144 protein-coding genes and 3 pseudogenes (1 of these 147 only partly in view) are annotated in these 201644 nt (G+C 38.7%); 86 read left to right on the top strand and 61 right to left on the bottom strand.

The genetic code is table 11. The features are described 5' to 3' along the window. Both NMK36_RS28440 and NMK36_RS28435 read left to right on the top strand, forming a co-directional pair. Window positions 1-976, top strand: a 976-nt coding sequence (locus NMK36_RS28440; RefSeq protein WP_302184682.1) for a calcium-binding protein, incomplete at its 5' end; no start/stop codon positions are given. 199 nt (window positions 977-1175) lie between these two features. Beyond that, on the top strand, window positions 1176-2657 hold the full coding sequence (locus NMK36_RS28435) for a peptidoglycan-binding protein (RefSeq protein ID WP_254175149.1): 1482 nt from the start codon (window positions 1176-1178) through the stop codon (window positions 2655-2657). 151 nt (window positions 2658-2808) lie between these two features. Here NMK36_RS28435 and NMK36_RS28430 read toward each other — a convergent pair whose 3' ends face one another. The 3 genes from NMK36_RS28430 to NMK36_RS28420 all read right to left on the bottom strand — a co-directional run bounded on the left by NMK36_RS28430 (window position 2809) and on the right by NMK36_RS28420 (window position 8732). Beyond that, entirely contained in the window at window positions 2809-3681 is an 873-nt protein-coding gene (locus NMK36_RS28430) for an SDR family oxidoreductase (protein WP_072718632.1), read from the bottom strand. A gap of 173 nt (window positions 3682-3854) precedes the next feature. Next, entirely contained in the window at window positions 3855-5510 is a 1656-nt protein-coding gene (locus NMK36_RS28425) for an alpha-amylase family glycosyl hydrolase (RefSeq protein WP_254175148.1), read from the bottom strand. Between the two features lie 120 nt (window positions 5511-5630). After that, window positions 5631-8732 carry an MFS transporter gene (locus NMK36_RS28420; protein WP_254175147.1) on the bottom strand — a complete coding sequence of 1034 codons (3102 nt, stop codon included), beginning with the start codon at window positions 8730-8732 and terminating at the stop codon, window positions 5631-5633. 552 nt (window positions 8733-9284) lie between these two features. Here NMK36_RS28420 and NMK36_RS28415 point away from each other — a divergent pair. Then, window positions 9285-10604 carry a hypothetical protein gene (locus tag NMK36_RS28415; protein WP_072717428.1) on the top strand — a complete coding sequence of 440 codons (1320 nt, stop codon included), beginning with the start codon at window positions 9285-9287 and terminating at the stop codon, window positions 10602-10604. A 149-nt stretch (window positions 10605-10753) separates the two neighbouring features. Here NMK36_RS28415 and NMK36_RS28410 read toward each other — a convergent pair whose 3' ends face one another. Continuing rightward, complete coding sequence (locus tag NMK36_RS28410; RefSeq protein ID WP_072718633.1) at window positions 10754-11032, bottom strand: GlsB/YeaQ/YmgE family stress response membrane protein; 279 nt, start codon at window positions 11030-11032, stop codon at window positions 10754-10756. Window positions 11033-11224: 192 nt separating this feature from the next. On the opposite strand from NMK36_RS28410, the gene NMK36_RS28405 reads away from it, so the two are divergent. Further along, the gene (locus tag NMK36_RS28405) at window positions 11225-12310 is read left to right on the top strand and encodes a DUF3616 domain-containing protein (protein ID WP_072717429.1); all 1086 of its coding nucleotides are present in this window, start codon (window positions 11225-11227) and stop codon (window positions 12308-12310) included. 87 nt (window positions 12311-12397) lie between these two features. Here NMK36_RS28405 and NMK36_RS28400 read toward each other — a convergent pair whose 3' ends face one another. Then, entirely contained in the window at window positions 12398-13477 is a 1080-nt protein-coding gene (locus NMK36_RS28400) for a fasciclin domain-containing protein (RefSeq protein WP_072717430.1), read from the bottom strand. Between the two features lie 137 nt (window positions 13478-13614). After that, window positions 13615-14721 carry a hypothetical protein gene (locus NMK36_RS28395; RefSeq protein ID WP_254175146.1) on the bottom strand — a complete coding sequence of 369 codons (1107 nt, stop codon included), beginning with the start codon at window positions 14719-14721 and terminating at the stop codon, window positions 13615-13617. A 957-nt stretch (window positions 14722-15678) separates the two neighbouring features. On the opposite strand from NMK36_RS28395, the gene NMK36_RS28390 reads away from it, so the two are divergent. Both NMK36_RS28390 and NMK36_RS28385 read left to right on the top strand, forming a co-directional pair. After that, window positions 15679-19752, top strand: a complete 4074-nt coding sequence (locus NMK36_RS28390) for a PAS domain-containing hybrid sensor histidine kinase/response regulator (RefSeq protein ID WP_072717433.1) — start codon at window positions 15679-15681, stop codon at window positions 19750-19752. A 108-nt stretch (window positions 19753-19860) separates the two neighbouring features. After that, complete coding sequence (locus tag NMK36_RS28385; RefSeq protein ID WP_072717434.1) at window positions 19861-21138, top strand: sensor histidine kinase; 1278 nt, start codon at window positions 19861-19863, stop codon at window positions 21136-21138. Window positions 21139-21167: 29 nt separating this feature from the next. Here the strand turns inward: NMK36_RS28385 and NMK36_RS28380 are convergent, their stop codons facing one another. Both NMK36_RS28380 and NMK36_RS28375 read right to left on the bottom strand, forming a co-directional pair. Further along, entirely contained in the window at window positions 21168-22139 is a 972-nt protein-coding gene (locus NMK36_RS28380) for an NAD(P)H-dependent glycerol-3-phosphate dehydrogenase (protein ID WP_072717435.1), read from the bottom strand. Between the two features lie 63 nt (window positions 22140-22202). Then, window positions 22203-22940, bottom strand: coding sequence for an HAD-IIB family hydrolase (locus NMK36_RS28375; RefSeq protein WP_072718634.1), 738 nt, complete (start codon window positions 22938-22940; stop codon window positions 22203-22205). Window positions 22941-23098: 158 nt separating this feature from the next. Between NMK36_RS28375 and NMK36_RS28370 the strand changes: the two genes are divergently transcribed. Further along, the gene (locus NMK36_RS28370) at window positions 23099-23716 is read left to right on the top strand and encodes a LysE family translocator (RefSeq protein WP_072717436.1); all 618 of its coding nucleotides are present in this window, start codon (window positions 23099-23101) and stop codon (window positions 23714-23716) included. Between the two features lie 87 nt (window positions 23717-23803). On the opposite strand, the gene NMK36_RS28365 is transcribed toward NMK36_RS28370, so the two are convergent. From NMK36_RS28365 to NMK36_RS28350, 4 genes are all read right to left on the bottom strand, one after another. After that, window positions 23804-24157: a slr1659 superfamily regulator gene (locus NMK36_RS28365; protein WP_072717437.1), complete on the bottom strand. Its 354-nt coding sequence runs from the start codon at window positions 24155-24157 to the stop codon at window positions 23804-23806. Window positions 24158-24195: 38 nt separating this feature from the next. Beyond that, complete coding sequence (locus tag NMK36_RS28360) at window positions 24196-24789, bottom strand: DUF6272 family protein (protein WP_072717438.1); 594 nt, start codon at window positions 24787-24789, stop codon at window positions 24196-24198. Window positions 24790-24968: 179 nt separating this feature from the next. Continuing rightward, window positions 24969-27083 (bottom strand): SpoIIE family protein phosphatase, encoded by a 2115-nt coding sequence (locus NMK36_RS28355; protein WP_254175145.1) that lies wholly within the window; start codon window positions 27081-27083, stop codon window positions 24969-24971. A gap of 164 nt (window positions 27084-27247) precedes the next feature. Further along, on the bottom strand, window positions 27248-29383 hold the full coding sequence (locus NMK36_RS28350; RefSeq protein ID WP_254175144.1) for a SpoIIE family protein phosphatase: 2136 nt from the start codon (window positions 29381-29383) through the stop codon (window positions 27248-27250). A 390-nt stretch (window positions 29384-29773) separates the two neighbouring features. On the opposite strand from NMK36_RS28350, the gene NMK36_RS28345 reads away from it, so the two are divergent. The 7 genes from NMK36_RS28345 to NMK36_RS28315 all read left to right on the top strand — a co-directional run bounded on the left by NMK36_RS28345 (window position 29774) and on the right by NMK36_RS28315 (window position 35830). After that, complete coding sequence (locus NMK36_RS28345; protein ID WP_072717441.1) at window positions 29774-30211, top strand: RrF2 family transcriptional regulator; 438 nt, start codon at window positions 29774-29776, stop codon at window positions 30209-30211. A gap of 59 nt (window positions 30212-30270) precedes the next feature. Then, a complete protein-coding gene (gene cysK / locus NMK36_RS28340) occupies window positions 30271-31206 on the top strand; it encodes a cysteine synthase A (protein ID WP_072717442.1) in 936 nt (311 codons plus the stop codon). A 236-nt stretch (window positions 31207-31442) separates the two neighbouring features. Continuing rightward, window positions 31443-32423, top strand: coding sequence for an FkbM family methyltransferase (locus tag NMK36_RS28335; RefSeq protein ID WP_072718635.1), 981 nt, complete (start codon window positions 31443-31445; stop codon window positions 32421-32423). Window positions 32424-32521: 98 nt separating this feature from the next. Continuing rightward, window positions 32522-33202: a Uma2 family endonuclease gene (locus NMK36_RS28330; RefSeq protein WP_072717443.1), complete on the top strand. Its 681-nt coding sequence runs from the start codon at window positions 32522-32524 to the stop codon at window positions 33200-33202. Between the two features lie 80 nt (window positions 33203-33282). Next, window positions 33283-34170: an indole-3-glycerol phosphate synthase TrpC gene (gene trpC / locus NMK36_RS28325; RefSeq protein ID WP_072717444.1), complete on the top strand. Its 888-nt coding sequence runs from the start codon at window positions 33283-33285 to the stop codon at window positions 34168-34170. A gap of 139 nt (window positions 34171-34309) precedes the next feature. Beyond that, window positions 34310-34564, top strand: coding sequence for a DUF5340 domain-containing protein (locus NMK36_RS28320; RefSeq protein WP_072717445.1), 255 nt, complete (start codon window positions 34310-34312; stop codon window positions 34562-34564). Between the two features lie 111 nt (window positions 34565-34675). Continuing rightward, a complete protein-coding gene (locus NMK36_RS28315; protein WP_193871567.1) occupies window positions 34676-35830 on the top strand; it encodes a pyridoxal-phosphate-dependent aminotransferase family protein in 1155 nt (384 codons plus the stop codon). A gap of 81 nt (window positions 35831-35911) precedes the next feature. Here the strand turns inward: NMK36_RS28315 and NMK36_RS28310 are convergent, their stop codons facing one another. The 7 genes from NMK36_RS28310 to NMK36_RS28280 all read right to left on the bottom strand — a co-directional run bounded on the left by NMK36_RS28310 (window position 35912) and on the right by NMK36_RS28280 (window position 41367). Next, entirely contained in the window at window positions 35912-36127 is a 216-nt protein-coding gene (locus tag NMK36_RS28310; protein WP_072720499.1) for a DUF2949 domain-containing protein, read from the bottom strand. 671 nt (window positions 36128-36798) lie between these two features. After that, window positions 36799-37392 (bottom strand): DUF192 domain-containing protein, encoded by a 594-nt coding sequence (locus NMK36_RS28305; protein ID WP_437126707.1) that lies wholly within the window; start codon window positions 37390-37392, stop codon window positions 36799-36801. Window positions 37393-37686: 294 nt separating this feature from the next. Next, window positions 37687-38382 carry a response regulator transcription factor NblR gene (nblR, locus tag NMK36_RS28300; protein ID WP_072720501.1) on the bottom strand — a complete coding sequence of 232 codons (696 nt, stop codon included), beginning with the start codon at window positions 38380-38382 and terminating at the stop codon, window positions 37687-37689. Between the two features lie 259 nt (window positions 38383-38641). Then, window positions 38642-39559 (bottom strand): NAD(+) kinase, encoded by a 918-nt coding sequence (locus NMK36_RS28295; protein ID WP_072718798.1) that lies wholly within the window; start codon window positions 39557-39559, stop codon window positions 38642-38644. A 134-nt stretch (window positions 39560-39693) separates the two neighbouring features. Continuing rightward, on the bottom strand, window positions 39694-40674 hold the full coding sequence (locus NMK36_RS28290) for an SDR family oxidoreductase (protein WP_072718797.1): 981 nt from the start codon (window positions 40672-40674) through the stop codon (window positions 39694-39696). 127 nt (window positions 40675-40801) lie between these two features. Continuing rightward, a complete protein-coding gene (locus NMK36_RS28285; protein WP_072718796.1) occupies window positions 40802-41092 on the bottom strand; it encodes a type II toxin-antitoxin system RelE family toxin in 291 nt (96 codons plus the stop codon). Next, window positions 41089-41367 carry a hypothetical protein gene (locus NMK36_RS28280; protein WP_072718795.1) on the bottom strand — a complete coding sequence of 93 codons (279 nt, stop codon included), beginning with the start codon at window positions 41365-41367 and terminating at the stop codon, window positions 41089-41091. Before NMK36_RS28280 ends, NMK36_RS28285 begins: the two co-directional genes overlap by 4 nt. A gap of 357 nt (window positions 41368-41724) precedes the next feature. On the opposite strand from NMK36_RS28280, the pseudogene NMK36_RS28275 reads away from it, so the two are divergent. The 3 genes and pseudogenes from NMK36_RS28275 (at window position 41725) to NMK36_RS28265 (ending at window position 45339) form a co-directional block, all read left to right on the top strand. Next, window positions 41725-42641 (top strand): annotated as a pseudogene (locus NMK36_RS28275) (transposase). 300 nt (window positions 42642-42941) lie between these two features. Next, on the top strand, window positions 42942-43607 hold the full coding sequence (locus NMK36_RS28270) for a Uma2 family endonuclease (protein ID WP_072717447.1): 666 nt from the start codon (window positions 42942-42944) through the stop codon (window positions 43605-43607). Between the two features lie 19 nt (window positions 43608-43626). After that, window positions 43627-45339, top strand: coding sequence for an NB-ARC domain-containing protein (locus NMK36_RS28265; protein WP_254175143.1), 1713 nt, complete (start codon window positions 43627-43629; stop codon window positions 45337-45339). On the opposite strand, the gene petM is transcribed toward NMK36_RS28265, so the two are convergent. After that, window positions 45313-45414, bottom strand: a complete 102-nt coding sequence (gene petM / locus NMK36_RS28260; protein ID WP_072717448.1) for a cytochrome b6-f complex subunit PetM — start codon at window positions 45412-45414, stop codon at window positions 45313-45315. The genes NMK36_RS28265 and petM overlap by 27 nt on opposite strands. Before the next feature lie 93 nt (window positions 45415-45507). Here petM and NMK36_RS28255 point away from each other — a divergent pair, with 93 nt between their 5' ends. Together NMK36_RS28255 and NMK36_RS28250 are read left to right on the top strand one after the other, a co-directional pair. Next, complete coding sequence (locus NMK36_RS28255) at window positions 45508-46350, top strand: alpha/beta hydrolase (protein WP_072717449.1); 843 nt, start codon at window positions 45508-45510, stop codon at window positions 46348-46350. 21 nt (window positions 46351-46371) lie between these two features. Continuing rightward, on the top strand, window positions 46372-46692 hold the full coding sequence (locus tag NMK36_RS28250; RefSeq protein ID WP_072717450.1) for a cupin domain-containing protein: 321 nt from the start codon (window positions 46372-46374) through the stop codon (window positions 46690-46692). Between the two features lie 86 nt (window positions 46693-46778). Here NMK36_RS28250 and NMK36_RS28245 read toward each other — a convergent pair whose 3' ends face one another. The 3 genes from NMK36_RS28245 to NMK36_RS28235 all read right to left on the bottom strand — a co-directional run bounded on the left by NMK36_RS28245 (window position 46779) and on the right by NMK36_RS28235 (window position 52133). Then, entirely contained in the window at window positions 46779-48770 is a 1992-nt protein-coding gene (locus NMK36_RS28245) for an iron uptake porin (protein ID WP_437126709.1), read from the bottom strand. Window positions 48771-48930: 160 nt separating this feature from the next. Then, complete coding sequence (locus tag NMK36_RS28240; protein WP_072717453.1) at window positions 48931-51189, bottom strand: PhoX family protein; 2259 nt, start codon at window positions 51187-51189, stop codon at window positions 48931-48933. 203 nt (window positions 51190-51392) lie between these two features. Further along, window positions 51393-52133, bottom strand: coding sequence for a winged helix-turn-helix domain-containing protein (locus tag NMK36_RS28235; RefSeq protein ID WP_072717454.1), 741 nt, complete (start codon window positions 52131-52133; stop codon window positions 51393-51395). A gap of 505 nt (window positions 52134-52638) precedes the next feature. Here NMK36_RS28235 and NMK36_RS28230 point away from each other — a divergent pair. Then, window positions 52639-53379 (top strand): creatininase family protein, encoded by a 741-nt coding sequence (locus NMK36_RS28230; RefSeq protein ID WP_072717455.1) that lies wholly within the window; start codon window positions 52639-52641, stop codon window positions 53377-53379. Between the two features lie 78 nt (window positions 53380-53457). On the opposite strand, the gene NMK36_RS28225 is transcribed toward NMK36_RS28230, so the two are convergent. Continuing rightward, window positions 53458-56493: a UPF0182 family protein gene (locus NMK36_RS28225; RefSeq protein ID WP_072717456.1), complete on the bottom strand. Its 3036-nt coding sequence runs from the start codon at window positions 56491-56493 to the stop codon at window positions 53458-53460. 66 nt (window positions 56494-56559) lie between these two features. Then, the gene (locus tag NMK36_RS28220; RefSeq protein ID WP_254175142.1) at window positions 56560-57198 is read right to left on the bottom strand and encodes a DNA-3-methyladenine glycosylase; all 639 of its coding nucleotides are present in this window, start codon (window positions 57196-57198) and stop codon (window positions 56560-56562) included. A gap of 376 nt (window positions 57199-57574) precedes the next feature. Between NMK36_RS28220 and NMK36_RS28215 the strand changes: the two genes are divergently transcribed. The 6 genes from NMK36_RS28215 to NMK36_RS28190 all read left to right on the top strand — a co-directional run bounded on the left by NMK36_RS28215 (window position 57575) and on the right by NMK36_RS28190 (window position 71127). Next, window positions 57575-58909 carry an IS701 family transposase gene (locus tag NMK36_RS28215; protein WP_254173241.1) on the top strand — a complete coding sequence of 445 codons (1335 nt, stop codon included), beginning with the start codon at window positions 57575-57577 and terminating at the stop codon, window positions 58907-58909. Window positions 58910-58941: 32 nt separating this feature from the next. Next, window positions 58942-61185, top strand: a complete 2244-nt coding sequence (locus NMK36_RS28210) for a tetratricopeptide repeat protein (RefSeq protein WP_254175141.1) — start codon at window positions 58942-58944, stop codon at window positions 61183-61185. 255 nt (window positions 61186-61440) lie between these two features. Continuing rightward, window positions 61441-62013, top strand: a complete 573-nt coding sequence (locus tag NMK36_RS28205; protein ID WP_254175140.1) for a Uma2 family endonuclease — start codon at window positions 61441-61443, stop codon at window positions 62011-62013. A 312-nt stretch (window positions 62014-62325) separates the two neighbouring features. Further along, complete coding sequence (locus NMK36_RS28200; protein ID WP_072717462.1) at window positions 62326-63171, top strand: ABC transporter permease; 846 nt, start codon at window positions 62326-62328, stop codon at window positions 63169-63171. 84 nt (window positions 63172-63255) lie between these two features. Next, window positions 63256-64677 (top strand): ABC transporter ATP-binding protein, encoded by a 1422-nt coding sequence (locus NMK36_RS28195; protein WP_254175139.1) that lies wholly within the window; start codon window positions 63256-63258, stop codon window positions 64675-64677. A 132-nt stretch (window positions 64678-64809) separates the two neighbouring features. After that, entirely contained in the window at window positions 64810-71127 is a 6318-nt protein-coding gene (locus NMK36_RS28190) for a glycosyltransferase (RefSeq protein WP_254175138.1), read from the top strand. A 46-nt stretch (window positions 71128-71173) separates the two neighbouring features. Here the strand turns inward: NMK36_RS28190 and NMK36_RS28185 are convergent, their stop codons facing one another. Continuing rightward, window positions 71174-71881 carry a methyltransferase domain-containing protein gene (locus NMK36_RS28185; RefSeq protein ID WP_139294958.1) on the bottom strand — a complete coding sequence of 236 codons (708 nt, stop codon included), beginning with the start codon at window positions 71879-71881 and terminating at the stop codon, window positions 71174-71176. 220 nt (window positions 71882-72101) lie between these two features. Between NMK36_RS28185 and NMK36_RS28180 the strand changes: the two genes are divergently transcribed. The 3 genes from NMK36_RS28180 to NMK36_RS28170 all read left to right on the top strand — a co-directional run bounded on the left by NMK36_RS28180 (window position 72102) and on the right by NMK36_RS28170 (window position 77336). Then, a complete protein-coding gene (locus NMK36_RS28180) occupies window positions 72102-73658 on the top strand; it encodes a sulfotransferase domain-containing protein (RefSeq protein WP_254175137.1) in 1557 nt (518 codons plus the stop codon). A gap of 47 nt (window positions 73659-73705) precedes the next feature. After that, window positions 73706-74968 (top strand): glycosyltransferase family 4 protein, encoded by a 1263-nt coding sequence (locus NMK36_RS28175; protein WP_072717467.1) that lies wholly within the window; start codon window positions 73706-73708, stop codon window positions 74966-74968. 376 nt (window positions 74969-75344) lie between these two features. Then, window positions 75345-77336 carry a calcium-binding protein gene (locus NMK36_RS28170; protein ID WP_072717468.1) on the top strand — a complete coding sequence of 664 codons (1992 nt, stop codon included), beginning with the start codon at window positions 75345-75347 and terminating at the stop codon, window positions 77334-77336. Between the two features lie 308 nt (window positions 77337-77644). Here the strand turns inward: NMK36_RS28170 and NMK36_RS28165 are convergent, their stop codons facing one another. After that, a complete protein-coding gene (locus NMK36_RS28165) occupies window positions 77645-78568 on the bottom strand; it encodes a calcium-binding protein (protein WP_245824165.1) in 924 nt (307 codons plus the stop codon). A gap of 49 nt (window positions 78569-78617) precedes the next feature. After that, window positions 78618-80351: a glycosyltransferase family protein gene (locus NMK36_RS28160; protein WP_254175136.1), complete on the bottom strand. Its 1734-nt coding sequence runs from the start codon at window positions 80349-80351 to the stop codon at window positions 78618-78620. A 106-nt stretch (window positions 80352-80457) separates the two neighbouring features. On the opposite strand from NMK36_RS28160, the gene NMK36_RS28155 reads away from it, so the two are divergent. From NMK36_RS28155 to NMK36_RS28115, 9 genes are all read left to right on the top strand, one after another. Next, window positions 80458-83127: a glycosyltransferase family 2 protein gene (locus NMK36_RS28155; protein ID WP_254175135.1), complete on the top strand. Its 2670-nt coding sequence runs from the start codon at window positions 80458-80460 to the stop codon at window positions 83125-83127. A 378-nt stretch (window positions 83128-83505) separates the two neighbouring features. Then, window positions 83506-84258 carry a peptidylprolyl isomerase gene (locus tag NMK36_RS28150; RefSeq protein ID WP_072717470.1) on the top strand — a complete coding sequence of 251 codons (753 nt, stop codon included), beginning with the start codon at window positions 83506-83508 and terminating at the stop codon, window positions 84256-84258. After that, entirely contained in the window at window positions 84255-87263 is a 3009-nt protein-coding gene (locus NMK36_RS28145) for an ABC transporter transmembrane domain-containing protein (protein ID WP_254175134.1), read from the top strand. The genes NMK36_RS28150 and NMK36_RS28145 overlap by 4 nt, the downstream gene beginning before the upstream one ends. Before the next feature lie 210 nt (window positions 87264-87473). Then, window positions 87474-89297, top strand: a complete 1824-nt coding sequence (locus NMK36_RS28140) for a chromosome partitioning protein ParA (RefSeq protein WP_306341355.1) — start codon at window positions 87474-87476, stop codon at window positions 89295-89297. 171 nt (window positions 89298-89468) lie between these two features. After that, a complete protein-coding gene (locus tag NMK36_RS28135) occupies window positions 89469-91253 on the top strand; it encodes a hypothetical protein (RefSeq protein WP_072717474.1) in 1785 nt (594 codons plus the stop codon). A 97-nt stretch (window positions 91254-91350) separates the two neighbouring features. After that, the gene (gene rfbC / locus NMK36_RS28130; protein ID WP_072717475.1) at window positions 91351-91899 is read left to right on the top strand and encodes a dTDP-4-dehydrorhamnose 3,5-epimerase; all 549 of its coding nucleotides are present in this window, start codon (window positions 91351-91353) and stop codon (window positions 91897-91899) included. Then, window positions 91896-92771: a dTDP-4-dehydrorhamnose reductase gene (gene rfbD / locus NMK36_RS28125; RefSeq protein ID WP_254175133.1), complete on the top strand. Its 876-nt coding sequence runs from the start codon at window positions 91896-91898 to the stop codon at window positions 92769-92771. Before rfbC ends, rfbD begins: the two co-directional genes overlap by 4 nt. A gap of 74 nt (window positions 92772-92845) precedes the next feature. Further along, window positions 92846-93919, top strand: coding sequence for a glucose-1-phosphate thymidylyltransferase (locus NMK36_RS28120; protein ID WP_072717477.1), 1074 nt, complete (start codon window positions 92846-92848; stop codon window positions 93917-93919). Beyond that, complete coding sequence (locus tag NMK36_RS28115; RefSeq protein ID WP_072717478.1) at window positions 93916-94827, top strand: glycosyltransferase family 2 protein; 912 nt, start codon at window positions 93916-93918, stop codon at window positions 94825-94827. Before NMK36_RS28120 ends, NMK36_RS28115 begins: the two co-directional genes overlap by 4 nt. On the opposite strand, the gene NMK36_RS28110 is transcribed toward NMK36_RS28115, so the two are convergent. Further along, on the bottom strand, window positions 94804-95688 hold the full coding sequence (locus NMK36_RS28110) for a hypothetical protein (protein WP_072717480.1): 885 nt from the start codon (window positions 95686-95688) through the stop codon (window positions 94804-94806). The genes NMK36_RS28115 and NMK36_RS28110 overlap by 24 nt on opposite strands. A 324-nt stretch (window positions 95689-96012) precedes the next feature. On the opposite strand from NMK36_RS28110, the gene NMK36_RS28105 reads away from it, so the two are divergent. After that, window positions 96013-97086 (top strand): glycosyltransferase family 4 protein, encoded by a 1074-nt coding sequence (locus NMK36_RS28105; RefSeq protein ID WP_072717481.1) that lies wholly within the window; start codon window positions 96013-96015, stop codon window positions 97084-97086. A gap of 111 nt (window positions 97087-97197) precedes the next feature. Here the strand turns inward: NMK36_RS28105 and NMK36_RS28100 are convergent, their stop codons facing one another. After that, entirely contained in the window at window positions 97198-97938 is a 741-nt protein-coding gene (locus NMK36_RS28100) for a calcium-binding protein (RefSeq protein WP_254175132.1), read from the bottom strand. Between the two features lie 102 nt (window positions 97939-98040). Further along, complete coding sequence (locus NMK36_RS28095) at window positions 98041-99906, bottom strand: hypothetical protein (protein ID WP_254175131.1); 1866 nt, start codon at window positions 99904-99906, stop codon at window positions 98041-98043. A gap of 322 nt (window positions 99907-100228) precedes the next feature. Here NMK36_RS28095 and NMK36_RS28090 point away from each other — a divergent pair, with 322 nt between their 5' ends. After that, window positions 100229-100726 (top strand): LuxR C-terminal-related transcriptional regulator, encoded by a 498-nt coding sequence (locus tag NMK36_RS28090; protein ID WP_072717487.1) that lies wholly within the window; start codon window positions 100229-100231, stop codon window positions 100724-100726. 108 nt (window positions 100727-100834) lie between these two features. Here NMK36_RS28090 and NMK36_RS28085 read toward each other — a convergent pair whose 3' ends face one another. The 5 genes from NMK36_RS28085 to NMK36_RS28065 all read right to left on the bottom strand — a co-directional run bounded on the left by NMK36_RS28085 (window position 100835) and on the right by NMK36_RS28065 (window position 107561). Continuing rightward, window positions 100835-101143 (bottom strand): type II toxin-antitoxin system RelE/ParE family toxin, encoded by a 309-nt coding sequence (locus NMK36_RS28085; protein WP_072717489.1) that lies wholly within the window; start codon window positions 101141-101143, stop codon window positions 100835-100837. Between the two features lie 2 nt (window positions 101144-101145). Continuing rightward, window positions 101146-101403: a ribbon-helix-helix domain-containing protein gene (locus tag NMK36_RS28080; RefSeq protein ID WP_072717490.1), complete on the bottom strand. Its 258-nt coding sequence runs from the start codon at window positions 101401-101403 to the stop codon at window positions 101146-101148. A 320-nt stretch (window positions 101404-101723) separates the two neighbouring features. Continuing rightward, window positions 101724-103955, bottom strand: coding sequence for a hypothetical protein (locus tag NMK36_RS28075; protein ID WP_072717491.1), 2232 nt, complete (start codon window positions 103953-103955; stop codon window positions 101724-101726). A gap of 6 nt (window positions 103956-103961) precedes the next feature. Then, window positions 103962-105878 (bottom strand): GtrA family protein, encoded by a 1917-nt coding sequence (locus NMK36_RS28070; RefSeq protein WP_245824166.1) that lies wholly within the window; start codon window positions 105876-105878, stop codon window positions 103962-103964. 6 nt (window positions 105879-105884) lie between these two features. Continuing rightward, window positions 105885-107561, bottom strand: a complete 1677-nt coding sequence (locus NMK36_RS28065) for a hypothetical protein (RefSeq protein WP_072717494.1) — start codon at window positions 107559-107561, stop codon at window positions 105885-105887. Window positions 107562-107819: 258 nt separating this feature from the next. On the opposite strand from NMK36_RS28065, the gene glmM reads away from it, so the two are divergent. From glmM to rdgB, 11 genes are all read left to right on the top strand, one after another. Beyond that, window positions 107820-109295, top strand: coding sequence for a phosphoglucosamine mutase (gene glmM / locus NMK36_RS28060; RefSeq protein ID WP_072717495.1), 1476 nt, complete (start codon window positions 107820-107822; stop codon window positions 109293-109295). A gap of 184 nt (window positions 109296-109479) precedes the next feature. Continuing rightward, window positions 109480-111096, top strand: coding sequence for a hormogonium polysaccharide biosynthesis protein HpsL (gene hpsL / locus NMK36_RS28055; RefSeq protein WP_072717496.1), 1617 nt, complete (start codon window positions 109480-109482; stop codon window positions 111094-111096). Between the two features lie 92 nt (window positions 111097-111188). Next, window positions 111189-112178, top strand: a complete 990-nt coding sequence (gene hpsN / locus NMK36_RS28050; protein ID WP_072717497.1) for a hormogonium polysaccharide biosynthesis glycosyltransferase HpsN — start codon at window positions 111189-111191, stop codon at window positions 112176-112178. An 85-nt stretch (window positions 112179-112263) separates the two neighbouring features. Then, entirely contained in the window at window positions 112264-113436 is a 1173-nt protein-coding gene (hpsO, locus tag NMK36_RS28045; protein WP_072717498.1) for a hormogonium polysaccharide biosynthesis glycosyltransferase HpsO, read from the top strand. Window positions 113437-113641: 205 nt separating this feature from the next. After that, complete coding sequence (locus NMK36_RS28040; RefSeq protein ID WP_072717499.1) at window positions 113642-114133, top strand: hypothetical protein; 492 nt, start codon at window positions 113642-113644, stop codon at window positions 114131-114133. 23 nt (window positions 114134-114156) lie between these two features. After that, window positions 114157-114333 (top strand): hypothetical protein, encoded by a 177-nt coding sequence (locus NMK36_RS28035; RefSeq protein ID WP_254175130.1) that lies wholly within the window; start codon window positions 114157-114159, stop codon window positions 114331-114333. 199 nt (window positions 114334-114532) lie between these two features. Further along, window positions 114533-115513, top strand: coding sequence for an acetyl-CoA carboxylase carboxyl transferase subunit alpha (gene accA / locus NMK36_RS28030; protein ID WP_254175129.1), 981 nt, complete (start codon window positions 114533-114535; stop codon window positions 115511-115513). 233 nt (window positions 115514-115746) lie between these two features. After that, window positions 115747-116472: an SDR family oxidoreductase gene (locus NMK36_RS28025; RefSeq protein ID WP_072717502.1), complete on the top strand. Its 726-nt coding sequence runs from the start codon at window positions 115747-115749 to the stop codon at window positions 116470-116472. A 68-nt stretch (window positions 116473-116540) separates the two neighbouring features. After that, window positions 116541-117260: a GTP cyclohydrolase I FolE gene (gene folE, locus NMK36_RS28020; RefSeq protein ID WP_072717504.1), complete on the top strand. Its 720-nt coding sequence runs from the start codon at window positions 116541-116543 to the stop codon at window positions 117258-117260. A 142-nt stretch (window positions 117261-117402) separates the two neighbouring features. Then, window positions 117403-118833: a phosphoglucomutase/phosphomannomutase family protein gene (locus NMK36_RS28015; RefSeq protein ID WP_072717505.1), complete on the top strand. Its 1431-nt coding sequence runs from the start codon at window positions 117403-117405 to the stop codon at window positions 118831-118833. Between the two features lie 108 nt (window positions 118834-118941). Then, complete coding sequence (gene rdgB / locus NMK36_RS28010) at window positions 118942-119514, top strand: RdgB/HAM1 family non-canonical purine NTP pyrophosphatase (RefSeq protein ID WP_254175128.1); 573 nt, start codon at window positions 118942-118944, stop codon at window positions 119512-119514. Window positions 119515-119589: 75 nt separating this feature from the next. Here the strand turns inward: rdgB and NMK36_RS28005 are convergent, their stop codons facing one another. Continuing rightward, the gene (locus NMK36_RS28005; RefSeq protein WP_072717508.1) at window positions 119590-119928 is read right to left on the bottom strand and encodes a P-II family nitrogen regulator; all 339 of its coding nucleotides are present in this window, start codon (window positions 119926-119928) and stop codon (window positions 119590-119592) included. 816 nt (window positions 119929-120744) lie between these two features. Here NMK36_RS28005 and ilvB point away from each other — a divergent pair. Together ilvB and NMK36_RS27995 are read left to right on the top strand one after the other, a co-directional pair. Beyond that, entirely contained in the window at window positions 120745-122580 is a 1836-nt protein-coding gene (gene ilvB, locus NMK36_RS28000; RefSeq protein WP_254175127.1) for a biosynthetic-type acetolactate synthase large subunit, read from the top strand. A 365-nt stretch (window positions 122581-122945) separates the two neighbouring features. After that, complete coding sequence (locus tag NMK36_RS27995; protein ID WP_254175126.1) at window positions 122946-124859, top strand: tetratricopeptide repeat protein; 1914 nt, start codon at window positions 122946-122948, stop codon at window positions 124857-124859. A 140-nt stretch (window positions 124860-124999) separates the two neighbouring features. On the opposite strand, the gene NMK36_RS27990 is transcribed toward NMK36_RS27995, so the two are convergent. The 5 genes from NMK36_RS27990 to NMK36_RS27970 form a co-directional block, all read right to left on the bottom strand. Further along, entirely contained in the window at window positions 125000-125716 is a 717-nt protein-coding gene (locus NMK36_RS27990; RefSeq protein WP_254175125.1) for a DUF928 domain-containing protein, read from the bottom strand. Window positions 125717-125785: 69 nt separating this feature from the next. Then, window positions 125786-127660, bottom strand: coding sequence for a CHASE2 domain-containing protein (locus NMK36_RS27985; protein ID WP_072717511.1), 1875 nt, complete (start codon window positions 127658-127660; stop codon window positions 125786-125788). 180 nt (window positions 127661-127840) lie between these two features. After that, the gene (locus NMK36_RS27980; RefSeq protein ID WP_254175124.1) at window positions 127841-130435 is read right to left on the bottom strand and encodes a CHAT domain-containing protein; all 2595 of its coding nucleotides are present in this window, start codon (window positions 130433-130435) and stop codon (window positions 127841-127843) included. A 2-nt stretch (window positions 130436-130437) separates the two neighbouring features. Next, complete coding sequence (locus NMK36_RS27975) at window positions 130438-131475, bottom strand: IS630 family transposase (protein WP_072718165.1); 1038 nt, start codon at window positions 131473-131475, stop codon at window positions 130438-130440. A 51-nt stretch (window positions 131476-131526) separates the two neighbouring features. After that, on the bottom strand, window positions 131527-131721 hold the full coding sequence (locus tag NMK36_RS27970; protein WP_254175123.1) for a hypothetical protein: 195 nt from the start codon (window positions 131719-131721) through the stop codon (window positions 131527-131529). A 419-nt stretch (window positions 131722-132140) separates the two neighbouring features. Between NMK36_RS27970 and NMK36_RS27965 the strand changes: the two genes are divergently transcribed. Then, window positions 132141-133736, top strand: coding sequence for a tetratricopeptide repeat protein (locus NMK36_RS27965; RefSeq protein ID WP_254175122.1), 1596 nt, complete (start codon window positions 132141-132143; stop codon window positions 133734-133736). Here the strand turns inward: NMK36_RS27965 and NMK36_RS27960 are convergent. Continuing rightward, on the bottom strand, window positions 133711-134487 hold the full coding sequence (locus tag NMK36_RS27960; protein WP_072717514.1) for a 16S rRNA (uracil(1498)-N(3))-methyltransferase: 777 nt from the start codon (window positions 134485-134487) through the stop codon (window positions 133711-133713). The two genes, NMK36_RS27965 and NMK36_RS27960, sit on opposite strands and share 26 nt — an antisense overlap. Before the next feature lie 64 nt (window positions 134488-134551). Beyond that, window positions 134552-136546 carry a sulfite reductase, ferredoxin dependent gene (sir, locus tag NMK36_RS27955; RefSeq protein WP_254175121.1) on the bottom strand — a complete coding sequence of 665 codons (1995 nt, stop codon included), beginning with the start codon at window positions 136544-136546 and terminating at the stop codon, window positions 134552-134554. Between the two features lie 209 nt (window positions 136547-136755). On the opposite strand from sir, the gene NMK36_RS27950 reads away from it, so the two are divergent. Beyond that, window positions 136756-137013 carry a chlororespiratory reduction protein 7 gene (locus NMK36_RS27950; RefSeq protein WP_072717517.1) on the top strand — a complete coding sequence of 86 codons (258 nt, stop codon included), beginning with the start codon at window positions 136756-136758 and terminating at the stop codon, window positions 137011-137013. 193 nt (window positions 137014-137206) lie between these two features. Here NMK36_RS27950 and NMK36_RS27945 read toward each other — a convergent pair whose 3' ends face one another. Next, window positions 137207-137752: a DUF2854 domain-containing protein gene (locus NMK36_RS27945; protein ID WP_072717518.1), complete on the bottom strand. Its 546-nt coding sequence runs from the start codon at window positions 137750-137752 to the stop codon at window positions 137207-137209. Between the two features lie 156 nt (window positions 137753-137908). Between NMK36_RS27945 and NMK36_RS27940 the strand changes: the two genes are divergently transcribed. The 4 genes from NMK36_RS27940 to NMK36_RS27925 all read left to right on the top strand — a co-directional run bounded on the left by NMK36_RS27940 (window position 137909) and on the right by NMK36_RS27925 (window position 140973). Further along, window positions 137909-138175, top strand: coding sequence for a hypothetical protein (locus NMK36_RS27940; RefSeq protein ID WP_072717520.1), 267 nt, complete (start codon window positions 137909-137911; stop codon window positions 138173-138175). Window positions 138176-138212: 37 nt separating this feature from the next. Continuing rightward, window positions 138213-138893, top strand: coding sequence for a response regulator transcription factor (locus tag NMK36_RS27935; RefSeq protein ID WP_254175120.1), 681 nt, complete (start codon window positions 138213-138215; stop codon window positions 138891-138893). Beyond that, window positions 138856-140190, top strand: a complete 1335-nt coding sequence (locus NMK36_RS27930) for a sensor histidine kinase (protein WP_072717524.1) — start codon at window positions 138856-138858, stop codon at window positions 140188-140190. The genes NMK36_RS27935 and NMK36_RS27930 overlap by 38 nt, the downstream gene beginning before the upstream one ends. A 204-nt stretch (window positions 140191-140394) precedes the next feature. Further along, the gene (locus NMK36_RS27925; protein ID WP_072717526.1) at window positions 140395-140973 is read left to right on the top strand and encodes a PepSY-associated TM helix domain-containing protein; all 579 of its coding nucleotides are present in this window, start codon (window positions 140395-140397) and stop codon (window positions 140971-140973) included. Between the two features lie 188 nt (window positions 140974-141161). On the opposite strand, the gene NMK36_RS28880 is transcribed toward NMK36_RS27925, so the two are convergent. After that, window positions 141162-141368: a protein kinase domain-containing protein gene (locus NMK36_RS28880; protein ID WP_281250303.1), complete on the bottom strand. Its 207-nt coding sequence runs from the start codon at window positions 141366-141368 to the stop codon at window positions 141162-141164. Window positions 141369-141838: 470 nt separating this feature from the next. Between NMK36_RS28880 and NMK36_RS27915 the strand changes: the two genes are divergently transcribed. After that, the gene (locus NMK36_RS27915; RefSeq protein WP_072717529.1) at window positions 141839-143989 is read left to right on the top strand and encodes a polyribonucleotide nucleotidyltransferase; all 2151 of its coding nucleotides are present in this window, start codon (window positions 141839-141841) and stop codon (window positions 143987-143989) included. A 122-nt stretch (window positions 143990-144111) separates the two neighbouring features. On the opposite strand, the gene NMK36_RS27910 is transcribed toward NMK36_RS27915, so the two are convergent. After that, window positions 144112-148461 carry a Calx-beta domain-containing protein gene (locus NMK36_RS27910; protein ID WP_072717531.1) on the bottom strand — a complete coding sequence of 1450 codons (4350 nt, stop codon included), beginning with the start codon at window positions 148459-148461 and terminating at the stop codon, window positions 144112-144114. Between the two features lie 514 nt (window positions 148462-148975). Between NMK36_RS27910 and NMK36_RS27905 the strand changes: the two genes are divergently transcribed. Beyond that, on the top strand, window positions 148976-149161 hold the full coding sequence (locus NMK36_RS27905) for a hypothetical protein (protein WP_072718638.1): 186 nt from the start codon (window positions 148976-148978) through the stop codon (window positions 149159-149161). Between the two features lie 104 nt (window positions 149162-149265). Here NMK36_RS27905 and NMK36_RS27900 read toward each other — a convergent pair whose 3' ends face one another. Both NMK36_RS27900 and petH read right to left on the bottom strand, forming a co-directional pair. Continuing rightward, window positions 149266-150219, bottom strand: a complete 954-nt coding sequence (locus tag NMK36_RS27900; protein WP_072717533.1) for a GDSL-type esterase/lipase family protein — start codon at window positions 150217-150219, stop codon at window positions 149266-149268. A gap of 150 nt (window positions 150220-150369) precedes the next feature. After that, on the bottom strand, window positions 150370-151572 hold the full coding sequence (gene petH / locus NMK36_RS27895) for a ferredoxin--NADP reductase (protein ID WP_072717535.1): 1203 nt from the start codon (window positions 151570-151572) through the stop codon (window positions 150370-150372). A gap of 319 nt (window positions 151573-151891) precedes the next feature. On the opposite strand from petH, the gene NMK36_RS27890 reads away from it, so the two are divergent. After that, the gene (locus tag NMK36_RS27890) at window positions 151892-152689 is read left to right on the top strand and encodes a sulfite exporter TauE/SafE family protein (protein WP_254175119.1); all 798 of its coding nucleotides are present in this window, start codon (window positions 151892-151894) and stop codon (window positions 152687-152689) included. Between the two features lie 56 nt (window positions 152690-152745). On the opposite strand, the gene NMK36_RS27885 is transcribed toward NMK36_RS27890, so the two are convergent. Both NMK36_RS27885 and leuS read right to left on the bottom strand, forming a co-directional pair. Next, complete coding sequence (locus NMK36_RS27885) at window positions 152746-153759, bottom strand: tetratricopeptide repeat protein (protein WP_072717538.1); 1014 nt, start codon at window positions 153757-153759, stop codon at window positions 152746-152748. 522 nt (window positions 153760-154281) lie between these two features. Then, window positions 154282-156849, bottom strand: coding sequence for a leucine--tRNA ligase (leuS, locus tag NMK36_RS27880; RefSeq protein ID WP_072718639.1), 2568 nt, complete (start codon window positions 156847-156849; stop codon window positions 154282-154284). A gap of 156 nt (window positions 156850-157005) precedes the next feature. Between leuS and NMK36_RS27875 the strand changes: the two genes are divergently transcribed. The 5 genes from NMK36_RS27875 (at window position 157006) to NMK36_RS27855 (ending at window position 164217) form a co-directional block, all read left to right on the top strand. Next, entirely contained in the window at window positions 157006-157182 is a 177-nt protein-coding gene (locus tag NMK36_RS27875; protein WP_254175118.1) for a hypothetical protein, read from the top strand. 134 nt (window positions 157183-157316) lie between these two features. Then, window positions 157317-157892: a DUF924 family protein gene (locus NMK36_RS27870; RefSeq protein ID WP_254175117.1), complete on the top strand. Its 576-nt coding sequence runs from the start codon at window positions 157317-157319 to the stop codon at window positions 157890-157892. 153 nt (window positions 157893-158045) lie between these two features. Next, window positions 158046-159959, top strand: coding sequence for a 1-deoxy-D-xylulose-5-phosphate synthase (gene dxs, locus NMK36_RS27865; RefSeq protein ID WP_072717542.1), 1914 nt, complete (start codon window positions 158046-158048; stop codon window positions 159957-159959). 210 nt (window positions 159960-160169) lie between these two features. Next, entirely contained in the window at window positions 160170-163331 is a 3162-nt protein-coding gene (locus NMK36_RS27860) for a DEAD/DEAH box helicase (RefSeq protein ID WP_254175116.1), read from the top strand. A gap of 40 nt (window positions 163332-163371) precedes the next feature. Continuing rightward, the gene (locus tag NMK36_RS27855) at window positions 163372-164217 is read left to right on the top strand and encodes an SWIM zinc finger family protein (RefSeq protein WP_072718640.1); all 846 of its coding nucleotides are present in this window, start codon (window positions 163372-163374) and stop codon (window positions 164215-164217) included. 96 nt (window positions 164218-164313) lie between these two features. On the opposite strand, the gene NMK36_RS27850 is transcribed toward NMK36_RS27855, so the two are convergent. Next, window positions 164314-165366: a Fe(3+) ABC transporter substrate-binding protein gene (locus NMK36_RS27850; protein WP_072717545.1), complete on the bottom strand. Its 1053-nt coding sequence runs from the start codon at window positions 165364-165366 to the stop codon at window positions 164314-164316. 370 nt (window positions 165367-165736) lie between these two features. Further along, window positions 165737-166177, bottom strand: a complete 441-nt coding sequence (locus tag NMK36_RS27845; protein WP_072718641.1) for a pentapeptide repeat-containing protein — start codon at window positions 166175-166177, stop codon at window positions 165737-165739. 156 nt (window positions 166178-166333) lie between these two features. On the opposite strand from NMK36_RS27845, the gene NMK36_RS27840 reads away from it, so the two are divergent. Next, a complete protein-coding gene (locus tag NMK36_RS27840) occupies window positions 166334-166792 on the top strand; it encodes a YraN family protein (RefSeq protein WP_254175115.1) in 459 nt (152 codons plus the stop codon). Window positions 166793-166818: 26 nt separating this feature from the next. Here the strand turns inward: NMK36_RS27840 and NMK36_RS27835 are convergent, their stop codons facing one another. After that, window positions 166819-167208, bottom strand: a complete 390-nt coding sequence (locus NMK36_RS27835) for a hypothetical protein (RefSeq protein ID WP_072717547.1) — start codon at window positions 167206-167208, stop codon at window positions 166819-166821. 387 nt (window positions 167209-167595) lie between these two features. On the opposite strand from NMK36_RS27835, the gene queA reads away from it, so the two are divergent. Both queA and NMK36_RS27825 read left to right on the top strand, forming a co-directional pair. Continuing rightward, window positions 167596-168753, top strand: a complete 1158-nt coding sequence (queA, locus tag NMK36_RS27830) for a tRNA preQ1(34) S-adenosylmethionine ribosyltransferase-isomerase QueA (protein ID WP_072717548.1) — start codon at window positions 167596-167598, stop codon at window positions 168751-168753. Window positions 168754-169081: 328 nt separating this feature from the next. Beyond that, window positions 169082-170908, top strand: a complete 1827-nt coding sequence (locus NMK36_RS27825; RefSeq protein ID WP_254175114.1) for a caspase family protein — start codon at window positions 169082-169084, stop codon at window positions 170906-170908. 51 nt (window positions 170909-170959) lie between these two features. On the opposite strand, the gene msrA is transcribed toward NMK36_RS27825, so the two are convergent. Both msrA and NMK36_RS27815 read right to left on the bottom strand, forming a co-directional pair. Continuing rightward, window positions 170960-171616: a peptide-methionine (S)-S-oxide reductase MsrA gene (gene msrA / locus NMK36_RS27820; RefSeq protein ID WP_072717550.1), complete on the bottom strand. Its 657-nt coding sequence runs from the start codon at window positions 171614-171616 to the stop codon at window positions 170960-170962. An 87-nt stretch (window positions 171617-171703) separates the two neighbouring features. Further along, window positions 171704-173260 carry a hypothetical protein gene (locus NMK36_RS27815; RefSeq protein ID WP_254175113.1) on the bottom strand — a complete coding sequence of 519 codons (1557 nt, stop codon included), beginning with the start codon at window positions 173258-173260 and terminating at the stop codon, window positions 171704-171706. Window positions 173261-173390: 130 nt separating this feature from the next. Between NMK36_RS27815 and NMK36_RS27810 the strand changes: the two genes are divergently transcribed. The 3 genes from NMK36_RS27810 (at window position 173391) to NMK36_RS27800 (ending at window position 182566) form a co-directional block, all read left to right on the top strand. After that, entirely contained in the window at window positions 173391-174275 is an 885-nt protein-coding gene (locus tag NMK36_RS27810) for a fructosamine kinase family protein (protein WP_254175235.1), read from the top strand. A gap of 393 nt (window positions 174276-174668) precedes the next feature. Next, entirely contained in the window at window positions 174669-180722 is a 6054-nt protein-coding gene (locus NMK36_RS27805; protein ID WP_254175112.1) for a hybrid sensor histidine kinase/response regulator, read from the top strand. A gap of 41 nt (window positions 180723-180763) precedes the next feature. Beyond that, entirely contained in the window at window positions 180764-182566 is a 1803-nt protein-coding gene (locus NMK36_RS27800; protein ID WP_072717553.1) for a two-component system response regulator, read from the top strand. A gap of 109 nt (window positions 182567-182675) precedes the next feature. On the opposite strand, the gene NMK36_RS27795 is transcribed toward NMK36_RS27800, so the two are convergent. After that, window positions 182676-182909 carry a hypothetical protein gene (locus tag NMK36_RS27795; protein WP_072717554.1) on the bottom strand — a complete coding sequence of 78 codons (234 nt, stop codon included), beginning with the start codon at window positions 182907-182909 and terminating at the stop codon, window positions 182676-182678. A gap of 620 nt (window positions 182910-183529) precedes the next feature. Here NMK36_RS27795 and fraC point away from each other — a divergent pair. The 7 genes from fraC to NMK36_RS27760 all read left to right on the top strand — a co-directional run bounded on the left by fraC (window position 183530) and on the right by NMK36_RS27760 (window position 190356). Then, window positions 183530-184036, top strand: a complete 507-nt coding sequence (gene fraC / locus NMK36_RS27790; protein WP_072717555.1) for a filament integrity protein FraC — start codon at window positions 183530-183532, stop codon at window positions 184034-184036. A 63-nt stretch (window positions 184037-184099) separates the two neighbouring features. Then, window positions 184100-184681, top strand: coding sequence for a DUF5357 family protein (locus NMK36_RS27785; RefSeq protein WP_072717556.1), 582 nt, complete (start codon window positions 184100-184102; stop codon window positions 184679-184681). A 55-nt stretch (window positions 184682-184736) separates the two neighbouring features. After that, window positions 184737-185510 carry an ABC transporter permease gene (locus tag NMK36_RS27780; protein WP_072717557.1) on the top strand — a complete coding sequence of 258 codons (774 nt, stop codon included), beginning with the start codon at window positions 184737-184739 and terminating at the stop codon, window positions 185508-185510. 31 nt (window positions 185511-185541) lie between these two features. Continuing rightward, window positions 185542-186375: an ATP-dependent sacrificial sulfur transferase LarE gene (larE, locus tag NMK36_RS27775; RefSeq protein WP_072717558.1), complete on the top strand. Its 834-nt coding sequence runs from the start codon at window positions 185542-185544 to the stop codon at window positions 186373-186375. A 233-nt stretch (window positions 186376-186608) separates the two neighbouring features. Then, the gene (locus tag NMK36_RS27770) at window positions 186609-187013 is read left to right on the top strand and encodes a cysteine hydrolase family protein (protein ID WP_245824169.1); all 405 of its coding nucleotides are present in this window, start codon (window positions 186609-186611) and stop codon (window positions 187011-187013) included. 89 nt (window positions 187014-187102) lie between these two features. Next, entirely contained in the window at window positions 187103-188650 is a 1548-nt protein-coding gene (locus NMK36_RS27765) for a methyl-accepting chemotaxis protein (protein ID WP_083579873.1), read from the top strand. A 38-nt stretch (window positions 188651-188688) separates the two neighbouring features. Further along, a complete protein-coding gene (locus tag NMK36_RS27760; protein WP_254175111.1) occupies window positions 188689-190356 on the top strand; it encodes a CocE/NonD family hydrolase in 1668 nt (555 codons plus the stop codon). Between the two features lie 117 nt (window positions 190357-190473). Here the strand turns inward: NMK36_RS27760 and NMK36_RS29195 are convergent, their stop codons facing one another. From NMK36_RS29195 to NMK36_RS29185, 3 genes and pseudogenes are all read right to left on the bottom strand, one after another. Next, window positions 190474-192294 carry a Calx-beta domain-containing protein gene (locus NMK36_RS29195; RefSeq protein ID WP_438822846.1) on the bottom strand — a complete coding sequence of 607 codons (1821 nt, stop codon included), beginning with the start codon at window positions 192292-192294 and terminating at the stop codon, window positions 190474-190476. Further along, window positions 192280-193101, bottom strand: a pseudogene (locus NMK36_RS29190) (choice-of-anchor L domain-containing protein); the annotation flags it as partial. The pseudogene NMK36_RS29190 and the gene NMK36_RS29195, both read right to left, overlap by 15 nt. A gap of 9 nt (window positions 193102-193110) precedes the next feature. Next, window positions 193111-193674 (bottom strand): annotated as a pseudogene (locus NMK36_RS29185) (DUF4347 domain-containing protein); the annotation flags it as partial. A 341-nt stretch (window positions 193675-194015) separates the two neighbouring features. On the opposite strand from NMK36_RS29185, the gene NMK36_RS27750 reads away from it, so the two are divergent. The 6 genes from NMK36_RS27750 to NMK36_RS27725 all read left to right on the top strand — a co-directional run bounded on the left by NMK36_RS27750 (window position 194016) and on the right by NMK36_RS27725 (window position 200832). Beyond that, window positions 194016-195740 carry a CTP synthase gene (locus tag NMK36_RS27750; RefSeq protein WP_072717561.1) on the top strand — a complete coding sequence of 575 codons (1725 nt, stop codon included), beginning with the start codon at window positions 194016-194018 and terminating at the stop codon, window positions 195738-195740. Window positions 195741-195939: 199 nt separating this feature from the next. Next, window positions 195940-196359 (top strand): hypothetical protein, encoded by a 420-nt coding sequence (locus NMK36_RS27745; protein ID WP_254175109.1) that lies wholly within the window; start codon window positions 195940-195942, stop codon window positions 196357-196359. 182 nt (window positions 196360-196541) lie between these two features. After that, entirely contained in the window at window positions 196542-198320 is a 1779-nt protein-coding gene (locus NMK36_RS27740; RefSeq protein WP_254175108.1) for a tetratricopeptide repeat protein, read from the top strand. A 44-nt stretch (window positions 198321-198364) separates the two neighbouring features. Then, window positions 198365-199477: an IS630 family transposase gene (locus NMK36_RS27735; RefSeq protein WP_254172743.1), complete on the top strand. Its 1113-nt coding sequence runs from the start codon at window positions 198365-198367 to the stop codon at window positions 199475-199477. Between the two features lie 17 nt (window positions 199478-199494). Next, entirely contained in the window at window positions 199495-199896 is a 402-nt protein-coding gene (locus NMK36_RS27730; protein ID WP_302184712.1) for a tetratricopeptide repeat protein, read from the top strand. 315 nt (window positions 199897-200211) lie between these two features. Continuing rightward, a complete protein-coding gene (locus NMK36_RS27725; protein ID WP_072717564.1) occupies window positions 200212-200832 on the top strand; it encodes a tetratricopeptide repeat protein in 621 nt (206 codons plus the stop codon). Window positions 200833-200937: 105 nt separating this feature from the next. Here the strand turns inward: NMK36_RS27725 and pcrA are convergent, their stop codons facing one another. Continuing rightward, window positions 200938-201644: the 3' end of a DNA helicase PcrA gene (gene pcrA / locus NMK36_RS27720; protein WP_254175106.1), read on the bottom strand. It continues 1666 nt past the right edge of the window; the window shows 707 of its 2373 coding nt (coding positions 1667-2373); the start codon falls outside the window, past its right edge — the gene reads right to left on this strand; the stop codon is at window positions 200938-200940.

The following is a 201644-nucleotide window of genomic DNA, read 5'->3' as shown; positions in this document are numbered from 1 at the left end:
TTTACCTCCAGATATACCGGGAATTAAGATTCTTCAACCTTTAAGAAAGACTGAACTTTGGGAAAGGCTTGGTTCAGCTAATTATAAAGTTGTGTTAGCCAGTGAACCTACCGATAATGTCGAAGTTAATCTCTCTTCAAATGGACAAGTAAACCCAGATCAATCTATCTTATTTTTTACGCCTAAAAATTGGAATATTCCTCAACTTGTTACGATTAATTCCATCGATGATACCTTAAATGAAGGTGAGCATACAGGAATTATAACCCATGAAGCCATCAGTGCTGATAGTCGTTATCAAGGATTATCAACAGGGAATGAAATTGTTATTCATGATAACGATAATATTGGGGATATTCTGAATTTAATAGAACCCGATTCTGTGGGAGTCAGTGGTAGAGATGATCAAGTGCAAGGTTCACCCTTAGATGATGTTATCTATGGACGAGGCGGAAATGATGACTTAGCGGGAAAAGAGGGGAATGATGTTATTTTAGGCCAAAAAAATATTGATATTTTATTTGGAGACGAAGGAAATGATGTTTTATTGGGGGGTGAAGGAAATGATTTTATCTTTGGAGGAATTGGAGATGATATTCTATTTGGGGGGTCAGGAGATGACCGTTTAGAAGGAGAAGAAGGGAATGATCAACTGTTGGGAGACTTTGGAAATGATCGCTTAGATGGAGGTAAAGGGATTGATAGTTTAACCGGTTTTTCGGGAAATGATGTTTTTGTTATTGACGAAGATAGCAGCAATGATAATCTCAATTTTGTGGATATTATTACTGATTTTAAACCAACGGAAGATAAAATTGAATTACCGTCTGGTTTAACTTTTGAACAATTAAAGGTTACTCAAGGAACAAATGAATGGAATCAAGATACGGTCATCCAACTCAAGTCTAGTGGAAACTATCTCGTAATTTTACAAAAAATTGTAGCTACGAATTTAGATAGTGGAGATTTTATTTAAACGATTTGAATGATACAGTATAGGGTGTCATCGATCGCGCCCACCTTCTGATATTTTAGGAATATCTTAAACTTTTAAATATTACCCTTCACCTAAATTGTCAGGAAATGTTAAACTGTTGAACTGACCCCAAAAAGGGGATACAAGATGAAGTGGGGAAATTTCCTGACGAAATCTCGATCATTAGGTGTGAGGAAACATGACGAAAAGAATCAGTTCAGAACAGGATACTGTTCAAAAGCAACCTGTGGAGGGGAGAATTTTCTCAAATCAGGAACAACTTCTACATCACACAGTTTCTCAACAAACTGGGAAAAAAAATCATCAGTTTGCTTTAGCAACGGGTTCTTTACTGCTATTAACTTTATCTCTGATTACGTTTAATCAAGCAAGTTCAACGGATTTTTTATTAAAAAAAGGAAGTCAAGGAACAGAAGTCAGTCATCTACAACAGCGTTTAAAAGCAGCCGGATATTGGTCAGGAAAGATTACTGAAAATTATGATCAAGCAACGGAAAACGCCGTTAAAACCTTTCAAAAAGATCAAGGAATTGAAGCAAATGGAAAAGTAGATGAAAACACAAATTCTCTATTAATAAATACGGTAAAAAACAAAAGTTTATCTTCTCGTTATTTAGATCATAAAGTTGAAAATTTAAACCCTAGAGATGAACGTCTCCATCCTGAATTGAAACTTCAGAAAAGAATTAAAGGAGATTTAGCACCCAAATCTGTTGCTTATTCAGGAAATGGGTTATTTTTTGTCCAGAATATGATGTATGAACATTCGATTAATGTTTATGATCGGGAGTTTAATTTAATTAAAAAAATTAAGGATGAAGTCAAATTAAGGGATTATGGCTATCCCAATTTTAAAGATAATCAATATAAAGGTTCTCCGGTAGAAGCAGCGTTTTCCCCCGATGGAAAATCAGCTTATGTTAGTAATTATGAGATGTTTGGTTCGGAATTTACCAATCCTGGCTATGATACCTGTGAACCTTCCGATCAATTTGATCCGAGTTTTATTTATAAAATTAATACTGAAGCTTTAGAGATTAAAACTGTAATTAAAGTGGGTTCTGTCCCTAAATATGTTGCGGTTTCTCCGAATAATCGTTGGGTTTTAGTTAGTAATTGGTGTTCGGGAGATTTAAGTATTATTGATAGCCAATCTAACCAAGAAATTAAACGAATTCCTTTAGGTCAATTTCCCCGTGGAATTGCGATTGATCCAAGCTCAAAAATTGCTTATATTGCGGTGATGGGAACATCAGATATCGCCGTTGTTAATTTAGAAAATTATACCGTGAATTGGATATATGATGTAGGGTTATATCCCCGCCATTTAGTGTTAGATAGTACAGGAAAATATCTCTATGTCACCCTAAATGGGGATGATCATGTTGCTAAAATTGAGACAAAAACTGGAGAAATAATTAGCAAAATCTTTACCGGAAGTGCACCTCGCAGTATGGTATTATCGCCCGATAATCAGTATTTATATATTGTCAATTACTATTCTAATACGGTGAGTAAAGTTCGCACTGAAACAATGGAACTTATCGACAATATTACCGTAGATTTAAACCCCATTGGAATTACTTTTGATCCCCAAACCCATCAAATTTGGGTGGCGTGTTACACCGGAAGTCTTATCATTTTACAGGATAAATTTTAATGATAGTGGTAGGGAACAGGGAATAGTAAGCATTAAAAAGGTTTTAGGATTTAGAGAGGACGGGTTTAACGAAATTGGGTTGATTTTTAATCAATTTCAATAAACCCATCCTTATAAAATTTGTATCCTTCTGTTTTAAACTAGAAATTAGCTATCGATGAGTTAATTTTCCTCCCGTAACTTCTACTAAACTTCCGGTCATAAAACTACTATCAGAAGACGCTAAAAACACATAAGCGGGAGCGATTTCTTCCGGTTGAGCCGCACGTCGCATCAGGCTTGTCTTATCAAATTCACTCACTTCTTCAATGGGTAAACTAGCGGGAATACTTGGAGTCCAGACCGCACCCGGAACAACAGCATTAACTCGAATATTACGACTGCTTAAATTGGCTGCTAAAGACTTCGTAAAAGCGTGTACTGCGCCCTTACTGGTTGCATAATCTACCAGAATATCTCGACCAATTTGTCCTGAAATACTGCCTGTATTAATAATAGTGTCTGCTTCTTTGAGATGATTTAATGATGCTTTCACCATATAGAAATATCCAAAAACATTAGTTTCCATCGTTTCACGAAACTGTTCTAAACTCAGATCTTCAAGGTTACTCTGAGCCATTTGATAAGCCGCATTATTCACTAAAATATTCAGTTTTCCTAACTTTTGAACCGTTTCTTGTACCGCTTGTTCACAGGAGGCAAAATCGCGCACATCTGCTTTGATTTGTAAACATTTTCTACCCTGTTTTTGTACTTCTTGGCAGGTGACTTCTGCATCCTGTTCATTGTGGTGATAAATAATTGCCACATCAGCCCCTTCCATAGCATAAGCGATCGCAATAGCTCGACCAATTCCCGAATCACCTCCGGTAATTAAAGCGACTTTTCCTTGCAATTTACCTGCGGGTTTATACTCAGATAAATCGGTTTGAGGCTGGGGGATCATATCCTCTTGAGAAGCTGGATAGTCCAGTTTCTGTGCTGGAATTTCAGCCGGAGTAAAATGATGTTTATCAGTTTGCATAACTAAACCTCTACTCTTATGTTTATCAATGTATTTCACTTCAATTAAACTACACTCTTTCATCCGAAATAAATTCTCTATTTTCATCAAAATTTATGTCTAAAGAGATAGAAGACGGGAACGTTATTTTCTCCCATCTCCTATTTCAACAGTCCAGAAATAGCCCTTATTATTTATTCTTTCCAGACAAAAACCTTCGCCTCATATTCGGGTAAATCGATGAGAATGTTGTCATCCCCCGACTCGATATCATAATTATTTGTCCACTCATGCCAAGTGCCATTTGCAGGGAAATGGGGAACTTGATAACCTGCTAAATATTGATCAGAGAAATTAACCACAACTACAACACGAGATCCTTGATCATTCCATCGGGTATAAGCAAAAACTTTAGCCTCTGCATCTTCATGGAAAAAATCAATATTTTCAGTATACAAAGCATGATTCGATTTTCGTAAAAAAATTAAGCCTTTGTAATATTGAAATAAACCTTGATTACTCTCATGTCCTAATAATGTCCAATCAATTTTTGCCGAATCAATAGTTTTGGGTTTATATTCTCCAAATTCTTCCCCCATCCAAATCAAAGGAATGCCTACGGCTGTCATCAATAATGCTACTCCTAATTTCACTCGTTTAAAGGCATCTTCGTCAAAAATCTCTCGATTTCCTAACTCCACCATTAACCGATTTTGATCATGGTTGCCCAAATAATTAACCATATTTGTAGCTCCCATAAAGCCTTGACGTTTGCCATCTAAAATGTCTTTGAGTTGTTCTAAATCAAAGGTATCTCCACATAAATGATCCGTTAGAATATGATAAAAACTATCATGCCAACAGCCATCCATCGGCCCATCAGCATTGGTAATACTGGGGCTTTCTGGCACATATTCAGCAACATTGTAAAAGGGTTTTACCCCAGCTTCGTGTTTGGCTTCCTGGACTATCCAACCCATAAAATCATAGTTACCAATTTGTCGGGCTGCATCATAACGAATGCCATCAGTATGATATTCTCGAATCCAAAATCTCACCGTATCCCCAATAAATTTTCGAGCCGGATAGGTGTCTAAATTTTCGTCATAGAATTCATAATTAAATTCCGGCCCCCAGTTAAATTCAGCATCTTTTGGATCATGATGATACCAATAATCATGATCAATTTGAGTTAAAGGACAGGAAGATTCGGAATGGTTATAAACCCCATCCATTAACACTCGAATTCCTCGCCCATGACATTCATCAATCAGATGTTTTAATTGTTCCGTTGTGCCATAACTGGACTCCGTAGCAAAGAAATAACGAGGATTATATCCCCAACTATGATCGCCTGGATATTCTTTAACAGGCATTAATTCAATGGCATTTACCCCTAAATCACACAAATAATCTAACTTTTCGATAACGTGCTGATATTTACCCCGTGCATAAGGGTCATCTTCTCCCCCGGAAAAATCTCCAATGTGCATTTCATAAATAACTAATTCATGGTCGGGGGGTAAGGGTTTGTCATCATGTTTCCAAACATAAGTATCAATAATTTTTTCCCCTTCTTTAATCCGAATAATGCCATTTTGAGTCGGATCATCAATGTCTGTAGCGTAGGGATCTACAATTTCGACCCATTCATCGGGTTCTACAAACCAACTTTTGGAACGAACTCGAAATTTATATTGATACGTTCCATCTTCTAACTCTACTTGCGTCCGAAAATAACCATCTTTACCCTTTTCCATCGAAATATCTTTCCAGTCAGAAAAACTCCCGATTAGTGCTGCTTCTTTATTATAAGGAGCAAACAAAGAAAATTCAATTAAATTAGCCATGTTTTTAAGTCCTTAATGTTTAATGAGAAATCATGTCTAGTTCAATTCATTCAATCAAAAAGTATTGCTTTTTTAATAGATTTAGGTCAATTTACTAGACATGATCTTGAATTTTGCCTGTTAACGAATAACCGCTAACGCCCCTGCACCTGCGGCTGCGATCGCAGAAAGACTAGCAGTAAAAAATAACCACCAGGCGGCTGCGGCTGCGGCTTTTCGGGTTTCTTCGAGTTGATGTTGGGCTTCTCGTTTGACTTGTTCCACACGCATTTGAGCATCCATTTGTAGACGTTCAGCCCGTTGCAAAACCCGGTTACGACTCCGTTCAATTTGATCAATAATTCGATTCGCATCCGCTTCGGAAATATCTTCGCGTGAACTGAGAATTGCGACTAACGTATTACGATCAAATTGGGAAAGACGACTCCGTAATGCCTCAAAACCCGCTTGTGGATCATCAAATAAGGTGCGAATATCATCCCGAATTCCCTCATAATTTAATTCCGGTCGTTCTAAACTATTCAAATAGTTACGAATTCGATCTAAAATTCCATCTATAACCGATTGAATTCGCTGTTGAATACTTCTAATTTGCTCCAACAATTGTTCCCGGACTTGGAAAATTTGATCAGCAATTCGATTGGCTTCTGCTTCTGTCATATCCTCTCGTTGAACCAGCAAAGCCACTAAGGTTTCCCGATCAAAATGAGATAACCGTTCTCGTAAACTTTCCACACCTACCCGTGGATCATGAAGGAGTAATTTTAAATCTCGTTGAATTCCCGCCGGATTTAATTCCTCTCGATCCGTTGAGCGCAAATAATTGGCTAAAGCACTTTGGAAATCCTGAACTTTATGTTGAGTTCTTCGAGCTAACCGTTGGGGAGTTTTAGCAATACCTTGTAACGTCGATAAGGTACTATCAATGGTTTGATTAATTTGTTCCTCGCTTAAATCATTACGTTGGTTTAATAACTGAACTAATGTATCTCGATCAACTTTAGAAAGCCGTCGGCGAATCGCTCGAAGTCCCAGCTTAGGATCTTCTAATAATAAATTGAGATCTCGTTGAATGCCTTCGGGATTTAATTCCTCTTTTCCTGTATTTCGGAGATAATCAGCAATCGAATTCATCGCTTGATCATACTGTTGTTGAGCTTTTCCGATTAAGCGTTCTGGGGTATAACGAACTTGCAACCAAGTTGATTCAATTTGATCTAAAATTCGCTCAACGTCCGCTTCACTTAAATCATTTCGAGTGGTGAGTAACTGCACTAAAGTATCTCGATCAAATTGAGAAACACGCTCCCGAATTGCTGCCATTCCGACTTTAGGATGCTCAAATAAAGTTCTCAAGTTTGTTTCAATCCCATCGGGGTTTAATTCGGCTTTTCCGGTATCCCTGAGATAAGATTTTACTTGCAACCATTGTTGAGTTACATTAGCTTTAATTTGAGCTTGACGATGTTCTGATTCTTCCAAAACAGATGCTTTTGCTCTATCTAAATTCGCCGCCACAATTAAAACATCGTCGGAGGATAAATCCCCACGTTTTTGTAGGACAAGTTCAAACCAACGTTGTGTTAAAGGAGCTAAACGTTGACTTAACTGCTCAAAACTGACATGGTTATCTTCCAACAAGGGTTTCAAATTCAAGAGAATTTTTTCAGAGGTTAATTCATTAGCAGGGGTGGTGATAATATAATGTTCCACATCTCCTAAAACTGTTAATTGCATTTCCTGCTCAATCGCTTCTTCGGTAACTCGTAAAACCTCTACACGAATTGTTTCCAATAAATTCGCTAACTCTTGAATTCTAGCTTGGGTAAAAACGCCCCGTTGCCTTAATAAATTTACAAAATCAGCGCGTTTTAATTGATGTAATTGTTCTGCTGTTAATTCAGGATCGGCATTGGGATCATAAATCACATCTCGAAAATCCTGTTCAACTTGTTCGGGTTTCATGTCCCAAAAATAAGTATTCAGGAGATAGTTTTCAACATCGGCTTTAATGGGGCTATAAGACTCCTTAGCCGTCAATTGATGAGCAATTTTCTGGGTTTGTTCACCCACTTGACCTTTGAGACGATTTAACTGATTCAGAATTTTTTCAACATCGAAATCCGAGAGATCACTGCGTCCGAGTACCAGTCCAATTAAACTATTCAGGCTCATCGTTAAGCCTTGGGACATAATAGTTGCAGGTTGATTGGGATTGTTTTGTTTTTGTTGAGCAATTAAGTCATCTATTTTTTTGTTTAAATCTGTTCCTAATAATTGCTGAGAAGTCGCCGTTTTAAGATAATTAACGAACTCCCCCATCATATCTTGACGTTGAGGCATTTTGCCAACGGTTTGACGCCAAACACTTTCTAATTGATCGGCAATTCGTTCCACATCCCGACGGGATAAATCCGTGCGACTTTTGGCTAAATCAATAAAAGTTTGACGATTAAAATTCGGTAAAGAAGCTTGACCTCCCATTTCTTTTAAATTCGGATCATTGAGAATAGTTTCAAACTCTCGACGAATTTCGGGAAGATTTAATTGCGGGGGACGTAATTTTTCTAAATATTCTTCGACTTGTTCACGCATCGTAATCGGATCAATTCCAGCCGTTAGTTCCCGACGCACGGCACTGGCTGCGGCTTCGGCGGTGGCGACAACTTGTTTACTGGCGGCTGCTCCTGTAAAGGCTGCGCTTGCCATTCCAAATAAGCTTTGAATCCCCGATGAAGTGGTTTGAAAAACAGAACCAATCATCGAACCAACGGTACTCGAACTCATCCAAACTAAGAGGGAAAAATAGGTAGCCCAAATGACTAAACCCACAATTGCTCCCAAGGTTGGCGACGTTAATAGACTCAGTTTAACGGCTAATAAAGACGCTACAAATAAAGCCAAGGTAACAGTAATAACCGTGGCAATTCCTAGGGTTTTTCCTACTTTTTTGAGCGTTCCTCCTAGGGAGGAAGATTTATGATCATCGGAATCAGAACTGGAAGAATTGCCTAGGTTTGAAATTCCAGCAGCCACTCCCAAGTTTGTTAATAAAAGTTGGATACCGAAAGCTAAGACGACCCCGGAGATTAAAGCCGTAAAAAATTGAGGGCCACTAAATACTAAAGCAGCTTCTTCAACGGTATCGACATTAGTATTATTCGTAGAAAATTGAGCAATCAATCCAGTTGTTAGATGGATTAGCTCTAAAGTTTTAACCATAATGGCTTCCTTGTTGATTCATGATTTTTATTAAACAAAATATTAGGCTGAAAGTTGTTTTAGCAACCCCTCCCATTAAGCTCTTCAGCTACAATCTTGAGTGTGTAGGAAAAACAGTTGATAAATCATCTACCCCAAGGATGAAACAAAATAAATTCGTAAGTTTAATAAAAAAAAATGAAATATCATCTACCTAGGGAAAGACTTAAAATTAAGAAATAAAGTTTATAATAAAATTCTACTCAAGTTTTCATCTCAATCTCATTGTTTAGATTTAAGATAGGAATTATGATCTTACAGGTGACAGGTGTAAGGACGAGACTTATCCGTTGGGATTAACAATCGTGTGAGCAAAAGTAGGGGTGAGATTTCCTCACCCTGAACAGGACTAATCAACATCCCCCTAAAATTGCTATAGCAATCCGCGCCTTCGAGACGGAGGTTGTAATCATTTATAACTGACATGAAACAGCCAGAAGTATTATCTTTGTTCCCTGTTCCCTGTTCCCTTTTGAACCAAGATTTTGGATACAACTTAAATAGGATTGCTATATGAATCGTTCCTTACAACACGCTCAAAAATTAAAAGAAGAAATCGTTGATTTTGTCTACGATGCAGAAGGAGAATTAGCGATCGCTTTAGAAACTTATGCGGCTCAACACTCCGGTCGAGAACGTCATGATATTAAAGCTCAAAATTTAATGATTGATACCTTTGTTTTGCAGGGGAAAGTGGGTCAACAAACCCCTTTAGAAATTTTTTTAGCCGAACATCCTCAATTAACTCCCGAAGAACGAGTCTTATTAAGCGGTTGGTCTAAGAGTTTTCTCGGCTTATTTGAAGTCTTAGATTGTGTCGGAGAACAATTTAAGTTAATGAACTGGTTAACAGCTAAATGTTATCCAGTGGTTTGGGATCAAGTATCTGGTGATCCTGAACTCAGCCGTTTAAAACCGGGTGAAATTATTTTAGCTCGAATTGCGCCTTTAAATGAAAATCAGTGGATATTTTTAGGGTCGGGAATTTTAAAAGGAAAATTGGGTAAACCTAAATTAGCCGTTGTGATTGGTGAGTTTAAGAAAAATTACAAAGAATTTTTATATAGTGATGCACCGGAACTCTTAGAAGAGTCTTGGGAGTCAGTGGCTGAATATCATCATGAATTTATTAATTTTTTTGGTCAAGATAGCATTAGTTTATCCGGCTATCAACTGAATAAAAAACTGAACGAACTTTATGAACAATTTAATCAAAAACGGTTAGCAGCAGCCGGAATTGATCAATCGAAATCGTTACGCGAATTAGCAGAAGAAGCAGGAAATGATGCTGAAGACCTAAAAACAGCCGCCCTAGAATCGGGTGCAACTGAGCAAGAAATTGCTAAAGTTTTGGAGTCTAAAACCTTAATGGTTATGCCTAAAGTTGAGTTACCCGATGAGATTAAAAAAGCGGAAGAAGTAACCGTATTTTCCCATCCTCGCTGGGGACAACTATTTTTACCGAACTATACTGCTTTTATCGAGCTTTTAAAAGTTCCTACACCTGAAAATACTCCTCAGTTAGAAACTAAAGTGCGAAAATATTTGAAAGAACCTCAATTTAACTATTATGTTTGGCAACAGTTAAAACAGGAAGCTTCTCTAGGCCTAGAACAAATCTTAAAACAGATTTTAGACCAGCCGGATTTTTCCTTAGAACAAGATTTAGATAAAATTTTATTACAATATGATAAACGTTCTGAACCTGATTTACCGGAAATTGCCAGTGTTCCTCGCCATTTAGATGATTTATTTAAGGAAGCTTTAACTCAAATTCAGAAATCTAAATCAAAAAGTAAAACGGCTACTAAAAAAAGCAAAGGGTTTCAATAAATCGGTCAAGTATTTTTATTTCTCTTCCCTATTCCTTGTTCCCTCCTCTCAAAAAAATAGAGTAGGGTTATCCTACTCCTTTGATCTTTGATGCTGTTAACTGTGAAAAGACTAATGGAACTCCAACGCTTGAAGTTTACAGGCTTCATTTAAGCAACTGTTCTCCGAGTAATTAATCCCCACAGGAAAATTAAGATGATAGCACCTAATACAGCAAAGAAAATACTAGGAATGGTTAAAGCTCCGGCTGAAGCAGCAGCAGCCCCCCCACTTCCAAAGAAGACTTGACCTAAATAACCACCGAGTAAAGCTCCTAAAATTCCTAAACCAATGGTGGCAAAAATACCGCCGCCTTGATGTCCAGGATAAATAGCTTTAGCAATAGCACCTGCAATTAATCCTAAAAGTATCCAAGCTAAAATACCCATGATTTTTCCTCCCGTAAGTCCTTTTTTATTAAGGCTTTGATTTAACACTTTAATCTTAACAATTGCCTGTTAAACAACTCATCTAGCCAAAGGAATAACTTACATCTTGCTTCACAGAGAAGCTAAACTCTAGCCATGATTCCTTCCGTTGAGTAAACTAGAGATTAATCAAGTTAATTCAAGGGTAAAGCGATGTCAGAAGGTTTTTTACTCAGTCGTCTTCTTGTCCGTTTTGATGCTCCCGATGATGTATTATTAACGAATTTATCAGCCGTTGCCTTAACACCCGATGGAAGTTTATGGTTAGGAGCCGATGAAGGAACAGGTCTTGAGCGACTTTCTCCCATTGAATCTCATGTTTATGGTCATCATCAACATTTTGAATTAAGCAATTTTATTCCTTTAAATAATCCAGAAGAAGAAATTGATATTGAAGGCTTAGATTATTTTGATTCCTATCTTTGGTTGGTGGGTTCCCATAGTCTGAAACGCAAAAAGCCCAAGGGAAAAGATGTAAATTCAGATATCAAACGTTTAACCGAAATCAAAGCGGAAAAAAATCGTTATCTTTTAGCTCGAATTCCGGTTAAAAATGGACAATTATTGCCATCGTTTTCAACTGCTGAACCGAACAATCAAGAGTTCAGAGCCGCTGTGCTTGAAACTTCTCCAGACGGAAATCAACTGATCGAAGCTTTAAAAACAGATGAACATTTAGGTCTATTTATATCAACCCCTCTCCCGTCTAAAGAAAATGGGTTAGATATTGAAGGATTGGCTGTTTATGAAAATAAAATTTTCCTAGGTTTACGAGGGCCTGTTTTAAGAGGATTTGCCATTATTTTAGAATTAGAAGTTGAAGAGAAAGAACCCGGAGTTTTAATCCTCAAGAACATTGGGGAAAATGGCAAACCCTATCGTAAGCACTTTTTAGAATTAAAAGGGTTAGGAATTCGAGAGTTATGTGTACAGGGTGAAGATTTAATTATTTTAGCAGGGCCAACGATGGATTTAGATGGAATTATGAAAGTCTATCGCTGGAAAAATGCTTTAGCTCAATCCAGTAATACGATCTCTTATTTTAATTCCGAAGCGTTAGAGTTTTTATTTGATCTGCCATTTTGTCTTGATAGTGATCACGCCGAAGGTTTAGAACTGTTTAATAGTTTAGGACAGCCCGGTTTATTAGTAGTTTATGATTCCCCCAATTCTAAGCGAATTGTATCGGAACGGGAAATCTTGACAGATATTTTCCGATTGTCTAATTTTTCTAAATAGGGAATAAAATACAAAAAAACCCAGTTTACAGGATTTAAAACTGGGTTTTTATTTTACGGAACAATAGGCTTTAAGGAGTGATTAACCCTAATTCATTTGGCTAGGAAAACCGGGTTGTGAATCTGTAGGAGAATGAGGTTCAATTAAACCGGGTCTTGAGTTATCGTCAGAGTTTTGTTGGTTCATCTGATTGGAAGAGGGATTAGAATTCATCGGACTGTTGGTAGAATCATTCCGTTGATTCGTAGAGGGATTAGAATTCATCGGACGGTTGATGGAATTATTGCGCCAAGGTTGTTGTTGGGGATTAACTCGTTCAGATTGAGAATCAACATCTCGCAAATCTGAGGGAGAGTCTACATCAAATATTTCTTGATTGGTGCTATTGCGATCATTGGTATTCATCCGATCATTAGTATTCATCCGATCATTGGTATTCATCCGATCCATTGAAGAGTTATTGCGTTGTTGAGGAGTAACTCGTTCAGATTGAGAATCAACATCTCGCGCATCGGAAGGAGAATCTAAGTCTTGGGTATTCGAGGGTTGGCTATTATCAAATTGACTGATTTGTTGGGGGTTTTGAGAATTTTGACTTAAACTATTTTGAAGATTCGTTGGCATTAAAACCCGATTAATCCCATGAATTATACCATTGGTCGCTTCCATATCCGGTTGAACAACGCTGGCATTATTAACAATAACCCGATCCGGTGCTACACGAACTGCAAGTCCACCTGCGAGACTATCAATGCCTCCATCAGCCATTTGATTAGAAGGAACTTCACCTTCAATGACATGATAAGATAAAACCTGTTTTAATACTTCTTTATTTTCAGGCTGCATTAACATTTCTAAGGTTCCAGCCGGTAGTGATGCAAAGGCTTCATCTGTTGGAGCAAAGACAGTATAGGAACCGTCACCTGTCAATATATTTTCTAGTCCGGCTGCTCTAACAGCTTGAATAAAAGTATTATATTGACCGTTAGAATTAGCAACAGAAAGAATATTCTGGGATGACCCCATATTCTGCTGCATTTGGGGACTATTCTGTGTTCCTGAGTCAGGAGATTGCATCTGCGCTCTAGCGGGAACCTGGGCTAAAAAGCCTAAGCTGGCAATACCTAAAACAGCAATACTGTGGGTATAAAAACGATTGAATGCCATGATTTTAAACTCCGCCAAAATTTGTTTCTTTCCTTACTGTATAAAGGGGAGTTTAATTCGCCATCCAGCCGAGGACATATCACTCTTGAAATAGGCTTTTTGATGTGGAATTTAGAGTTTTTTGAGGAATAATATTCTTAAGGTTTTCCATTGCGATTCCGTTTTTTAGCGATCGCATCTAAAATAGCTTGTTCTGCGGGGGTCATTTCACCGTCTATTTGAGCAATTCGCTCACATTGAACTAATAGAGGCGTGACAAAATCAGGATGCAGTTGTTCTAATAAATTCTCTAAGGAAATCGGTGTTTCTAAATAAGTCGAGATCGCTTTTATCGCTTCAGGACTCAGATGAGCTTGTTCTAATTCAGGAATCAGATCAGACTTTGATTTATCGGGATAAGACGCTAAAATCATCTGAGCTAAAATTTGATCCATTACCTGTTGTTGATGACTGGCAAATTTCCAATAATCTTGACTTTCCTGTTGAAAGCGCTGAACCGTTAATTCTGTTGTCTGAGGATGCAGTTTGGTTTCATAAAATCGACAAGCAATATAACCTAAACCATAAAGCAAAATTGCATTAGAAGAAGCTCCAATAACCGCCCCTAAACCGGGAATAATTTCGACCCATTCTAAACCCGTTTGGATCGCTACAGAACTCCCCAAGGATAAGCCAAAAATAGCTAAGACTTCCCCTCGGCGGATGGGATCATTGAGATCTAAACCATAGGCTGCTGCAATTTCATAGGTCATTTCAGCTTGTAGCCGTGTTGTGGTGACTAAATCAATGGCAAATAAAGCTACAGCCAGGGGAGGTAAAAAATTTGTTGCTAACCCAATTCCCGCCGCTTGAATTGATTTCTGCACCATTAAACGGTGAGCAATTTCGCTGGAAGTTTCTTGAGGATACTGTTTTTGCAGATCTTGGACGGTTTTTTGTACCTGTTCAATATTAACGCCACCGAGGAGAATTTCTAACCAACTTGTTCCTAAATTATTGCTGAGAATCTTGACAATTGGATTTTTAGCGATCGCATCTATAATGGCTCCGGTACTTGCTGTTACATTGGCTAAATAGTGTTGAGTTTGTAGTGTAGTTTGTTCAAAGAATTTTGTTGTTACCGCAATCAGTTCGACGAACCATTGTTCTGTTGAGTTTGCCGTTGAGGGGTTCGTTTTTTGGACTGAGTTTGCTTCAGCTTGTAAGTTGTTTTGGTCTTCCTGCACCCTGTTCTCGTTTCCCATTGTTGAGCCTATTAAGGATGAAAAAATAATGGTTTATTTGTCCCTGTGGGTATTGTATACTCAAAAAAGCCCCAAAAAAATAATAGAGAGTCACAACCGATAAATCGATTGATTTGACTCTCCGTTTCCACCAGACTAACCAGAGGGAATAAAGGATTGCACCCAGTACGCTTACCAATATAGGGTACTTTCCTCGAATCGTGCCTCTATCTATAGATAGAGATTACCAGAAAAACGCTGCGAGAGCAACAGCCAAAAACATCTAGTTGCTCGCAAGGCCCAAAATCAACTTTTTCCGCCCCAGTTCACGGGATGGCAGAGAAGGGGACAGGGGGACAGGGGACAGGGGGACAAGGGGACAAGGGGACAGGGGGACAAGGGGACAGGAGGATGGGGGGACAGGGGGATGGGGGGACAAGGGGACAGGGGGACAGGGGGACAAGGGGACAGGGGACAGGGGAATAGGGGATGAGTTTGCTGGATTTAGACCTGTCAAACACTGAAACCCTTTCACTTCTTACTGCGAAGCACTGAGCGTGTCGAAGTGTTCCCTGTTCCCTGTTCCCTGTTCCCTGTTCCCTGTTCCCTGTTCCCTTTGAACCCTATATGGGCGTGTTCAGGAGTAATAAACTGAAGTAGATCTTGTCACCCCTTATCCTTGTTTGCTAATTTGTGTCTTTGATATCACGATTAAATTTGAAAAAAATATAAATTTTTAATAGTTTATCAGTAAGTAACAATAAATTTTCGATGGCGTTGAGTTTGATCTTAATAATTTATTTCTTAAGACAGATGTACTTTTAATCAATTTTTTTTCATATTAGTAAAGATAGAATCATAGACAAAGTTATACAAAACCAATCAGTTCATTCATTAAGTGTTGCAAAAAAAACTGTTTTTTAAAAGGTTTTTAATTTTAGTTTAAATCATTTTAATTTTAAAAAAACGTTTTAATGTATGGATACTTTTTACTGGGGGAATTCTGAAATCATAGGACTGCTAAAGTTGGCAGATCATTTGCTCAATGCCTTTCAAGTCATTCTTTCCCTTATGGTTGTCAATTTAATCAGGAATCGCCAAAATTTTCCTTTTCGAGGAACTTTTTTTTTGTTGGGAACATTCCTAGTTTTAAACGGACTTATTAATATTATTGATTATCAAACTATCAGTGAGAATTTCCCTCTATTTTTATTGGGAATTAAAGTTTTTATCTTGGGAATGGCAACCTATGATTTTGTTTTGTTGTGTAAAATTTTTCCCCTGGCTTTAAAAATTCCTGATTTTCTGGAATTACAAGATATTAATCGACAATTAAATAATTGCCTTTTAGAACGTCAAAATGCAAAAGATAAATTACAACAAGAAAAAGACTTTCTCAGTGCTTTACTAGATCAGTTATGTGAAGGAATTGTGGTTTGTGATAACTCTGGAAAACTGATTCTCTTTAACCAAGCCAGTCAGAATTTTCATGGACTTCCAGAAACCGATATAAATCTGGAAAATTGGGCAGAATATTATAGTTTATATCAATCCGATGGACAAACCTTAATGCCTGTGGATGAAATTCCTTTATTTCGAGCCTTACAAGGGGAAAGGGTTGAAAATGCCGAAATGGTCATTCATCCAGAAAACAAACAACCTCGAATTATTTTAGCGAATGGACAGGCTTTTTTTAATCCCCAAGGAAAAAAGTTAGGGGCTGTTGTTGCTATGTATGATATTACAGCGCAAAAGCAAGCTCAAATCGCCCTAGAAAAGGAAAAATCAACATTGGAAAAACGGGTCGAGGAACGCACAAGCGAGTTACAAAAGACCATTGAACAATTACAAATTGTCGTCCAGGAATATAACCAAATTGAAATGGCATTACGCCACAGTCAAACGCAGTTACAATTAATTTTAGAAAATACCCCAACCGTGATTTATGCCAAGGATAATCAAGGACGTTTTACCCTTGTTAATCGCAAATTTGAAACCTTATTTAACTGTTGCAGTAGTCACGTTTTAAACCAAACTAATTTTGATGTATTTACCCCGGAAGCAGCCCAACAGTTAAACGTCATTGAACAACAGGTTTTAACGGAAGGAAAAGCGATTAAATTAGAAGAAAAAATTCCCTGTGTCCATCAATATCGTACCTTTTTATCAATTAAATTTCCTTTATTAGGAAGCGATGGAAATCCCGATGGGTTATGTAGTATTTCCACCGATATTACCGACCGAAAACGAATTGAAGAAAAACTGAGGTTATTTGAATCGGCGGTTAATCGGGCTAATGATGCTATTGTGATCACAGAAGCCGATCCTTTGACCCGACCAGGGCCTAAAATTATTTATGTTAATGAAGCCTTCACCCGTTTAACCGGATATAGTGCCGAAGAAATGATTGGTCAGAGTCCACGCTGTTTACAAGGGCCTGAAACCGATCGCGATCAATTGGCTCAAATTCGGGCAAGTTTAAAGAAATTAAACCCCGTACAAACAGAACTCATTAACTATCACAAAGATGGGTCAAAATATTGGGTGGAAATGAGTATTTCCCCGGTGACTAATTCCGAGAAAGAAATTACCCATTTTGTTTCGGTACAACGGGATGTTACCCATAAACGTTTATATGCCAATTCCTTACTTACAGAACGCAAACAAATGCAGCAAATTATTACCGACGCACCCTTTGCTGTTGCTATGTTAGATCGGGAATTTAGGTATATTGCCCATAGCCAACAATGGTTAAAAGATTATCATTTATCGGAAGAATCTTTAATTGGCTTAAGCCATCTCAATATCTTTCCCAATTTACCAGACTATTGGTTAAATATTTATCATCGAGCCTTCGCCGGGGAAGTGCTATCTTGTGCAGAAGATAAAATGAACTATCCCGATGGAACAGAAGGATATGTACGTTGGGCGATTCATCCTTGGCATATTAATGAAACAGAAATTGGTGGGATTTTTATTGCCACTTACCCGATTGATGAGTTAGTTAAAGGCAGAGAATCTGCTTTAGAAACCGTTCGTCTGAAATCTCAATTTATTGCGAATATGAGTCATGAAATTCGCACGCCGATGAATGGGGTAATGGGGATGGCAGGATTGTTAATGAAAAGTGATCTAAGCCCAAAACAAAAGGATTTTGTCCGGGCAATTCGTACCAGTGCCAATCATCTGTTAACTATTATTAACGATATTTTGGATTTTTCTAAATTAGAAGCCAATGAAATGGTTTTAGAAGAATTAGATTTTAATTTAGAAGAGTGTATAGAAACGATCTTAGATTTATTAGCAACCCAAGCAGAAGAAAAAAGCTTAGAATTAGCGGTTTTAATTGAACCCGATGTCTGTCGTCACCTCTGCGGAGATCCCAGCCGATTAAAACAAGTGTTGCTCAATTTAATCGGAAATGCCATCAAATTTACCTTAGAAGGAGAAGTGGTTTTACAAGTTAAAGAAATTCCGACTTCTGATGATAAAATCAAATTGTACTTTAGCGTCAAAGACACCGGAATTGGCATTCCCCCAGACGGTCAGATGAGATTATTTGAAGCCTTTTCTCAAGTCGATGCCTCAACAACGCGACAGTTTGGAGGGACGGGTTTAGGTTTAGTGATTTGTAAACAATTGGTGCAATTAATGGGAGGTGAAATTGGAGTAGAAAGTCAACCCGGACAAGGCTCAACCTTCTGGTTTACCGTTCAATTTAAACCCCCAGTTATTCGAGAGAAATCGGATTTACCCAAAACCCTTTCCCATTTAAAATTATTAGTTGTAGACCCCAGTGCAACGGTGTGTCAATCGGTGCGAACGTTCGCCTGTTCCTGGGGAATGCACGCTGATGAAGCCTACCATCCTGATCAAGCATTAGTGCGGTTACGGTCGGCGGCACGATGTCGTCAACCCTATGATTTTGCTGTGTTTGATCAACAGTTAATTCTGAGTCGAGGAGAACGGTTTATAGAAGTGATTCAAAATGACCCTCGTTTGTTGACAACTAAGTTAATTTTAATGACTTCGATGAATCAATTGGCTGAGACGGAGGAATTATTAGAATGGGGTTTCTCTAGTTATGTGATGAAACCGTTGCGGGCTTCTCGGTTATTTGATGCCTTATTAACGGCGCTGGCTACGGAAATTGCTTGTCTGTTAGAAGAACGTCGATCTCAACCTTCCCCAGAGGAGTCATCTTTAGATGCAACACCCCAATTTAATCTCAAAATTTTATTAGTTGAAGATCATCCGATTAATCAACAAGTGATTTTGAATCAGTTAAGTTTGTTAGGGTGTGAAGCTGATGTTGCAGATAATGGCGAACAAGCTTTAAAACGCTTAGAATCGACTCATTATGATGTTGTCTTTATGGACTGTCAAATGCCAATCTTAGATGGCTATGCCACAACTCAAGAACTCCGACGCCGAGAACGAGAAACACCGAACAAACATACGATTGTGATTGCGTTAACGGCCCATGCCTTACCCGTTGACCGCCAGAAATGTTTAGCGGTGGGTATGGATGACTATATTAGCAAACCCGTTGAACAGGAGGAATTAGAGGCGGTATTGCGCCATTGGGCCACTCAACAGCAATGGGTTTGGCGGGAAGTGACAACACCCCAACCCCCAAAATCTCAAGTAGCTGTGGTTCAACCCCCTGAAGAGCAACCCTTGGTATCCGAGAATAATCAAACTGAAGATCAAAGTTTAATTCCTTTTGATTTAAAACGATTACAAACTATTTCACGGGGTAAACTTGAGTTTCAACAAAAACTTTTACAACTGTTTATTGATAATGCCAAAATTGATTTAAAAATGCTTCGAGAAGCCCTCCTCATCGAAGATTATGAAACCTTGGTCACTTGTGCCCATCGTTTAAAAGGTTCGAGTGGAAATGTAGGAATGCGAAATTTTCCGGCTTTAGCTTCTAATTTAGAACAAAAAGCCCGTCAAAAGACCTTAGAAGGTTGCCGTGAATTAGTTAATACAATGGAAGCCCAATTAACAGAGGCGATCGCCTTTATCCAAACCCATCTTTCCTAAAGTCTCCCCTTGTTGAACGCCTGAGATTGCCTTTAAAACGATTGCGGTTTGCCTTTCTTCCTTACCGAAATAAATTGAAACGCTCTATCCCATTTTTACTTCTGATTTATGGCACAGATTTTGGTCGCAGATGATGATATTACTACACAATTGATTCTGCAACACGCCCTAGAAGAACAAGGACATCAAGTGTATACGGCTGAGGATGGAGAAATGGCCCTGGGTTTAGCTCAGAAATACCATCCGAATTTAGTGATTTGTGATTGGATGATGCCTAAAGTTGATGGGTTAGAAGTGTGCAAAACGTTGAAAGCTGATCCGGATCTGAGTTCTGCATTTTTTATTTTATTGACGGCTAAAGAAAATAGTATTGATCGCATTACGGGGTTAGATTCAGGGGCTGATGATTTTATTTCTAAACCCATTGAAATTGACGAAATTTTAGCACGAGTTCGATCAGGATTAAGAATTCAAAATTTGAATCAAGCGTTGTTAAAAACCAATCAACAGTTAAGTCAAGCGTTATCGAATTTACAACAAGCTCAAGTTCAATTAGTTCAGCATGAAAAAATGTTGAGTTTAGTACAGTTTGTGGCGGGAATTGCCCATGAAATTAATAATCCGGTCACGTTTATTCGGGGAAATCTGGATTATGTAGCCGAATATACTCACAATTTGTTAGAGGTAGTTCATCTGTATCAAAAAGTTTATCCTCAACCTCAACCGGAAATTAAGACGAAATTGAAAGAGATGGAGGTTGAGTATATTATGGATGATTTACCTCAAGTTCTGAAGTCGATGGAACAGGGAACTGAACGAATTAGTAATATTATTCAATCTTTGAGAAACTTTTCCCGGTTGGATGAATCGGAGAAAAAATTAGCTAATATTCATGAAGGAATTGATAATACTTTATTAATTTTGCAAAGTCGTCTGAATCAAAACTCCAAGCATCCGATTCAAGTGATTAAATTATATGGAAAAATACCCCCGATTATTTGTTATCCAAGTCACTTAAATCAGGTGTTTATGAATTTATTAAATAATGCTATTGATGCGATCGCCCTACACCAAAAACAACATCCTATTCTGGAACCGAAAATTTGGATTAAAACTGAAACCTGTGTCTCTTCTAATCCTCATCAAAGTTTAACCCAGGCGATTAGAATTCGGATTCACGATAATGGAATCGGGATTCCCAAAGAAATTCGTCCCCAAATTGTTGATCCCTTTTTTACAACAAAACCCGTCGGTTCTGGAACCGGATTAGGTCTGAGTATTGCTTATCAAATTGTAGTTGAAAAACACGGAGGAACCTTTAAATTTCATTCGGAAGTAGGGAAAGGAACAGAGTTTATTGTGGAAATTCCGGTTCTTCCATCTTGAACATTGACTCAATTCCTATTCCCCTGTTTTTAGCGATCATAAAATTCCGGTTTTAAATCCCGTTCCATTAAGGCTTCAACCGCTTTTTGAGGAGTTATTTGATGATTTAAAAGCTGATAAACTTGCCAGGAAATCGGGACTGGAATCCGTTCTCGATGGGCAATTTCAATTAAAACATTGGTCGTATTGACTCCTTCTGCGGTACTTCCTAATTCAGTTAAGACTTGTTCTAAAGATTTACCTTCTGCTAATCCATAGCCTACGCGATAATTACGGCTTAAAGCACTATTACAAGTGGTTAACATATCTCCTAAACCGGATAACCCAAAAAACGTTTCTGTTTTTCCGCCTAAATGGGTTCCAATTCTAATAATTTCGGTTAAAGCACGAGTTAGTAAGGCGGATTTAGCATTTGTTCCTAATTGTAATCCATCACAAACTCCCGCCGCGATCGCAATTACATTTTTTAAGGTTCCTCCTAATTCTGTTCCCATGGGATCGGAACTGGTATACACCCGAAATCGATTAGAGGCAAACACCGTTTGGACAATCTTTGCGGCTTCTAAATTTTCACTGGCTACCACCGTGGCGGCGGGTAAACCTTGTTCAATTTCTGCGGATAAATTCGGCCCCGATAAAACAACAATGGGATGTTGAGGAAACCAGTTTCCCCACAGTTGAGAAGGAGTCCGAGTGCTATCAGGATCTAAGCCTTTTGTAGCGGTAACAATGGGAATTTTTTCCGGTAATTTTAAGGTTTGAAGCTGTTGGGCTGTTACGGCTACTCCTCTCATGGAAATAGCAGAAACTAAGACATCAACGGCGTTAATACTTTCTTCTAAGGAATTCCCAAAACGGCGTGACCAAAGGTTAACTGTATGGCCATTATAACGCGCTAATTGTGCTAAGGCTGAACCCCAAGCCCCCGCACCTAAAATGGCTAATGTTAAGGGCTGATGAGGCACTGGGGGTTGAGACAAGGAAGTAGAATCTTGGGTCATATAATCTCAGGAAATCGGAAACATTAAGGTTGAAAGACTGATTCACTTAAACTCAATCAAAGTTTAGAAGGTTTTTCCGTAATATTGAATTCCATCCCAAATTCCAGCGACTCCTGGAAATTCACTGTAATAAACATTCTTTAAACTTTTAATTTTTTCGACTAATTTTAATTCTGAGTTCCCCACAGCAATACTTTTCAGTCCGGTTTCAAATAAGGGTAAATCGTTCAAGGAATCTCCTGATGTAATCACTTGTTGGGGATGTATCTTTAACATATCCATTAATTTAAGCAAGGTTGAACCTTTGGCAACACCGGGGGGTAAAATATCTAAATATTTATCCGCAGAGGTAATACATTGAAATCCCGCATCGTGAATTTTTTTAACAATTCGTTCTTGATTTTCATCAGGTTTATAATAATAAGAAACTCGATATTCGGCAAAAATCGGTTGTAAGGTTAATCCAGGTTCATCTGTTAAAAGTTGGTGAGCAAATTCGCTGGCATTTCCCCAAAGATTCGCAATCCAATTTTGCACTTCTGCTACAGGAGTTAAGCTTTTTCCTTCATAAACCGTTGTTCCCACATCTCCAATTAGATAATCGGGTCGGGGCATCTTTATGTTTTTTTCATCATATAAACGTAGGGTGAATTCTAAACTTCGACCCGTGACAAAGATTAATAATAAGCGATGGCGGTTTTCCTCTAAATAGTCATAAAATTTTTGTCTTTCCTCTGGAGAACCACCTAAAAATGTACCATCTAAATCCGTTGCTAAAACTAAAGTGTTATTCTGAATCATGGTTTGGTTTTGAGTGACTTTTAACTTCCCTATTTCATCATAAAACATGGAGACAACAGTAAGCCCTAAAATGCTTAAAAGCTTAGTACACCCTTAAGGGCTGCACACCTTCCTACAGTGGTAGGCTTTAAAAGGTTATTACAGTTTTGGAATTAATTATGGATATTCGGTTTTTAGTTAAGGGTTTAATCATTGGTTTTTCCATTGCGGCTCCTGTGGGGCCCATTGGGATTTTATGTATTCGTCGTTCCTTATCTGATGGGCATTGGGTGGGATTTTTTACGGGGTTAGGTGCCGCTAGTGCAGATGCTTTCTATGGGTTTATTGCGGGATTTGGATTAACCATCATCTCTAATATTTTAGTCAGTCAACAAATAATTTTAAAATTAATAGGGGGCTTATTTTTATGTTATTTAGGCTTAAAAACAGCCTTGGCAAAACCAGCCCAAGATGCCGCAAATCCATCAGGAAAAGTGGTGAGTGCCTATGCTTCCACCTTTTTTCTAACGGTGACAAATCCTATGACAATTTTATCTTTTGTTGCTATTTTTGCCGGATTAGGATTGGGAAGCAGCAATAATTATGGAGATGCTGGGATCTTGGTTTTAGGAGTGTTTTTAGGGTCAGCATTGTGGTGGTTGATCTTAGTCAGTGGGGTCAGTTTATTCCGTGATAAAATCAGTTCGGATACCCTGCACTGGGTAAACCGGATGTCAGGAATTCTGATTTTTGGGTTCGGGTTAGGGGCATTATTCAGCTTAGTAATAGGGGATTAAAGTTTATGAATTCCAACGTTCATTTTGTTAAAAGAATAAATATTGAGCGAAACTTAGTTATTCCCTTGAATTGAGATTGAAAATTAATTATTCAACCTTCAACTCTAAACTGGGTAAAAACTTTTTTAGATTTTGCAAAGATTTATCTTGCCATGCCACTTCTTTAGAGCCTAAAATAATTAATTGAATTTGAGGTTTTTTCCGCAATCCCATGACAAATTTTGATAACAAACTAATTCCCGAACTATTTAAAAACGATAAATTTCTTAAATCTAAGGTCATCAATGGAGGTTCCGTTGCCATAACTTGTTCTAATAATTTTTTAATCGGTTCATATTCCACCGGCCCCCCTAAACTCAATTCTCCTTGAAAACAAATCATCACAGATTCAGGATCATATTGAACAATATGGTCTTCACCTTTAATTTCCTGTACTGTCATTGTTGCTACCTCTCTCTAGCTGTAAAAATAACTCAATTTTACACGGTTACTTGAGCCATCGTTGTTACTAAAATAATTTTTGGTTGTTCGGAAATCTGTTCAAATTTCCAACCCAGTTGAGCTTGATAATCATTGATCATCGTTAATAAGCCTAAACCTGAAGCATTATTATTTTCATCCTCTACACTTTGTTCAACTTGACGAATATACAACTCATTGGGATCTTCAGTCAGTAATTCTTGAATAAAGGATTGAAACTTTTCCATTCCTTCTGTGGTAATTGAATTTGTCGCAAAAATAGCAGCCGTTACCGTTTGGCTTTCTTCAATAAAATGGATGCCAAATTTAATTTTAGATTTTACCTTCTCATTATTAAATTTCATGGCATTTTCTAACAATTCATTTGCCACATAACTAACGGCTCCTTTCCCCTGTTTAATCCGTTTTTCTCGGCTGGGGTTATCAGCATCTAAGGGTAAAAAAGTTGAAAAATAATCTGCTACAAAATGAGCCGATAAAAGATTATTTCGCCAGCGTTGTTTAATCGGTCGGGATGTTGGCGTGAATGTCAACTCCAAAGAATCATGATCAGGGGGAAATTGATGTAAAAACTCTCCAAAAATTTGCGCCATAATCACTTGACCTGGGGGAAAATCACTGGGTTATTCAATAATAGCCTTTATATTTTAGGCTAATTCTGTTCAAAAACCACAAAATTAATAAAATCTTAACTCAAGGGGACAAAATTATCAAATTTTTTTTGATCCAAGCTCTGATTTATTTTGTTCGGATCAATCTGAATCTCCCTCCTCTAGCGTTGTTTTAAAATTAATAGGGTAATATCATCAAACTGTTTTTGATGTCCCCTGAATGTCTTAATATCGGAAATCACTGCTTCCTTAATCTCCTCAGCTTGATAATGCCAATTTTCACTGATAACGTTACACAGTCTTTCCAAGCTATATTGGGATTTTTGCATATTTCTAGCTTCTGTAATTCCATCAGTATAAAGCACAATAAAATCTCCTCGTTTTAACTCCACCTCGATTTGATTAATAAATTCCGAAATATCTTCATCTAAACCTATGGGTAAACCTAAATCAATGGTATCAATTCGCTCAACGTTCCCTCCTTGACGAACGATTAAGATTTCCTCATGTTGACCACTAATATTTAAATGACCATTCTGATAATTTAAAATCGCTAAGGTCAGATTTTTATCAGAATTCATTCGTTGAACATTACGATAAATGGCTCGATTCAAAATATTTAAAAACTGAACTGGATCAGATTCTTGAACTTCCTTAAGAATCCGAACAGCAGCTTGAGTCATCACCATTAAAATACCGCTTTCTAAGCCATGACCCGTCACATCTCCAATGCCAATCGTGACAACGCCATCGGTATATAAAATATCATAATAATCTCCTCCCACTTCATGGGCAGGTTCCATATATACTGCAATGTCTAGCCCTTCAATTAAAGCTAATTCTTCTGGATTGGGGAGAATCAATTGCTGCATTTGTCGCAACAAATCTAACTCCCCACTCATCCGAGAGTTATCGGCTTTTAATTGTTGATTTAATGCTAAAATTTTAGCATGAGCATCTGCTAATTCTGCCGTTCTTTCTATCACTTTTTGTTCTAAAGTTTCAAAGGAATCTTGGATTTGATTTGCCATTTGATTAAAAGATTTACCCAATTCTGCGAGTTCAATAATGCGAGTAACTTTAACAGTTTGATCTAAATCTCCGGTTGTGATTCTCTGAGAAGCTCGATTTAATCGTAGAATGGGTTCAGTAATCCAACGAGCAATTAAAATCCCCATTGTTGTTGCGATCGCTAAAGCAATGATACATAATAAAATTGTTTTCTGAGTATTCGCATCAATTTCTCCCATAAAATCTGACTCAGGAATGGTAATCACAATCAGCCAATTTAAACCGAATTGATCTTGCCAAGGAGTAACCCATAGAAAAATTTTTTCACCGTTTAATTTAAAACTTAAGGCTTGTTTTTTATTAATTTCAGTGAGATTATTAAACCGTTGCATGAGATATTGACTCGACGCACGAATTAACGGATCACGACTTTGAAAAGCACTTAATCGTTGAGAAGATCCATCAACATTTAAATAGGGTTTTTCAGAACTGGAACTAGCAACAATCAAACCATTCCGTTCCACAATAAAAATTTTACTAGAGGAACTAATATATAAATGCTTTAAAAAATTACTAATTTGAGTTAAAATTAAATCAATTCCAATTATACCCACTAATTTATTTTGTTGATTATAGATCGGATAACTAGAAGCAATAGAAATCACGTCCGGGCGATCATCCCATTGATAAATTTCAGTCCAAATCGGTTTACCTGCTGCCACCGCATTACTATACCATTCATCATCTTGATAAGGATATTTTTCATGGGCTAGAAGCGTTGTGGGATCACCATGATCATCTAAAGCATAACGTTTATAATAACCTTTATCCGTTGGGTTCATTAATTCTAAATAGAGTGTGCCATCATCTTCGCGACCCACACCTAAAAATAATCCATCCACAGTTCCCAAATTAAAATAACTGAGATAAGGATACACTTTCATCTGCTTCCAAAAATGGCGACGGATGCTGTCTAAATCTTGAAAATTTAGTAAACCCAACTGAACTAAATTAAAATTAACTTCATTAACTTGAGTCGGTGCTGTTAAATAATAATTTAACTGTTGAATAATCCTTTGACTGACCTCATTTTGAAGTTTATTAGCTAAATTATTAACAGATTTTTGTCCATTTTCAAAGGATAACCATCCCACTAATCCAACGGCGGTAAAAATTTGCAAAACAAAAGGAAAAATCAGAAGATTTCTCAGAGAAATCTTTTTAAAGCTAGAATAAATCCAGGGATTAAAAAATTGATTTGACATGGGCTTGATCCTCAAAGAGGAATGATAAGTAATCCGTTGTTGTGCTTTAGCACCCTTTCTTGCCCTGAAATACAACAACAGGTCTTTAACCAATATCTTATTCTTGACCGATATCCCGGACAGAATATTTAACTTAACAATTTCTTATCCCCTTTCTCCCCTTATTATTTTTTTTTAATCACTAATAATGTCATATCATCAAATTGTTTTTCTTGACCCATAAATGACTGTACATCATTAATTACAGCATTTTTTATGACTTCTGCGGTCTGATGCCAGTTTTGACTAATAATGCTACAAAGCTGTTCCACTCCATAGAATTTTTTCCGGTTATTTTGGGCTTCGGTAATCCCATCAGTATACAAAACAACTCCATCCCCAGAATTTAAGACAATTAAAGTATGGCTAATAAATTGAGTAATATCTTCATCTAAGCCAATGGGTAGCCCTAAATCCATTGTATTAACTCGTTCAACATTACCGCTTTGACGAACGATTAAAATTTCCTCATGTTGCCCACTGATACTTAATAAACCTTCAGAATAATTTAAAATAGCTAAAGTTAGATTTTTATCTGAATTCATCCGTTGAACATTATAATAAATCATTCGATTTAAAGTATTTAAAAAGATAACAGTATCATGCTCCTGTACTTCTTTTAAGGTACGAACGGCTGCTTGAATCATCACCATTAAAATTCCGCTTTCTAACCCATGACCTGTAACATCTCCAATGCCAATCGTAACAATTCCATTCGTATATAAAATATCATAATAATCACCCCCCACTTCATCGGCAGGTTTCATATATCCGACGATTTCTAAGTCTTGAATTTCGGCTAATTCTTGGGGTTTGGGAAGAATTAATTGTTGCATTTCTCTGAGAATATCAAGTTCTGCACTCATGCGTAAATTTTCGGCTTTGAGTCGCACATTTAAGGAACTAATTTCTTGATTAGCTTCTGCCAATTGTTGGGTACGCTCTTCGACTTTTTCTTCTAAGTTATCAAAGGATTCTTTCAATTGGACTGCCATCGAATTAAAAGAATTTGCCAAGGTTTCTAATTCTTGAATTCCTGTGATTTCCAGATTTTGAGTTAATTCTCCTTCTGCTAGTTTATGGGAAGCTTGATTAATTGTCAAAATGGGTTTTGTAATCCAACGGGCTGTTAAAATTCCCATTCCTGTAGCGACTCCCAAAGCGATTAAACATAACCCAATCGTCATACGATTATTTTGTTGAATTCGTGCCATAAAATCGGCTTCAGGAACAACCACCACCACTAACCAATCGATGCCTTTTCCATCTCGAATGGGTAAAATTTGAGCATAATACCACCCATCATTTTGCAAAAATTTAACTTGTTCATTATTTTGAATTGCCTTAAAACTACCAAACCGTTTTAAAAAGGCATTAGCCGTATTCCGAATGGTAGAATTTGTACTATGATTGGCAAGCATTCGTTCAATGATAGCCTCTTCTCCTTTCCATTGGAGTTTAAAAGGCTTTTCAATTTTAGAACTAACAACTAACTCCCCCGAACGTTCAATAATAAAACTTTGTCCACGAGGACTAATATAAAGCTTTTCTAAAAATTCTGTAATTCTTAATAAGGTAATATTAATACATAAAACGCCCTGTAAGTTTTGCTGTAGATCAAACACGGGCCAAACCACCGACATTCCTAAAGCCGTGTCTGTATTTCGGCGAGAAAAGAAAGGGTAAATGGAAGTCCAAATCGGTTTTTGAGCTTGTTTTGCTTGTTGATACCAAGGACGTTGACGAGGATCATATTCGGCTTGTTTTAACAATTTAACCCGGTTTCCCTGTTGATCTAAAAGGTAAACGTCACGGATGGGTTCAGTGTCAATGGTGCGAATTTTGAGTTGAATTTCACTATTTTCTAAATGTTCAACGCCGACAAATTCTCCCTGTTCATTTCCATATAAAAAATAACTTTCTAAATCTCCTTCTAAGACGACTTGAAAAAAATATTGCTTTAATCCTTCAATATCATTCAAATTTAACGTTCCGGCTTCTACACTATCATGGGTAACTCGCAAAATTTGAAAGGATTTATCAAAATAGTTTAAAACATGATTTTCAATCCGAACACTAACGCTTTGTATTAACTGTTGTGCTAGATTTTCAACCGCTTGTTGACCATTTTTAAAGGAGAAATAACCCACTAATCCAACAGCGGCCGTAATTTGCAAGATAAAGGGAAAAACCAAAGCGGTTTTTAATCGAATTCTCCGTAAAGGTTGAAACCCCGAACGGATTTTTAAGAAAGAGTTCATACCCTGTGTCTAATGTCAGGTGTCGAGGGTTGGGTTTTAGATTGGGGAAAAAAGAAGCCAATCGTTAACAGTAAACTATCAAAAAATAGCCGTTAACATTTCTGATTTTAATAACAGAGGTCAAATAAGTCAAGGACTTGAGGCAAGGCGGTGAGGGATAAAATTCAGATAAACCCTATATTAATTTTTTTTAAAAAGAATAATTTAATATAAGATATGAAACTTATTAATTGTTATTGATTGATCCCAAAAACCGATAAATTCGTTGCGTTTTGAGATCAAACCGGGAACAGCTTAACAGGGATCTACATATTTCCCGTTTAATTCCTGTATTCCGAGAGGAAAACTGGGGTATACTAAAAAAGTGAAACAGTTGTTAATGATTTCTGCGTGGAACTCTCCTGTAAAAGTCAGTATGCCCTTCTCGCCCTGATCGAATTGGCAACTCACTATGATGATCCTGAACCCAGGCAGGTTCGCCAAATTGCAGCCCAGCATAATATTCCTGATCGCTATCTCGAACAATTGCTGGCAACCTTGCGGCGCTGTGGCATCGTTCGCAGTCAACGAGGCTCCAAAGGAGGCTATTATCTGGCCAAGGAACCGGGGAAAATTACTCTATTTGATGTGGTCAACTGCTTAGAAGGAACAGATCCCGAAGCAGCCCCTCAAAATTCTTGCCTCAATACCGTTGAAAGTGCAATCATTTGGGAATTTTGGCAAGAAGCAGAGCAAATGGCTAACTCTGTGTTACAGAAATACACCTTAAAAGACTTGTGTGAACAAAGAGATGCCCGACAACAGAAGGATATTATGTATTACATCTGAATGGTTAGGTATGAGTTCCTCAGACTGCTTGTATCATTGTTCTTTATTCGAGTCTCAATATGCGTATCGCTCATAACATTACTGAATTAGTGGGTCACACTCCTTTAGTCCAACTGAACCGAATTCCCAAGGCGGAAGGATGTGTGGCTCAAATTGTTGTGAAATTAGAAGGGATGAACCCCGCCTCTTCCGTCAAAGATCGAATTGGGGTGAATATGATTAATGTCGCGGAAAAAGAAGGGCTGATCACCCCCGGTAAAACTGTATTAGTGGAACCCACCTCCGGGAATACTGGAATTGCCCTGGCTATGGTCGCCGCAGCTAGAGGCTATCGTTTAATTTTAACGATGCCAGAAACCATGAGTTCAGAACGACGGGCGATGTTAAAGGCTTATGGGGCAGAACTAGAACTCACTCCCGGTATTGAAGGGATGAGTGGTTGTATTAGAAGGGCTCAGGAAATTGTGGATACCCTGCCCGATGCCTATATGTTACAACAATTCCGCAACCCGGCTAACCCCCAAATTCACCGCAAAACAACGGCTGAGGAAATTTGGACGGATACCGATGGTTGTGTCGATATTCTCATTTCTGGGGTGGGAACCGGAGGTACATTAACCGGAGTAGCCGAAGTCCTCAAACAACGTAAACCGAATTTTCAAGCTATTGCAGTAGAACCTGCCAATAGTCCAATTTTATCCGGGGGTAAACCAGGGCCCCATAAAATTCAAGGCATTGGGGCTGGCTTTATTCCTCCCGTTTTGAATGTTGATCTCATTGATGAAGTGATTCAAGTTCGGGATGAGGATGCCATGATTTTTGGCCGTCGCATGGCGCGAGAAGAAGGGATTTTATCAGGAATTTCCTCCGGTGCGGCATTGTATGCTGCCATTGAAGTTGGTAAACGCCCTGAAAATAAAGGCAAACTGATTGTGATGATTCAACCGAGTTTCGGCGAACGTTACCTGAGTACACCTTTATTTCAAGAAGGTTGAGTGTTGTCAGTTATCAGTTATCAGTTATCAGTTGTTAGACGTGCTGGGGACTTACGGCATCAACTCCCCCAGGTGCGTCTTTACAGATGTTAACCATTCCCCCTCTTCCCTCTTCTCCTCTCCCCCTACTTCCCCCTGTAGGGGACAGGGTTTCCCTACCCAAATTTAAACAGGTGAAAAGAGGGTTGGGAGGGACGCCACCCCGACAGGTTTTGATCACAAATCATTTTTATCTTATGTCTATCTTTGTTAAATATTTAAAACAATCGGGATATTTAGATCAGATTGACCTAACTTTATGTATTGTAGGTTCGCGTCAGGTTCAAGAATTTATTGATATTGATTATTCCCATCAAGGGTGGGAAATTTTTGCCCCTGGTTTAACCATTTATGGTTTTGATGCGGATGAAAAAGCTTGTCAAGACCGCAATCAACAATTAGCACAAAAAAAGATAAACTGGACAGAAACCCATATTCCTTTAGCGGTTTGGAATACGTCAGGAACTCAAACTTTATATCAAACCCAACATCCAGAATGTAGTTCCTTATATCCTCCCAATGAATTAGTGATTAATCGTTTAGATGAATATGCTGAACGTCATAAATTAATCTCTACAACTTCTGTAAAAACCACAACCCTAGATGAGTTTTTTCAAGATAAAACCACATCAATTGATTTTCTTCAGTTGGATGTCCAAGGCGGAGAATTAAACGTTTTAGAAGGGTGTTCTCAACTGTTAGAACATCAAATTTTAATGATATTAGTGGAAGTTTCATTTATAGAACTCTATAAAAATCAACCGTTATTTGCAGAAGTTGATATTTATCTTAGAAATCAAGGGTTTACCCTCCTCGACTTTGGAAAACGATGGAATGGTCGTCGTCAAGGAATTACATTGATGTCTCGTCAACACCCTGGACAATTAGTATGGACAGATGGGTTTTATGTTCGAGATTTAATTCGACCGGATCAAAATTTAGGTTTTAAAACCCCTGATAATATTCTAAAATTGGCTTGTATCGCTGATATTTTTATGTTCTATGATTATGCTTTAGAACTCTTAGGATATTTAACTTTAAATTATGGAGATAACCCTCAATATCATTTAACGGATGTAATCATTAACAGTATTCAAGAGCATCCAGAAATAAAAAATCTTAATATAGAATCTATTCCTTTTATTTCTAAATTACTGAAAAAGAGTCATCCCTCTTAATTAACTTGATTTCGCTAATAGGCGTATTTTTTTTAAAATAACGCTATTAAATTAATTTTAAGCTAAACTATATCTATCGTGAGTCGGTTAAACAGTCTATGTCTATTATTTATAACGAACCTTCCCTCTTTCTAGCGTCAGAACAAGAGGAATTTGATGATATTATATTTCCACCCGGTAATTTGTGGAGTGAGGAACCAGCATTGGAAAGTTACTTACATTTACAACAACTGATACTTTTATTAAAATGCCTTGACTGGTGGTGGCGTGAGCGCAATGATTATTTTTCAGCAGGTAATCTCACTGTTTATTTTAGCCCCAATCAAAAAAAATCAGAACATTTTAGAGGGCCAGATTTTTTAGTGGTTTTGAACACAGAACGCAAACCTCGCCGAAGTTGGGTTGTGTGGGAAGAAGGGAAATATCCTAATATTATTATTGAACTATTATCTCCCTCCACCGCAGAAATTGATAAAGGTTTCAAGAAACAACTGTATCAAGATACATTCCGAACTTTTGATTATTTTTGGTTTGATCCTGAAACTTTAGAGTTAGCAGGATTTCATTTAGTTGATGGACAATACCAACCCCTTGAACCCAACTCTCAAGGATGGTTATGGAGTCAACAATTAGAATTATTTTTAGGCGTTCATAACTCTCAATTGCGTTTTTTTACTTCTGAAGGTAAACTTCTCCCCACTCCTGAAGAAGTAGCAACAGAAGCCGAAGCTTTATTAGCAAAATATCGAGAACAATTTGGAGATTTACCCGAAAGTTAAGATAAGATTCAAGGATTTAAGCTCATATTAGGATTATAATTTAAGACAGTCGAGTTAAACAATAAACCTCCTCAACTTCTATGGTCTCTATTCGTCGTCGTCCACCTAATCCTGCTGTTGAAGTATTAAACTTACGCTATCAGGTTGCTGTCCCTGGTGCAGAACCTCAGAATATTTTAGAAGAAATTATTTGGTATAAAGAAAAAGAAATCACCGACTTAAGGGAACGTTTACCCTTAGAACAATTAAAACAAAAAGTCAATACAATTCCTGCACCCCGTAACTTTTTTGAAGCATTAAAATCTAGTCAAACTCAACCTGCGGTCATCGCTGAAGTTAAAAAAGCCTCCCCCAGTAAAGGCGTAATTCGAGAAGATTTTGACCCCGTTGCGATCGCAAAATCCTATCAGCAAGGAGGCGCAAGTTGTTTATCGGTTTTAACCGATCAAAAATTCTTTCAAGGGAGTTTTGAAAATCTAGCTAAAGTTCGGGCTGTTGTTGATTTACCCTTACTTTGTAAAGATTTTGTTATCTATCCTTATCAAATTTATTTAGCGCGATATCATGGAGCCGATGCGGTTTTATTAATTGCTGCGGTTCTATCCGATCAAGATTTACAATATTTTCTCAAAATTGCAAAAGTATTAGGAATGACCGCTTTAATTGAAGTCCATACCCTCGAAGAATTAGATCGAGTTTTAAGCTTAAATGGCGTTAATTTAATCGGCATTAATAATCGCAATTTACAAGATTTTACCGTTGATTTACAAACCACTTGCCAATTGTTACAAACCCGACAATCGCAATTCCAATCCCGTGATATTTTAGTGGTGAGTGAATCAGGACTTCATACCCGTGAGGATCTCAATTTAGTCACCCAAGCCGGGGCGAGAGCCGTTTTGATTGGGGAATCTTTCATGAAGCAACCCGATCCAGGTGTTGCCTTAAATCAACTGATTACCTCTTAGTGTATTATAGGGAAACGACAGTGAAATCCTGTTTCCTGAGTTGAATATTCTCATCCTGAGATAATTTTTAACCCCATTGAAGCCCTCGATCTTTCAATTGATCATGCAGTCTGGTTTACTGGAGATTTAGTTAAAGTTGATGGAACCGATTCCTCTTCCTGCTTATGTTCATTATGAACTGCTCCTGCAATTTCTAGAACGAAAAACGAGGTTTGCAGTTAAACGGAACTCTCCTCAATACGAGAAGGTTGATCAATTGATTATTACCTTACGGAAAGCCGTCGCCCTACACAAGCAATTAGAGCAAAGCTGTATTCAAGCAAATCTCCCCGTTGACTATCGCTGGTCTTTGAATGAAATTAATCCCGAACAGATTAATTTACCAGAGGGATAAAGGGTGGAAAGAAGAATTCACCAATTGAGAATTAAGTTGCAATTTTGAGGGAAAATATTTCCTTCTGTGACTTACACAAAACAGCGAACCCATAAAGAGTAAAAACAGACAATGGACGATAAATTAATGTTGATGATTCCGGGGCCAACCCCCGTTCCTGAACAGGCTTTATTAGCACTGTCAAAACACCCCATCGGACATCGCAGTGGGGATTTTAGCAAAATCATGGAGGAAGTGACGGCGAACCTGAAATGGTTACACCAAACCCAAAATGATGTGCTGATTTTAACCGCCAGTGGCACTGGGGCAATGGAAGCCGGAATTATTAATTTCCTCAGTCGCGGGGAAAAGGTGTTATGCGGTTGTAATGGGAAATTCGGCGAACGTTGGGCCGAAGTCGCCACCGCCTACGGGTTAGAAGTCGATACCGTTACGGCTGAATGGGGACAACCCCTCGACCCTGAACAATTTCGGGCGAAATTAGAAGCAGATACTAACAAAGAAATTAAAGCCGTTATTATCACCCACAGCGAAACGTCTACAGGTGTAATTAACGATTTAGAAACCATTAATCGCCATGTTAAAGCCCATGGGGCGTTAATGATTGTCGATGCCGTTACTAGCTTAGGGGCGGTGCATCTTCCTATCGATGAATGGGGGATTGATGTTGTTGCTTCCGGTTCCCAAAAAGGGTATATGATTCCCCCTGGTTTAGGATTTGTTTCAGTCAGTGAGAAAGCCTGGGAAGCGTATAAAAATGCTAACCTTCCTCGCTACTATTTAGATTTGGGTTTATATCGCAAATCTGCTAAGAAAAATACCAATCCTTTTACCCCTCCGGTGAACTTGTTTTTTGCTTTACAAGTCACGTTACAAATGATGAAAAAAGAAGGGCTAGAGAATATTTTTGCCCGTCATCAACGGTTAACTAAAATTAGCCGGGAAGCCGTTAAAGCATTAGGATTATCATTATTTGCAGCCGATGAATGTGCCAGTCCTGCCATTACGGCTGTTGCTCCGCCTGAAGGGTTAAATGCTGAAGATGTTCGGGCGGTTGTTAAGAAGAAATTCGATATTATTTTAGCCGGAGGACAGGATCACCTCAAGGGTAAAATTTTCCGTATTGGTCATTTAGGATTTGTTAGCGATCGCGATATTCTAACAGCAATTGCGGCGCTAGAAGCTGCGTTACGGGAACTCGGTTATGAAGGGTTTACTCCTGGTGCGGGAGTGGCTGCGGCGGCTCGTGTGTTAGCTGAATCTTAATTTAATATTGAGTCGGGTGGGCATAGCCCACCTTCTCGATACTTCTGGGAATTATTAAAATTAGCAATATCCCATCCTAAATTAGGCAGTTTCTAACCAGTCGAAGATTTTATCTAACTGTTCCAATGTGACTAAACCATATTGCCACAGGGTCATAGATAACGGACTAGCATCGGGATATTTATGTTGAGATTCCGCCGGATGATTAGCTCGTTCTGCCATCGCAATAGAGTCAGGAGAAAGCGATAAATCTTCTTGTAAAAAACGAATAAACCGAGAGTAATTGATTGGTGTCATTTTAACATTCACCTCCTAATATAAAATCCATCTTGGGATTAAAAAATTTTTTTGATAAACGAGGCTGATCGCCTTTTGTTATAAATTGAGATGTTTATAAAGTCTGAGTTTGCCAACTTCAGAACATTAATTTTGGGATGTTAAGTTGTCTGAAAACAATTGCAGTTTTATACAATTGTTCCCTCAGTTTTCTCCTCACACATCTACATTAGTTGCGATTAAAATTCCGCACAATTGAGAACTAGCCACATTCTGTTCTGTCACAGGTTAGCTGTCTCAAAGAATTACTAACCAGTAGAACAGGTGCAGCTATTAAAATTAATCTGTCTGCTGACAGAACAGTTTCCCTGTCAAACGAGAGAAATCACAGAACTCTAAACTTTAGAGTCACCGTGTCATCGTTATTAAACCCTACCTCGCTCACTGAAGCGAACTTGACTCAAGATTAGCCTTGACAACCGATCAAGATTGTCGTGGAACAATTTCCTGGGCTTGATGAGTGTTTCCTCACACCTAAGAAGAACGAATCAACTGTATAGGGTTCACTGCGGGTACGCTTAACAGTTGTTTGGAGTAGACAGCTTAGCAAATTTGTCTACTGTTGTGTAGACCTTAGCATTAAAGTTTTAACAAATTACATGAACTTTTGTAAAGTTTTTTAAACTCAAGGCTTATTGCTGAAAATCTACAACTGTGATCGCAATGCGATCGCCCACTTTAATCCCCAATTCTTGAGAACGTCCTCCCCGCAGTTCAATCACTTGATCCACCGCCACATCAGGGCCATAAGTGGGACAAGGTTCCTGCTGACAAGGGGGAGCATTGACCTGAACCGCTTTAACAACCCCATTGCGAAGAAAAATCATATCCAGAGGAATTTTGCAGTTTTTCATCCAAAATCCCACAACGCGAGGTCGATCAAAGGGAAATAACATTCCCCGATCATCAGCCAAAGCGGTTCTATACATTAAGCCTAACGCTTGTTGCTGGGGGGTTTTAGCCACTTCAAGCTGAATCACTTGGCCCCCAATTTTCGCTTGAGCCGTAATGGGTAACATTTGACCCTGATTGTTTTGGGCTTGTGCAGGAACATCAAAAAGGGCAGTTCCTAAACTCAAGAATTGTGCTGTTGAAACCGATGAAAACAGCGATGAACAGCTAATCCATAGAATACCAACCACCCCAAAACCTATCGAGACTAAGGCTGTGGGGATAGAAGCCAAGATTAAACCCTGCTCAAATCCCACTAACAGTTGAATGTTCAACGCTCTCAAAAAATCCGTATCATCAGCGAAAAAAGATTGTACAACATCTTAGGCAACTTTGGTATTTTTTTTAAGGGAACAGGGAACAGGGAACAGGGGGAGAAGAGAAGAGGAGACAAGGGGACAAGGGGACAAGGGGACAAGGGGACAAGGGGACAAGGGGACAAGGGGACAAGGGGACAAGGGGACAAGGGGACAAGGGGACAAGGGGACAAGGGGACAGGGGGAGAAGAGAAGAGGGGAGGGGGTGCGACCGTCTTTGGTCGCTGATTTTGAACCGTCAACTGTCAATGGTCAACCATCTCTGAGGACATATCCAACGCCTCGAACTGTTTGAATTAAACGTTTTTCCCCTTCGTCTTCAATTTTCAGCCGTAAATAACGAATATAAACTTCTATAACATTGGACTCTCCTAGAAAGTCATAACCCCAGACATTCTCTAAAATTTGTTCACGGGTTAAAACTTCGCGAGGATGTTCCATTAAATATTTGAGTAATTCATACTCCTTCATTGTCAGTTCAATGGTTCTACCATTGCGAAGTGCCCGACGAGTGGCTAAATCTAAGACTAACTCCCCAAACCGCAATTGTTCATTATTGCTAGTCGCAGGCTTCAAATACAGATTGACCAGTTCTAAAAAAGTCTCCGTCCGATAGGGTTTTAAACAATAGTCATCGGCTCCTGACTCCAAACAGGCGATCCGATCTTCGATGGCATCTTTTGCCATTAATACTAACAAAGGTGTATGGTTTCCCAAATCCCTTAAATGACGACACAGAGACAGTCCTGACTCTCCTGCCAACAGTCGGTCAATTACAATTAATGCGGGTTGTAATTCCGTAGCCTGATGTAAACCAACTGTTCGATTACTAGCCACAATCGGATAATAACCCGCTTCTTCTAAATCCAGGCTAATTTGTTGAGCTAACATTTCATCTGGCTCAATCACTAAAATCGATGGATGATGATCTAACCCCAACTTACTCATTGATTTGTTGATTGTTGATGGTTAATTGTTGACAGTTGGCTATTGACAATTAGCTATTCAAAGTCAGCGAGCTAAGGTAGGATAGCACTCCTCCCTCTCTCCCCCTGCTCCCCTCATCCCCCCATCTCCTTGTCCCCTTGTCCCCTCATCCCCTTGTCTCCCCATCCCCTCATCCCCTCATCCCCTTGTCCCCCCGTCCCCTTGTCTCCCCATCCCCCATCCCCTTGTCCCCCCATCCCCTTGTCCCCCCGTCCCCTCCCTAGGGTAATTCTACAGAAGTGGGTTTGGCAATATGAGGCAGTCCCCAGCCTAATTTTTCGCGGAGAACTTGGAAAAATTCGGGAGGATGGAGACGAATAAACTTAGCATGATAGGGCGATCTCTTGACTCTGACCTGATATTCAGGAAGAACATAACAACCTCCATTCCCATCCACCACCATCACTAACTGATTTGGACTAGCCGGATAAATAATTACGGGTTCGGTTTCCCCATAAATTAAAGCGCGTGAAGCCAGAGAATGGGGACAGATGGGGAGTAATTGCAGCACTTCTACCCCTGGTGTCACCACCGCACCTCCGGCGGATAAGGAATAAGCGGTTGAACCCGTCGGAGTCGAAATAATCACCCCATCGGCGGCAATATCCACCGGAGCATGACGACCAATTTTGATTTCAAAATGGCACATACAGGTCATGGGTTCCCGATGCAGTACCATTTCATTCAAACATAACGCTTCCCACAGCACTTGGTCTGCCTGACACACCTCAACCGCAATCATCGTGCGATTTTCAACAATGTAGTTTCCTTCAAGAACTTGTTCTAAGATCAGAGGCAGTTGATTCAGGTAGGTTTCCGTTAAAAATCCCATGTGACCTGTATTCACCGCCAACAAAGGAATGCCTTGAGGAGCCAGTATCCGAGATGCTGAGAGAACTGTACCATCCCCACCGAGAACAATCGCAAACATCATCTCCTGATCAAAATCGGGAGGGGCAATTTTATCAATGGGAGTTCGGTGTAAAGGATGAGGTTGAGTGGCATAACCGAGTATTCCCCCTGTTCCAGGTGCCGTGCAAACCTTCATCCCCCGCCCTTTTAGCTTGTCTTTGATCTCGGTCGCAGCACGACAAGCGGCGGGTTTGGCGTCATTGTAAATAATCCCTACTTTTGACACGCGAAGTTTTGTTAAATTGGGTTTAAACAGAATTAGAGTCTGTCTCAGAACCAGGATGGACATCCCAATTCTGATCGGAGACAAAAATTTAACGATGGTTAAAGCATACCCTGTCTTTGGGCGATTGCGTTGAGTTAGAGGGGCTTGAAGGGATTGCTCCTTTTTTTGCGTTTTTTGAGCTTTTCCTGTTCATATTCTAATTCTTTAAGTTTTTTCATAATTCGACTAAAGTATTCTTGCAGATAAGACTCTAAGGTGCTGATTTCCTTGGAATCAATGCCAAAAACTTCATAGGTTTCATCCATTGAAGCTTGTAAGGACTGACCATTGGCTAAGACTTCCGCAAAAGCAAGACGGTCTGACACATTCCAAGTCCACTGAAACCAACGGGTAACTTGGCGGAATAGACGCAGGATTTCCGTTGGGGTACGGGTAATTTTAGCTTGTTTGTTAGAGAGCCGTTCACACAACGCAATAATATCCTCAGCCGTCCAAGCTTTGGAACCCACTACTGGGAAACTTCTATTTTCAGTTTCAGGGACGGATAAGGCCTTAACTGCAAATTTAGCAATATCTTGGGTATCCATATAGGCAACGGGAGAACTGACCCCCGGAACCCAAACCGCTTGTTTATCTAAAATGGGAATGGCATATTGACCAATGAGCCCTTGAAAAAATCCACAAGGTCTTAGAATGGTGTATTTTAAACCGGACTCAGCTAAAAATAGTTCGGTACAGCGCTTGATTTCTAATAAGGGTACTTGAGGATATTTCTCAGCATCCAAAAACGAAAAGAACACAAATCGTTGCACTCCCGCTTCTGCGGCAGCTTGAATCAGAGCAACTTTTCCTTCCCAGTCTACTTGTTTAATCCCTAATGAATCCGTAGGACGGGCGGTAGCCGCATCAATAACGGCTGTTACCCCTTCTAATGCAGCTTTTAAACTTTCCGGTTCGCATAAATCCCCTGGAACCAGTTCTGCCCCCCATTCCTTTAAAAACGCGGCTCTGCGGTAACTGCGTGCTAAACAACGCACGGTATACCCTTCATCGAGCGCTCGTCGCGCCACCTGTCTCCCCAACGTGCCAGTCGCACCGACAATTAATAAAGTCATGAATACCAGTTTGAAGCTTAAAGTTTATTAAGTATGGTATCAAACATTCTCTCATTTTTTTACAAAACTTTACAAAAATTTGAAGATTGGCCCTGTAGACTTTTTCGTCAAGGGGCGCGATCGCACTTTAAGGATGAGGCGTAATGGCAATAACTGTGATTACTCCTTTGTCTGGGCCATAATACCAAAAAACTCGAAACGCTGCTGGGGTTTTGTTTTCGACGTAAGCCTCAAATATTTCTTCTCCATTAGGGCCTGATAATGTGTCGTATTTATGAGTTTTCAAGCTGGGATGGCGTAAATTAGTTGCCATTAATCCAAGTGTTTTCAGCACTTTATTGTATTTTTTTGCATCGAGTTCTTGAAGATTAATTAAACTATCTCTAGCTGATGAAGAAAATTCTATCCGAAAATTCATTCCTCTTCAATCTCCAGATCAGCATATTCAGAAAAGTCACCCAAATCGTGTACTTCACCTTTAGCTGCTTGTGCGAGACCACACTTGACTGAAGCTAACACTTCGGGGTTTTGCCATAACCACTGTTCACGATCAGGTATATTGGTTATTGGGTCTAATAAAATTTGTCCGGCTTCGTTGATGAGAACGCGATACTTTGTTGACTTGGGTTCGAGGTTTAAACTCAGGCATCCTTGTGGATCTGTACTGATTAAGTTTTTCAAAATCCAAAACATATTTTTCAGCTATTATAAAATTAGGTAAAACTCACTAAGGTAGAGTTTTATTTGATTATAACACATTAGATATTGTTGGCTTATTTTAATCTGAAGTGCGATCGCTCTTTTAGTTGTAAGTCAGCGTGATCGCACTTCTTAATATTACTAGGACGGAAAGATAGTTAACTATGCCACAGCATTATCCTATCTGCATGATTGGATCGTTCAGGGGGATAGTAAATAAGGCATTTTTCACAATCTCTGGCTGCGTGTTGATAACAACACCAAAGATGTTTGTATAGCCCTCTTCTGTCAGTCTCCGAGGAGTAAAATTAGAAAATAAACCAGATGGGTAGCTAGAAGGGAGATAGGGTAATGGATGTAGAATTACAGATGCTCAAACATTTAGCCCGAGATGCACAACCAACAGTTTCCGTGATTGATGAATATTGCCAAGGTTATAAAGACCTATTCCCAGAAGTTAGAAGTTACGAATGTTTTAAATACTTACATCTAGGAATCATCTCACCAATTCCGAGAAAATCTTTACCGGAAATTGCTAAAATAGTAGGAATTAGATCGCCACAATCACTCCATCATTTTTTAGCCAATTCGCCTTGGTCAGCAAGGGAATTAAAGGAAAGAAGATTAGCTCGAACTCTAAAAGGATTGAAAGAAGAGAAGATTATAGTAATAATTGATGAAACAAAGAATCAGAAACTAGATATATTAGAGAAATCATATTTGGGAAAAGAAGTCCGAGAACCTATTGGGAAATTACCACAGATCCAGAAACGATGCCAGAAGCCTCAACTTCGTTTGTGATGACAAATTTAACAGAGAACAGAAGCCAGCTTAAAAAGACATTAGGTAATTTATACGGGTTAAGAACATGGGTGGAATATGGATTTCGACAATGTAAACAAGAACTGGGTTGGACTGATTATCGGTTGACGGATTTTCCCGATATAGAAAAATGGTGGGAAATCATTTTCTGTGTGTATTTAATGATTAGTTTCAACTCCGAAGTTTTCCGGTCTTTAAGTCAAGGTATTCCCCGAGAATCTGAGAGCAAAAAAAACACCGCAGATTGCTCGAATCACCGACAATGGAATCATAAAGAGGGATGGAAAAATGTTTTAAATAATCTGCGTTTAATAATTCAGCCTACTATTATATTGTGGTTGATTGTCCCGTGGCTAGATATTTTTCCCGACCGCCATTTATTAGTGGGTTTTCATAAATTAATTGAGAATATTAATCAATTTCAATCTTATTTTCCCAATGGATAACTCTACTTTTTATTACTTGTTGATTTCGGAGAGTGACAGAAGAGGGATATATACCTCTTTGGGCGGTTTTGCCTTTTTTATGCTCGACGACTGATTTTGTAATAAAACTTGATATTGTTCTCAACATAGGTGAAAGCCTAACTCATCATTTCAGAATACTCCCGAATCCCTACACTGTATCGGCTCAATGGCTCACCATTTGGCTCAATATAAAAGGCTCTTTTGGCTCTTTTGGTTCATTTTTGCCACAAAAGCATGATATAATCGTTGCGATCGCACATTATCGGGCAGGTATCACAGATGACAGCCACCCTGATTCAGCCACCCCAAGAGAAACAAAGTCCCCTTGCGGATCATGTTCTTTTGAAAAATATTAGTTGGCAAACCTATCAATTGCTGTTAGAAGATTTAGCGGAACAGCCGGGGATTCGGTTGATTTATGACCAAGGTTTACTAGAAATTATGACCCCTTTAGATCCCCATGAAGGTAACAAAAAACTATTAGGCCGTTTGGTAGAAACTCTGACTGAAGAATTAAATATTGAAGTTAGGAGTTTGGGTTCGAGAACTTGCCAACGTCAAGATTTAAACAGAGGTTTTGAACCCGATCAATGTTACTACATTCAAAATGAACCTTTAGTCTGGGATAAAGAGCAAATTGACCTGCAACAAGACCCACCACCGGATTTAATTATTGAAATTGATATTACCAGTAGCTCTATTAATCAATTAGAACTGTATAAAGCTTTTCGTGTGCCGGAAGTTTGGCGGTATGATGGAAAAAATATAACATTCTATCAATTAGAAGGAGAAGCCTACCGAGAAACCAATAAATCTCCTACTTTTCCCTTTCTTTCTCAAAGTGACATTATGCACTTTTTGGAACTCAAGAAAACGACTAGGGAAAATGCTTGGATTGGCTTATTTCGTGAGTGGGTGAAAAGTCAAATTCCAACAGCAAATTGAATGAGTAAGAGGTTGCGTAATGGCGGGTTTACTCAGGGCGTCTGAAGAAGGGCTAAAAATCATGGACATGGTAAGACGCAATCTCGGATGGAATAAAACTGAAGATGCTTGGTGTCTCGCTGCTTTAGTTTCAACAGCTACCTTAAAGCGGTTTTGGGCTAGAATAGGAATTAGACGAGAGAACTTTATCAATATTTGCAAAGCAGTAGAAATAGAAAACTGGGAATACATAGCTGAAGGCTATAAAATTAAGAAAACAGAACCACTTTTAGCTGCCGCGATCGCAGATATCCCCCTAAACTCTGAAACTGATAAAAACTTCCCCCTCCCTGAAAATTTACCCCCCGTGAGAAATTGGGTAAATCGCACAAAAGAACTTGATATTTTAAAAGCTTCTATTACTAACTCAGATATCACAGCTATCTCAATTGTTGGATTACCAGGTATCGGAAAAACCTCCCTGATCAGCCAATTAATCCGCCAATTACACACAGAAAATACCTGCTTTACCGCCGTCGTTTGGCAATCATTAGAATCGGCAACAGGTAAAGCACCGCCCTTTGATCGCATAATTGACTCCCTGCTATTTACCCTTTCCAACGGCGACATTACTGCTGAAAATGACTGTGGCAAAAAAACTGAAAATCTGCTCAAAATCCTTAGAGAAAAACATTGCTTGCTCGTTTTCGATCGCGCTGACACACTTTTGAAAGCAGGAGAGGCAAAAGCTGCTGGTTATTTCTCCGAAAATTGTACCGAATATGCTTGGTTATTCAAACAACTATTAGAAACAGAACATCAAAGCAAAATCCTATTCACCAGTCGTGAAAGTTTAGCGGAATTACCACCAAGTCTTACCCGTGAAATCCAGCTAAATGGACTCAATCAAGATGCAGCAATTACCTTATTAAAATATTTTAATCTAACAGGGAATGAAGAAGAATTAGCCGAATTATCAGCACGCTATCAAGGACATCCTAAAGCCTTGCAATTGGTAGCTTCCTTAATTCGGGATGATGACGAATTTCAGGGAAATGTAGGAAAATTTTTGCAGGATAGAGACTGGTTATTAATCCGAGATATCAAAAAGTTAATTGATGAAATAATAGCGCGTCTTAGTGAAATAGAGCAAACTTGTCTGAGCCGAATTTCTGTCTATCAAACTTCAGAATATCCCCTATCTTTTGCTGCAATTGCTACTCAAATGCCAGAAGTGAGTAAATATGAACTCAAAGAAAATATTATCCTGGCTCTCAAGCGTCGGCAATTGCTATATTATGATTGCCAACGCGAATCCTATAAATTGCATCCCCTAGTCCAAGAAAAAGGCGATCGCTTGTTGAATCAAAACCCTAAAAATGTCAGCATAGCCCATCGTCAAGCTTATCGTTATTATATCAGTATTCCGCTCAAACCTAAATCTGAATGGCAAAATATTGAGGATATTAAGCCCTTAATCAGAGCGCACTATCATGCGTCTCAGGCAGAAGATTTAGACGCAGCAAAGGCGATAATTGCTGAAGTAGGCGAGGTTATTGATTGGGTGCGGGGTTTTATCCAGATATTTGTCACCCACCGAGCAATGCTGACTATCCCAGTTAGACTGTTGACGGTTGAGGAGTCAGAGGAAACAGAGGAAATAAAGGTACAGGCCAAAAACCAATTTTCTCCCACCTCCCCGGCTCCCCCGGCTCCTCCTACTCCCCTATTCTCCGCCTTGGATTTTCAGTAACAGAAAGCCACCACCAAGACCGACGAGAATTAAAGAAAAGCAGACCAGGGCGGTTGAGAAGATTTCTCCTGTCATGTATTGCATCTCCATTTATGATAATTAAGGCTTATTGTATCGGATTGTTGACACCCCCTATCAGGATTTGAACGCCTAACCTAATTTATATTTATGTCCAATTTTGCTGAACTGGGACGTTTCTTTTTCGAGGGGTTAGAGGTTTACCCCAATATTGCCTATCGTCAAATCAATGATGTTAGGGTTTATTTGGATATCTATAAGCCCAGAAACCTCACAGGAACAAATAAAACCTTAGTTGCCATTCATGGAGGAGGGTGGATATCGGGAACCAAGGAGGAAGTGCTTCCACAATTGATTCCGTTTTTAACTCAAGGATGGTCTGTTGTTAATGTTGAATATCGTTTAGGAACTGTCGCGTTAGCTCCGGCGGCGGTTGAAGATGTTCGTTGTGCCTTGCGTTGGGTATTTTCCAATGGGTCTAAATATCAATTTGACCTCAATAAAATTGTTGTAATTGGGGGTTCAGCCGGAGGACATTTAGCAACTTTATGTAGTATTTTACCCAATTCTGCTGGATTCGATAGATTGACTGAAATCTCTGATTACAATCACTCTGAAAACTTACCCAAACTAAACGTTGCTGCCATTATTAATTTGTTTGGGATTATGGATGTTAACGATATTCTAAGCGGAATTAATCGCAAAGATTATGCAGTTTTTTGGTTTGGAAAACAACCCAATATCGAGGAATTAGCTCATAAAATTTCCCCGATTAATTATGTTCGCTCTGGATTACCCCCTGTATTAACAATTCATGGAAATCAAGATGAATTAGTTCCCTATCAACAAGCGGTTAAAATGCACCAAAAGTTAGATGACTTTAGGGTTCCTAATCAATTATTAACCTTAACAGGGGCAGGACATGGTAACTTTTCCCCAGAACAAGCTTATTTAATCTATCAAACTATTCAAGACTTTTTGCAAACTTATTAACTCAGCTAAAAGGATGAAACCATGAGTCAAACTGTTTGGAATTTACAGGATAAAATTCAATACTCAGACCATGGAATTTTAAGTTCCGTGATTTGGAAAGATAATATCTGCCAGTATACCCTATTTTGTTTAGCAGAAGGAACGGATATTTCTGAACATACCTCTAGCCGAAATGCAACAGTTCAAGTTTTAGAAGGGCAAGGAATTTTAACGTTAAATGGCGAAGAGATTCGATTAGAACCAGGAGTTTTTATCTTCATGGCTGCTAACGTGCCCCATGGGTTAAAAGCCGAGTCTAATTTAGCCTTTTTACTGACCCTATCTATCCCAGAAGATCATTAGTATAAAAAGTTCTAATAAGCACAAAAAAAAGAGAGGAAACTCTGGTTTCCTCTCTTCCATACAGGATTGATAAGAACTCTTTCCCTTTAGAAGCGGAATTGAGTCCGCAGTGTTCCGACAACAATCGTACTGTTGTTGCTGTTATGATCTGGGTTAGTTACCACATAGAAGCCCGGAGTAATGGCAATGTAGTCATTGATGGGATAGCGATAGAACCCTTCAACGTGAATCGAGGTATCATGATCTTCTAGAGCACTGATATCGTGGCTGGTCACTTTGGGAGGCATACCCACGATTAAACCACCTAAGCCACCTTCTTTGAAGACATCAGGGAAGGCTAAAGTGACAGCCCAGTTGATAATGGTCGCGGTATTATTGCCACCTTGTTTTTGATCAGCCCAGGTTGAACCAAACCAGCCGCCTAACTCAAAGTTTTTGGAGAGGCGCCAGTTGGCTTGGAACCCTAAGTTTTCAGTGGTTGTGGAATTGTCACCAAAGGGTCTATTGGCAATCCAGCTACCCGTACCTCCACTAATCAACGATGACGAAGCCGCCATGTCATCAGAAGAGAAGTAGCGGTGGTTATATTCCAAAGAAACACCAATCTTAGGACTGGGGTTAAACAGCAATTGCAGACCTGTACTGTAACCGCCATTGAACAAGCCACGACCTTGATCAGCGTATTCAGCTTGGCTGGCTAAGTAACCTAAGTTCAGTTTGAACTTGTCATTGAAGGCATATTTCAGAGCCACCCCGGTTCCTTCAGGGCCACGGAATGTGGTTGGGTTATAGCGACCAAAACGGGAGATGGAACCATCCCCAGAGCCACCGAAGGGAGTTACATAGTCATAAATATCATCTAAGTCAAGACCATTAGCCCCAACGTAGACTTGACCTTTACCATTGCCGACTGGGAAGCGATAGTACAAGTCATCCAAAAAAATCCCATTGTTTTGGCCATCAATGCCGGTACGACTCATCAACGTATTGGTGATGTCGTAGTTAGAGAGGTTAGGAATGGATCTAGCTTCTAACCGTGTTCTTAATAAATCTTGGCCGGTGAAACTGGTATCAAAGTTCAAACGAGCGCGATAGCCGAAATAGGCTTCGGTTGGATCGCTATCTTCAGGGGCAAAGTTACCCACGACGTTGTTAGTCGCGCGATCGCCTGCCGCATCACCCATCCAGAAGATCACTTCCCCACGCAGTTTGGTGGTGGTGGAGAACTGATTCGCTTCTAATTCTGCGGTTCTCGCTTCTAAGGCATAGACGCGACCGCGCAGGGTTGCCAATTCTGCTGCAAACTCTTCTTGTAAGCGTTGCAGAACCGCTAAATCTTCACGGGTCACTAAGTTAGCGACAGAAGCAGCAATCAGTTCGTTAACCCGTTCTAAACAGGCATTTAAACCCGCCGCGAACTCGTAACGGGTCATGGCACGGTTGCCTTTATAGGTTCCATCGGGATAACCCGCGATACAACCGTAGCGTTCCACAAGGGACTGTAAGGCTTGGAAAGCCCAGTCAGTGGGTTGAACGTCAGATAATTGAGAAACCGATGTCACCTGCTCTAAGGCATCAGTGACTTCAGAATACTCATTAATCTGTTCTAAGTCTGATCCTTGGGTTTCCGGGGATTCAACCGCTTCCATCTGAGCGACTTGGAACTCAGAAGCTTGAGCAGTTTGTAGCGGTACTGAAGCCTCTGAGGACGCACTCACGAATTCACTAGCGGGGCTGGTGATAGGTTGAGCCGTGGCAACAGTCTGCGGTTCCATCTGAGTCGGAGACTCACCATTGACCAGATTAGTAGGTTCAACGGCAACATCAGCATCAGGAGCCACTGACAGAGCCAGTTGCTCTGCGGATGACTCGGAATTGGCTTGATGTTGCAAATCAGTATTTTGTCCAGACGGGGCAACAGCACGGGCAGCTTCGATGGTGATTGAAGCCGGATCTGCTGCATTTGCCAACTTCTCCGATGGAGCCTCGGTTGCTAAGGCTGCATTGGTTAAGAGAAGGGCCGCTCCCAGAACGCCCGGACTCTGCTTTAGAGTGTTCAATAAAACTTTGTTCATCATCTCAATTCTCACACCGACACTTAAAATACCTGAAGCAAGGGAGTCCCCAGCTCGATTGAACCAATAGTATCATATCTTAACTAGAGTTTCTCCTGCGTCAAGTAGGTAAACACAAAGTCAAGACTGATTTTTAACCCTATTCTATCAGTAGAAGCTTGGCTTAGACCGGGTTTCGCTTCTCAACAAGGGGTTGAGAATTGATTCGTCGAATTGCTACAACTGATGGCTTAGGGGGGTCATTGGGTTTCTTAGTGGGCCAGTTCGATCCGACAGGAACCTGACGAGTTTGCATAAACTCTTCTCCCTCGGTAGTTTGCAATGCAAATTGAAGTGTTTTTGTTGCCATATTCTGACGAGTCCGGTGCAACTCACCCGGATGTTGAGCTGCCATAAATAGGGTTTTTTGATCTGGAGTAAAAAACGGCCCCGTCATTTCAGATTCCATTGGCCCGATGGCAAATAAAAAGGCTTGACCCGCAGCGTCCCCAGAGGTTGGCAAAAACCAAACCGAATTATTGCCATACACCCCTAATAAATCCTTTCCCTCTAAAGGTTGTTGGTTTTGATCCAAACGACCTTGGGTAACGGGCTGATTGTGTTTACTGGTGGAAATATCCGTTACCATCCATAAATTCCCCGCCCCATCCACGGCTAAATTATCGGGGTTGGAAAACCCTAACCCCCCTTCAGCGACTTCTCCCCCCGTGGCGAACATTTGCCATCGGAAGGTCATCGCCTGGGGGACATTCCCCTCTTCTACTAAACGCATCACCCATCCGTATTGATAGGGTTTTTCTTGAGAAGGATGTTTAAAAATCTGTAGGTTAGGCCCCCCCGTTTCAGCATTCGCCTCACCGGAGGTAAACGCAATAAATAAGGAGCCATCTGGCCCAACCTCTATATCTTCGGGTCGAGCCGTACAAGTTGCTCCAACAGCACTCGCGGCTAAGTGAGCATCAATTAATATCGCGCCTTGTTGCTCTTCTGGATTTCCGGTATATAAATTGCCAAGGGTTTTAAAGCGTTGTTTAAAGCGTTGGATGTCCTCATTGGTTTTAGCGACAAAATTGCCGCCATCAGGTCGTTGAGGTAAACTAATCACGCCTCCAGCATGAACATTAGGAAGATCGGGATTGACGGTTGTATCGGCTTTTAAAGGAATCCAACGACCTGTACCATCAGGATTAAATTGAGCCGCGTACAACATCCCCTCGGATAATAACTGGGAATTTTTTTTATCCTGGGCATTTTTAACAGTGTTTTTACTGACAAACTTATATAAATGTCCGCTTAGGCGATCGCATCCTGAATAAAATGCTAAGGGTTGACCTGCTTCCACCCGCACCCCAACCGCTTCATGACGATAACGTCCGAGCCAAGTATGTTTTGTTCCATAATCCTGTGGATTCGTGGGATCAACTTCCACAATCCAACCATATTTATTCCCAGCTAGTCCAAAAACATTTCCTAAACCCTCCATTTCATCTAAAACAAAAGGGGTTTCACCCGGTTCATAAGCACTCCCATCGGGATAAACGGCTTCAGGAACATAACTTTGGAAATTTTCTTCCGCACTCAAAACCGTTCCCCAAGGCGTTGTTCCTCCGGCACAATTACTAAAAGTCCCAATAATTTTTTCTCCGAAGGGATCGTTATACCCCTTACCTTTTTTCCGAAATATGGCAACGGCTGGCCCTGTCGCTTTTAAATAATGTTGATCTTTCCACCCTGATAGTCCGGTAATTCGTCGATCATTTGGGGAATAGGTTCGCACCCAACGGCCATCGGCTTGACGCTGAATGGAAATTACCCCCATCCCTAAATCAATTAATCCTTCTTGGGAGAGTTGTACAATTTCCTGTCGTAATACATCTTTTTCAGGTAATGCAAACGCATTAATTTTTTGATTTTGAGTTAAGGACTGAATTTTTTTCAAAGATAACGGTTTTCCAATTACCTGTGAGTAGGTTTCAAACCAAATCCCCGGACTAATATACTCAAAATTAACCGTCAAAAAACCTTCATTTTCTCCGGTTGGCACAAAGGAAACATAATCATTGTTATATCCAAACCGAGAATTTCCGACTGGATCTCCCCAACTTGCAATGACATCATAAGTAAATCCTTCGGGTAGCACTAAATCATCTACAACTTGATAGGTACTGTAGGCTTGAATTTGATTGGAGACAGAGGGAACACTAACGAGATTTGTAGATTCAGAGAGGTGAGCCTGATTCAGTAAATCAGAGGCGTTTGGTAATGGCCCTTTGATCGGTTTGAAGGGTAAGGATGGGGGACTTTTGGGTGGCGAAGATGAGCTTATCAAAGGTAACTTTTTTGACTCCTGGCAAGATCCGACTGCTACTGTCGTAAAACTGGCAGAAAATAAGAATAGAAAATCACGGCGCTTCAGTGACATAAAACTTTTAAGCGGTATTGATGATTGAGTTGAAGAACTTTCATGATTATAAATAAGCCTGACATAAATACTCCCATTTTATTGAATAAAAGGGAGTATTTAAAGGTATGCCATTGTTCACGGGGATAGTGCTGAACGCTTAATTAAAATTGTTTCAGTCTGTTAATTCCAAACCAATTAAGTTGTCTTCAGACCTGAGAATATCAACCTAATCGATAACCAAACCCCCGAACCGTAATAATATATTCGGGTTTGCTAGGATTGAGTTCTAATTTTTCTCGTAACCAACGAATATGAACATCAACGGTTTTACTATCTCCAATAAAATCCTGTCCCCAGATAATATCTAATAATTGTTCTCGTGACCAAACTCTCCGGGGATAACTCATGAAAAGTTCTAGTAAGCGAAATTGTTTCGGGGACAGTTTAATTTCTTCGCCCCGCAGCAAAACGCGACATTCTTCTGGATATAGGATAACTTCTTTATATTGCAACATAACGGGTGCAGGGAGTTGACCGAGGCGTTGACGACGCATTAACGCCCGACAACGCGCCATAAACTCCCGAATTCCAAAGGGTTTAGTGAGATAGTCATCGGCGCCTGCTTCTAAATAAAAAGCCGAATTATTGGCACTTTCCCGCAACCCAATAATTAAAATCGGGACAGAATTTCCTTGATGTCGTAACATACGACACAGATCTAACCCATTAATCGAGTCCATAATTAAAAGGTTAAAGGGAAATTCGCTGATGGCAGAAGTCGGGTTTTGGATTGAGGGCAGAGCATCTCGCCCATCTAAAGCCACGATGACACGATAACCTTGTTCTTCTAACGCCAGGGAAAGCATCTCCCGCCAAGGTTGTTCATTTTCTAACAGTAAAATTTGACCATTGTTTCTGACATCGGAACGGGAAGAACTCTCGCTTAATTCAGGAGAAAACATAAATTTTGTTGGGTTGGATGGGAACAGAGTAGGGAAAGCAGAAATTAAGGGTCGCTGCTAACCATTCGGCATTCTGAGGAGTTAGCCGAGTGTTAACCATCCAACATAAATATGTTCTCCGTTGCGAATTCCTTCACAGAGGGAATCCCGGTATTGAACTGCTACAACAAATCCTACCCCGGGCTTGGTGGGGGGGTCGTCAGACTCATCCTGATTGGGCTTCGGTTCTAGGTTTTTAAGCATTGTTCACGCTCAATTTGCCTGGTTGTTTGGAATCTGAATTAGTGGAGATGGCTTTTATGGTATTAGGAGAAGGTTAACACAAGGTAAAGCTAGGGTAATCTTTAGGTTAAATTATTCTAATCAAATGAAAATTTGAAAACGATTGGGATTGATATAGATTGATCGCTCAATTCGCAGGATTATCGTCGCTCTGTCTTGGTATCCAAACCGATAGATTAAATCGCTACAATAAAAGAGATTGATTTTAACTTAACTTAACATAATGTTACTGCATCTGAGCACTTGGCAAGAAGTCGAAACTTACCTGAGCCATTCTTCAGGTATTATTATTCCCATTGGTTCTACAGAACAACATGGCCCAACGGGATTGATCGGGACGGATGCGATTTGCGCCGAAGCGATCGCCAAAGGAGTTGGAGAAGCCACCCAAGCTTTAGTTAGTCCCACTATCAACGTCGGTATGGCTTTACACCACACCGCCTTTCCAGGCACAATCAGCCTTAAACCGACCACCTTAATTCAGGTAGTCAAAGATTATATCACAAGTTTAACGCGGGTCGGGTTTACTCACTACTTTTTTATTAACGGACATGGAGGCAATATTGCTACACTGAAAGCCGCTTTTTCGGAAACTTACGCTCATGTTGCAGATATCAATTTACCTAAAGCTTATCAAGTCAAATGTCAAGTGGGAAATTGGTTTATGTGTAGCTCCGTTTATAAATTAGCTAAAGAGTTATATGGAGATCAAGAAGGTTCCCATGCTACACCGAGCGAAGTGGCGTTAACCCAATATATTTATCCTGATGCGATTAAGCAAGCCCCCCTAACACCGGAAGTAGCGAAAGGATATCCTATTTATGGTGCACAGGATTTTCGTCAACATTATCCCGATGGTAGGATGGGGTCTAATCCTGCGTTAGCCACTCCTGAACAGGGTCAACAATTTTATGAATTAGCCGTTAAAGAATTGAGTCAAAGCTATTTAGAGTTTCTACAGTAGAGGGGAATAGGGAATCGGAAAATTTCATTAGCTACCCGATGAGTGTTAGCCAATATTGTTCCTGATTCCCTATTTCCTTTAACTGGGTTGAGGTTGAGGTAATTTAATATTTTCAGGTGGAAGAATAGGGGCAGCTTTAAAGACATCTTTTAACGCTTGTTCTAAGGTCGGTCGCATCACAATTCGATTTTCACTCGCTACAATTACTCGAACTAACGTGGGTAAACTATTTTCAGTTGCTTCTAAATATAAAGGTTCAACATAAAGCAAAGATTGTTCAATGGGAATGACTAATAAATTCCCTTGAATTACCCGTGATCCTTGACGATTCCACAGGGAAATTTGTTCGGAAATGTCTGGTTCTTGGTTAATTAAAGCTTCCACCTGTTCCGGGCCAAAAATTAAGCGTTGTTTGGGGAAACGATATAACAATAAATGTCCATAATTCTCTAAGTCAGAACGTGCCGCTAACCAGGCGACTAAATTATTGCGACTGGCGGGAGTAAAGGGGTGAAGAAGAATAAATTCTTCGGATTTTTCCGTCGGTAATCGCATGATTAAATAATAAGGTTCAACCGCTTGTTGTTTATCTCCATAAATTTCAACAGGAACCCGCCAAAGGTCTTCTCGATTATAAAAAACAATGGGATCACTCATGTGATAGGTGAGTAAATGTTGAGATTGAATTTTAAATAAATCAATGGGGTAGCGAATATGCTGACGCAGCATGGTTGGCATTTCTTCAATGGGATGAAATAAATCAGGAAAAACTGTTCTGAGTGTTGAGATAATGGGGTCTTGAGTTTGTTCTAAATAATAAAACTTGATTTTTCCATTATAGGCATCCACAATAATTTTAACGGAATTACGAATATAATTAAATCCGGCTTCTTCTGGATCAGAATAGGGATAAAAATTACTGGTTGTATAGGCATCAATCATCCAATATAAATAGTTATGGTCAGTTGATGGAGCTTGAGGATCTGATTCAGAATTCTCAAAATCAGCATCAGCAACCACTAAATAAGGATTGCTATCATAATGAAGAAAAGGGGCGATCTCTTTAATGCGTTCTAATATATTTCGTCGAAAAAGTAATTTTGTTTCCGAGGTAAAGTTATCCGTAAATAACATTTGCCAGTTCTTTAAAAAATAGGCAAATAAAAACCGTTTCCATCCGGTTCCAATAACAATTCCTCCCTCTCCATCATAAACATTATAAACATTCTCATTTCCCAAGGGAAAATCCAGTTCTTTTACCTGAGTTGAAGTCATGATTTGAGTATTCGTGAGTAACCCATAATACAGTCGAGGTTTACCAATGGGAATGGTATCCTGAATGCGGGGAGAAACTTGTAAGGTTGTATTTTCATCTAATTGTGGATCAGCACCAATATCTTTAACAAAATATTCAGGAAGTCCTCCCTCAGCAACGGTATTAACCGGAGATAAAGTAAAGCCGTAACCATGAGTATAAACTAAATGTTCATTGACCCAAGTTTGTGCTTTTTGAGGAACTAATTCATAATTTAATTCACGGGGAGAAATGAGTACCTGTTGTTTTTGTGAATTCCGGCTTAACTCTCCTGAAGCTTTTTGCTTTAAAATAGAATATCGATCATAATCAGCATTAGAAAATTCATAATAAAGACGAATTTGTTGTAATTGACGATTAGTTTGTAATAAGGGTCGTTTATCCCAAAGACGAATATTATCGACGGTCAGCTTATTATTTTGTAGATCGGTGTAAGTTAATTTAGCATTAGGATCGAAAGTTTCAACGTCAATTTTATCTAAATTAAAGCCTTTGCGAGTAAATTCAATACTTTGTTTAATATAGGGTAATTCTCGCTCTAATTCGTTAGGTTGAACGATCAAACGTTGAACTAAACCGGGTATAATTCCCGTTACAATAATCGCCAATCCTAAATACCAAGTAAAAATTGTTCTGATGGAATAGCTATCAGCAAATAATTTGGCTCTGACTAAATTAGGACGTTTTCTAAAACGATACAGTTTGGTATATCTTAATAATATTTCGATATACGGGCGAATTCTTTTGACAGAAAATAGGGCTTGCCAAAGCAAGAAAATAGAAATAATTAGAGCAACAATAGATAATAATGAATAACCTGGTTTTAAGATATTAATTTCGGTATATCCCGCCCCAAAAATAACGCCTTGGTTAGAGTATAAGAGTTCATAACGAGCTAACCAATAGCGCATCGCACAACTGAACATTAAGAGTCCAGCCAAGCCGTGAAGGTGGCGTTGCTGAGGTTGGGAAAAACTAGAAAATCGTCCTTGGCTGAGACTATTACCAGATAACAAATAGATTAAACTACAGACAATAAATCCCACTAAAAATAATCCCATTAACCAAAATTCTAAAAGATGGACAATCGGAAGATTAAAAACGTAAAAGCTCAGATCTCGTCCGAATAAATGTTCTGTTTGATTAAAGGAAGTCGGATTAAAATATTGTAAAACATTTGCCCAATTACTAGAAAATACTAAGCTAAAGCCAAAACTAAAAATCAAAACTATCAAACTAAAAATAATTAAAGGTTTCCATAAAATAGCAATAATTAAACTTAATAAAACGGGTATTTTCCAAATATAGGATTTAAAGTTTTTAATCCACTGTTCAATAATTTGAGGTTCAAATTTAGCCGGAAGGGTAGAAAATAAAGGTTGGCTAGAATCCCAATGCCAATAATTGATAAAAATCTGGCTATAATGAATAATAATTAAACCTAGAAACAGGGATAAACTGATAATAATAAATAAAAGAGACGGCAAACCCAATGAAAACTTGGGTAAAGATTGATTAGAGACATCAAAAATATTAACCGGAGGTTTATTTTGTAAATGATCAGGCGAATATTGATAACGTCGGGCAATCATTATATTTCCCCCCAACCAAATTGCGGTAATCGATAAACCCAATACAGCTAAAGCAATTTCCGTGATTAATCGTTCTTTGAAAACCGATAAATAACCTACTTCCTCAAACCAGAGAAACTCAGCAAAAAATTTAGAACTTAGATCGAGAATAAATCCCAATCCCAATAGCGCCAAACTTATTTTAAAAATTAGATTTTTTTTAACCATGAAGCTTAATTTTAGCAAGATAAAGGAATTAATATGATTTTAACCTGTGACTTTAACCCCAAGGATTTATAGTTTAGAAACGGATGGACAATTAGCCAAATACCATCGCCAAGGGAGTTCCTGTCCTTGGGAGAGTCCAATGCGTGTAGTTTGGATAATAGCATTGGGCTGTTGTTCTAAACGCTGTTGAAAAGCTGAAGTCGGATGTTCTAACCATAACCCTTGGTCAGGATGTAAAGGTAAGCCATTAAACTGAGTATTAATTTGCAACAGACGACACAATTTTCCAGGGCCAGAAGCTAAACGAATCTTTTGTTTTGGGGTTAACGGTTGGGTTTGTTCTAGTGCAGCTAGAATAGAAATCGGAAGAGACTCTACCTGCAAAGCTCGAATTAAAACAGCGCTGGGAACGCCCTCTAAATCGGTAACAATATTTAAGCAGCAATACATCCCATAAATAAAATAAACATAACTAACCCCTGCTGGGCCAAACATCACGGCATTCCGAGGAGTTCGACGACGATAGGCGTGACAAGCTGGGTCATTGAGTCCATAGGCTTCTGTTTCCACTATTAAACCCCGAATTTGTTCTCCATTGGGGAGTTGTCGCACCAGAGTACACCCCAATAGTTGAGGCGCGACCTGAGTTGATGGATACTCCAACTCAGATGGGTCTACAATCAAAGGCGTTCGAGTTGAGTTCATAACCCACAATGGATATTAAATTTGTCTTAGCCGCATTAACGGTGTTATTTACCCTTTCCTGTCTGTTCTTCGGAACCAAAAACGGTTTCTATGATACCGATAATTACCACGGTAACGGTTCTGCCCATTAATGACAATGTGGGGGGATCAAGACTATTTGATTAGGGTTTGACCTCTCCCCCAACCCCTCTCCTGCAAGGCGAGGGGAGAAAGATCACACCGCCGACCTGTCTGCTGCAAGGCGAGGGGATTAATTTATACCATTAAATCTCTATAGTAACCTGTTATCGGTTGATATCATAGCCCTCTTCTGTCAGTCTCCGAGGAGTAAAATTAGAAAATAAACCAGATGGGTAGCTAGAAGGGGGATAGGGTAATGGATGTAGAATTACAGATGCTCAAACATTTAGCCCGAGATGCACAACCAACAGTTTCAGTGATTGATGAATATTGTCAAGGTTATAAAGACCTATTCCCAGAAGTGAGAAGTTACGAATGTTTTAAATACTTACATCTAGGAATTATCTCACCAATTCCGAGAAAATCTTTACCGGAAATTGCTAAAATAGTAGGAATTAGGTCGCCACAATCACTGCATCATTTCTTAGCCAATTCGCCTTGGTCAGCAAGGGAATTAAAGGAAAGAAGATTAGCCCGAACTCTAAAAGCATTGAAAGGAGAGAAGATTATAGTAATAATTGATGAGACAGGAGATAGGAGAAAGGGAAAAAAAACCGACTATATAGCTAGACAATACTTGGGAAGTGTGGGCAAAACAGATCGGGGAATAGTATCAGTTAATGCTTACGGTGTTTATAAAAATATAACCTTTCCTTTAGTGTTTAGAGTATTTAAACCCAAAGGAACATTAAAAGAAGGAGATGTCTACAAAACTAAGATTGAAATCGCATCAGAAATTCTAACAGAATTGGTTGATTGGGGATTTCAGATTGAATTGGTATTAGCAGATAGCCTTTATGGTGAAAGTAGTTCGTTTATCAGTACATTAGATCAATTTCAAATTCCTTGGGTACTAGCAATAAGAAGTAATCATGGAGTCTGGATGTCAAGCGAGCAGAAAGTTAGAGCCAACAAATGGTGTAAATTTGAGAGGATTTTTAGCAATCAAGAATCAGAAACCAGATATATTAGAGAAATCATATTTGGGAAAAGAAGTACAAGAACCTATTGGGAAATTACCACAGATCCAGAAACGATGCCAGAAACATCAACTTCGTTTGTCATGACAAATTTAACAGAGAAGAGAAGCCAGATGAAAAAGACATTAGGTAATTTATACGGGTTAAGAACATGGGTGGAATATGGATTTCGACAATGTAAACAAGAACTGGGTTGGACTGATTATCGGTTGACGGATTTTCCCGATATAGAAAAATGGTGGGAAATCATTTTCTGTGTGTATTTAATGATTAGTTTCAACTCCGAAGTTTTCCGGTCTTTAAGTCAAGGCAGTCCCCGAGAATCTGAGAGCAAAAAAAACACCACCGATTGCTCAACTCATCAACAATGGAATCACAAAGAGGGATGGAAAAATGTTTTAAATAATCTGCGTTTAATAATTCAGCCTACTATTATATTGTGGTTGATTGTCCCGTGGCTAGATATTTTTCCCGACCGCCATTTATTAGTGGGTTTTCATAAATTAATTGAGAATATTAATCAATTTCAATCTTATTTTCCCAATGGATAACTCTACTTTTTATTACTTGTTGATTTCGGAGAGTGACAGAAGAGGGATATATTAATAAGAATTTAAGAGCCTTTGAACAGGAATGGCAAAACCGTCTTGAAGCTCAACCTAAACGTTCCAAACCCCCCCAAACTCCAACCTCCGAACCTGCAACGCCCCAACCTAAAGCCGAACCCCTCAACAACTTAAATAAACACCACAAAGCTCAATATTTTGTGGGGCGGGATATCGCTGCAAAACAACTCGATGAACTCTTTAGCAAACATCAACAGGTTGCTATTGTTGCGGTTTCGGGGATGGGGGGAGTGGGAAAAACAGAACTCGCCCTACAATGGGCAACGGCACACCTCAACAACTATCCGGGCGGCGTGTGTTGGCTAAACGTGCAAGGGGGAAACGTGGGACTGCAACTGGTGCGGTTTGCCCAAACGTTCCTCAATGTTGAACCTCCCCCAGACTGGGAACTTGAGGAACAGTTAACCTATTGCTGGCAATACTGGCCAGAGGGAAATGTCCTCCTGATTTTTGATGATGTCACGGACTATCGCCACCAAGTCCAACCCTACATCCCACCGGACAACCAACGGTTTCACAGCCTGTTAACAACGCGACTCCAGTTTAGTCGGACATTACCCCAACTCTCCTTAGATATCCTCAAACCCCTGGCGGCTTGGGAGTTATTAAAGTTCTATGTCACAGAAGAACGCCTGCGCCAAAACCCTTGGGCTGCCCGTCGCCTCTGTCGGGAGTTGGGCTATTTACCCCTCGCCCTAGAATTAGTGGGACGCTATCTGAACTTACATCAGACCTCCTGGGAGGATATTCTGAAGCGTTTAGCCCGAAAACGCCTGGAACACCCGGCCATGAAAGATGCTGACCCCCTGATGCGTTATCGCCGAGGTGTGTATGAAGCATTTCTTCTCAGTTGGGAGGAGTTGGACGACAACACTCAACAGTTGGGGTGTTGGTTAGGGTTATTTGCCTTAGCCCCCATTTCCCTATCTTTGGAAGATATGGAAGATGACGAAGAAAAGGAGAAGTTTGAAACGGGGCTATCTTGCTTGTGTCAATGTCATTTAATTCAGCTAATTAACCCCCATACCTATCAACTGCATCCCTTAATTCGCCAATTTTTGCAAATGCAGTTAGACCAACGACCGGATAAAACCGACATTAAACGCTCTTTTATTCAAACATTAATTGCTTTTGCTCAAACCATTGAATACACCCTCACCCGTCAGCAAGTTGCCGAACTTTTACCTAATATTCCCCATTTACAAGAAGTTGCAGAACTCTTAATGACCCATTTTAATAAGAATGAATTGGGAGATTTAATTCCAGATAATGAATTGGGAGATTTAATTGCAGATGAGGATTTAATTTGGCCCTTTATTCGTTTAGGTTCGTTTTATGAAAGTCAAGGGTTCTATTCCCAAGCGGAACCTTGGTTAGAACAGGGGGTGAAGGTCGCAAAAACCCTGGGTTCTCAACATCCCGATTTTGCCACCCACCTCAATAACTTAGCAAACCTCTACGAAAGTCAAGGACGCTACAGTGAAGCGGAACCCTTATATTTAGAAGCCGTAGCCATCCACCGCCAAGCTTTATCCCCCAACCATCCTTCCCTAGCCATCGACCTCAATAACTTAGCAAACCTCTACGAAAGTCAAGGACGCTACAGTGAAGCGGAACCCTTATATTTAGAAGCCGTAGCCATCCACCGCCAAGCTTTATCCCCCAACCATCCTTCCCTAGCCACCCACCTCAATAACTTAGCAAACCTCTACAAAAGTCAAGGACGCTACAGTGAAGCGGAACCCTTATATTTAGAAGCCGTAGACATCCACCGCCAAGCTTTATCCCCCAACCATCCTTCCCTAGCCACCCACCTCAATAACTTAGCAAACCTCTACAAAAGTCAAGGACGCTACAGTGAAGCGGAACCCTTATATTTAGAAGCCGTAGACATCCACCGCCAAGCTTTATCCCCCAACCATCCTTCCCTAGCCATCGACCTCAATAACTTAGCAGGACTCTACGAAAGTCAAGGACGCTACAGTGAAGCCGAACCCTTGTATTTAGAAGCGATCGCAATTCTACAAAATAGTTTAGGATCACAACATCCGAATACAATTACCGGGCGAAAAAATTTATTATATTTTTGGATAGAAGGAATTGAGGCAGGGATTTTTGATATTGCGGTGTTGCAGGAAAATCTTTTATTTCGAGAATTGTTAGCTGAAGCATTAGAATCAGATGAATCAATTCAACCATAAAATTATGATACAAATTGAAGTTGAATTGATGTAGGGGTATGGAATTATATCAAGTATAGTAGAGTAGTGCCAGCGTCCTCGCTGGCTGGCATTTATATAATAAGCTGTTACCCATTTTAACTGGATAATAAACTGTTACCCATTTTAACCTTATTATATTACCCTAGTGAGCGAGGACGCTCACACTACAATGGTTTATGATTTTAAAATAACCAATATTGTGTCAAATTATATAAATAATTAGCCAATAAAATTATGATAAAAACAGAAGATAAACCCCAAATTCAATCTCTCTCCCTAGAGGAGTTTTTAACCCAACCCGAAACCAAACCCGCCCAAGAATATATTAACGGAGTTGTTTATCAAAAACCGATGCCAAAAGGAAAACATAGCCTGATCCAAGGTCGTCTGAGTGAAACCATTAATCAAATCGGTGTATCTGCTAAAATTGCTTACAGTTTTCCTGAGTTACGATGTACTTTTGGCGGACGTTCCATTGTTCCTGATATTGTTGTTTTTGAATGGCAAAATATCCCTTTAGATGAACAAGGAGAAATCGCCAATGATGTTACGATCGCCCCAGATTGGACAATTGAAATTTTATCTCCAGAACAACAGTCAACCCGTGTGATTAATAATATTTTATTCTGTTTAAAACATCAAACTCAACTCGGTTGGTTAATAGATCCCCAGGAACGATTAGTATTAGTTTTTAAACCGAAACAAGAACTAGAAATATTTGAAGGAGAACAAATTTTACCTGTTTTAACTATATTAACAGATTATCAATTATCCGTCAATCAATTATTCAGTTGGTTAACTTTTTAAATCTTTCCTAACAATTAATTAATAGACAATCCTTAAATATTGGCTACAAATCATGACAGGGCCAAGGCTAATCAATTTCCCCAGGAGCCATTATCACGCTTCCCATCGCCTAAAATCCTCTTCCTCTAAGCAACTGAACCATTAGACTAGCTTCTGGACACTTTATATGGCACACTTATTGACTAAGATTAAATCTGGCAGTAAAAATCCAGTGGCTAGGATATCTCCCCCAGCCCTGCGAAGGATCTGAACATGAAGGATCTGAACATAAGGTGTGTGTAGTGAACGAGGACGAAAAAATTGCTGAGGTCAATGAAAGGTGTTGTGCATAGAGCGGGGCGAGTAAGTCGCTGGCGGTTTGCCAATAGCCAATTACCCCTCAAACTCAATTTGCTCAGTACATTAGTCCGAAGGGATTTAGAGGCACGATACAAAGGTTCGATTCTCGGCAACCTATGGCCCCTATTAAATCAGTTATCCCAATTGCTGATTTATACCTATGTTTTTTCGATTGTTCTGAAGGTCAAACTCAATCTTGAAGGATTTCCCGATAATGAATTAGCCTTTGGACTGTGGCTGTTTGCAGGGTTAATTCCTTGGTTTGCCTTTACCAACGGCCTAACTCAAGCGGCTGCATCAGTGGTGGGACAACCCAATTTAGTCAAAAAGGTGGTTTTTCCCCTGGGACTATTACCCCTTGTCCCGATTTTTTCGGCCTTTATTGAAAGTTCCTTTGGCTTAATTGCCTTAATTGTGCTAACCGCCTTGTCTGCTCAAATCCTACATAGTACCATCTGGTTACTGCCGCTGGTGTGGATACCCCAAGTTCTATTAACGGCGGGATTAGGCTATCTAACGGCTGGACTCACGGTATTTTTGCGGGATATTCCCCAAAGTTTAAGTGTGATTTTGAATCTTTGGTTTTATGTCACACCAATTTTATATCCCGTGAGTAAAGTTCCTGAATCTTGGCAAGTTTGGATTATTTGGTGCAATCCCATTACTGGACTTTCAGAAGCTTATCGAGATTTAATTTTAGTCGGGGAAATGAGACATTGGGGAGAATTAGCCATATCCTCAATGATTGCCTTAGTTATTTTTTATGGAGGCTTATGGGTTTATAGGCGGTTGCGTCCAGCATTTGCTGACGTTTTATAACGGTGACAGTTCCTCACACACGCACAAGGTATTTCTAAACCGATACACAAACTGATCACTGATAAACCGGGAAATCAACAACGAATGAGCGAAATTGCTATATCTGTTAATCATGTTTCTAAATGCTTCAAACGTTATCGCCATCCGGTTGATCGATTGAAGGAAGTTTTTATGCCAAGTAAAAGTTTGGCGCATAATTTTTGGGCATTGCGGGATATTAATTTACAAGTTTGGAAAGGCCAAACCCTAGGCGTTGTTGGGCGCAATGGTTCGGGAAAAAGCACCCTATTACAAATTATTGTGGGAACTTTAACTCCCACTCAAGGGAATGTGGAAGTTAATGGCCGAGTTTCAGCTTTATTAGAACTCGGTAGTGGGTTTAATCCTGAATTTACCGGACGGCAAAATGTCTTTTTTAATGGTCAATTATTAGGATTAAAAACTCAGGAAATAGAAGCTAAATTTGATGATATTGTAGCTTTTGCTGATATTGGCGATTTTATTGATCAACCGGTCAAAACCTATTCCAGTGGAATGTATGTCCGTTTAGGATTTGCGGTGGCAACCAGCGTTAATCCCGATATTTTAATTGTTGATGAAGCCTTATCTGTAGGGGATGAAGCCTTTCAACGCAAATGTTTTAGTCGAATTCATGAAATCAAAGATCGAGGCGGAACAATTTTATTTGTTTCCCATTCTGCCCCTTCAATTATTCAACTCTGTGACTCAGCTTTATTAATGGATCGGGGAGAATTATTACTCGAACATACCCCTAAAATGATCATTTCTAAATATCAAAAAATGATCTATGCCGATGCAGATCAAATGGCAATGATTCGAGGTGAGATTCAACAGTTAGGTCATAAACCTTCCCAACCTCCTGAAACTCTTTCGCCACCCTCTAAACCGAATAACTTCCATCCTGAAAACCCAGCCTCTCCTACTTCTTTATCCTCGTGGGAACCTAAAAATGGGCATTATAAAGATTATTTTGATCCGAAATTAGTCCCTGATCATCCCATTAAATATCCTTCTCGTGGGGCTGAAATTATAGAACCCCATATTACAACTTTATCTGGGGAAATTGTTAATCATTTAATTGCTCGGAATAGCTATATTTATGCTTATTCTGTTAGATTTGATAAACCAGCTTCTCATGTTCGGTTTGGAATGTTAATTAAAACGGTAAGCGGGTTTGAATTGGCGGGGGCTTCCTTTTTAGCGACTTCTCAATCAATAAAACACATTGAAGCGGGTACTGTAATTGCGATCAAATTTAAGTTTGAATGTCAATTATCCCCGGATGTTTATTTCCTAAATGCAGGAGTTTCGGGTATTGTAGATGGCGAATTTACTTATTTAGATCGCTGTATTGATGTGGGGATGTTTCGGGTTCAACCCTATGAAGAATCTTGTAGTACCGGAGTGGTAGACTTATTGATCGAACCCAGTTTAAAAGTTAAGTCCGGTCAAGTGAAGCAGCAATCTGAACTAGAATGTCTTTAAACTCAGGTAAACTATGGCAAACTGGAACAGAGCAAGTTAAACCCAAAATCAACTCGCCTAAACTGAATTCCAATTCAATGCCTCAACGTTGTTCATTTTGATCAAGAAGCTGAAATCATCACTTAAACACTTATGGATAAGACTTCTTCCCCCTCTTCTATTTTAATCGTTGCCGGAATGCACCGTTCAGGAACCTCTTTGACGGCTTCCTTGCTGCAAAATTTAGGGATAAATATTGGTCAACAGTTAGTGGGTGCTGACTATGGAAATATTAAAGGCCATTTTGAAAATATTAACTTTGTAGATTTCCATAAATCGATTTTTAAAAGTCATAATATTGATGAAATTGGATGTGTTTTTACAGAGGAAATATTAATCACAGAACAAGATATAGAAACAGCTAAAAAACTGATTGAAATTAATCAAGATCCTAATACTATTTGGGGATGGAAAGATCCGAGAACCACATTATTTTTAGACTTTTGGCATGAATTATTGCCCCAAGCTAATTTTATTTTTGTTTATCGTTCTCCTTGGGAAGTGATTGATTCTCTCTATCGTCGAGCAACGGATGCGACCTTACTCGATCATCCCGAACTCGCCATCCAAATGTGGAACTATTATAACCGTAAAATTTTAGAGTTTTATCAAAAATATCCCGAACAATGCCTTTTAGCCAATGTTTATACAATTGGCAATCAAACAGCCGATTTTATTCAAGCCGTTAATCGTAAATTTAAACTCAATTTACCCTGTGAATTTTCTAATCAATTTGAACCCTCTTTATTAGTCAATCGGATTCTGGCAACTCCTAAACCTTTATTTATTAAAGCTTATTTTCCTGAAGCCATAGAACTTTATCAACAATTAGAAGCCGATGCTTATCCCTTAAGTAGCCGTTTAAGCACCTCGGAATTAGAAAGTTTAAATAAACCCTTATCCACGGACTGGATGTTTGAGGATTGGGCAAAACTTCGCAAGTTAGAGAAATCTCAATCCATTTTAGCCAAAGATTTAGATATTTTGCTCAAAGATCGGGATATTTTACAAACCGATATTGAACAATGGCAAGAACGATTTCAAGATGCTGTTGAACGTTTAATTAAAACCGAAAATCAACTGGGTCAAACTCAGCTAAAACTCAATGGTGCAGAATCTCAAGCTCAAGAAGCCATTACTAAATTAATTCAGACAGAAGAGGAATTAGGAAAAACTCAAGGAGAATTGGAAGGGTTTAAAACTCAATTTCAGCACGCTGTAGAAAAACTGGTAACAACCGAAGAAGAACTCGGTAAAACTCAAGGACAATTACAAGCTTTAGATGCTAAATATCAAGAAACCTTATTTGGTTTAATTAAAGCAGAAACAGAACTCGGACATACTCAATTTGAACTGCAAAACTTTAATATTAAATATGAAGACTTAAGCATTCAATATCAAGACGGACTCACCAAACTTTTAGCCTTAGAAGAAGAACTCGGTAAAACTCAACTGAAATTATTAGGGTCAGAATCTCAATTTCAACAAGCTTTAAATAAAATCTTTAGTTTAGAAGAAGAACTCGGCAAAGCTCAACAAGAAGTTGTCGCCATGAAGTCTTCTAAATTCTGGAAACTTCGCAATAAATGGTTAGGTATTAAACAACGTTTACGGCAATTTCGTCGGCGGTTCATTCATTCCATTGATTTTCCTCTCAATTGGCAATTAACGGGATTTACCGACAAGTTTTTGAATATTTCGGGTTGGTGTTTTTACACCGGAAATCAACCTTTAAAAGCCATTCGGGCTAGAATTGGAACAGATATTTTTACCGGACAATATGGGATTGAACGGGAGGATGTTGCGGAGCTTCAACCGAACTATCCTCAAGCTCAAACATCAGGATTTTATTTACAAATTCGTGTTCCTCAAGGTGATTCTTTAGTCGAATTAGAAGCTCAAGATAGTACCGGAAAATGGACTGTTTTTGCCCGTTATCCTTTATCGGTTTCGACCTTAGGAGCATCTTTTGATGTTCCAATGCAATGGGAACAACGACAAGGACAAATTTTATTTGCGGGATGGTGTTGTCATCCCACTCATCACATTACTCAACTAAAATTAATCTGTGGAAATCAGTGGGTAATTTGTGCTCATGGGTTACGTCGTGTCGATGTGGGGCAGGTATTTCCCTATTGGGTTGGAAGTTCAGAAAGTGGGTTTGAAGCGCTACTTGATGTTCCCTCTGGAACTTGGCAAATTACCTTAGAAGCTCAATTAGAAACGGGAGAAAACCTCACCTATAATTGCCCTCAAATTTTACAAGTTTCTCGCTATGGATTATTAGAGAAAAGTACAATAAAAGTCAAACAAATTTCTCGTTATACTGCCGCCATTCAAAAACGAATTGGAGAGCGAAAACAACGGTTAGGTCGCTTGTTACCCATGCCTTGGGAAATTCCAGCGATTATTCGACAAATGCGCCTCATGTATCGGCAAACAAATGCGCCTCTCGGTGATGTTTTACCGCCTCAAGGATTTGAACTTCCTCAACCCGTTGATGCCTATAATGCTTGGTTAGAAGCTAATCAATGGACAGAACGCAGTTTCAATCATTTAAAAACTCGATTATCCGCTTATTCTACTGAAATCTTGCCTAAAATTTCAGTTGTAATGCCTGTTTATAATCCCCCCATAGAATTTTTAGAAAAAGCAATTCAAAGTGTTATCAACCAAGTGTATTCTAATTGGGAACTGTGTATTGCGGATGATTGTAGCACTAATGCTCAAGTTGCAGAATTATTAAGTCAATATGCAGCCCAAGATTCTCGAATTAAAGTAACTTTTCGTCCCGAAAATGGTAATATTAGTGCCGCCACCAATAGTGCAGCGAGTCAAGCAACGGGGGAATTTATTGCATTTTTAGACAACGATGATGAATTAACCCTTGATGCTTTGGGGGAAATGGCATTATATTTAATCCAATATCCTGAGACAGATTTCCTTTATTCTGACGATGACAAAATCGACCCCGAAGGCAAACGATTTGCCCCCCAATTTAAACCAGACTGGTCGCCTCAATTGTTACTTTCCTATATGTATATGGGGCATTTGTTAGTGGTTCGGCGGTCAATTTTTGAGCAATTAGGAGGGTTTAGACTTGGGTTTGAAGGCTCACAAGATTATGATTTTGCCCTGAGAGCAACAGAAGTTTCTCGCCACATTGGTCATCTCCCTTTAGTCTTATATCATTGGCGCACAGCCCCCGGTTCAACGGCTGTTTCTGGGGCGGCAAAACCAGCCAGTTTTGATGCGGGAAAACACGCTATTCAAGAAGCCTTAACTCGTCGTCAAAGTCCTGGAAAAGTTTATCAACCCAATTGGGCAAGTGAACTCAAGATTGGTATTTTTTCTCATCAATTTCCTGATCAAGGGCCATCTGTAGCGATTATTATTCCTACAAAAAATCAGCTTAAATTACTGCAAGCTTGTGTTGAATCGATTCAAAAAACAACTTATCAAAATTATCAAGTTGTTATTATTGATAATGAAAGTGATGATGCCAAAACTTTAGAGTATCTGAATAAAATCAATACTTCTGAAAAAATATCGGTTTTAAAAATAGCAAATAATGGAAAGTTCAACTTTGCTGCTATTAATAATCAAGCCGTTGAACAGACAAAAAGCGATTATATATTATTCCTGAATAATGATACTGAAATTATCAATCCTCACTGGTTAAGCCAGATGATGGGTTATGCTCAAATGCAGGGTGTGGGGGGAGTAGGAGCACGATTAATTTACCCCGATGACCGCATTCAACACGCTGGAATACTGCATGGGCTTCATCATGGTTTAGCAGGTCATGCCTTTAAGTTATCCCATCGTCAAGATTTTGGTTATTTAGCTTATTCTAAAGTGGTGAGAAATTATTCGGCTGTAACCGCCGCTTGTTTATTAACACCCCGTCAATTGTTCTTAGATTTAGGGGGATTTAATCAAACCGATTTTGCCGTTGCTTACAATGATGTTGATTACGGTTATCGATTATTTGAAAAAGGTTATCAGTCGGTTTATTGTCCCGATGCTGAATTAATTCACAAAGAAGGAACCAGTCGGGGCTATAAAGATGACCCCAAAGAAGTGGCAAAATTCCGTCGTCAATATGCTAATAAAATTGATGCCTTTTATAATCCTCATTTATCCTTAGCCAATGAGTGGTTTCAAATTCAACCCCGACGCTATCAGTTTAAATTAACCCAGAAAAAAGCACCTGTTCCTAAAGTTTTAATGTGTAGCAACGAGTTGGAATATACAGGCGCACCCTTACATCAATTTGAAATTGCTGTTAAATTAGCTTCGGAAGGAAACCTAGAACCTGTTATTTTCTGTGTCAATGATGGGCCGTTACGTTATGCTTATGAACAACAGGGAATTCGAGTCATTATCCGAGAACATCCCTTAGCTAATCTTTATCAATTGGAAACCTATCATGAAGCCATCCAAGCTTTAGCAAAAGAACTGCAATTACAACAATTTGATGTAGTTTATGCTAACACCTTAGAAACTTTTTTCATGGTAGATTGTGCCAAACAAAAGGCAATTCCTTCTGTCTGGAATGTCCATGAAAGTGAACCTTGGCAAACTTATTTTGATGGCTTAGGTTCAGAGATTGCGACGAGAGCATTAGAGTGTTTTCAGTTTCCCTATCGGGTGATTTTTGTAGCGGATGCAACGCGAAATCTTTATCAACCTTTAAATAGTTATCACAACTTTACGGTTATTCATAATGGTTTAGATATTGAACGGTTGCAGGAAGCCTCAGAACAGTTAACAAAATCTGAAGCTCGAACTGGGTTAAATATAGCAGAAGATGAAATCGTGATTTTGTTATTGGGAACTGTTTGCGAACGTAAAGGACAACAAGATTTAGTCAAAGCTTTGCCTTTATTATCTCCTCAATATCATAGCAAAATTCGCTGTTTTATTGTGGGCGATCGCCCTAGTCTTTATAGTACAAAACTAGCGCAATTAGTTGCTCAACTTCCTGATAGCTTAAAAGAACGATTAACAATCGTTTCAGAAACCCCAGAAACCGCCCAATATTTCCTGGCTGCGGATATTTTCGTTTGTACGTCTCGAATTGAAAGTTATCCGCGAGTGATTATGGAAGCAATGGGATATAACCTGCCGATTATTACAACTCCGGTATTTGGAATTCCTGAACAAGTGCGTCCTGAAATTAACGGTTTATTCTACACTCCGAACCAACCAGAAGAATTAGCAAAATCTTTAACTCTTCTATTAGAAGATCAGAAATTACGGCAAGAATTCGCAGAAAATTCTCGATATGTTTTAGAGTCTCTTAATACCTTTGAAGAAATGACTCAAAGCTATTTAGAAATTTTCCAAGAAGCCTATTTTATTAATCCTTATCCCCTTGCTGAAATTTCTTCTGAGTCTCAATCTTTAGAAGTGTTAGATGTAGAGGTGGAAATGGCACAACCTTCTCCCGAACCCGAAGAAAAGGATTTTGAACCAGAAATCAAGAATCCTGAACCTCAAATTGCTGAACCTCAAATTGCTGAACCTCAAGCTAAAAATTATTGGGAAACTAACCCAACCGCAGCAGCCAGCCAATGGGTTTCTAATCCGATTATTGCTGAGAAAATTCATCAACGAATGTCTGGCGGTCAAACGAAAAAATATTGGTTACGGTGGTTAATTGAAGATTATTTCGTGGGTCACAAATTTAATAATCTTATCTCCTTGGGATGTGGCATTGGCAACCATGAAATTTTAATGGCAGAGTTAGGACTTGCTCAAAGAATTGATGCGTTTGACTTTTCGGCTGCCTCCTTAGAAATTGCCCGACGAGATGCAGCCAATGCGGGGGTTTCTGTTAACTTTTATCAGGAAGATTTTAATACATTTACCCTGAACCCAGAGATTAAATATGATGTTGCATTTTGTTCTGGTTCTCTCCACCATGTTCGGGAATTAGAGCGATTTTTAGAAATTGTTCATAAAGCCTTACATCCCCAAGGATATTTTATTATTAATGAATATGTGGGGGCGAATTATTGTATTTACGATAAACATCAAGTTGAAATGATTAATCGTTTGTATCAATGTTTTCATAAGTTAATCCGGTCAGGGATTATGGAGAATAAATTTATAAATCCCAGCATCCATCAAGTCTTTGCCACCGACCCCTCAGAAGCGGTTCGTTCTGAATTGATTTTACCGTTTATTGAATATTATTTTGATATTGAATTGTTTAATCCTTTTGGAGGAGGAATTCTCCATCCTTTGTATCCTTTATTAGATCATAATCAATTTTTGCCGGGTGATCCCAAAGGAGAAACGATTATTAAACTGTTGTTAGAATTTGAACAAATATTAATGGAAATTCCAGGAGGATTAGAATCAGATTTCTGTTTATGTGTATTACGTCCCAAACGCTTCTAAGGATTTGAAGGGAATAGAAAAAAGTAATCTATTCCCTGGTACACTGTTATAATTTCTTGATAATCGTAATGATTTCATTGCCGTTATCAAAGATTTTTTCTAAAGACAAAGGAAAATTTAGCTGATTTTTTAATGTGATTAAAAAATCAATGAAATCTTTACCTGTCCACACATGAAAATGGATACTAAAATCTCGTTTCATCAATTGTTTAACCATCCATTGCGCTTTCGTTTCATCCTTTTCTTTTTCCACCAATTCAACCCATTCTTCATAATGATATTGCCTAGACCATTCGGGGCCTTCGTGATAATCTTTTAATAAATGTTCAATCGAAGTAACCGGACGATCTCGATCAAAACAATATTGTTTTTCAGGAACCGCTAAATAAAGAATCCCTTCTTTTCTAATGACTCGCAATAAATTCTGAATCGTTAGAATCGGGTTTTGGCAATGTTCAATAAAATGATTTGCAATGACAAAATCTTGGGTTTCATTCTCTAATGTCCCTAAAAATTCACCATCATCGATAATATCAACAGGAACTAAATTAGTATTTGCTAATTCAGGATAATGTTTTCTTAAGTTGGGAACACTCATGCGATCGACATATTTAACCTGAGCAGATGTAGGAACCTCCAGAGGATGATTTAAAGCTCCTACTTCAATTCCATTTCCCTGTAAATATCTGTTGGCAAAAAAACGTCGAAAAATATAAAGTTGAGCAACGATTTCAGTATCAGCAGTGAGTGTCATAATTGTGATATCCTCAATGGGGAAGTTTGAATTGATATTAAATTCTCTGCCAATTCATAACCGAAACAGTAAACCAGTTAGAGTATAATCTAAATCAGTGATCAGTTTTGTCGTGTCAGTGTCCTGACCAGTTAACAATTGACGATTAACGGTTTACAGACAACTTAATTATACTGATTATTCAAAAGGAGGAGCATCACCCTTGATTCAAACAAGGACAATGTATTCAGAACCTCTTCCCCCACCCCATTTTATCATTATTGGGGTACAGAAAGGGGGAACTAATTCTCTATATCATTATTTATGCCAACACCCTCAAATTGTAGCAGCAACTCAAAAAGAAATCCATTTTTTCACCTTAAATTATGAGCAAGGTTTAGATTGGTATCAGTCCCAATTTCCCCCAGAGGCGGAGGGAAAACAGATCCTTACAGGTGAAGGTTCTCCTTATTACTTATTCCATCCCTTAGTTCCTCAACGACTATATGAGTCTTTCCCTCAAACTCGATTAATTGTCTTATTAAGAAATCCAGTTGATCGAGCCATTTCCCATTATTATTGGGAAGTGAAATTAGGATATGAATCCTTATCTTTAGAAGAAGTGATCGCGCAAGAAGGTGAACGACTGCACGGGGAAACTGAAAAAATCTGCTCAGAGGCTACTTATTTTAGTTTTAACCATCAACATTATTCATACCTTGCACGGGGACTTTATGCAGAACAACTGCAAAGATGGATGCAGTTTTTTCCCAGAGAACAATTCTTGATCCTCAAAAGTGAAGATTTATATTCAGATTCTGCAAGAGTTGTCAATCAAGTGTTTGCTTTTTTAGGACTCCCTGATTATCACTTATCCAGTTATGATAAATACAATGCCAATACTTATGCAAATGTTGACCCAACTATTCGTCAAAAATTAGAAGCCTATTTTCTCCCCTATAACCAAAAATTAACACAGTTACTCGGTGGAGATTGGAGTTGGGGAATCTCTGAATCTTCCTGTGATTTTCAGTCTACTTTATCACAGTCTCCTCAAAATATTAGTTCTACCTCTACCTTATTATCGGTGAAATCCATGACAAAAGTTGATTATGAATCCGCTTGGGATAATTATGCTAAAAATTGGCAAAGTACAAGCTCAGAAGAAGTTTATATTGGAGATGAATGGATTGGAGTTGCCGCTGGTGCTGCGAATTCCCTCGAAGAATATGAATCTTTAATTGAACAGAAATTTATTGCTCCCTATATTCAGAAACATCATCAAGTTTTAGAAATTGGTGTAGGAGGAGGGAGAACGGCTGCTATACTGTTGAATTATTGTGATCGTTTGGTATGTGCTGATATTTCTCAACAACTTCTCAACGCGACTCAAAATCGGATCGGGAATGAACGAGTGTCTTATATTAAATTAGATGGTTTAACCTTAGATGGAATTGAGCCTCACTCCTTAGATATTTGTTTTTGTTATGACACCCTAGTTCATATTGAACCGCGAGATATTTTCAACTATTTAACTCGTATTCCCGCTTTATTGAAAGGCGATCGCTTATGTATTTTCCACCATACTAATCTTTTAAGCGAATTGGGCTGGAAAAAATTCTTAATAGATTGGGATAAAAATTTATTAGGAAAACGGCATGGAACCGCATTTTCCTTAATGACTGATACCATAATGGAGAAATTTTTGACCCATTTAAACTATGAAATTCTTCAAAAAGATATTGAATCTGTACCGAGAGACTGTGTGTGGATTTGTAAAGCTCCTGAAGTCCTCTAAACCGCAGAAAACACTATTTCCCTTAAATTTTATCTCTCAACGCCCTCATGAAAGCATTGTTTTTACATCCTAATTTTCCCGCCCAATACCGCCATATTATTACAGCTTTGGGTGCAGATCCCAATAATCAAGTTGTTTTTGGAACCAAAAATGAGCGTCCCGAATGGAATATCCCCGGAGTTGAAAAAGCCGTATTTAATCCCAGTCGAGAAGCCAGCAGCGAAACCCATCAATATGTTCGGGTTTTAGAAAGTGCCGTATTACATGGACAAGCCGTATTTAGAATGGCAGAACAACTCAAAGCCAAAGGATTTGTCCCTGATGTTATTTGTGGTCATTCCGGTTGGGGGCCTACTTTATTTGTCAAAGAAGCCTTTCCGAATATTCCCTTATTGTGTTATTTTGAATGGTTTTATCATTCCGAAGGATCAGATGCTGACTTTGATCCGGCTGATCCCCTTACTGTTGATGATAAAGCTCGAATTCGGGTTAAAAATACCCCAATTTTAATTGATTTATATTCCTGTGATTGGGGCGTTTCACCCACCCACTGGCAACAATCCCAATTTCCGCCTGAACTGCGACAAAAGATTTCTGTACTTCATGATGGCGTTGATACCAGTTATTTTCAACCCAATCCTGGGGCAAAATTAGTATTACCCGATTTAGATTTATCCGGCGTTGAGGAATTAATTACTTATGTCGGACGAGGGATGGAACCCTATCGAGGATTTCCTGAATTTATTGAAGCCGTTGCTTATATTCAAGAACGCAGACCCAACTGTCATGTGGTGGTGGTGGGATCGGAACGAGTTTGTTATGGTAAACCTTTACCCAATGGTATGAGCTATAAAGACTATATGCTCAAAAAAATCCCCTTGGATCTGTCTCGAATTCATTTTGTAGGGCCACTTCCCTATGGCCAATATTTGCAAGTGATTCAGGCTTCAGATGTTCATATTTATTTAACACGGCCCTTTGTCCTGTCCTGGTCAATGATTGAATCCCTATCAACCGGTTGTTTAGTCATTGGTTCAGATACAGCCCCCGTGCGAGAAGTGATTCAAGATGGAATCAATGGCTTACTGGTCGATTTCTTCTCTCCCAAACAAATTGCAGATCGAGTTGATGAAGTGCTAGATCATCCAGATCGCATGGCTCAACTGCGAGTAAAAGCACGTGAAACTGCCTTAGAACGTTATGATTTGAGCAAACTCTTATCAAAACATCTGCAATTGATTACAGAAGTGGCAAATCGTTCTTTTCCCGCAACCATTGGCCGAGTTGAACCCGGAATGGTTTTGCAATAGGGAGGGAACGAGATGTTATTTCTGTTGCTCTCTAAACGGGGGAACTTCTGATCATCTACTAATCAGAAGTTAATGAGGAACCTTTTTGTCTGGGAACCCGTCTGACAGCGTGAAGGAACTTAAAATAAAGTGCCTTTTCTGACTTCAGAGTGATGGCTTCAAGACAAACTGAGGATGAAAATTTTCAAGACAGAATTGATCGTAAACTCTAGCAGTCGAAACGGCCAGATCTATCTAGTAGACAAGAGTGATGATAAAGGACTAGACTTGCTGGAGATAAAAAAGTTAAACTACTGCCGAACAAGGTATGGTGTTTTCAGCAGTGTCTGTCATCCCAACAGAATCTAATGACATTATTGCAGAGGAGTGAAATCAAATGACAACAAATTTAGGCCCAGGGCCCCAATATTACGATCAGGATGTGGGCTTCGCCCCTAAACCCGATACCATTCTGGGTGAAGGTGGAAACGACACCATTCTCTCTTCGACCCTAGGTGGAAGTCTAATCGACGGTGGTGCCGATAATGATATTCTGCAAAGCAGAGGCCCTGGGGATACAGTTATCGGTAACACAGGTAATGATTCCCTCCGATCTCAACAGCTTCGCACTGTTCTAATTGGAAATGCAGGCCGTGACACCTTATCGGCGGATTTAACAGCCAGCCTCTATGGCGGGGTAGATAATGACTTTTTGATTGGTCAATCTAGTAATAATTTCCTCAATGGAAATAAAGACTCAGATACCCTGCTGGGTGGAATTCAAGGTGGAGATTTACTCTATGGGGGTGCTGGAGATGACCAACTTGGATTTGTCAATGCCAGTGGCCAAAGTAATCTCACCGGTGTTGTTGTTGCTGGAGCGGTAGGCGGCAGTAACCAAGGAAATAACTATGTCTCTGGAGATAAAGGCAGAGACAGTATTGTTGGAGTTAATACCGGGGATAGCCTCCTCGGTGGTGATGATAATGACTCCATCATTGGTGTAGGCAGTCTCAACGTCTTGGATGGCGGTAGTGGGAACGATACCCTCATTGTTCAAAATCCGAGTGCCACATTACAATTCGCTACAAGTCCCGTTGCTGTTGGTCTCAGCCAAATTACTCTGACCGGTGGTGCAGGTGACGATTCTCTCTACGGTGGTATTGGTCGCTTTTTAGAAGGCCAAAACTACATGGATGGTGGAGACGGGAACGATACCATCCGAAGCTTTGCGCTTCAGGATGCCCTGTATGGGGGTGAAGGCAATGACTTGATCACCACAGGAACCACAAATGTTTTAACCACTCAAGGTAGCACCAGCCAACCCGGTTTTGTGGGTGAGAGTACCCTCTATGGAGGTGGCGGAAATGATACGTTAGTCGCTGCCTTTAGTACAGATGTCCTCTATGGTGATGCTGGGAATGACAGCCTCTCTGGAAAATTCACCCTTTTAGAAGGCGGGGATGGAAATGACACCCTCTACGGAGGAGATTGGACATTACCTAATGGCTCAGGGAAACTTCCTGTGGTTACCTTATCGGGTGGTTCTGGTAACGACTATATCTATGGAGCCTTAGGTTCAGTCGCGAATGTTTATAATGGTGGTCTCGGTGATGACACGATTATCTTTACCACAACTAATGATAGTCTCGTAGGTGAAGGTTCCTCAGAGGGTAACGACAACATTTCCTTTGTGGGTGGTTTAGCCTCCGGTGCTACCATAACTAGCTTTGTCTTATTTGATACCCTAGGCAATAACACCATTTCTGGTAGTGATGGCAATGATAGCATTGTTACCGGAAGTGGTGCTGACTTCCTGCAAGGGGGAAGTGTTGCTGCATCTGCGGGAACATCGGTCGGTTTCGGAGATGACACCATCATATCGGGCGGTGGCAATGACTATCTCTTCGGAGGAGAAGGTGAAGACGTACTGTTTGGGGAAGACGGCAATGATACCCTCCAAGGTAGCATTGACCCAGATACCTTAGTTGGCGGTGCTGGTGCTGATGTCTTCCTGTACCAGTTCAAATCCGATGTAAATGGCACTTTAGCTGACTTGATTACTGACTTTAATTCGGGTGAAGATAATATCTACTTCTCTCGTGGGGCTGGAGGCTTTGCCTTTGAGTTGCGTCCGGGTGTCCCAACCACTGAACTGTCTTTTGAGCAATTTATCGTTCTCGATAAAGCTAGCTACAATGGCGCGGGTGCCAATACTCAAGCACCAACAACTGTCGGCCCTGTATTGGTTTACGAGAAAGCCAGTGGAGTATTATGGTATGACTCCGATGGCGGTGGTGCAACTCCGGCTGATTTAGTTGCCTTCATGAAACAGCCAAACAATACAATTCCGACCCTGACCCGGACAGATTTTACAATCATTATCTAGGTTAGGTTGACAGATCAGGGGAAAGAGACGGACTTTACACACTAACTTTTGAGTTCTATTCGCTTTTTATCCCCTTTAATTTTGTCAATACGTTAATAACAAAAAGACCGAGAAATTAAATTAATCTCGGTCTTTTTTTATGGATATAGTAGGCAACAGGTAACACCGGAGAAAAAGATTTTACCGTATATAGTGCTACGCCTGATTGGTTAGGACTTCGGAGTGAAACCTGAAACCCTTTCACTTCTTACTGTTCCCTGTTCCCTGTTCCCTGTTCCCTCTTCAAGTAATGCTATAGATTTGCTACATCAGTCTTTTTCTGATGCTACAGGGTTTGATAAGGGCGGACTTGTTTCTGTAGTGTTATCTTCATCGAAATGTTTAACTTGTCTTCCAATTAAGTTTAGAAAACCTGAACCAAAGTGTTGAATTTCTAAAAAATTAGCGTGGGCGGCAGTCGGTTTATAAAGTTTAAATGTTTTCATAATTCCTAGGGTTGCTGCACTTTCCAATGGCCCAATAAAACTACAATCTCGATCTAAAAAATACGGTTGTTTTGCCCAAAATTCCATTTGTTCAGTATTTAAAAAGAAACAACCCGAATGGGGATTTAAAGGACGTTTGAAAGAAACAGCCTGTTCCATGACTTTACCAATAAACTGAGGCTGATCTTGAATATTTTGAAAATTAGCCGTGATATGGGGTAAAAGATCTCCATCAATATAAGCCTTAATTACTTTGCTGTGGGGAGAAACTTCGTAACGGTTTGGTTGTAAAAGACAGCTATTTCCTGTATGACGATTAAACCAATTTAACTTAACGAAAAACCAAGGATCATGCAGAATCAAATCATCTTCTAAATAACAATAATAATCATACTGACCCAAATATTCACGCAACACTCGATGGCATTCAAATCCCAGTAACATTGGTTCTGTTTGGGTCGAGTAATGCTTACAAAACGATGAAGGTAAAGGAATGTTAGCGAGTAGGTGATACTGTTGAGTGGTACAAATGACAATATCAACTTGATAATTGTGTTCTGTATTCACGGGAATTGTCACACATTGAGCAATATCAATCATGCAATGGGATTGACTATACAGTTCTCGTAAAGCAGTTAAGGCAAATACTAAAGCAGTAATTCTTGGGCGAGGATCTTTACTTAAAGAAGCGTGTTTTCCATCTCCATCAGGATTAAAAAAGTGAGGAATCGTAAATAAAATTCGCATAATTTACAACTGAATAATTTAAGTTTAATTGTTGCTATATTCTGGGGGATTATCTAAATAATTCAGGAACTCGTTGACGGAGTTCTTGATTCAAACTGGGTAACAAATCTCGCATTTTTAAATACCAGTCTCGTCGCTGTTGATAATGTTGACAGAGTAAACGGTGATCTCGTACCCAATGATAGGCATTCATCGCAATTTTTCGTCGCAATGAAGTATTCATAATTAGTTCATTCAAATACATTTCAAATTGTTGGATAGTTCGATAAATTAAACCGGTTTCTTCGTGAATTATTGATTGTTCATATACCGTTGGACTTGCTAAAACCGCAACGCCATGACCTGCACATTCTAAAAACTTTAAATCCGATTTCATCAGATTCACAGATGTCGGCATTAGGGGTAATAAAGCAATATCACACGTTTGGAGAATATGATTATATCTATCATAACTGCAAAAGGGTTCAAATTCTTTTTCAGATATTTCTAACTGATCAAAAAACCGACGATCATGAATCACCTTGACTTGAACATGAGTTTGATGACGGATTAAAACCCGATTTAAAGCTTCCATAATCGGTTGCCAATCCTGTTCTCGATTTAAGGCGCCAAAAAACAAGGTCACTCTTGAATTAGAATAGATTCTAGGGGGTGGTAAGGTCAGCAAATGATTTTTGAAAATGGCAACATGGGGATTAAATTGTTGTAGAAATAAAGCTAAGGGTTTTGTAGAAGTTTGTACACCATGACATCCCCGATAACTCAGATAACGTTGTTCAGCATACTCCCTTCTGCGTAAAGGATTATCATCAATTTCAGCAATAATTAAATAATCCTGTGTTAACAAATTTTTTAAGAGTTCTAAGTGATGCTCATAAGATAAAATTGTCCGTTGCCAAATAAAAACCTTTTCTTCTTCCGGTAAAATTGAACCAGTGGGAATCGATTTAGATGCAGAAATTGTTCGAGTTCCAGGTATTGTTGCACTCAATTGATCGGGTTCTAAAACTCGAACGCGATCGCATCCTGTGGGAGCCATGATTGCCGTTTGAATTAATAAACGACGAGGAGGTTGAAGCGATTTTATAGCGCGAACCAGATAATATTCTGCTGCGGTTTGAGTGGCAAAACGATTAGTATCTAACCCTAAAGCTTCTCGAATAGGTTGAATTAAGTGAAGAAATTGTTGAAATTCATCATCTTTTTTTCCTCTAGTTTGAATTTCATAAATATATAAACCAGCTTCCCAAAACAGAGCTTGAATAGCTTCTAAAGTTAATCCCTTCTGGCTCGTATCTTCTTGGCTTAAAATCCCCCCTTTTCCCTGGATTATCTTAATAATATTTGGCCAATACTGACTATTCGGAATATAAGCTAAAACTTGACCCTCATGTTTTAACCATCGGGTATGATTCTGTAAGCTCTTTAAGGGATTTCTGATTTGGGGTAAGATTGAATCATAGATCAAACAATCTACTGTTCCTTCTTCTAATTCTAATGCAATTGTTTCTAACTGATCGATTGAACTCAGGATGATTTGATCTGACCCTTTTGTGACCTCTGGAGTTAATTCTGAATGGATTAAAATTCCCCAATAGAAACTTTGAGGATTAATTCGCTTATAATAATAACCAGTTGTTCCTGTTAGACAGCCTACATCTATCAAGACTTGAGCATGAGGAGGTAAAAAATTCAGTAACTCCGACGGTCGTTCAACGGATTTCAAAGATGGACTCGGATTTAGGCTGTTATCACTGACTTCATCTGGGGTATCTCTATTCATAACCTTTAGTGGAATAAGAGCCATTTTATAAATAACAGGTTTTAGGTCATACTTGCAAGTTTATTTCAGTATTCCCAGTATTTAATACAATTTATAACATAATTTTATGCCGAGAGTCACCGTTATTATTCCCACTTACAACCAAGAACAATATATTTTAGAAGCAATTGACAGTGTTTTAAACCAAACCTATCAAGATTTTGAAATTATTATCACCAATGATGGTTCTTCTGATAAAACTCTAGAACGCATTCAAGAAAAATCAGATCCTCGAATTCGCTGGTTTTCTTTCGAGCAGAATCAAGGTGTGAGTATAGCAGCAAACCATTGTATTCGTCAGGCGACTGGAGAATTCATTGCAATTTTAGACTCTGATAATATTTTTTTACCGGATAAGATTGAAAAACAAGTCAATTTTTTAGATAATAATCCTCAGTTTGATGCTGTTTTTACCTATGCGGAAATTATTGATAAAACAGGAAATCTTCATCAGGGAAAAGAAGCTTCTTTTAAACAAATATTTGCCCAAAAAAACAAAAATCGTTTTCAATGGTTAAATTCTTTTTTTTATTGTGATAATTCTCTGTGTAATACCAGTGTTTTAATCAAAAAAAAATGTTATGATCTAATTGGATTATATGATCCCCGATTACGTCAAGTTCATGACTTAGATTTTTGGATACGTTTATGTCTTAAGTCTGAAATTTATATTTTACCTGAACCCTTGGTTTTATTTCGGTTTCACGATAGCAATATTAGTGGAGTAACAACTGAAAATATGATTCGACATATTTGGGAAATTCCTCAACTACTTCAACATTATCTCAGTCCAGAAGTTAGCCAGATTTTCAACACTATTTTTCCTCAGCAGTCCCTAATTCAACCTCCCATTACACCGGGTGATCTTCAATTTTTAATTGCAAAATTGGCTTTAACTGTTCATCGTCTCAGTCATCAGTATTTTGGAATTTCTACCTTATATCAGTTGATGAATAATGCTCAAACGGCTGAATACATTGAGAAAAAATATTCTTTTAAATATACTGATTTGATTCATCTCGCAGGAATTCATGATGCTTTTCAATTAACAAACAACAGAAAACTTAAGCAAAAACTTGAAATAGCTCAAAAAGAACTGGAATTAATTCAAAATCAAAATCAAATTTTAAATAAAAAGTTAGCTATAATTTCTAATTCTGCTAGTGTTGAAACTGACTCAGATGTAATTCAATTTTTTCCTTTGGTGAGTATATTAATTCCAACTTATAATGGAGAGGAATTTGTAAAAACTGCTCTTCAAAGTGCTTTAGAACAAACCTATCCTAACTTAGAAATTATTATTTCTGATGATGGTTCAACAGATAACACGATAAAAATTGCCGAAGCTTTTCAAGAGAAGTCTTGTCTTCCTTATCGAATTCTGACTCATTCTAATTATGGATTAGTCAAAAATCTCAATTTCTGTATTAAACAAGCTCAAGGGAAGTACATCAAATTTATTTTTCAGGATGATTGGTTAGAACCCAATTGTATTGAAGAGATGGTGAATTTAGCCGAACAAGATCCAGAAATTGGTTTGATTTTTTCTCCGCGTCAAGTTGTGATTCATCCGAATTCAACCTCCGATCTTATTTGTCAATCTGCTTATAAAGGTGCCGTTAATTTACATCAAAAATGGTCTAATCTAAAACCCGTTCAATGGGGGCAAGATCTTTTGTCCGATTCCAACTGTTTAATGGGAGGGTTAAATAAAATTGGTGAACCTACAACTGTATTAATTCCTAAACACGTTTTTGAAGAATTAGGAGGATTTGATCCTAATCTTCACCAACTTTTGGACGTGGATATGTGGTGGAGAATTATGGGACGTTATAAAATTGGTTTTGTAGATCAAGCTTTATCTTCGCTTCTCATTCATAAAAATCAACAAACTCAAGTTAATATTGCTCAACAGGAAAATTACAAAGATTATGAGAGACTTTATTTAAAACTCTTGCAAGATTCAAGTTATTCGTTTTTGAACCCATCTTTAAAAAAAGTAATTTTACAGAAAGCTTTATTTAATTCAAAATTTTATCTAAAATTAACAAAAAATTTAATGAGTCAATATCAAAATAATCCTCGATCCCAAATTATAGAAACTCTTCAATTAGTTCGCCAAATTTTAGTTCAATATTGGTTAACTTTAGCTTCAATCGAGTTAGAAACTAAATATTCCCAAGAAATTCGTCCCATTTATCAACTTTTTTTAAACAGTAATCTCGTTGATGAAGAAGTCAGTGAAATCGAGCAACATTGGATTGAGGAAATTAAAAAAAGGCTTTCTCAAGGTTTATATTCAGGTGATTTAATTCCTGAACTGATGGGATTGATGTTATATCAAAGAGCTTATCAACTTCCTTTTATCTATAAAAATGCGGTAATTCCTAACTACTTTTTTTCTGAGTTTGTGACTTGGCTATTTACAAGTATTGAGGGTTGTAAAATCCAAGATAAGATAGAAAAATATATTTATTTTCAAGAAAATTTATTAGCTTATATTACTCAAAACTTAACCCCAAATTCATCCTCTCAGGAACTGTGGATCTATGTAACCCAATCTTATTTTCAATATTCTCGACTCAACTTTGAGAGTTTAGACTCTATTAGTCTCGATAAGATCTATGCTTATAGAAACCAAATGATTAATTTCTTAGTTCAACACTCAAAGGGTACTGATCCGAATCGATCCATTCATCCAGTTTTAGCAATCGATGTACAACCAGAAGACTGCTAGAGCATCAGTATCCGAGTCGTGATGGGGAACCCAAAAGCTATCCGCCACGTCACTGTATAAACAGCAAACTTTCACTTTCAGGCTTCAAGGGGATGAAATTCACGGATTGGGATGCTTTCAAGTCTTCTAAAATCGGTGGATCTCAAACCCAAGTAATACTAGAGCAAGGAACAAGGACAAGGATTAAGATGAGTATGAACAGCCCAAAGAGATTTTTTTCAGCAGTTTCCCAGAAGTTGAGGTAATTTAGAGATGATCAATTCAGTGGGGGGGTAAACGGTCTGCTATTATTTGGACAAAGAGATTAGATGCGGTAGTCACTCTAGGACTACTCAAGGTAAATTTGAAAGGGGTAGTGAAAGTCGGTTGGAGAGTTCAATGACAGGAGCGTTCAAAGTCGGAGAAACTATTATCACAGCAGAGGATCTACCATCGCTGCTCAAACGTTATCAGTTAATGCCCTTATTTCTGCGCGAAGTGATTTTGGAGCAAGCGATTGCTAAGATTACTTGTACAGAGGAAGAACGAGCAGCGGCTCTCGAAAGATTTGATTCGCAACACCAACTAACTTCCCCAGAAGCGAAAGCAGCTTGGCTGGCGGCTTACGATATGACCCCAGAACAACTGGTGGAAATGGCAGAACGCCCCGTGAGAGTGGAAAAATTTAAACAAGAGACGTGGAGTGGTCGAGTCGAAAATTATTTTCTCAGTCGCAAAGGTAATTTAGATCAAGTTGTATATTCTTTAATTCGGACTAAAAATCCAGGTTTGGCTCAAGAACTGTATTTTAGGGTAGCCGAAGGAGAAAACACCTTTGCTGAGGTTGCCCGAGAACATTCAGAAGGGCCAGAATCTCGGACAGGGGGGTTATTAGGGCCAGTTCCGGTCTCTCAACCCCACCCAGCGATTAGTAAACTTTTATCTGTGAGTCAACCCGGTCAACTGTGGGCACCTCGTCCCCTAGCAGAATGGTTTGTGATTATTCGGTTAGAAAAATTCATTCCGGCTCAATTAGACGAATCCATGCGTCGCCGGATGGTTGACGAAATGTTTGAAAATTGGCTACGAGAGCAAATGGCTCAAGTTGGCTCGCTACAACCTCTTCGCACTTCAGTGTCTTCAGTGTCATGACAACATCTGCCGTTTCTCAGTCCCAAATTCAGAGCTTTTTAGCTGAAACCAGCCCTTTTGATCGGCTCTCAGAGAAAGCCCTTCAAAGCTTGCTACCCAAATGCCAACTGTTGGGCTACCGTACCGGACAACCGATTTTTGAACGGGATAAGTTGCCGACTCAAATTACGATTATTTATCAAGGACAGGCTCGACTGCTGGGTTTTGATCCTAGGGCGCAACGTCATGTGAGTTTGGGCTTACTCGGAGCCAGAGAAATTATGGGCTGGGGAGGGTTAATCCGAGGGGTGCCTTGTGAAACGGCGATCGCTTCAACGGATACGATTTGTATTACGCTGTCGGCTATGGATTTTCTACAATGGGTGGCTAAAGAACCCACTTTTGGAGAGGCGTTCCGGGATCATGCCTCTGTCAGCGAAATTTTTGAGCTTTTAAGCCAATATCTGCAACAACAGGCGGTTCCCGTTAACAATATCAAGACTCTAGCCCAAGATCTTTGGCAAGATGCCATTGTGCTGAACTTGCTGAGTGGCAACAATAAGGTCAAGGAGCTCCAAAATCAACTTGATCCGAATCGGATTTGGTTAGTCAGTAGTGGAACCTTGGGCAGTTTTACTCCGGGTAATCGGGTTTTATTAGAAGACAGTGCTCAATCTTACAAAGCGGAAGGGCCACAGGGAGTTCGATTAATTGGTTTACGAGAACCCGTTTATGAAGAAGAATCTCCCCCGGAAAGCCACGACTCAGAGGTTGTTACTCAGGACTTAACTTCTAGTGTTCGCAAAATAGACTTATCGGCAGTTACGGCGGCTCCCGATGTTCCTCCAATTCCAGAACCGACAAATTTGCCTAAATCCGCTCAACGGTTCCCGGTTGTTAGAGGTCGAGGCAAGATTGACGCCCCTCTGGCTTGCTTCAATATGATTGCTAAATTCTTCGGAATCAACTTTAAAAAAGATGTTGTACGCCGAGTTTTAGATAATCAGTTGGCGACAGTGGGCAATATCAGCTTGCAGGCTTGTGGGGCTGTAACTCAAATGTTAGGGATTAATGCTCAGTTAGTCCAAGTTCCAGCCCGTGCAATCGGTCGCTTGAAAGCTCCGGCTATGGTGGTGTGGGGAGATAGTTTTGCCATTCTCTATAGTATTACGGAACGAGAACTGGTGCTGGCAACCCCGGAAAAGGGTCTCACCCGAATGCGTCCGGGGCAGTTCAGCGAAATTTGGGGTGAAGAGGGACAGGTACTTCTCTTGCAGGCCCCACGGGTTGACCAGAAAGAACAATTTAGTTTCTGGTGGTTTGTACCGGCTTTGATGGAGCATCGCACCACCTTTATTGAGGTGTTGCTATCCTCGTTTTTTATTCAAGTGTTCGGTTTGGTCAACCCCTTGGTGAGTATGGTGATCATCGATGCGGTGATCGGACAGCGTAACTTAGATGCTCTGAATATTCTGGGTCTTTTGCTGTTGGGGGTTGCACTATTTGAAGGGTTGTTGACGGCGTTGCGAACTTATTTATTTGTGGATAGCTCTAACCGAGTTGATATTAAGCTGACGGCAGAGATTATTGACCATATGTTGCGGCTGCCTTTGGGGTATTTTGATACTCGACAAGTCGGGGACTTGATGAGCCGTTTCAATGAGTTGGGAAATATCCGTAATTTCCTGACGGGAACGGCTTTAACGGTGGTGCTGGATGCGGTGTTTTCGGTGGTTTATGTGGCGGTGATGTTTGCTTTGAGCCCGGTGCTGACTTTGGTGGCTCTGGCTCCTTTGCCATTGTTTGCGGGGATTATTTTTGTTTTTTCCCCGGTGATTATGCGGCTAATTCGCAAACGGGCAGGTTTGATGGGGACAGCCATGGCTTATATTGTGGAGGTCATTAGTGGAATTCAAACAATTAAATCCCAAACCATTGAACTCACAGCCCGTTGGCGTTGGCAAGGAATGTATGCTCGGTATATGAGTGCGAGTTTACAAACGACTCTCACCCAAACTGCCGCCGGAACCATGAGCGACTTCTTGAATAAGATTGGGGGAATTGCCCTGTTATGGGTGGGGGCTTATCTGGTGATTAAACAAGAGTTAACCATTGGGGGTTTAATTGCCTTTCGGATTATTTCAGGAAATGTGACGGGTTCGTTGTTGCGGTTTATTAGTGTTTATCAAAATGTGCAGGAGGTGGCAATTTCTGTGGAACGGTTGCGAGATATTATTGATAGTTATCCTGAAGCAGATGAGGCGGATCGCAATAATATTCCGTTACCTGAAATTGAAGGGTCGGTGACGTTTGAGGAGGTATCTTTCCGATTTAATCCAACTGGGCCGTTGCAATTGGCGAATGTGAATTTAGATTTTCCTTCTGGGTCTTTTGTGGCGATTGTGGGGTTGAGTGGATCGGGTAAGAGTACGTTGATGAAGTTGTTGCAGCGTTTATATGCTCCTTTGTCGGGACGAATTTTAATTGATGGTTACGATATTAATAAAGTAGAACTGTATTCTGTCCGTCGTCAATTGGGGGTGGTACTACAAGATACCCTCCTGTTTAATGGAACGGTTCAGGATAATATTGGCTTGAGTAACCCGGAAGCCAGTAGTGACGAAATTATTCGGGCTGCTAAAATTGCAGCGGCACACGATTTTATTATGAGTCTTCCCAATGGTTACAATACCCCGGTGGGGGAAAGGGGAACAGCATTATCGGGGGGACAACGACAACGGGTGGCGATCGCGCGCACAGTGTTACAAAATCCTAAACTGTTAATTTTGGATGAAGCGACCAGTGCCTTAGACTATCAATCGGAACGCTCTGTGATTAATAACTTAATGGATGTGTTTCATGATCGCACGGTGTTTTTTATTACTCACCGTCTGAGTGCTGTCAAAAATGCGGATGCAATTATTATGATGGATCAAGGGTCTGTTGTTGAACAAGGAAACCATGATGAGTTAATTGCTCTGAAGGGACGTTATTACTGTCTGTATCAACAACAAGAAGCTCATTAATCAGTGATCAGTCAACAGTCAACAGCAATCAGTGAAAGAAATAAAATCAAGATTTTTAGGTGTTGAAAACAACTGTAACTGGTTCTTAACTCTTGCACTGATAACTGATAACTGATAACTGATAACTGATAACTGGTAACTGATAACTACTAACTGATTATGAAATCTGTATCACTGATTGATCAACCTGTTATTCTTGAGAAACCGGCAATGTGGTCTCATATGTTTCTCTGGATGATCATGTTGATAACGACTTCAACGGTTGTTTGGGCTTATTTTTCTCGGATTGAACAAACGGTTCCTGCTGTTGGGGAACTGGAATATAAAGAAGGTGCTAGAGAAATTCAAGCTCCGACGACGGGTGCGGTGGTAAGACTGCACGTTGAAAATGGCGATCGTGTGCAGAAAAACCAACCTCTTCTCACCTTCAGCCCTACAAACCCCAGTGCTGATATTAAGTCTTTGGCTAAATTACAAGGAACTCTGAAGGAGGAAAACCAATTTTATAATAGTATTATTCAGGGAAATGGCAGGGGAAATTTACCGGCTGAATGGGAAACAATGGTTAAAGATCGCGATGCCAGACTACAAGAAAATGAGGTTTTAACGGGTTTAATTAATGAACTTTATAATAATCAAGGTCGAGCCATTAACTATAGCCCTACTCAATCGGGTGTAGTGGCTAATTACCGGGCTGAATTTCAATCTCGTGTGTCTGCGGTTGAGGGACGAATTATTGAATTTAAAAGACAACTCGAACAAACGGAAAATTCGATTCGGGCAACACAAGAACAAGTTCAATATGCGACGAATCAAATTCGCTATTCTGAAGAACAATTAGACTTAGCGAAGGCTCAACTTAATAAGTCTCAAGAATCTTTGGATCTGAATCAATCAATTTTGGGTCAAATTGCTCCGTTGGTTGAAGAAGGGGCGATGTCTGACTTAAATAAAAAACGTCAGGAACAAGAAGTTTTGAAAAGTCAAAATGAATTTTTACGTCAGCAGGATCAAATCACAACCCGTCAAAGTGAAATTAATGCTCGTAAAAGTGACGTTGAGAAACAACAAGCTGAAATTAGACGATTAGAAGATGAGAAACAGAAGGTTTTAGCTTCTATTGATCGAACAGAACAAGAATTGCAAAATACAAAAGATGCGTGGGCAAAAGAACTGTATCTTCGGGTTGAAGAAAATAAAAAACAAATTGCTAGTATTGATTCTCAACTAAGCCGATATAAACTGGATAATGAAAAGCGCTTAGGAGATGTTAATGCTCAGTTGGAAAAAGTTGAAGAGCAGCGGGATACTCAAGTCTTACGTTCACCGGTGGCTGGGGTAATTTACGATTTACAGCCCTCAACGAAACAAGATTCTGAACTCGATATGAAAAAGGATGAAATTTGCAACTATGTCAATGAGCAAGTTTTAAAATCGGGCGATCCCAGGATGAAGCGTTGTAATGAAGCCTATTATGAAGCTCAACAAACGGAAAAGCTCATGCAAATTTTAGCTGATGATAAGGGGCTTGAAGCCACAATTTATATTAGAAATACTGATTTAGCTTTAGTGCTCAATGCTTTACGAGTGAAGCGAAAATTTTTACAGCCTTATGATGGTAAAACGGTGGCTGGAGAAGTGATTGAATGTAAAGCAGAGAAAGATTGTATTTGTCCAGAATCTCCAGAAGCTCGACAAGAAATTGGAGTGACGGATACAGATTGTATTCCAGTAGAAGTCTCGATTGATGCTTTCCCCAATGATCAATTTGGGATGGTTCCCGGACAGTTGAAATGGTTAAGCCAAGATGCGATTAAACCTGATCCAGAAAAGGGCCGTCAATATTTTACTTTTAAAGGAAAAGTGAAATTAGATAAGCAAAACTTTACCTTAGATGAACAAAAAAATATTAAGGTTGGTTTACAGTCAGGTATGTCAGTGAATACCAAAATTAATGTGGGTAAACGGTCTGTACTTGATATATTCTTAAACCGCTTTACGGGTCGAGTCAACAGTATTACAAACTTGAAGTAATTTAATCAGTTATCAGTTATCAGTTATCAGTTATTACTGTAAATCACCAATAGTTGGTAACTGATATTCTATTAAGCATATCAATTTCTGATTCGGAAATTGTTAAATCCTTGTAGTATGAGCGTCGTCGGATTCTATGGTTTAAATACTTAACAGCTTAATTGGTAACTAATGGCTAAAAACTCCTCCTTTTTTGTCGATTTTCCTACTACTATTTTAGGGCTGTTATATTTAATCCCGATTTTGGGAATTATTGGATTTATTATTAAGTTTGGAGTGAATGTTCCGTTTTATGATCAGTGGGTTGTACCCGCCTTATTTGAAAAAACAGCTACAGGAACATTAGAATTTAAAGATTTATTTGAACTTCATAATAACCATCGAATTTTATTTCCTCGTTTAATTTTTATTGTTTTAGGGTTTATTTCGAGTTGGAATATTAAATTAGAGCTTTTTTTTAGCTTAGGGTTAGCAATACTAACTTTTATTTTGTTATATAAACTTTCCGTTAACACCTCAAAAAATCAAAACTCTTTTTTTTACTTTACTAATTTATTAATAGCTTTAATCTTTTTCTCCTTAGCTCAATCTGAAAACTGGCTTTGGGGTTTTCAAATTGCTTTGTTTTTGATTAATTTATGTGTAATCTTAAGTTGTTTTGTTTTAACACAAGAGCAACGTAAACCTACTCAAAAATTATTAATTGCAGCGATTCCTTGTTTAATTGCTAGTTTTTCATCTGCACAGGGTTTAATGAGTTGGTTGGCTTTAATTCCTTCCATTACAGTCCTTACAAAGGAAGCCAACCTCAGAAAAAAATATTTAATATTCTGGTTAATACTCTTTACAATTTCAACTTTAATTTACTCATTGGGGTATACTCAAGAACCAAAAACAATCAATCTTTCACTTCTCGAAAAATTGTTCACTGCGAGTCACTTCTTTTTTAATTTAATGGCTGCACCTTTAACAAATTCTTATACTTTAAGCCTTGGGATCGGGTTAATAATTGTATTAAATTTTATAGGATTAGGATTTTACTGTTTCCAAAACCGAAAAGATCAATACTATTTACTTAAATCCTGTTCTCCTTGGTTTTCGATTGGAATATTTTCTATTTTATGTTCAATTTTAATAACATTAGGTCGTTATGATTATGGAGCGAATTATGCGATTGATGCTTCTCGATATACGACTCATTCTTTACTTTTAATTATTGCTGTGATTCAACTTTGGTTTATTGTTATTACTCAATCTAAAACTCTAAACAAAAATTATAGTCTGAAACTGATTTATAGTTTTATAGCGGGAATTTTAGTTTGTTTAATTGGGGTAAAATCAGAAATAGCGATCACTCAAGCACAAACAGATTTAATCAATAAACAACGGGGTAAAACCTGCTTAGAACTCATTAACTATTTAGAAGACTCTAATTTCTTCAAAATCCATCCTGATCGCTGTTTATTAAGATTAAGTAAAACAACCTGGTGGATTCAAGATGGTGTTAAAAAACTCCAGACAGTCCACCTGAGAAATTGGGAAAATAATATAATCTTTAAACCTGAATCAGAACAGCTTTATGGTTATATTGATTTCCCTTTTTCCCGTGATCAACCCTTAAAAATTAAACCTCAAGACTCTATTACTTTAAAGGGATGGGCAATTTTTCCCCAGACTCAAAATCAACCCCAACTTGTCTTTTTTTCTCAAGGAAATCAACAATCCTTCTTCGCCAATGCCAATGTCGGTTTAAATAGTCCAGATATTGTTCAGGTCTTACATTCCCCCCACTATAATTATGCACGATGGCAGGTGCAAATTTCTACTTTAGAGATGAGTCAGGGCGACTCTTCGACCTTGAGAAACATAACGATTAAAGCTTGGGTCTATAATCCTGATAGTCATGAATTTTTCCCGTTAAAGGGGGAAATTAAGATAATTGTTGAGAAAGACTAACCCGTTCTTAACCTTGAAGTGAATGTTAATTGAGTTTTCATTTCTGTAGCAATAATTTGGTACAATATTTAGTCGCTGACCACTGCTTAACCTGAACATGAATATTATTCCAACTTCAATTCCTGATGTTCTCATCATTGAACCCAAAGTCTTTGGGGATGAACGAGGCTTTTTCTTTGAAAGTTTTAACCATAAAGTCTTTGTTGAAAAGACTGGAGTTACCTCAGAATTTGTACAAGATAATCATTCTCGTTCTGTTAAAGGTGTTTTGCGAGGTTTGCATTATCAAATTCAACAAACACAAGGTAAATTATTGCGTGTTGTTGCGGGAGAAATTTTTGATGTCGCCGTCGATATGAGAAAATCTTCTGCAACTTTTGGACAGTGGGTAGGTTGCATTCTTAGCGCAGAAAATAAGCGACAATTTTGGGTTCCCCCAGGATTTGCTCATGGATTTTTAGTGATTTCAGATATTGCTGAAGTCTTATATAAAACCACAGATTATTATGCACCACAATACGAGCGTTCTTTACTGTGGAATGATCCTGATGTCGGAATTGATTGGCCTCTCAATGGAATCACACCAATTTTATCAGCAAAGGATCAAGAAGGTCAATCCTTAAAAACGGCGGAGTTCTTCTCATGAAAAAAATTTTATTGATTGGAAAAGATGGTCAACTCGGTCAAGAATTACAGCCTTTTCTGACTGCTATGGGGTCGTTGGTTTCTGTAGGACGGGATACTCTTGATTTATCTCAACCTCAAATTATTGAACAAATAATAGAGGAAATTCAACCGGAATGGGTGATTAATACTGCGGCTTATACGGCTGTGGATAAGGCGGAAAGTGAACCGGAATTAGCAATGAAAATTAATGGAATTTCCCCCGGTATTTTAGCAAAAGCTTGTCAACAATTAAATGCTAAATTAATTCACATTTCTACAGATTATGTCTTCGATGGAACTCAAAGTCATCCTTACATTGAAACTGATTCTACTCATCCCTTGGGTGTTTATGGTCAATCGAAATTAGCTGGAGAAATTGCAATTCAAGAAACCCAAGCTAAATTTGCAATTATTAGAACCGCTTGGGTTTATGGTGTGGGGGGAACCGGAAATTTTGTCAAAACTATGTTACGGTTGGGAAAAGAACGGGAAGAAATTCGCGTTGTTTGCGATCAAGTAGGAAGTCCAACTTGGACAGGAGATTTAGCACAATCGATTGTCCAATTAATGCCACTTTTAAATTCTGAAACCTACGGAATTTATCATTGTACAAATAGTGGAGTAACCAGTTGGTATGATTTTGCGATCGCTATTGTTGAAGAAGCAAAACTATTAGGTTTTCCCTTAAAAATTGAACGGGTAATTCCAATTACAACCCCCGAATATCCAACGCCAGCAAGTCGTCCAGCTTATTCGGTTTTAAGTGGAAAAAAATTAGCCAATCTTCTCGAAACTCATACTCCCCAATGGCGTCAGGGATTGCGTAAAATGTTACAAGAATTAAAACCGTAGAGACGTGCCACGATGCGTCTCTTTCTACAAAACAATCGATGAATTAATCAACTATTAACCCTTAACGATTAATTATGAAAGCGCTGATTCTATCTGGTGGAAAAGGAACAAGGTTACGCCCTTTGACGTACACAGGTGCAAAACAATTAGTTCCCGTTGCTAATAAACCAATTTTATGGTACGGAATTGAAGGAATTATAGCCGCTGGGATTACAGAAATTGGCATTATTATTAGTCCAGAAACCGGAGAAGAAGTTAAAAATTTAACCGGTAATGGCGATTACTTTGGAGCCAAAATTACCTATATTTTACAAGAACAACCCGCCGGATTAGCTCATGCTGTTAAAGTCGCTCAACCGTTTTTAGGAGATTCTCCTTTTATTATGTATTTGGGAGATAACTTAATTGAAAGCCAACTTAATCAGTTTGTAGAACGCTTTAAACAGCAACAACTAGATGGGTTAATTTTATTAAGAAGTGTGCCTAATCCCACTGCCTTTGGGGTCGCTGTTGTTGATGATCAAGGACGAGTTTTACAGTTAGTCGAAAAACCCAAAGTTCCCCCTTCAAATTTGGCCTTGGTGGGAGTTTATTTTTTTGATAAAACTATTCATGAAGCGATCTCTCAAATTCAGCCTTCAGCACGGGGAGAACTGGAAATTACAGATGCGATTCAACAACTGATTAATAACCAGAAAAAAGTTGAAGCTTGTACCCTAGAAGGATGGTGGTTAGATACAGGTAAAAAAGATGATTTACTCAGCGCAAACCAAATTATTTTAGATTCTTGTATTATCTACGATGTTCAAGGAGAAGTAGACGAAAATAGTCATATTTTAGGACGAGTTAAAGTGGGTAAAGGGACAAAATTAGTCAACTGTAGTGTCCGGGGGCCAGTCATTATTGGGGAAAATTGCTATTTAGAAAATTGCTTTATTGGCCCTTATAGCAGTGTAGCCAATAAAGTCACTTTAATTGATGCAGAAATCGAGCATAGTGTCATTTTGAGTGAAGCTAAAATTATTGGGATTAATCAACGCATTGTGGATACAGTTATTGGTCGTCGGGCTACTTTAAGTACCGCACCTCAACGACCGAAAGCACTACGGTTTATGATTGGAGATGATAGTCAAATTGAATTAGCGTGATTTACTGGATAACGGTTAATTATTACTCCACCGAACTGATTCAACGATTAATTGATTCAATTGTTGTAGAGACGTTCCATGGAATTGTAGAGACGCGCCATGGCACGTCTCTACAGGGAATTAATTATCAAATTATTATTATTAATAATTCTCCCGATGATCATTCAATTTATCAGTTAAAATCTCCCTCTATTTTGATATTGGATTCCCCGGAAAACATTGGGTTTGGTCGAGCTTGCAATATTGGGTTAAATTCGGTTTATCAACAAGATCCTCAAGCACTGGTGTGGTTAATTAATCCTGATGCTTATCTCTCTAAAAATGCTCTATCTCAAGCCGTTGACTTCTTTGAACGTTACCCAGAATTATCGATTTTAGGAACAGTTATTTATAAATCTACTGGAGAATTAGAGTTTACTAGGGGAGAGTTTAACCCAAAAATTGGTAAAATTATTGTTAGTAATACAGTCTCAGAGTCTTTGCAAAATCAACCTTACCAGCTAACCGAATGGGTATCGGGATGCAGTTTATTAATTAATTTGAAAAACTTTAATCAATGTCCTCAGTTTGATCCGAACTATTTTCTTTATTATGAAGATTTTGACTTCTGTTTACGGTATCGAAACCAAGGACATCAAATTGGCATTACTTCAAAAATTAAAGTATTTCATGAGACTTCATCCATTACCCACAGAAATCCTACTCTTAAAATTAAGTACAGCATTTACAGTTACCTCCTTAGCCTCAACAAACATACCTCAAAAAGCGTGTTGTTTTACTGGTTATTACGAATTAGTTTTGTTTCCCTAATAACACTGCTAATTACTCCTCAAAAGTCTCAATCTAAACTTAAAGGAGTGATCCGTTTTATAGTTAGGCATTGTTTAAGAATAACGCAGTTGCAGTAACAAACGATGATTGTTTACAGGAGGCTTAATTTTATGAATACAAGATGGATCTTGAATAAAGCCAAATCCTGCATTTCCTAAGATTATTCGTTCTTGCTGACGACTATAATAACGATACACAAGATCATCAGGGTGTCTTCCCGAAAACAACAATGCTAACGGTTTATGAAGATGGGATTTTTCAATCATAATATGGGGGCCAGAATATTCATCCTGTACAGCAGTAATGTAGAAATAAACTGTCATAAAATTATATCCGGCAATATCATAATGATAATAGGTAGGAGGATAAATCTTTTGAATTTCAGTTTCCGGCAAATTAGAAGCAATACTCCAGGTTAAATGGGCTGTAATTCGATTAGGTCGATACTGAAGATATCGATGTACAATTTCTAACAAAATAGGGTCATGAATTAGTTGTTTAATCGCCGGACAATTTGAAGGTTCATCCACTAAAGCACGCACAACAGAATGTCCATCAGGTAAAGATCCTTGATGAACTTGATCAATCCAAAACCGATGTGGATATTTTGGTTCAGTACAGGAAGTTTGGCAAGCATAATCAAAAATTTCTTTCACGATTTCAAGAGGTAATTGAAGATTCAAGCTAACTGCTGTTTCTCGAATTTCCGCTAGACAAGTTTCAATATCAAATCCCGAAAACCAAGAAAAACTATTTATATCATAAACTTGGGGAGAAAGAAAATTTTGAAAATGCTGCTTTACTTTTTGAATTTGGCTATATATTTGTCGCATCCATAAAAAACGACTAATACCATACAAGCGATTGTTGTATAACTGATCTGGAGTTCGTTTTACAGGGTTTAATGACACCATAGAAGGTGATGTGTGATCAATCATAATGAATTTAAGGGGATTTAGTAAACAAAAAACAACCAAAATGAAGATTGAACCTTGAAACTATAATTTGCTGTCTGACAGAAATGCAGCAAATATTGAATAGATTAAGATTTTGACTATATTCTTCTGGATTAATAGATGAAATCAGGAAGATGAGTTGATTTTAGCAGCGTCATCATCATGGGTGAAAAATCTTCATTGTTTTAGGGTCTTAAAAGGGATATTAAAGCGGATGTTTGCAATGGTGAAAGATATTGTAATCCAATGAGCCTTAAAAAAAAGGTATAATAAATCAATAAATCTTGTAAATTCCACCCTAAATCAATGACTCATTCGTTGCTGATTAATTTATCATTTTTAATTCCTGAACCTACAGGAATATCTGTTTATGCAAGTCATATTTTACCTGCTTTAAAGCCCCTTAAACTCCTATTATTAGTTTCTCAAGAAAAACCGGGTTATTCTTGCTATTCTGTTCCGAATAATATGACTCCTGACCAAGGAACAAAAGGACATCTGAGACGGTTACTTTGGACACAGTTTAAACTTCCTCAAATTTATCAACAATTAAAGGGAAATTTGATATTTTCTCCTATTCCAGAAGCCCCGTTATATTGTGGGTGTCGGTCGATTGTCATGGCTCATGATTTAATTCCGTTACGGTTTCCGAGGCGAGGATCTCGGTTAACTGCTTATTTTAAATATTATATTCCCCTTGTATTATCCCAAGCCGAACATATTGTCTGTAATTCTATCTCAACGGCTCAAGATTTAGTTAATTTTTTTGACATTCCTGAACAAAAAATAACACCTATTCCCCTCGCATATAATCCGCAGAGATTTCAATTTTTAGATTTGCCAACTCGTAATTATTTCCTTTATATTGGTCGTCATGATGCTTATAAAAATCTATCTCGATTAATTAATGCTTTTTCTAAGTTAAAACATTTATCCGAATATGAATTATGGTTCGCTGGCCCAACGGATGAAACCTATACACCTGAACTCAAAAAGCAGGTTCAAGACTTAGAATTAACTCAACAGGTGAAGTTTTTAAATTATGTTCCTTTTGAACAATTAATACCCATGATTAATCAAGCCATTGCTGTTGTTTTTCCTAGTCTTTGGGAAGGGTTTGGTTTCCCGGTTTTAGAAGCAATGGCTTGTGGGACTCCTGTGATTACTTCTAACCTTTCTTCTTTACCTGAAGTGGGGGGAAATGCAGCATTATATGTTAATCCTTATCAAGTAGAAGAAATTACAGAAGCGATGGAAACTCTAGCAAATAATACAGAAATGCGATCGCATTTAAGACAATTAGGATTAGAACAAGTTAAACAATTTAGTTGGGAAAAAACAGGACAAAAAACAGCAAAAGTGATTCAACAATATTTATAATATCTCTCGTTGCTAGGTTCAACCTAGCAATACCACTTTGCAGGCTCCGCCTGTTCTTAAGAGGAGACAGAGCCTTGGTTTCCAGTTCCTAGGTAGAACCAGAGAAAAAGATTATAAACTATTGCTAGAAACAGGAGTAGTAGGGATATCAGGAATACCAGGGATATCAGGAATACTAGGGATATCAGGAATTACATTTGTAGTTGTTCCCCCAAAACTAGCAGCCGTCAAATTACTAACAGAAATATTATTAATTTGGGCTAATTGTTCTCCTGTGCTTTGAACAATAACTAGGGTATTTACTGATGAGGGTTGCAACAGAATATCATTAAATGTCACGCCGTCAGGCAGTTTAATAATATCAATGTTATTTTCAAAATCAGTAATTACATCTAAACCGCCATCTGTAACTAAAACAAAGGTATCTTTTCCCGTTCCTCCTGTCAATGTATCATTATCTTTGTCTCCTGAAAGAATATCATCTCCGGCATCTCCAAACAATTGATCACTATTTTTTCCCCCATATAAACTATCGTTACCTTCTCCTCCTCTAACAATATCTTGATCTAAATCTCCTGCTAAGAAATCATTCCCACTTCCTCCATCGAGAATATCATCTTGTTTGCCACCTCTAAGGGTATCACTTCCTCCATTTCCAATTAAGGAATCTAAACCCGTATTTCCATTAATAAATTCACTATTTTCTGAACCGATAACAGTATCATTTCCATCCAGAGCTAATACACCACCAGGGTAATTGTTTAGTTGTCCAGAAGATAGAATAATTGATTCTGCGGTGTTATCTCCAACTAGGAAAGATATACCGTTTTGATTGCTTGGTTGTAGTGCCATAGTTATTCAACATTAAAACAAAATTTTTTCAATTTATTGTAGAGTGAGCCATGCCAAACTTATGTTAAATGACATAAGTAGAGTTCCTCTTATTTTTTTTAACTAATACGCAACAAGAGCACCATTGTCTAATCGAAAAGAACTATCGATAGACCATGTATTAGATGATTTTTCACCACTTAATGTAGCTTCATATTCATTGTAATTAAACCAATTATCTTCAACAGACCAAGGTTTATCATTCCCATTCATTCGATCTAAGCTAAAAAGTTTTCCAAAAGTTGGAAATTCTTTATTTATTAAACTTGCAAAAAAGCCCATGACATCATTGTGTTGATCGTTAGTTCCTGTAAGGTTAATGGCAAAAGACTCATCGGCTGTTTTAGCTACATAATCATTCCCAAGCAGACTACTTTTGAATGCCCAAGACCACTCTGAAACATCCTCAAATTTACCAGCAGGACTGTATCCAGCTAGATCACTAGCTGGATCTAAAGCAACAAATTTATTTACACCTCCTAATCGATTTGCAATTTCCCATCCCACATAAGAACCAAAGCTCTGACCGACTATATTGATGTTGTCCTTAGATATTCCCCATTCATTCAACTTGTTTTTTACAACTTCTGCTACATTTGGAATCCAACCAGCAACATCGGGAATCCACTTTCCATTATCTTTGGTAATTTCACTCCAATCAACCATAAGGACTTGATCATTTTGTTGGTATCCGTCAATTGATTGAGGTAATCCTTGATCTGCTACGTTCCCTGGATCATGCCCAAATCCATGAATAACTAACCATGTTGGTCGGTTTTGAATATCAGATGAGCCATCAAAACGTTGTATAGTAATTGGATATGATTCTGAGCCTTTAGTAACGGTTGCTGAATTAGATATTGTTGTTGCTGAATCAGGTATTGTCGGCTCCCAAGAAATATCAACACTAGCATTACCTGTTACATCATAAGACCAAAAATCAACCCGATAAGTACCAGTTTGATCAGGGGTAAAGTTATACTCTTTGGCTTGCGGGTTATTATCGTCATACTGCTGCCATAAGTATTTGTTTTGTACTGTGTCATAAGGTGTAATAACACCGTTTAGTGTCAACTTTTGATCTTTAGGTCGAGCGGTTACTATAATTCCGTTATCTGCATTAACTGTAAATTTGTAAGTCTTTCCGGCTTCAAAATCAGCGTATGCAGCACCCTGCACAGCAAAATAGTCAGAGTTATTACCATCAGAAATGTTACTATCGTCAAAAGGAGATCCAAGACCCCAATTAATATAAATACCGTCCTTACCATCGGGTCGATTCCCCTTTTGAATCGTGTTACCATTTGGTTGATACCAAAAATCAGATTCCTTGTTCCTCCAGTCATCATAACGCCAAACGTTCCAGTCGGATTGCAGATTCATTTCGAGAACAACATTTTCTCCATCCAGTATCACAACAGCCGCATCATCATCAGTCTTTAACGTTTGAATTTGTTCAGGACTTAATACTTTACCTTGAACAATATTGCTAAAAATTTCGCCTTCATCCCCAAGAGAATCGCTAGAATTAAGTCGAGGATCAATAGAATGTCCAATTTCTTCTAAAACTACGCTGACAGCCTGATTAACGTTGCTACCTGTCAAAATATCTTTAGCTAGGTAAATTTGATTTGTAGCCTCTGCAAACCCGCCAGAAGACCCATTAATATCGGCTGAAGCGACAATTTTAATCGGGGCAAGGGTGCTAAAATTTCCTGTAAGCCATTCTGTGGCTAAGGTTTGTGCCTTCTGGATATCCCAAGTGTCGCCAAAAGGGAGCTTCAGTTGTTCAACGAAAGTGGGATCACTCGCAAACAGTTGGAGTTGCTGATAGACTTTGGGCATCACCTGTTCTGCTAAAAAAGCGTTAGTCTCCGCTAAAGATGTGATAGCGTTGGCTGATGTAGGGTTAGGATTAACTTCAAACATGGTAGATTCTCTGGCTAGGTAAAAACTAATCAAACGTTCAAAATTGAAATGTATTATTTCTGCTATCGATGGCTAAGTAGCGACTTTTACGCCAAACCTCAGTATGGGTTACAAAAGTTTACGTTCTGATTGGATCAACTCATATCTTTTCCGTCCTAAAAACTGCCTATTCATAGGGAATTGGCTTTTAGTTTTAGGGTTTTCTCGATCATTAATGTTTTAGCGGGTTAGTTTTAGAATATACCCGTCTAAACTATGACACAACTAATAAAAGCTAGTATTTTACGCTATGCTTACGTTAGTCAAATCATCCAGATCAACCATGAATACTAAAGATGAGATGTTTTCTGAGGCTAGTAACTTTTGGGATTTACAAAAACTGTATCAAGACCTAGAAGCAGTAAAACGGCTATTGTCCCCACGTTCTCGACAGGGGTTAACTGAAACGGAAAAACTTTATCTGAGGGGACTATTGTGTGGTTATAGTCCGGCCGAAATTGCTAAAAAACTATTTCAAAGTCCTAAAAGCGTGGAAGTTTACCTTTGTAAAACGTTATATCCTTATTTAAAAAATCTTTTAGATGTTCCCTCTGAAGTTGGAAATTGGCGTAATATTTGTAACTGGTTAAATGATGCAGGTTATAAAAAGTTATCTTCAGGAGAAAACTTATTCAATAATTCATTACCTCAAGAAGCTTTGGTTAAAATAATAGGAATTAATATACATAAAGAAAATACTATTTCAATTGATATTAACCTTCAACTTCATTTCCCCTCGAATCTAAAGGGTGATGAATCTAAAAATAATATTGATGAATAATAAGCGGTTAATGAGGAGGTTATCAATTACTGGGGATTAAGCCCTGAAGGGCTTACTACGTTTAAAAAGTCCGATTTCAATTTACTAGAAACTGGATGTTTTCAATTTTCATGTTTCATCTCCAAATTCTTCAAACAAAGCTTTTAAATCTCTTCTTCCATAAGCTACACGGACAATATCAATTCCATCTTTACGGGGATAATAAAACACAATATAGTCATCAACAATGAAGCCACGCAGATCAGATCCAATCCAAGAATAGTCTTTACCCATATTGGGAAAACTAGAGACTAACTTACATTTTTGTCGAATAGTATCAAACAGTTTACTGGCAGCTTTAACATTAGTTTGACCAATAAATTCACAAATTTCATTGATGTCTTTAACTGCCAGTTCTGAGAAAAAGTAACTACCCATCTTTAACGTTCTTCCATAGAATTTAACTTTTCTTGTAATTGTTGAAAAACTAATTCACCATCAACGACTTTTCCTTCACGAATTTGCTGTGTTCCCTCAGCAATTTTTTGCCTGAGTTCAATCAGTTGCTTTTCTCTTTGATCATGTTGATCTAAAAGTTGAAAGGCTACAGTTAATAAATCATCCACACTTTTATATTTACCTTGTTGTAATTTTTCAAGAATAAATTTTTCTTGATCTGGCTTGATTGCAATCTGCATTTTTATCTCCTTGTCTTTAAAATTAATTGATAACAACTAGCAAGGTTAGATTCTCAATTTTGAGTTTTGGATTAAATCACCTAACAGATATATTAACATAAATATCAAAAACCGTAGTAAGCCCTTCAGGGCTTTCTCCATTAAAGTAATCCCAAATTTTAATAAAAATTATTTGAAATCCCTAAATGTTTGCTACAAATTCCCCCCTGTAGAGACGTTGCATACAACGTCTCTACAGGCGGTTAGAGGGGTTCATCTTTAGCAATTATATAAGGTTTCATATTATTTGAAAGAGTGGGAAGCAAGCCCAAAAACGGAGGTTAGAGGATAATTTCTAAATTAAAACTCTTTCCAATTTGAGTGAGTTGATTGTTTTGAGTGTCATAACTCCAGACTTTCATCTGATGGTTTCCTGGGGGTAAAATTGCTGTAGGAACTCGAATCATCCAGCCTGATTTTTCATATTTGGGATTAGATAAAACTTGAACTACATCGGGTCTAGGAATATTGACTTGACCGACAGCAATTAATTGATTGTTTTCTCCTAAACTTAAATAAACTGCATCCGCAGGTTTTGATTGTTTAGGAAGAATTGACCACCCACTAAGGGATAAATCATCGCGTTGATGAATGGGTTGAGTGGGAATAGATTCTATATTACCATTTAACGTTTGAGTTTGAGTAAATTTTAACGGTTGATTATTGCGTTTCCAAAACCAATGAGATTGAATGGTTTTATAAGGTTTATAGGTGGTTAAAACGTTTTGATAAATTAAAGAAGCGGATTCAGATTTTAAAATGAGATCCCAAGGATTTTGATACCATAATTCATTGGTTAATAATATAATATTGGGTTTTATTTCGTTTAATTCTTGAATGACTTGCTGTTGTGCAACAGTCGGTTTAGCATAGAGAACATAACCGTATTTAGAACAGGAAGGTTTATTAAATAAATAATACCATAATCCTTCAGAAGTTAAGGTATAAAAGCAAGATTGTTGATCAATTTCAGGTTTGAGAGTTTTCCACGCTTCTAAATAATCTGGTTTTAACAGTTTTTGATCAGAAGTTGATAAAGCGTCAGGAAGTTGAGTGAATTTTTCCATCCCCTTAACCAGATTAAAACTGGGTTCTGTTAAGATAATTATAGTCAAAATCAGAAGCATTAATATCTGTTCAATGGGAGTTATATTAAATTGAGATAACTGCGATTCTATTTTGTTTTTATAGCCTATATAAATTAGATAAAATGCTAAAAAAGCCGTTATTAATGCACCATGATAGGCGTGTCCTATATCGCTTCTATCGAGAGTAATTCTCATGTAAACGGATGCAGCAGTTAGGAGTAAAATAATCAGATAATTGTTTTGGATAAAAGAACGAAATTTAAACTCATGATTTTTGAAGTCTAAGAGGAGATAAACTAAAACCGCACTTTGAACAAACATCGATAACCAGAAATTCTGTGAAGTCCAAGTGAGTTCTAAGGGAGGAAGGGGAATAAAGGAAATATAGCGTCCGTATTTTCCCCAATATAAAACTTGAGAGATAATAGCATTAATTTGATCAAAACCTAAGAGGATTAAACTAAGGATAGAAACAAGAATAATTCCAACGAGTGAACCTCTGAACCATAAAATAGTTGTTTTTTTAGGTAAAAATAATGATAAAATAGAAGCACATAAATAAACCGCTATAAAATATATTGCTCGATCATAAATATAGAAAAAACTACTGGGAATTGATGCTCCAATTAAAACCGATAACCATTGTGCTTGGTTTGTTCGCGTTTCAGCTATTCTAAAAAACCGTAAGGTTAAGGCTAATTGAATAATAAAACTGGTTCCTCTGCGTCCATCGAATTTATAAAAAATTCCATCGAAAACACAAAATAAAATACAGGATATCAAAAATATTTTTAATCTATTTTTATGAATGTTAGCTAAATTAATTAATTCCCACAATATCCAAAAATAGCCTAAACAGGTGATCACATTTTCTAAGTTAACAAATAACCGAGTTAAAGCGATTCCATTATCTTGAGTGGCGAGATTTGTAGCTAACCAACTGGGAAGAACATCAACGCCATACCCATGAATTAAAATAGTATTGATAAAGGGTTTTGGAAGTTGTAGAAAGTTAGGTAAAAAGCCTAAAAATTCTCCTTCATGAAACGAATCCTTTAAGGTTGAATTAATTCTAAATTGGTTAAAAGGAGTATTAATTAACCAAGTCAGGAGTAAAATAGAACTGACTCCTATCCAAGTATAACGATGGTTAATAACCTCTAAAATTGCTGTTATTGGTTTTTGCTTGAGGTTTAAAACCAAAGTAGCAATTAAGGGGGGAGTCAGAAGTAAAATAATATATTTGAGATAGTCTGTATAGGGACTAATATTCTCAATACTGGCTAAAGAAATTACCCCAGTTTGATTATTTCCAAAAGGGATTTTAATGGAATTGACCCAAGGAACTAGAATTAACCAAGTCGCTAAAGTAATCACGAAAATAGCGGTTAAATTAACCTTAGCTTGTTGTTTTTGTTCAGACATTGTTAATTAAGATTGCAGTTCAGAAACTTGATTAGATGATTGATTTTGGGATGAAAAGGAATACAATTTATGTCCGGTAAAACTAATCATAGCGACACAAGCAGCACTCGCTAAACGAGATAGGGTTGGATGCCAACCTAATTCATTTATTAACAGTTGTAATAGCCCTAAATTAGCTAATAAACTATTTAAAGCAACCGTCGCAAACACGCCATATTGGACAAACCAATTTTTCCAATACACTCCAAATACAAACCGACGACTTAACCAAAAGTTGGTACTTAATCCCAAAAAATAACTAATTCCTAATGCAAAAACATACCATAATCCCGACTGGATGAGAATCGAAAAAACGAGAACATCAACAACCGTAGCCGCGCCGCCTGTGAATAAATAGCCGCCAAATTCTCGTAAAGTTTTTAAGGTTTGACGACGACGGGATAGGCGAGTATTGGTTGCTGCGGTTGTGGCGGCTTCTGCATGAGCTTCTTCCACATATTCACTATCACTATTAACATTCCAGAGGTTATGTTTACCGGGAGTTACAACGTTCTCCGCCGCAAAAATTCCCATTAATAAACTATGGTCTTGATTATTATACTTAAAAGCACCATAGCGTCCCACTAATTGCAAGTTTTGAAAGGTTTGTAAATAGCCTTGAATTTCTGATAAAGCAGACTGGTAATTTCCAGCATAAATAGGATAAGTTCGAGGTAAACGAACAATAAAGCCATCAGAAATTGCTTGATTTTTTAATAATCCAATTTTCCTTAATTCTTTTTCGGCTAATATTCGCAGTTCATCTTCTGGACATTGCCATAAATCATCGCCAAAATTACACCAATATTCACAACACAGGGGGGTTTGTTGAGTATTGGCTAACATTTCTGGCGACCAGTTAGCAAAATTTGTGACTCGTCCAACTTGAACTCTGGGGTCATTAATATATAACCAATTATCAGGAAAAAGATTTCCACCTTCTACCATTAAATACACTAAAATTGTATTTCTAAATTTAAGCGACTTAGCAGCCTCGATAACTTTTTCAGGGGGGGAAGATTGCAGTTGCTGAATAAAATGTGTCAGAGGAATAGAAGAAATCACACCCCCACAAGCAACGGTGTTTTCCTCCTTGGTGATGCGGTTTCTGAGGGTAATATGGGTGACTTGGGAATTTTGATGATGAACTTGAATAACTTCTGTATTTAATAAAATGGGTTGTTGATGTTGTTGTAAATAGTCGGCAATTTTTTCATACAGTTGACCCGAACCTAAACGGGGAAATTGAAACTGGTCTATGAGATTTTTAACTTTTCCATCATTGCCTAAAATAGCATTTTTAATCGCTTTTGATAAGGATAAACCTTTAATTCGTTGTGCAGCCCAATCTGCACTAATTTCTGTACAGGGAATTCCCCATAATTTCTCGGTGTAACCTTCAAAAAATATCTCAGATAGGCGTTTTCCAAATTTATTTTCAACCCATTCTGCAAAGTTATTAGTTTGAGATTTAGGAAATAATCGAACAGCTAAATAGGAGATAATAATTCTGAAAGTTTCAACTAATCCTAATGCAGATAAAACTTGTTTGGCTTTTAAGGGATAACTAAAATATTTTTCCCCATAATAAATCCGAGTCAGACGATTAACCGTAACTTGTTCATCTCCTAAAACCTCATCCCAAAGTTGCAAAACCGGAGCAATTTTTGTATAAAATCGATGGGGGCCGTAATCTAAGATAAAGCCTTGATATTCTATACTTTTAGCTAATCCTCCCACTTGACTATCACGTTCAACGACAACAACGGATTGACCTTGTTTTGTTAATGTATAAGCCGCTGCGAGTCCGGCTGGGCCAGCACCTAAAATATAAATGGGTTCCATCACACCTAATATTATCGTTGGATAAATTGTCTCTATCATACAAGATTAGTTCGATAGTTTAACAAACTGACCCGATGAATACAACAATAAATCCTGAAAACGGCTAGGATTGTTCAAATTTAGGGTGTAGGATTGGGGTTGTACATTGTTGATGTGATAATCTTGAGTGACGACTGTATTTTTGGGCGTGAGAAAAAATGTGGTTTGGGGATTGGATAATTGAAATTGATATTGATTGAGTTGGGGAGAATTAACAAGAATTTTGTCAGTGGGTTCTAGCAGCGTATTCATCATAACCAATAAAATGTTATCGGTATAGAATCTAACTTTTTCAAAGGGTTTATCGGTTGGTTTTTGCTCAAATTGAACGTTAAAGCGATTCTCAGGATCAAAAAGATAAAGACCTTGAATTAATCCGGTTCTGTATACATAAGCTCCTCTATAGTTATCGGGAACACTGGTAATTATAGGTGATTCTATAGGAATTTTTTGCAAACTAGATAATAAACTTTGAGAGAGTTCGCCTGCAAATTTCCAGTTTTGGTTAATAGAATGCAGGGATAATCCTAAACTGACTAATATAATCGAGGATAGAATTAAAGTCAGTTGAAAATTACTCACTAAAATTGTGATCACTAAGGCGATATAAATAGAGGTGAAACTAGAAGCCCAATATAAATAACGTTCTCCTTGGGTATCAAAGGGAGAGACAGAAACATTAATAGCGGGTAAAACACAAATCCAAAATCCGACAATGAGTAAAATTAAGGTTTGAGGAATTTGAGAGTTTAGTTGATGTTTATAATAACTTAAAAGGAAAACCAATAAAGAAATTAAAATAATGCCTATAAAATCTATAATCCAGACGGTAAAACTAGAAGCGTTAAATTGAGGAGGTAAAAAGCTACGAGGGGGATAAATAATTAAATTGTATAAAATTTGAATGGGATTAAACTGAAGATGAATACCTTTTCCATATCCCCCGATAAAGGTTCCTAACTTTAGATATCGGCAAACAAAATAAAACCCTAAGAATATTACATAAAATGAAACGATTGTCAAGAGTTTATTCAAAGTTCGAGGTTTTTCTTGTAAATATTGGTAGAGTTCATAGGCTAAAATTAACCCTGGAAAACTGACAATTGATTCCTTACACAATAACGCGGCTAAAAAGGCGGCTAAAGATATCCATAATTGTAAGGGTTGATAAAATTGTTTAAAGGTTAAATAAGTTGAAAAGGACAATAAGGCAAAAAACGTAGCAATAACATCCGTCCGAGCAGAAATCCAAGAAACAGCTTCTGAATGGGAAGGTAATAATAGAAAAATAAATCCAGCAAAATACGGAATAAATCGTTTTAATTTTAATTCTAATCTTAAATTTAAACTTAATAAATAGGTGATTCTTCCCACCAAAAAAGAATTTCCTAAATGAAAGCCAAAATTAGTGAGATGGTAGCCAAAAGCATTTAACCCCCAAATTTGATAATCTAAAAAACTAATTAATCCCAATAAAGGTCTAAAAAATAACGATTGACCGTGTTGTTGATTCATCCATAATCCCAACGGCCCTAATTTAGACAATAAGGCAATTAAAACAAAATCATCTGAGAGAAAAAAACTATTAAAAATGTTAGAATAAGCCATCACCCCCGTTAGGGTAATAATTCCCATTAAAATCATTGAATAACGATAGACTTTAGAGAAAGATTTTGTCTTCATTACCGTGCTAAAATTTAGGCAAGCCTATTTGAGGTAGGTTTATTTAGTATCGAGTTTGGAGGTGTTCCTGTCAAGCCATTAATCTGTCTAACACTATTGAAACGTTTGGTAAAATATAAATTTTCAACGCATAGTATTAAATGAGTGAATTTTTTACCTCGTCATTGTACATATCTTTGGCTAAAAGACTTCACCTCCGTTTCTGACGTGCTATGCTCCACAAAGAGTGTGTGAATATATTTAAGAAGAGTGAATTTTATGGTCGCAATACCCCCTCAAACCCAGAACTTAAGTTCTTTCCAAAAAGAAGTCAACACCGCCCAACCTCGAACCATATCTCATTTCGGCTTTACCGATCAAGTTGGGGAACTCCCCAGCACCCCCCTATTTGGAACCGATGGTATCCGGGGACGGGTTGGAGGACTCCTGAGTGCCCCTCTGGCTTTACAAGTGGGCTTCTGGGCGGGTCAAGTTTTACGACAACAAGCCCAGCATCCCGGCCCGGTCATTTTAGGCCAAGATACCCGCACCTCTGGCAATATGTTAGCAATGGCCCTTTCTGCCGGATTAATTGCAGCCGGGTTAGAAGTCTGGCACATTGGAGTTTGTCCCACACCGGGAGTCGCTTATTTAACCTCCCAGTCTGAAGCCCTGGGTGGAGTGATGATTTCCGCCAGCCACAACCCCCCAGAAGACAACGGAATTAAATTTTTTGGAAAAGATGGTACAAAACTATCCACCGCCCTACAACAGCAAATAGAAGCCGGAATTAGAGGAAATGCCGATTTTCCGATTGTTTATAGTGACTGCGGCCAGCACTATTACCGTCCAGAACTGATTCAACAGTATGCCCAATCTCTACATGGGCCGTTACTCCCCCTCACCAATTTACACCGAATGCGGGTGGTTTTAGATTTAGCTTGGGGCGCCGCCGTTCCCCTCGCCGCCCAAGTATTCACAGAAATGGGGGCTGAGGTGATTTGTCTCCATGATCAACCCAATGGCCATCAAATTAACGTTAATTGTGGGTCTACCCATTTACAACAGCTACAACAAGCAGTTTTAGAATATAATGCCGATATTGGATTTGCCTTTGATGGAGATGCAGATCGAGTTTTAGCGGTTGATGGTCAAGGGCGGGCTGTTGATGGAGATTATATTCTGTATTTTTGGGGCCAAACCCTCAGCCAAGCCGAACAACTCCCCGACAATTTAATTATTTCAACGGTAATGGCTAACCTCGGTTTTGAACGAGCTTGGCAACAGTTCGGGGGCCAATTGATTCGTACCCCCGTCGGCGACCAACACGTTCACGCTGAAATGAAACGCACCGGGGCGATGTTAGGGGGTGAACAGTCGGGACATATTCTCTGTCACCATTATGGAATTAGTGGGGATGGGTTACTGACGGCTTTACATTTAGCAGCCTTAGTCAAACGTTCCGGTCAATCTTTAGCAGAATTAGTCAATCAAAGTTTCCAAACCTATCCCCAACTGTTAAAAAATATCCGAGTTGAAGATGTGTATCAACGCCGTCATTGGCAAGAGTGTGAACCATTGATGAAAACCATTGAAACCGCAGAAGCTGCGATGGGAAATCAAGGCAGAATTTTGGTTCGTGCATCAGGAACAGAACCCCTGATTAGAGTTATGGTAGAAGCAAAGAGTGCAGATTTAGCCGACTATTGGGCAAATCAGTTAGTATTAGTCGTTCAGCAACATTTAGCCGTTTAACGTTTTTTAAATACAGACTTTATCGCTGGTCAGGAAGAGTTCGATTATCGCACCATCCGCCAGCGATTTCGTTTGTTGTTTTTCCACAGCCCCTTAAAACTTGATCTATAATGAAGGCTAAATTTATAGCATCTATTTTTTTAATCCCTAACAAATAACTTCTGACTCCTAACTCTTAACTCCAATGGTTACAAAAGCCAAAAAAAAGCGAAAGAAGGTTAAAAAAAAAGCTAAAGCCAAAAAACCTACATTAAGTAAACAAGAAATTAAACTTCGCCAAAAGCAACGAGTAAAAGCGATTCAAAAAGTTATTTCTTCATCATCAGGAATTATCACAACGGCTGTTGTTGTGGGAGCGATTTTATTTGTGGTTGCTGGCCCTAAATTAGCGATCGCCGGGGGAGGAGGAATTTTAGTGGTTTCCCTATCCTATCTTTACCCAGATATGGCATTATGGGGATTTTTAATTTACCTCCCCTTTAATGGCACAGTTACCTATTGGATTGGGGGAGGAAGCCCCATTTTTCAACTCGCTAAAGATGGCTTTTATTTTCCAGCCTTATTTGCCAAATATAAGGAATGGAAACGCAAAGGAATGCCCATGATTGTTCCTAAAGCCTTAAAGCAACCTTTGATGGTACTTCTTGCCATCTGTGGTTTAACGTTACTCTTAGTTAATGGATTACAACAACTCAAACCCGAAGGCGGCGACAAACCCATTTTGCTCGGACTTATGGGGTTAAAATCCTTTATTGGATACTTGCCATTAATTACCTGTTCTTACTACCAAATTAAAGGAAAAAAAGAACTCTTATTTTTAACTCGTTTAACCTTGGTTTTAGCCATCATTTGTTGTGTTTTAGGAGTCATTCAATATCAAATGCTGGCTAGTGGTCGTTGTAAAGGAACCGGTGACCTCACCGGAGATGATTTATTTAAAGCTACCATTGATGCTAAATGTTTTGTGGGCGGATCTTTAGTCTTTAGTCCCTCCCAAAATATGATTCGTTTACCGGGAACTTTTGTGGCACCTTGGCAATGGGCTTGGTTTTTAATTGCTAATGCTTTTTTTACCTTTGCGAGTGCTTTTAGTGATCCATCTCCCCTCTGGCGAACAATGGGTTTAGTCGGAATGGCACTGGTATTTGTAAATGCTGTGATTTCCGGTCAACGAATTGCCTTAGCGTTAGTTCCCGTTGTCACCATTATTCTATTAGTTTTAACTGGACAAGTTGCCAACTTAAAACGATTTCTTCCCATTGTCGCCGGACTCGGTTTAGTATTAGGAATTGCAGCAGCAGCCAGCCCCGCATTTTTGCAAGAACGAATTGATAGTTTTGTCAGTCGTTGGAATGCTTCACCCCCCACCGATTTCATCTCAGAACAGTTTGGAAACAGTAGCGGAGGACAAAAAGGGATTTTAGGAAAAGGGTTAGGACGAGCAACCAATGCAGCTCGCATTTTTGGAAAAACTCAGTTGATTGAAACCTACTATCCTAAAATGATTTTTGAAATAGGGCCAATTGGAGTCGCAGGTTTTCTCTATCTCGTTACAACCATGACTATTGTTGGGTTTAAATCCTATCGTTCTGTGAAAGATAAAAATTTACGGAGTTTTGGGGCTTCTTTTTGGGTTTTTGTGTTAGTCATTAGTTACAATACCTATTATTACCCTCTGGATGTTGATCCAGTTACAGTTTATTATTGGTATTTTGCAGGTGTCCTCTTTAAATTACCCGAAATTGATCGGGAAGAACGGAAAAAACTGATCGAAGCAGGTGAACTTGATCCAGATTCTTAAATCATGATCTGAATCATTCAGTGGGTGCATTGAGAGTAATTTTTTATAAAAACTATCCAATCAACGGTTAAACAATTTAAGGAGAAGAACTCATGAATTTACCCTTAATTTCTGTTATTATTCCAACCTACAACCGAGAACAAGTATTACGAGAAACCTTAGCAGAAGTCTTCAAACAAAATTATCCGAATTTTGAAGTTTTAGTGGTGGATCAAACCCCAACCCACGAACCCGAAACCCAAGCTTATTTAGAAGAATTAGCCCAAGCTAAAAAAATCAAATGGTATCGTTTAGATTGGGCGAGTTTACCCGGTGCTAGAAATTACGCTGTCCGGCGTTCTCAAGGCGATATTCTTTTATTCATTGATGATGATGTTCAACTTCCTGAAGGGTTTTTAATGGCTCATGCTCACAATTATATTCCTGGAGAAACTTCTGCACCCGAAAAGATTGGAGCCGTTGCTGGACGAGTTTTTGATCGTATGAAATTAAGTGATTCCGGTGGAGAATTAACCATTGAAAATTTGCCTCCCGAAGCTTATGATCCTGGCATTGCTTGGTATCATATTGATTTAGTTCATACCATTAAACCTCAACAAGTAATTTCTGCTAGAGGATGTAATATGTCCTTCCGCCGAGAAATTTTTGATCAATTTGGGTTAACCTTTGATGAACGATTTAAAGGCAGTGCGGTGCGAGAAGAATCGGATTTTTGTTTAAGATTAAGACAAACAGGTTATGTGATTTGGTATGACCCGGACGCTTATTTAATTCATTTGGGAGAAGAAGCGGGAGGGTGTCATGATATGAGTACCCGTTCTGTTCAATATCAGATTACCTTTTATCATAATCACTTCTTGATGGGTTTAAAAAACTTAACTCCGGGTCAATGTTTCCGCTTTTTTGCTAAATTATTCGATTGTCATGTTTTAGGTCATCCCCCTTGTAATAAAAGTGGTTCTCCTCTCAAAATTATCAGCCGTTTCTTCTTCTATAAATTAGGCTTACTTAAAGCATTAGGAACCTGGATTACATCCCTTTGGGATCAAGGACAAATTTACACACAACAAGACCATCTATAGTCTCACCTGCTGTTGCTCAATCACAGCAACAGTTTGATCAGAATTATTCACCCGACCCAGAAAACCGTTAATTAGGAGGAAATTAATGAAAATTTTAGTTGCAAGTCATACCTATATTGTTGACTTAAACCGAGAAAAATTCAGAGCCTTAGCTCGTTTACAGCCTAATATCGAAGTAACCCTTGTTGTTCCCAAACGTTGGCGACCCGGAGGGGTTCAAAATAAAATTATTGAGTGTCAATATTTGGATGAAGGGAATTTTAAGGTTGTTCCTGTTTCTAATTTCAGCGAAAATAACCAAGGTTTACTCACCTTTGGCTTGGATTTAGTTTCCCTTTTAAAAACCTTTAATCCGGATATTATTCAAGTTGAACAAGGGTCTAAAGCCTTAACCTATACTCAATTAATTACCTTGAATAACCTTCTGGGTTTAAAAGCAAAAAACGTCTTTTTTACTTGGTGGAATTTGCCTTATGAATTAAAATTTCCCGTTTCTGTGTTAGAATCCTATAACCTAAAATATACCGATGGTATTGTTGTTGGAAATCAAGACGGAAAAGATATTTTAAAACAAAAAGGATATACCAGAAAAATTGAAGTCATGCCCCAATTAGGCGTTGATGAAAACCTGTTTAAACCCGAACCCCAACCCCAATTAAAAGCCGAATTAGGAATTAACCCGGATGAATTTGTTGTCGGGTTTGTGGGGCGGTTTGTTGAAGAAAAAGGATTGATGACTTTAGCAAAAGCCTTAGCTGGGTTAAAAGATTATTCTTGGAAATGGATATTATTAGGTCGGGGGGAATTGCGATCACAACTTTTAGAAATGGCTGAGAATTTAGGATTTAAAAACCGATTAGTTTTAATAGAAAGTGTCCCTCATGATCAGGTACAACGCTATATTAATTTAATGGATACCCTGGTTTTACCCTCAGAAACAACCTACAAATTTAAAACCCTAACGGCTGTGGGGTGGAAAGAACAATTTGGTCATGTTTTAATTGAAGCAATGGCTTGTCAAGTTCCCGTAATTGGTTCTGACTCCGGCGAAATTCCCCACGTTATTTCAGATACAGGATTAATCTTTCCTGAAGGCAATGAACACGCTTTACGAGATGTTCTCAGCCAGTTAATCACACAGCCAGAATTCGCAAAACAGTTAGGACAACGAGGCTATCAACGGGTAATGACGCACTACACTAATACAGCACTGGCTCAAGAATTATTGGCTTTTTATCAGCAACTGCTCACTAATTAAGTTATAGCATTTTAGGAAATTACCTCTAAATGATCTTACCTGAGAATCAGATACAGAGAAGTTAGACTTAAGATAGTTGGTATGAAACTACCATTAGCTTAGTCTAAAACTTGGTATTCTTCAAAAAGAATGCTAAAATAAGGCTGTATTCTATATCTCCGTACCTTATGGCCATAATTTTTTGGCAAGGTTGGATAATATTTTAATGTCAAAAGTAAGAATTAATAAGCAGTACAATTTATTATGTTGCATAAAATTTCCTGAATCAAGTTATTATCAAGAAATCAGAATTGTAAATCCTCAAAACTTTAGCAAGGATTTTTTGATCACCTTTGATCGTGTTTTAAATTTAACAGAAATAGATCCTGATTTAGATGAGGAAGAGGAAGATGAGATCTTAAATCCTTCAAATTATGCAATCTCACAATCAGTGGAAAAATTGACCCAACTATATCAAAAATTAAATCAATCTTTTCCTCGTGGTTTCTCCTCTTTGGAAAGTCGAGGAGGAGTTGATTTGATTTGGTCTAATCAAGATTTTGACAAAGAAGTTTGGGTTAAAATTCCTTTTAATAGCCAGCTTGAAGAGTCTGTTTATTATAGAAAAGGCAATGATAGCGAGTTAATTAAGAATCCTTCCTTAGAGAAAGTTTCTGACCTTCTTTTCTGGCTCTCTAATCAGCAACCTATTATTTAGTTAAGCATCTGTGGATAAATTATATGATGATACGATACTGTATCGAGCTATTACAAAAAAAGCCTGATCATGTAAAAATTATTAATGTTCCTAATCCTAAAACCCAGGAAAAAGAAGCAAAAGATATTGCGGCTAAGTTAGCTAAAAGAGCACAGTTGGTTTTAGATTGTTTAGATAATCCTATTATCAATAAAAAGTAGATTCCTATTATATTTAATTATCTCCTTCTTCTCCGTTGATGTTGAGGTTTAACATTACAAATGATTTGGCTTACTCCAAGTTTTGTGAAAAGCTAATAGGCTTTGCTTGGTTGGGTATTTTTGAGGCTTAGGGATCAAACATCCCCGTTTTCAGATAAAATCTTAAAAAAGATTCACCCCTGTAATAGTAAATTTGAGTGTGGCTACTTCCAATCGAAAACCAATTCTCCTTGACTTTGAAAAACCTCTAGTCGAACTAGAAAGCCGTATTGACCAAATTCGTCAATTGGCGAGTGAAAATGGTGTGGATGTGTCCGAAGAAATTCGACAACTCGAAACCCGCGCCAATCAACTACGACAAGAAATTTTCAGTAGTTTATCTCCCCTACAACGGCTACAACTCGCCCGCCATCCCCGACGACCCAGTACCTTAGATTATATTCAGGCGATGACCGATGAATGGATGGAACTCCATGGCGATCGCCGAGGCTATGATGATCCGGCCTTAGTGGGAGGAGTTGCCCGTTTAGGGGGACAACCTGTGATGATTCTAGGCCATCAAAAAGGACGGGATACCAAAGATAATGTCGCCCGTAATTTTGGCATGGCAGCCCCCGGAGGCTATCGCAAAGCTATGCGGTTAATGGAACACGCCAACCGTTTTGGAATGCCGATTCTGACCTTTATTGATACTCCGGGGGCTTGGGCGGGGGTAGACGCCGAAAAACTTGGCCAAGGCGAAGCCATTGCCTATAACCTCCGAGAGATGTTTGATTTAGACGTTCCGATTATTTGTACAGTTATTGGTGAAGGGGGTTCGGGTGGGGCGTTAGGAATTGGAGTTGGGGAAAAATTGCTGATGTTAGAACATTCTGTCTATACCGTCGCTACTCCTGAAGCCTGTGCTGCGATTTTGTGGAAAGATGCGGGTCAAGCGCCCCAAGCCGCCCAAGCCCTGAAAATTACCTCCCAAGATCTCAAACAATTAGGTATTATTGATGAAGTCGTATCTGAACCGGATGGGGGAGCCCATAGCAACCCTTTAAAAGCGGCAGAACTGCTCAAAAATGCGCTCCTAAAATCCTTAGCTGAACTCCTTCCTTTAACACCCCAGCAGCGTCGAGAAATGCGATATCAGAAGTTCAGAAATATTGGAGTTTTTGCCGAAGCCAAAGTTTAAACATAAGATCATACTCAACCAAGTTGCCATTAATCTTCAGAACCTGGCGGGTAAAAAAGGCTGAGGAACCCAATCATGCACCTTGATCTCGATTGCCCAGGAAAATCTAAATTCCAAAAGCTTTTTAGTGATATAATCAAAACGGTAACAAATCTTTACACATTTCTCAGATTGAATTATTTACAGATTTGTGACATCTGTTCGAGTCCCATTGGAGACGACTTAAAGCAGACATGACTTCTCCCATTCAAAAAAGAGCCTTGATCACAGGAGCCAGCAGTGGCATTGGTCGGGCTACAGCCCTCGCCTTTGCGGCATCCGGGATTGACATTGCATTAGTCAGTCGCCAGGAAGATCGCTTAGAAGCGGTAGCCAAAGAAGCCCGAAATTTCGGGGTAGAAGCGAAAGCCTTTCCCCTGGACTTGGCAAAAGTTGAACAAGTCCATGCCCAAATCGATAGTATCGTAGCTGCGTTTGGCCCGATTGATATTCTCGTCAATAATGCAGGCATGGGATACACCGGAGACTTAATCAACACATCCCTTGCAGATTGGCAACGAGTGATCGATTTGAATCTGACCAGTGTTTTCCAGTGTGTGCAAGGGGTTTTACCAGGAATGCGAGATCGGGGGTCTGGAACCATCATTAATATTGTCTCCATTGCTGGTTTGCAAACATTTCCCAACTGGGGCGCGTACTGTGTCAGTAAATTTGGTTTGATGGCCTTATCCAAAACCCTGGCGATGGAAGAACGTGCGAATGGAATTCGGGTGACAGCCCTGTGTCCAGGTTCTGTGAATACTCCTATTTGGGAAACCGAAACCGTTAAAGCCGACTTTGATCGCGCTGCCATGCTGACACCAGAGATTGTAGCCGAGTCAATTCTCTATGTCGCCTTATTGCCGACGGTTGCCGTTATTGAAGAATTAACGCTCATGCCGAGTATCGGCACGTTTTGAATCGTTCTTCCTGTCGATTCTAAAACCATTCACCTTTGTCGTTTCTAAACCTTGATTCAAGATACACCATGACTATCTCACCAAGCACCAATGGGGTCAAAAATTTAGAGATCTCCATTACAGAAGCCAAAAATGAAGACACCAGTGGGTTTCCCATTAGACCCGATCGCACTTTATCTCATGGTCACAGCACCCACTCCCAACCCTGCACGGAAGTGAGTGATGAACAAATGATGGATGCGGTTCGCACTATGCTGTTAGGGGTCGGGGAAGATCCTGAACGCGAAGGGTTACTCAAAACACCAAAACGGGTGGCTGAAGCCATGCGGTTTTTAACCAGTGGTTACAATCAATCCCTCGAAGATCTGGTGAATGGGGCGATTTTTGATGAAGGCCATGAAGAAATGGTGCTGGTGCGGGACATTACGTTCTTCAGTATGTGCGAACACCATATGTTACCGTTCATGGGTCGGGCGCACGTTGCTTATATTCCCAATCAAAAAGTCATTGGGTTAAGCAAACTGGCTCGAATTGTGGAAATGTATAGTCGCCGTTTGCAAGTTCAGGAACGTCTGACTCGCCAAATTGCTGAAGCGATTAAAACTATTCTTGAACCTCAAGGGGTCGCGGTGGTGATGGAGGCAACCCATATGTGTATGGCGATGCGTGGCGTTCAGAAACCGGGGTCTTGGACAGTTACCAGTGCCATGGTGGGTCTATTCCAAGATGAACAAAAAACCCGTGAAGAATTCCTGAATTTAATTCGCCATCAACCTGCATTTTTTTAAGTAATAGGGATTTTAGCTGGGAATTAAGAATTTAAGATTGAGAATTAAGAAAAATTTAACTTATGCTAGAAACAGCTTAAAGAGTATCATTCTTAGTTCTTAATTCTTAATTCTTAGTTCAACGTTAACTGCAAAATTCATGATGACTCAACCCATCAAATTTGGAACCGATGGCTGGCGGGGCGTGATTGCTTCGGACTTCACCTTTGAACGAGTCGCTTTAGTGGCTCCCATTGCAGCCCAGGTTATCTATCAAACCTATGGAGAAAGTACCGGAAGCCGGACTGTAATTGTCGGCTATGATCGGCGTTTTTTAGCTGAAGAATTTGCCCGATGTGCCGCGGTCGCCATCCAAACGGCAGGATTTGATGTCAAACTCAGTGAAACATTCGCTCCTACTCCGGCTTTTTCGTTGATTGCTTATCAACAACAAGCTTTAGGGGCGATTGTTTTAACCGCTAGTCATAACCCAGGTAAATATTTAGGGTTAAAAGTTAAAGGAGCTTTTGGCGGTTCAGTGGGGCCAGAAATTACCCAACAAATTGAAGCGTTATTAACGGAACCTCCAACCTTTGAAACAACACCCGGAACTTTAGAACATTTTAATCCTTGGCCGAGTTATTGTGAAACGTTGCGTTCTAAAGTGGATATTGGAGGAATTCAAGAGGCACTGAATCAAGGAAAAGTAACGGTTTTTGCTGATGTCATGCACGGGGCGGCGACCGGAGGATTAACCCAATTATTGGGGGATAAAGTTCACGAAATTAATACAAATCGTGATCCTTATTTTGGGGGCGGTGCGCCGGAACCTTTACCTCGTTATATTCCTGAATTATTTGAAGAATTGCAGGCTTTTCAAGCTGCTGATGGGGGTTTAGCCATTGGGTTTGTGTTTGATGGGGATAGCGATCGCATTGCGGCGGTGGATCAAAATGGCAATTTCCTGAGTTCTCAAATTTTAATTCCCGTTTTAATTGAACATTTATCAACTCGTCGAGGATTTACCGGAGAAATTGTTAAAACCGTCAGTGGTTCTGATTTAATTCCTCGCATTGCTAAATTATTCAATTTATCGTTGTATGAAACTCCGATTGGTTATAAATATATTGCTGATCGAATGTTAACCACTGAAGTCTTAGTCGGGGGTGAAGAATCTGGCGGGGTAGGCTACGGAACCCATATTCCTGAACGAGATGCGTTGTTATCGGCGCTGTATGTCTTAGAAGCCATGGTACAGTCGGGGGAAGATCCGACGCAAACCTATCAACGTTTACAACAACAAACGGGTTTTGATTCGGCTTATGATCGGATTGATTTACCGTTAGCGAGTATGGACGTGCGATCGCGCCTTGTTGAACAATTGGACACTCAACCGTTACAGGAAATTGCGGGACAAGCTGTTGTTGATTGTTTAGCTGTCGATGGTTACAAATATCGCCTCGCCGATGGTCGGTGGTTATTAATTCGTTTTAGTGGGACAGAACCCGTTTTACGCCTCTATTGTGAAGCACTCACCTTGGATCAGGTTCAGGAAACCCTAAACTGGGCTAAAAACTGGGCGAATCAATTCTAGGAATCAGTTATCAGTTATCAGTTATCAGTTATCAGTTTTTGGATAATTACGAATTACGAATTACGAATTACGAATTATGAATTATTAATAATAAGAGTTAATATAATTATGAAAAAACTAATTGTAGCAACGGGAAATCTGGGTAAGTTGAAGGAAATGCAGGCTTATTTGGAGGGTTTAGAGATTGAATTGCAGCTTAAGCCTCAAGATTTAGAAATAGAAGAAACGGGAACAACGTTTATTGAAAATGCGGGTTTGAAAGCGTCGCAAGTGGCGTTAGCAACGGGAGAATGGGCGATCGCGGATGATTCGGGGTTAGCCGTTGAAGCGTTAAATGGCGCACCCGGACTGTATTCTGCTCGTTATGCACCCACAGAAGCAGAATGTATTGTGCGACTGCTGAAGGAACTGGGGGATACTCCCAACCGCAATGCTCAATTTATCTGTGCTGTAGCTGTTGCGCCTCCCGATGGTTCTATTGCTATCGAGTATGAAGGAATTTGTAACGGAATCATCACAAAAGAACCGCAGGGAAGTGGGGGGTTTGGCTACGATCCGATTTTTTATGTTCCTGAAGTTCAAATGACCTTTGCCCAAATGCCTGCGGAATTAAAACATCAACTTTCCCATCGAGGTCAGGCTTTTCAAGGTGTTTTACCTCAACTGCAAGCTTTATTATAGGGAACAGGGAACAGGGAATAGAAAGAAAAACAGGGATACGGCTTTGTTGTATCCCCCTTTTTATTGCAAAAACAATTAAATAGCTTCTAAGTTCTTTTCTCCAGTACGAATGCGGATAATTTCTTCCACTGGAGAGATAAAGATCTTACCATCACCAATTTCCCCGGTGCGAGCAGCAGCGATGACTTTCTCCAAAACCATATCCACTTGGCTATCTTCTACAACAATTTCGACTTTGAGTTTTTGCAAGAACTCAACAGTATATTCCGAACCTCGATAACGTTCTGTTTGACCCTTCTGACGTCCGAAACCTCTAACTTCAGAAACGGTCATCCCAACAATACCTGCATTGACCAGGGCGATTTTGACCTCATCAAGCTTAAAAGGCCGAATAATTGCTTCTATCTTCTTCAAGATCCTCACTCCTCAAGCTGAATATTTCGTTTAGTCGTCACTAGAAAAATAATCGACAAAAATTGTTGTATTTGCCGATTCCCGTTTTTTCGGGATTTCTCCCACTCCCATTACTGGGGTAAAGTTCGCTTCGCCAATGTTATCTGAGCTTGTTAGGCTAACCACACTGTCTTACCCCTCGTAAGACTGTTTAATGGTCAACGATAGAGCCACAAACTAGCGTCGCATTCGTGGGTATCATGACTCAGGTAACGTAGTCCGTTGCGGACTCAGGCTGGTCAACTATCTAAAGTTAGAGGCAATGTTGGCAGTGCCTGCGCTCCGCCCATAGCCCCATCTCTTTAGAGCGGGGTGCTGACTTAGCATTCTATCTTTTGATATCACCGCCAAGAGACTGTTATTTGTAAAATATGCTACAATTGATCTCCAAATTGGAAGATGGGTTTGCTCCTCCTGACACCTCTATCCGAATTTTATCTAAAGCGGATGAACAACGAGGCAAACAGGGGGAACCCGCCCCAGAACCAGAGAGATTTTACCATACTTTGGACAGTTGGCTTGATAGTTTCAGAATCGATATAAAGATAGAGCAACTTTAAGCCGAAGAAAAATCTATCCGATTCCCTTAAAAACTGCACGCGGCTGATATTGTAAAATCTTGTTAAAAGTGGCAGTTTCTCAAGCGTGAGAGCTTGGTAACTTTTAAAATAAAACAACTATGTATGGGCGGGTTAATCAAGATCATCTTTAGAGTGTGATTCCGGGCTTTGAAAAACCTACCCCCAAGTCAACTAAAACACAGTTTGAGGAATTACTGTGCAACTAAAAACTAAAATAGCTGCAAAACGGGCAACGGGTGCTTACGCTTTGATGGATAGTTTGAAACGCCATGGCGTCAAGCATATTTTCGGTTATCCAGGTGGAGCGATTTTACCCATTTATGATGAACTCTACCGCTTTGAAGCCACTGGAGATTTGCAACATATTCTGGTGCGCCATGAACAGGGAGCCGCCCATGCGGCGGATGGTTATGCACGAGCAACGGGTCGAGTCGGGGTGTGTTTTGGCACGTCTGGGCCAGGAGCGACGAATTTAGTCACCGGAATTGCGACGGCCCAAATGGATTCAATTCCAATGGTGGTGATCACAGGACAGGTTCCCCGTGCTGCCATTGGTACAGATGCGTTCCAAGAAACGGATATCTACGGCATCACCCTTCCAATTGTGAAGCATTCCTATGTGGTGCGTGATCCCAAGGATATGGCTCGAATTGTGGCTGAAGCGTTCCATATTGCCAGTAGCGGACGTCCTGGCCCGGTTTTAATTGATATTCCTAAAGATGTAGGTTTAGAAGAATTTGATTATATTCCCGTTAACCCTGGGGAAGTCACCTTACCCGGATATCGGCCAACGGTCAAAGGCAATACTCGCCAAATTAATCAAGCGATTAAATTAATTCGCCAAGCAGAACGACCGTTGTTATATGTGGGGGGAGGCGCGATTTCTGCTGGAGCCCATTCGGAAATTAAAGAGTTAGCAGAACTGTTTAACCTGCCTGTGACCACAACCCTCATGGGTAAGGGGTCGTTTGATGAAAGTCATCCCCTATCGGTGGGAATGTTGGGAATGCACGGCACCGCCTATGCGAATTTTGCGGTGACGGAATGCGATTTATTAATTGCCGTTGGCGCCCGTTTTGATGACCGGGTAACGGGGAAACTAGATGAATTTGCCTCCCGTGCCAAGGTGATTCATATTGATATTGATCCGGCGGAAGTTGGGAAAAACCGCGCCCCCGATGTTCCCATTGTTGGGGATGTTAGACAGGTGTTAGTGGATTTATTGCGTCGATGTCATGAAACCGGGGGTGGGACTGAAGCCAGCCAGACGGTGGAATGGTTACAACGAATTGACCATTGGCGGGAAGATTATCCTTTAATTGTGCCCAACTACGAGGATGAGCTTTCTCCTCAAGAGGTGATTGATACCTTGGGGAAAATGGCTCCGAATGCCTACTACACAACGGATGTGGGACAGCACCAAATGTGGGCGGCTCAATTCCTGAAAAATGGCCCCCGTCAGTGGATTTCCAGTGCTGGCTTAGGGACGATGGGCTATGGAATGCCCGCAGCCATGGGAGCAAAAACCGCCCTACCCCATGAAGAAGTGATTTGTGTGGCTGGGGATGCCAGTATTCAGATGAATATTCAGGAGTTGGGAACCCTGAGTCAATATGGCATTCATGTGAAAACCGTGATTGTCAATAATGGTTGGCAAGGCATGGTGCGCCAATGGCAAGAAACCTTCTATGGCGAGCGCTATTCTTCTTCTAATATGCAGCCTGGAATGCCTGATTTTGTGATGTTAGCGCAGGCTTACGGGGTGAAGGGAATAAAAGTGACTCGCCGGGAGGAACTCAAAGAGGCTATTGCAGAAATGTTGGCTTATGATGGCCCGGTATTAATGGATGTGCAGGTGAAACGGGATGAAAACTGTTATCCGATGGTAGCACCGGGTAAGAGCAATGCTCAAATGATTGGTTTACCCGAACGGACAAAACTCGAAACCATTGAGTTAGTATATTGCAGCAATTGTGGCGCGAAAAATGTAGGCAGCAATCATTTCTGTCCTGAGTGTGGAACGAAACTTTAATTCACGTTATTAACAGGATAAGCAACCCCGATTTGGGGTTGTTTTTTTGTTGATTTAATATATTGCTTAACCTCCTTAAGTAATAAGGCCCTGAACTCAAGTTCGGGCTAAAAGCTCAAACCCGTTAAAACGGGTTAAGAAAGACAAGCCTTCAGTTATCTTTAGATGACTTTAGCTTTAAGCCTGAAATTTATTTCAAGGCTTTTAGGGTTAAGTTGACGGACTTTGGGCGTGCCTCGCCCCTATGATGACTTGGATTTTAAGTCATTTCTACAACTGATTTAGACTTGTTATAGTGATTGAAATAGACTACTCCTGAACCTTAAGGGAGACTATTTTTCACCTTATTCCCTATTCCCTTAATTATGTCTGAATTTCCTATTTCTGTTGATTTATATGTGGCTTCTAGTGAAGAAATTGTTGAGAATTTAATACCTTTTTTTGCTCGGCTTGATGATGATCGAGTTCAGAAAGCGATCGCTCATTTCTTTGTTAAATTTCAGCAAAAACCGGGGTTGGGTGCAGTTGTTTATCAGAAATTAGCTACTTACTATTACCAACAAAATCAAGTTGATTTAGCCATTAATCTGTATCAGTATTCTATTCAATTAAATCCTAAATTTGAACTTGCTTATTATGAACTTGGAAATATTTTTACTCAACTTCAACAATGGGAAAAGGCTATAACTACTTATAATAAAACTTTAGAATTTCAACCGAATGCAGGTCATATTGATGAAAGAATTGCCGAGGTTTATTACCAACAAGAAATCTGGGAACAAGCTCGATTTTATTATCAAAAAGCGGTTAAATCTCAGCCGAATCTTTGGCTTTCATTTTATAAACTCGGTGAAATTTATTTTCGCCAGCAAGATTGGTTAGAAGCGATCGCCACTTACCAAGTTTCAATTTACCACAAATCAGACTTTCCTTGGTCATATTTCCGTTTAGGGGAATGTTTCGCAGTAGTAGAAAATTGGCAAGCATCAGCCCAAACTTATGAAAAAGCAATTGAATTATTACCAGATTTTTATTGGGGTTATCAAGCCTTGGGTCAAATTTATTTAAAATTAGAAGCTTGGGAAAAAGCGGTTAATCTGTACCAGCGTGCTAGTCAATTAAAATCAGATTATTATTGTTGTTATAAAGATTTAGCTTATGCTTATCTGAGGTTGGGAGAATGGGAAGAAGCGTTAAAAAATTATCAGAAAGCAGTTGAACTGAAAATAGAACTTTCTCCCCAAGATCAACACTGGAAAAATCTTTTAAACCAACTCAAAGATCAGCCTATTGAATTCAGCAATACTATTGATCATCTTAACAGTATTAAAATATTTCTTCCCTTTCCCATTAGTTCACCCTTGTTTAGTCCTGATAGTTATTTTGTGATTGAACAACTCAAAAAACATCATATTGAATTTACCTCTAACCCAGAACAGGCAGATTTAATTATTGCTGAAAATTTGAAGATTTTGGAACTTTTTAGTTATAAATATCCAGATTATAAACGATATCTTTTATATACGGAAGAACCTCGCTTTGATATCAATTTTTCTCAACAAATCTCTTTAAATAACATTAATATCCAGATTATGAATATCTATACTCAGGATGTTTTTATCAATAACTATACTTGTTGTATTTGGCATAAAAGAGTAGACGCTGTTAATCAATCTTTATCCTTATTAAAGGACAGTGATTTTAATCGTAAAAAACAGAAAAAAGTAGTAACATTAACCACGAAAAAGCATAATTCCAGCTTATTCAGAGAGGGAAGGAATATTGATTTGAATGGGTTACGCTGTGAAATTGCCTTAACAGGATATTATTTAGGAAAAGTTGATATCTATGGTCAAGGTTGGGAGGAAGGTGTGTCTTTAGAAGATTCTAGGGAGGGAGATTGGACAATTAGAAAATTTGAAATTTTACAAGATTATCATTTTAATCTTTGTTTTGAGAATACCATTGCTCCTTATTATTGTACAGAAAAAATTTGGGATGGGATTATTGCAGGGTGTTTACCGATTTATTATGGAGGAGAAGATTCAACAATTTATGAAGATTTTCCATCGAATAGCTTTATTGATTATTGTCAGTTTAACAGTTCCATAGAACTCTTCAACTATATTGATCAGATGGAATGGTCAGAATATCAGCAACGGATGAATTTATGTATTGATACGTTTAATAAAATGGCTAAAATTATGAAAGACAATCAATATTTTATCCCAAACCGCACAGATTGTTTAATTAAAAGAATTATCACGATGTTTGCTTGAAAAATTCTTAAAATTTATAAACAATCACGGTAAGGATTGATAGATCATCATTCTATGCTAGAAACCTATATTAATCTAGGTTAGCAACATGATCAACAGAAGAAGTAGAAACTTCGAGAACGAGGAATTTAACCGAGTTTTTAAGGTTGAATTAGAGGTGCTTTTGCCACAGCATCAAGTTTAACACTTTGGAGAAGTTCTTGCCAATTCGATTCTAATTGGGGATTATTCGGTTCAGCTTGACGCAGGGTGGCTAAAGTTGCGATCGCATCATACCAAATTCCGGCTTTAGCATAGACTAACCATTGTTCAGTAGGATTTTTTTGTAAGGCTTGAGTTAATTCAGGATTCGGTTGAATTCGCTTAATCCATCCTTGAACAGAAGGATCAATTGAATCAGTACAGTCTAAAGAAACAGTCCAACGATAGACAACTTCATCTTTTAGTTCCGGTTGATTTTTAGGCATTTCTATTGCTAGAATTCCGGGTTGTTTTTGCAGATTAATTTCTGTTTTATAAATAGGTTTATTCGATTGATCCTCAACAATAATAAATTTGACAATCTTTGCCTCGGTTTTTGGGATATAAATTAAAACTGTTGGATGGGGTAATGTGGTTAGTTCCAACGGTTGTTCTGTCCGTTGTTCTATAGCGGGAATTAGAGCGGTTAAGGATTGAGAAGTCGTATCGCCTAAGCACGTTCCCCGTGTCCCTCCTGGCTTCGTGTCTCCTGTTCCTCCTGTACCAGGGGGTACAGGGTCGTCTTGAGCTTGTAAGGGTAAGGGAATCAGCAATAGGTTTAAAGCCAAGGTAGAACCAATAAAAATTAGCTTTAAAAATAATGAGGGTTTTAGCATTCCAATTTTGCCCCCTGGATTTTAATTTTATCTAAATATATCATAAGTTGATGAGATTGATCCCATCTTTTAAAATTTTCCTAAAACTTGATAGACTGTAATCGGGATTTCTTTCCCTTTTAACGTTAGTTCTCCCCAGGATTCTACTACAAATCTGCCCTTTAAATAATTTAAGGTTTCTTGAGCGATTAAAATTCGACAGATGCCACCTTCTCGGTGTTTTTCGCAGCTTTCTAAACGGGATGCAATATTAACGCTATCTCCAATTAACCCATATTCTAAACGATTCTTTCCGCCTAAACTTCCGACGGTTACGGTTCCAGTATAAATTCCTACTCGCATTCCGACAGACGGTAATCCTTGTTGTTGCCATTGTTCGTTGAGTTGCTGTAAATGTTGACCCATTTCTAAAGCTGCATTAACGGCATTTTCAGCATCTTTTGCGATCGCTTCAAATGTAGTTCTAGCAACTGGAACCCCAAAGGCTGCCATTAACCCATCTCCGGTGAATTTACTCACAATACCTTGATGTTTTAAAACAATATCGGTCATGGCACTCAGGTATTCATTTAACCAAATCATTAAGGATTCTGAGGATTGCTTTTCGGCGATGGTGCTAAAGTTTTTTAAATCAGTAAATAGGATCGTTGCGGTTAGAGTTTTTGGGGGTAAAAGACCAGAGTTAATTAAATGCGATCGCTCTGTCCAAAGTGTTTCTGCAATATCTGAAGAGGTTTGTTGTCCTAACAATTTCATCACCATATATTGTTGCTGTTGAGATTCCCGAACTTGAGCAATCACCGTCCCAGTAAAGGTTAGAATAAATCCTAACATGGGTGCAGCCACCGGAACCCAAAACATCCGCAAAAAAAGTCCGTAACTGATGAGTCCTAATCCACTTAAACACAGTAAGCTGCCTCCAATTAAAAGACTGGTTTTTTTCCATTTAAACCCCAAATATCCTCCTAAGATTGCCCAAGTGAATATCCAGAGAATTTCGACAAGTTCAGACCAAAATCTAAACAAAGGTTTTTCATCTAAAACAGCACTGAGAATTTGACTAATGGCATGACCATGAATCACAACTCCGGGCATTTCTCGCAGTCGAATTTGACTGCTACTATAGGGAGTGGGGAAAACATCTTTAATGCTGGGCGCAGATGTCCCAATTAAAACAATTTTATCTTTAACCAAATTGGGATTAATTTTATTTTGTAAAATATCGGTTAATGTAACCGTATGAGCCAGATTTTTAGGGGTTCGATAATTCAATAAAAGTTTATATCCGCCTGCATCAATATTTTGATATCCGCCAGAGTTTGATTCTAGCTTTTTAAAGATGACGTTGCCTAATTGATATTCCTTATTAACCGTTAATTTTGGTTTAATGCCTAGGGGTTTAAGATAAGCTAAAGCTAACTGAACAGAAAAAGACTTTAACCCCGAAGTAAACATTAATTGACGACGCACAACCCCATCGGGGTCAACAGGAATATTAACAAACCCGATGCGTTTTGAGGGAAGCTTTGGGGGAGGCGGAATTGTCCTAATGTCCTCATCCCCAATTAAATTAATGCCAATAATATTTGGTTTTTGCAATTGTTGAACTAACGCTTTATGACCGGGATGAATAGCAATATCTCGAAATAAATCGATTCCAATCACACGGGGATTATAACGTTGCAAATTAGCTAAAACTTGGGCTAAAATTTCATCAGGTACAGGCCATTGTTCGATGGATTGTAAATCGTCTTCTGTAATTTCTACAATCAAGAGGCGAGGGTCAGGGTCAGCTTGAGGACGCACTCGCACCATGCTATCAAAGGCGGCTAATTCCAACGGTTGTAACCCCCCCAATTGTCGAATTACCAGTAAACCGATTATTGTCAAACTGGGGATTATTACCGTTCGCAGTTTAACAGGTAGCTTAAATTTTAGATTCATTTATGACCTAACCCCCCAGCCCCCTTTCCTGCAAGGGAAGGAGGAGTTATTATACTAAATACAACTTCTGATTTAAGCGTAACAAAAATTCTCCCCTCTCCTTGCAGGAGATGGGTCGGGGGAGAGGTCATAAAAATCTGCCTGGGAAAATGAAACAGTCCATTGCTTATTCCCAACTTCTTATTGTCCCTCACCAATTAAAGTAAACGCCGCCCAATAATAAGGATCAGGATATTGATTTTTAATCGTTAACATCGCTTGTCGTAACGCTTGGGCTTTGTTGGGTGTCGTCTGTAAGTTCTGATAAAATTGTACCATCAATTGAGAGGTTTTTCGATCATCTATAGCCCATAACGACATCACTAAACTCGGAACTCCTGCATTCAAAAACGAACGAGATAACCCAATCATCCCATCCCCGGTTAACCGTCCAAGTCCAGTGTCACAGGCACTTAAAACCACTAATTCTGCATTTAATTTTAAGTCAAAAATTTCATCCGCCGTTAATAATCCATCCTCCGAACCCCCAGGAGTTAATGCTACGCTACTATTTAAAGGTTGAATATTATCAACAATTCCGTGAGTAGCAAAATGAATAATTCGAGCAGTTTTCAAGCGTTCAACTACCGTTGATTCTGTTGCATTGGCTCCAATTAAAGCCGAAGTCTTGAACATTTTAGCAATCTCAATCGCTTCTTTTTCAGCATAGCGAAGGGAAGCTAACGGTTGAGGTTCTTCCCCTGGACTCGGTGCAAGTTTCGGCATTTGTGGATTACCCACAATCACAATATCTTGGGCAGAAGAAGACAAATTTTGCCGTTGTTTGTGAGTCGTTTCTAACACAGTAATGGCAGGAGACATTACAATTGTATGTTTTTCAATTAAGAATTTTCCTTCCTCATCTACCAAAGCCGCAAAAGGTAGATAAAATAAAGCATCTGTGGGAACAAAAATCACTGGTTCATCTGGGTTAGTCGGTAATAAATCTTCAATGGGTTTAATTAACAGTTGATGGAGTTCTTTTAACTCTCGATATTGATGCGGATTAATATCGATATTTTGTGCTTTTACTCGATCATCAGCTTGAAAATTAAATAGAGGAGTGCTTCTCAAATTAGAACGAGTTACAACATTAGAACTAGCTGAAGCGGTAATAAAATCACTTCTACAGGCATCATCACCAAAGCAACGCGCTGCGAAAATGAGACGACCTAGAGAGGTGTTTTGTTCTTGCCAAAGAAGTTTAAGATCGGCTTGTCTAAACTCAACTTCTCCAGTGGGCTTAATTACCCAAATATATAATTCTGATTCTAGGTTTTGTTGTTTACCGTCTTGTGAAAATTGATCACCAATCCTAGAATATTGAACAATTGTTGCATTTTGTTGTCGAGCAATGGCTTGGAGTTGGGCTAAAGAAACAACCGGAGAAAAGGGTTCGGAATTGGGGTTGAATCGTTGAGTTAATAACTCGACTAACGCTCTCCCCCGACCTCGTTCAGAAACTTCTAAAGCTGGCTCAGTTTTATTTTGAGCAATTAAAACTTTTTGAAGCAGATTATAGGAACTGCGTTGAGTGTCGGAAAGAGATACTTTATCGAGGTCGTCTTGAATTCCTTGTCGCAGAGATTCCTTAACTTCGAGACTAGAAAACAGATATTTTTCAGCTTCAGGAAAATTCTTCAATTCAAACAAAGCAGCACCCAAACCTATGAGAGCATTTCCTTCTCCATTGCGATCGCCGATTTCACGGGTAATAGTTAAAGACTGTTGATAAAACTCTATTGCTTTTTGATATTGTCCTAAGCTATTGTAAGCAGAACCCAAATTATTGAGAGCAAGTCCTTCTCCATTGCGATCGCCGATTTCACGGGTAATAGTTAAAGACTGTTGATAAAACTCTATTGCTTTTTGATATTGTCCTAAGCTATTGTAAGCAGAACCCAAATTATTGAGAGCACGTCCTTCTCCATTGCGATCGCCGATTTCACGTAAAATAGTTAAAGACTGTTGATAAAACTCAATTGCTTTTTGATATTGTCCTAAGCTATTGTAAGCATTACCCAAACCTATGAGAGCACCTCCTTCTCCATTGCGATCGCCGATTTCACTTTTAATAGTTAAAGACTGTTGAAAAAACTCAATTGCTTTTTGATATTGTCCTAAGCTATTGTAAGCATTACCCAAACCTATGAGAGCACCTCCTTCTCCATTGCGATCGCCGATTTCACGTAAAATAGTTAAAGACTGTTGATAAAACTCAATTGCTTTTTGATATTGTCCTAAGCTATTGTAAGCATTACCCAAACCTATGAGAGCACCTCCTTCTCCATTGCGATCGCCGATTTCACTTTTAATAGTTAAAGACTGTTGAAAAAACTCAATTGCTTTTTGATATTGTCCTAAGCTATAGTAAGCAATACCCAAACCTATGAGAGCACCTCCTTCTCCATTGCGATCGCCGATTTCACGTTTAATAGTTAAAGACTGTTGAAAAAACTCAATTTCTTTTTGATATTGTCCTAAGCTACCGTAAGCAATACCCAAATTATTGAGAGCACCTCCTTCTCCATTGCGATCGCCGATTTCACGTTTAATAGTTAAAGACTGTTGAAAAAACTCAATTGCTTTTTGATATTGTCCTAAGCTATAGTAAGCATTACCCAAATTATTGAGAGCAAGTCCTTCTCCATTGCGATCGCCGATTTCACGATAAATGTTTAATGCAGTTTCCCAAGACTGAATTGCGGCTTGGTATTGGCTAGTTGTATATAGCAATCCTAAATAGGTTGTGGCAAAATCCCGTACATAAAAAGCTTGGGAAAATCAAAAATTTGCCCCTGAGCAAAAAACTCAAATAGCCACTTAACTACTTTAAAAGATGGGCATAAATGATAGAATTTTCTCACGAAATTTTTGGTTTGTAACCAAATATCTTCAACCGGATTTTGCTCCGGCGCATTAGGAGCAAAATTTACACAAGTAATCCGCCATTCTTCTTCCGATAAATTTTGATTAACTTGAGTTAAGTAATCTCGAAAGTTTTGAGAACAATGATAAGTGGCATTGTCCCAGACTATAGCCAACCTTTTCCCCGGATTTTGCTGTTGTAAATACTGGAGAAAGTCTACGGTATTTTCTGTATTGCCCGCCGCATAACCTTTGATAATAAATTCTTTCGTTTGGTAATCTAAAGCTCCATAATAAGTTTGCCTTTCTTTTTGATTTTTGATGGGAATTTCTATTCTTCGATCCGTCCTTCCCCAAACATACCCTAAAATATCTCCCCAAAGAAGATGACATTCATCAATCATAAACACTGTCAGCTTTCCCGCCCCTATTTCCTCTTTCCAACTCGCTAACTTTTTTTCAATTTCTTCCTTTTTCTCTTGGACTAACTGCTCATTTTTAGCCGGATTCTTTTTTTGGCTTTTTTTCCAACTGATGCGAGCCTCTTCCAGCAAGCTATAATAACTTTGATGGGATTGAAACACGACTCCATACTCCCTTTCTAACAAAACTTGTAAATCAGACAATCTTAACCAATCTCTTTCCCTTAATTCTTCAATAATTTTCTGTTTGTCTTCAGGGCTTAGATAACCTTTCCTTCCTTTATATTGAAGTTTTAAACTGTCTACTCCTTCCACAAGCACCCGATTTTTCCATTGGCTAATAAATCCTTGAGAAACTTGTAATAAGTCTTGAATTTCCCGGTAGGCTTTACCTTGTAATTTGAGTTTGACAGCGATCGCTCTTTTAATTTCTCTAGGATCTTTTGTCTGATTGATAAAATCGTCTATTTCGTCGATTATATTCATTTTCCGTTGCCAGCTTTGGGGGATTATTGCTAACCTTACATTTATTATAACTCATTTGGAAGTGCTATATTGTTGTATTCCCTGCTCTAATAATCGGTCTGCTTCGGCTTCTCGTTCTGTAACCGTTTGGGCGAATACTCTATTACCCCTCTCAAATTTTTTCCCCAATAGGAGTGGAGAGGGAATTGTTAAGGTTAAACTGGTTAATAAAGTGAGTAAAGCGATTAATCCTAGACGTGAGTTCATGGTACTGGGGTAGATACTTCGGGTATTAGTATCAATTTAACCTCGTTTTTGAGAATCGGCAAGATTTTTTGACAATTGTGATTCAGATTTTAGTCATTTGTCGGGGAAGGTGGGTTGATAACGGTATTTTATGCTAAAAATAGCAAAGAAAATAATTGAATAATTTTCAACATTTTTTGCTGATATAGAAAGAATCCTAAATGGATTATACAATCCTAATTATCAGGATTATTAATCCTAAAAAATAGACAGAAATCCCTGTTTAGGGTCGAGGCGTTCCCAAAGGGTGTCAACTTAAGTTAACGAATTTTGGACACGCCTCATCCCGCCGATAAATTTGATTTTAACTCATTTCTACAACTGATTTAAACTTGCTATAATTTGATAAAATTATAAAAAATAGTGGTAAAGATTTATTTATGGATAATCATTCGATGCTGGAAACCTATATTAATCTAGGTCAACAACATTATCAACAGAAGAATTGGCAACAAGCTCTGATCAATTATCAAAAAGTGATTAAAATTCAACCGAACACCCCTTTGATTCATTATCAAATTGGAGAGATTTATTGGAATTTGCAAGACTGGGAAAATGCGATCGCAGCTTTTCAACAGGAAATAACCCTTAATCCTAATTTTCCTCAGTCATATTTTTTTATGGCAAATAGTTTGATGCAATTAAGATTATGGAAACCTGCGATTGAAGCTTATTTAAAAGCTTTACAATTACAACCGGATTTTGTCTGGAGTTACTATGGTTTAGGTTATGCTTATTTCCAAGATCATCAATGGGAAAATGCGATCGCAAATTATTTAAAAACAATTGAATTAAACCCAGATTTAATTGATAGTTATCAAAACTTAGGTTATTCTTGCATTAAATTGGGTCACTGGAACCAAGCTTTAGAATATTATAACCAATTATTAACCTTTGAAGGAGCAGTTCTTTTTCCTCCCCATAACCATTTGCGAGAAATGTTAATCCAAGGGAAAACAGTTCAACTCTCAGATAACCCTAAACGTCCAGACTCAAAAATTATTAAAATTTTCCAAGCTGACCCCGGTTTATATAGTATGATTAATCAGCAATCTTCTGGTTATCAAAAACAAGTCTTTTCTGGTCTTAAAGATCAAGGAATTGAGGTGACACAAGATCTCCGAGAAGCAGATATTATTATTTCTCAATACTTTGTCGTTTTAGAAAGTTTTGCACGTCAATATGGTCAGATCAAAAAATACCTTTTATATACCGAAGAACCTCGGTTTGATCTAAATTTTGAGAATAAAATTAATGTAGAGGGTGTAGATATCCATATTATGAATATTTACACGGGAGACGTATTTTTAAATAATTATAGTTTATGTATTTGGCGGAGTAATGTGTTTAGCCAACCCTTAAACCCAATAATTGAGGATGATTTTTGGCGACCGCAAGACAAAATAATTGTGGCGTTGATGTCAAAACATCCGGTTGCTGGCTTTACGACTTTAGTTCGGGATGGAAATAGTATTGATTTGTATGAAATCCGAAATCACATTGCTTTAGAAGGTCATCGCTTAGGGAAAGTTGATATTTATGGAAAAGGTTGGGAAGCGGGAGTAACCATCGAAGACTCTAGGGATGGAGACTGGACAAATCGCAAGTTTGAAATTCTCCAAGATTATCATTTTAATCTGTGTTTTGAAAATACCATAGCTCCCCATTATTGTACTGAAAAAATTTGGGATGCGATTATTGGCGGCTGTTTACCGATTTATTACGGTGGACAGAATTCAACAATTTATGAGGATTTTCCCCAAAATAGTTTTTTAGACTATTGTGAGTTTAATCATCCTCAAGAGTTATTCCAATATATTGAAAAAATGACATTTTCGGAATATCGAGAACGGTTGAATTTGTGTATTGAGACGTTTAATCAAGTCGGGGAAACCTTAAAAAACAATAATTTTTATATTCCGAAACGGACGGATAATTTAGCAAGAAAAATTAGAAGTATTGTTTGTGTTCTATAATACCCATCATCTGAGATACTGCTACAATCGGTGCTGTAACGGCTCTTAAGATGCGTTTTCCTAACGAGACGGGTTGAAATCCCATACTAATCGCTGCTTGAATTTCTTCTTCCGTCCACCCCCCTTCTGGCCCTGTTGCAATCATGATTTTATCGGGTATTTTATCAGCTATAATTGACATTAATTCTAACATAAAAGGTTGATAATTTCCTCGACTTTCAAAAATATATTGAACAGAAGATTGAGTGTTACTTTTAAAGGTTGATAGGGTTAATAATCCTTGTGGAAACGAAACCGGATCATAAATTTTGGGAATAATCTGACGTTCCGATTGTTCTGCGGCTTCTGTAGCAATTCTGCGCCACCGTTCTACCTTTTGAGGACTGGGTTTTAAGAGAGTTCTTTTACTAATAACAGGGATAAATTGTGTTACACCTAATTCCGTACAACAGCGCACAATTTCCTCAAATCCATCTCCTTTGGGTAAGGCTATGATTAATATAATTTCAACGGGTAATTCAGTTTGTATTGAGACCGTTTCGATTAATTTAGCTTGGGGAGAAACAGAAGGTAAATTAACGATTAATTCTACTATCCACCATTGACCCTGACCTTCAATAATAATAATAAAGCGATCGCCCTGTTTCAACCGTAACACTCGACCTAAATAATGCTGTTGTTCAGCCGTTAAAATCAGGTGTTCGTCTTGAATTTGTTCAGGAGCGATCGCAATGCGTTGAAGTTGAACCATTGGTAATAAAGGATTAAAGACTCGGTTAGATACTCTAACCTAAAATCCTCCCCATTCAACCTAACTACTGGACTTTCAGTTTTTCTAAATATTCTTCAATTGCTTGAGTGGCTAACTCAACCACTGGTTTCCCCAATCGTTTAGATTCAGCTTTTAACTGATTATAAATGGAATCTCGAACACTAACCCGATGTCGGATTTTGCTCGTATCTAGGGGAGCATCAGAATCGCTAATCTCTGGTAGGGTCTGGCTACCCGTAAAAACGGGCGCTTCTTGAGTTTCAATGTTCATTGAGACAGTCGTTGAGTAAGAGGTTATAAACTTGCGAAGCGCATCAAAGCCGACACGATAGCAAAAATCCCCAAAACTCTCTCCGGGTTTCCGATCCTGTTTAAAATAAACTAAGATGGGAGTCAGAAAAGTTTCGAGATCATGAATCGATAAGCGATCCACAAAAGCTTCAGCCAATCGTGTCTGATTCGGAGAACCCCCTAACCAAATTTGATAGGTATCAGGAGCACTCCCAACAAAGCCTAACTCCGCCATGTAGGGTCGAGCACAACCGTTAGGGCATCCCGTCATCCGAATGACAAAATGCTCTTGTTGCAAACCCACATTGTCCAACAATACCCGAATCCGTCCCAATAGACTAGGGATGACCCGTTCTGATTCTGTCATCGCCAATCCGCAGGTCGGTAACGCCGGACACGCCATTGAATAACGTTCTAGGGGATCAATTTCCGTTTCGGTTTTAATCCCATGTTCTTTAAGGAGGGTTTGAATCTTGGGTTGAACCTCTGGGGAAATTTCATACAGAATTACATTTTGACTCGCCGTGACTAACATCGGGACGTGAAACTGTTCTACAATTTGGCGTAAAACCGTTTTCAGGCGGAAATTTCCTTCATCTTTAATCCGACCATTATCAACGGAAATTCCCAGGAATAATTTCCCATCTCCTTGTTCATGCCACCCTAAATAATCTTCATAGTTCCAAGCGGGTAAAGGTTTAAACGGTTGAAAGGATTTTCCGAAATATTCTTCAGCTTTTTCACGGAATTGATTCACACCCCAATCATGAATTAAATATTTCAGTCTGGCGTGACGTCGGTTGGTGCGATCGCCATAATCTCGTTGAGTCGCAACAATGGCTTTCACCGCATCATAAATATCTGCTTTATCCACATAGCCAATTTCATCAGCCATACGGGCAAAGGTTTCTTCTTTATTATGAGTCCGTCCTAAGCCACCCCCAGCTAAAATATTAAATCCTTCTAACTCTCCGGCTGCATTAGTAATCACCACTAAACTCAAATCTTGGGTATAGATATCCAGGGAATTATCTCCGGGAACCGTCACCGCACATTTAAACTTGCGGGGCATATAATTAGTGCCATAAATCGGTTCTTCTGAGTCCGTATAATTCGTACCATTTGTATTGCGAAGACGAGCCGCTTTAACTTCTGGATCTTCTTCTGCGGTAATAAATTTTTCCCCATCTAACCAGATCTCATAATAAGCTCCTGTTTGGGGGGCAAGCAAATCAGCAATATTATTGGCATAAGTCCGGGCATATTCATACTCAGGACGATTTTTATAAGGTGCTGGAGGTGCTAAAACGTTGCGGTTAATATCTCCACAAGCTCCTAAAGTTGACCCCATACTATTAATAATAGAAGCCAAAACTGTTTTAAGATTTTTCTTTAAAACTCCATGTAACTGGAACCCTTGACGAGTGGTAGCCCGAATTGTATGGTTGCCATATTCATCGGATAAGCGATCCAGAGTTAAATACAATTGAGGTGGAATAAACCCCCCAGGACTGCGGGTTCGCAGCATCATTCCATAGTCTCTTTCCTGTCCCTTAACTCGATTATCTCGGTTATCTTGTTGGTAAGAACCGTGAAACTTGAGAATTTGAATCGCATCCTCAGAGAAGAAGTTCAAATCGTTTAACAGTTCTGTTGCGAGGGGTTCCCGCAAGAAATTGCTACGTTCTTTCAGTCCTTCAACTTTCGATGGTTTACTCACCTTGGGAGATGTTGCAGATAGAGTCATGAGCGTGTGATCCCTTCTTCAATAAAAAACTTCTACGGGTTCAGCGTTGCGGTTGTGATCAACTCCAGTTCAACCCGATTGTTTTCAAACCCCAGTAATTCGGTCGGAATTATCGGTATTCAACTTGATCGTAACATGGGGGTAGTCACAATTGTCCCGTATTATGACCGTCTTCCACTCGATCACAATCAAATATTAAGAAATTACCTATGCCAGATGCCTTAATGTACAACGAAGACACCTTTGTGGTGTTAGAAACGAACCAACCCGAACAGTTCTTGAGTGCTGAGGAACTGCTGTCTAAGCTCAAATCAGTTTTGGCGGAGTGTCAAGACAACTTACCCAGAGATTTACAGTGCTTTACCACCATTGAAGAACAAGCCAAGTATCTGCTTGATACAAGCTGTGACCTAGATGTGGGTGCAGGTCAATATCTGCAATGGTATGCGGTGCGGTTAGAGAAGTAACTTTCACCCCCTGACGTTGACCAACGCTGTAGAAAAGTTTAGAAATGATCTGGGGGGGGTGACAAAGAGGGTTAAGATATAGACCTAATAAGGGTTACAGCATATCAACAGGGTTGATAAAAGCTTGGCTGTCTATTTTTCCCCCATCAGCATTTCGGGCGGGTTGCCACCCCCCAGCCTTATTTCCTAGGATTTAATTTTCTACAATTAAAGCCACATCAATCTGTTCTTCTTGGGGTTGGGTAATTTCAACTTTAAGACCAGGGCCAAAGAACTTAGCGATTTTCTCTTGTTTATTTTGCCAAGTGTCTAGGGATATCAAGGGGGAATAAAACTGTAAAATCAGGGTATAGGAACCATTAATGAGGGTTTCTCGAATCCCTTGGAGGACAGGACGTTCTTCTCGGTTGGAGCCCAGTGCCAGACGTTCTAAGGTATCAGATAAATGGGCTTCTTGGCCATAGCGATAACGGGTGACATCTTTGCGGATTTGATTCTGAGTCTCTGTGGCTTGTTGCTCTCGTACCGCTAAAACCTCAGAGGATGTCGCTTGAGTCATCGGAATGGGTTTTAATTCTGCTGCTTTGAGGGCGAGTCCCCCCAATAATAGGGGAATACCATAGAAAAATCCAGCTAAATTTAAGGTAGCATTATCTGCAAAATAAGCTGCAAAACCCACTACGGTTAAAATTCCACCTACCACTAAACCCAGGGCGCCCAGAGAAGTTTGACGTAACATATTATAAATCACTATTCGTCCGCGAAAATTCACTCTCTGATTTTAAGCTAGGACTCTGTTTAATGGTTTATTAGAGAAAACCTATATTTCTATATTCAACGCTGGCTTCTGGAAACAAAGCAGGGTTCGGATATACCGTGTCATCGGACGTTCAACATGACAACTAACGACGAAGATCAATCAACTGCTAATATTAAACGCAAACTACTAGAGCAGATTAACACGCTCAAGCGCGAAGACGAACGATTGTACAACATCCTAGCTATCGATGTTTGGGCTTTAGCGAAAACGATGGATGAGTTTCAACCCGGCTTTTGGAGTGCTTTTATGAAAAACCGCGAAAAAGCTTTAAAACGGTTCCTCGCTGAATCTGCTAAAAATAAACCCGATACTGATACAAAACGACCCCCTTTTCTACGGTAGCCTTGGATTAAATTTTAGGTTGTATTGATTAACAAACATGAGGATTTTATTAGTCGAAGATGATGAACGAATTACAAAAGCCTTAGCTGAAGCCTTCATGGATCATCATTATGTAGTGGATGTTGTTCATGATGGTCAGATGGGGTGGGAGTTTGTGGAATCGGCTGCTTATGATGTGATTATATTAGATGTGATGTTACCTCGACTCAATGGGATTCAGTTTTGTCAACAATTAAGACAACGAGGGAATACAACACCTGTATTGATGTTAACAGCCAAAGATACCAGTGCCGATAAAGTATTAGGGTTAGATGTGGGGGCTGACGATTATGTGATTAAACCGTTTGATTTACAAGAGTTATTAGCTAGAGTTCGAGCTTTATTAAGGCGAGGAAATTCCGCTTTGCCTCCTGTATTAGAATGGGAAAATCTTCGCCTAGATCCCAATAGTTGTGAAGTAACATATTGTGAAGAAATTTTATCTTTAACGCCTAAAGAATATGGGTTGTTAGAATTATTTTTGCGAAATCCTGGACGAGTGCTTTCACGAGAAATGATTTTAGATCACCTTTGGTCTTTTGAAGATATTCCGGGTGATGATACAGTTAAAACCCATATTAAACGGTTAAGGCAAAAACTGAAAATAGTGGGAGCATCCTCTACATTAATTGAGACAGTATATGGCTTGGGATATCGACTCAAAACGCAACGTGATTAATCCTGAATTTAGATCTTTAAGCTGGCGGTTATTACTCTCCTATTTAGGGGTGATGATGGCAATCTCTGCAACTTCAATGATTGCTGTCTATGAATTTTTTTCCTTTAGTTTATATCAACAACTAGACCGTCAATTACTAACCTTAGCAGATGCAGCTATTCATAGTTTAGCAGAAATAAAAGAACAGAAAATAAATATTAAAGAGCCTAATTATCTGCAATTAGATAATGATGGGGATTTAGATATTCCTTGGCAAAATATTCAGCAACCGAGTCAAGGAGTTGAATGGTTTGATCAGAACCGCCAACGAATTGCTAAAGCAGGGAAAGTTTTTCCTCTTATTGATTTATCCCATTATAATCAAACTTATACCGTCAATAATCAGAAAATTCGTACCCTAACTTTACAAGTGAACCAAGAACCCAAAGTACAAAAAAAAATTATGGGTTATGTCCGAATCAGTGAGTCTACAGAATCTATTGAAATGGTACTCAAAAAATTAAGATTAGGGATGATGTTGGGGGGAATTTTAGTATCAGGATTAACAGCTTTTGGAGGAATGTGGTTAACCAAACAATCTTTAAAACCCATTGAACGAAGCTTTGAAAAACTCAAACAATTTACCGCCGATGCGTCCCATGAATTGAGAAATCCTTTAGCGGGAATTAGAACTTGTGTAGAAGTTATGCAAAGTCATCCCGAACGCATTCATCCGGCTGATATTGATAAATTAAAAGCCATCGCTAGTGGTATCAATCAAATGACAAGCTTAGTAGAAGATTTATTACTCCTAGCGCGCACAGATCAACCCTCTATTTCTATCAGTACAAAGTGGATAATTATTCCTCTCCATGAACTGTTAGAAGATTTAGTCGAATTTCTCTCTCCTAAAGCTGAACAAAAAGAAGTTAAGTTAAACTTAGATATTCAGAGTGAAGTCAACTTAAAAGGCGATGGAAATCAACTTTGGCGATTATTCCTAAACTTAATTGAAAATGCAATTTATTATACTGATACTGGGGGAAAAGTTATGGTATCATTAGAAAAAAGAGAAAAATGGGTTTGGGTGTGCATCAAAGATACGGGAATTGGGATTTCTTCTGAACATTTACCCTTAATTTTTGATCGGTTATGGCGTGCTGATCAAGCTCGAACTCGACGAGAAGGCGGATGTGGGTTAGGATTAGCGATCGCTCAAACTTTAGCCCAACATCATCAAGGAGAAATTACCGTTACCAGTGAATTAGGAAAGGGTAGCTGTTTTATGGTGCGTTTTCCCAGTCTACCTAATCCCTAAAGCTCTATAATCATCAGTAAATTTAATGGGTAACTTCTGAAGTCGTCACCAGTTTGTCACTTTTTAGGTTTATCTTGAAATTCAGGGTTAGAATCATCGTCTTTCTCAATTTTATCGTAAAAACCCTTTTGATTTCATCTGTTAACCTTGAAAGACGAAAAATTTTACCTTCCTACAATCCTATCATGATTCAGGTTAATCATAATGCAAAATCTTCAATTTCGGAAATTTCATCGTAAAATTGCACCGATTGTATTTATTCCTTTATTTTTAACAGCCTTTACCGGAATGACTTATCGTTTGGGCAGAAATTTGATGGGGCTGTCAGAAGAAAAAGCAGATTTTTTACTGATTATTCATCAAGGGGAATTTCTAGGAGAAGGGTTAGTTCCGATTTATGTATTATTGGTAGGTTTGGGACTCATTGCTATGATTGTCACCGGATTAACAATGGTTCGGTTAGCACAAGAAAAACGTAAAAATGCCCCAAAAAACTCACCTTTAAATGCCAGAAAAATTCATCAAATATTAGCACCAATTGTATTCTTACCTTTATTTTTGAGTGCATCAACGGGCATTTTGTATCGACTTGGGGATAGTTGGTTTCATATTCCCGATAAGATTTCTGAACTCTTATTAAGAGTTCACCAAGGTACTTATTTCGGCTCCTTTGGAAGAACCATTTACGTTGCTTTAATAGGTTTAGGATTAATTGCTATGTTAATTACAGGGCTTAATCTAACCGGAATTTTTCGTAAAAAACGGGCTAAAATTTCAGAATAACCCGAAGTTTAAACGGAATTAGAAATCAAATTTTTTACTAAAGAAGGGAGTTGTTCGGTTAGGGAACACGATTTTTAATTAGTCTGATCGCCAACAAAATAACACCAACGATTAACACAACTCCCGGCGGAGGAAAAGTTAAATTTTTGTTAAAATAGCGATCGCAATTAACCAAATTCCCGCTCCCATCAATGACGAGCAATTCCAAAATCAATTAATACAGGTTCTAAACTATTATCTCGAATAATAATGTTTCTTGGCTTTTTTACATCTCGGTGTAATATATGTCTTTCGTGAACTGTCTGCAATGCTTCACCAATGTGTCGAATGTAACGTATTGCTTCAAATTCTGATAAAAAGTTAAAATTAGCCCAAAACCCAGTATTTAAAAACACCCGGTTAATCTCAGTTCCGTTAAAATCACATTTGTTGACCCAAATCGAGAGGATTGAGAAGGTCAGGAACTATAATGAAAAACTGAACTCAGGTTTCTCAAACACTCATAGTCAGTCGAAATCAACCTCAATTCAGGGTTCAGATGAGATTGAAGAACAGAAACCTTAGTCCAACTTTAAAACTCCCTCTCTGTTTGTGACATCGTGATTTTTTCCAAGTTCCTAAACTTGAATGGCCGATCCTTTCAATCACAAGGGTTCCCAACTCAGGAATAGAATCTTAAAAAAGCGATGATAAGGTTGTTAGGGATCAAGAGTAACGGTAGAGGCAATAATCAAGGCAGCTATACAGTTCACTGTTGATAACTCAGGGTTGACTGCCAACGTGTAAACGCTCCCGACCGATCATCATCACCGTGTTACGATGGCGACAGAGAGAGAATCGTGGAAGAAGAAGGAAGATAAAATACATGGAAGAGATCATTAAGTCAATATCCTTTGATGGACGGGATATTAGACTCAAAATAGGTTTACTTGCGCCACAGGCAGGTGGAGCCGTTTTAATCGAGTCTGGAGATACATCAGTTTTAGTGACTGCGACTCGCGCCGAAGGCAGACCTGGAATAGATTTTCTGCCCTTGTTAGTAGACTATGAAGAACGACTGTATGCAGGGGGAAGAATTCCAGGGGGATTCTTACGTCGGGAAGGTCGTCCGCCGGATCGGGTCACTTTGACGAGTCGTTTAATTGACCGTCCCTTACGTCCTTTAATTCCCCATTGGGTCAGGGATGATATTCAGGTTGTCGCCACAACATTGTCCATGGATGAACAGGTGCCACCGGATGTGTTAGCCGTGACAGGTGCTTCTGTAGCCGTCATTTTAGCTAAAATTCCCTTTTTCGGGCCGATGGCTGCGGTACGAGTCGGATTAGTTGGAGATGATTTTATTATCAATCCCACCTACCGGGAAGTAAAGAACGGGGATTTGGATTTAGTCGTGGCGGGTTCCCCCGATGGCGTAGTCATGGTAGAAGCCGGGGCGAACCAACTGCCCGAACAGGATATCATCGAGGCGATTGATTTTGGTTATGAAGCGGTTTGTGATTTAATCAAAGCCCAAGAAGAATTGATGCGAGACTTGGGGATTGAATTAAAACCCGGAGAACCCCCGGAAGGAAATACGGGTTTAATCCAATTTATCCGCGATCGCGTGACTCTCCCGGTTAAACAAGTTCTCCAACAATATGACTTGGATAAAACGGCACGGGATGCCCACTTGGATGAAATTAAGGAACAACAAATAGTTACCCCCATTGAGGCGTTACCCGAAGATGATCCACTGCGGGTGGCGACAACCGAGGATTCTAAATTGGTAAGTCAGATTTTCAAGGACATTACCAAGGAATTAATGCGTCAGCAAATTGTCCAAGATAGCGTCCGGGTAGATGGTCGCAACTTAGATCAAGTCCGTCCGGTATCTTGTAAGGTGAGTTGTTTACCGAAACGGGTACATGGAAGTGCCTTGTTTAATCGGGGTTTAACTCAGGTGTTGTCCATTGCGACTTTAGGAACGCCAGGGGATGCTCAGGATTTAGATGATTTGCATCCCCAAGAAGAAAAACGCTATATGCACCATTACAACTTTCCGCCTTATTCCGTTGGGGAAACAAAACCCATGCGGGCACCGGGACGGCGAGAAATTGGTCATGGAGCTTTAGCAGAAAGGGCCTTAGTTCCTGTGTTACCCTCTAAGGATCAGTTTCCCTATGTGATTCGGGTCGTATCAGAAGTATTATCGTCCAACGGCTCAACTTCAATGGGTTCGGTCTGTGGATCAACATTAGCGTTAATGGATGCCGGGGTTCCCATTTCCAAACCCGTAAGCGGGGCGGCGATGGGGTTAATTAAAGAAGGGGAAGAAGTTCGGATTCTCACCGATATTCAAGGAATTGAAGACTTTTTGGGAGATATGGACTTCAAAGTGGCAGGAACCGATAGTGGAGTCACCGCGCTACAAATGGATATGAAGATCACTGGGCTACCGATGAAAACGGTGGCAGATGCTATTTATCAAGCGAAACCTGCCCGACTGCATATCCTGGAAAAAATGTTAGAGGTCATTGGCAAACCTCGTTCTGATTTGTCTCCCTTCGCGCCTCGGTTGTTAACCTTAAAAATTGATCCTGATTTGATTGGTTTAGTCATTGGCCCTGGTGGGAAAACCATTAAGGGGATTACCGAAGAAACCGGAGTCAAAATTGATATTGACGATGATGGTACTGTGACAATTGCTTCAACCGATAGTGAGAATGCCGCCCGTGCTTATCAAATTATTCAAGGCATGACCCGCAAACTGAATGCTGGGGATGTGTATGTGGGCAGGATTACGCGGATTATCCCGATTGGAGCCTTTGTAGAATTACTTCCGGGTAAAGAAGGGATGATTCATATTTCCCAATTAGCAGATTACCGGGTTCCTCGTGTTGAAGATGAGGTTTCTGTCGGGGATGAGGTCATTGTCAAAGTTCGGGAAATTGACAGCAAAGGTCGGATTAATCTGACTCGTCTGAATATTCATCCTGATGAAGCCGCCGCTGCCCGTGCTGCCGCAGTGAAATAGTCAGTCATATCAGTTATCGGTTTTTAGTTTTTAGTTCTGGGTTAACAACTATTAACTGACAACTGACAACTGATAACTGATAACTGATAACTGATAACTGATAACTGATAACTGATAACTGATTAAATCAGTTGAGATTCAAATGCCCCAATGTCAATGATATTGTTAACAATCCGGGTAAAGTTAGGCCCCCGTTGGTCAAATAGTCCGGGGTCTGTATAGGGGATAGCAAAGCTATTATTTCCTGCATTAATCGCCAAGCTAGTGCTGTCTAAGGCTAAAGTCGGTGTGGTGCCCCCATTATTTTGTAAAGGACTCAGTAATGGATCAATGGGGGTAGTGCTACTGCCTACAATATCATTCTTAACCCCATTGACTAAGCCTTCCCCTCCAGTTCCGTCTCCAATTAAGTTGTTACCACCACTATTGAACGCAAACTCAATAGAGGCTCCCACATCAGGATCAAGAGGAGCCTTGTTACTGGCAATGATCGTGTTTTTCAGATTGCTGACCCCCCCAATATTTCGGACACCGCCACTATTTCCGGTCGCTTGGTTGAAACCTACCGTGCTATTAGTCATTGTCAACTCCGCCACAGAGTTAAACACCCCACCCCCGATGTTAGCTGTATTGTTAGCAATGGTGCTATTAATAATTTGGACTTGACCATCAATAACGATAACACCGCCCCCGTTACTACCTTTATTATTGCTAATAGTGCTGTTTTGGATGGTCAGTTTACCGGAGTTGGCGATGGCTCCTCCGTTATTAGCTTGGTTTCCATCTAGCCAACTATCAATGATCTGAACATTACTCGTCGATGAAGTAATATTAATTGCACCGCCTCGGCTGCCGGTGGTGGTACTGGAGCTACTGGGTATGGTTCCCGACGGGAAGCCATTGGTGAGTTTCAATCCATCAATCGTGACATTGCCTCCATTGACGTTAAAAATGTTATAGTCCCCTCCCGTATCCCGACGAATCGTAAGTTGATCTGCTTCTGGGCCGTCGAAAATGATATCGCTGTTGAGGGCAGGTAAAGCACCTGTGAGGTTAATCACCCCCGATGAAGCGTTGTCAACAAAAGTAATCGTATCTTCTCCAGTGAGGGATTCAGCATTCAGAATCGCTTGACGTAAGGAACCTTCTACTAAAGCATAATCTTCTGGTGCTTGACTGGTGGTATCACCGAGTTGGGTAACGGCGGTATCATTGGCTTGAATCGTAACCGTTGCAGTGTTTTCTTTCGGACTAATCTTGTAATCCCCTTCCGCCAAAGCCAAGGTCAAGGATTCATCAGCTTCTGCGGGAATATCATCAATCGGAGTCAGGATAATATCGATGCTGGTTTGGTCATTGGGAAGAGTAAGAACGGCGGTAGAGTCATTGTTAATCGTGATGGCTTGCCCTGTTGAAGTTGTCAGAGTGTAGTCGTTGGCAGTGATTTTATCGGGTGTCAGCGCGAGATTAATTGTTAAATCTCCATAAGTATCAGGTGCGCGACTAATGCGATAAATTCCGTTTTTGGGCTTTTCATTTTCGACTTTCGTGGTGGTGGGTTCGGTCGCAATAGCTTCTACAGTCGTGAGACTCAGGGTAGCCTTATCATCATCATTAATGGTGACAACGGTTGTGGGGTTGTCGTTTCCAGCTTGTCCATTTTTATCAAAATTAGCAAAGGAAAGTTGCAGGGTTCGGTCAGGCTGAACCCGTACATTGCCAATAATCTCAATCGGAACCGTTTGCTTATCTTGATTGGGAGCAAAGGTCAGTGGTATTGCCCCAGCCTTGAAGTCTGTACCGGAGATAGCAGTACCACTGGTCAACACTACATCAACGCTTGACTGTTGACTAAGATCTCCTGAACGAGCGACTTCAACTTGATTAAACTGACTAGACGTATCCCCTTCTTCAACCTCATAGTTGTTCTGTACGAAATTATAGGTGGGCGGGGAATCATCATCTGCAATAGTCAGAATAGCGTCGGGTGCAGTTGTTCCGGCTTGGCCCTCATTATCAAAGTTGGAAAATGACAGAGCGATCGCTTCATTAGATTCAGATACTTCGTCTCCTTTGATAGTAATTTGTAGGGTTTTGCTGGTTTCTCCCGGTTGGAATTGTAGGGGGATTTCAGAGGGGGTATAGTCTTGTTCTGGGGTAGCTCCGTTGGGGGAACCTGTATTCAAATTAACTGTAACTGATGAAGCTAGATCAACTTTTCCTGAACGAATTACGGTGACTTCACTGTAGGTAATGTCGGTATTATTTTCCCGCACTTGATAAACATTATTCGTGAAATCATAGGTTGGAACATTATCGTCATCAATCACCAGTAAATCCGCAGTGGGATGGAGATTTCCAACTAAACTGCCTGGAGGAACACTTAAGGATAGATTAATGGTTTTGTTCTGATCAGATCCAAGATCCCCTATAATCGTAATTGGAACAGTTTGGCTGATTTCTCCGGCTTTAAAATTAACCGTGATTGGCCCTGGAGCAAAGTCTACATTGGGAACAGCATTAACTCCGGTCAGATTAACATTAACAGAAGAATCTAGATTAATATCCCCAGAACGCTCAATTTTAACAACCTGAGTCACATTGGTTGAGTTACCTTCGAGGGTTTGGAAGAATTTGTCGGCGAAGTCATAAGTAGTGGGGCCATCATCATCGTTAATATTGAGGGTGGCTTGGGGGTTGATAGTTCCAGGTTGTCCACTGGGTTGAAAGTTGTCTGGATCAAATGACAAGATAATGACTTCGGACGGCTCAATGGTGTTATCCCCGATAATAGGGATTTCAAATGTTTTTTGACTCTCGCCTTCAGCAAAATCTAGGGAGATTTCCGTCGGTTCCACGTCAATGCCCGGTGTTCCGCCGTTTTGTAAAGCAGGAGTCAGGAGAATTTTGACACTAGATGCCAAATCTGTATCAAAGCTGCGGTCAATGGTGATACTAGCTTTCTGAGGAATGTCTGGATCACCTTCAAAGACGGAATATTCAGCCTGACTAAAATTATAAACTGGAGGTTTGGGTGGAGGATCTTCGCTAGTGATGGTTCCTAGAGCGGTGGATTCTTGGGGATTGGCACTGTACAGAAAGCCGGATTCTACCAAAGTCAGATCAATGGTTTTTCCAACTTCTTCAAATTGATCATCATTAATGGGAAAGATTGTAACTGTTGCGGTAGTGACGTTTGCTGGGAAGGAAACACTGCCTTGGGTATCGGTAAAGCTACTATCCCCAGTAACGGTATAGTTTTCTCCGAGTTTAGCTGTACCCCCAACACTGAAGTTAACATTAATCGGCAAATCTAGTGAGCCACCCTGACGGGTGAAGGTATACACTAAGGGTACTTCGGAGTCTTCTGCAACTGTATCAGGAGATAGAGACACACTAATGGTGGAGGGGGAGGGCGGTAGGGGAATGAAGATAGGTGATGTCGTTGGGAGTGGGGAAGAAGATGAACTGACATCATTTTCTGTGATGGTGACAGCTACTGCCTCAGATTCTCCCAGGGTTGCACCACCTTTCGGGTTCGATAAGGTTAACTGAAAGCTTTCATTGGGTTCGGGTTGCTGATCATCGACAATATTGATCGGAACGGAGACAACCTTGAAGGTTTCATAAGGTTGAAAGATGACTTCAACGGCTTCTAAACTGACATCGCTGGATGTGGCGGTATCGGTTTTTAAGCCAAGGGTGGCACTAACCGTATTTAAAGGAGAACCAGCCCGTTGAACATTGACTAATAGGGCTGAAGTTTCACCTTCTTGAACTTGCAGGGGAGTGGTATTGCTAAACTCAATAATCGGCGTACTGCTTTCAATAGATTGAGTAAAGTTGGCTTGATTATTGAGGGCTGTGGCTTCGATTTCTTGAACTAGAATAAGTTGTTGATTACTTAATTTATCTTCAATAACGGTATCGTTGCCGACTTGTACGAACCGTAAATCGCTAAATTTTAAGTTATTGGTTAATCCAATTAAATCGACTCCAATCCGAAAATCAGTCACAATATCAAGTTGACCGTCGAGCAGTTCTCGACCAATTACAAATACATCGGAACCTCCACCGCCGGTAAGTTCATTGACTCCGGTTCCACTATAAAGTAGGTCGTTTCCTCTATCTCCAAATAGCAGATCATTGCCACCACTATCAAATAAGGTATCGCTGCCTTGTCCACCAAATAGCAGATCCGCACCTTCACCGCCATTGAGTTGATCATTTCCAGCATTGCCATAAATCAGGTCATCTCCTGAGTCTCCTTCTAGGGTATCGTTGCCAATATCCCCAAATAGAAGATCATTACCGATACCCCCAGAGAGCAAATCTTGATCTTGGCCTCCGTTGAGGGTATCGTTTTCGGCTAATCCTTGTAAGGTGTCATTTCCAGCAAATCCTAGGATTTCATCGGGTTCGGGTGTCCCGGTTAATAAATCGTTGCTGGCTGTGCCAATAAGTTGTGTCATATCCAGAAGCCCCATTTATGTTGGTGATTGATTTTAAGTCAGGAATGGGTTAAACCGTATATTTTTCTGTATCGTAAAATACAAAATATCTTAGTAACCCTATTCGGGTGTATCCTATCCCTGGATCGGTTAGTCCTGTGCTAAATGTTTAGCTTAAGTAGACGGTCAAAATATTAAGGAAAAATTTAATTAAGCTATACGTCTTTTCCAAACTGAGAACGGGTTTTTAGAGTTTTCATTTTTTTATGTCCACTGACTGGCATAGAAATACTCCTAATATTAGATAGTCTACCCATGAGTTTTGCTCCCGTTAACAAAGTTCAACGCTGAAATTACTGAGGGTTAGACTTTGGGGTGTATGTTATCTTCCTTGATTTGTAACGAACTGTAAAGATCATCCCCTAAACGATTAAACTTCGTTACAAGATGATTCAGTCGTACAAAAACCGTGATACCTTACCAATGACGACAAAACACTGTTCTAATGAAGGGAGAAAAACCTGTGAAGTTAGAGATGGGATACTCAACAACTTCTAATCATCAAGGCGTTAGTGCCTATGTAGCAGATCTACAACTGCACATGACGTTACAAGCTCGTAACTTAGTTCCCAACCTGACTCAAGCGCGTGATTCTCGCGAGCAAATGCTCCAGCAAACTCAGGCAGACCTAGAAAAATACATTTCTCGGCAAACTCTCTAGTCCAGTTTGGTTATCCACCGGGAAAACTAACAGCAGACAGGGGACGAAGCCTAATATGGGGTATGGGGCGAAGAAAAAGGGGATCTTTCTCCTCAATCCCCAATTCAGATCAATTGCGGGATTTCAATCACATCATCAATCGAGAGAACCTCAGATGTGAGGTTGTTTCGGATGGCGATTAAATCGCAATAGTCAAAATCGTCTCGCCCTAATGTGTTGAGGGTAATTTTTTGTAGGGTATCTCCGGGTTGAACAGGATAAGAAACCCAGAGGTAAGATTTTCCATCTAAGGGGAATTCTGATGATTTTTTTAACCAGTTTTGATAGTTATTATCTCGATTTTTAGTCAGGCGAGACTCTGTTTGTTTAAGGGCAAATTGCCAAACTTTGTAACCTTCTAGGCTGAGGTGTAAGCCATCGGTGGTTAACTCAGGGCGGATATTTCCCTGATTATCGGTGAATCGTTGATGAAAATCTAAATAGATGAGCCCTCGATTTTTAACCTGTTGAGCAAGATTTTGATTCAGTTCTCGAATTAAAAGATTAGGAATCGAAAATGTTAGGGCTTCTGTGGGTAATTTTGTTGGAAAAATAGATTGAACTAAAATTTGCGTCTCAGGATATTTTTGTTGTAGATAATCTAAAATTTTTTGATAATTTCCTAATATTTCTTTCACAGAAACCTTATTTTTTAAATCATTAATTCCCGCCAAAATATAAATTGCATCGGGCTGAATTTGATCAAAAATATCTAAACGTTGCCAAATTCTGCTTGTTGTATCCCCTGAAATTCCTTGATTTAACCATAATCTTCCTGATGGTAATAAAGGATTAGGAAACCACATACTTAAGGAATCTCCTAATAAAATATTAAGGCGAGATAAACCTATATTTTCAGAACTTTCCGTTTTAATTAAATTAACTTCCTGCTTTAATATATTCAGCCAATCTTGATAAGTGGGTTGATAAATCTCTCCTGATAAACGAGTATAAATTTGGCTTGTATGCAAAGCAAAAAGCCGTTGTTGGTACATTTCAAGTCCTGATTTTGGGGTCATAAGCGATTACTTTATTCTCTGGTTTCCAAATAATAAAAGCGAGGAATAAAATAATCCCTCGCACTTCAATCGATTAGAACGAGACTTCTTGAGAACGTTACTGAATCAGTGTTGATTTATGCAGACATCTGATGAAATCTATAAACTGATTTAGTAAGTTTCAACGTGCCAACGCTCTGCTTTTTTGAGTTGTTTTTGATAGTCACTCCAGTTGACATCAAATTTACCCGCAGCCGCAGACATTCCTTCGTCAATACCACCTTCCATACCTTTAAGACCACAAATATAGGTATGGGTATTTTCTTTCTGAACTAACTGCCACAATTCATCGGCGTTTTCTTTAATCCGATCTTGAATGTACATTCTGCCACCTTGGGGATTTTGTTGTTCACGACTGATGGCATAAGTTAAGCGGAAGTTATCAGGAAATTCCCGTTGTAATTGTTCCAACTCTTCTTTATACAGAATATTGGCAGTGTAGGGAATTCCAAAGAATAACCAAGCTAACCCTCGGAATTTATAATCTTGATGTTGTTCTTTGAACATCCGCCACAGGAAAGCTCGGAATGGTGCAATTCCTGTACCCGTTGCCATCATCACCACAGTGGCTTCTTCGTCATCGGGTAATAACATTTCCTTACCCACTGGCCCAGTAATGGCAACATCCGCCCCCACTTCTAAATTACACAGATAAGTCGAACAAACCCCATAGACGGTTTCCCCGGTTTCAGGATGTTTATATTCCAGTTGACGAACACACAAGGAAACGGTTTTATCATCCAGTTTGTCACCATGACGAGTGGAGGCAATTGAATACAGCCTTAACTTGTGGGGTTTACCTTTGTTATCGTTTCCAGGGGGAATAATCCCAATACTTTGACCTTCGAGATAACGTAAATCTCCGCCGGAGATGTCAAAGGTGAGGTGACGGACTGTACCTAAACCTCCTTCACCCACCAGTTCATAGTTCTCGATACATTGCCCCATATAGGGCTTGTTCGGACGGTAGATATTAATAGGAATATCTGTTTTAGCCTTGGCGTGAGTCATGGGCTTAGTTTTTTCTTCAGATGGTTGGCTCTGTTGTCCATTTACGGGAGCCACGGTCGTTGCAGCATGAGGTTCACCTGCAGGGCGAATACTGACAATTTTTCCTCCCATCCGGGAAATGCGACGCATTTCTTGATTCATGCGGTCATAGGGTACAGTCAGGTAAACTGCACCACTGCGACGAATTGGAAAGTTGAGTTTGTCTGTATTCTCCCCTTGTCGCATTCCCTCGACTTCAAAGATAAAGACGCGGCTATTGGCTCCTGTCTTTGTTGCAACACCAGTTCCACTTGGACGATACATTCGTTTCTTCTCCCTTAGAATACCGAAGCTCTTAACTAACAAAATGTGACTAATACATCACTTCAGGTTTTTTTAACGTGCAATTGACAAAAATAGTCAAACATACCTATCCCCTCTCACGCTGGGCCAGGGGTCGTTGCTGTTACCAATTTGCACTTTGCACTATTTTACAGCGTAGTGTTCATCGGCTAATCTCAATTGGGAAGAGCTTGACAGAGGGGGAACTCAGAACTGAGGGGGAAAAATTATGAGACAATAAAGTTCACCCTTAAAAGTTGAGTGCAAAACGTACAGCTTAAAACTTCTTTTGAGGATTGTTATGATGGGAATTCTACCTTGGGTTTTATTAGTAGCACTGGGACTAACGGCTGGAACCGCAGCAGGATTATTGGGAATTGGGGGAGGGATGTTGGTTGTTCCAGGGTTATTTTATATTTTTAATTTAATGGGGTTTCCGCCCAGTTTGGTGATGCACGTTGCGATCGCAACTTCGATGAGTGTTATGGTTTGTACAGCAACTTCTTCTATTTTAGCCCATCATTCTAAAGGAGATGTGCAATGGGGAGTGTTTTGGAAAATTGTTCCGGGTATTTTATTGGGTGTTTTATTAGGTGCAGCCTTAGATAATACTTTATCGAGTGCTTGGCTAAAAATTATTTTTGGATTATTTTTATTGTTGATTTCTATAAAGCTATTGTTGGATTTTAAACCTCAACCCCAGCCGGAAACCTTACCAAGATTAGCAATTATTAATGTGGTAGGTTTGGGAATTGGGTTTAAGTCGGGACTTTTAGGGGTGGGAGGCGGTGCAATTAGTGTTCCCTTTTTGATTTATTGTGGATTACCGATGTATGAAGTGGTGGGTACATCATCATCTTTTAGTTTACCGATTTCGATTTTAGGAACCCTTGCATTTCTGTTATCTTCTCAGGGGGGTGCTTCTCTTCCTGGATTTACAGGATATATTTATTGGCCGGCTTTATTATTAATTGCTCCCTTTACTATTTTAGGAGCTTTTTGGGGAACAACGCTATCCCATGTTATTTCAGGGGAAAAACTACGAACAGCGTTTGCTTTATTTCTTTTATTAATTAGTTTAAATATGTTATTTTTTTAAACCCAATTAAAGTGTGGCTATCCCAGCGCCAGAATCATCCCATTTCACCCCTATTTTTATTCATTTATAAATTCCGCTTCACAGATCGTTGACTCCCGTTGTTCTAGGTCTTCCGTATCCCATAAACCATTGAGAAAAGTTGTATAAAAATATTCTCCTCCTTGTTGAACGTCAATTTTAGGAGCATTTTTAGAATAGGGAGCGTGATCGGAAATTCCCCGTTGAGCTTGATAATGAATATAGGTATCTGAGTTCACGCACATGACATGATAAAAATCTTTATTTGCACCGGATTCATCCCCCAATTTATAACGAGCTAATCCTCTGTTTAAATAAGCTTTAATAAAATTAGGATCAATATTGAGAACTTGATCAAAATCAGCAATTGCTGATTGATATTCTTTTAAACTATGATAAACACAACCTCGGTTATAATAGGCATAAACATTATAGGCATCTATTTGTAAAGCCCGGTTATAATCTCGAATAGCTCGCTCATGATTTCCTAATTGATGATGACACAATCCTCGATTAATATAAGCTTTAATATAATTAAATTCTAATTCCGTTGCTTTATTAAAATCCTCCACTGCTTTTTCTTTATTTCCTAATAAATAAAAGGCTCGACCTCGATTGTAATAGGTTTTATGATTGTTGGGATTTAGACTAATGGCTTGATTGTAATGATTAATAGCATCTTGATAACTTCCTGATTGGGCGATCGCTAATCCCAAATTATTATAAACTGCATCACTTTTGGGATTAAAATTTAGAGCCACCTTAAAGTCCTGAATTGCTTTATCATATTTTCCTAAATGTCTCCAAGCATTCCCCCGATTTAGATAAGCATCAGGTAATTTTGGTTCTATTTCTAAAGCTTTTGTTAAATCATTAACGGCTTGTTGATACTCTTTCAAATAATAGTAAACTAGACCCCTATTATTATAAGCGTTGGCATAATTTGGGTTTAATTGAATCACTTGATCAAAATCTTTCAAAGCACCCCGATAATTGCCTTGGCGTGCTTTTTTTAAGCCTTGTTCATAAAAACGCTTAATATTATTAAACATGAAACTTCCTCTTGATTGATTAAGCTCTATTAGATGTTGGAAAATCATGAAACTCTATTAAAATCAACAAGCTCGACTCAGGATTAGGATTTAGGTTTTGAGCTTGATGAACTCATCCATTGATAATAAAGAAGTCTAAACACAACCAGAGACTTCTTTACCCTTTCAGGGATAGCCCTACACACTTTCTATGATATCAAATTAAGAATTTAGGTGTGAGCCTCGCTGAGATCCAACTCATGATTAACAATCTTGACACCAGTTTTTAATTAAAGGGTCAATTCAAGAAGTGTCCCCTTGATACCAGCGCTAAAACTCAATATCTGATAAGCGGTTACGCCGAATTTGCTTAAAGGAACAAGGAAAAGGAAAGAGGGAACAGAACAGAATTTGGGTTGGAGTTTGATCATATTTCAAGATGCGGTTTAAATGCCTATGACCTTATTTAATTTATTCCCAATAAAAAACCCCCAAACCGGAAAAGTTTGGAGGAAAATTAAGATAATCGATTAAGTTTCTGGGTTAAGCAACAACAAAATTCACTAATTTCCCAGGGACAACAATCACTTTTTTAATGGTTTTGTCGCCGATATGACGTTGACTGACTTCAGAATTTCGGGCATATTCTTCTAAAGTTTGGTGATTAGCTGCTGCTGGGACTTGAAGCGTACCGCGTGTTTTACCATTAATTTGAATCACTAAGGTAATTTCATCAACCACTAACGCTTCTGGGTCATACTGAGGCCAAGTTTGAGTATGAATTGAACCTGTTTTACCAATCAGTTGCCATAATTCTTCGGCAATATGGGGGGCAAACGGTGCTAATAATTTCAACAGCGTTTCAATTCCTTCTAAATAGGTAGGAGACGCTTTACAATCGGCTTCAGATAAGGCATTACTAAGTTTCATTAATTCTGAAACCGCCGTATTAAATTGATAGTCTCCGTCTAAATCCTCGCTGACTTCTTTAATTGCAGTATGAATCGCCCGTTTTAAGTCTTTTTCGACTTTACTTAATTCCCGATTCTTAGGTTTAGAAGTTTCAACTTCAGCAAATTCAGTCACAATTCGCCACACCCGATTTAAAAAGCGAAATTGTCCTTCAACATCAGCATCATCCCATTCTAAATCCTTCTCAGGAGGAGCTTTAAATAAAATAAACATCCGGGCGGTATCAGCCCCATATTTACCCATGACTTCCAACGGATCAACGCCATTATATTTCGATTTAGACATCTTCTCAAAGAAGACTTCTAACTTTTCTCCGGTTTCAGGATCTTGGGGATTACTAGGACTCACTTGTGAAGGTGAAAAATACTTTCCAGTATTACGATTTTTATAGGTAATTCCCTGCACCATCCCTTGAGTTAATAACCGTTCAAAGGGTTCTTTACAATGTAATAATCCGCGATCGCGCAATACTTTTGTAAAGAATCGAGAATATAATAAATGTAAAATCGCGTGTTCAATTCCGCCCACATATTGATCAACACTCATCCAATCATTTGTAATCGCTGGATCGAACACTTGTTGATCATTGTTAGCATCAGGATAACGCAAGAAATACCATGAGGAATCAATAAACGTATCCATCGTATCGGTTTCCCGTTTAGCAGGAGTTCCACAGTTCGGACAAGTAACATTAACCCAATCTTCTAATTGCGCTAAAGGAGACGGCCCCCGACCACTAAATTTAACCTGTTCAGGCAATTTTACAGGTAAATCTTCATCAGGAACAGCCACCGCTCCACACTTCGGACAATGAATAATCGGAATCGGTGTACCCCAATATCGTTGACGAGAAATCAACCAATCTCTTAAGCGATATTGAATAATTCCTTTGCCATATCCTTCATCTTCTGCATAGTTAATAATGGCTTGTTTAGCGTGTTCAGAATGTTCTCCACTAAAATTACAGGATTCGACTAAAATTCCCGTTCCGGTATAAGCCATTTTAACTCGATCATTTTCCTCATTATCATTATCCGCATCATCAGGAACAATCACCTGTTTGATGGGTAAATCATATTGAGTGGCGAATTGAAAATCACGGGTATCATGGGCGGGAACCCCCATGACCGCGCCTGTTCCATATTCATATAAAACATAATCCGCAATCCAAATCGGAATTTCTTCCTCATTAAAGGGATTAATGGCTTTTCCACCTGTAGGAACACCTCGTTTGGGTTTATCGTCAGAGGTGCGATCCGTGTTACTTTGATTTTTAACCTCTTGAATAAATGCTTCTACCGTTGCTTTTTGTTCAGGGGTTGTAACTTGAGAAACTAAGGGATGTTCTGGGGCTAATACCACATAGGAAACCCCGTAAACCGTATCAGGACGAGTGGTAAAAACAGCAATGTTTTCATTTAACCCAATAATCGGAAATTCTAACTGTGCGCCAATAGATTGTCCGATCCAGTTGGCTTGCATTAATTTAACCCGTTCTGGCCATCCGTTTAAATGTTCTAAATCGTTGAGTAATTCGTTAGCATAATCGGTAATTTTTAAGAACCATTGCCGCAATAATTTCTGTTCAACAATTGCCCCAGACCGCCAAGAACGTCCTTCATTATCAACTTGTTCATTAGCAAGTACCGTTTGATCAATGGGATCCCAATTAACTGCTGCTTCTTTTTGATAAGCCAGTCCGCACTTATAAAATTGTAAGAAAATCCACTGTGTCCAACGGTAATATTCCGGGGAACAGGTGGTTACTTCTTTTTCCCAATCAATCGAGAACCCTAATTTTTGCAATTGTTCTCGCATTTGGGCAATATTTTGATATGTCCATTCCGCCGGAGGAACTCCTCGGTCAATGGCAGCATTTTCGGCAGGTAGTCCGAAGGCATCCCACCCCATCGGATGTAAGACACGATAGCCTTGCATCCGTTTGAGTCGGGCGATCACGTCAGTAATAGTGTAGTTGCGAACGTGACCCATGTGTAGACTCCCCGACGGATAGGGGAACATGGAGAGTGCATAAAATTTGGGCTTGTCTTTGTCGGTTGGGGTTTTGTACAACCCCTGTTGTGCCCAGGTTTGTTGCCACTTTTGTTCGAGGGATGCAGGATTATATCGGGACTCCACAGCCATACTTCGTGCCGGATACGTTTTCTTGTTTCTTTATCATTTTTGCATATTGTCGGGTATTGGGTGTTGGATGTTGGCTGGTGCGTTGCTGAGGCATCCTACAGTTAGGGATTTTTCGTCTATGATGGGTCAAAAAAGGGAGGAATTTGAGTTATGTTAATTCGAGAGAAAATGCAAATGCAAACGATACAGTTAAAAACAGTGGTTGGGGAGGATGGAATTTTACAGATTCAGATGCCTCCTGAATTGAAACATAAAAGTTTAGAGATATTAATTGTGTTTCAGTTTTTACTTGATAGTAATTCTTTGCATAGATGGTTTAAAGATTGAAGATTGGCAGGATAGTTAAAGTTGAGTTGGGTTAAAAATCGTATTAGAGTATATTGGCTAAGGTAATTTTTTCCCATACTAGGTTAGAGAAGCTTAATATTATTACAATAAATTGCTAGGGATTGAAAACAATTATGGAGAAATTTGAAGAAATTTTAAGCTTCTGGTTTGGTCATCCCCATGACCCCAACTATGGAAAACCTAAACCTGCTTGGTTTATGACAAATCCTACTTTTGATGAAGAAATCAGGACTCGTTTTCTGACAACCTATGAACTCGCAGCGACAAACCAACTTGATATTTGGCAAAATTCACCGTTAAGTTGTTTAGCGTTAATTATTACTTTAGATCAATTTCCTCGCAATTTATTTCGCGGAACACCCCAAGCCTTTGCCACCGATGAAAAAGCATTAACCATCGCGAAGTATGCCCTTGATCAAAGATATGATCAACAGATGATCAGGGTACAACGGGCTTTTATTTATCTTCCTTTTGAACATAGTGAAAATTTACCCGATCAAACTCGTTGTGTAGAATTATTTGAAACTTTAAAAGGTGATCCTAATACTGCATCCATGTTTGATTATGCGATCGCTCACTTTAATATTATTCAAAAATTCGGACGCTTTCCCCATCGTAACGTGATTTTAAGCCGTCCTAGCACTCCTAGTGAACTAGAATTCCTTACCCAACCTAACTCGTCATTTTAAGCTGATTAACAGTCAACCGTTAACTGTCAATACCCCATCACCCTCTTCCCTGCTACCATGACATTGATGTTGATAATTCGGCCTAATGCCTGGAAAATTGGGCCATTTTCCCGAAACGTTAACTTCATGGTGACTTGAAGGTATTTAACAAATATGCACCTAAGCGAAATTACTCATCCAAATCAACTACATGGTTTGTCGATCCATCAACTCGAACAAATTGCCCGCCAGATCCGCGAGAAACACTTAGAAACCGTTGCCGCGACTGGAGGACATTTAGGGCCAGGGTTGGGTGTGGTGGAACTGACGTTAGGATTGTATCAAACCCTGGATCTTGATCGAGATAAAGTTCTTTGGGATGTGGGACACCAAGCCTATCCTCATAAATTAATCACCGGACGTTATCAAAATTTTCACACGCTAAGGCAAAAAGACGGCGTTGCAGGCTATTTAAAACGCTGTGAAAGCAAATTTGATCATTTTGGTGCGGGACACGCTTCTACCAGTATTTCTGCTGGGTTGGGAATGGCTTTAGCACGGGATATGAAAGGGGAAAACTTTAAAGTCGTTGCCATTATTGGAGATGGGGCTTTAACGGGAGGAATGGCATTAGAAGCCATTAACCACGCCGGACATTTACCTCATACTAATTTAATGGTGGTTCTCAATGATAACGAGATGTCAATTTCGCCCAATGTGGGGGCAATTTCTCGTTATTTGAATAAAATGCGACTGAGTGATCCAGTTCAGTTCCTTACGGATAATTTAGAAGAACAATTTAAACATTTACCCTTCGTCGGAGAAGCTTTTACTCCCGAAATGGAACGAATGAAAGAAGGGATGAAACGTCTTGCGGTTCCTAAAGTTGGGGCGGTGTTTGAAGAATTAGGTTTTACTTATGTTGGGCCTGTAGATGGTCATGATTTACAAGAATTAATTAATACGTTTCAACAAGCGCATAAAATACCGGGGCCTGTGTTGGTTCACGTCGCAACGGTGAAAGGAAAAGGCTATGCGATCGCAGAAAAAGATCAAGTCGGTTATCATGCTCAAAATCCCTTTAATTTAGCCACGGGAAAAGCGATTCCCGCCAGTAAACCTAAACCTCCGAGTTACTCTAAAGTATTTGGAGAAACCTTAGTTAAATTGGGAGAAAATGATCCTCGAATTGTCGGGATTACGGCGGCAATGGCAACGGGAACTGGGTTAGATATTCTCCAGAAAAAACTGCCCAAACAATATATTGATGTCGGTATTGCGGAACAACACGCGGTTACAATGGCGGCGGGTTTAGCAGCAGAAGGAATGCGTCCGGTTGTGGCAATTTATTCCACCTTCTTGCAACGAGCTTATGATCAAATTGTCCATGATATTTGTATTCAAAAGCTCCCGGTTTTCTTCTGTATGGATCGAGCCGGAATTGTGGGTGCAGACGGCCCAACTCACCAAGGAATGTATGATATTGCTTATCTGCGGTGTTTGCCCAATATTGTGATTATGGCGCCTAAAGATGAAGCCGAATTACAACGGATGTTAGTAACTGGAATTGAGCATACAGATGGCCCCACTGCGATGCGTTATCCGCGTGGATCAGGGTTAGGTGTTCCGTTAATGGAAGAAGGCTGGGAACCTTTACCCATCGGCAAAGGAGAGATTCTCCGCAATGGCGATGATCTGCTATTAATGGGTTATGGCAGTATGGTAAATATGTCAATGCAAGTCGCTGAAATTCTCAGTGAACATGGCATTGAAGCCACCGTAATTAATCCCCGTTTTGTTAAACCTTTAGATATCGAATTAATTGCGCCTTTAGCTCAACAAATGGGTAAAGTTGTCACGATAGAAGAAGGCTGTTTAATGGGCGGTTTTGGTTCGGCTGTTGCTGAAGCTTTATTAGACAATAATGTTGTGGTTCCTGTGAAACGTTTCGGGGTTCCTGATATTTTAGTCGATCATGCTGAACCTAATGAATCTTTTGCTGATTTAGGCTTAACCAGTTCTCAAATTTCTGAACAAATTTTGGAAGCCTTTTTTAGTCAGAAACAACAACCCTCTAAAGTCAGTTAATTTTTTCAAAAATCCCAATTTTTGAGATAGAAACCCTAGAAACCTGGTTTCTTGAACAATACCTTCGCCAAAATGTAGAGAGGGCTTTCTGTAGTAGAGTTGTTGTCAAGCAAAACCTCAACTTTATTCTACTCCTTCCTAAAATTGGCGAAGGTATTGAATGAATCAAGACACAATATAATTAATACAGAACAGTTGCAGGTTGACGAGATGGCAATTCTACATGGAAGTTGGTGCATTACGCCGAGTCGGTCTTTCTTCCTTTGGGGAGAAACCTGGCGACGAGTTACGTCGGAGTCCCTTGCTTCAGCACCCATTCTTCCTTATCCCTTTGCGTTAAACGATACAGAACTCTTAACTCAACCTATTTTACAAAATATTGGGTTATCAACGACTCTCCCTAATCTTCTATCCCCGAAAATTCTAGCACTCCCAACAGATATTTCTGAAACAGTTGGAGAACTCACTCCAATTTATTCTACTGCAACGAATAGTCCTCAATCTCATCTCTATCCTTGGCAAATTAATGGGATTTCTCTTAATCCTAAACAAGCCTTTCAATTTTTACAATCTCTGCCTTTAAGTACCGTAACAACATCAGAATCTAACTTAGGGGAAGATTTACGATTTTGGTCACATCTTGCTCGTTGGAGTTTGGATTTATTGGCTAGATCTAAATTTTTACCCCAATTAATTCAACAATCTGATAAAACGATTATTGCACAATGGCAACCGCTTTTCGATAGTGCCATTGATCAAGCTCGATTATTAAGATTTTCTAAACAAATGCCAACGGTTTGCCGAATGTATCAAGAGTTAATAGAAAGTAATTTTATAGCTATTGATTTACCCTTATCTGCTCAAAATATTATCATTGATTTTCTAGGAACAATCATTGATGCACAAGTGAGAACTGTTGCTGAAGAAGTCGAAACAAAAGCTAGTGCTAATACAGTTTTATTACCCTCAACTCTGCAAGCTTGGTTACAAGGATTAGGGAAAGAAGAAAATACGATTCAGGGAGAATTAACAGAAATAGAATCCTTAGAAATAGCCTTAAAAAATTGGACTTCTCCGCTACAATATTCTTTATCGGAACAAAATCTATTTTCAACAGCTTTTCAGTTACATCCTCCCACAGAAGATGATCCTAATTGGCAGTTAGAATATTGTCTACAAGCTATTGATGATCCTGAATTTATTATCAATACTCATATTATTTGGAGTCATTCAGTTGAGTCCTTTCCCTATCGAGGGAGAACAATTAAACATCCCCAGGAAACGTTGTTAAAAGGCTTGGGTTTGGCTTCTAAATTATATCCTGTTATTGAATCCAGTTTACAACAAGCTCGTCCCCAAAGCTGTAGTTTAAATCCCTTACAAGCTTATGAATTTTTGAAAAGTTATGCTTGGCGTTTTACCGATAGTGGATTAGGAGTAATTTTACCGCCTAGTTTAGCAAATCGAGACGGGTGGGCGAGTCGATTGGGATTAAGTATTAAAGCAGAAACGCCTAAATTAAAAACAAATGAACGGTTAGGATTAAAAAGTTTATTAAGCTTTAAATGGCAATTATCCATTGGTGGACAAACGATGACGAAGGCGGAATTTGATCGCTTAGTTTCTAAAGAAAGTCCGTTAGTAGAAATTAATGGAGAATGGGTTGAGTTACGACCCTCGGATATTAAAGCTGCAAAAACATTTTTTAGTCAACGCAAAGATGAAATGACTCTCTCCTTAGAAGATGCGTTACGGTTATCAACGGGAGATACTCAAATGATTGAGAAATTACCTGTTGTTAACTTTGAAGCAGGAGGAAAATTACAGGAATTATTAAATACTTTAACCAATAATCGGAGTTTAGAACCCATTCCAAACCCCCAGAATTTTAAAGGGGAATTACGACCTTATCAAGCCAGGGGTGCAGGTTGGTTATCCTTCCTTGAACAATGGGGGTTAGGTGCGTGTTTAGCGGATGATATGGGATTAGGAAAAACAATAGAATTTATTGCATTTTTACTGCATTTAAAAGAACAAAATAGTTTAGAAAATCCCGTATTATTAGTTTGTCCAACATCGGTTTTAGGCAATTGGGAACGGGAAGTTAAACGCTTTAGTCCGAATTTAAAAGTGATGGTACATCATGGCGATAAACGTGCAAAAGGCAAAAATTTTGCTAAAATAATTCAAGATAAAAATTTAGTGATTACCAGCTATCCTCTAACCTTTAGAGATGAAAAGGAATTGCAGGGGGTAACTTGGCAAGGACTGGTATTAGATGAAGCCCAAAATATTAAAAATTCTGATGCAAAACAATCTAAAACTGTTAGAAATATTAACGCATCCTTTAAAATTGCTTTAACGGGAACTCCGGTGGAAAATCGCTTATCAGAATTGTGGTCAATTATGGATTTTTTAAATCCAGGGTACTTAGGACAACGAACATTTTTTCAACGACGGTTTGCGATTCCGATTGAAAAATATGGAGATACGGACTCTTTAAAAATATTGCGATCGCTAGTTCAACCTTTTATTTTACGTCGGTTAAAAACCGATAAAGATATTATTCAAGATTTACCCGAGAAACAAGAAAATACTGTCTTTTGTCCCTTAACCACTGAACAAGCAACCGTATATCAAAAAATTGTTGATGAATCTTTAGAAAAAATTGATGATGCGGAAGGAATTCAACGCCGAGGAATGATTCTAGCATTATTAGTGAGGCTGAAACAGGTTTGTAATCATCCCGTTTTAATTGAAGCTAAAGTTAAAAATAGTAAAAAATCAGACAAACAAGATTTAATTAAAACCCAATATTCAGGAAAATTACAACGGTTGACAGAAATGCTAGAAGAGGTTTTAGAAGAAGGTGATCGCGCTTTAATTTTTACTCAATTTGCAGAATGGGGAAAATTATTACAACCCTATTTAGAACATCATTTTCACCGAGAAATATTATTTTTGTATGGGAGTACGTCAAAAAATAAACGGGAAGAAATGATTGATCGGTTTCAAAACGATCCACAAGCTCCACCGATTATGATATTATCTTTAAAAGCCGGAGGAGTGGGTTTAAATTTAACCCGTGCGAATCATGTTTTTCATTTTGACCGATGGTGGAACCCAGCCGTCGAAAATCAAGCTACGGATCGAGTTTTTAGAATTGGTCAAACTCGGAATGTACAAGTGCATAAATTTGTTTGTACCGGAACATTAGAAGAAAAAATTCATGATTTAATTGAAAGTAAAAAAGCCTTAGCCGAACAAGTCGTGAGTGCAGGAGAAGATTGGTTAACGGCTTTAGATACCGATCAACTCAGAAATTTATTAATATTAGATCGAAACTCAATTATTGAGGAGGAAGAGGAATAGTTTGAAAGCTCAAAAAATTGTTAATAAAAGGAGTAATTTTATGGTAGACTATACAATAGACGCAAACAAAGAATGGTGGTCACAACAATGGTTAGATTTATTAGATAAATATCGGTTTAAAAAACGGCTTGAACGAGCGAGAAATTATGCCAGACAAGGGAATGTTTTAAACATTGACTTTAAAGATCAAAAGGTTTTAGCCCAAGTTCAAGGAACTCAACCCGAACCTTATACGGTTTCCTTGTGGTTAGATATATTTAGTGATGAAGAATGGGATTATATTATTGAAACTTTATCGCAACGAGCTATTTTTAGTGCTAAATTATTAGCGGGAGAAATGCCACAGGATATTGAGGATGTATTTGCTGCTAATGGGTTAAGATTATTTCCCTTTTCCTTGGATAATGTTCATTCTGAATGTAGTTGTCCTGACAAAGCCAATCCCTGTAAACATATTGGTGCAGTTTATTATATGTTGGGTGATCGCTTTAGTGAAGATCCGTTTGTTTTATTTCAACTTCGGGGAAGAACCCAAGAACAAATTATTACAACGTTACGTCAACTGCGGGTTCAAAGTGAAGAAGATATTAACGTTTCTACCACAGAAACAACAACCATAAAATCTAACCCCCATTCTCCTAAACTCAATCAATTTTGGAATTATTCTGAACAACTAGACCCAGCTTTAGTTGTGATTACACCTCCTCCAGGGAGTGAAACCGTGCTAGATGTTTTAGGTACAATTCCATTAGCACCTATTGCTGTAAATTCTAATAATCGTTCTGCTTCATCGGCTACCGATATTGTGATGCAATATTTACAAACAGTCTATAAAAATGTTAGTCAACAAGCGGTTTTAGTTGCACTTAATCGCGAAGAAACCTAAGAAAACTGTTCATCATCTCAATGAGTTATTAACGTGAGTTCGACGAAACCAAAAATAGGTAAGCCTTTTTTAGTCCGTCAAACTCGCATTTTATCACTATTTCCAGCCGGCGCGATCCATAATTTGAATCGCCTCTGCATTAAATTTGCCATAGGCTGCAACATTCATCGGATCACTTTTAAATGTACCATAACTGGCTAAAACTGGAGAGACAGGAACACCCGCAACGGCTGGATATTCAAAAGCACTTTGAGCAAAAATCTTTTGAGCTTCTGGACTTGCTAAAAACTCTAAAAATTTAATCGCTCCCGCTTTATTAGGAGCCGTTTTAATCACCCCTGCACCACTAATATTGGTGTGGGTTCCCTGAGCTCGTTGGTTGGGAAAAAATAACCCAACTTTACTTGCAATTGCTTTATCTTCAGGTTTTTGAGACCCTGCTAAACGGGCTAAATAATAGGTATTTGCTAAAGTTAACTGTCCCACACCCGAAGCCACAGCCTTAATTTGAGAAACATCATTTCCTTCCGGGGGTCTGCCAAAATTAGCCACAAATCCTTTCACCCATTTTTCTGCATTGGTAGTTCCACTTTCTCCAACCATTGAAGCCACTAAAGATTGGTTATAAATATTATTAGAAGAACGAGCCAGTATTTTTCCTTTCCATTTAGGATTTGCTAAATCTTCATAGGTAGACAATTGAGCCGGATTGACTTTAGCTTTATTATAAACAATGACTCTCGCCCGTTTAGAAAACCCAAACCAATTCCCATTAGGTTCTCTTAAATTAGCTGGAATGGCTTGATTTAAAATCGCAGAAGAAATAGGTTGAAAAATTCCCTGTTGTTGCGCTCTCCAAAGGTTCCCAGCATCAACAGTAATTAAAATATCTGCTGGACTATTGGCTCCTTCACTTTTGATTCGTTCGACTAATTCCTCGGCTTTCCCTTCAACAATATTGACTTTAATCCCCGTTTTGTTTGTAAAACTTTGATAAAGCTGATTGTCACTATCGTAATGACGAGCCGAGTAAACATTAACAACTTGGGGGTTAGCTTGACTACGTTGCATCGGGGTAAGTCCTCCAACTGCAACTACAGCCAAGGCTGTTCCAAGGGTGAGGAACCCACGTCTAGTGATATTTTTCATGGATCTGGAAAGGGTCTGTTTTAATGCAATAGTTTTTCAAGAAGACAGTATAGCGTTAATGCTAGTTATTCTCAATAATTGTTTTTTGAAAACAACTATGGTAATATAAGCGTTTTTTTATCCAAGAAGGGAGAAACCATGAATTGAATGGCAAATCACGGCTTGCTGAAGGGCAGCAGTTACTGAAATCTTTGGGTAAAGCTCGTTAAAATAAATGATGGAAGTTCCTAATATTGAGGTTTCAGGAATAGAAAAGTATTGCAAATTATCATCAAATATGACAAAGCAAAAAATATCCCCAGTGTCCGAGGACGACCAGGGAGATGAAACCGGAAACCCAGTTTTTTAAGGGATTTTAGCCCAATCGGGTTTAATCACAATCGAGTGTATCGCGGGTATTGCGTCCTGTGACCGGGTTGGTTCCTGTCGCTACCTTGCAGAGGGTAAGTTGATCATCCCGGCTTAACATCACATCGGTAAAATCAGCCCCTTCAATGATTGCCCCTTCAAATTCAGCGTTATAGGCATAAGAGCCTTCAAGGATAGCGTTTTTGAGGTTTGTCCGCCTCAAACGAGCCATATCCAAGGTGGAATTTCTCAGATCCGCACCTTCGAGATTCACATCTTGGAGTTTAGCTCCAAATAAACTGACGCCATGTAAATCTGCATGGCTAAAGTTACTTCCGCGTAAATTTGCAAAGTCAAATTCTGAGTCTGTTAACACTTGACCCGAAAAGTCTGCATTTAATAAAGTGCGCTTTTCATAATTTTCAGCGAGGGCGGATGGCGTTTTCAACAGGGCCAGAAGCATCCAAACACTCAGGACAACTAAAGCCCCAAGGGTTTTTAGGGGTGAGGAAATCCTCAAATTCATATTTTCTCCCGATGCAAAAATTTACTTCATATAACTTAATATTTTACGGAGAAAGGGGATAGAATATTCACGAATAACCAGCAACCGACATCTATGTCTAAAACGATTGGTTCTTTAGGGGAACAATTGGTTGGCTCTTGGTTAGAAAGCCAAGGTTGGCAAATTTTGCATCATCAATGGTATTGTCGATTTGGAGAAATTGATTTAATTGCTTTGTATCGGGGACAGGGGACTGTTCCAATTTTGAGTTTTGTTGAAGTTAAAACCCGTAGTCAACGGAATTGGGATGAGGGGGGACTTTTAGCTATTACTCCGGGTAAACAAGCAAAATTGATTCAAGCGGCGGAATTATTTTTAAGTGATCGCCCGGATTTAATCGAATATCCTTGTCGGTTTGATGTGGCTTTAGTGCGTTGCGATCGCTATCCAACCCCTACCCCAATCTCTGCGGACAGCCCCCCTTTTCCTGATAGCATAAAAGTCGGTCAACCTTTTTTCCTCAAGGGCTACCGACTTCTATTACAAGATTATATTGAATCTGCTTTTAGCTAAATCTCGTTAACTGTCAACTCTTAACATTAAGCTAATGCTTCAGGACAATAACCTAACCCTCTAACAAATTGGGTTTTAAAAGATTCAACATCTTCACGGTTAGGAATACCATGAGACACCACAGCAACTTGGTAACGGCGCATAACACTGAGAGGGGATTGACCCGTTTCTAAGCCCCAAAGGGCCATTAAAATCCGCATATCGGGTTCGTAGGGAACACCCAACTCGTGCATAAAAGCTCTAAAGTCCCCGTGTTCTTGTGGTGTCAGATATTGACGCATTTTAATTTTCACAATCCAGCCATCTATTTGGTGAATCACCGTAATAAACTGAACGGGGAGGGAGTGATTTGAGCATAAAAAGTCTATCACTCTCAGCGTAAGGCTTGTATTGGCAAGGTAGTAGAGGTATTCCATCGGTCATCTCCTGCATGATTGTCCCGCCTGTTTGTTGCTTAACTCCAGCCCGGAACCCTGCAACAAAGAGTAATAGGGGCGGTGTTTTTGATTCTGCTGTAAGGCTCGTTGATCCCAATCTGAGGTCAAAACAAAGCCAAAAACAATGCGACCTTTCCGTTGGTAGGCAGCATAACCCTATATTTATATACTGCCAAGATTAACGATGATAAGATAGGGGAAAAGCACCCGATTTGGGATGGGGGATTCTACCCAAATTTAACCCCAGCAATTCCAGGGGATCACACGGTAGCCTATTAAGATCGATAGGGGGATCTCTAAAGATTAGTCAGCCGCTCATCGGATGGCCGAGTAAAGTAATTCATTGGTGAAGGACATTTCAAGAGAATGGATCAGTTAGATTATTGGTTAGAAAGCTACAATTATCAACTCCCAGAAGAACGCATTGCACAAAATCCTGTTGTACCCAGAGATCATTCCCGTTTGTTAGTCGTAGATTCTCCAAACTCTCATCGTCATTGTCTATTTAAAGATTTACCTGAATTTCTGCGACCGGGAGATTTATTAGTTCTGAATAATACCCGTGTTCTTCCCGCCCGTCTTTATGGACGCAAAAGTAGTGGGGCGGTGGTAGAAGTGTTATTACTCGAAGAAAAATCCCATCAGACTTGGTTAGCATTAGTTAAACCGGGTAAACGATTTAAATCGGGTTCTGTGATTGAATTTGAGTCTATTTCTGATTCTACAACAAATTTCAATCCTAAACTATTACGCGCAATTGTTTTAGAAACGGATGAGGAAACGGGAGGACGATTATTAAAATTTGAAATTCCCGAAGAACAGTCTTTAATTCCGCTTTTAGAACAGTTTGGAAATATTCCGTTTCCGCCCTATGTTACGGAGACAGAAGCATTACCGGAACAATATCAAACGATTTATGCCAAACACTCCGGGGCTGTCGCTGCGCCTACAGCCGGGTTACATTTTACAGAAGAATTATTTCAACGTTTAGAACAACAAGGCATTGACAAAACGTTTTTAACCTTACACGTTGGAGTAGGAACTTTTCGACCTGTGGAAGTAAATCAAATTACTGAACATCAAATGCACGGAGAATGGATTGAAGTTCCGGCGGAAACTATTGAGAAAATTGAGAAAACGAAAGCTTCAGGAGGTAGAATTATTGCAGTGGGAACAACGGTGGTACGAGCTTTAGAAGGAGCCGCGATCGCCCATTCTTCCAACTCGGGAACCTCAACAGAAAACTCGAAAGAATCTGCTCTTAAAAGTTATTGCGGAAAAACGAATATTTTTATTTATCCCGGATATCAATGGCGCGTCATTGATGGATTAATTACGAATTTTCACTTACCTAAATCCAGTTTATTAATGTTGGTTTCAGCCTTAATTGGGCGAGAACGGTTACTGAGTTTATATCAAGCGGTATTAGAAGAACCCGCCAATGATTTCGGACGACAATATCGATTTTATTCCTTTGGGGATGCGATGTTTATTTTACCAGAAGCAACATTAAAAAGGGAATAGGGAACAGGGAACAGGGAACAGAGGGGACAAGAAAATAGGGAATAGGGGATAGGAAAAAGTGATGAGCAACTGGATCAATTATTGATAGCAAACATTAACAAACATTAAAAGATGGAATATAACAATCCTAAATTGGCTGGAGACTGAAAACTCAGGACTCCTGACGGTCGGTGGGTGCGAGTCGCCGCCTGAACTTTACTCCCTCGTTGCCTGCGTTATAAAAATTAATGGGTTAAAAGTGCGATCGCCAAGCATCAAGGCATTTTGACAATTCAAAGAATATGTTATCGTTTTTGCAGGTTTATTAAGAAGTTATGGGGCATAGGTGATGAAACATCACGTTTGTATTGCTGTTGGCATTAATCAATATCAATATCTGCAACCCTTAAATTATGCCCAAAAGGATGCAGAAGCTATCTATGAATTTTTGGTAAATGGTGCTGGATTTCCTCAAGATCAGAGTTTATTGCTCACCGATAACTCACCCCAGGTATCGGGGATGTCCACCTACCCGAACCAAGAAAATATTTTAGATTGGGTGGAGTCCGTCTGCAACGAGCAATTGGGCCATGAGGATGTTCTGTGGTTGTTCTGGAGTGGCTATGGGTTTAGTAAAGAGGGAAAAGATTACTTGCTCCCCATTGATGGTAACCCAGCCCAGCTAGAAAAAACGGGGATTCCCATTGAAAAGTTGTATGACGCTCTCAAGGCGGCTCCAACGGATAAAATTTTAGTATTGTTGGATATTAACCGAAGTCAAGGGGCACACGCGGGGGAAAGTGTGGGAACTCAAACGGTGGAACTCGCCCGCCAAAAGGAAATTCCTACAATTTTATCTTGTCGTCGGGAACAGTTATCACGGGAAACTTCGGCTTTGCGACAAGGGTTCTTTACGGCGACGTTATTAGAAGGATTAAAAACGGGAGAATGTTCGACATTAGACCAGTTAATCCATTTCTTAGGGGAACGTTTACCCGAACTGACCGAACAACATTTAAGACCGAGACAAAAACCTGTCTTTGCCGTTTATCCAGCAATTAAACTCCAACAGGTACTTTTGCCTGAAAGCCGTCAGGTAGCGAGTGTTAGCCTTTCTAATGGTATGAGGGAAATGAATATGGCGACTGTAGAACCCTACCAAAATGGTACTGTTCCTTTATCCGAAGATCCTCTGAAATTGTCTACATCCTCTGATCCAGGGACTGGAGATCTGGGTTCTCAGACGAATGAACCTGCTGAACACCCTAAAACTTCAGCAGAGGATTTGTCCTCCAAGGCTTCAACTTCTGTACAGCAGACCTTACCCCAACCTCCTGCAAATTCAACAGAGGATACTATGTCAGATAGTTCATTTTTACAACGGTTAATTCTTTGGAGTGGAGCAACGGCACTGGTATTGTTACTGGGTGTTTTTCTCACGAATAAACCGATCTTTTTAGGTGAAAAAACGGCTAAGTCTTCTTCTGGAACTTCAACGGTTGTTAACAATTCAAAACCAACATCAGCAACGGTTGGAACCGGAACCCCGACTACACCGGAAACGCCTCCCACTCCTCAAGAGTTGTTGCAGGAATCAAAACTACTGTTGAAAGATACTTCTGCTTCTGGTTTTAGCAAAGCGATCGCATTAGCTGCACAAATTCCCCTCGGTGATCCTCAGTTTCAGCAAGCACAAGCTAATATTGAACAATGGAGTCAAACCATTCTCGATATTGCAGAAGGACGTGCTGAAAGTCAAAATTTAACTGGTGCTGTTGATGCGGTGAAATTAATTCCCGATGCTAATCCTACGGTTTATAAACAGGGACAAGAAAAGCTCAAAGAGTGGCAAGCTCAATTGGCGATCGCAGAAAAAAATCAAGCCATTTTGACTCAAGCCAAGGGTTCAATTAAGCCCGGTCAAGCGTCATCTTACAGTGATGCGATCAGCAAAGTTGAACAAATTTCGGCGGATCAACCGGGATATTCAGAAGCTCAAAAATTGATTGATCAATGGGGAAATAAAATTTGGGAAATTGCTCAATCTCGTGCTAAGAAAAAACAATATAGTAATGCGGTTGAAGCGGCTCAGTTAGTTCCTGAAAAATCATCAGCTTATGCCGATGCTCAAAAAGCGATCGCTGAATGGGAAACGAAAGTTAAGCAGAAGAAATAATCTACAGAGTTGACGGTTAACGGTTAACAGTTAGCCGTCAACTGATACCTGCTAACAACTCACGCTTGAACCTGGAAGTTTGACTTTTGTTCCGCCTAAACCACAATAACCATTAGGATTTTTGGCTAAATATTGTTGATGGTAACTTTCAGCGTAATAAAATTCGGGTGCATCCAGAATTTCTGTTGTGATCGTTCCATAACCCGCTTGTTTTAGGGACGGTTGATAAGCATCGCGTACAGTTTCAGCAAGTTGGCGTTGTTGGTCGGAATAAGTATAAATTCCTGAACGGTATTGGGTTCCCACGTCGTTACCCTGACGCATTCCCTGGGTTGGGTCATGGCTTTCCCAAAAGACTTTTAGTAATTGTTCATAACTAATGATTTTGGGGTCATAGACGACTAGCACGACTTCGTTATGTCCTGTTAACCCGCTACAAACTTCTTCATAGGTGGGGTTGGGGGTAATTCCGGCTGCGTAACCCACGGCGGTACTAAACACTCCCTCCTGCTGCCAAAATCGACGTTCTGCACCCCAAAAACAACCCATCCCAAACATTGCCATTTCTAAGCCTGGGGGAAAGGGAGGTTTGAGGGGATTACCATTGACATAATGTTTATCGGGTACAGGCATCGCTTCTGTCCGTCCGGGTAAGGCATCGGAGGGGGAGGGCATTTTCAGTTTTTTACCAAGTCCAAAGATATACATGATTGAGTAGATTTGTGAAGGATAGCTTTACGTTCCTTAATATTAGCGTTTTTATCACGGTTATTGCTGACCGAGAAACCCATTTTTTCAGGTTTGATGATTAATTTTTTGATGAATAGCATTAATAATTTGTTCTTCATTCGGGGTGATAACGTCTTCTAAATTAGCAATTTTCTGATATTTAGCTAAAAGTGCAACGGCAAAATCTGGATTAATTTGTTCAATTAAAAGGTTTAAATCCGGTGGGGAATTAAGGGTTTTAGAAATGACTTCTAAAGAATTCAGACTCAAAGGAGCATTTTGGATTTTAGGGAGAATTTTTTCAAAGGTTTGATCAGGATTTCGAGTTAAAATAATATGAATTAAAATTTGATCTATAATCGCTTCTTGAGCGATCGCAGTTTCTAAATATTTTTTACTTTCAAACTGGACTGTTTCTAAAGTTGTACCCTTTTTATCTTGATATAAATTGGATTCATAAAAGCGACAAGCTGCATATCCCAAGGCATAAAGTATTGCAGCATTGGTACTGACACTAATGATAGTCCCGGCTAAAGGCACATCTTCTAATAAACCTAATCCTAATTTTATGGCTTGATTACTTCCTAAAGCTAAACTAAAAATTGCTAAAGCTTCATCTTTTCTAATTGGGTCATAAAGATCGAGATCATAAGCAGAAGCAATTTGATAAATCATTTCAAATTCTAAGGTTGTGTTGTTAGAAAAATCGGCTCCCATTAGAGTCGCTAATCTTTCAGATACAAGCTTTGACGCGATTTCAGAACTCCCCAAAGTCAGAACTTTTTCCACCATAATTCGATGGCTAATTTGGCTAGAAGATTCATGAGGATATTGAGTTTTTAGCTGTTTAACTTCTGTTTCTACTTTCTCTAAATCTACTTTTTCAATAATCTCTAATATTTTATCTACATTTATAGTTTTGATTAAGGATTTAAGCAAAGGATTATTACTCATAAAATCCAAAACACCCGATGTAGGGGTGGTTTTCGAGGTTGGATTTTTTACTTCTTCTTTAAGATTAAAAATATTCTTAACATTAAAAATATTTTTAACGGCAACTTTCCCCCCTTGCATAACGGTATTGCTAATATTTTCAACGCTATCCTTAATATTAACTGCAGTTTCAATTACAGATTGTCCGGCTTGAGTTGTGGTATTGCTAACGGTTTCCGTTGCCGTATTTTTAACTTGTTCAGTAGCGTCTGAAATAGAATTAAATAATAGCCCAAAACCCATAAATTTTGAGGTTACAGGTTCGGTTAAATTCTGGGATTTTGAGGAATCAGGATCATTTTCTGATAGTTTATGGATAGAATATAGATCGATTTCTTCTTGCCAATCTGGAAAATCATGACCGATTCTTTTATCATAAATAATCACCTGTGTAATAGAATCTGAAATAATGTGAGTTAGAAGAGAAGCACACAACCATTCTACTAAAATTTTTTGGGGGATAATCTTTTCTGCTTCAAACATTAATTTGAGGCAATTTTTATTTAATGTAGCTTTTACTGTAATTCCTTTCGAGTCTAAATGACGATTGAGTAAAATAGCGATCGCTTTTGGATTTCCCTGTTTAGCGAATTCTAGCAAATTGGGTTTGCTGGTTTCTGTTTCAGTCATGGTGAGGAATAGAAAAAACGATTTTAAGTTTAAGTTAACAGGTGATGATTTTAAAATCCACCGTATATTTACGGATTTTTTAAAAGTTTGATACAATAAGTTAGAAGCATAAAGAATTAGTTTAAATATGATGTGGGATCAAATTGCAGAGGACATTAGTAAAGCAACAGGAGAACGTTTTCAAATCAGCGATCACCGTTCTGTGGGTGGCGGATGTATTAATCAAGGATATCAAATTAGTAATGGTTTTCAGTATTATTTTATTAAACTTAATCAAGCCTCTGAAGTTGCTATGTTTGAAGCAGAAGCGTTAGGCGTTCAACAAATTGGAAAAACCCAGACTATTCGAGTCCCACAACCGATTTGTTGGGGAACAGTTGGAAATTCTGCTTATTTAGTTTTAGAATGGCTGAACTTAGGAGGAAAAAATAATGCTTCAGCTTGGGAAGAAATGGGACAAAAGTTAGCTTTATTGCATCAATGGACACCTCCACAAAATTATCCCGGTTCTCAAAATTTTGGATGGGATATTAATAATACCATTGGTTCAACACCTCAAATTAATACTTGGGAAAAGAATTGGGTAGAATTTTGGCAAAAACATCGCATTGGCTATCAATTCAAACTCGCTAAACGACGGGGAGGTTATTTTGAACAAGCCGAAAAGTTACTAGAAACAATTCCCCAGCTTTTAAGCGATCATGATCCGAAACCTTCTCTAGTACATGGAGATTTGTGGGGAGGAAATGCTGCTGTGACGGCTGAGGGAGAACCTGTTATTTTTGATCCAGCGACCTATTTTGGAGATCGAGAAGTTGATCTGGCGATGACTGAATTATTCGGTGGTTTTCCAGCTATTTTTTACCAGGCTTATCATCAAGTCTTTCCCTTAAATCCGGGTTATGAACATCGCAAAAAGCTTTACAATCTCTACCATATCTTAAATCATTTTAACCTATTTGGAGGAGGCTATGCAGCCCAAGCGAATCAAATGATTCGGGATATTTTACGCTAAACTGTGGGTATACTAACTCTATAGGTTCAATTCGTTGTATTGTTCAGTTGACTCTATTAACCAGAAGGAATACCTGAGATGATAAGAGATGAATAAAATTAATCATTAATTCATCTTTCCAAGTAAACCTTGTTAAAGATAGCATTTTTAGGTAAGGTGTAAAAGTATTTACTCCTTTTTGGAGTCAGTTTCTTGTTGTTATTAAAAAAAATTACAACTTCAATAAAAATACTATTTAAAGAAAATCAGGGTCGATTATTTGCTCCTATCATTGATCAGATTTTTTGATTAGGGTTAAGACTCTTAGAAGTTAAAGCATCATTTGTTGAATCTTTGTTTCTGAACTTATACGGCTTGAGCAAAAATTGGGAATTTATATTATCATTGTAAACTATGTTAAACACATCTATTTCTTACCAAATTGTAGAAAAGATTTATGAAAGTAATAATTCCTTAATTTATCGAGGTTATCGTGTTGTTGATTATCAACCTGTAATTCTCAAAATGTTAAAGGATGCCTATCCCTCCCCTAAACGGGTGGCTTGGTTTAAACGAGAATATGAAGTTACTTATCAATTAAATTTACCAGGTGTTATTAAGGTTTATAGCTTTGAAACCATTAATAATAACCTAACGATTATCTTAGAAGATTTTGGTGGGGATTCTCTAACCTTATTAGGATTAGCAGGACAATTAGAGTTAGAAGATTTTTTAAGATTAGCGATTTCAATTACTGAAATTTTAGGACAAATTCATGCTCATCATATTATTCATAAAGATATTAATCCCAGTAATATTGTTTTCAATCGTCTCCTCGGAAAGGTTAAAATTATTGATTTTGGGATTTCAACAGTTCTTTCTCAAGAAAATATAACCTTTCAAAATCCAGAAATTTTAGAGGGAACACTCTTTTATATTTCCCCAGAACAAACTGGACGAATGAACCGTTTAATCGATTATCGAACGGATTATTATTCCCTAGGTATCACCTTTTATAAATTATTAACAGGACAGTTACCCTTTGAGGGAAACGATGCTTTAGAATTAGTCCATTGTCATATTGCGAAAGAACCCGCTTCTCCTCAGTCAATTAAACCCACAATTCCCACTGCATTATCGAATATTATTTTGAAGTTAATGCAAAAAAATGCAGAGGAACGTTATCAATCTGCCTGGGGATTAAAAGCTGATTTAGAAGAATGTTTATCTCAACTACAAACCCAAGGAAGAATTGCCATTTTTCCCCTGGGACAACAAGATTTTTCTCAGCGATTAAGCTTACCTCAAAAATTATATGGTCGAGAACGGGAAGTTGAAACTTTATTAACAACCTTTCAGGGAGTTATTGGTAAAAATCAAAACTTTTCTTTAGATTTAAAGGCAGAAATAATTCTGGTAACAGGTTATGTGGGAACCGGAAAATCAGCTTTAGTTCGAGAAATTTACAAACCGATTACAACTCAACGGGGATATTTTATTTCAGGAAAATTTGATCAATATCAATGTCATCTTCCTTACTTTGCTTTTTCCCAAGCTTTTAACGAATTTTGTCATCAGTTATTGAGTGAATCTGAACTGAGTTTATCTCAATGGCGAGAAACAATTTTAACGGCGGTGGGAAGAAATGGCAAGGTTTTAATTGATTTAATTCCGAATTTAGAATTAGTCATCGGTCAACAACCTCCTGTTGCCCAAGTTGGTTTTCAGGAAGCTGAACATAGATTGAAAATTCTATTTAGAAAATTTGTAGAAACTATTTGTAAGCCTCAACATCCGTTAGTCTTATTTTTAGATGATTTACAATGGTCTGACCGAGCTTCATTAAACTTTTTACAATTGCTCGTTTGTGAAGCCCATATTCAATATTTATTCATTATTGCAGCCTATCGAGAAAATGAAGTGGACGAAACTCATCCTTTCAATCTTACCTTAAGGAAAATTCAAGCTGAACGGGGAGAAATTGCGAAAATTCATCTCACAAATTTAAGTCAAGTTGATATTAATCTCTTGATTTCAGAAACTTTAAACTGTTCTTTAGATAAAATTCAAAGTTTGGGTAAATTAGTCTATGATAAAACCTATGGGAATGCTTTTTTTGTGCGAGAGTTCTTCAAAAAAATTTATCAAGAAAACTTATTAAAATTTGATCCGGTTCATCATCAATGGACGTTTGAGCTCGAAAGCATTCAAAAACAAACTAAAACTGATAATGTAGTTGAATTGATGGTCGATAAAATTTGCCATTTATCACCCTCAACCCAAACTTTATTAAAACTGGCATCTTGTATCGGTCATTCTTTTGATTTATGGACATTATCACGCCTTGCTCAACGTTCTCCCCATCAAACATTAGCAAGTTTATGGAATGCGCTACAGGAAGATTTAGTTTTTCCCGTTAATTTTCATTATAAATTATTTTTAAATGAAGTTATTAATTTACAAGATACGTTAGATGTAGAATCGGATTTAACATTAGATTTAGCCTGCAATTTACAAGATCAATTTGCTCAAGACGTTCAACTTCAGTTTCAACATGACCGCATTCAACAAGCTGCTTATTCTCTTCTCGATGAGTTTCAACGACAAGAAACCCATTTAAAAATCGGGCGATTATTACGGTTAACTATTCCGGCTGAACATTTAGAAGAGCATCTTTTTAATATTGTTAATCACAATAATCAAGGTGTAAATTTAATTTTGGATTCTGAAGAAAGAATTCAGCTTGCTGAATTGAACTGCAAAGCTGGCCAAAAAGCTCAAGCTTCTGCGGCTTATCCTCTCGCTATCAGCTATTTTAATATCGGGTTAAATTTTTTACCTGAAAATAGTTGGGAAACTTATTATGATTTAACGTTTAATATTTACCAATCTTTAGCTCAAGTTACCTATCTGAATACGGATTTTGAGATAGCACAACAATATTTAAACAAACTTTTAGACCAAGCCAAAACAAGTTTAGACACCGCGAAAATTCTCAAAATTCAGATTTTAATGAATATTGCTCAACATCACATGGATAAAGCCATTGAAACCGGATTACAAACCTTAAATTGTTTAGGAATTGAATGGTTAAATAGCCCTCCAGTGTTATACGCCATTGCCACTTTAGAACAATTGCCATTGATGACCGATGAAAAGCATAAAATGGCTTTGGAAATTTTAATTACTTTATTTGCTCCTTGTATTGTTTCCAAACCGCAATTATTGCCACAACTTGCCTTTACAATGGTGCATCTTTGCCAACAATCGGGTCATTCTGACCGGGCTGCTTTTGCTTATAGTTTTTATGGAATGTTATTGTGTGGGTTTTTATCGAATCTTGACTCCGGTTATCAATTGGGTCAATTTGCTTTACGGCTTTTAAAACAATTTGAAGTTTCCGATGTTAATTGTAAAGTTCATGATTTATTTAATGTTTTTATTCGTCATTGGAAAGAACCAGCCCGCAATACCCTAGAAGCTCTCGGACAAAATATTCAAAGGGCTTTAGAAACGGGCAATATTGAATATGCTTGTTATTCCTCTCTTAACTATTGTGCTAATCTTTTTTTAGTCGGAGAACCCTTAGAATCTGTTCAACAAAAACAAATCCCGTATATTCAGTTAATTCAAAGATTTAAACAAGATTTTCCCCTTGATTTTGTAAAAATTTGGGGACAACTGGTTCAAAATTTATTAAATTTAAGTCCAAATCCACTGGTATTAACCGGAAATTTATTCCAGGAAATAGAATTAATTGCCCTTCAGGAAAAAAATAACTTAACAGCCCTTTATTGTTTTCATTTAGGGAAAATGATTCTTTATTATTTATTTAAGCACTATTCAGCAGCCGTAGAAGCATCTCAACAAGCTAAACGTTATTTACCTGCGGTTACGGGTGCTTTACCCAGTGGACAGTTCCCCTTTTATGCCGCTTTAGCTTTATTAGGGCTTTATCCCACGGTGAATTCCCTAGAAAAAAATCAAATTTTATTAGAGGTGAAACAGTATCAACATCAATTAAAACAATGGGCTAATGATTCCCCTCTAAATTATCAGCATAAATATGATTTTATTTCAGCAGAGAAAGCTCGTGTTTTAGGAAAAAAATGGACAGCAATTCAAGACTATGAAAACGCTCTTAACGGAGCAAAATCTCAAGGTTTTTTACAGGAAGAAGGGTTGATTTATGAACGAGCTAGTGAATTTTATAGGCAGCAAGGCATGGAAGAAATTGCTCAATTATATTTAACAAAAGCCCATTATGCTTATGTTCGTTGGCAAGCCGTCGCTAAAGTTAAGGATTTAGAGATAACATATCCAAATTTAATTATACAACGCGATCGCGTTATTAATGAATCGAGTAGTAGCTTATCTCAAACCACAGGACAAACCAGTTCCTTAAATTTAGATTTAACCAGCATCTTGAAAGCATCCCAAGCGCTTTCTGAGGAAATTGTTTTAGAGAAATTATTAGATAAGTTAATGAAAATTGTTTTAGAAAATGCCGGAGCCGAACTAGGCTATCTAATTTTACCGGATAATTTCTTATCGGGTAAAAATTATGAACAAAGTTCTGAAATCAAATGGGTCATTGAAGCAACGGGCAGTTTAAAAAACAATCAAGTTAGTATTTTTCAATCTATTCCTATTGAATCTAGTTCTAATTCATTCAATACAGAAATTTTGCCTAAAACCTTAATTAATTATGTTATTCATAAACAAGAAAGCTTGGTTTTAGATAATGCAGTTGAAGCAGAAAATTTTAGGTATGATCCCTATATTATTCTTAATCAACCTAAATCAATTCTCATTACTCCCCTCCTTTACCAAGGGAAACTGAAAGGAATACTCTATTTAGAAAATAACTTAATTATGGGGGCGTTTACTTCCGAAAGATTGCAGCTTTTAAATGGGTTATCAGCCCAAATCGCTATTTCTTTAGAAAATGCCAGTTTATACAATCATTTAGAACACAAAGTTCAGGAACGAACCCAAGAATTAGAACAGGAAATTCGAGAACGAAAAAAAGCCGAGGAAGCCGCCCAATCAGCGAACCAAGCCAAAAGCTTATTTTTGGCAAATATGAGTCATGAACTGAGAACTCCTCTTAATAGTATTTTAGGATTTACTCAATTAATGAATCGGAGTCCCCATTTATCACCCACAGATCGAGAAAATTTAGGGATTGTGAGCCGAAGCGGTGAACATTTATTAAGCTTAATTAACAATATCTTAGATTTATCTAAAATAGAAGCGAATCGTCTAACAATCAATTTAAATAATATTGATCTTTATCGTTTATTAGGCGATTTAGAAGAAATGTTTCAACTCAAAGCTGATGATAAAAAGCTACAACTGATTTTTGAGCGTTCTGCGGATGTTCCTCAATATATTCAAACCGATGCACTCAAATTAAGGCAAGTCTTGATTAATTTACTCAATAATGCTTTAAAATTTACTCAAGAGGGGGGTGTTTCCGTTAGGGTTGGACGGGGACAAAAAGTAAACCCAGAAAATCAGTCTTGCTGTTTTCTCCGGTGGGAGGTTGAGGATACAGGCTGCGGGATTGCAAGGTCAGAATTACAACATTTATTCAAAGCCTTTGTACAAACTCAAAGCGGTCAACAATCTCAAGAAGGAACTGGTTTAGGATTATCCATTAGTCATCAGTTTATTCAATTAATGGGAGGAGAACTTACCGTTAGTAGTAAATTAGGACAAGGTACACGTTTTCAGTTTGAAATTCCAGTGAACATTGTCAATGCTAATGATATTCTAACATCCTCTCCTAGTCGCAAAATTATTGCCCTAGAACCGGATCAACATTGTTATCGAATTTTGGTTGTGGATGATAAATGGAGTAATCGTCAATTGTTAATTCAACTCCTAAGTCCTTTGGGATTTGAACTACGAGAAGCCATTCAAGGTCAAGAAGCGATTGAAATTTGGGAGACTTGGGAACCTCACTTAATTTGGATGGATATGCGAATGCCTGTGATGGATGGTTATGAAGCTACAAAACAGATTAAATTGACTACAAAAGGTCAGGCTACCATCATTATTGCCTTAACCGCCAGTACCTTAGAAGAGGAACGAGCCGTTGCTTTATCAGCAGGCTGTGATGATTTTGTGCGAAAACCCTTTCGAGATCAAATCATTTTAGAAAAGCTGGCTCAACATCTGGGAGTACGCTATGTGTATGAACAAGATGTAGTATCAGCCCCGGATTTTACAGAAACCCCCCTAATGGAACTGAAGCCAACAACTTTAGCTTCCCTATCGTTAGAATGGTTAACTCAACTTCATCAAGCTGCGAAAGCTGTCAATGCCAAGCAAATCTTGAAGTTAATTGACCAACTCCCCCCGAATCAAACCTTAATTATCAATGCTCTGCGAACTAAAATCAATCAATTTGCATTTGAAGAGATTGTAGAACTAACCGCAAAAGCATTAACTAATCACTGATAACTGATAACTGATAACTGATAACTGATAACTGATCACTGATGAATGACCCTCAACCCGATAACCCACTGGCTAATATTTTGATTGTGGATGATACCCCTGATAATTTATATCTGTTGTCAGCAATGTTAACAGAACAGGGGTATGATGTGCGCTGCGTAATTAATGGTTCCGCAGCTTTAATGGGGGCAATTGCTGACCCACCAGATTTAATTTTATTAGATATCCGTATGCCTCAAATGAGTGGGTATGATGTTTGTAAGCAATTAAAAGCCTCAGAACGTACCCGTGATATTCCGGTCATTTTTTTAAGCGCTTTAAACGAAGTTTTTGATAAAATCCAAGCTTTTGAAGTCGGTGGGGTAGACTATATTACAAAACCCTTTGAAATTCGAGAAGTGTTAGTTAGAATTAAAAATCAACTCAATTTACAAGCAGCAAAATCCCAAATTCAACAGTTAAATACAGAACTAGAACAACGGGTTAAAGAACGCACAAGGGAACTAGAACGAGCGAATTTACGATTGCTACACATGGCATCCCATGATGCCCTCACGGGTTTACCCAATCGAGTCTTTTTTATGGAACGGTTGATGGGTGTTTTAGCTTATACTCACACCCATCCTGATTCTCAATTTGCAGTGTTATTTCTTGATTGTGATGACTTCAAAATGGTGAATGATTCTTTAGGTCATTTAGCTGGAGATCAATTGTTAAAAGCTGTAGCAAGGCGATTATTGGCTTGTATCCATCCGAATTATACCTTAGCTCGATTTGAAGGCGATGAATTTACGGTTTTGTTAGAACAAATTCAATCTGTTGATGAAGCCACCTTCTTAGCCCAAGCTATTCAACACGCTTTAAGCCAGCCTTTTTTACTGTATCAACACGAAGTTTTTATTAATACCAGTATTGGCATTGTTTTAGGAACAGTAGATTATCAACAACCGGAACATTTACTCCGAGATGCAGATACAGCCATGTATCAAGCTAAAGCATTAGGAAAAGCCCGTTATGAAGTCTTTAATCGGGATATGCACACCCGCGCCTTAACTCGTTTACAGTTAGAAAATGACCTGAGACGAGCCATCGAACGTCAAGAATTTATGGTTTTTTATCAACCCATTATCTGCTTATCCACAGGTCTAATTAGTAGTTTAGAAGCTTTAGTTCGTTGGAAACATCCTCAACGGGGATTAGTTCGACCTGATCATTTTATTCCGATTGCAGAAACAACAGGTTTAATTATTCCTTTGGGATTATGGGTTTTAGAACAATCTTGTCTTCAATTAAAGTCTTGGCAAGAACAAGCCCTACAACGCCAAGAAGTTTTTGATATCAGCATCAGTGTTAATTTATCTGTCAAACAATTTTCTCAACCCGGTTTAATCGAATACATTGATCAAATTCTTGCTCGTGTCGATTTAGATAGTAAAATTTTAAAATTAGAAATTACTGAAAGTGCAATTATGGATAATCCAAAATTAGCATCGGAGCTATTTGAACAACTGAAATTGCGTAAAATTCAATTAAGTTTAGACGACTTTGGAACCGGATATTCTTCCTTAAGTTATTTACATCAATTTCCTTTAGATATTCTTAAAATAGATCGCTCTTTTATTAGCAATTTGGATTCCCTAGAAAAAAACTTAGAAGTTGTTCAAGCTATTCTAAATCTTGCCCATCATTTAGGCATGAGTGTTGTGGCTGAAGGCATTGAAACCCAGGAACAATTATCGTTACTTCGGCTTTTGGGTTGTGAATTGGGCCAAGGTTACTTATTCGCTCAACCCCTAGATGCAGAATCGATGGAAACCCTGCTTTTATCCCATCCCCAGTGGTAGTAAAACAGGGAAAGCGGGGTTGTAGGAGGAAGAGTGCGGAGTGCGAGTCAGGAGTGTATGATTTCCTCACCCTCTCTTCTTCTCCCCAAACCCTACACTTCTCTTCTTGCTACGGTAAACATTGCCAAGCTTGAGTGACGACTTCGCTTAACCACAGCCGTTGTTCCCAGTTGAGCAAACTATCATCCGCTAGAACCTCAGCTTTGAGATCCTCTAAAGATTGTTGACGAGAACGAGCAATTTTAACGACACCTGCGATCGCTGTTGCTACTAACTCATCAGTAACCGGTTGCTGTCGCAGAGCCATCATTTCTTGAGGACTTGTCGGAATTGGATAGTTCATGGTATGAGGGGGCGTTAAACATTAAACACAGGACATAGAGCACAGTTGAGGTCAGAAGTAGATTCTTCGGGTTTGGCAGTGGTAATTAAAACAAAAATAACAAATTTCTAAAAATTATAAACTTTTCGACAAAATTCTTAGCACAAATCTCAGATTAAGTTCTAGGGAACTGCGATTTACTGGGAACAGGGAACCGTAAGGAGTGAATGAGTTTGCTAGATTTAGAAGTGTCCTAGCCTTAATTGTAGGTCAAGCAGCCCTGGTTATTCGTCAGGAAACCTTAGATTGATATCCCCAGTTAAATTCTGTGCTACAACAGTTAGAAGGTAAAATTTCCGCGAAAGAAATGCGACAATTAGATTATAAGGTTGATGGAAAAAAACGATAAGATTAAGAGGTCATTTAATGTTTTTTAATCGCTAATCCTTGTGAATCTACGCTTGATTAATAATATTCCACCCTTAAATGTTGGCTACAAATAATTGCTAGGGTGGCTAATGCCTTTTTCCTATCCCTTATTCCCTATTTTCCCCTCTGTTCCCTGTTCCCTTACCATAAGGATTTGACCCTATTACTCATTACCCATTCCCTCCTTTATTTATTGAATTTGGCTCAACGATATGCCAATCTTAATCGCCCTGAGAGTTATTTTATTAAGAATTATTCGCCTTTTAGCCTCGATTATGATTGAAGCTTGGATTTTTAAGAAAAGCTTTAATTTATCCCCCAAAGTGAGTGTACAATATGCGATGGTTCTTAACCTATTAGCAAATGCCTGTGAGTGGGTTGTGTTTTTAAATGCAGAAACTCTGTTACCCCCAGAAGCTCGAAAAGAATTAATTTATTATTTGCTGATTGAAAAAATACAAGAAACTTCCCCTTCTATTTTTTTATTAACAACTTTTAATTTTACCTTAATCCTGTTTATTAAATGGATAGGATTTGAATCTTTAAAAGTTGCCTTGAGTGGAGATATATCTAAGATTACTAAAGCCTTTCAAGAAAATTCTGAAGGAAATATTAAAATGAGTGAAGAATATCGTGATTTTAGAATTATATTAATTGCTCATGCTTTAAGTTATTCTTTGTTTTTGGGATTAGCCTTTACATTATTAATTTTAGAATAATTAAATTAACACTATTTTCTGCTTTAAAACAAATTAAACACTCACCAAATAAGGTTGTTATATATGAATAAATTCCTGAAAGCTTTAAATGTTCTTAAACCGGATAAACCCTTAGAATGGAGAACTTTTCTCCTCATCAGTCTGACAATTTGGATTGCTTCTATTTTAGGGACAACTGATGAAGAGATTAGAAATCAATTAGCTGTTTTAAGTTGGTTAGCCCTCACAATAGCCATTGGGTTCAGAACCAGTCAACCTCCCTTTATAATTGGCGGAATTCCCTTAAGTCCTTGGGTCATGGCACTATCACTGTGTTTAATGATTTATCAAAAAACAGAAGCAACCCGACCTTATTTCGCCTTAAAATTATGGCCCTTAATCGCAGCTTGTTTGGTTTTTATTCTGGAATTTATTAGAGATAATTTTAAAATCCAGTCCCCTCCTCCTTTAGTTCGCTTTGGGTTTATTATTATTTTCCTGATTCACATTAATATTTATTGCTGGATCGAATTTTCCATTCGATTTCAGGACTGGTTAGAAAATGTTCCCGAAATTATTCCGAGGCAGGAGATTTTTAAACCGGATTCTGCTAAAATAAATCAGGAGTTTCGATCCTCTTCTTTTCGGAGAATTGATCAAGGATAAAAATATCCCTACTCCTCCATAAACTGCTTTCTATATCCTATTGGGGAAATCACAAATGAATTTAAAACGCATTCTAACCATTTCTAGTAACGTTTTTTTAGAAGTTGTGCGCGATCGCATTCTTTATATTATTGGTGTTTTTGCTTTACTGTTAATGGCTTCTGTTCGTTTACTTCCTGAAGTATCCGCCGGGTTAGAAAATAAAATTATTCTCGATTTTGGCATTGCCATGATTAGTTTTCTCAGCTTACTGATTACGGTTTTTGTCAGTGCAAACCTCATCAATAAAGAAATTGAAAAACGAACCGTTTATCTCTTAGTTTCTAAACCCGTTAGTCGGGCAGAATTGATCATCGGGAAACATTTAGGGATCTCAGCATTTATTGCTATTTTAGTTCTGGCGATGACCCTGCTATATTTTGGAATTCTCAGCTTTAATAAAATTTCCTATCCCTTTACCAGTTTGACCATTACTGTTGTCTTTCTGTGGCTTAAATTATCTTTAATTGCAGCCGTCGGGATTTTATTAGGAGTATTTACCAGTTCCCTATTGGCGAGTTTATTAACCTTTGGGGTTTATATCATGGGAAGTTTAAGCCGCGATTTATTGGCATTAGGGAAATTAAGTCAAAACCCAGCTTTAGAACAAATTATGAGCGGACTTTATATCATTTTACCTGATTTAGCCCGACTCGATTTAAAAAATGAGGCTGTTTATGGTTACTTACCCGCCTCCTCAGTATTAATTAGCAATACCGTTTATGCTATTCTTTATATGACGCTTTTGTTATCTCTGTCCATTGTTATTTTCTGGCGAAGAGAATTTTAATTGTGTTGAAAACCCCAATAAAATATACACCATGACAGTAACAGAAAAATTACAACAAATTCAAGCTTTATTTCAAGAGATGGAACAAGCATTAATTGCCTATTCAGGAGGGGTAGATAGTACCTTAGTGGCTAAAATTGCTTATGATGTCTTAGGCGATCGCGCCTTAGCTGTCACCGCCGTTTCTCCCTCCTTATTACCGGAAGATTTAGAAGAAGCTCGCCTTCAAGCTGCCGAAATTGGGATTCAACATCAGGAAATTGAAACCCAAGAAATGCAGAATCCAAATTACACCTCAAACCCAATTAATCGTTGCTATTTTTGTAAAAGTGAACTGCACGATACCTTAAAACCTTTAGCTCAAAAATGGGGATATTCCTATATTGTCGATGGGGTAAATGCTGATGATTTAAAAGATTATCGTCCGGGAATTCAAGCCGCCAAAGAACGGGGGGTGAGATCGCCCTTAGCGGAAGTCGGTTTAACGAAACTGGAAGTTCGAGAAATTTCTAAATTCTTAGGGCTAATCACCTGGGATAAACCCGCCCAACCCTGCTTAAGTTCCCGCTTTCCCTATACAGAAGAAATTACTATTGCTAAATTACAACGGGTGGGAAAAGCCGAAATTTATTTAAGGAAATTAGGCTGGAAAAATTTGCGCGTTCGTTCAGAAGTTGATACCGCCCGCATCGAATTACCCCCCGAACAAATCCAAGAATTTGTATTGAAAACCAACCTACCCCAACTTGTTCAAGCGTTTCAAAGCTTTGGGTTTGTTTATGTTACTTTAGATTTAGAGGGGTATCGAAGCGGAAAACTCAATCAAGTTCTACCTTCAGAATTATTAGTTCCGTCCTCAACCTAAAACATTGCTATTATTTACCCTCAAAAAAAATATCCCCACCATTAATGGTAGGGGGCGAGGACAGTCAAACGCTATTAAATTTTATTGTGCCAGCACTTTAGCAAACTGAGGCTTGGGATTGTGACGATTTTGAGAGTGTCCATCCCCCTATTCAGGTAGAACTATCTGCGATCGCTTAAAATCAAGTTAAACTTTAACTAAACCGAACCCTGAATTTCTCCTCATTACGTTTCTTGGGAGTCACCCCAAAGGGTTGGAATGTCAATGCAACTGAAGCCAAGATTACCCGCCCCCCCCTAAAACCCCGACCCATTCCCCTCACCACCGAAACGAAAACCCTACGTTTGGACTTAGCCAAAACCGCTCTAATTATTATTGATATGCAGAATGATTTCTGTTATTCCGATGGTTGGTTGGGTTATATTGGCGTGGATATCACCCCGGCTAGACAACCTATTGTCCCTTTAAATACCTTAATTCCGGTGTTACGTTCGGTACAGGTTCCTATCATTGGGTTGAACTGGGAAAACCGTCCTAACTTACTCAATATTAGTACAGGTTTGCATCACGTTTACAACTCTACTGGAGAAGAGACCGGAACCCATATTATTAAAAATACAGGTTCTACTTGCTTATAAGCTTTATGTATTATGGTAAAGTAAATTATATTTAAGGGTTTATTATGGAATAATTCCTATAAATTGGTTAGGTTTGGGAGATTGAGGACATGATAGATACGATTGATAAAAACTCCAGTACCCAAAAATATAGATTGAATCAATTTAAGCTCAGAGGTCAAATGCTGTTGGGTTATGCTGTTCCCGTATTTGTGTTTGCGGGTTCTACCTATGTTGTTTATACAAATGCGAATAAAGTATTTGAGGCATTTAACCAGGTTGAAAACGTCCAAAAAACGATTATTGAAGTGGATAGAATGGCATTAGCGGGCAGCAATATGGTTGCTAATAATCGAGCTTTTCTTATCGTTGAAAACGAACAATTTTTACAACTCTATCAAAAAAATTGGCAGACGTTTCAACAAGCGAGCGAAAATTTGAATCAAATGATTAACCTTGCTGATCAAAAGCAACGATTTGATCAAATGCAAGAAATTGGGAGACAGTTTAATCAATATCAACAACAGATGGAAGCTTTAATTAAACAGGGGAAAAGAAAAGAAGCTATTATTGTTTTTAATACAGGTATAGGTCAAAAGTTACTTTCAAATTTTTTGAAGCTTAATTATGAATTTAATGATGCCGAAACTAAAAGACTAGCTCAAGAAAATAATCAAGCTAGAAATATCCTTCAAAATGCAGTTAATTTATTAATTATAGGTTCAATATTTTCTGCTTTTACTGCTTTAATTATTGCTTGGTTAATTTCTTCTTTAGTCAGTCGTAAAATAGGGCAAGCGATTAACGCGATTGATAAATCATCCTTAGAAATTAATATTGCTGTTGAACAACAGGAAAAAATTACCAGGAGTCAAGCCGTTTCTGTTAATCAGACCACCCGGACAATGGATGAATTAGGATTATCAGCTAAACAAGCAAGTGACCAAGCAGAAACTTCAACTCTAGGGGCTAAACAAGTTTTAAACTTAGCAGAAAATGGCAATGAATTAGTCGAACAGACTTTAGCTGAAATGAGCCAAACGAAGGATAAAGTCAGAGCCATTGCTGAACAAATATTACGTCTGAGTGAACAAACGAATCAAATCGGAAGTATTTCTCAAGTCGTCGGGGATTTAGCCAATCAAACCAATATGTTAGCCCTCAATGCTGCGGTAGAAGCTGTTCGAGCCGGAGAATATGGAAAAGGGTTTTCTGTCGTCGCCTCTGAAATTCGTAAGTTAGCAGATGAAAGTCAAAAATCTGCTCACCAAATCAATGCTTTAGTAGCTGAAATTAAACAAACTAATAGTTTAACCAGTCGGGTGACAGATGCGGGAATTAAAAGTGTAGAAATGACCGTTGATTTAGCTCAAAAAACGGCTAATTCTTTTAGTAATATGTCAGGAGAAATCAATACTATTGTTCAGGGTTCTCAGCAAATTTCACTCAACGCAAAACAACAAGCTATGGCTATTCAACAAGTTGTAGAAGCCATGAATAACCTTAATAATAATGCCCAGAGTAGCAGTAATGGCATGACTCAAATTAAGTTAGGCATTCAAAAGCTCAATGATGCAGCATTTGATTTAAAAGATATTGTCCAGGAAACATCAGAAGCCGCTAAAAAGGAACGAAAAATGAGAAGCTATATCAATTAAATTTTCTAATTTTTGGTTCTCTATTCTCTATTTTACCTATGAATATACTTCAAGAAACAGCCTCTCTCATCACCCGTGATAACATTCGACTCGATGCAGATATTTACCGACCCCAAACCGAAGAAAAATTACCCGTTTTATTAATGCGACAACCCTACGGAAAAGCGATCGCATCGACCGTTGTTTATGCCCATCCTAAATGGTATGCTCAACAAGGGTATATTGTGGTGATTCAAGATGTTAGAGGGCGGGGAACTTCAGAAGGAGAATTTAAACTTTTTACCCATGAAATAGAAGATGGATTTGATACCGTTAATTGGGTTGCTCATCTTCCCTATAGTAATGGTCAGGTGGGAATGTATGGCTTTTCCTATCAAGGAATGACCCAAATTTATGCCGCTTCAACTCGTCCCCAAGCTTTAAAAACCGTATGTCCGGCGATGATGAGTCATGATTTATATGCAGATTGGGCCTATGAAGGGGGTGCTTTTTGTTTATATGCTAACTTAGGATGGGCGATACAAATTTCAGCCGAAACAGCCCGATTAAAAGGGAACGAAACCGCTTATAATATACTTTATCAAGCGTCTCGAAATTTACTATTTTTTGATGCCATTCCTAGCAGTCCAGAGGTGTTAAAAATTCATGATCCAGATTCATTTTATCACGATTGGTTAGCTCATGATCAACCCGATGAATATTGGCAAAACCTATCTCCAAAATTAGAGAATTTAGATTTACCCATGCTGCATATTGGGGGTTGGTTTGATACCTATTTAAGAGGAACCATTCATTTCTATCAAGCAATGGTAAATCGCAGTCAACACCCCCAACACTTAATTATCGGCCCTTGGGCTCATCTTCCCTGGGGGCGAAAAGTCGGGGGACTCAATTATGGCTTAACAGCATCAACCTTTATTGATACGCTACAAATTCAATGGTTTGATACCTTTTTAAAAGGCAAAGAAAATCCTATTTTTAATCAAAATCGGGTTTGTTTATTTGAAATGGGGAGTCAAGACTGGCGAGAATTCAAACATTTGCCGTCCTCTTCTTCCCTGGTATATTATTTATCAACAAATGGACTCGCTAATTTACGAGAAGATGCTGGAATATTAACTCCTAATTGTCCTAAAAACCCTCAAGAAGATGTCTTTGTTCATGACCCTTGGCGTCCGGTTCCAGCACTCGGAGGTCATGTTATGTATCCAACGGGTTCCTTTGACCGTTCTAATTTAGATTGTCGCAGCGATATTGTGACTTATACCTCTGAACCGTTGAGCCAAGATTTACATTTAACGGGAGATTTAACAGCAGAAATTTATTGTAGTGCAGATAAACCCAGTTTTGATTTATGTGCAGTTTTATCGGAAGTTAAACTGGATGGCAGCGTTTATAATTTTAGTCAAGGTTATCAACGAATTAACCTCGATAACTCTACCGAAAATTCTGTATTAAACCGAGAACAAAATATTAATTTATATCAAATAAAACTGCAACCTACTTGTATTAAAATTCCTCAAGGTCATTGTTTACGTTTAAGTGTCAGTGCGGCTTGTTTTCCAGCTTATCCAGTTAACCCAGGAACAGGTAAACCCGTTAATCAAACTCGTTTAACTCGTTTAATCGATTATCAAATCATCACATTAACAATTTACTCTGGAGATAGTTTCCCTTCAAATATTAGAGTATCAACTTCTGCCTAGGGGAAGGAACGAAATCAAAGCCCCTCGTCAAGTAGGAGAGGGGTTTGGGGAGAGGTCACTTTTGCAGAAGATGCTGTAAGCAGTGGTTCATACAGTGTTAAAGGGACTCTCTACAGTTTAAGAACTTAATACAAAATCACTTTGATTAATATTAGAAATTCCGGTTAATATGGCTAGCGTTTTACCTTGATTTTGAATCTGTAAAGCTCCATTATTAATCGTGAAATTCAATTGTTCAAAGGTTAATCCAGCCGTGAGAACTAAAACATCTTGACCTTGTGTAAAATCAGTAATCAGTTGTTGACCCTGAACCTCAATTAAAAACAGATCTTTTCCTTGACCTCCCGTTAAGGTATTATTGCCATTTCCTCCCCATAAAATATCATCTCCATTCTCGCCAAAAATCCGATCATTTCCTTCCCCACCGATTAATGTATCTCCATCCAAACCACCATGCAGGGTATCATTTCCCCCCTCTCCATGAATAATATCCTGTCCTTCATTTCCACTCAGAAGATCATCCCCATTTCCGCCACACAATTCATCATTATCTTCGCCATTAGTAACGGTGGTTTTCGTTGTAGTCCCCCCATAAAGGGTGTCGTTTCCCTCTCCCCCACACAGCGTATCTTTCCCTAAATCTCCATAAAGCTCATCTGCATCCTCATCCCCAAAAACTTGATCATCTCCTTTCCCAGCATTGAGTTTATCGCTTCCCAAACCGCCACTGAGGGTGTCATTATTTCCATTTCCAAACATGATATCAACTCCCTCTCCTCCGAATAGTAAATCTTGTCCGGGGGGGTTCTCAAATTTAGGTTCGTTAGTATCACCAATGACGGTATCATCTCCTAAGTCTCCCAACAGGGTATCATTTCCTAAATCTCCATAAATTAGATCGTTATTTTTCCCCGCAAAAATAGCATCGTCATCTTTACCGCCATAGAGTTTATCTGCACCTTCACTGGCGTTAACATAGTCTAATCCTTGATTTCCAAATAGTACATCTGTTTCATTCGGTTTCCCGGTGCTACTCTTAATTCCTTGACCACCATAAACATTATCATCCCCATTTTTTCCATAGACTTCATCACTTCCGACCCCCCCAAATAAAACATTTTTTTTGTCATCTCCTTGTAATTGATCATTGTTATCACTGCCATTAATAGTATCTTCCCCAGCATTGGGAATAATATTATTAATCGTTGGAGGAGTTAAGCTATCACAACCACAGTCAGGATTGAGATTTAAGTTAATATTAGGAATGGGTTCGGGTGTTGGTGTTGGTTGTGGTGTTGGTTGTGGTGTTGGTTGTGGGCTGGGTTCTGGGGTCGGTTCTGGTGTTGGGGAGGGAGAGGAATTCGGATTATTAATGAGTTGGGAAACAACCTGCTGAACCCCGAAGGATGTTGCATTATTGAGACTGGATAAATCTATAATAATGCTTTCATTTTCTTCGAGTAAATCATCATTAATGGTGGTTAAGGTTATGCTTCCACTGGTTGACCCCGCCGGAATTACAATCACATCCGATGAGGCGGTATAATCAACATCTTTTTTGGCAGTTCCCAGAAATCCTAAATGAATACTAACATCCTGATTTGTAACTGAAGATAAGACTGCTGATACCGTTAAAGTTTCGTTTTCTGTCAAAGACTGTGGACTAATACCGAGATTAACAAAAGGTAAAATAGTATTAGGTTGAACAATATCTAAAACCGCCGTAGATTGAGAACCTAATGCTATACCATTACTAGGATTTGCTAAGGCTAAATTAACGGTTTCTGTGAGTTCAATACTATCATCTAAATTAATGGGAATTTTGATATTAGCGGTGGTTTGATTGGCAGCAAAATTAACAGAAATTGGAGTATTATTATAGTCAATTCCTGTCGTTAGGGTTGTCCCTCCGGTGGCAGTTCCATCACTTAAAATCACATCAACGCTGGCGGGTTGGGTTGCATCTCCACTGCGGTTAATCGTAATTTCTGAACCGATTAAACTGCCATCTTCATTAATTTGATAGGTGGGTTGAGAGAAACTAACAGATGATGTTGTATCAGTGGGTAAAACGGTTCCTAATGCACCACTTTTGAGAAAAACAGCCGAATCTAATGAGCCATCAGAGACATCTTGAATCTGAATTTTTAAGGTATTTTTGCTATTGGGAATAACATCCCCGGAAAAGGTTAAAACCTTTGTATAACCATCTAATTTAGTTAGGGTATTAGGGCTACTAGGATTATTGATATAATCAGGATGAAAACTGCTAGAATCCTCTCCATTGGGAACTAAATTATTAATCGTAACTGTTTGACCATCACTCAGTTTCGCGAGATTATTTCCGTTTAATAACAGTTCAAAGGAATCATTAAAAATGTCTCCTCCATATTCTACAAATTCTTCAGAACCAAAGACATATTGAAAGAATAATTGTTTGGCTGTGTCATTCGCATCAAAGGTAATAGTTAAGGTGACTGCATCTCCCGCTACACCCAAGTCTCCCAAATCGGTACTTAAATCGCTGCCCAAACTAGAGGTGGTATTAACACCCGGAATTTCTACCGTATTTCCGGTACTTAAAATAATTCCCGACGTTAAACCAAAAGGATCATCTTGAAACAAACCAATGGCATTGGGATCTCCTGTAATTTCTAAGAAAAAATTACTTAATCCGCTTGTATTTCCCAGGAGAGTATTGAGTAAATCCTGGGAATTATTATTGGTAGTAACTGAAAATGCTAATTGGTGATCATAGGTGCTTAAAATTTGAGGTTTAAAGGCAAGTTCAGCCTTAATGATTCCAGTTTTAACGGTAAAATCCCAATAGCCTTGACCCAGTTTTTCCGTTGTCGCAGCAATGTGAGTTTGGGTAATTTGACTGAAAGCTTTAACAAAGGCTTTTCCTTGCCAACCTTCGGCTACTTCACAAGCGTAAATGAGTAAGTTGGCTTGGGGATTTAAGGCCTTTGACCACTGTTGCAACGATTGAATATAATTCGATAAATTCGATAAATTTAAACTACTATTTCCGAGATAAAGTTCTCCCGGACTGCCATGACAAACTAAATGAATGGCTTCTAAATTTTTAAACTGGCTCAAATGTTCAGTAATTTGAAGAATGCCATCCATTTCATCCTTCAACAACACTGGGTAAATTCCCGGTTTTATTCCTAATAGTAAATGTTGATAATCCGTAACGCCCGAATCAATGAATAAAATTTCAGTAACGACTTCAGAACTTGGGGAAAAGTCCGAGGAATTACGGGTAGTGATGAAATCTAACCCAAAATGAAGCAAGGAAGTAAAAACAGTCATGGTAGATCGGATTATATGATGAAAGCGATTCAAGGGGTGAATCAAATCTGGCTTAATCCTATTAAGTTCCCTGGGGTTAGTAATGCGGTAGAATAACTTAGTATAGCGTTTTTTTCCCCAATGTAAACGCTTTCTTAACGCTTTCATCAAGGGTGTTCATCTCGTTCAACGATTCATGCCTCTGTCTTTTCTTCAATTTTCTTTAAAAATCTATACAATAATTGAGTTGGAGTTGATATTAACTAAAGGGATGGGAACCTACGGAATTGTGAGTTAATCTCAATTTCTGGAAGCGCTTATGGCACAATTGATAGAGTATTAGAGACGCTCAGGTAATTTTTATGACTAAGTTTGTTTTTATAACGGGTGGAGTGGTATCCAGTATTGGCAAAGGAATTGTTGCTGCGAGTTTAGGACGCCTCCTCAAGTCCCGGAACTATTCCGTCTCTATTCTTAAGCTTGATCCTTATATTAATGTTGACCCTGGAACCATGAGTCCCTTCCAGCATGGTGAAGTTTTCGTCACTGAGGATGGGGCGGAAACCGATTTAGACCTGGGACACTATGAACGCTTCACCGATACCTCTATGTCCCGTCTCAATAGTGTCACGGCTGGCGGAATTTATCAAGCTGTGATTAATAAAGAACGTCGAGGAGACTATCAAGGAGGAACTGTTCAAGTCATTCCTCATATTACTAATGAATGTAAAGAACGCATTCATCGAGTGGCAAAAAATACGAATCCAGATGTTGTGATTACCGAGGTGGGAGGAACCGTTGGTGATATTGAATCCTTACCTTTTTTAGAAGCGATTCGTCAATTTCGTAAAGATGTAGGACGCAAAAATGTTATTTATTTACACGTTACCTTAATTCCTTGGATTGGTGCTTCCGGGGAAATGAAAACAAAACCCACCCAACATTCGGTTAAAGAATTACGATCCATTGGCATTCAACCGGATATTTTAGTGTGTCGTTGCGATCGCCAAATTCCCCTGGGAATTAAAGAAAAAATTGCCGGATTTTGTGATGTAGAAGCTGATTGTGTGATTACCTCCCGTGATGCCAATAGTATCTATGAAGTGCCTTTACTTTTAGAACAAGAAGGACTTGCAGAACAAAGCTTAAAGCTGTTACAATTAGAGCAACGAGAACCCAATTTAACCGCATGGCAAACTTTAGTTGATCGGCTTTATCATCGAGATCTCAATACAAAATGTCCACTCCCCCATCCCAACATTAAAATTGCCATTGTGGGGAAATATATCCAGTTAACGGATGCCTATTTATCCGTTGTTGAAGCCCTACGTCATGCAGCCGTTCAAGTGGGTGCAGAATTAAGTTTAGAATGGATTAACTCAGAAGATATTGAAGGCAATAGCCCTGAAACTTACCTCAAAAATGTGCAAGGGATTGTCGTTCCTGGAGGATTTGGGCAACGCGGAACCGATGGTAAAATTGCAGCCATTGAATATGCACGGGAACAAAAAATCCCCTTCTTGGGATTATGTTTAGGAATGCAATGTTCAGTGATAGAATGGGCGCGTCATCAAGCTAGACTTGAACGAGCCCATAGCTCTGAATTTGACCCGGAAACCCCTAATCCTGTCATTCATTTATTACCCGAACAGCAAGACGTTGTAGACTTAGGGGGAACCATGCGTTTAGGGTTATATCCCTGCCGTTTACAACCGGATACTTTAGCGTTTAAACTGTATCAGAAGGAAGTTGTTTATGAGCGCCATCGTCATCGTTATGAATTTAATAATGCCTACCGAACATTATTCTTAGAATCTGGCTATACGATTAGTGGGACTTCCCCCGATGGTCGTTTAGTAGAAATTATTGAATTTCCCAATCATCCTTTCTTTGTTGCGACCCAATTTCACCCCGAATTTCAGTCTCGACCTAATAGCCCTCACCCCCTATTTCAAGGATTTGTGGAAGCAACAACCCACTTATTAAAAAAAACCCAAACCTTAACAACTCAACCTAGCAACGGGCAATTAAACCCAACCGAATTACAGTCTCCTTCCGTGCTTAATTCTCCGGCGGAAGTATCCTAAAATTATCAATGTAGTTGTGAAAAAAGACTAGGGGCATCCATTTCTAATCTGAAGGAAAATTTTGCACTCACCCGATCATCCTGATTTTATAACCGGGGAAAAGGGGTGAGTGATGATTTTCCTAGAAGTCTGTTATCGAATTTATTGAGTAGGAAACGAGTTGAGTCCCGGCAAGGATTCACAAGTCTGAGGAGGTCTTGTGGCTTACTGGATCAAAATGAATTATGAGCGAGAAACATATCTAATTGATCTGGATAGTATTAGTGCGTTTGCATCTGGATTTAACAAACGAATTACATTTTGGTTGCCAGATAATGGCAAACCTATTATTATTAACAATAACAATAATCCTAAAACCTATGAAGATATTTTAGCTTATATTCAAAGGATTACTATTCATCCCATCGGTAACTATTGGGTTAAAATTGTTTATGATCGGCATGAATATATTATTGATTTGAATCGTCTGAGTACCTTTGTATTTGATTCCAGTCAACGCATTATGTTTTGGCTTCCTGATGGCAAAGAATCTATTATTATTAATCCTCAAACTAATTCCGAAGCTTATTCTAAAGTCCTAGATTTTATTCATCAAAAAACGGGATATTCTGTGCCGTAGAGGAGGGAGAAGGGGAGAAGGGGAGAAGGGGAGAAGGGGAGAAGGGAATGAGTTTCATGATTTAGGCTGTCCTAACTGTAATGGGTAGTGCTATATTTTCTATTCCCTATTTCATGTTCCCTGCTATAAAATAAACCCAGGCGGAACTTAACGTTAAATATCGTCAATCATTATCTAGGAATATGCAGGGAACCACACTGGGCGGACGGTATCGGATTGTGCAATCATTAGGGGGTGGAGGATTTGCCCATACCTATATTGCTGAAGATCTGCAACTACCAGATGGTCATCAATGTGTGGTCAAACAACTCAAACCCCAAGTAACGAACCCAGCAACTCTACAAATTGCCCGACGTTTATTTGAAACCGAAGCTCAAGTTTTATATCGTTTAGGACATCACGAACAGATTCCCCGATTATTTGCTTTTTTTGAAGAAGATCAAGAATTTTATCTCGTTCAAGAATTTATTGAAGGGCATGATTTAAGTCAAGAATTAACCCCAAATTTTCCACTGATTCAAACTCAACCGCCTCACGCTCCTTCAATTCATTCTAGTACAACTCAAGTTTTACCCAATCTTCCCAAAGGACGATTCAACGAAGCCGAAACTATTATTCTATTGCAAGATATTTTAACAATATTAGATTTTGTTCATCAACAAAATGTTATTCATAGAGATATTAGTCCTAAAAATATCATCCGCCGTAAAATTGATAATCAATTAGTATTAATTGATTTTGGAGCCGTTAAACAAATTACAACCCAAATGTTAAACTCTCCTGATCAAAGTTTGGTGAGTGTTGGCATTGGTACCCCCGGTTATATGCCGAGTGAACAAGCGAGGGGAAATCCTAAACCCAGTAGTGATATTTATGCAGTAGGAATGATTGGCATTCAAGCCTTAACTGGAATTGCCCCCCATCAATTACCAACTCATCCTGATACAGAAGAAATTATTTGGCAAAATCAAGTCACCGTCACCCCAGAATTTGCTGAAGTTTTAAATAAAATGGTGCGCTATGATTTTCGAGAACGATATACTTCCGCAACAGAAGCTTTAAATGCGATTAAAAGCTTAAATCAAGCTCCAGTGGCTACAATTCCTGCCTTTCAATTTTGGCTTAAACCTTTAAAAATTCAACCTTCAAAGCCTAAATTTTATGCTATAATTTTAGCAATCTTAGGGGTAATGGGATTCGCAACTGTAACAGGGATTTATTTATGGTATTCTCTCAAATCTTATAATGCAACAGATCTCTACAATCAAGGGAACACTTTATATCAATTAAATCGGTATCCAGAAGCCTTAAAACGGTATGATCAAGCCCTGAATTTAAAACCCGATTATCGAGAAGCTTGGAAAGAAAAAGGTAAAATCCTATATCAATTAGAACAATATCCCCAAGCCCAAGAAGCTTATGATAAGGCGATTCAAGTTGACCCCAATTATCCAGAAGCTTGGATTGGTCGGGGAAAAGTTCTCAATGCGTTACAAAACTATTCTGATGCTTTAACCAGTTTTGAACAAGCCCTTAAACAAAATCCAGACGCGATAGAAGCTTGGCTCGGAAAAGGAGACGTTTTACTGAATTTTAAACGGTATGAAGAAGCCATTCAATCTTATCAAGAAGTGATAGATCGAGTTCCTTCTTCCTTTGAAGCCTTCTATAAAACGGGAAGGGCTTATCATTATTTAGAAGATTATGAACAAGCGGTTAAGGCTTATAATCAAGCTGTTAAAATTAAACTTAATGATCCGAATGCCTGGTATCATTTGGGCAATGTTTTAATGCAATTGAAACGTTATGGCGACGCGACGGAATCCTATGATAAAGCCATTCGTTTTAATCCTAATTTTTATCAAGCTTGGTATAGTCGAGGGAATGGCTTAGGAAAGGAAGGGAAAGAAAAAGAAGCCGTTGAATCCTTTCGACAGGCGGTTAAGCTGTTAAGCATCTAAATAGGGTATAATGAAAAACCAAGTTTAGAAAAATCAATCAAAAGATGCCTGCTAAAAATCATTTAAATGAAAAGCAAGTAGAGAAACTACAGAAAAGATTGAAAGAGGAAGAAAATGGACAAATCCGAGAAAGAATCTTGATTTTATTATTGCTAAATGATGGTAAAAAGCAAAGTGAAATTGCCAAGTTTTTGGGCTGCTCATTAAACAAAGTATGTTATTGGTGTGTACATGGAGACCCTGACAAATTAGAAAGCCTAAAAGATGAAAGAATGAAAGGAAATTATAGAAAAGCCACAGACAAATATATAGAGATATTATTAGAAACAGTAGAAAAAGAACCGGAAGAATTAGGATATGAATTTGGGAGATGGACAGGAGAAAGATTGGCAACTTATTTAGAACAAATCACAGGAATCAAATTAAGTAGTTCACAAGTGAGAAAGATATTAAAGGAAAAAAAGTATGTTTATTTGTGGGCAAAGTATAGCTTAGAAGAGAAAAGAGATCCAGAAAAAAGAAAATTATTTAAAGATAAAATAGAAGAATATTTGAAAATAGCAAAAGAAAGTCCAGAACAATTACAGGTATGGTTTTGGGATGAAAGTGGATTTAATTTAAGAGTGATAAAAAGAAAGAATTGGTGTAAAAAAGGGAAGAGGAAACAGATTAGAGGAGACAGGAGGAAAGGAAGAGTTAATGTGATGGGAGGATTGAGGTACTCGGATAAAAAAAGATTTGTAGAATTTCTGGATAAAGGAAATGCAGATAATTTTTATCAAGTGTTAAAAAGTTTTTATCAAGAGCTAATTTATGAATGGGTATTAGCGGGAAATCAAGCAGAAGAATTTGTAGAAAAAGGAGCTAAGATCCTGATTATTCTTGACAATGCAAGTTTTCACAAAAAAGAAGAGTACCTAGAAAAAATTAAAGCAGAAATGCCGAATGTCTATTTAGAATTTCTTCCAGCATATAGTCCAGATTATAATTTAATTGAATTAGTCTGGCATTCAGCTAAAGAATATATAGCTCATCGACTCTTTAAATCAGTTGATGAGCTAGAGTGTTTATTACATCAGCTTTTAAATGAAGGACAGTTATCTATTAAATGGGGACGTAAACTTAAAAACAAAGGTAATGCTATAATCACAGTTTAAATACACAACAGCTTAAAATTCAACCCACTTATTATCAAGCTTGGTATAGTTTGGGATGGTCATTGCATCAACTTAAACGTTATGAAGAAGCTTTAATGGCTTATGATAAAGCCTTGGAAATTCAAAAAAAGGATTATTTAGTGTGGTATAATCGAGGAAACGCTTTATATAATTTAGGTCGTTATCAAGATGCGATCGCTTCCTATGATGAAGCCATTTATCAACAAATGAATCATGCAGAATCTTGGTACAGTCGGGGGAATGCTTTCGTCAATTTAAAGCAATATCCAGAAGCGATTTCATCTTATGACAAAGCGTTACAATATCATCCTGATTATAAAGCAGCAATACAGGCGAAAGAGCAAGCTGAAAAACAAATTCAAGATGTTAATATTAATCTGAATTCAACTTTTGAGTAGCTTATCATAGTCAGAATGGGAACCAATCCAAAACCAGATGATTGTATCCGAATTTTTCATAACTCCTACGGCACACCAACCGACTCCCGCCCTGACTGAATATACAGGCTCTGTTGTATTTAGCTTTTTGAATTCTAATCATTCTCAATATCCTCAATTAGCTGTGCAGCTAGTTCATCTTGTAAATAATCGGGTAGACTTTGGGACTTTTTGAAGCCTTCTGTGAGTAAGTCAGTCATAAAGCTCATGATCATCAGCGTGATTCTTTATCATTATATTATATTCTAGTTTATCATTACCTCAAATTGATCAAATATGTCTCTTTCCTTAGAACAACAAATTAACTACTGGACTCAATATCGACCTTCCCATCCTGATGATGTTAGAGGATATATCCAACGGGGAATGGTTTATTTTAAATTAGCAAAAATTGCTGAATCAATTCAAGACTTTGATCACGCTGAACAATTAAATCCGACCGTTAAACCTTATCTTTGGCAACGGGGGTTATCCTATTATTATTCTCAACAATATCAACTCGGTGCAGAACAATTTGAAATTGATTTAACCGTTAATTCCCAAGACGTTGAGGAAACGGTTTGGCGTTATTTATGTATTGCCCAATTTCAAGGAGTTGAAGCCGCTAAAAATACCCTGCTTCCGGTTAAAAATGATCCCCGTCCTGTCCTCAGAAGCGTTTATGATCTTTTTGCGGGAAATTGTACCCCGGAAGATTTATTAAAAATTGGGCAAAACCAAGGAAAACGCGGAAATTTTTATAGCCATCTTTATTTAGGATTATATCATGAAGCGGAACAAAATATAGAACAAGCTAAAACCTATATTAATCAAGCTGCAACTGAATATAAAATTGATGATTATATGTGGAATTTAGCCGTTGTTCATCAAAATATAAAATTTGGTGTTGAGCTTTAGCTCCACCCGTTGTTGTGCTTTAGCACATCTTCTCCATATTAATTCAACACCATCTATCATTCGACTTCAATAATAAATGAATTGCACTGAAGCGCAACAACGGGATTATTTGAAGCGTTGTAAAGGAACCGTTTTCGGATCAAGAATTTTAGGACTTAGACTTCCAAATTTAATCGCTAAAGACAATTTATCTTTATTAGAGAAAACGTGCGTTACTTCTCCAATTCCAAAGGTACGATGAAACACTTTATCCCCCACTTTCCATTCTTTTACATCGGATTCTAAGTTAACATTTTTTGCAGGTTGTTTAACCTCAGTGGGTGATTTGGCTTCTTTTTTAGTTCCCTTACTTTTAGCTGCTTTGGGTTGAGAGGGAGGAATATACCCATGAATTAATCCTTCGGGTAATTCCTTCAAAAACATTGAGGGGATACAGGGTTCTAAATATCCCCATAACCGCCGTTGACAAGCATGGGTTAAGAATAATTGTTCTTGAGCGCGAGTAATACCAACATAACATAAACGTCGCTCTTCTTCAATGGATAAGGGATCATTTAAACTGCGATAATTCGGGAAAAGTCCCTGTTCTAAACCGACTAAAAACACAATGGGAAATTCTAATCCTTTAGCCGCATGAAGGGTTAATAAAGAAACAGCTTTTTGTCCTTCTTGTAAATTATCTAAATCGGAAGATAAGGACGCACTGGCTAAAAATCCACTTAAGGTATTATCTTCATATTCTTCTTGAAATTGAGACACCGCATTACTCAATTCTTTAATATTTTCTAAACGGTTTTCTGCCTCATCAGTTC

Origin of the sequence: Planktothrix pseudagardhii (genome assembly GCF_904830925.1) — a bacterium.
Lineage (GTDB): Bacteria > Cyanobacteriota > Cyanobacteriia > Cyanobacteriales > Microcoleaceae > Planktothrix > Planktothrix tepida.
This window is presented reverse-complemented; position numbering and strand designations above follow the sequence as displayed.

What these genes read in the sequence shown, in the direction of transcription:
- NMK36_RS28435 (WP_254175149.1), top strand. Translation starts at nt 1,176, where the DNA reads ATGACGAAAAGAATCAGTTCAGAACAGGATACTGTTCAAAAGCAACCT.
- NMK36_RS28430 (WP_072718632.1), bottom strand. Translation starts at nt 3,681, where the DNA reads ATGCAAACTGATAAACATCATTTTACTCCGGCTGAAATTCCAGCACAG.
- NMK36_RS28425 (WP_254175148.1), bottom strand. Translation starts at nt 5,510, where the DNA reads ATGGCTAATTTAATTGAATTTTCTTTGTTTGCTCCTTATAATAAAGAA.
- NMK36_RS28420 (WP_254175147.1), bottom strand. Translation starts at nt 8,732, where the DNA reads ATGGTTAAAACTTTAGAGCTAATCCATCTAACAACTGGATTGATTGCT.
- NMK36_RS28415 (WP_072717428.1), top strand. Translation starts at nt 9,285, where the DNA reads ATGAATCGTTCCTTACAACACGCTCAAAAATTAAAAGAAGAAATCGTT.
- NMK36_RS28410 (WP_072718633.1), bottom strand. Translation starts at nt 11,032, where the DNA reads ATGGGTATTTTAGCTTGGATACTTTTAGGATTAATTGCAGGTGCTATT.
- NMK36_RS28405 (WP_072717429.1), top strand. Translation starts at nt 11,225, where the DNA reads ATGTCAGAAGGTTTTTTACTCAGTCGTCTTCTTGTCCGTTTTGATGCT.
- NMK36_RS28400 (WP_072717430.1), bottom strand. Translation starts at nt 13,477, where the DNA reads ATGGCATTCAATCGTTTTTATACCCACAGTATTGCTGTTTTAGGTATT.
- NMK36_RS28395 (WP_254175146.1), bottom strand. Translation starts at nt 14,721, where the DNA reads ATGGGAAACGAGAACAGGGTGCAGGAAGACCAAAACAACTTACAAGCT.
- NMK36_RS28390 (WP_072717433.1), top strand. Translation starts at nt 15,679, where the DNA reads ATGGATACTTTTTACTGGGGGAATTCTGAAATCATAGGACTGCTAAAG.
- NMK36_RS28385 (WP_072717434.1), top strand. Translation starts at nt 19,861, where the DNA reads ATGGCACAGATTTTGGTCGCAGATGATGATATTACTACACAATTGATT.
- NMK36_RS28380 (WP_072717435.1), bottom strand. Translation starts at nt 22,139, where the DNA reads ATGACCCAAGATTCTACTTCCTTGTCTCAACCCCCAGTGCCTCATCAG.
- NMK36_RS28375 (WP_072718634.1), bottom strand. Translation starts at nt 22,940, where the DNA reads ATGATTCAGAATAACACTTTAGTTTTAGCAACGGATTTAGATGGTACA.
- NMK36_RS28370 (WP_072717436.1), top strand. Translation starts at nt 23,099, where the DNA reads ATGGATATTCGGTTTTTAGTTAAGGGTTTAATCATTGGTTTTTCCATT.
- NMK36_RS28365 (WP_072717437.1), bottom strand. Translation starts at nt 24,157, where the DNA reads ATGACAGTACAGGAAATTAAAGGTGAAGACCATATTGTTCAATATGAT.
- NMK36_RS28360 (WP_072717438.1), bottom strand. Translation starts at nt 24,789, where the DNA reads ATGGCGCAAATTTTTGGAGAGTTTTTACATCAATTTCCCCCTGATCAT.
- NMK36_RS28355 (WP_254175145.1), bottom strand. Translation starts at nt 27,083, where the DNA reads ATGTCAAATCAATTTTTTAATCCCTGGATTTATTCTAGCTTTAAAAAG.
- NMK36_RS28350 (WP_254175144.1), bottom strand. Translation starts at nt 29,383, where the DNA reads ATGAACTCTTTCTTAAAAATCCGTTCGGGGTTTCAACCTTTACGGAGA.
- cysK (WP_072717442.1), top strand. Translation starts at nt 30,271, where the DNA reads ATGCGTATCGCTCATAACATTACTGAATTAGTGGGTCACACTCCTTTA.
- NMK36_RS28335 (WP_072718635.1), top strand. Translation starts at nt 31,443, where the DNA reads ATGTCTATCTTTGTTAAATATTTAAAACAATCGGGATATTTAGATCAG.
- NMK36_RS28330 (WP_072717443.1), top strand. Translation starts at nt 32,522, where the DNA reads ATGTCTATTATTTATAACGAACCTTCCCTCTTTCTAGCGTCAGAACAA.
- trpC (WP_072717444.1), top strand. Translation starts at nt 33,283, where the DNA reads ATGGTCTCTATTCGTCGTCGTCCACCTAATCCTGCTGTTGAAGTATTA.
- NMK36_RS28320 (WP_072717445.1), top strand. Translation starts at nt 34,310, where the DNA reads ATGGAACCGATTCCTCTTCCTGCTTATGTTCATTATGAACTGCTCCTG.
- NMK36_RS28315 (WP_193871567.1), top strand. Translation starts at nt 34,676, where the DNA reads ATGGACGATAAATTAATGTTGATGATTCCGGGGCCAACCCCCGTTCCT.
- NMK36_RS28310 (WP_072720499.1), bottom strand. Translation starts at nt 36,127, where the DNA reads ATGACACCAATCAATTACTCTCGGTTTATTCGTTTTTTACAAGAAGAT.
- nblR (WP_072720501.1), bottom strand. Translation starts at nt 38,382, where the DNA reads ATGAGTAAGTTGGGGTTAGATCATCATCCATCGATTTTAGTGATTGAG.
- NMK36_RS28290 (WP_072718797.1), bottom strand. Translation starts at nt 40,674, where the DNA reads ATGACTTTATTAATTGTCGGTGCGACTGGCACGTTGGGGAGACAGGTG.
- NMK36_RS28285 (WP_072718796.1), bottom strand. Translation starts at nt 41,092, where the DNA reads ATGAATTTTCGGATAGAATTTTCTTCATCAGCTAGAGATAGTTTAATT.
- NMK36_RS28280 (WP_072718795.1), bottom strand. Translation starts at nt 41,367, where the DNA reads ATGTTTTGGATTTTGAAAAACTTAATCAGTACAGATCCACAAGGATGC.
- NMK36_RS28270 (WP_072717447.1), top strand. Translation starts at nt 42,942, where the DNA reads ATGACAGCCACCCTGATTCAGCCACCCCAAGAGAAACAAAGTCCCCTT.
- NMK36_RS28265 (WP_254175143.1), top strand. Translation starts at nt 43,627, where the DNA reads ATGGCGGGTTTACTCAGGGCGTCTGAAGAAGGGCTAAAAATCATGGAC.
- petM (WP_072717448.1), bottom strand. Translation starts at nt 45,414, where the DNA reads ATGACAGGAGAAATCTTCTCAACCGCCCTGGTCTGCTTTTCTTTAATT.
- NMK36_RS28255 (WP_072717449.1), top strand. Translation starts at nt 45,508, where the DNA reads ATGTCCAATTTTGCTGAACTGGGACGTTTCTTTTTCGAGGGGTTAGAG.
- NMK36_RS28250 (WP_072717450.1), top strand. Translation starts at nt 46,372, where the DNA reads ATGAGTCAAACTGTTTGGAATTTACAGGATAAAATTCAATACTCAGAC.
- NMK36_RS28245 (WP_437126709.1), bottom strand. Translation starts at nt 48,770, where the DNA reads ATGATGAACAAAGTTTTATTGAACACTCTAAAGCAGAGTCCGGGCGTT.
- NMK36_RS28240 (WP_072717453.1), bottom strand. Translation starts at nt 51,189, where the DNA reads ATGTCACTGAAGCGCCGTGATTTTCTATTCTTATTTTCTGCCAGTTTT.
- NMK36_RS28235 (WP_072717454.1), bottom strand. Translation starts at nt 52,133, where the DNA reads ATGTTTTCTCCTGAATTAAGCGAGAGTTCTTCCCGTTCCGATGTCAGA.
- NMK36_RS28230 (WP_072717455.1), top strand. Translation starts at nt 52,639, where the DNA reads ATGTTACTGCATCTGAGCACTTGGCAAGAAGTCGAAACTTACCTGAGC.
- NMK36_RS28225 (WP_072717456.1), bottom strand. Translation starts at nt 56,493, where the DNA reads ATGGTTAAAAAAAATCTAATTTTTAAAATAAGTTTGGCGCTATTGGGA.
- NMK36_RS28220 (WP_254175142.1), bottom strand. Translation starts at nt 57,198, where the DNA reads ATGAACTCAACTCGAACGCCTTTGATTGTAGACCCATCTGAGTTGGAG.
- NMK36_RS28215 (WP_254173241.1), top strand. Translation starts at nt 57,575, where the DNA reads ATGGATGTAGAATTACAGATGCTCAAACATTTAGCCCGAGATGCACAA.
- NMK36_RS28205 (WP_254175140.1), top strand. Translation starts at nt 61,441, where the DNA reads ATGATAAAAACAGAAGATAAACCCCAAATTCAATCTCTCTCCCTAGAG.
- NMK36_RS28200 (WP_072717462.1), top strand. Translation starts at nt 62,326, where the DNA reads ATGAAAGGTGTTGTGCATAGAGCGGGGCGAGTAAGTCGCTGGCGGTTT.
- NMK36_RS28195 (WP_254175139.1), top strand. Translation starts at nt 63,256, where the DNA reads ATGAGCGAAATTGCTATATCTGTTAATCATGTTTCTAAATGCTTCAAA.
- NMK36_RS28190 (WP_254175138.1), top strand. Translation starts at nt 64,810, where the DNA reads ATGGATAAGACTTCTTCCCCCTCTTCTATTTTAATCGTTGCCGGAATG.
- NMK36_RS28185 (WP_139294958.1), bottom strand. Translation starts at nt 71,881, where the DNA reads ATGACACTCACTGCTGATACTGAAATCGTTGCTCAACTTTATATTTTT.
- NMK36_RS28180 (WP_254175137.1), top strand. Translation starts at nt 72,102, where the DNA reads ATGTATTCAGAACCTCTTCCCCCACCCCATTTTATCATTATTGGGGTA.
- NMK36_RS28175 (WP_072717467.1), top strand. Translation starts at nt 73,706, where the DNA reads ATGAAAGCATTGTTTTTACATCCTAATTTTCCCGCCCAATACCGCCAT.
- NMK36_RS28170 (WP_072717468.1), top strand. Translation starts at nt 75,345, where the DNA reads ATGACAACAAATTTAGGCCCAGGGCCCCAATATTACGATCAGGATGTG.
- NMK36_RS28165 (WP_245824165.1), bottom strand. Translation starts at nt 78,568, where the DNA reads ATGCGAATTTTATTTACGATTCCTCACTTTTTTAATCCTGATGGAGAT.
- NMK36_RS28160 (WP_254175136.1), bottom strand. Translation starts at nt 80,351, where the DNA reads ATGAATAGAGATACCCCAGATGAAGTCAGTGATAACAGCCTAAATCCG.
- NMK36_RS28155 (WP_254175135.1), top strand. Translation starts at nt 80,458, where the DNA reads ATGCCGAGAGTCACCGTTATTATTCCCACTTACAACCAAGAACAATAT.
- NMK36_RS28150 (WP_072717470.1), top strand. Translation starts at nt 83,506, where the DNA reads ATGACAGGAGCGTTCAAAGTCGGAGAAACTATTATCACAGCAGAGGAT.
- NMK36_RS28145 (WP_254175134.1), top strand. Translation starts at nt 84,255, where the DNA reads ATGACAACATCTGCCGTTTCTCAGTCCCAAATTCAGAGCTTTTTAGCT.
- NMK36_RS28140 (WP_306341355.1), top strand. Translation starts at nt 87,474, where the DNA reads ATGTGGTCTCATATGTTTCTCTGGATGATCATGTTGATAACGACTTCA.
- NMK36_RS28135 (WP_072717474.1), top strand. Translation starts at nt 89,469, where the DNA reads ATGGCTAAAAACTCCTCCTTTTTTGTCGATTTTCCTACTACTATTTTA.
- rfbC (WP_072717475.1), top strand. Translation starts at nt 91,351, where the DNA reads ATGAATATTATTCCAACTTCAATTCCTGATGTTCTCATCATTGAACCC.
- rfbD (WP_254175133.1), top strand. Translation starts at nt 91,896, where the DNA reads ATGAAAAAAATTTTATTGATTGGAAAAGATGGTCAACTCGGTCAAGAA.
- NMK36_RS28120 (WP_072717477.1), top strand. Translation starts at nt 92,846, where the DNA reads ATGAAAGCGCTGATTCTATCTGGTGGAAAAGGAACAAGGTTACGCCCT.
- NMK36_RS28110 (WP_072717480.1), bottom strand. Translation starts at nt 95,688, where the DNA reads ATGATTGATCACACATCACCTTCTATGGTGTCATTAAACCCTGTAAAA.
- NMK36_RS28105 (WP_072717481.1), top strand. Translation starts at nt 96,013, where the DNA reads ATGACTCATTCGTTGCTGATTAATTTATCATTTTTAATTCCTGAACCT.
- NMK36_RS28100 (WP_254175132.1), bottom strand. Translation starts at nt 97,938, where the DNA reads ATGGCACTACAACCAAGCAATCAAAACGGTATATCTTTCCTAGTTGGA.
- NMK36_RS28095 (WP_254175131.1), bottom strand. Translation starts at nt 99,906, where the DNA reads ATGTTTGAAGTTAATCCTAACCCTACATCAGCCAACGCTATCACATCT.
- NMK36_RS28090 (WP_072717487.1), top strand. Translation starts at nt 100,229, where the DNA reads ATGAATACTAAAGATGAGATGTTTTCTGAGGCTAGTAACTTTTGGGAT.
- NMK36_RS28085 (WP_072717489.1), bottom strand. Translation starts at nt 101,143, where the DNA reads ATGGGTAGTTACTTTTTCTCAGAACTGGCAGTTAAAGACATCAATGAA.
- NMK36_RS28080 (WP_072717490.1), bottom strand. Translation starts at nt 101,403, where the DNA reads ATGCAGATTGCAATCAAGCCAGATCAAGAAAAATTTATTCTTGAAAAA.
- NMK36_RS28075 (WP_072717491.1), bottom strand. Translation starts at nt 103,955, where the DNA reads ATGTCTGAACAAAAACAACAAGCTAAGGTTAATTTAACCGCTATTTTC.
- NMK36_RS28070 (WP_245824166.1), bottom strand. Translation starts at nt 105,878, where the DNA reads ATGATAGAGACAATTTATCCAACGATAATATTAGGTGTGATGGAACCC.
- NMK36_RS28065 (WP_072717494.1), bottom strand. Translation starts at nt 107,561, where the DNA reads ATGAAGACAAAATCTTTCTCTAAAGTCTATCGTTATTCAATGATTTTA.
- glmM (WP_072717495.1), top strand. Translation starts at nt 107,820, where the DNA reads ATGGTCGCAATACCCCCTCAAACCCAGAACTTAAGTTCTTTCCAAAAA.
- hpsL (WP_072717496.1), top strand. Translation starts at nt 109,480, where the DNA reads ATGGTTACAAAAGCCAAAAAAAAGCGAAAGAAGGTTAAAAAAAAAGCT.
- hpsN (WP_072717497.1), top strand. Translation starts at nt 111,189, where the DNA reads ATGAATTTACCCTTAATTTCTGTTATTATTCCAACCTACAACCGAGAA.
- hpsO (WP_072717498.1), top strand. Translation starts at nt 112,264, where the DNA reads ATGAAAATTTTAGTTGCAAGTCATACCTATATTGTTGACTTAAACCGA.
- NMK36_RS28040 (WP_072717499.1), top strand. Translation starts at nt 113,642, where the DNA reads ATGTCAAAAGTAAGAATTAATAAGCAGTACAATTTATTATGTTGCATA.
- NMK36_RS28035 (WP_254175130.1), top strand. Translation starts at nt 114,157, where the DNA reads ATGATGATACGATACTGTATCGAGCTATTACAAAAAAAGCCTGATCAT.
- NMK36_RS28025 (WP_072717502.1), top strand. Translation starts at nt 115,747, where the DNA reads ATGACTTCTCCCATTCAAAAAAGAGCCTTGATCACAGGAGCCAGCAGT.
- folE (WP_072717504.1), top strand. Translation starts at nt 116,541, where the DNA reads ATGACTATCTCACCAAGCACCAATGGGGTCAAAAATTTAGAGATCTCC.
- NMK36_RS28015 (WP_072717505.1), top strand. Translation starts at nt 117,403, where the DNA reads ATGACTCAACCCATCAAATTTGGAACCGATGGCTGGCGGGGCGTGATT.
- rdgB (WP_254175128.1), top strand. Translation starts at nt 118,942, where the DNA reads ATGAAAAAACTAATTGTAGCAACGGGAAATCTGGGTAAGTTGAAGGAA.
- NMK36_RS27995 (WP_254175126.1), top strand. Translation starts at nt 122,946, where the DNA reads ATGTCTGAATTTCCTATTTCTGTTGATTTATATGTGGCTTCTAGTGAA.
- NMK36_RS27990 (WP_254175125.1), bottom strand. Translation starts at nt 125,716, where the DNA reads ATGCTAAAACCCTCATTATTTTTAAAGCTAATTTTTATTGGTTCTACC.
- NMK36_RS27985 (WP_072717511.1), bottom strand. Translation starts at nt 127,660, where the DNA reads ATGAATCTAAAATTTAAGCTACCTGTTAAACTGCGAACGGTAATAATC.
- NMK36_RS27975 (WP_072718165.1), bottom strand. Translation starts at nt 131,475, where the DNA reads ATGAATATAATCGACGAAATAGACGATTTTATCAATCAGACAAAAGAT.
- NMK36_RS27970 (WP_254175123.1), bottom strand. Translation starts at nt 131,721, where the DNA reads ATGAACTCACGTCTAGGATTAATCGCTTTACTCACTTTATTAACCAGT.
- NMK36_RS27965 (WP_254175122.1), top strand. Translation starts at nt 132,141, where the DNA reads ATGGATAATCATTCGATGCTGGAAACCTATATTAATCTAGGTCAACAA.
- NMK36_RS27960 (WP_072717514.1), bottom strand. Translation starts at nt 134,487, where the DNA reads ATGGTTCAACTTCAACGCATTGCGATCGCTCCTGAACAAATTCAAGAC.
- sir (WP_254175121.1), bottom strand. Translation starts at nt 136,546, where the DNA reads ATGACTCTATCTGCAACATCTCCCAAGGTGAGTAAACCATCGAAAGTT.
- NMK36_RS27950 (WP_072717517.1), top strand. Translation starts at nt 136,756, where the DNA reads ATGCCAGATGCCTTAATGTACAACGAAGACACCTTTGTGGTGTTAGAA.
- NMK36_RS27945 (WP_072717518.1), bottom strand. Translation starts at nt 137,752, where the DNA reads ATGTTACGTCAAACTTCTCTGGGCGCCCTGGGTTTAGTGGTAGGTGGA.
- NMK36_RS27940 (WP_072717520.1), top strand. Translation starts at nt 137,909, where the DNA reads ATGACAACTAACGACGAAGATCAATCAACTGCTAATATTAAACGCAAA.
- NMK36_RS27935 (WP_254175120.1), top strand. Translation starts at nt 138,213, where the DNA reads ATGAGGATTTTATTAGTCGAAGATGATGAACGAATTACAAAAGCCTTA.
- NMK36_RS27930 (WP_072717524.1), top strand. Translation starts at nt 138,856, where the DNA reads ATGGCTTGGGATATCGACTCAAAACGCAACGTGATTAATCCTGAATTT.
- NMK36_RS27925 (WP_072717526.1), top strand. Translation starts at nt 140,395, where the DNA reads ATGCAAAATCTTCAATTTCGGAAATTTCATCGTAAAATTGCACCGATT.
- NMK36_RS27915 (WP_072717529.1), top strand. Translation starts at nt 141,839, where the DNA reads ATGGAAGAGATCATTAAGTCAATATCCTTTGATGGACGGGATATTAGA.
- NMK36_RS27910 (WP_072717531.1), bottom strand. Translation starts at nt 148,461, where the DNA reads ATGACACAACTTATTGGCACAGCCAGCAACGATTTATTAACCGGGACA.
- NMK36_RS27905 (WP_072718638.1), top strand. Translation starts at nt 148,976, where the DNA reads ATGGGATACTCAACAACTTCTAATCATCAAGGCGTTAGTGCCTATGTA.
- NMK36_RS27900 (WP_072717533.1), bottom strand. Translation starts at nt 150,219, where the DNA reads ATGACCCCAAAATCAGGACTTGAAATGTACCAACAACGGCTTTTTGCT.
- petH (WP_072717535.1), bottom strand. Translation starts at nt 151,572, where the DNA reads ATGTATCGTCCAAGTGGAACTGGTGTTGCAACAAAGACAGGAGCCAAT.
- NMK36_RS27890 (WP_254175119.1), top strand. Translation starts at nt 151,892, where the DNA reads ATGATGGGAATTCTACCTTGGGTTTTATTAGTAGCACTGGGACTAACG.
- NMK36_RS27885 (WP_072717538.1), bottom strand. Translation starts at nt 153,759, where the DNA reads ATGTTTAATAATATTAAGCGTTTTTATGAACAAGGCTTAAAAAAAGCA.
- NMK36_RS27875 (WP_254175118.1), top strand. Translation starts at nt 157,006, where the DNA reads ATGTTAATTCGAGAGAAAATGCAAATGCAAACGATACAGTTAAAAACA.
- NMK36_RS27870 (WP_254175117.1), top strand. Translation starts at nt 157,317, where the DNA reads ATGGAGAAATTTGAAGAAATTTTAAGCTTCTGGTTTGGTCATCCCCAT.
- dxs (WP_072717542.1), top strand. Translation starts at nt 158,046, where the DNA reads ATGCACCTAAGCGAAATTACTCATCCAAATCAACTACATGGTTTGTCG.
- NMK36_RS27860 (WP_254175116.1), top strand. Translation starts at nt 160,170, where the DNA reads ATGGCAATTCTACATGGAAGTTGGTGCATTACGCCGAGTCGGTCTTTC.
- NMK36_RS27855 (WP_072718640.1), top strand. Translation starts at nt 163,372, where the DNA reads ATGGTAGACTATACAATAGACGCAAACAAAGAATGGTGGTCACAACAA.
- NMK36_RS27850 (WP_072717545.1), bottom strand. Translation starts at nt 165,366, where the DNA reads ATGAAAAATATCACTAGACGTGGGTTCCTCACCCTTGGAACAGCCTTG.
- NMK36_RS27845 (WP_072718641.1), bottom strand. Translation starts at nt 166,177, where the DNA reads ATGCTTCTGGCCCTGTTGAAAACGCCATCCGCCCTCGCTGAAAATTAT.
- NMK36_RS27840 (WP_254175115.1), top strand. Translation starts at nt 166,334, where the DNA reads ATGTCTAAAACGATTGGTTCTTTAGGGGAACAATTGGTTGGCTCTTGG.
- NMK36_RS27835 (WP_072717547.1), bottom strand. Translation starts at nt 167,208, where the DNA reads ATGGAATACCTCTACTACCTTGCCAATACAAGCCTTACGCTGAGAGTG.
- queA (WP_072717548.1), top strand. Translation starts at nt 167,596, where the DNA reads ATGGATCAGTTAGATTATTGGTTAGAAAGCTACAATTATCAACTCCCA.
- NMK36_RS27825 (WP_254175114.1), top strand. Translation starts at nt 169,082, where the DNA reads ATGAAACATCACGTTTGTATTGCTGTTGGCATTAATCAATATCAATAT.
- msrA (WP_072717550.1), bottom strand. Translation starts at nt 171,616, where the DNA reads ATGTATATCTTTGGACTTGGTAAAAAACTGAAAATGCCCTCCCCCTCC.
- NMK36_RS27815 (WP_254175113.1), bottom strand. Translation starts at nt 173,260, where the DNA reads ATGACTGAAACAGAAACCAGCAAACCCAATTTGCTAGAATTCGCTAAA.
- NMK36_RS27810 (WP_254175235.1), top strand. Translation starts at nt 173,391, where the DNA reads ATGTGGGATCAAATTGCAGAGGACATTAGTAAAGCAACAGGAGAACGT.
- NMK36_RS27805 (WP_254175112.1), top strand. Translation starts at nt 174,669, where the DNA reads ATGTTAAACACATCTATTTCTTACCAAATTGTAGAAAAGATTTATGAA.
- NMK36_RS27800 (WP_072717553.1), top strand. Translation starts at nt 180,764, where the DNA reads ATGAATGACCCTCAACCCGATAACCCACTGGCTAATATTTTGATTGTG.
- NMK36_RS27795 (WP_072717554.1), bottom strand. Translation starts at nt 182,909, where the DNA reads ATGAACTATCCAATTCCGACAAGTCCTCAAGAAATGATGGCTCTGCGA.
- fraC (WP_072717555.1), top strand. Translation starts at nt 183,530, where the DNA reads ATGCCAATCTTAATCGCCCTGAGAGTTATTTTATTAAGAATTATTCGC.
- NMK36_RS27785 (WP_072717556.1), top strand. Translation starts at nt 184,100, where the DNA reads ATGAATAAATTCCTGAAAGCTTTAAATGTTCTTAAACCGGATAAACCC.
- NMK36_RS27780 (WP_072717557.1), top strand. Translation starts at nt 184,737, where the DNA reads ATGAATTTAAAACGCATTCTAACCATTTCTAGTAACGTTTTTTTAGAA.
- larE (WP_072717558.1), top strand. Translation starts at nt 185,542, where the DNA reads ATGACAGTAACAGAAAAATTACAACAAATTCAAGCTTTATTTCAAGAG.
- NMK36_RS27765 (WP_083579873.1), top strand. Translation starts at nt 187,103, where the DNA reads ATGATAGATACGATTGATAAAAACTCCAGTACCCAAAAATATAGATTG.
- NMK36_RS27760 (WP_254175111.1), top strand. Translation starts at nt 188,689, where the DNA reads ATGAATATACTTCAAGAAACAGCCTCTCTCATCACCCGTGATAACATT.
- NMK36_RS27750 (WP_072717561.1), top strand. Translation starts at nt 194,016, where the DNA reads ATGACTAAGTTTGTTTTTATAACGGGTGGAGTGGTATCCAGTATTGGC.
- NMK36_RS27740 (WP_254175108.1), top strand. Translation starts at nt 196,542, where the DNA reads ATGCAGGGAACCACACTGGGCGGACGGTATCGGATTGTGCAATCATTA.
- NMK36_RS27735 (WP_254172743.1), top strand. Translation starts at nt 198,365, where the DNA reads ATGCCTGCTAAAAATCATTTAAATGAAAAGCAAGTAGAGAAACTACAG.
- NMK36_RS27725 (WP_072717564.1), top strand. Translation starts at nt 200,212, where the DNA reads ATGTCTCTTTCCTTAGAACAACAAATTAACTACTGGACTCAATATCGA.